Source organism: Mucilaginibacter terrenus, assembly GCF_003432065.1.
Classification (GTDB): Bacteria; Bacteroidota; Bacteroidia; order Sphingobacteriales; family Sphingobacteriaceae; genus Mucilaginibacter; species Mucilaginibacter terrenus.
This window is the reverse complement of record NZ_QWDE01000001.1, coordinates 1,210,574-1,441,259: the sequence shown is the minus strand read 5'-3', so window position 1 is coordinate 1,441,259 and position 230,686 is coordinate 1,210,574. Positions and strand designations below refer to the sequence as shown.

Below are 230,686 nucleotides of genomic sequence, written 5' to 3'. Positions count from 1 at the left end.
GCATTATCACTCATAGCCCAGGTGAGGATCGACAGATCGTAAGGAAAATTCTTACTTTCAAGCTGTTGCAGATGATCAAACAGATAAGGGTTCAAGAAATTTTCTGAGGGTTTACCGGTATAAAATGGCTTGGGATCTTCAACATTAAAGAAGTTTGGAATTTTATCACCTTTTAATCCGTAACCGATTGAATAAGGCGGACATTGCCAGAATAACATTTTTTGCTTGCCCGAAGGAGATAACCAGTAGAAGGGCTTGTCCTGCCATTGTGCCAACCTTCCAATCCTGTCTGATGCGTTCGGGCCGGATAAAAAATACTTTATTCCTGTTTGTTCAGCCTGTGCGGCAAGTCCCCATGATGCTCCGGGAACATCACCCTGGAACATCGTATGAATATCTATACCGTGTGCCCTGGCCAGCCGTTGCGAGGCTGCAAACATTTCCATCAATTGCCTGCTGTCGGTAAGACTTGTGTTAATATTTCCATAGGCGCCGTCAAGACTTATCCAACCTTTCTTTACGGCATCCCAAAACCTTTGCTGCTTTTCAGGTGACGACATTTTAAGGTAATTGTCAACTACCCATATTGCTTCAGTCGTCCATTTGTAGCGTGCTTCTTCGGGATAGTTCTGTGTCTTCTTTGCCAATTCGATAGCAGCATCAATATTATCCATATGTAACTTCAAAACTTTTGACTGTACGTTGGTATAACCGATATCTACATGGGAGTGGGGAAGGACATAGACTGTCCAGTTGGACTTGCAGGGCGTAACAACTGCACGGGAAGTATAGCTTTGACCTTGGTTGTTGAACACCACTGTCAGTTGCTGGGGTGTTTTAATTGTCTTGCCAGGAAGTGCGATCTCATAATTCTGTACGCCGGTTGCGGCCACAGGTATTTCGTAGACTTCCTTTGTTTCGTTAAAATCTACGACTAATCTGCCCCCGGTATAGCATTTTCCGTCATTAAATATAAGCCTTGCCATACGGCGTACTTCTCCATGATAATTAATATAAGCTACGGTAGGTTTTACGGTCACTGACGTAAACAAGGTATCTTTGCTCAGCGAAATTGAAAATGCAGAATTCGTCAACCAGCAGAAAACGGATAACAATAGTATTTTTTTCATTATTAGAATAGGTAATTAGCAACTTGAATCTTTTACAAACGCTTTGATCACTTTAGCCAATGAAGGGCCTTCATTCTTGATCATGAAGCTGCCTGCTGCAGCAGGTATAATAAATGTCTCGGCATAATGTACAACCATTTGTCGCTGGCCCGTAATTACTGTCACACTTTCTCCTTCAACAAGGCTCATGATAAGACATTGGTCGTTGGTATTATCGGTGATGGACTCTTTAAACTCCAGGCGCGCTATTGCGTAAAAGTGTTCATCATGAGTGGAAAGGCCGACAACCCGCCACTCGTCGGTTTCCTTGAGCTTGGTCGACTTGGATAGAAGAGTATTCTCGACAACTTTACCTTTTCGATCAAAGTTCAAATTCTCAAATGCCCGATTGATGTTGAGTGGCCTTGGAAGTCCGTTCAGGTCTGGCCTTAACCAATCATACATCTTGAAAGTGAAAATATACGGGGTGGCACTGATTTCTAGGACCAACGCATCCCTTCCTGAACAGTGTACCGTACCATTAGGGATAAGAAAAAGGTCGTGTTTTCTGGCGGGGAAGGTTTGAATATACTTCTTTACATCGACCTCTTTATGATGTATGAAACTGCTTTCGAGTTCTCTGCGAAAAGTATCCGGATCTATGTCATTTTGGAAGCCCAGATAAACTTCTGCACCCGGTTTAGATTCCAGAATATAGTAAGTCTCGTCCTGCGTGAAGTCTTCTCCAAAGTGTTGTTTTGTATAGTTAACTGAAGGATGGCATTGCAAAGAAAGATTATCTCCGTCCATGGTATCAAGAAAGTCAAATCTTATTGGGAATTTATTCCCAAAACGTTTAGCCGCCTTTCCAAGGACGGCGACATGGTCATAATAGAGCAGGCAGTCGATTGAAACTTCCAATAACTTGGAACCGCTTTCTAGGATAATGCCGTTCTCAGGTGCGATCAATTCAAAAGACCATGCATAATTTTTAGTATCCTTGTTCAGCCCCGGTATGTTTTCCTTGATCCACTGACCGCCCCAAACACCAGGCTCAAACCATGGCCTGGCGCGAAAAACGTTTTTTGTTATTGTAGAAAGTGCAGAACGCAATTCATTTCCACTGATCCATGTAATATCCTCCGTACGCTGTTCATCCACCATAAAGTCGATACGAGGAAAGATTTCTTCTTTGTGCTTATTCAGAACCACCCAGTCAATAAAATAAAATCTTTTATACTGTATCTTTGGATCCTCAGGAAAATGACGGCCTAAATTGTTAACTGAACCAGCCCTTGAACGAAATTGAATTTCATTTTTGGGCACGTCAAAGTACACGATCGGAAAATTGCCACTCACTAAAGCCGCTCCGCAGCCATAAATGATATTTATTGAACCATCGACAGATAAAACTTCATCGACGTTTTTCAGCTCGAAAAAATCTTGAAGTGTACCTGTATAAGCACTGCCAAACAAAGGATCGTCTCCACCAAGAAAAGGGGACGTTTTTATTTCTAAATCTTCGGACGATTTTAGATAATTGTTAATAGATATCCAGTTTATACTTTTGCCAAGATCTGTAAATGCACGGGTGGTTTGCTCTTTTACAGCCTCCCAATTTACACCAATATAACCATCAAAAACAATATGTTCACCCTTTAACAGAAGGCGCTCTGTGAGGGAATGGTAACCAGAACTAATAGTTCCTGAGATATTGTAAAACGGATAGATCTCGTATTTGCCTGTAATTTGATTCTCAATAGTTGATGGCATCAAGAACTGTTCAGAGTTTCTGGATGTTCCAGGCATTATTTCCTGCTTTATCATATTGTACAAACATATTGTAAATATTTGTAATTACAAATTGTATGCACCGTTTTTAAAATAGCCTTACTAGGGCGTTGAAATTTTTTAAATGCCGTTAAAATCTCAATTAAAACTAATTATCAATCGATTCAAACGTGGATTGATCTAATTAACATCGTATCTTCTAAAAGATTAATTAAATTTATATGTTTGTACATAATAAATTTAATAATTTTTAAATCGCATGTCTACAAGACTCGGGCAATATTGCCATCGAATAACTTTACTCTGCAAAATTGGTATCGGTATTTTAACCTACCTTATATTACCTGATTCCATTCTAGCTCAGAAAAAGCGATCGATAAATGCCATGCATGTAACAAAATTGTCGGAAGTCATTAAAAAGGTTTCGCCCGCATGTGTAAGGATGTTTGCCTTCGACACCGTGGTAAATCGACAGGCGGGCCCGCAATTTAGCGGTGTAGTAGTGACAAAAGACGGTTATATTCTGACAGTAGCGCACACCACCATTCCTGGCAACATTTACAGCGTAAACTTCCCTGATGGGAAAATGGTTATAGCTCAGGCTTTAGGAAGAATAATGTTTTCGGCTACTCCTCAGTTACCGGACGTGTCGATGATGAAAATTTTGGGCGAGGGGGTCTATCCATTTGCAGAAATAGGGACCAGCCGAGAGCTGCGTTTGCACCAAAAATGCATCAGCATCTCTTATCCTGAGACTTTGGCTCTAAATTTTCCTACCGTTCGTCTGGGGCAAATCACCGTGCCAGCTACTGAGCAAGGTATGATCCAATCAAGCTGCAAGATGGAGCCCGGAGATTCAGGCGGGCCGTTATTTAATGTTGCAGGGCAGGTGATAGGTCTGCATAGTGCGATAGATATACCTGAAGACATTAATTTTGATGTTCCCGTAGACATTTACCGCCGGTACTGGTCCTCGTTAAAAATTCCGGTGACATATGATGCATTTCCGATGACAAAGGATAGTCTAATCCAAAAATCTTTTAAGCCAGCCATGCTTATTAAAGATTTGGTTCATCTGCAGACAAACGTGAAAAAGAAGGCTACTCAATTTACCGCAACAGTAAAAAGCATTGTCAATGGTACCGAAAAACAATTACTTGGTACTGTCATCAGGACAGATCAAAAGTCGAAGATGTCAACTTCCATTTTTGTCATATCCAAAAGTTCTGAAGTAGGAAATAAGGTGAGAGTTATTTTTAATGACGGAAACAGCAATGACGCAAATATTGTAGCAAGGGACAAACGAAATGATCTGATTCTGTTGAGTGTTTCCCCGCAATCAATATACCCATCGCGGGATGAGATATTCAACAAAGAGCAATTCGATACAGTGTATGCGGGTCAGCACCTTTTTTGCCTCAACAGTCAGCGCCAACCCATGAAAGGCATAGCCGGAGCTTCGGTTTTCGCATTACCAAAAAAATTTAGCCTCGGCTATCTCGGTGCTTTTATTGATGTAAGACATCGGCCTTTTCCAGTTAGCAACGTACTTGACGGTTCTCCGGCATCCTTATACGGAATTAAAGTTGGCGATACGATAAAAGTTATTCAGGGTAGAGTAATGGAAAGACCGGAGGACTTTGGTGCCGTTTTAAGTGATCTATGGCCCGGCGATACCACCGCGTTTGAGATATTACGAGCGAACCAGCGTATTGACCTTAAGGTCGTCTTAGGTAATTGGCCTTTAAACCTAACTACACACCCTGCCGACCACTTTAAAGGAGGCAAGAGTATACGAAGAGATGGCTTCCAGAAAGTGTTCGCTCACGACTGCGTCCTTGAAGCAAATGATGCAGGTGGTCCGGTATTTGATTACTCAGGCAAATTTCTTGGTGTTAACATTGCGCGGTTCAGCCGTACAACCACGTTAGCCCTTCCTGCATCTGTGATATTTCAATTTTTATATGATAATACCGTTATCGTCGGTAAAGGTCAAAGGCAGATTTAATGCTCTATAAACTTTAATTTGAAGTTTTTTCGTTACCTTTCGGTAAGTTTCTTTAAAAAATGAAACCGAAGACCTCTTTATATAGACAGATAATTACTGGATTACAATTGGGAAGGCTTAGCCCGGCTGGTTCTTTTTACGGTATATCAACGTATGTTAGCGCGTTGCTGTTGTTACTGACATTATCATCAAGAGGGCAGGCGCTTTATCCCATGAATGGTAGTGACCTCAAGGGTGCACTTAAGCTGGAAAAAACGGATACCGCGAAGATTCGCTTGTACCAGAAACTTCGTAAATTTTACGCCGGGCAATACTTGATTGAACAAAAAAAAGTGTATCTCGACAGTGCTATAGGCGCCATAAAGAAAGCGGTTGAACTTAGCGAGAAGGATCATGAGGATTCACTTAAGTACCAAAGTTTAAAATATCTTGGACTCTCTTACATACAAGCAGGGGACACCTTGGCCGCTAAGCGTTGCCAAGCCCTGGCTGAGCGATATTTCCTGACGTCACGACATTTCGATCTGGCCATAAAATCATGGATAGGTTTTGGAGAGGCTGCTGACCGTATGGGATTATATACCCTTGGAATGTCATCGTACAGGAAAGCGATAAGTTTGTTCTTCAAGCATCCGGCTGCCGGTAACGAGGCCAATATCAGATACCATATTGCCCAAGAATATTTTTTATTGAAAAACCCGGCTGAAGGGGAAAAGGAAGCTCTAGCCATTGTTGCCAAATTCAAAAACAAAAACATCAATCTTGACCAGGCTAATGTATTTTTGGCTGCATACTATAGAACTGTCGGAGATTACCGCCGTGCCCTGAAATATTGCCTTGCCAGCGTGAGAGATGTAGAAAAATTTTCTGAGATCAACGAACCAGATTATTACTACGGTGAATTGGCGCTGATCTATGACGCTCTTGGGGAATCTGAAAATTGTATTAAATACTATAAAAAGACGCTCGAACTTCGAACTAAAACAGCGATAGAAGAAGAGTTTTTGTTCAGGACAGCAGGTTTTATCATTAAAAACTTCATTAAGCTCGGAAAGATAAGCGCTGCATTGAATCAATTTACGACACTGAGAAAAGAACATCCACCGAGAAGTCCAATAGGTAAGATCTTCGACCTTCAAAATCAGGCTTATTGTGAAGATGCGACCGGAAAATCCGCTATAGCTGAGCGGCTATACCTTCGGGTCATTGACAAATTAACCTCATTGCAGCTTCTCGGTGTTCGCTCACTGGCTTACGAAGATCTTAGCAATTTCTATCTAACACATCATCGGTTTGATGAAGCCAAAATGTTTGCAGAGAAGATGGGGACGGGATCCGATCTTTTTGAGAATAAAAGATTTGAATTTTTACGTTTCAAGATCGACTCGACAAGGGGCGATGACCACAGTGCTTTAGGACATTACCTCAGTTTCACAAAGTTAAGGGATTCGATAACAAATGAATCTAAAAACAGGGATATTGCGGAACTGCAACTACAATATGAAACCGATAAAAAAGAAAATGACATTCGTTATTTGAAAAAAAGCGGCGATTTGCAGAAAAAACAGTTGAAGCAAGCTAGACTTGATCAAAACCTTATTCTTGGTGGCTCAAGCGTTTTATTGATACTGCTTGTTTTGTTGTATAGAAGTTATAGGATCAATAAAAGCAACACGATAGAAATTGACCAAAAAAATAAGGTCCTAAACCTTACGGTTGGTGAAAAGGATGAGCTTTTAAAGGAAAAAGAGTGGCTTATAAAGGAGGTGCATCATCGTGTTAAGAACAACCTTCAAATTGTAATGGGGTTACTGCAGCGCCAATCGTCATTTATTAACAACAAAGATGCTTTGTCAGCGATAAAAAATAGTGAGCAACGGATGAATTCGGTAGCACTGATTCACCAAAAACTTTATCAGTCAGATAACGTCATGACTGTTAATATGGCCGAATATATTGAAGAGTTACTTGGCTACCTGGCCAGTTGTTTTAATTTGGACGGCGCCATCATTTTTCAAAAAGACATCGATTGTATTGAGCTTGAGGTAAATGTAGCTGTCCCGGTTGGTCTTATATTAAACGAAGCGGTGACCAATTCAATAAAATATGCTTTTCGTGATAGGAATAGTGGAATTATAAAGGTTTTGTTAAAAAAAGCAGAAGCGCATAAGTATTTACTAAGCGTTTCTGACAATGGTGATGGCCTTCCTGCTAACTTTGACCTGCAACAAATACATTCGATGGGATTCAACCTGATGAAGGGATTAAGTAAACAAATAGGTGGAAATCTTAAGATATTCAATAAAGAAGGGCTGGAAATCCGTGTGGAATTTGTTCCTTGCAGTTAAACGAAATTGCCACACAATGTTTACACTGCAATAATAAAAAAATGAGGACTTCAATACTGAGTAGCCCTCATTTCAATACTTTTTTAAAGTCAATAAAAATTAAGAATTATGATCGGTTTAATGGTAATCAGGATCGATCAATGATGTTTTATCGTTCATTGTCAATTTAGCAATATCGTCCTTTCTCATAACCTTTACACCTTCATGTTGTAGAGCATATTTTAAAAACTGATCCATAACATTCACCTGCGCTGGAGTCCCGCTAATCCGGTCGTGGGCACTAAATGACATCATTCTCTTTTTGGTAGCCCCTTCCTTGTATAATTGGTCAAATTCTAACTTTAACGTTTCAAGAAATTGAGTGGATGAAAAATTTCGTCCTTCCAGCAATAAAATATCGTTACAACGGAGAGTGTAAGGTACCACGACAAACTTCTTTCCTTCAACAGGTATTAAAAATGGCTCATCCCGGCTTAAATCGTCGATATGATAGGTAAATCCTAATTCCTGAAGTATTTTTATTGTGTTTTTACTTCTTCTTAGCCAATTACAATTATAACCTGTCGTCGTTTGCCCGGTAATGTTTTTTATAAGGTCCACGCTGTCTTTGATGAACTTCTTTTCTTCCTCGTAGCTCATAGCATATTCAGGAGTCCAGTATAAACCGTGACCTGATATCTCATGACCACGTTTTGCTATCTCACGTGTCAGATCAGGACTTTTTTGAGCAGCACCTCCAATGACGTGACTGGTGACTTTGATATTATGTTTGTCCCAAAGATCTAACATCCTCGATATTCCCTCTTTATAGCCATAGGTAAACCACGTTTTTGCAGGCAGGTCGGGAAAGCCGGTTTTTAAATTTGCAGGAAAGGGACTGTCAAAACCAAATTCTGGTTCGCCACCTGCTTCAAACTGCATAGAGATTGAGATAATTAGGCGTGTTCCATCACTCCAGCCAGTTGGTTCCCGAGTAATAACACTCTTGTCGGTTGGTTCTGAAAAAAGTGTTTTTGGAATAAACATTGCACCCGCCCCTAACAGCGATGCGTTTTTTAAAAATTCTTTGCGTGTGCTCATTATCAAGATATAGATTTCAAAAATTTTGAATGAAGCTTAGAACATAGGTTTTGAGATAACCCCAATCTTATTAGGCTAAACAAAGTTCAATCCATCTACATATACCATTGAAAATCATTTATTTAAGTTTTATTAATATTTTAGATTGACGATATTTAGTGCGCTAAAAATGATTACAACGAGATATCGTTGAAGCAAATTACAGCATCTATAATCCTGATAAAATGCTGTATCGACCTAATAGATTAAAGTTTGGAATGGAAGGGGAGCCAAATAGATTATCTATTTGGTTTGTTGAATAATATTCAAAAATTGCAGACTATTTTAGTTTTATGTAAAGAATAGACCTTAATCCTCTAGTTGAACTATGTCAACCTGGAGCAATGATATAAAATAAATGTTCAAACATCTATTTTTTACAATAGCTTTGTTTATTAATATCACTTTCCTTTAACTAATAATCGACATGAAAACAGTTTTTCATAGTGCAGGCAGCAGAGGATTTGCTGATCATGACTGGTTGAAAAGTAACCATTCATTTAGCTTTTCCGGATATTACAACCCCGACAGAATCGGATTTGGTGCATTACGTGTCCTAAATGATGATAAGGTAAAAGGAGGACGGGGTTTTGGCGAACATCCGCATGACAACATGGAAATTATTTCTATTCCACTAAAGGGTGGTCTGGTACATATGGACAGTCTGGGTAACTCAGCAATAATCCGGCCCGGAGAAGTTCAAGCAATGAGCGCCGGGACAGGAATCTATCACACTGAATATAACCAGGATGAAAACCTTGATGTAGAGTTTCTCCAGATATGGCTTTACCCGGATAAGAGAAATGTAACGCCTAGGTATGATCAGTACGTAATTCCGTTTGGTGACAAGAATGTACTCCATCAGGTGCTATCGTCAAGTGAGGATGATTCGGGGGTTTGGATACACCAGCAGGCATGGTTTCATATGGGGGAGTTTGATAAAGACATGTCACTCACCTATAAGATGAAAAATCCAAGTGACGGCTTATATATTTTTGTTATAGCTGGTAGCGTAATCACAGCAGATTGCACTCTGCAAGCTCGGGACGGGTTGGGTATTTGGGAGATTGGTGAAGTGCCTTTAACTGTTACAATGGGAAGCAAAGTTCTGTTGATGGAAGTGCCGATGAAATACTAAGATGAGAGAAATAAATTTACTTGTTGTCAGTTCTCACGACGGAATTCTATCCACGATGCTTCGTTTGCTTAACAGCAGGGAAAACTGGAATGCCCTGGGTGCGAATTCCATTACTACCGCCAAATCTTTACTAGGCCAGCGTTTTGATCTCGTTTTATTGGGTAACGGGCTATCATCACTTGATGAAGATTCCTTTACCATTTATGTTGCCGAGAACTATCCCGAAACAAAGGTATGCATACACTATGGAGGCGGAAGCGGTCTTTTATTTTCTGAGGTAAGGCAAACACTGTGTATTTAAGCACACATTGATCTTAAATGATTGTAGATCGTTTTCACATGGAAGGTCGTTTTTTTTACACAACCTCTTTTTAACTTACCTAAGTTAATGGTTCAGAAATGCAACTTTATCAAATTGTTTATTTTCAATTTAAGAAGCTAATTTTGGCAATATCTTCCCAAGAAAATTTACACTTGCGCCATTTGATTCTAATTATTATCTTTAAGAAACGATTAAAACACTTACAGACTTTAGAGAGTAATTTCGAGAGTAGTAAATATTTGAGATTATAAGACGTTAATTTTCCGACGGTTAGCAGAAAGGTTCCAATCCCTCCTTCACCGCTGAATTGAGTGTCGAAATTTATCAAAACCCCGTAAACCACATATTTACGGGGTTTTTGTTTGATGGGAATAGTTAAAACTTGTTTGAAATAGCGCAGAGCTCTTAAACGTTGATGAGGTTTCAATAAAAGTCCTGGTACCTTCTTGAACTGAAAAAAGCGGGCACTCAACTTTCAACAACTCATACGATGTAATTACATCGTTTAAACTTCAACAGATTATACCAGCCATAGGAACTGTTAGGCATGTTTAGTAATTTGCCCACATGAGTATTACTACCGTAAATGTTGCACTTCCAAAAAACTTACAACCGTCTGACAGGCATTTATTTGAGCCTTATAAAACCTACAAGATTAGTAATCTGCCAGTATTAGACTTGGAGGAAGTTTTTGTTACTTATACCGGTTTTTGTGCCAATGAAGATGGGCTTATCAGCGACTGTCATCACGATCATCCCTATCAAATGGCAGGCTACGTTGCAGAAACTATGAATTACTACCAGGATGCATCTGACCACCCGGAAAATCTGATTGAAATGGATGAGCATAAGCGCTATTTACTAATACATCACCCATGGTACAATTACTACCATTGGCTTTGCGAATGTATCCCACGGCTTTGGCGGGTACGAGACCAGTTAAAGGACGTAGTCTTATTAATTCCCGAACACTATATTAAAACAGATTTTATAAGCGGGTCATTGCTTCCGTTCAATGTGCAAAATATGTTTGTTATCCCTCGGGGAAAAAGCCTGATGGTACCTAAATTGAGGTTACCGCGCATTAAGCCACTTTGCGATTCTTACGATAAACTCGAGCTAAAGGAGTTGGCTGCATTTTATAGTAAATATGCAATAGAAAATATTGCAGATATAAATATCGGTGATAAAATTTATCTAAGCCGCCGTAAGGCAGCTCGTAAAAAAGTGTTTAACGAAGACTTGGTTGAAAAGGTTATGACTCAATATGGCTTTAAAACGGTGTATAATGAAGATTATACCTTTTTAGAACAGGTACGTTTGTATGGTCATGTTAAGTACCTTGTATCTATACATGGCTCCGGGCTTACCAATATGATGTTTATGCCTGAAGGGGGCAGCGTCTTGGAAATTTTAAAAGCAAAAACCAATGACCTTGATAGACCAAGCTTTGTGTTTTGGTATGAGGCAGACGCTTTGGGCCACCAGTATTATGCACAGATAAGTGCTCCTGTTAATGAGCCCGATGATTACTTTTTTGGTGATTTCTATATTGATATTGAAACTTTAAAAAAGAATATGGCATTGATGATGAACCACTCATGAGTTTTCGTATATTGGATCGCCAATAAGCCTTTAGGGGCCACCTATGTTAACATCATTTCCTAATTTCAAGCAACTCGATACGATGGATTGCGGGCCTACTTGCCTGCGTATAGTGGCCAAATACTACAGGCGCGACATCAGTTTGGGTGTTCTGCGCAATTATTGTCAAATTAATAAAGACGGCGTTAACCTACTAGGTATTAGTGAGGCTGCCGAGAAAATCGGATTTCGGTCACTCAGTCTACGGCTAAAGCCGGAACAGTTGAAGACTGCAGACCTCCCTTGCATCCTCCACTGGAAAAACAACCATTTTGTGGTGCTTTATAAGATTAGGAATGATCAGTACTATCTTTCAGATCCTTCGGGTGGTTTGGTTACGCTTAATCAGGTAGATTTTAACAGGGGTTGGAGTGAAAGTGGTGCGGGCATTGCTCTAATGCTAAGCCCAACGCCAAACTTTTATACGCAGGAGCACGAGAGAGACGTACTCAACTGGAAAACTTTGCTTCGCTACGTATCCAAGTACCGTAGCCTTATCACACAGTTGTGTTTGAGCCTTGCTTTAGGCAGTATCCTTCAGCTGATATTTCCCTTTTTAACACAGGCTATTGTTGATGTTGGAGTACAAACCCGCGATCTCGGTTTTATTTACATTATACTTATCGCTCAAACAGCGCTTGTCCTTGGCCGTGTAACTGTAGAATTTTTACGTTCCTGGATCCTTCTTCACGTGAGTACACGGATTAACCTTTCCATCTTGACGGACTTTTTAATAAAGCTTATGCGTTTGCCCATGAGCTTTTTTGACACTAAGAAAACGGGCGATATCATGCAGCGGATGAGCGACCAGCGTAATATAGAGACCTTCTTAACCGGGTCGGCACTTAACACAATCTTTTCGCTTATTAATTTGGTAGTATTTTCGGTTGTATTGGTCTTGTACAATGCCACCATTTTTGTGGTTTTTGTAGTTAGTGGTATAGGCTACCTTGTTTGGATAAATCTTTTCTTAAAAGCACGGCGTGAGTTAAATTATAAAAGTTTCGACATTTCTTCCCGCACACAAAGTAATGTAGTGCAGTTGATTGGTGGCATGCAGGAAATTAAGCTGAACAATTGCGAACGTCAAAAACGGTGGGAGTGGGAACGGCTACAGGCCAGTTTATTCAGGTTTAGTGTAAAAAGCCTTGCATTAAGTCAGTACCAGCAAGGCGGCTCAACATTAATCAACGAAGGTAAAAATATCCTTGTGACGTTTTTAAGCGCTAAAGCTGTGATAGAGGGGCACCTCACTCTGGGCGGAATGGTGGCAGTGCAATATATTATAGGACAGCTGAATGGCCCGATAGAACAGATGCTGGGCTTCATTAGGTCCTTTCAGGATGCGCGGATAAGCCTTGAACGGTTGAATGATATACAGGGCGTTGCCGACGAAGAACCTGTAGGAAAGGAGCTGATATATAACTTACCGCAGGATAAAAGTATCACGATCAAAAATCTATCATTCACCTATCCGGGAGCAGGAAACGAACCGGTTTTAAAGGAATTATTTTTAGAAATACCGCAAGGCAAAACCACCGCAATTGTAGGCATGAGCGGTAGTGGTAAAACAACCCTGCTTAAACTTTTGCTGGGATTTTACGAGGTATCGGCAGGCAGTATTACCATAGGTGACACAGCGTTGAGCCAGTTTAGTGTCCGCGCATGGCGTGGCAAGTGTGGTGTGGTTATGCAGGACGGTTTTATTTTTTCTGATACTATCGCTAATAACATAGCCGTCGGGGACGATAGCCCCAATGAGGCGAGACTGTGGCATGCCGTAAATGTCGCAAACATCACCGACCTGATTGAAAACCTACCACTTGGCATTGATACTGTAATAGGTGCCGAAGGAAATGGTATAAGTCAGGGTCAACGGCAGCGATTGCTCATTGCCAGGGCGGTTTATAAAGATCCGGATTATATTTTCTTTGATGAGGCTACCAACGCCCTCGACGCGAAAAACGAACGTGTAATAATGGACAACATGGCTGGTTTTTTTAAAAATAGAACGGTAGTGGTGGTTGCACACCGCCTAAGTACGGTAAACAATGCGGATAACATTGTGGTGTTAGATAAAGGAAACATTATTGAACAGGGAACACATCAGCAACTGATAGCCTTGCGTGGCGAGTACTATAAGCTTGTAAAAAATCAATTAGCATTGGGAGAATAGCAAATTAGAATAGGTTATGCCAATAGATAGCACACGAGATTTACAAAGACGCAATAGCCCTGAATTAGATGAGGTTATCTCAAAACCGCCACCGGCTATCATCGCTTGGGGCATAGGCACCATTACTGTTATTATTATGGTGCTGGTGGCATTAGGAGGCTATTTAGAGTACCCCACCTTCATCAATGCACCTATCCACCTCAACGAAGAAGCTAATGGTCAATTAACTGCTAGTGCTCAAATAGCTGAGCGTGACATTAGCAAAATCAAGAGCGGACAATTGGTTTATGTTCACCTGAATGCGTTAGCCGATGGTGGCAACAATGATTTGCGGGCGGCAATCAGTACTATTGATACTGTTGTAGGAAAGAATGGAATAATTAGTGTTAAAGTCACCGGCCTTCCTAACACGTCAACTGCTGGCGAGCCAGCATTATTACCGGGCATGTCTGGCGAGGCGAAGATCCTGATATCTCGAGCTTCATTACTTCACCGGGTTACTGAACAATTTATTCATTTGCCAAAATGATTGGGGACAACATACCTACCGTATTGTTTGAACTGGCGCGAAGGTTAAAGGTGCCGCTTACGTCAACAGGTATAAAGCGCGAACTGAATAAGCACCCAGAGCACTATAATTTCGTTGGTTTGGCAGATGTGCTCGGTAATTTTTTAATTCCAAATGGTGTATTCGAATTGCCAATTGATCGTCTGACAGAACTCGAGACTCCTTTTATTGCTCATTTAAAAAGCAGGGGAGGCGAGTTTGTAGTAGTAACCAATATAGATGATGGTAGTGCAACAATAGTAAATGAAGTTTATGCAAACAAAAAAGTTAAACTGGAGTGGCTAAACAGTCAGTATTCTGGGAGGGTATTAGTTGCAGAAGCGAATGATGGTGCCGGTGAGAAAAATTACGTTGTGAAACGACGACGTGAACTTAGGGAACTTTACCGGGGTAAATTTTTGATTGCAGGTGCTGCGTTTGCTGCGATGTGCTTGCTGATGGCAAAATATCCTGATTTCGCCGATAAGCCGGGCATCTTTGCGTCGTTAATACTCAAGTTGACCGGCGTAGTGATTAGCCTGTTACTCGCGCTCAAAAGTATAGATATATCTAACCCGTTGCTTGACAAATTTTGCTTTATAAACCGGAGAAGCGATTGTAACCAGGTGATTTTTTCTGATAGCGCAAACATTACCGATGAGCTTAGTTGGGCTGAGGCAGGATTATTCTATTTTTTAACGACTTTTTTGCTGACGGCCTTTGCCGGTGCCAATAGCCCGCTGATACAATACCTCGCGCTTGCAGCCTTGCTGCCGGCTGTGTTTGTATTGTATTCGTTGTACCTTCAGGCGTTTGTTATAAAGCAGTGGTGTATGCTATGCCTGTCTATATTAATTATACTTTGTGCAGACGGTGCTTTGTTATTCAGATATGCGTCCTGGCGGTTGCCCTTACTTACCGTTGATAGTGCTTTTTTAATGTTGTTTTGCTTTATTGTACCTGTTATTGCATGGGCCGCTATCAAACCTCATTTAAAAGCAACACGAATGTTGCAGGCTAGCCGGGAGCAACTACGAGCGATTAAAGGCCAGAACATTTCACTTTTCAAAAAAATAATGGCCGATCAGCAGGAGGTTGTGATGCCTCCCCAGGAAATGACAATTATAGAAGGGGATAGAGGTGCAAATACCGTAATAACTATCGTATCCAAACCGTTTTGTGAGGCCTGCGGTGAAGCGCATAGCCTCCTGTCATCATGGGTAAGTTCCCGGGAGAATATTAAAGTTCAATTGTTTTTTTACGTATTGAACTACGATGGCGACCCGGAAACAGCAGTAGCCTCGCACATGATGAGGCTTGCCGCTGAGCATGATCCGCATACATTATCAAACGCAATTAACGCATGGTTTGATGATAAATTAAAAAATTTCGATGCATGGAGGGCAAACTATCCTGCGTCTCAACAACTTAATGTGGAACCTTTATTAGAGATGCAGAAGAAATGGTGCGAAGCCAACGATATATCAAGTACACCCCGCTTGTTTATTAATGGCAAGCAGTTACCAAATTTCTATAAACTGGAAGAAATCAAATACTTTATCTAGATCATGCACGAGGAGTTTTTGCAGGTGGCAGATTATTAACTGCTTCCCAAAAAGTAATTTTTGCTTGAGCGTTAACGTGTAAACCGTGCATGTTTCTGACGAAGTAAGCATTAAACTCTACAGCTTCGCTCAGGAAACTGCCAGTTTGCTCCAGGTGTCGCAAGAAAAAGCCATGGTGATATAGCATCTTGTGGATATCAAAGAACAGTTTTTGTTCTTTGTATATTTGTAATAAATGAGTTTCTAGTTCTATACAAAGGACCTGATCCAGCAATTTGCCAAATCCTTCTAATACTTCATATTCAAATCCTTGTACATCTATTTTTATAAAATCTGGTACATGCAACCCCGTTTCCGCCGCAACTTGTTCAAAGCGTCTAAGGTTCGCCTTGGTAGAGCCGATCACCGTAAACCACTTTTCGAGATTAAAGCGCCTGAGGACATCCATATTAGGTTCCAATACTGATGAGCATGACTGAGACGCTGTAATATTAATGTCGCGTTCCTCGTTCAGGTTGCTTAAACCCGTTTCCAAGACCATTGCATTTGGGTACTGCAGTCTAATATCAGCCGCTTGTCCGGCATCAGGCTCTATTAGCAACAGCATGAAATTAGGGTGCTGCGCAAAACGCTCCCATTTTGGCGGTAACCCGTAGCTTGCACCAATGTCAACGTAGGTTACTTGAAAAGGTAAATCGTCTACCTCAATTAACGATGATGGCTGGGTGTTCTCGATCGCTAAAGCAGTGCCTGGTTCTGGCGGCTCCAAAACCAAAACAGTTCCCTCAAAAATCAATTTAAATGAATCAAGCAGCATAGGAACTTCATAGCTGTTGCGACTGGTTAAAAACACTTCCCTGTCGTTAATTTCGGTTACGATCATGTACTCGCCATTGTGCGTAGTAACGTATGTAATAAACGGCAGCGGTAGTTCATGCAAACGCTCGAAAGGCCAGTTATATGCTGCATTATCAATGGCGTATGCTTTAAACGTCTCACTTATTGATAATAAACTTGGGTAGTCGTCATGAGCTTTAAGGTGGCGGCACGCGGTCACCACATCCACTTCCGGTCTGAACTTTCTTAACAAAGCACTTATCACATGTTCTTCGCTGTCCATTAGTTATAATTGTATTGCATCCGATAACGGCGCAAAGCATTTTTCCGGTCCGTAATTTTGTTCTATAAAGTCGCCAGCTTCAGCAACTAAGCGCTGTCGTATGAGGCAGTCATTTATTAATCTTTGTATTTCAAAAGCAAAATCTTCTGTGTTATCAACTATTATTAAACCTTTACCTGCAAGTTGTTCAAGGCCGCGAGCACCATGCGCAGTGGTGACTAATGGCACGGTGCTGGCCAGTGCTTCAAGGGTTTTTATTTTCATGCCTGCCCCGAACCTTACAGGGTTAATAATAATGTCCGCATTGTCATAAACCTTGTTGATGTCAGCGGCGTAGCCCTTGAGAAAAACACGCGCTGGTAATTCGCGGCCCATAAGCGGGTGACAAACATTGCCGTAAATATGCAGCTCAATATTTTTTTCTGCAGATACCAAAGGCCATGCCGTTTCCATGAAGTGAATTATTGCGTCAACATTTGGCAGATATTCGCTAGCGATGTAAGTGATTGTATTTACTTTGGGCCGTACAAGTCGCCGGTGAACTAAATTCGGATGAGGGCACAGTATTACTTTTCCAGGAATTATATCATACAACTTTTTACGGTCGGGTTCGCATAGAACCATAACATGATCGTACACATCCATAATCCCGAATTCGTCTTCCGCGGACATTTCATGGATTATGCCGCCATAATTAAATTTGTGAAAGGCTTCGGTACGGTCACTAACGATGTCGTGCATGTCGAGCAGCATAGTTACATCTTCATTGACAAAATTTAGCATATAGCTAAGGTGGATATACTCAATGATTACTGCATCTAAACGAATATCTTTTGTTTTTTCTGCCAGCTTTTCACCATACTTCATAGGAGAGAGGATATCTTCGTTATCAAGGATAATTACCGTCGCTTTTAGCTCAGCTATTCGCGGCGTTTCCATCGGCGACACTATACCGATGTAAGCGATATATAGTTCGGTATTATCACCCAGATAACTTACCAGCGCGCCGATGCGTACGCGGTGGCCTGCGCCGCCATTCCAAAAATCAACATCAGTAATCAGCAAGAGTTTTTTCATAGTTAGTTAGCAATGCCGGCGTTGTAAATTGAAGCAACAATAACCTTTTTCACCTCTACGGGTAAAGCTAATAGATGTAATAGTAATGTACTTACATCATCGAAGAACTCGACAGGTGAGGCATTAAGCCGCGTTTGGTTTTCGGCAGAGGTTACCATCCATTGTTTCATCCAGGCATTTTCCGGAGCGTTTATAAAACCCACAGATGACATATCATTCATTATCTCTATAAAAGTAGCTTCGTTGCCTTGGGTAATATCCATCAGGTTTGTGTTACTACCCGTTGGTTTTTTTCCATGAAGATTGCGCAATTCCTCAGTGGAAAGATTTAATCCCTTTCTCAACAAAGCATGAAGATAAAAAGCCAAGGTAAATGCGCTATCACTATCTATTGGATCTTGAGCCAGGACATTTGTTAAGATGCCGGTAACCGTCCTTGATAAATTAATTAAAGTTTCCACGTCCAGCGTTTTAGTTACAACCCCCGGGAATTGATATAACCCGTAAGCAACCCGCCCTACAGGGAAATCCATAAAGGTGCTGTGGTAGCGGGCAACTACCGGCACCGTCACAAATGAGAACTGCGATAATAACCCATTAGCTTCTGCAACTAACCAGGAAAACAGGCTTTCTGAATTGCCAAAAGGCAAGAACCAAGTAACTGAGATATTATTGCCGCGGTAATTACTTAGACCGAATACGCAAAACGCTTCGGGACTTTGCCTAATGACTTTTTCCTGTAGAGGCAAGAGGATTTCCTGTAGGAGTTGGTGCCATTGACTTATGTGACAATATACCGACGTTGTTAGCACACGGTAGTTTCCTGCATTATTATCAACATTTATTGGAACAGATGTATCGTTGTTTAAAAAGCGCCTATTTGTGTATTGGGTATAAAACATTAGCATTTCGGTAATCAATTTTTTTTCGGTTACCTTCTCCATGCTGCGATCAGACGACGTAAGGTGTCCGTCTTGGACTGCAAATTTCAATTTCTGTCCATTCGGCTCATCAATTGTCAAAATCTCTGCCCCAAGCGTCCAACGGCCAATTACCCATTCGGCGTTTGTAAGTGCAAATTCATACCGGTGCCTTAACGGCCGAAATGTGTTTTCTGGAGATTCCCAGTTTTTTGTGGTGCGGTCAACAAGTCTACCTGACGCACAAGTGCCGTCCTTAAAAACAAATAACAGGTCAGATTCGTACGGCGAAATCAAGCCCAGATAAATGTCCTTTAAAGATGAGAACAACTGTTCTTCACGTATGCGTTCTTCGTCGTCGTGAGTAATGGCGTTAAAAAATATTTTGTCAGTAATTACCTCTTGTTTCAAACCGGCTTTTTTTAGCCGGCTAATAATCTCGTAATCTTCAAAACCATAACCGTTCATTGCTTCGTTGTAACCTCCTATCTGCATAAAGTCAGTTCTTCTACAGCATATACGCCCTAAAAAGTCAGGAGTATTAGCTATCTCATTCGAAAAGGCCGTTAAGAAAATGTCAGCGTCAGAGTGAAAGCACCTATTGATGTAATGAGCGAATCCCTTGCCCACAAAATTGTCAGCATCTATGTTACATACCAGTTGGCCGGTGGCTGCATTGAAAGCCATGTTGCGCGACTTGCTCCGTTCGAAATATTCAACATCAGCCACTCGAATGTATTTGACTTTTCCAGCGGCCAAATGGGTAGCCATGTTTATGGTTATCCATTGTTCCAGCCCATCGTTAGAGTTATAATCTAAAATAATGAATTCTAACGCCGGGTATGCTGCGTTATCAGCGAGGTTTTTTGGCAGTGTTTGCCTAAGATGGTGCAGGCGGTTGCGGATTGCTGTGCAAAAAGAAATAGTGTACAACTCACTATAGATTTTGATAAGGAAAAAGTTTAAAGTAACCAACGCTGCACAAAGCCGGCGTTGGTTTAAAGCGGGTTAGCACCCCTCGGCATAGCACTTTACAGTGCCGGGATAACTGGATACGCATATGCTATAATTAACAGAATAAGTACAGCTACTTGACTGGAAGCTACCTATAATGTACCCACCGGAATTTTGACAATGTACCCAGTGCATCACTGGTGGCGGCGGCGGCGGAGTGGTATAACCACCAACTACATTTTTTTGTTCTTCGCGCGAGAGTTGTTCGGCCTGAGCAAGCAAACCTTTTAAAACAAGTTTTTTCATAAATTAATCCAATTTAATTTTCAGTGAATGTTCAAAAGATACAAGGTTGCACGTACATGCAACCTTGTGTTAGATTAGCAACCCTGCGTGTAAGCTGATGTTGAGCCTGGATAGTAATACTGGCAAACACCTAAGTTGATAGAGTTGTTGCAGGTGTCTGATTGGAAGCTACCAATATTGTAGCCGCCCGAATTCCTGCAATAAACCCAATGATAAGTTGGCGGAGCGGGATCATAACCACCAACCACATTTTTTTGTTCGTCACGAGACAGCTGCTCAGCCTGGGCGAGCAGACCCTTCAATACAAGTTTTTTCATAATTTTAGGTTAAATTGATTAAAAGTAAACCTATATAAAATGTTGATTACTTGCAAGTTAATTATTGTTTTTTTTCTTGATAATTAAGTCATTATTGCCTAAAAAGTAATTTAAAAGCTATTATATTAGCAATAGAACGCGATAAGTAAGAGCGTAATTGACGTAAAATCGCAGAGTATTTGTATTAAGAGGTAACGAGTACCTTGGCTCTACAAAGGGTTGGAAAGGGGATAACTAATGAAAAACCCCTTAAATAATTGATTTAGGGAGTGTTTAGGTGTAGAAATTGCCTACTGTGTGCGCCTCCTAGCCTAGACTTATATCTTTATTTTAACAGAATATGAATCATTTACGCGGTACGCAATAGCTTAGTGGCCGTTTTGGTGATCCATCTTACCCAACACATCCTTTTGCGAAATCAGTTTAGCTGAAGCCAGTGTGAGTAACACGTCCTTTTATCAGCTGCAGCAAAATGTGCTCTCGCCCAAACAAAGCCACCAACTGCAAGGGCGCATGAACTTTGATAATATCAACGCCAATATCAAACAGGGTGAAAACGGCAGAATCATTTTGTATAACAACACCATAATGCGGCACCCAATCCACCTGCACGGCCATTACTTCCGGGTACTAAACGGACAAGGCGACTATCCCTCGCTAAAGAATATGCTGGGCATTACGCCGATGGAACGGGATACCATCGAGTTATGGGCGACGGAAAGCGGCGACTAGTTTTTTCACCGTCATGTCTAGTACCACATGATGAGCGGTATAGAGCGTATTTTTAGCTATGACAATTCATCGCCGAACCCGGGAGTACTGATCCGGTAGTCGGGTTTAAAAAGGTAGCTGCTGATAGCCGCCAAATTTATGCCTCGGCAAAATAGGACGAAAACTAACGACAGCGACGGTGATGCGACATTGGCCAACCCCGATGGAAGTTCTCGAAGAAGTGGCGCCTGGGCATTAGCGACACCAAGGGCTATGAAGGCGAGACCATGTTAGGGCGATATTAAACGTATACCGTGATTTTATGCTTATGCCGGCTTCGACAATCGATTTGAAAGGACAGACGAAGTGAAGAAAAATATGTTTCACCAAGTCAGCGACAAAACAACAGGCACACAGCGGTCGTCGGCTTAGCTTACACGCTGCCGATGTTATTTGTAGGTGGTAATCACTAGGATGACAGTGATATAAAATCTCAATTTCATATTTAAGTTTTGCAATCAAAAATCGAGGTCATAAATCATCCTGAATTTAAGTTGTGGTCCGCTTGATTATCATCTTCGTTAAGTTTAAGTTTTAGAAGTTAAAGCCGACTTAACTATTCATTATAGTATAAAACATTGCAATAGCAGCGGCACCCATTGCAAAAAAGGTGATCCACAATAAAGTCAACGATAGCCCACCATTTTTATATTGTCCCATAATTTTTTCACTACCGGCGATTTTTACAATTATAAAAAGCATAGGTACGGCGGCAACTCCATTCAAAACGGCAGCAAAAATCAGCGCTTTGACGGGATCTAAACCAATAAAATTAATAAGCAGCCCGATGATAGTAGCCGCACAAATCACAGCGTAAAAAGCCGGGGCTCTCTTTACTTTTAAGTTGAGGCTTGATCTCCAACTAAACGCTTCGCATACAGCATAAGCAGCTGAGCCAGAAAGTACCGGGATGGCTAAAAGGCCGAGTCCGATAATGCCAACTGAAAAGATGAGTTTCGCCAAAAAGCCGGCGTTGGGGAAACTATCAACTAAAGGTTCAAGTGCCTTAGCCGCATCCGCCGCCGTTTTAATATCTTTAACGCCGCTTTTGTGAAGAACAGTAGCGCATACAACAATGATACTCCATGTTGCAAACTCCGAAAATATCATTCCGAAGTTATTATCGATTCGCATTTTTTTTATATCAAGCCAACTAACCTGGGGCTTGCGTTTGAAGATGCGGGCTGCTTCGTGCTTTTCTTCAACCTCTTGGGAGGCTTCCCAAAAGAACATGTACGGCGAAATGGTGGTGCCTAAAACGCCGGTAATAATAAACAAAAAAGCGAAATTGTATTCAAAGTTCGGTATAATAGTGGCTTTTAGAACGGTACCCCATGGTTGATGAACAATAAACAGCGTCAATGGATAAGCAAGCAATGTAACAGCAAGCCATTTTAAAATCTTTGAATAAGTCCGGTAAGATGTAAATATCTCTAACAGTAAAATGATAAAACTAAAGCCTACTGCCATCAAAACAAATGGCGCGGGTATTAATAATTGAGCTGCTGATGCCATAGCCCCTATATCCGCTCCGATATTAATGGTATTTGCAACGACCACTAGGCTCACCACAACATACAACACGATTTTACTGTAATGTTCTTTGACAACAGCACAGATTCCTTTGCCGGTCACCAGGCCTATTCTTGCACAAGCCTCCTGAACGGCTGCCATGAAGGGCAACATATACAAAGCTGTCCATAATTGCCCATACCCAAATTGGGCCCCTGTTTGCGAATAGGTTGCAATTCCCGAAGGGTCATCATCTGCTGCCCCTGTTGTCAATCCTGGACCCAAAACCGATATGAATTTGAGGAAGCGTTTTTTTATTGGCTTTTTGCCTTTTTCAGGTTCCATTGTTTTTGTGGCAATTTGGATTGAATCTTTTTAACATCAAACTCTCATCAGACTTTTAGCAGGCCGCTCGTCGCCCAGCAATACACCCCATTGTTTATAATTTTCAGTATGGTCGAACGCGATCTTTGAAATGGAAAGCACCGGCATCGCCAGGAACATGCCTGATAAGCCCGCCATGACGCCGCCAAAGATAATCCCGACGATTGAAACTAGGGGGTTGATCCTGACCTGTGAACCCACAATACGCGGCATCAAAATATTATTGTCCAGGAACTGCACAACTGTGATAGTGGCAAGCACGATCAGGACATCCGCCAGGCTTTCTGAGGACGCCAGCGTTAGCAGCACGCCCAGGACATTCCCGATCAGGGCGCCCAGGTAAGGAATGAGGTTCAGAAAAGCAAAGATGATTCCGATTAATAAGGCATTCGGCATACCGAGGAGCCATAAGCCGCCACCCAAAAGGATGATGATATAGGTAATCTGTATCAGCAAACCAACCAGGTAGCTTTTGACCATCACTTCGGTCTGCCGGATGACCGCTTCGACTTGCGGGTGCTGGTCTTTAGAGAACCACATCAGCGTGAACCGAACAAAAAGGTTGCGGTACAGCATAATAAAGTAGATATAAATGGGCAGCAGGCCGAGAAATATGATAATGCCCGACAAAGATCCCGCGGCGCCGCTCAACACGCCACCCAGTGAACTGAAAAGTTTCTTACTTTGCGTATTGATAAATTTCAGCTGCTCTACCGGAGAATAGCTAAATGACCGACTGATCCAGATGCTCAGGTCATCCAGGTGTTTCGCCACGGTATGCTGGATTTTCGGAAAATCATCCAGCAGGGCGCCGACCTGGCTGGAAAACAGCCAGATCAGCAGGGCCACGACAATGGTCAATAATAAGATCGGTAAAAAGACCGCAATCCCTTCAGGCACTTTGATCTTCCTGAAAAAACGGAATACCGGCAAAAGCACCAGGCTGAAAAAGAAAGCCATTAACAAAGGCATAATGATCGTGTTCCCCGCAACAATGATCGCTCCCAGAACGAAGAGGCCAAGCAGTTCGAGGGCTCGCTTTACGGTGACTGGCATTTCTTTTTTCATGGTTGCCTAGGCTTTTTGGAAGACCCGTTTTTAATGACCCAATATAGGCCTTTTACATCCGTTTCCCATTGGGGGATCACCAGAACTAGTACCGTCTCCTCCAATAAGTCAAGAATGGTCAGGGTAGATACCGCATAGAACAGCATATAAACCGGCTCAGGTAACCAATAGAAAAGGACCAGGAATATGCCTTGGGATATGGTAACAAATTTGGCCAGGTAAGTGTGAAAACTACTGATCTTATGATAACGGATTAATGCAAAACAAATTTGGGTAATAAAAAGCAGGACCTGTACCATAACCAGCGTAAGTTCTTTTCGCAGAAATTCCGGGTTCACCAGCATTATACCCAATATCGCTACCGCGATGGTCAGGTCGTCAGAAACAGAATCCAGGATCGATCCGAAGATACTGGTCACTTGGTATTTGCGGGCGAGGTAGCCGTCGATCGCATCGGTCAGGAAACTGACCATCAGCAACCATTTAAAAACGGCAAGATGGCCGCTGAACAAGAGTATTAAAAGTAGCGGAGCCGCCAATAAGCGGTAAAGGGTGATTGCATTAACCACATAATAACTGGGTTTATGTACCGGCTTGATCGACATGGTTAATTTAGTCATTATCCTTGCCATCTTTATCCTTCACCGGGGATGCCGAATTCGTTTCAATTTCGGTATGCCTGATCTGTCCGCCTAAATAACCGGTCCTGACAATAAATCCAAATCCTACAAGGGCAATAAATAATACGATCAATGCAACTGGCCTAATTAAGAAAGAGCTTTTCCAAATGACAAAAAGTCCAACCACTGCAATCCCTCCTGTAGCAATCAATAATGCCAGAGATATTATCGCAGATTCTGCATGTTCTTCGATCACATTTTTCGATATGCCCTGCAAGTGTTCGACCGTTTCTTCGGCACCTTCGCCGGTTGCATAAGCTATACCGGCGCCTATAGCAGAGATGATCAGCAGGTTGTATGCAGCAATCAAAGTCGTATCGCTTTTTTTCCATATCCCATGGATCAAAACAAGGGCACCCAGCGCAGCGCCGATGATCGGCAGGTGGGTGATCAGCAGGTGGATGTGTGTCTCGTACATGATTTTTTTTATTGAAGGTCACTATTTAATCATACTGTTTAAGTAATTGTCATCAAACGCATTAATGATCTTTGTCATTTGTTTTTAGTCGGTAAAGCGCCAATTTTAGGAATTGGAAAAAGCCGTTATGAAAAAGATCCTGATGCTCACCGACTTTTCAAAAAGTGCGGACCACGCGGCAAAAACCGTCGCGAAAGTTTCCCCTCAGTTGAAGGCGGATATTTTGCTTTACAACACCTACTATGATCACCCAATACTCCTGAATTATGCCGGCGACCCTTATATAGTCGAAGAGTTTGTCCTTCGAAAGAATGAAAGCACCGCGAAACTTAGCCAATTAGCTGTTCAATTGCGGCAGATTATCGCACTCCTAAACAATTTACGCAAAGAAAACGTTTCAGGCCTGCTGGCGCTGGTTCATCACCGGGATGGTTTTTTTTCGGGATTATTTGATGAGTCTACAACAGCTGCGGCACTGGATAACCAGCACCTTCCACTCATGGCCATCCCTTCATCACAAACCGATGCAGGCTGAGCGTTTTAATCTGCGGGGCCTTAGTGATAGTGAGGTCATCGCTGCCAGGCTGAAATATGGGGCAAACAGCCTGTCGTTTAAAAATGAAAACGGATTTGTTAATGCTTTGAAAGGATTAGCAAAAGAACCGATGGTGATCTTACTGCTAATTACCTCCGGCATCTACTTTATTAGTGGAAATACCGGTGACGGTATCTTCTTGGCTTTTGCAATTGTGCTGGTGGCAGGCATCTCTTTATATCAGGATTCCCGAAGCCGGAACGCGCTCGAGAAGCTGAAGGATTTTTCCCAACCCAAGTGCAAGGTTATCCGGAATGGCGAGGTTTTGGAGATCGACAGCACCTCTCTGGTGGTTGGCGACGCCCTGATTGTTGAAGAAGGTATGTCGGTTATGGCCGATGGACGGATCGTGCACTCCAATGATTTTTCGGTAAATGAGAGTATCCTTACCGGCGAATCTTTGGCTGTTAATAAAGACAGTTCTTCGCCCGATCCTTTCATTTTTCACGGAACGACCGTGGCCAGCGGCTTGGCCGTTGCAACGATAACGGCCATCGGTAACCAAACCCGCCTGGGTCAGATTGGCGAGAGTCTGGAGAATATTGAAGAAGAAAAAACGCCTCTGGAACGGCAAATCAACAATTTTGTAAAGAAAATGGTGATCGCCGGATTGATCGTGTTTTTGGCGGTATGGGCGATCAACTACTCGCATACCACGAATATCTTAGACAGCCTAATTAAAGCGCTCACGCTGGCGATGAGCATCTTACCGGAGGAGATCCCCGTTGCGTTCACTACTTTTATGGCACTGGGCGCCTGGCGAATGATGAAAATGGGTATCGTGGTTAAACAAATGAAAACGGTGGAGACCCTGGGCAGCGCTTCGGTGATCTGCACGGATAAGACCGGTACCTTAACCGAGAACAAAATGAGCTTGGCCAAAGTATATACCCTGCTGGAGGACCGCACCTCGGAAGCTAAATTAAAACAATTTTCCAAGGCAGAACAGCAGTTGTTAAGTCTGGCCATGTGGGCCAGTGAACCGTTACCCTTCGATCCGATGGAGGTTGCTTTGCACGCGGCCTATGCCGGCTTTGCGCGCAAAGATGAGCGACCTGATTACCGGATGATCCACGAATATCCTTTGGGTGGCAAGCCGCCCATGATGACCCATCTGTTTGAGAATGCAGCGGGGCACCGGATCATTGCTGCTAAAGGCGCACCGGAAGCATTAATCAGCGTCAGTCTTTTAAGCAGTGATGAGAAGAAACGGATCGCATCGGCGATTGAGGCCATGGCCGTTGACGGGTATCGGGTACTGGCCGTAGGGGAAACTCGTTTTACCGGAAATAATTACCCCGCCAGGCAGCAGGAATTTAATTTTACTTTTAAAGGGCTTGTGGCCTTTTATGATCCGCCTAAAAAGAACATCAGTGCTGTATTAAAGGAGTTTTACAGTGCCGGTATTGCAGTTAAGATTATTACAGGAGACAATGCGGAAACCACTGGGGCCATAGCCCGGCAGATTGATTTCCAGGGCGCTGATCAACGCATGAGCGGCGACGAACTGATGCGCCTTCCCGAAAAAGCGCTTAGCGACCGGGTGGAAACCACAAATATATTTACCCGGATGTTCCCGGAAGCCAAACTTAAGATCATTAATGCACTGAAAGCAAAAAATGAAATTGTGGCTATGACCGGTGACGGGGTTAATGACGGTCCCGCGCTGAAGGCTGCCCACATAGGTATTGCAATGGGCAAAAAGGGTACGGAGATCGCGAAACAGGCGGCATCCCTGATTTTGCTGGAAGATGATCTTTCGAAAATGGTAGCTGCCATTGCTATGGGCCGGCGAATTTATGCCAATTTGAAAAAAGCCATTCAATACATCATCTCCATCCATATTCCGATCATTCTGACGGTGTTTATACCCCTGGCCTTAGGCTGGGTCTATCCTAACATTTTTTCACCCGTGCACATTATTTTCCTGGAACTAATTATGGGACCCACCTGCTCGATCATTTATGAGAACGAGCCGATGGAAAAAAACACGATGCTGCAAAAGCCGCGTCCCTTCAGTACCACTTTCTTCAACTGGAAGGAGCTAGCGCTAAGCATCATACAGGGTTTGGTGATCACCGGGGGTACGCTGGCCACTTACCAATATGCGGTAAGTCAGGGCGCTGACGAGCCGCTGACACGGACAATGGTATTTGTTTGCTTGATCACGGCGAATATTCTGCTGACCCTGGTTAACCGTTCCTTTTATTATTCATTGCTTACCACTATCCGGTACAAAAATAATTTGGTATTAATCATTATTGGGGTTACCCTGCTTATATCAGCTTCGCTAATCTATTTTAAGTCGTTAGTACAATTCTTTGGCTTTAAACATTTAAATATCAGTCAGCTAACAATAAGCTTCATGATTGGCTTTATCTCGGTTATATGGTTTGAATTGTTTAAATGGCGGACACGTACCAATATAGGATTATAAAGAATCAGACCTGTAGAAATATCCTGCCTATGCTTTTAGCATTCCGTGCCTTAGTGGTTGGGAGTAGCTTTGTGGTGATGATGGCGGATCTTATTGTATTAGGGTTTAAAAGTCATTTAACACCAAAATTCACACAGTGTTAAATGATTAAGAACCTGCAATCATATAATCCAACAAAACAATTGCCTATCATTATTACTTTTGTGAAGTTGAAAAGCTCACGGCCATATTGCTTTCAACAGTTTCCCGTCGTAAACAACTGAATTACACAAGTTACCGAAGCTGCCTTTGGTTTTTGAGCACTTTGCCGAACACCGGAAGAAAACAAAAGCATTTTATTCTTAATTTCTGGATATGCACTATGTGCACGGTAGCTTAAAGTACAAAGACTACAGCTAAGACATGAAGCTGCCCTTTAAAACGACCGATAAGTGCATGGCAATTATACTATCGGTGCTGATTCCTCAAGTATAACCGCCACTCACCCTTGCCGTTACAATTTCGGCAAAGATGAAATTACAAGCCTCACTTCCGGGTTTAATTATTTTAATTAAAGCAGGGAGGATGGTCAGCTGGAACACGAAGTTAATTGTTCGCGCATTCATTAGCTGTTGGTGATCTTTTTGCTTATGGTTCCGGAGATAGGTATCAAAGTCAACAACGAACTTATAGTCGACATCATTGATCCTGATGTCGATCGTTTTGCGGTTTTCGAATACTCCAGGTTAGGGCTGCAGAGGCGGTCTCGTAATGATAGTCCATTAACTTGCTGAGCGAATGAGTTTGTTCGGTCTCTTCCCCGAGAAACATGGCCGTGAGTAGTTGCGGTGTTACCTTTCCCTGGCGATCTGCAATTGCTGGTAGTAAGTGGTGATCGTAAATTTGACCTGCTCCAAGTAATCATTGGTCTCTTTAACTTCCTGAACTTTAATCCTAGAATGGCCGCGACCCACATCCAAATGCTCGATTTTTACATAATGTTTCAAAGCGAAACGAAAGCGTTCTTTGTTGACCGTAAAAGCAGCGTAACCGTTCATCACACTGTCCTTATCCTTTCTTTTTTGATGGTGAAATGCACATCAAACGACTGTGATGTTTGCACAAGATCTAATTTTTAAGTTTTAAATGTTTATTACTTCATCCCGTTTTTACGTAACACAACAGGTAACACAAACACCACAAAAATTGGTTCATAAAATCAACTTTCAACGCTATAATAGACTGTATTCAATTCATTGAATCGGTTTGTGTTCCCTAAGTTAAAAACAAAAAACAGGTAGTCGGGTAGGTAACGAGAACATTGGCTTTATAAAGGATTGGTAAAGGGATAATTAACGAGAAACCCCCTTAAATTAGCGATTTAAGGGGGTTCGAAGTGTAGAACCTGTCTACTTTGTGCGCCCACCTGGGCTCGAACCTGTTTCTAAAATGTGCTTATTATCAGCTATTTACAAAGAAAGTCAATCTTCAGGTGCTTAGTTAGGTGCCCACTTTCTTGACTAATCAAATATACGATTATAGCCAATGCAAAGCTGTTACTTTTTTTTAAAAACAGACCTGCTGATTCTTACAATGAAGTCAGAACTTTAAAAAAACCTAAATAATGACTATGAGTTCAGTATTTTTTAGCAACACGTATTCCGTTATATATTAACTTTATAGCATTTTTACCGGCTTCTTCTTTTCCTTTTCTTTTTAGATATATGACTTAAGGCAACAGTATAATTAAATTAATAGGATTAAAATATATACTCTTATTTTCGCAATCTTTTTAAATGGCATGTCTTATAAAGGTTTACAGCTAAACAAAGCAAAAATTAATAATACAATACAGGAGTATAATCCCGATGCCGTTATAACAATTACCGAAAAGTCTCCTGTATTTCACCAATACCATATCGAATTGGACGGTGAGCCTAAAGCTCAATTAGACATTTACTATACGGTTAATGGAAAGGTTACTTTAAATCCAGTTTCAACGAAAAATGTTGATCTCGCAGATAAAATTGCTCAGCATGTGATTTCCACCTGTACCTATGAACATCCAGCTTCCCGTACATTATATACTAAACAAATCACGCAGGATCATTTCGATGTAATACTCGAATTTTTTACTGATTTGAAAGTTAATGTTTCGGCGCCAGTAAATTTACCTAATGGCGTTCAATACAAACTCACAGCACCAGGCGGAGGCGATATTTATTTAAACAGGTACAATTCTGGTAGTTTATATATCCAAGGGGAAAATTTGTATCTCAAATGGGCAATGATTGAAGTATTAACCGAAATATTGCCATTTAAGGATGTGATTGCAATGCAATTGGCAACAATTCAGGTACCTGCTTCAGTAGATGACGTACTGGAAGAATTAAAAATCGCTTTGCCAACTGCACATCTTTTTTTAGGTGATACATTAACTGCGATTATTAGTCCTGCTATAGTACTGAAAAAGATTCAAGCTACGTTAGCGGATTATTCATATATCGTATATCCTGCACTTAGAGGTTTAGAGGGATTCATTAAAAAGATGTTTAAAGATTGTGGCATCGTTATTGGTGACAATTTTGGTGGTTACGTAAGTTATGATGATGCAACAGACACTGCTACATTATCTGCTGATCACCATCATTTATTTAATGCCAACCAAATAGTTGCAATTCAGGAGGCATATAAATATTATAAGAAGAACAGACACGGGTTATTTCATGTTGATGGGACAATAGATTCTACACGTATTATTGATGACCAAGAAGATGCACAAGATATTTTGGCTGAGATATTTGAAATAATTGAAGCATCTAATAGTTATTATATAAAGGCAGTATGAAGCACTATAATTTCATAGATTTACCTAATGATTCAATTTTAGCTATTGTAAATAATAGTATAAGAATTGATTTATTGTTGGAAAACCTCAACAATGATTTGAGGCAAAAAAAATTCTACGGAAAAGTTTTTATTGATCTTCTATTAAGCAACGGCTTGACCGCGAAGAGATTTTTTACAATCCATTTTAATGGCTCTATATTGAACATTAATGATTTCTCAAATAAAGAAATCGTTCCTGACTATGTAATAAACGAAAGCAATAATTACTTTATCCATCACCCAAGTTTATTGGATAAAGGTATTTTAACATCTTCTGCGAAAAAGCGTTTTCTCGAATTGACATTAAATTAAATATAATTGTTGCAATTTAATTGTAGCAATCTTACAGCGCCCCCTGTTTTTACCAAAGGTCATTAACGATACGAAAACAGGGGGCGTCCTCAAACGGGCGGGCGATAGCCCGCCGTCCGGCATTTTTTCAAAACAAGGGGGATCGCTCCCCTTTGTGCTTGTTAGTTGTAAATTAAAGCCTCACCGCCATGAGTTGCAAAATTACGGCATAAGCTAAAGGCAACCTGCGCCTTTTGTTTAGCTGTGCCGTCCATAATAGACTTAAATTTCGCTTCGTCGTTTTTGAAGCTGCGTACATTTTGAAAGTAACCAGTCACAGCATTATAGGCACCAAATACCGTTCCTGCGGTTGTATCTAATTGTTGCGTTGGACTGGCTAAAGCGTATTCATACACGCTATCTACAATGTTCGTGTAATGCGTAGAAAGCTGATCAAACTTGCCTTCCGCTAAATGTTCTAAAACCTCTTTATTAGGTGCCATAGCGATCTGTATCAGCTTTTTTATTTCACTGTCAGTAATGCGGACTTTTGCCCACTGGTTAAACAAGCCTTCCATTTCATGGCTCAAATCACGGCTGATGCCCATGAGCGTATGCGCTTGCTTCAATCGCTCGGCAGCAGATGCGGTATGCCGTATCTTAATTGCTCCTGAATGGTTACGCATGGCTGCGTTAAGCGTGTTGTTACATACAATCCTAATTGGAGTAAATGCTGCGGTTATACTACCTAAACCATCGTGTGAAGTGGTTAAAAAAAGGTATTGCTCTATCCAGTCCTTGACACCAACACGGATATAATCGGGCAGCTTGGCAGTAATAAACACCCTTTCGCCGTTTCCTAATGCGCCTGCGGTCTCGTATAAAATACAATCGCCCCCTCCGACGATCGCGTCAAAGAACGAAAATGCATCACGGTTTTGCACTACTTCGTAATCGTTACCAACTACCCCTAAAACCTGTTCAGTATCTGCCCGAACTGTTGCGAAGAAATTAGGCACTTCAATTTCAGGGATAATTATATCAGCGCTACCCTCGCCTAAATGGTTGGCGGTATCATAAGTAAACAAAGGGCGTTTTTCAACAATGTAATCTAAACCCGCGTGCTGTATTGCTTCGCTACTTGTTGGGTAGCGGTCTATAATTTGCCCTAACCCGTGCCAGGCTTTTTCTTTTACACTCATAAAGCTGTTTTTGCCTGTTTTCTGATTGAAATTTATTAGATGTGCCATGATGTTTAATTTTTAGTTTTTAAGTCAATTATCTGCGTTTCAATAACCTGTACATTTTGCGTGCTGCCTATCGTGTAATCCGTTTCGGTCTGCAGTTCGGCAATAGCATCGTGTATATTTTGGTAACTGGTTTTGATTCTCACTTTGACCAGTAAAAAGATCGTGTCCTCCATTGCTTTAAAAATGATAGGTGTTCATAAAATCGCTTAGTTCCAATTGAAACCTTGCGGGATTTTCTTTCGCTAATGTTTCGGCGTAACCCTCCCAAAATATTTGATTGGTCAGTTCTATAAATTGCTCGTACATAGGAATTGCTATTTTTCGTGAAACCATAAAAAATGCTCACCATCCCAATAGCTTCGGAATGGGAGCATCATTTGTTTAAGCATTGGGAAAAACGATGTTCGCTTCAATATCTGCTAATTTTTCATGGCAGGCATCAAAAATGAATTGTGAAACCATGCGTATAAGATTAGGTGTATTGGTGACAAATTCACGGCGCTTATCATCCTGAATGATCAATTTGCACCCTTGGTAAGGGTTACTTTCCAGTTCGTCGTTGTCTTCCTGCAACTGTACTTCAAAATCTTCCAAGGTCTTGATACGTGCAATAAGCGCCAAACGCTGAATGGACAAGCGGTGCAGGTCGTTTACTGATTTTAGGGTTTGCTCTAAATTCAAAGCAAATTTTTGCGGTTCAAACTTCACCTCTGTGGCTTTTGCCTCTGTTGCTTTCGGTTCTTCTTTAACTTCTGTCGTGGTGGGATCTTGCGCTACTTCTGCGGAGGCTGCTGCTTTAGCAGGGTCAGCGGGTTGATTATCCACTGTAGCGGGGCTACCGGTCTTATCTCCGGCAGGGTTGTTTTTCTCAACTTGCGGAATTTGGGCAGGTGTTTGATCTTTAATGGTTTCATTTTGTTTGGCTTCCTTTCCTGTCAGGCTTGGGCGGTTTTCAATGCGGTTAACTGTTTGATCGTTTTTTGCTGCTGCGCCTTGCACACCGTTCGCATTTTTTTCTGCTGTTTTCATCTTAAAAAATTTTAAAGGGTTAAAAAATTTGTTTTTTCGTTTCCCTTTTCTCCCGAAGACTTTCCCTGAAAAGCTATTTTTCAAAAGAAAAAACGGTAAAAAAGAAAGTCAAAAAGGCGGTCGCAAAGCCCGGGCGGGAGAACTATAAGTCCCGAAGGGTGGGCGTAGCAGAGCGGAGGACATTATGCGTTCGTACGAACGGGCTGACCGATCTTGACGCCGCTTTTGTCCGTTTTCTTTGGAAAATAGCAACTGGAAGCAATCTGATGTTGTCGCAGGAAATTAAGTGCAGCAAGAAGGCGAGCGCAGCTTTCCCGGCGGAGCGGGTAAACAAGTGAAGTCCTGAAAAATGCGCTTAATCGGAGGTGGTGGCAATTGAAGTGAAAGCGAATGCTTTTGCAGCGCAGCAAAAATGCAGCAGCGGAGCTGTTCGTATTAAAACCTTCAGGAAGGCGACTGTCCAGGATTGCAACGGCATCCTTTTCCAAGAAAAGATAGAGTGTAAAGCCTGGCCGCAGGGACAGCCAGATCAATGACCTTTGAGCAGGTAGCCTATAATAACACCTATGATTATCGCAATAATGACCACTGTCCAGTTAACGGAGCTTTTAGCATTTAACTCAGCAATTTGTTTTTTGTAAGTGCTGAGCTGCTCGTTTAGGATACTTACGCGTTCCGTCTGTAATTTTTGTTCACCCGTTAACTGACCGTTAAGCAATTCCATTTTTTCTTTGTAAACCTGCTCCATGTCGCGTGCCGTCTTCAAACGCAGTTCTTCATTGGCTTTCAGCTTTTCATTCAGGTTGTCGATCTGCTTCTGGTAACTTGCTGTCAGCTATAATTTCACCGATTCAATCAGTTTGGCCTTTGAGTTTTCCAGGTCTTCAATCGTATGATTATACACATCATTTAAAAACTGACCTAATTCTGAAGGGGTAATAAAGGATTTGTCGGCAATTCTTTGAAGCAAGGTAACATCGTCTTTATGGCCAATGGCTGTGATGAATATCGCCTGTAAGGCTACGGCCTTTTCAGCAATCGGGTAACGGCTAAAGATATCTAAGTTATCACCACCACCGCGGGATACCGCAATGACCCCGTAATTTTCATTATTCAGGCGGTCAAAGGTTGTAATAATCTCTTCTTCGGAACTTAAGTTAATGCGGTGAAATGAAAGGTCGTAAAAGCCGATAGACTCCCTTAGCTGGTGTTTGATATCGTTATCAATAATGCCCGTTTTACCGATAATGATCCCGATTTTAAATGGTTCTTCCCGGATGATCTTCTCTTTGAGCCAGCTATAAACATCGCGGTAACCGGAAACAGCTTTACGCTGCATTAATTCTAATTTTTTAAGATCGTCCTCGTTATACTTATTCTGCGTTTGCTCGACCAGATCAGTTACCGTAAGCTGTATCTGAATGCTGCCCGAACTATTGATCACGCGCCTGGTGACAAAACCATTTACGGTCACTGTTTTGTTGGGTTGTAATTCATTCCGGATCAATGGCGGTACTAAAATGGTTATTGCCGCATCCGACGATTCGTCCCGAAAGGTATCGTAAAAATAACCGCTGTATTGATTGCCCTTGCCTTGTATGTAAATTCCTTTGAGCTGTACAATTCTTTTCGTCTGATTGATGGAAATAGAATTATTGAACAGGTTCAAAATGGCGGCAGGCGAATAAGTAGTAATCGTTGGGTTTTCAATTTCCATCAAAGTAAAGTTAAGAAATAATGCCATGTTGTTCTTGCTTGAAGGCAGGTGGGAATGGGGCTGCACAGCTGACGAAGTTCGGCGGATGGAATCACGCGCATCCTGGAAATTCAGGCCCTTCTCCGGACGATGTGTTTCTATTAATAGAAAACTTGTCCCAACCTGACCTTGTCAGTACAGGAGCGACCGCTATAAAGTATTACAGAGATAGCGCATCAATCACAGTTGTAACATCTCAGGGCAACTACGTTGTCACTGTAAAAGACTGGGGTAAGTTACAAGCAGCGTATGAAAGATTCAGTGACGATCCCGGCGGTTTTGATGATGAATACCGCGATTTTGCTGGCATCTATTTACAGCAGTACGCTACTGCAAATGGCTCAGCTAGCATTTATGCTTTAAGTCAACTATTGGGAGCTTCAATAAATGTTTATCGAGAAGATCGTAACTTAAACGGCGGCTCTTACTATCCCGTTAAAAATACCGGAATGCTAATTACACCACTAAATTGTCAATAGGCTAATTGTTAAAACACATGAAAAAATAACACTATTACTATTATCACTAGTTCTTTACGTTAACGCATTCTCGCAGGTAGATTTAAACGGCATACTTAAGTTCGGTTTGCCATCTGAAGCGAAACAGTTGAATAGACAAGAAATCGATAGTTTTGCAAAAACTATATTTGGAAACAACTCATCTGCAATTAGAATAGCTCAAGCAACATTGGCTCCCTACACTTTTTCTTACGGAGATATATTAATTATGGTAACTCCGAAAAATAATCTTGAGGATGGGAACGCAGATATAACATCATCATTTAAACAAAGCATGGATGATCTTTTTAGAAAATCTCCATATTACAATTCGACAACTTTTTCGAGCCGAGGCATTAAGTACGTCGTGACAAAGCACTTTAGCAAAGATGTCGGTTACTACAATTGCCTTGGTTTAAACACCGAATACAGTAAGTCTGTAAGCTGGTCTTTACAGTTCAAAAGGGGGCAAGCCAAGCAAGCAAATGACCTATTGAATAATATTCTAACGAAAACTACTTTTATCAATTAATTACGTCTTGTGAAGATAAGAAAAGCCCTTTAGGGCTTTTTTGATTCAAGCTTGATTATAACTTACTGACAAGATAAATGTTTAGCCTCTGAGACGTTTTAAGACGAGAGAAGAGTGCAATGAGACATGTCATAATAGCACTAACCCGTCCATTATATGCTTTTTGATGGTGGTATCTTGACGTCAACAATTGCTATTTAAAGCGGATAACCCGGCACCGGGCTGTTCGCAGTTTAACGATGCTTTAAAGTCGTTTAGTGTTCCATTTATTCGATTAGCTTAGCGAGCTTTTCCGCCAGCGCCTGCAATAGTCCGGTTGGTACCGTTGCTATATCATCTATGCGCAAAGCCCGGTAACCACCTTCCTCATCCGGCTCAAATACCACCGTCGTATCATCAATGAGCACGGAGATCCGGTGCGTATAGCCCCAGCGCTCAAAGCGCGCCTTGTACTCCTGTTGCTGATCTCCGTAATTCACCGGAATCAAAAACGGCTCGTTCATTACATCTTGATTTGTGCAGGGTCCGTTATAATAATCTCAGGCTTGCCTTTATAATCGATCACTTCACCCGTTACGGTAATTACCTTATCTGACAGCTGCGACCCAAGTTCTTTCGCTTTCCCTTTCAAAGCCACCGTTAACAATTGATTCGGATAGGCAGCACCCAGGTTCACCAATACCATACTACCGATATCTCTCGAACTATAAACTTTACCGCTAACGCTGACCGTTTTACCGACGAAACTGCCGATGTCCTTCAATTCAACATTCCCGATCACGATGCCTTTTGTCGCATTATCTGCTAATGTCGTGGACAAGTCGCTGCTAGCCGCAGGGGCTGTAGCGGCATTAAATAATTTATTCAGTTCACCGGCCAGCCGGATACCTGCCTGGTCGACACGCTTATGGGTAACCTGAATATATCGCTGGTAATAAGCGTCGTCTATGTTTTGACCGGGTTTAGCCTGTGCATACAATTCACTGCTAATCTGGTAACTTTCCCAAAGCCATTCCATCGGGCTGTCCAACTGCCATTGTTTAATTTGTGCTGGTGTGGCCACATCATAAGTTTTGACGATGTCCGCTTCACTTAAACCTTCGTGATCGATCAGCCTGCCGTCCCAAAGGCTGTGCAGGTTCGTGCCTTTGTTATCAAATCGTAATTGGATAGTATTACCACCTTTGTCTTCTTTACGGCTGACATGCATCGGCTGGTGCGCATCGCCGACCAGGTGCACCAAATATTTTACAGCTTCGTTCTTAGCATCTGCAGTTGTGTTTTTATCTTTCAAAATAGCTTCCATTTTGAGAATGGCAGAGTAGACGTTGTTGTTGCTTTGCGAAACCACCTGAACGAAAGCATCATGTTTTAAACCCAAAGGCAAATTCAGGTAATGCCAGGGCGCTGTTTTAAGATCACGATTTTCGTCAGCCCAGGTCGACACGTCCGCCATCGCTTCTCCCTTCAGGTAAGCGGACACCACGTAAGCGGTATTGCTCGTCAGGTGCTTTTGCGCAATGGTCGCTATGGCACGGTGCCCTTTAAAACCCCAGGAGATCAAACAAAATGCGCCGCCTAAAGCAAGCGCAGCAAAAAAGCTCTTTTTTATCATATCGGAAAGTTAGTCTGTGCAAGGTATGGCGCGAGTAATTGTTTATTGGTAAATGCTTCGAAACGGGTAATCTGATTAGCCGCCTGGTCATAGAATACCTCTACATAGCAGCCGGGCAGTGAATAAAGCTGAACATGCAGCCCACCCGCTATGCGCTCAGCCAGGAAAGTACCACGCCAGACAGCTTCGGCTTTTTCCTGCTGATCAAGATCATTAAATTCGTATACGGTCATCATGGGCAAAAATATTAATAGTCTTTAAACAAAACGTTAATTCTACGCCATTCAAATGACCAGCCTGAAGGTCAAATTGACACGGGGTTTCATGATTTTGTTGGATTTAGCAATGCGGTGCTCCCATGTTCCTGCAGGCCCGACTTCATGATTAGAAAGGAGCCGTGTTCCAAACGCACGGAGTATTTTTCTTGATGGTTTGCTTTATTGCGGATATCGAAACTGCGGACCGCACCGAAACTCACAGACGCGATGATCGGCTGGCTGCCCATGATGCTTTCTTTGTCACTGTGCCAGGCGACGGAATCGCTGCCGTCGCGGTAGTAGTTAAGTAACACACTGTTGAACCAGATTCCGGCCAATGACTCTACCATTTCGCGCGTCGCCTGCAGTTCTGGTGTCCAAGGTAAGGTGCCGGCGATCTTATCTGTTTCACCATACCAGCACGTCATTCGCGGCGTCAGGTATTCCTTATCCCAAAGTTTTTGCGTGGTTTGCTTCCACGGCGTATGAGCAATAAAGTGTGCCAGAAGCCTGTCGCTTTCTTTAGTATCAACAAATTCGGAACGGTAATCCAGTAAATGTTTGGGCAGGCCTCTGCTTTGACCGGTTTCTGCAAACAATGCCAATTGCTCCATCTTTTATCCTTTCATAAATGCTTTTGCATTTGGGTATTTATTTGTTTCGTACCAGGCGATCACCGGACGATCTGCCGGAAAACCGAACTCTGCCCGGTAAGCCTTTCGCTCCTTTGTAAAATCCCACCAGCGCTTACTTTCGTCCCGGTGCTCAATATAATGAACCAGCAGGCGGTAGGAATCTTCCACACAAGGATCCGCCCAGCAACCGCAATGCTTTTCATAAGCGTCAAATAATTCAACTGCACTTTTCCCTTTCAATTGCTCCAGTGCATAATATCCCTGAGCGATCAGTTCCCTGGCAAAACCGATCCCAAGCGACGGGATGCTTTGAAATTCAGCTAATGCCATCAGTTCCCTGGTCCGCTCCGGCGATGCGTTCAACGTCGCGGCGATCTCATCCGGCACATAGCCACGCAATGCCTTCAAGCTTATCTTTTGGTCCCGCAATTGTTGTTTTTCAACAGCATTTAGTTCCAGATCAATATGCTTTTTCATAAGATACTTTTGATCAAATCGTCCATTTCTTTTTGGTTGCCGCTGATAGCTCCCGCTATCTCTTCCTGCTCCTCAATATTCAGCGCAGTACCATCATAGATCCAGTTACCGTCAGCGTCGAACAAAATGCGTCCGATATTGCATTCCTGTAAAGCATCATAAAGTGGATAGCCGTCACCCTGGTCAGGAAATATGCGCACCCATCTATTTGCACTGGTTTTCGCTGTTTCGGGCTTCTCCTCGATCAACTTACTTTTCATTGGAACAAATTTGAATAAAATACTTTAAAAAGCCTAGATATTTGCTAAAAATATTAGCATTAATTGTAGTTGACGTACGTACAGTCCTGGTTAGTGACCGGGCCAACTTTATTAATGAATTTACCAGGACGCTCATGAGGTTTATGTAAGTTCTGCATCTCCGAGAATGATAACTGGGCCCACGTTAAGTTGGATGAACTGGCCAACCGGCGTTAGGTTACAGAAACCCGTTTGGTGCAATGCCCTGATGTTGTGCATTGGCGCTACCGATTATCACCCAAAAAACGGGTGGTAAAGCTGCCTTTAAAGTTCGCGTTCTTATCGAACGGATTAAGACGATAGGCTTAGGTTATCTTCGAATATTTTATACCGGCTTGCAGGAAACTGCCTATCCGGTGATGTTTAAACGGTTAGTTTATCAATCGGTAGTTCACGTTTAGCATTCAGCAATTCAGTGCCGGCGCAAAAGCAAACTGGCCAATCTTCCCAAACCACCGTTTATTTATGTTTGATAAAGTACTTTTCTAACATATAGTCGCTTAATGGCCGTAAACGTCGATTCGTATATACCGGGTGCATGCCACTATCCGTAAACAATTCCAGCTTACGATTCATTTTAAAATACCACAATCTGCCTACAGAAGCTTTGGTCAGGGTGTCAGACCGCAGCACTCTCTTGAAATGGTCCAGCTTGGCTTCGTTAAGGGCATATGCAGTTCTGCCCGGTACTTGCACGTCGCAGGCTGTTCCCACGTAGGTATTGCCGTCCCAGTACATGCATTGACTTTCCACTGGCATGATTAGCCACGCAACCCAGGCGAGCAGCATAAGTGCAGCAACAGCGGCGGTTATTCTTCCCCAAGTCCGCCGCCAGGAGAAATTATCCACTTCTTCTTTACTCGGATCGCCTCCTGACGTTGCCTCTGCCAGCTGGTTGTCATTTTGGTTGTTGGTTGAAGTTGCTACTTCTTCCGTTCCGAGCAACCAGGAAATCAGTTCGTAATGTTTCTCTTCTGCGGTGAAGTTTCTGCCATTCAACAAGCCGGCAGTTGGACGGAACCTGTCTATATCTATATCTTCAAGCGCCTCTTCGAAGTCTTGTGGGGCATTTTTTTTGAAAAATTGTTTAAGGATTTGTGCGTTCTCCGGTTGCAGGCCTTCCCTGTAAAGTCTGATACACTCTTTTTTGATTCCTGACGGGACAGGTTTAGCTAAATATTCAGAAAGCAAATTGGCCTCCTTTCTACGGTTGTATGAGGCCAATAACTCCGTTTTTTCCTCGGGTGACATATTGTAAAGGTTGTAAAATGAAGGTAAATCAATCTGCGGGAATCCGCAAGCTTCCCGGACGCTTTTTACCGGAATCCGAATGCACGAAAAGGAATGCATCGGAATCGGGCGGAATCCGCTTGTAATGAGGGTTTTACCATCTATATATTTGCTTTCGAAATCAACGAAAGATCTCCGTCGGCCGACGGGGCAGTGCACAAAGTGATCTCAACAGGAACAGTATCTGTGGTGGCAGCGACCCGGCTTGGGAAGCGGTGAGCCGCTTCCGCAGGTAAGTTCTACTTCCCAAAAAGCTGCAGGAGAGGAGCTTCTGCAGGGTTTGCTTCAGGTTTGCCGGATAGTCCGGCAGCCAGGGGCGCATTTAGTAACCCTTAAATTTTTGGAAATGATTGAATTGCTTATCGCGCTATTCTTAGCGCTTGGAACACCTGTGTCCGGTCAGAATGGCGGTGTAACAACCCAGACCGATGGTACCGGGGGCCAGACCGGCCAGAACCCGCCACCACCACCTCCGCCACCTCCACCAGGTCAGGGATAATAACTAACAGGGCAGAAGAAATTCTGCCCTGTTGTTTTATAAGGTGCTATGTCATAAATTAGAAGTGTGAACCTTACACGCACTTTCCTCTTTTTCCTCTTATATCTCCTGTTGTTCTTGCAAGCGTCCTGCCTGGAAAAGAAGCAACAGTCTGTCAAGGTATACGCTACGGCAGATCATCTTAAAGCCTGGACCTTTTATCAGCAGCATAAAGCAGATAGCGCGTTTTTGTATTACACCAAGGCTGCAGCGGAAACGAAGGACAGGCTTATACTTGCGCAGATCCACGCCACCCTCGCGATTATTCAGAGCGACCAGGGTGATTTTTACGGCAGCAATGAAACGGCGGTCAAATCGTTAAAATTTTTTCGGGCGGACGACCCTTACCTGCCTTCAGTTTACAATATTATAGCCATCAATGATTATAAGCTGAAGAGTTACAGGAGTGCCGCTGACTGGTACCGCCGGGCAATAGCAGCGGAAAAGGAGAGGTCTGCGAAGCTGCTTTACAGGAACAATCTGGGAGTGACCTTAACGGAACTGAGCCGGTATAAGGAAGCAATACAGTTGTTCCGGGCTTTGTTGTCGGATCCTCAGTTGCACACTGATACTTCAAAATATGCACAAGTATTGGATAACTATCACTGGGCTCGTTGGAAACAGGACAAGTCCTATAACGCCGTTCCAGGTTATACAGCTGCTTTAAAGTTACGGCTGGATATTCAGGACAAATGGGGGCAAAATGCCAGTTATGCACACCTTGCAGATTATTACACTCCCCGAAACAGGGATTCAGCATCAAATTATGCAAAGTTAATGTACAGGACGGCTAAAGCCCTAAAGAGCCCTGATGATGAGCTCGAGGCTTTGCAAAAGCTGATTCTGGTCAATTCCGGTAAAGATATAATGAATGATTTCAGGCGGTATAGCGTTTTGCAGGACAGTCTCACCTCCGCCCGAAATGCAGCGCGGAATCAGTTTGCGGTGGTGAGGTATGAAACGGAGAAGGCGAAAGCGGATAACCTGAATTTGCAAAAAGACAATACCGAGCAACGGTATCGTTTGCTGCAGCAGCAGATCCTCCTTTATGGATTACTGTTAGCGATAATTGTAGCAACCGTATTAGTGGTTGCATTGGTCAGGAGGCGCCACGCACGGCTGCGAAGCGAAGCTGCTGAGCGCCTGCGTGCACAACAGCAGAAAAACTCAAAACGGGTGCACGATGTCCTGGCCAATGACCTATACCGGATGATGTCTGACCTGGACAACGGCTCTTCCGCTGATGCGGCGGAATTGGCTGACCGCTTGGAGGTGCTTTATCAGCGTGCCCGTGATCTCAGCTATGAGGATGAACCGGTGCCTTTGGAAAGTTTTGAAATTCACCTGGCAGCGATGCTGGCCTCGTTTCGAACAGAGCAAACAAGGGTAGTTATAGATCAGTGTTCTGCTGCTTTCTGGCAGGGGACAACAGCTATGGTCAAACAGGAGGTCTCTTTGGTACTACAGGAACTGATGATTAATATGCGTAAACATAGCCATGCATCTTTAGTTACCATTGTTTTCGGGAGAAAAGGTGACCATTGTTCAGTGATTTATACGGACAATGGTGCAGGCATGCCATCTGCTTATCGTAAGGGAAACGGGATCATTCATACGGAAAACCGCATGTCCGTAATCGGAGGCAGCATTATCTTTGAGGCCGAACGGGAAAGCGGTTTGCAGGTACAGCTGTCTTTTCCCGCAATTTAATCTTTATTCTATGGGTGAAAAAGTCCTTATCGCTGAAGATCATGAATCTGCGAATATTTCTGTTCGCAAGACAATGGATGACCTTGGGTTGCCACATATTCATGCTTATTATTGTGACGACGCGCTCAGAATGCTTGGCCTTGCGATTAAACACAACGAGCCATACACTTTATTGGTAACGGACCTGTCGTTTGAGGAGGATGGCTCACCCCAGCAATTGAAAAGCGGTGAACAATTGATTATCGCGGCCCGGCTGCTTCAACCGGACCTTAAAGTTCTCGTCTTTTCCGGCGAACAGCGGCCTGCTGTGATTGGAAGGCTATTCAGCGAGTTGAAAATCGATGGCTACGTCAGAAAGGCACGGCATGATGCTGAACATCTTCGTGCGGCGATCACAATGATTGGTCAGCACCGGCGTTATCTGCCCGAAGGTTACCGCGAATCAATCCGCCACTTAACGGATACACTGACGGAATATGAGCGGGCGATCATCAGGCAGTTGGCAGGAGGGATGCTGCAAAAGCAATTGCCGGAGTGGCTGCAGTCTCAGGGCATGTCAAATGCGAGCCTTCGCAGCGTCGAAAAAGCGCTGCATCGCGCACGTACTTTGTTGGAAGTGTCCAATAACCAGCAGTTGGTCGCTTATTGTAAGGATGCGGGTCTGATCTGAGCTGACGCCCGCTACAATCTTCTTGGTCTCATCCGTTTTGTCCTTTATTCTTTGTTGAATAATTCTTAAAGATATGTTGGTGTTATTTGTTTAACCAGTTGTTGTAGCAAGTAACGATAAGGCAAACGTGAATAATAGCGCTCTGCTGAATGTAGGGCTGTTAAGGTCTGGGACACGTATGTCGCCTTCCTGCATCCGTCACATCTATAACCATCACTGCTGTTTATTAGTTGTGCACTCCTGATGGTCACAATCGCCATACGGTATAGTAAGCGATAAAGCTACCGCCTAAAGATTTCCGGGCATCACCCCAATCACCAACATTTTCTCATAGCGAAGCACAAACTCAATCGAAATTTCAAGCCGTGCGGTTTCCCGCATTAACAGGCACAAGGAGGGAACTAAATTTGAACAACTTAATCGACGGAATATGAAGCTACTGATGTTATATCTGTATACCCCGGTAACCCTGTTGTTTAGTGGTAGCAAAGCTGATAATACAGTATATGTCTGTGATAGCCCGAATGCAAAACGTTATCATTTAAAGGAAAGTTGCCGCGGGCTGAGCAACTGCACGTACCGAATTATAAAAATTTCGCCGGAACAAGCCAAGAAAAGCGGTAAGACGCTTTGCCGCTGGGAAGACTGAAAATATCAACCTAAACCTTATCACAATTAAATGAACAGAAATCAACATCCAAAAAGCCATTGATTAACCGCAATGCGCCCATGAGTAGAATCGCCGTCATCCTAATAGATGCGAAGGAGCGAGTTTTGACAGCACCGATCCATTAACTGCTTGATCTTAAAATTATAAACCTTTCACTGCAATAACCAATATCAACTTATGGACTTTAAAGATTCCATTCTTCAGTTCGCTGCCCGTGTCGACAAGTTGTGCCCGCAAATACATACGGAGGAAGCAACTAAAAACGCCCTGATTATGCCATTTATTCAATTGCTGGGTTACGATGTATTTAACCCATTCGAAGTAAGCCCCGAATTTGTGGCGGACATTGGTATCAAAAAAGGGGAGAAAGTAGATTATGCCATACTAAGTGATGGCAAACCAATTCTGCTAATTGAATGCAAGCATTACACACAGGATTTGAATCCTCATAATTCGCAGTTGTTCCGTTATTTTCATACAACCGAGGCCAAATTCAGCCTCCTGACCAACGGTATAGACTATCGATTTTATACTGACTTGATTACGGCCAATAAAATGGACGACAAGCCTTTTTTTGAATTCAAGATAACTGATATAAAAGAAAATGAGATCGGGGAATTGAAGAAGTTCCACAAGTCTTATTTTAATGTCGATAATATTACCAACACGGCCAGTGAACTTAAATTCTTAAACCAGATCAAGCATCTCCTGCATCAGGACTTTTCAGAACCTTCTGATGACTTTGTCCGGTATTTCGCTAAGAAAGTTTATCCAAGCGCAATGACACAGAAGGTATTGGAACAATTCAAATCCATTACTAAGACCGCTTGCGCAGTGTATGTGAGCGACATAATTAATGATAGGCTTAAAACTGTTTTGCAGGTGGAAGTGCTACCTGAGTCAGCTTCAGAGAACCTTACCACTGGCAGTAATACAGCAGATACTGATGAAAAGATCATTACTACGGCCGAAGAAATTTCCGGACACCTGATGGTTAAGGCCATTTTAGCTGAGGTGGTAGATACCAAAAGAATTATAATGCGGGACGCCCAGTCTTACTGTGCCATTTTGCTGGACGACAACAACCGCAGACCAATCTGCCGCTTTTACTTCAACACTAAAAAGCTGAGTGTGGGGATTGCAGGTCCAGACAAGAATTTTACACGATATGATTTAGATGACTTAGAGGGGTTGTTCGGCTTGAAACAGCAATTATTTGACGCTGTTAAGCTTTACTTGGCTTAAACCACAGTGTTTTTGAGACCTATTGATTTCGGACCGGTAAGCTTCTTATAGGTTCAGCATAACAGGGAACCCGCTCTTCAGCAACAATGCGTTAATTCGGCCGATAACTGATAAAAAAAATGATGGAACTAATAGAGCAGCAGGTAATAAATGACAACAAGGAAATCTATGCCAAGATCCAAAGTGAACTTCTAAATGCGGAATTTGAGATTCTGATTGCTACGGGGTGGTTCACTGACGAAGATTTGTTTGATATAGTATTGCGCAAAATAAATGAAGGTATTCATGTTGATATTATCATTGCGGATAACCTGGAAAATGAAAAGCTTGATTTCGAACTTTTAAGATCAAAAGGTGCATCTGTTCTGAAAATCAAGAATAGTGGATATGGCATAATGAATCAGAAATTCTGTGTCATCGATCGTCGTATTGCCCTTCACGGTTCTTACAATTGGACAAAGAATGCCAGAAAAAATAACCAGGAAAGCATCATAAGTACCAACCATGAGGAAACAGTAACAGGTTTAATGGCAATTTTTATCGGGATCAAAGCTAAAATCAATGAGCAAAAAAGCGATTCTAATCTACCAGGGGCTAAAACAGTTGCCCAAGCAGATCGTGTAAAAAGCGCTTCTGTTGAGGGTCCGGATAGAACAGGTGCTGAATTCGAGCAGGTACTGGACTCCATGATTGCGGCAGAGGTAGGCAGTTTCGATAGAAAACTGCTGCGGGAGCAAGGATTTGAGCGGTGCAGAGCCAATCACGGTGATCACCAGGTACTGTATAAGTCATTGGATACTTTATATTCTGTATTCATTAACGACATCGACGTTATAGAAGATAAAAAGAAGCGGTTGGAGGCCCGCATTGATGAACAGCGTGTTAAGACAAAAGATAAGTTAAATAAAATTTCCGAGTTGCAGATTAATCACCTGGAACGTGAACATGAGTTGAACAAGGCGAACCTGAATAGAAAAGCAACAGATTTGGATGCTGAGGTTCAGGTCTTACAGAAAGAAATTGAAGAAATCAGGCAAACACAAATACCTCATATTAAACAACAAGAAGCTGGCATAGAGTTGCAGCTGAGAGCCGCTGAGCAAGAGCAGGCACGACCTGCGATTAAATGGTTTGAGATGCTTCCATCCGCTGTGCTGGCTTTTGTCTTATTTATTTACCTTCTGATCTTCTATTCATCCGCTGCATATATTTTACTCTTTAGCGTTGCAGATGCTAAAGAAGCTGATGCTTTAGGCGTTTCAGCTGCTGTTGCCCAGATATTCAATCCTTATGCAGTAACTAAGGTGTTTCATAAGGGTGGGACCGCGCCTTTTTTCATCTTCCTTTTCGCTTTTATTCCCCTGGCATTCGCTGTTATTGACCGGTTTACCAAGAATGAGGTGCTAAATCAACTACTCTATTGGAGTGGTGTGTTGGTATTAGACGGAGCTGTAGCCTATAAAGTTACAGAGGCGGTATACGGTGTAAACTATGCAAGGGGCAATGTTGACCAACTTTGGGAAGCGATGATGGCTTTTAAGGACATGAATTTTTATCTCGTCTTTGTCTTTGGTGCTGTTGGACTTATGCTATTCAAACTTGCTTATAAAAAGGTCATACACCAGTTTAAAGAGCGGAGTTTTGATATGCTTCAGCAGCGACAGCAGGTAGTGATGCGCCAATTAAATGACGAATTACTCCTGTTAGTTGATAAAACTTTGGGCTTACAAGAAGAAATTGCGGGACTAGAGAAAAAAATTATTCAGCTAAAGGGTGATATTAAAAACACTGAACAGGCAATTCAGCAGGCACCTATTCTGTTAAATCAGGAACTTCAAAAGGAACGGCGACAGCTGTTAACAGACAACGATACCATTGACAAAATTGCGACCATTTATACCCTGCATATACAATCGGATAATCTGCCAATATCGGTAGATGCACTTAAAGATCGGATCAATGTGTTTTTGGAGGGCTGGAATGACTACTTGTTTCTGGAATATGCCGTTTCCAAAGCAACACAGAAGACGGCGCAGGCTCAGGAAGTAGCACAAGAATGGCAGTTACTAAAAACGAACAATAAACTTGACAAACGGGTAAAGATCCATGCTCATGAATAAACTCCTACTTTTTTTAACGCTTACACTTTCCGGCCTTATGTTGCCCAACTCTGACCCGAGACCCTCTAAGTTCGAGATCACGCATTACAATATCACTTTTGCACCTGATCTATCGAATAGAGTTAACCCGGCAAAATATGCGAGAGCGCTACAAGATGTTACAATTTTAAGCAAACTGACAGAAAACCTTTACCCCTCCATTCTGAAGCAGGGGAGGTCCGAACAACAACGGGATAAATTTCGGGTAGACTTCATCAACAAGGGGTTGATCGGCACATATAACGTTCAAACTCAATCTTTGTCATTAGATTTTGGGCGATTCGGAACTAATCAGCTGGCGCGGATAAACTATATCAAACGAAGGAACAACCCGGCTGAGTTTTTACAACGTGATATCGCGCGATTGAACAGTGAATTTTCCAGGATTTATAATGTGGCAAAAACCCAAAACTTCGGTGCTGATGTTTGGACTTACCTAAAGGAGTTTGAGGGTGAACGTGTATTGCAAACAGAGAACGGTATACAGGACGACGCCGGGAATACCTACTTTAACAAGTACAAAAACATTTTAATAATCACTACTGATGGCTACATAGAAGCTGGAATTTATGGACAGGGTTATGATCTGAGCCAAAGGAGGGTGGACGATTTCAGAAATGCTTTCATCAGCTCTGGAGAACAGGACTTAGAGGCTTATTTCAGGAAGCGCAAAGATTGCCGGATTAAACCAGTACAAAACAAGAAACTCAAGAACGTTGAAGTGTTGGTAATGGAGCTATTTGACCGCTCGAGGTCGAGAGATGGCAGGGCTATGATCCATCCTACCGATCTCGATATCCTAAAACTTTTTTGGGCTGATTGGCTGAAACAATCCGGTGTGAAAAGATATGAGCTACAACCTTGCGCGGATTCCAAAGAAGAAGCTGAAAAAACCATCCTTAACTTTCTTGGCGTTACAAAGAAAACTGATGCATCCCCATCAATAAATTAATTTTTAATCTATCCGAACTGTCTTGGACTCGTGATGGGTAATTTGATCCTGAACTATTTGAATTTAATCTTTTTACCAATTGTACTAAATATAGCATCGTTAAAGGTGGGACGTGCATTGTTTTCAATGTAGGGCATTTATGTATTTGAAACTTAAAATATGTTTATACTACTATATCAGCAGTTTATAAAAGTAAATTCCTGGGCACACTCCTTAATTGTATTACTGCTTATTTTGCTAATGCTGATAATTATTATTGTTCAACTGAACATCTCAAATGAAACCGGGTCGAGACGGAGCTTTATTGAACTTCTAAAGTGGATAATGAACCTTATCAAACGTAAATAGCCACTGATACAGCAAAGATTTGGGGGATTTGCTATTCATCATCCAATTATCAGGAAACTCCATATGGGATGCTCGTGGCTACGAAACAAGTAGAAAAAGCCGTTGAGTCACTCCACTAACTTTTTTGTGCAATAACAGAGGTTTGCAGATACATGTTTACCGATACTTAAAAAAGGCAAATACCTCATTAGATATTTACCTTAGAGTTGGGCGAATTCTCAATGTTTTTTGAAGTCTTTGCTGATATAAACTATGAACAGTAGCAGCGTAAAGCCTTTTCAGGGCATCCGACAAACGAGTAATTAAAATAGCATTTTTTGATGCGCTCTCCGGCCTGATAAGATTTAACCGTTCAAATAAGTGTCCTGAAGCTCTATCCTTTTGTTTTCCTGCGAAAGGCAGACGCCTTGCCATCTAACCTTGTTTTAAACACGATGTTGCTGTATTGGTAAGTTTGGTCAGTAAATCAGCAAAGGAGGAGACCATTTGTGTGATGACCGGTAATCATATATAGATTCACAGGTATCGGTTTTTGGTCAGGCTTAGACTTATCAATCTGGTTATTGTCGCTTTACTTCTGAGCCTTTCCAAACTATGGACAACGTTCCTTGTTGCTATGCTGGGAATGAAAATCGCCACCTACAATATCAATGGCATTCATGGCCGTTTGGACGTCCTGCTGCGCTGGCTAAAAAAAGCGCAGCCAGATATCGTATGCTTGCAGGAATTGAAATCAGAGTATAATAAATTCCCGGAGAAGGCTGTTAACGATGCCGGATACCAGGCCATTTGGCTTGGCCAGAAAAGCTGGAACGGCGTGGCCATTTTATCCAAAACAGACATTAAGGAATTGAGAGATGACCTGCCGGGCGCAGATGAGGAATTTACGCATAGCCGGTACATTGAAGGATTTACCGGAGATATAGTTGTAGGTTGCATCTATCTCCCAAACGGCAATCCCTGGCCGGGGCCAAAGTTTGACTATAAACTGCGATGGTTTAACAGACTGGCTGATCACGCGAAAGACCTGGTTGACCGTGACCTGCCGGTGCTCCTGATCGGTGATTATAATGTGATGCCGACCGAACTGGATACCTATAAGCCCGAAAAATACCGGGATAACGCTTTGTTTCGTCCGGAAAGCCGCAAAGCTTTTAAAGACCTATTAGACCAGGGCTGGACCGATGCCATCCGGACACTATATCCGGATGAACCGATCTATACATTCTGGGATTATCTGCGCGATGCATATGGAAGGAATGCAGGTGTGCGCCTGGATCATTTCCTGCTTAACAAGCAAATTGCCGGAAGGCTTATTGCCGGAAACGTAGACAAAGAAGTACGCGGCTGGAAGGGCGCAAGCGACCATGCGCCGGTCTGGATAGAACTGACAGATGAAAATGAAGCACCCAAACAAGGGAAAATAAAAAAAACGAAAGTTAAGGCAGCTGGCCCGGAAAAAGAAGAGATCAGCACTGAACCAAAAGGACTCGCAGAATTGCTCAATGAACTGCCTAAGGTCCCGGTTCTTGCTGCCATTAAACCGATGAAGGCCACCCTGGTCGATGAGCCGTTCGATCAGCCTGGCTGGATATACGAGATCAAATGGGACGGCTACAGGGCACTCGCTACACTAAATGAAGGACAGGCTACATTAACATCAAGAAACAACCTGGTATTCGGGCAATTTCAGCCGATCAATGATTTGTTGGAAAGTTGGGATATGAATGTCGTACTGGACGGTGAGATCGTGGCACTGAATGAACAGGGCACCGCGGATTTTGGCGCTTTGCAGAACTGGCGCAACAAGAAAAATGCGCTGCTGGCTTTTTATGTTTTTGACATACTCTGGTATAACGGGCGCGATCTGACCGGGCTTCCGCTAAGATCAAGGCGCGAGATTCTGGACGCTGTTTTACCTAAAAATAGTGAATTGATCCGTCCAAGCCAGGTGTTTGAGGTTGGTGGCATCGAGTTTTTCGAAGCAGCAAAGAAAATGGGCCTGGAGGGTATCATCGCCAAACGGGCTGATAGCCTGTACACTTCGGATGCACGCTCAAGGGAATGGCTGAAGGTCAAAGCCAAACGTCGGCAGGAAGTGATTATTGCCGGCTTCACGAAGAATGAGGGCACCGGCAAGTATTTTAGTGCATTGGCTATAGGCGTTCATGACCAGAGAGGTGTGCTGCGCTATATCGGCAAAGTTGGCACCGGCTTCAACGACGGCAGGCAAAAAGAAATGATAAAGCTGTTCGAGCCGCTAATAACCAAAGAAAGCCCGTTTGACATAGAGCCGGATGTAGATGAGCCATCGCAGTTCAGGCCAAGGCGCTTAGGTGCAAAAGCGACGTGGCTAAAGCCGCTACTGGTATGTGAAGTCGAATTTGCGGAGATCACGAGCGATGGCAAAGTACGGCAGGCGTCCTTCAAGGGAATGCGTACTGACAAAGACCCGAAAGATGTGGTCATGGAGATCGAAACAGATACCCAGGAGATTATTGGCGATATTAACTCACCGGATGATCCGCTACCAATTGTGCCAACACAAAAAGCGGCACGTAAAAGCAGAAAGGGTTCAGTGCTCCAATCATCAAAAAAACCGGCGGAGCGGTTGATCACGTCCACAAAAGAAACCGAAGAGGTGAAGGTTGATGGACACTTGCTCAAATTGACGCATCTCAATAAATTATATTGGCCTGAGGACAAAGTGACCAAACGGGATATGTTTAACTATTACCATCAGGTCGCGCCCTTTATGGTGCCCTACCTGAAGGACCGGCCCATGTCGCTTAACCGCTTTCCGGGCGGCATACATGGCGAAAGTTTCTACCAGAAAAACGTCAGGGATAAAGCGCCTGAATGGGCGGAAACAATGCCGCATACCAATGGCGAGGGAGTAGACAAAGATTACCTTTTGGGTAACAATGAAGCAACCTTACTTTGGATGGCCTCTTTAGGCTGCATAGAAATAAATCCCTGGTTCAGCCGGATAACTTCTCCCGATAATCCTGACTATTGTATCATTGATCTTGACCCGGATAAACAGCATTTCGATCAGGTGGTACAGGCCGCACAGGAGGTGAAGAAAGTACTGGATGCCATAGATGTCCCCAGTTACCCTAAAACATCCGGATCAACGGGCATGCATATCTATATCCCCCTCGGTGCACAATATACATATGATCAAAGCCAGCTGTTTGCCAATATCATCGTAAAATTGGTGGAAAAACAAATACCTGATTTTACTACCCTTGAACGCATGATCTCGAACCGCAAAGGGAAAATGTACCTGGATTTTTTGCAGAACCGTCCGGGTGCCACCATCGCGGGCGTTTATTCTCTCCGTCCTAAGCCGGGCGCTACGGTCTCCATGCCGGTGACCTGGGAGGAGGTAAAGCCCGGACTGACAATGAGGGACTTTACCATTCATAATGCCATTGATCGGATCAGGGAAACGGGAGATCTTTTTACCGGCGTTTTAGGAGAAGGAATTGATCTGGCTAAAACCCTTAAAAAAGCTCAAAGCATCTTTAATTAAAGAATAAATAAAACTCGCATTAATGGTCGATAAGAAATCCTTATATACGCTAATGAAGAACTGATTCCAGTAAAGCTGCAACAAGCTAAGTCTCTTTTACACTGATTAACAACATTCAGGATAACTGCTTCCAAACGGCAATTCATTCTGCATCTTGTTATCCAACTATCATCTGCGGCGCTTTAACAGACGTTCCCAGTCTAGCATTAACTTTATTAATGAAGTAAATGCACGCCTCGGGCACAAACTTCTCATTGTTCTGATGCATGAAAAAATAAAGTGACTTCAAGCCCTTTGCTGACCACTCACCAATCCTCCCAACCCAGTCATCCATTCTTTTGTAATCAGTTGCATCTAGGTTGTTGCCTACAAATCGTACAATAGCGTCGGTAGTGGTTAAATCCATGTGCACACAGTCACGTCTGCCAGAGGTGTCCGAGATGATTGTGCCCATTTTAAGCTCAGCAAATAAATTAAAAACTTCTGTATGAGCGCCGGTATCAGAATACCATTTTTTGTTTCGAAGCTCCACAGCTACCTTAACGCAAGGATCTAACGTTTCGAGGAACGCCTTAAGCTGCGGAAAGTTTTTCGGCGAAAAGTTATCACCCAGCTGCAATAGCAACGGTCCCAAGTGATCTCCATACCCGCTTAAACTTTGGTAGAATTGAGCAGTGATTTCCTCTGCATTTTTCAGCCTCCGGATATGTGTTATAGTTTGAGGAAATTTCGGGCTGAACTTAAATCCTGGGGAATCTGTTACTTGTTTTACCCAGTTACCTATTTCTTCCGCAGTATAAATCTTGTAGAATGACCCTCCAAATTCAACGCTGTTGAAGTTTTGGCTATAAGGGCGGATTAGTTGGTTGTCAGGAACTCCCGAAGGGTAGATTATACCTTTCCAGCTTTTCTCACCCCACTTCGATGCGCCTACGTATATTTGCAAGGGCTCAACACCACCTTTTTGTTGAAGCGTTTTATTGGTTAGCTCGGTGTCAGGTGGCAGAGTGAAGTCTATTTCGTCTAGTGAATCTTTAACAAGCCCGAATTCCATAGCAGCAAAGTAAGAAGTAAATATTTAAGTTCCATACTCCACATGCTAAGATTTATATTTGCGCATGGACATTGAACATCCTTTCTTTGAATTTCCAATGGAGTACGCTGGCCAGGCAGTAGTATGCAAAGTGGTGATGCAGCCAACGAGCTACGACGTTATCTTTGATGATCGCTTTATGGGATCAATTGCTCATACAGATGAATGGACCTGGATACAGAAAGACGGTGTGATCTTGACGGATGACATAATTGAAGAAATAGGATTTAGGATAGAGAGTCAGTATAAATAATACATCATGCCCGAAATACCGGATCTAAACATATTCAGGAAGAACTTAATCAGTAAGCTTGTTGGTAAAACATTGTCTAAGCTCACGATCTTAATTGACCGACAGCTCAAAGTGCCTGAAGCGGCGCTTAAAGAAGCATTTGAAGGGCAAGTATTAACGGATATTAAAAGGGTAGGTAAGGAGCTGCATTTTTCATTTGGCAATGGCCATCAGTTAGGTGTTCACCTGATGCTGCACGGAACGATGTACTGGTATGAAGTGAAGAATGAATACCGGTTTACAATTGCCGAACTGCTGTTTGATGATGGTACTGGTTTAGCGATTACGGACTGGCAGAAAGCCGTTATTTTAACGCTTGATCCTAAACCGGTAAAAGTGCCCGATGCTATGGCCATGCCGGCAGGATATCTCAAGAAAGTACTACCGAAATCTTCACATCTGATCAAAACCGTGTTGACGGAAGGCAAAACCGTTATTGGTATCGGCAACGCCTATGTCGATGAGATCCTTTATGAAGCTAAGATTTCGCCATTCTCGATTGCCAACAAGATCCCAGAAGAAAACATAGATGTGCTAACGAAAGCCATCAAAACTGTTCTCACCAAGGCAGAACATCACATCTTAAAGAACTTCCCGGACACCATTACCGAGAAGGAGCGTGACTTCCTGCAGGTGCACAGGCCAAGAGAAACACAGACACTTTCCGGTGAAGAAATCCTGAAAGCAGAGATTAAGAAACGTAAAACCTACTATACGGCAGATCAGGTGCTGTTTGAGTAGAATGTGCCTCTTTGAAAGCTTAGTTTAGCTGCAAACCTTCTCAACGAGCTTATTGTTAACCAATAAACTAAAACTATGAAAAAGATATTCAGCATGTTGACCCTGCTGCTGTTTGGGTTAGCAACATTTACCCAGGTTAGCGCCGGCACGTTCCAGGACACTACCAAGAAAACTAAAAGTGGCAAGCTTAACCGCCGCTATAATGCAAACAAGCATTTAAAGAAGGACGGGACGATGGACATGCGTTATAAATCTAGCAAGAACGCCTCCAAAAAGGTAGAGGCTGAAAAGAAGAAACCGGTTAAACCATAAGCAGAAATATACTACCTTGCCACCTCGATGAAAGTGGCTCTTGCCACATAATTGTGATAAGGTTTAGGTTAAAGCCCCCGAGCAGCAAGTGTTAGGGGGCTTTGTTTTTTTCTGAAATTTTTGCAGATTGCAACCTTTGTACCTGTTGGTACGTTGAAATACTACCTGTGAAAAATTAATGCAGTTTTCTAACTTGTTAATTTTGACTTATTACAACTTCTAAATCCTCCTATCAACCGTCGTCAACAGTTGAACTTGGTTCAGAATTATCGCACAATGTTATTGTGTGGTCAATGATTTTCCTGATGTTATTATTAGTAATCGTGCAATTAAACGCCTCCAAAACAAGTGGAACGCGCCGCAGGTTTTTTGCTTTTGCAAAGGAGCTGTATAGTATTGCATATCGAGTGTATGACCGACTCCCATAATCCCTGATATCAGGTTTGTATTAATCTAACTATTAAATTTTTTTAGCGCTTTACTAATCACATGATTGAGCCAATCAAAAAACTCGTTGTTTTTGACGACGATGAAGACATCCTATTCATTTGTAAACTTTTATTTGAAGACTTAGGCTGGGAGGTACATACTTTCACAGAGTGTACTAATGCAGTTGATATTGTTTCACGAATTTTGCCAGACGCAGTTATAATGGACAATTGGCTGCCGGAAACCGGAGGTGTAATTGCAATTCAAAGACTTAAGAAAAATTCGCTTGTGAGAACGATTCCTGTGATGCTTATGACAGCTAACTCCGAAATAGAGAAGCTTGCCAGTATAGCATCAGCCGACGCTTACTTGAAAAAACCTTTTGATCTAGATGTATTAGAACAAAAAGTCAACGGTCTGCTTGTAAAAGACAGGCTTTGTCGTAGTTGAGATTGCGATCAAGGCGTGAGGGCTTTGTTATTATGGACGTCATTCCCTCGCGGAATACTTATTTTTATAAACACTCTTGCATTTGCTAATATTTTTAGCATAGCTTTGTATTCAAATTTTAATGATATGAATGCAGAGTATGATGTTTGTGTGATTGATGGTGTCGATCACATCGTTTCTTTAAAAGACGAATTCACTCTTAAAGTACTGCCCCCTGACTATGAATTTCCGGGCTTTTGGGAGAACATAGTATCTTACAACTATGGAGTTGAACCTTATAATGACGGTTCTCTGTTCCCGCAGGCTGAACATACACTGCTTGTGACTGGTGTAGATACTGATTACGAGCTAAACAATCCTTATCTGGACAATTCCAAACAGTGGCACAACGCTGTACAATTTTATTTACATCACACTTATGGCGACATAGCAGTAATAAAGTCAAGCTCACCGATAGATTACGAGCATGACGTCATTATGGATGAGGACGATTTTGCAGAGGCAAATGCTTTCTATAAAGAGCAAGCAGAAGCATTTCTTGCAGTTAAAGCAGCTAAGAAAAATAAGGCTGAGTAACGATGGTAGTTAAGGTCTACAAGCGCGGAGAGCTGCATCCCGGCAGGCCTTTAGCCGGCTTTTGGGTTCACGCAGCATTTGAGAGTCCCGGCACTGATTACGAAGAAGACCGTATTAGCCTTGATGATTATGTAGGCACCCATCCCAATGCCATATATTACGCAAGAGTAGTAGGTGATTGCATGGAATATTCCGGCATAGAGGATTCTGATTTGCTCGTTGTAGACAAAAGCCTTAAGCCAGTTAACGGCGATGTGATCATCGGTGTGCTAAACGACTCACACTTACTAGCCTGCTACATAGAATTTGAAGGAAAACGATATTTAATGCCCGATAACCCCAAATACGCTCCGCACCTGATCAATGAATACGACCGTTTTACAATTGAAGGAGTTGTCCCGCATTCTGTCCTCAACCAAAGAAGGCAGAACAATGTTCGCGTTAATCGACTGCAACAACTTTTACGTATCGTGCGAACGAGTCTTTCAGCCTGAGCTGCGCGGCAAAGCAGGGGTAGTGCTAAGCAACAACGACGGGTGCGCCATCGCTCGTAGCCAGGAAGCCAAAGACCTCGGCATAAAGATGGGCACTCCATATTTCGAATTAGAGAAGCTTGTAAAAGAAGGTAAGCTTTGGTTTCGCTCATCTAACTACACGCTCTATCAGGACATGATGCGGCGTGTCACCGGCATTGTCTGCGAGATGTGGCCGGAAATTGAAATCTACAGTATTGATGAAAGCTTTGTTGATCTCGCTATGTTTCACGCCCATGATCTTGAGGCAATGGCAAACGAGTTGCGAAGTAGGATCCTGCAGCAAACCGGTATACCCGTTTGCATAGGCATAGCTCCCACGCGTACACTCGCCAAAGTAGCCAACCGTACCGCCAAGAAGCTTTTTAAAACAGGTGTATGTGTGTTGGATGATGCTGGACGTACCGCATTTGCAATGGAGCATATGCCTATTGAGGATGTATGGGGTGTAGGGCCCAAGAATGCAGCCAAGCTGATAAAGATCGGTGTCAACACCGCTAAGGATTTTGCCGCTGTAAACAACTACGAGTACATCCATAAGCGTTTTACCATCACCGGCCTGCGTACCTGGTATGAGCTTAACGGTAAGTCGGTGCTGAGCATGGAGTATCTGCCACCTGATAAGAAAGGTATCTGCACCGGCCGAAGCTTTGGTCAGAAGACAGATGATTACAAGGTGATAGAAGATGCGCTGTGCGCTTTTGTTCAAAACTCAGCACCTAAGCTGCGCGCGCAGGGTTCTTTATGCGGTCAGCTGCAGGTGTTTCTTCATACCAGCCAGTTCGAGGTGGTACATAAGCTGAAAAGCGCCGCTCACACGATGGATCTGGCCATCCCTACCAACATTACTCAAGAGTTATTAAAGTATGCTGTGCAATGCCTGAAGCGCATCTATAAGCCCGGGTTTCCTTATCAGAAGGTCGGTATATTTCTTACCAAGTTCACTCCGGAGAGTGCCCGGCAAACTTACCTGATGGAGGATATGACTAAGCGGGAGAATATGCTTAAAGTGGCTAAGATCGCTGATAAGCTCAATCACCTGATGGGGAAAGATACCGTTCGATTCGCTGCTATGGGCTATGAACAGCCATGGCGGATGCGTCAGGCGTTGTTGTCTAAACGTTATACCACTAGGATTGAGGATGTTTTGAGGGTGGGATGGGGGTAAAAAAATATTTTTTATGTTTGATGTAATGAATTCTTTAAGTATATTGAAAAATGCTAGTTAAATCAGGTAAATATTCTGCTTCGGAGATCGCGGCTGCCCTTGTACAAAAAGGTATAGACAGCGGCGCCCCTGTAACGCAAATGAAATTACAAAAAATGGTTTATTTCGCTCATGGGTACAACTTGGCCATTAAAGATTAAAAACTAATTAAAGAAGCATTTAAAGCTTGGAAATTTGGCCCTGTTGTACCGAGCCTGTACACCGAGTATCAACTTTACGGGAATCAACCTATAACGAACTTCAATAAAAGTAGCGGAATATACTCAATACTCGACTTTGACGATAGCTTATTAGGGGAAGACGCAAAGGAGGCTATCGATTATACTTTGAGGGCTACTGCACATTTAACTGCTGCTGATTTATCTAACTGGACACATAAGAAAGGATCGCCATGGGACGCTGTTTATAAAGGTGAGGATGGCACCAAACCCATAAGCGACGATCTAATTAAAGATTACTTCAAAGGCTTCCTTCTTAAACAATGAATGAGACGTTAGCTCCGGAAGACCTGCCATTTGAAATTGGAATTGATGCGTCTATATATGGGATGAATCTGTTTTTCTTTCGAAAAAGCAAAAAAATGCCATCAGAAAGGAAAAACTTAAAAGTGATCGTCAAAATAGAAAGGAGAGAAAAAGATATGCTGAACTTGTATTCGTATTGATTAGCCTGTGGATCGTATGTGTTGTCACCATTTTTATCGGTGCCGGTAATGGTAGCTTAAATTACTCCGATTCAGTTTTAATTACATTATTAACAACTACAACAGCGAACATCATAGCAATATTCCACTTTGTAATGAAGTACCTGTTTAGAACGCCGTAGTACAAACATTTATAGTGACTACAAACTATTCTCCGGCAAGATCAGCCCCTCATCATTATTCGGGACCTTTTTTTTATTAACAGCGTTAATGCGCTTTGATACCCGTACGCGGTTCATCAACTCATCAGGGAATGGAACGCAAATGTTCAGCAGGGCAGATGGTGAAATATCCTTTGACAACCAGAGATCCTCATTCTCTTTACTCAAGATTACCGGCATACGATGTTTATCGTGTACTTCACCAACAAGGTCGTTTGATTCAGTGGTAACGATTGAAAATGTTCTGTAGGGCTCTTTTGTTTCAGGATCTCGCCATTGCGACCATAAACCAGCGTAAGCATATAAAGGTCGGTCTTTCAATGTAAACAGGTAAGGCTCTCTATCCTCCCTTGATGTCTCGTTTGGTATTTTCTTCCACTCGTAAAAACCCGTGCTGAGCACCAGGCAACGCTTGTGTTGTTCGAATAACGGCCTCCAAATCTTGCTAGTCAATAGATTGCGAGTTTTGGAGTTGAACGTCTGCTTCTCCAGTTTGCCTGTTTGTGATGTCCATGGTATGATCCCGAAATGCATGGACTGTATAGCATGAGGTTTATCAGCAGTAATCACGAAGCTCTCGTTGGTGACCGCTATGTTCCAATTCTGCTTATACTCAGCTTCCATTTCAGCTGCATAAGCTGCCAGTATCACTTTTTCAGCCGCGGCTAGTACAAATCGTGCACACATAGATTATTCGTAATGATCTTCAATGCGCGCAGCAAGTTTGTTAATTACTTCTTCTGATAGAGGCATGCCTGATATCTGAATCCAATCTTCTTCATGCTCAAGTTCTGCTATTACATAGCCGTCCTTCTCGACTCCGAAACTTCCATCACTTTGGGTGATCCTGTAAAAGTGCTCTACACCATCTACCGTCTCATTGAAAACGAAACTGTCCATGTTTTCACCGCCGTTCAAATCCCTCTGCAGTACATATACAACCTGGTCAAGCTGCTCCTGGGTAAGCTTGTCTGTTGAATACTCCCATTCGTAAACGTCTTTTATCTCGAAAGCAATCTCGCCGTAATCTTCACCATTTGCAGTAAGGCTGTAAACGCCGGTGGGGAGCGGTACACCGTTATAGTCAAAGGTAGTAGGTGTGGCTTTGACAACGAGGATCGAATTGCTTAGAGGGATGTTTATGCTTTTCATAGATGTTTGACTTAAAAGGTTATTTCGTCGTTACTGCTTTCTTGCTTTTGTATGTAGTCGATGACCTGTTTGGCTTCTCTCTCGCTTAATTGCTTGCCTACATACATGTATAACAAGGTATTCTTGTCATAGTGCACCGCACCCAGGGAGTAATCTTCTTTTGATAGTTCTTCTTGGTTCTCTATGTCTGCAGGATCGCAGCAAAGCTCCAGAGAGTAGACGCCTGTTGCCGCGTGACCTTGCCGACCAGTTGGCTGGTACTCGGGTGCGACCTCAACATTAATGTATTCGCCGGTATCCCTGATGATATGAACTGAATAGGTTTCGAAATACATGCATTTGGATTAGTTAATTGATATACAGTCAAAAATAAATTTTGTTAGCCCTGTAATACGCAGCGAGTATTAGAAGGGTTGTGATATATCTTCTAAAGAAGTCAGCGTGTTCATGGTCAAAAAGTATTTCAGCTGATGTTTACAGTTCTAAGGTAAACTCTTGAGAATGGTTAGATAAGATTGCAAAAAGAGTCAAATGAAAAGCCTGTATACATGTAATTGAAGAATTTAGCAATTTTTTACATTGCTTTTATCAGAATGGACGGGATCTAACCATATTGTAATCGCCTGGACTATAATTTTTATAACGTGTAATTCAATCAAGTCATCAATAAGTCACCCAATAACTTGAGTAGTTTTGAGTCTTTTTAAAGAACTTTCTATTTTAATTAAAAAAATGTGTCAAGATTACAAGCTCCTATTACAATTAACAAACAGGCTAATTAAACTGACAATTTATTATCGATAGTTATATACTATTGCGTTGTTGATCTTATTCTAGGAATTTTAAAGAAAAAAAACATTTTCATGCGGTTTTTCCACTCTTAACCTCATCTTAGTTATAATCAACCACCTTTTATCAGTATAAAAGGATCGTCATTATTTTCATCTTTTTGAATCGTCTCCTAGTAATAAGTACACCCAAAACCTGCGCTTCAGGAAAATGTTTCAGACAGGACGTTCTTACAAGCTCGGCCCAGTACGTTTAAAAAATTTGACCTTAGTTGATGATAGCCTACGTACACTCTTTAAAATAATATTTTGAATATTGTTGGTTTTTTTAAAAAATAGTTATATTTAGCTAACCTAAATTGACTGAATGAGACCTATTTTTCTTTTAACGATAATTTTTAATTTATAATTTTCATCTGATAATACTTATAAGTATGATCAAAAATATTGTCCGGCCGACAGGCGCGGGGTTAACCTTTATTGCCCAAAGAAAACCAAAAGGTAGTGTATTGCACACTTTATAAGCGACGCTGAACAACCAACCCATGGCGTAAGACAGGTGAGGAAAACCTAAAATTGGCCACGTAACAATGTGGTAGAATATGAAAAAAATAAATTTAAATCGTGAAAAGTTGCAGTCAAAAAAACTTCAACTGATGAAAGACAAAATTTCAGATTTAAGCAATGAGAACATGCTGAATGTTCTGGGTGGAAGCGGTTACATTAGTCAGGTAGTTCGTTGCGGTCCGACAGGTCCTGGGGGATGTGTTGTTCCCACTACTGCTTTGGCTAGTTGCCAGGCTTCTTGGTGTGGCTGCTAACCAACAACAGGTTCCTGGTGGATGAAGCTAGGAACCTGTATTCAATCATGCCAATTGAATAATTGTAAAGCTGATATCAATGACCCTGATTACAGAGCGAATTATCCCTATACTCCATCGCATACACGAAAATACGGCTGTATTATCGACTGGCCATGCCGGACTGATGTCTGGCGACGCTGGGCTCAGACTGTTCACATATCAGTATAACAAATATTTTAATCAATCTTTAGCGGTTCCAGTCGACGCCACAGTTTTGGAAGATTTGGTCGCTGTTGCGTACAGGCTAGAAAGCGCGACCTTTTGCGACGGTAAAGCTGGTGTGAACTGGTTTTTTAACTACCTCAATAGAGAGGATGTGATTTCTCAGGACGACCTGGATTTTATCTGCGATGACAATGATGAAGTTGCCGCAAGGGCTGTGGAAATGACTGAATATAACAATTATGACTATTTGCATGGTGGCACGGGCGTCTTTTACGGGCTATTATATGGCGAACCGAATAAAAACAAACCATATTTTGATCGTTTTTTTTCTCTTTTAACAAATCTAGTTAACGAAAGCCCCGGCAAAGACATTCTCCCTTATTTTGCAATGGAAGAATACGGTTTGAAGTTGGGGGAGGTGAACCTCAGCTTATCCCATGGTATATCAAGTGTTTTGAAGTTTTGCATGGAGTGTATAAGAAGAAAAGTGTGCACGAAGGATGCCGGACACCTTGCCGCTAAAATTGCAGAGTATTTGTACCAAAATCACAGTGACGGCAGTGCTGGTAGCTATTTTACCAGCATTATTAGTGGCAAACCGGACTTCTCTCCCAGCAGAATGGCCTGGTGTTATGGCGATCTTTCGATCGGCTATATCCTGCTTCAATACGGTTTGCTCACCGGAGAGCATAAATTTCGGAAGCTTGCTCTTGAAGTGTTACATCATACAATCCAGCGAAGAAATTACAGAAATGAAATCGTTAGTGACGCGGGCATTTGTCACGGAACATCCGGCATTGCTCATATATACAATCGTTTAAGCACAACTTACCAACTCTCCGAATTTGAGAGTGCCCGCGATTATTGGATGGATCAAACATTAATTAAAATCGAGGGAGCAAACTGGCGGGACGGCTACAAGAAATATAATGGCTATTTAAAGGTCCATGAGGAAGACCATGCACTTTTAGAAGGAAGTGCAGGTATTGGCCTTGTCCTATTGAGCCACATTTCGTCGGATTTTAATTGGGATTACTTATTAATGCTACACTGAAACCCCGATATTTTATATCGACCTTGATATGTCAAAGATCAAACTCGGGCTTCTTGATTTTGGGTACCGGAGGAAAAACACTTCCGGAATAAGTGTATTAAACGATATGTTTGAATATGCCTCCTTAGCTGATGATCTTGGCTTTTCGTCTCTTTGGTTAAGTGAACATCACAACAGCGGTCAAGGTTGGAGCAACCCTGAAATGCTATTACCTGTTTTAGCCAGTTACACCAAAACAATTAATATTGGCGTGGCGGGTATATTAATGGCGATTCATTCGCCTTATCGTGTTGCGTTGAATTTTAAAACATTGAGTACAATTTTTCCTGGCCGTATTGATCTTGGCCTTGCTAATGGCTATATAGATCCCCTCATCGACCTAAAATTCAATAATTGTCATCCAGCAGATTGGAATTACACGGAAAGATTTAATAAACGCACTTCGGAATTGCTGCATTACCTTCATTTTGAAAAGCAATTGTTATCAAAAGAAAAAACTTTCATTCCACCATTCGGCGGTGATTTACCAACAGTTTTTCGACTCAGCGGGAAACTTGATCATATTCTGGGAAGCGTAAAAAGCAAAATGCATCATTGTAAATCGACCTTTCATTCTGAAGAACTTGACATTTTTGATAAACGGATGATTTCGGAATGCAGGCGAAGGTTTTTTGAGCTCCACGGATCAGAACTGCAAATCAGAATGGCGGTATCCGGGTTATGCGCTGTAAACATGATTAATGCCAAAAGAAACTTTCTACAGTTAGAAACGAGTACGCTGAAAACAGCTAAAAAAATGATTGTCGGATGTCCCTCATTATTTCGTGACAAACTTGAGGAACTCCAAGATCAATCGGGTATAGATCATTTCATCTTTTATGACCAGTCGTTAAGCCCGCGCAGCCGGAGAAAAACGCTGGAGCTTCTTGCAAAAGAATTTACGCTTTGAATTAGCCAAATAATGAGACCGTGAAAATTTATCACCTCACCTAATACTGATGAACATTATTCAATCTTATTGGTCTGCACCTTCGAAAAATTCGGGAAATACCGTTTTCGACCGGCATAGCGGAGGCTGGTTGGGGGAGCGCGAACATGCAATAAGCTGGAGCCTAAGTTGCCTGAAATTAAAACAGTTTTATCCCTACCTGCAGTTGTTTACTGATGATAATGGTTCAGAATGGCTCATTGATAAACTTAATCTTCCGTATGCTGAGGTATTCAATTGCCTTAACCATATACCGCAATTAAATCCGGCGCTTTGGGCACTGGCAAAGTTGTTTGTTTATAATCTGCAGGAAAAGCCATTCGTGCATGTTGACGGAGACGTTTACATTTGGGAGGCGTTCAAAGCAAGCTATTTGAAAAGTGAATTACTAGCACAAAATGAGGAATACGACTTGGATGAAAGTCCCTACGGCGACATTTATATCAGCTCGGCGTATAAATTTCTTACGTCAAAAACTGAGCTTCCAAAGGAAGTGAAATTTTATATTGCTCAATGTAAAGAAAGCGGTAGATTTTATGGGTATAACACCGGGGTTGTCGGAGGATACAATCTTGAGTTCTTCAGAGAGTATACTCAGTCAGTGTTTGATTACTTACATAACAACCCGCAACAGGTTTATGAAGGCAAAGATATGAGCTTTTTTGAACAGTTTTTTTTTCACTCAATGGCTAGTGCAAAAGAACGGAAGGTTTCTGTATTATTTGAGCCACAACCTGCAGTATCTCCGACGGCATACGCTGAAATGATGCAATTTAATCTTGTTCCATTAAAGGAAAAGTTCATCCATGTTGTAGGTATAGGGAAAAGGAACCGGGTGCCTGCAGCCCAAGTTGCTATGCGGCTCAAATACGAGTTTCCAAAGCATTATCAGCATATTGTAACACTCTATCCATACAAGAAGTTCTATTTCCCCGCAAAGACAGAAGTCACAGAGCAGTTGGACTCGATTTTTCCGTATACCCTAAAGCTGCTGCAAAAAAATGGCTCAAGTATTCGTTATCGATCGATACAGTCCTTTACTAAAGCGGTTGAAAAGGTGATTGGTGAAGAATTGCAAAGTACGGAACTGCAGCTTCTCAACGATTTTTTTCAAATCGAATATTTCAGGTATAAAACACCTATATATCAATCTTCTGAAGAGGCAGCCCGGCCTGTGCTTGAAAAATTATACACCTTATCTCAGGAAGGTTTTATGGACTTGAAAATGACATTCAATTCAGCCGCGGGAAGACTCGTTCTCATGTTTTATCCGTTCCCTACTGAATTAACGTCGGCAAGTCTCCTACAGCACTTTGATCGTGTACAAAATGAGAGGGCTGTAGAATTTCCCTATATGGCCATATTAACCTACAGATCTAATGAAGTTGAGATTGAAGCGCTAAATTCATGGGGAGCATTGCTGTCCTATTTCGAAGGAAAGTCACGCTCAGGGTGGGATCTTTATAATTATTTAAAAAGTGAAAAGCGCTTGGAAGGGTATGCAGAAAGGTATCTGAAAAATCAGGTTTTATCGTTCATGACTACCTACAGCGTTTGTTATAACTACCTGGTATTAACTACTCAATAATACTTATATAAATATGCTAAGAAACTATGGGAAGTTACTCTTAAGGGTTCCCCTGCAAAGCCTGGAAGCTGTTGATGCGATCGGAACTGACGAACCGACTGCCTTCCGGGACGGAATATATCTATCCTCGTGGGATCTTTTTAAAGAGTTGAACAGAAGCGGCAACATTTCTGAAAAGGATAGAAGCCGAATGCATTTTGCTTACAGTAAGTACTGGATCAGGAGCTGTACTCGCTGCACCCCATATGCCACTTTCGCCGGCTTTGCCATGGTCAATATTTTGCCGCAGCCAACGCGAATAGTGCTGGATAATAAGGAATCCTACGGGCTACAACTGAGGGTGGATGTTGATTTTGTTAACGGATTAGCTCACCGGCTTTCACTTGTTCCGCAGATTCGTGAACAAATCAGGTTTTACACTAACAATAGTTTGTACGAATTAACTGACAGTTATCGTTACGCCGAGTACAAGTTGGAAAATGGTCGTCGAAAGTATGAAGTGACATCATTGAAAAAAAATCCCTACTTAAAGGACATACTGACCCTAGCCAAAAACGGCGCGACAGTGGGTTCACTTCAAGTCGCGCTGACCAAATTTGAGGGCATCACCCTGGATGATGCAAACGAATTTATAACCGAGCTGATTGAATCCCAATTGCTCATATCAGACCTTGAAACGACAGTGACCGGCGAAGAACCATTCGATCAATTGATTAAAAAACTGTCGGGAATAGTAGGTTTTGAACACACATTGCAGAAACTTGTTCAGATACAATCTTTGCTTAGCTCTGTTCAGAAGGACACCGCCTTGATCCATTACATTAACGAAATATTGAGTCAATTAACTGAAAAGCCAATGCTTAACAGCTTTGTGCAGGCTGATCTTCTGCCTAAATTAGCGCAAAGCACTATTAACGACGGCCTTGTTGAGGAAATAACGCATCAGTTGCAAGATCTTTTTCTACTCTCTAGGCCGGCGGACCACCCGGAGATTGAAAATTTCAAAAACGCCTTTATAGCCAAGTATGAGGATGCCGAAATGCCGTTGGCATTAGTATTAGATGCTGAATCGGGAATTGGTTACGGCGACTTTAACGAGGACACATCAGCCAATAACGTCCTCATCGGCGACTTGGTTTTTCAGAACAGACAATCTGTCTCCGGTAGCGAGTTTGATGAGATACAGCAGCTGTCGCTTAACAAATACTATGATTTCTTAAAAAATAAAAGGTCACATATCAGTATTGATAAGAGTGACCTGACGCCAATGAAGAAAAAAATGGAGAGCTATCAATTTTCAACAAGTATCTACGCGCTTGGTAGCCTAATGCAATTATCCGATGAGCTGGGTAAAGATCATTTTTTGTTTGATGTGGCGGCGTTCGGGGGTACTTCCGGAGCAAATCTTTTTGGAAAGTTTACTCACTCAAGTAAAGAGTTAGCTGCGTTGTCGTCAAGGATACTTAAAAAAGAGGAGGAGCAATATCCGGATGCCATCTTTGCAGAAATTGTTCATCTTCCAGAGGCACAGGTGGGGAATATTCTTTTACGTCCGGTTTTGCGACCCTACGAAATTCCTTATGTTGGACGATCAGGCGTAGATCAGGACCACCAGATTCTTTTGGAAGATCTATATGTAAGTATACGACAGGGTGAGGTAATCCTGGTAAGCAAAAAGTTAGGAAAGAGAATTATTCCAAAACTGACAACAGCACATAACTTTAACTACAAAGGACTTCCGGTTTACAAATTTTTATGCAGCCTGCAAAGTCACCAAAACGCAAAGATGAACATTTGGGATTGGGGGAATCTAGATAGTCTACGATTTTTGCCAAGGGTTGTTTACAGAAACTTGTTACTTAAAAAAGCAACATGGAAATTTACCGCTGATGATATCATAGATCTTCCGCTGGAGAAGGAGGATATACAAGAATATTTCTCCAAGTTCAGGCTTAAATGGGAATTACCAATGCGCGTGAGCTACCTGGAGGAGGATAATAAATTGTTAATCGATTTTTCACAAGATCATGGAATCAGGATATTTGTTTACTATCTGAAAAAGCTGAAACGGATCATTGTTGAAGAATATCTATTTACGCCAGAGAATTGTATAGTGAAGGACCGAGAGGGCAAGTCTTATACAAACGAAGTTGTGATTCCATTCTTTGAGGATAAGGTAGAACTGCGCTCAGCATCATTGAAACTAAGGGTAAAGAACCAGGGAGTAAAGGGAAAGTTTATTCCCGGGAGCGAATGGTTGTATTTTAAAATTTACACGGGGTTAAAGTTTGCTGAAGAAATATTGAAAAATGAATTATTCAGATTCGTCGATGAGGGCTTGACACAAGGGCTTTTTGAAAAGTTTTTTTTTATCAGGTTTAAAGATGACGGCCCTCATCTAAGAATACGCTTCTACAATGCTGAAGAAAGCAAGCAACATGAATTGATGCGTGCTTTCCTCAACGCATGTCAGCCGTTAATTAATAACAATTACATACAGCGCGTAGTCTTGGATACTTATGTTCGAGAAACAGACCGGTATGGTGAAGATTTAATAACCCATTCTGAGGATTTATTTTTTCATGATAGTCTTTCCGTAATGCGGTTACTAAAACTAATTGACGGTCCAGATATCGACATCTACCGAATGATTTTCGCGATTCGCGGAATTAATATCCTGTTAGATGATTTCAAATTCACTTTTATGCAAAAGGAAAAGTTCTCCAAATATTTGCAAGGGATGTTTTTCAAAGAATTCGGTGCAGGTGATCATTTACAGAGCCAGCTTAATGATAAATACAGGAGCTATCAGTCATTGATTTTTTCACACATGGATGCTGATAGTGATAAGGAGAATGATATCGTGGATGCTATAGAGATATTTAAGGAACGTTCAAATGCGAACATTTTGGCAGTTAAGCGAATTTTAAGCGAGGTAAACGCAGAGCAGAATTGGCAGCGTATTGAGGAACTACTAGCCAGTTACATCCATATGTTTGTTAATAGACTTTTTATAGGTAAGCAGCGAATGAACGAACTTGTAATTTACCATTTTCTAGAGCGCTATCACCGGTCAAGATCCGCAATATTAAAACGTGATCAGACGTCTACTACTTCGATCTCCACTAGCAACACGGTTCGATGAGAGGATTCAAAAAATTTCCGGTTTACAGGCAGCTTGATCAAATGGATTGCGGCCCAACTTGCCTGAAGATGGTCGCAAAATATTATGGAAAGCATTTTTCACTCGAAACTTTGCGCGATCTTTCTTTTATTACCAGGGAGGGCGTGAGTCTTAAGGGGATTAGCGAGGCAGCTGAAAAGATCGGCTTCAGGACCCTGGGAGCAAGGATGACTTTTGAACAGTTGGATCAGGAAGCGATACTCCCCTGCATTTTATATTGGAACCAAAAGCATTTTGTTGTTCTACCCCCGCAGAACTACAATTCAAAAAGTAAATTTATTCAGATTGTAGATCCCGGACATGGCCTTAGAAAAGTTAGCAAAAAAGTGTTCTTGGAATGTTGGGCCAACAAAGATAAGGATTCCGGTATTGTTCTTTTGCTGGAACCCAGCCCGCGCTTCTTTGAGAAGGAAGATGAAAGGGATAAAAGGATAGGTTTAGGATACCTACTACGTTATTTGGCCCCTTTTCGTAAGCTCGTGACACAGCTGTTCATAGGTATGATAGTAGGAAGCGTTCTATCTCTTATTGCGCCATTTTTAACGCAAAGTATGGTAGATTATGGCATCAATCAACAAAATATAAGTTTTATTTATTTAATATTATTTGCGCAACTCGCCTTATTTTTTGGAAGCATTTCCATAGAACTTGTTCGTGGCTGGTTACTCTTGCACATTAGCTCCAGGATAAACATCTCGATAATATCAGACTTTTTAATTAAGCTAATGAAGCTTCCTATTCGATTTTTTGACACCAAATTATTAGGTGACATTACACAACGTGTTAACGACCACGTCCGAATTGAACAATTTTTAAGCAATACCACACTTCAGACGCTTTTTTCTCTGGTTAATCTTCTTGTTTTCTCTATAGTTTTAGGCTTTTACAGCCTTACGGTTCTTTCTTTGTTTGTTGTCGGTTCACTTCTTTCAATCGCCTGGATGCTATTTTTTATAAAAAAGAGGGAGCAATTGGATTACGAACGATTTCAAAAAATGACTGATAACCAGAACAACATTTACGAAATCATTACCGGCATGCAGGAGATCAAACTTAACAATAGCGAAACGATGCACCGCTGGAGCTGGGAGCATGTACAAGCCACATTGTTCAAAATAAGCGTAAAAAGTCTTTCGTTAGAGCAGTATCAGGTTATCGGCTCTAGTTTTTTCAACCAGCTGAAAAATTTGCTGATCGCATTTATAGCGGCTAAAGAGGTTTTGAACGGTCAAATAACCTTTGGTATGATGCTGAGTATTTCCTATATCACTGGGCAGATGAATTCTCCCATTGATCAATTAATAAATTTTTTCAGGACCGCTCAGGACGCAAAACTAAGTTTGCAGCGATTAGGTGAAATCCACTCAAAAGACAATGAAGAAAAGGGTGATGAGTTGCAATGGGTCGATGAGCTGGAAAGCGGCCAGATCGCTGCTGATCGGGCAGCTATCGTCTTGGAAGACGTATCATTTCGCTTTGGCGGAGAAGGGACACCATTGGTGTTAAACAACATTAACTTAAGTATCCCACTAGGTAAGACGACCGCTATTGTCGGAACAAGTGGCAGTGGAAAGACCACGTTAATGAAACTCCTTCTCCGTTTTTACGAACCGCTATCTGGAAGTGTTCATTTAGGAAGCACTGCATTAAAGGTAATTTCGCCTAAATGGTGGCGATCGATGTGCGGTGTTGTAATGACCGATGGTTTCATATTCTCCGATACCATAGCAAAAAATATTGCGGTTCAGGATCAGATAAGTCAAAAGAAGGTTGTGGAGGCGACCAGGTTGGCCAACATTGATGAGTTTATCAATTCTCTGCCTTTAGCTTACCAAACCAAGATTGGAAGTACCGGAAATGGCATCAGCTCCGGTCAAAAACAACGTATTTTACTTGCGCGTGCTTTCTACAAAGATCCGAAGTATTTATTCCTTGACGAGGCAACAAGTACCCTTGATGCCAGAAACGAAAAGATCATCATCGAAAACCTGAGTAGCTATTTCAAAGGCAGAACAGTGGTCGTGATTGCGCACCGGTTGAGCACTGTTAAACACGCCGATCAGATTGTTGTGATGGAGAATGGAAAAATTGTCGAGACGGGTAATCACCATTCCCTTACGCAAAAAAAAGGAAAATACTTCGAACTCGTAAAAAATCAATTGGAATTGGGAAACTAGCGATATGGAAGAAAGAAACGATATTTTACATCATAGCGAGGAGGTTCACGACATTATAGGGCAATCTCCGCCGTCGATACTATACGGAGCTAATATTCTGATCGGATTGATCGTTTTCGGAATACTTACTGGCGCCTCATTTATTAAATATCCCGATATCGTATCGGGAACCGTAACTATTACAACTCTCGAACCGCCGGTGAAATTAGTTGCACGTTCTGCTGGAAAGATCACTGACCTTTACGTTAAGGATGGCGAGCCTGTAAGTAAGGAACAAATCATCGCGGTCATTGATAATCCAGCAAAAACAAGCGACGTTTTACTATTAAAAGCAGTGGTAAATGCACTCTCGGGTTCAGTTGACCTGAAAAAAACAACCCGTTCATTATATCTTCCCGAAAATCTTATCGTTGGAGATATTCAGCCCAACTATGCATATTTATCAGAGTCATTAGCTAATTACAAGTTCTTTGTCGCTAATAATTATTTCGCCCATAAATTGGAAAATTTACGGGCGCAGAAAGATAAATTTTCAAAGATTACAAATAATATTCAAGTAAAAGAAAAATACTTAGCAGATCAGCAAAAACTGGAGGCCTGGCGGGACAGTGTTAATTATGTACTACTGAAAACAAAGGTAATTTCTCTAAGTGAATACAATACCATAAAAAAAACCTTTTTGAACCAAAGTATATCAAAGACGGATAATACCAGCAGCTTACTGCAAAATCAAGAGCAGCAGGTAGCAGTTGAAAGTAATGCGTCTGATCTCCGACAACAATACAATACCGGAAATAAAGAAGTAATCATCAATTTAAAAGATGCAATTAGCCGCGTCAGAGGACAGATTGCAGCCTGGCAGCGGCAGTATGTCCTGGAGTCGTCGGAAAGGGGAACCCTTACTTACTTTTGGATCCGAAACACCGGTCAGACGGTGAACGCTGGGGACCCTGTATTTATGATAGTTCCCGAGCGAGCGCAGTACCAGGCAATTGTCAAGTTACCACTATTCAAAGCTGGCAAAATACGGCCTGGACAAGAAGTATTACTCAAACTCCAGGAATATCCTTTTGAAGAATTTGGCGCCTTGAAAGCAACGGTAAAAAAGATATCCAACGTAACAATGGATAATTTCTACGCTGTTGAATTGGAGCTTAAAGACGGGTTTGTTACCACGAGAAGAAAGAAGATTGACCCGAGAACATTAAGCAGTGGTGTCGCGGAATTCAAAACAAGCGATCAAAGTGTATTGCAGCGCATTTTCAATGTCTTGTATGGAAAAGTAGGTTCGAAATAACAGAAAGCTTAAAAAGGATCAGTAGACCCGCTCGAAATGAACCATCTTCCCGGCAGCATTTATTCCCTCGAGCACGATTTTAAGCTTTTTGGTAAAGCCGTTATAAAAAAAGGGGAGTTCCAGCTTATGGGTTTTTTCATCAAAGAGCACGTTAGGCTTCCATAGCAAGGTTGACCGATTATCCACAACGTCGTTTGCAGCCGTTAATTCGGTTGCGGGCTCGGGCATATAGAACTCTTTAACAGGGCTATACCCCGTGATTTTTGACCTTGGGGAATTATCTGCACTGTTCCTTATACCCCTGCCGCCTTTGCTGTAAACAGCAATGACACCACCTTCGCTCTGAAAAATGCCACCTTGTGACGGATCATAAATTTTAACGTAATCCATTTCGGCCATTGGAAGTGCTCTGATATCAGCTGGGGAAGATTCGTTATTGTTGAGATAAAATTTCACTGGTGCCTTACGCCAAGTGATGCCTGGTGCCAAAGATGTTGCACCGGATATCTGTAATCCCGGTATATTCATTTGCAAATATTGAAAAAAGCTAAGATAATTGATTGACTTTGGGTCACTGCCTAAATCAATATTCCGAGAAATGCCACCTCTGAAAAGCCCTTGTGTATATTTTTTATCAAGCGCTTCCATATTTGTTGAAGCCGTCCCCTTGATCACCACTTCATCAAGGACGTGATTTCTTGGTCCGGAATGAAGAAGATCATATTTTGGGGGCAGAGTATCCTTGCGTTCAAACGCTGTCATCTTAAGTATTTCCGCTGCAGCGTTTATTTTGAACGGGTAGGATGGAAGTAGACCATTAGAAAGCTCGATCGGCAATACAGTTGCGGTTCTGTTTCGGTTTGAGCTAAATTTGAACATAACTGAACCTTCCCCGTAAAAAATTACGCCCGCTTTATAGAAGCCACCGTTCTTGGTTTCTGAGAAATCCAGCAGGGCACTTTCACCATCTGCAGGAGTAATAATGCCGTTAATCGCAGCTTCTTTTGAAGATGTTCCCTTGAACGCATCTTGTAGTTTACCACTTATCGTGAGATATTCTGATTCAATTAACGGGTTTTGCGGTAGGGGTGCGGCAGTCCATTTATACTTTCGCCAGCCGTTTGTCAACATAACCAGATCCAGGTTTCTAATTGTAGAATCTTCCCGATTTCTAAAATAATAACCGGGCTGATATATTTTCCCGTGAAGGTCGCCCGTCAGCAATAAATGCGTGATGATATTATCCGCATCGGATGAGCCATCTGCAAATTCCGCATCGGTTACCGATATTGATAGGTTTGCTCTTAAAGAGTCCGGCTTAAATAAGGTTATCTTATTTCGTGAGCGCTTTTCTTTCCGGAGACTTTCGGGCAACGCTTTGACCTCAAAACCATAATTGTCGTTGTTTACAAAAGAAATTCTTTCAGTCAACGGCTGCTGTTTGGAATTAAAAACGGTTAGGTATAGTATTCCCGTGGGCAACCCGGCGGTTGGTATGGTGATTCGGGCGCTTGTTTCATGCTCCAGGTGTACAATTGACTGGTATACCACGGTACCGTTTAGTACGGCAAGAAGGCTGAGCGTTCTATCTTCCTCCCCAACCTGGTTAGTCCGGAACAAAGCAACTTTTCTGCTGTTGCTTGCAGCGCTAACTTGTAGGACAACGCCCTGTTCCAAAACTGGAGGAAGCTTAGTACTGTGATGTTGCCCGTCTTTCGTTTGCCAGATTGCTGTATAGGAGTAATTATTACGCGGGATAATCGTACAACTACCCATGCCATCATGAACGGTAGCGAATTCCGCGACGTCCTTGCCATTTTGGTCTTTAATCCTCCCTTCCGCTTCTAATGGGAATTCATTGTCGCCGGTAATCTTAAATGCAAGTACGGTAGGCAGGCCGGCTACCCAGTTGCCGCCTTCCGGAAGGAATTTTGCAGATGCGTTCACATGTATCTTTGCGTCTGAACTTTGTACCCGGTTCAAAATCTGCAGTGTTTTTTTATAAAGAAGGCTCGTATCTCCATTAAGGGTTGCAACGGTATAAGCACGGCATTGAGTCACCAGATCCCCATCGTTGGCTGATATAACGGCGAAGCCCGACGAGGTTGATGCTATTATTGGCGCTGTAAAACGGCTGCTAACTTGTCCTGACGAATTAAGCAGTTCTAAATAAAAGTTTTTACTCGTGTTAGACGGCCTGCCGTCGGTAAATAAATAAGCCTTGAACCATACTGTATCCCCCTTAAAATACCGATCCTGGTTAAAATGGATATAAATCTTTTCACGATTTTTGGCCTGAGTATTTACCATTTCTGAGAATGAAGTATTTTGCGCGGATACTTTGGCTGTAGTAGCGGTTAAAAGGAGTATTTGGATAAGAAGGAAGCGCATTCTAGAGGTTTTTATATTTTATATATCTAATCCTGTGATTTCTGATCCAAGTAGCTCGGATATGAGATCTTTTCAAGGTAGTCATCTACAAACGTTCAATTTAATATCGTCTAATAATATAAGGGCTTTAATTAAGTTTAGGTTAAATGGCGAATAATTGTAGGTATTTTTTCTTTGATTGTAATCCTTAACTCGCCTCACAACTAGGTTTTTAATGGCCTGACCCCCATATCCTTTAATTTATTATTTGATATTTAATTTTATGATTAAATATAACTTTTTTGTTTGTTTTTATTAGATTGATATTTTAAATTTATATCATGTAAGTTAATTAATTAATGGTTAACACCTTGGATTCGTTAGTTCAAGGTTCAATCAGTGAAACTAAATTAATTGATGTAATAGATTAAAAAGAATATTGTTGGCCGACAATGCGGGAGTAACCTCTTTGCCCAAAGATAAAGAAGGGGGAGTGATTTGCACACTTCAAAGCGACGCTGAACATCCGATCCATGGCGAGAGACAGGGGAGGTAATTGAAAGTTGACCACTTAAAAAGTGGTGTTACCATTATGAGAAAAATACAATTAAACCGTGAAAAACTGCAATTAAAAAAACTTTCTTTATTCAAGGACAAAATTAGTGACCTGAATACGGAAAGCATGTTGAACGTACTTGGGGGAAGCGGCTACATTAGTCAGGTCGTTCATTGCGGATCAACTGCTGGGAGTGGTAATCCACAGGGATGTGTAGGCGCAACTACTGCTCTCGGCAGTTGCTTTTCAGCTTGTGGATGTTAAAAGTAGCAGTTCCCGGCAGACCGGGAACTGTTTAAAATCATAAATTAGGTTATTTCTGTTCGCATGATAACACGCATTTGGTCAATCACTGTATTACTTCAATGTTCTACGTTGAATTGTTATTTTTTCAGAGATAACATACCACTCATTAATTCTTGATTGAACTGGTCAATATTGATGGTATGCAGCATATCGTAAATACGTGTTCTGATGACCTTGAATTCTTCATGTAAAGGACAGGGATTGATCTCCGAACATTGTTTAAGACCCAAAGCACAACCCCTGAAAAGACCATCTCCATCTATAGCCTCTACAATATCACTAATTGGACGTTTTAAACTTTCATCTGTGATATAAAAGCCACCATTAGGGCCCTTAAATGAATTGACAATCCCTTTACGGCTAATATTCTGAAGTATCTTGGCCAGGAAGAACTCTGGTGAATCAATACCGGCAGCAATCTCTTTGATGCCGACTTTACGCCCCTGTACGCCGGTATGAGCAATAAATAGCACCGCCTTGATTCCGTATTCGCATGTTTTTGAAAATATCGCCATAATGTGAAAGCAAAGATAAGAAAAAATAATAAAGGATAAATTTGTCTTTTATTATTTTAGTGCATAGATTTGTCCTGTTGATCAACCACAAATGATTTATAACATTAAATAAAGGATAAAAAGGTATTAATATATTATTATGACAACAGATCAAAAAGCTCTCATTACCGCAACCGTTCCCATATTAAAGGAAAACGGGGTTCTACTTACCAAATATTTTTATAACCGCATGTTTACGCATCACCCGGAACTGAAAAACTTGTTTAATATGGGCAATCAGAAAAGTGATAAACAGCAAACAGCGCTTGCGCTGGCTGTGCTGGCTTATGCAGAGAATATTGCCAACCCGCTGGTTTTGTTACCGGTGGTGGACCGAATTGGGCATAAACATGTGAGCCTGGATATTCGGCCGGAGCATTACATTATCGTAGGAAAACACCTGATCGCCTCAATTCAGGAAGTGTTAGGCGAAGCTGCTACACCAGCTATAGTAGGTGCCTGGACAGCTGCTTACCAGCAGTTAGCCGCCTTGATGAGTGGTCATGAGGCGGGTATATTCCAACAGAAAATAAATACAAAATACGGGTGGACGGGCTGGCGGCCATTTGTTGTACAGAAAAAAATTGCCGAATCAGATGAGATCACATCCTTCTATCTGTACCCTTCAGATGGTGGCAAGGTGGCTAAACACCAGGCGGGCCAGTTTATTAGCCTGCGTACCTTCCTACCGGAATTAAAGCTTAACCAGGCCCGCCAATATAGTATCTCCAGCGCACCTAATCATGATTACTACCGCATATCGGTAAAACGGGAACTCGGCCAAGAAATTGACACGAACGGAATGATCAGCAACCGCTTACATGATCATGTGCATAGCGGGAATATATTGGAGATCACTGCACCAGCTGGCAATTTTGTCTTAGCAGATGACCTGGACGCGCCGGTAACCCTGATTAGCGGTGGTGTTGGCCTTACGCCCTTATTGAGCATGTTGCAAAGCCTGATCGCTAATGAGCACCAACATCAGATTACCTGGTTGCATGGTTGCCGGAATGAAAACGTGCATGCCTTCAAACAACACGTGGAGGAGATTGGTTCGGAATTCCCGAATTTTAATCAATATACTTTCTATAATGAACCGACGGAAACCAATAAACGAGCGGGTATTTATGAAGGCTTTCTGGACATAGCCGTGATACCTCAACTTAATCTTGATCTGAACGGCCATTACTTTGTTTGCGGACCCCCCGTTTTCATCAAAAAGCAATACCAGGATCTCGTATCAGCCGGCATAAGTAAAGACCGGATCTACTTTGAAGAATTCGGGCCACAAGTGCTTTTACTAAACTAATCTTTTAAATCTTTATATCATGCTTACGCTAAAACCGAATACCCAGACTGCTTGGGCAGCCAATCCTAATATCCATGTTGTTTTTAACCCCATCAAATCTTACCTCAAATTTGTGGATAGTCAAAAAAATTACCGCACGATGTGGTGGTTTGTTAATCTAATGGTACATGGCAACCTGGTACTTGCTGTGCCTGCCGTCGTCATTTATTACTTTAATGCGCCAGTCGTTTTGCTGGGTATAACAGTACTTGGTTTTTTTGGCAACTTAGTCGCAAATATGGGGGGAGCGGGAATTCGTGTTACGCTAACAGCGTTCTTTGCCAGCCTAATTGTCAACCTGGGCATATTGCTTTATTATATTTTGTGATAGTTTACGGAACAAAGCCAACAAACGCTGGCTTTGTTCCGTATTTGCGTTTCTTAGCAGCCTTGAAAGCCAGAACCCGTGCAGGCAATTTCATTGATTCATAAGAAGTTGTATTAAAGAAACAACGTGGCTAGCATGAATATACCTGCCGATGTGACTAAATTGTTAAGCTATTTGAGTGATAGCTTTATATCCGGAAGTCCCCTATCAATTTTGAACAGGTGATTGAATCCTCATCTTGATTGGCCCAAGCCGAACATCCGGCTTGATACTGAATTATTCAATAACTAATGCCATTAAGTATGACTTTGATGATAAGGTGAGCAGATCCTGGTTGCGCTTTAGCTTGTAAAAGTGAAAGGCTTATGTTAACCATAGCTGATAATGGCAGGGGCTTTCCGCCCGGCTTCAACCTTGAAATGCCACCAGCCGGGTATGAAAATGATGGAAGCCTTAAGCAAACAGCCTGGTGGTAAGTTAAAGTTGAAAACAAAGGAGGCGTTCGCTTAAGCATTCAATTTCAGGTAGCATATGAATTAGCTGGCTTTTTGAATGAACTTTAAAATCCTTCTGAAGAAACTGAGGTTATAGAAGACCGATTTCAAAGGCCTGACGTATAAGAGGATAATGCGAACTTTTCTAATATTTGGGGTATATTAGATGTTTGAAGGTTGTCAGGAAATTAATTTGGATAAGAGTCAAAAAAACACTTTCAAGGCCAATCAGGCAATCTAACCAAGCGAAGATCCAAATAAGCTGATTTTACGAGCACGCATTTTATGAAACAGTATAACACCGTAAAGGACCTGCAACTGATAAGTGAAAACGTTTTTGAATGTTCCATGGCTGGTTTTTGGGATTGGGATATGATCAGTGATGAAGAATATCTCAGCCCCCGTTTTAAAAAAATGTTTGGCTATGAAGATCACGAGATGGAAAACAATCATGATTCCTGGCAGGAAATAGTATTTAAAGAGGATTTGCAACCTATGTTTGACTTGTTCCAACGACATATAGATTCAAAAGGCGCCGTTCCCTTTGAAACTACTATCAGATATCGTCATAAAAACGGCAGAACTATTTATGTTCGATGTAATGGGAAGGTCGTAGAGTGGACCGAAGACGGTAAGCCTGCAAGGGCAATTGGTTCCCATATTGATATTACAGAAGAAAAAGAACTGCAATTACAATTATCTGAGGCGCTTAGTCAGCGGGATTTTCTGTTGAGCGAAGTACACCATAGGGTCAAGAATAACCTCAACATGATTTTAGTCATGGCGCGACTGAAACAAACGGAGAAAAGAATTGAGTTGACCGACATTGAAGATGCAATTGTTACCACTGCCAACGCCTACGAATCCATTTATAAGAAAGGTGAGTTCAGTGAAATAATGATAGAAGATTATTTAAACCGTGTAATCCAGCCAATTATCAAAGACCACAACATTGCCTTACTTATTGAGGCTGACCAAATTAAAAAAGGGCTGGATTTCCTTGTTCCGATTGGTTTGATCATAAGTGAATGCGTTAACAATAGTTTAAAGCACGCTTTTAAAACTAAGTTAGAAAAGGTCATTCGCTTAAACATACGAAAAGAGAATAATGCCATTTATTTATCCTATCATGACAATGGATCAGGATTTGATCAATGCATTCTTAATGCGCTTGATACCCTGGAATCTTATGGTATATTTATTATCAAAACATTGGCAGAACAATTAAACGGAAACCTATACTTATCTAATGATAACGGTGCCAAGATCGAAATTAACATCAATTTAAGTCCGGCACATTAAACATGCGTTATTGCGTTGACTGAACTTGGTACACCCTGTTACTTATTAAGCCATTCATAAATATATTGGGCATCCTCATGCCAGGTAGGTTGTGCAAGGACGAGGTGGTTACGGCCCTCAAATTCTTTAAAGCTGGTGATCCCCTGTGACCGGTATTTTTTATAGGTCGCGTAATTCAATTTTGCCGGAACGATATGGTCCGTGCTGCCGGCGGTGATCAGTAAGGGTGCGTGAGGACGGGTAAAGTCGATCTTTGCCACTTTTGTTAGCCCGTCCCTGGAAATCATTTTCGATTCGGGGATGCAGAATTTATCATACGTTGCTTTTTGTTCTGCTTCCGGCATGCCGTTCGTAAAGGCAAACTGCCATTGCGAAAAGCTCATCAAAAATGATTTCTTAGTTGAGCTGAAATAGCCCAGAGGCCCCCATACTGACCTAAGCATAGCAAGGCTGAAACAAATAACGCCCTGTGGTGCTACCGAATGGATGGCCACACCTGCAGCCGCGAGATTACGTTGTAATAATAGCTGGGTGATCAGCCCGCCCATGGAGTGTCCGATCAATATGGGCTTCTCCGGCAAAAAGTTTATTTGACTGGCATAATAATCAGTTAATCTTTGTAAACGCATCGAGGCTATGGCTTCACTTGGCTGGCGGCTGCGTAGCACTTTAGCCGGGGCGTCTTTATTCGGCCAGGGTATGACGAGGCAGTCATAGCCCTTCGCTTCGAAAAACTTCTTCCATTCATCCCAGCAGTTGCTGGCCACGAATGCTCCGGTAATAAATACGATTGTTTTTGATACGATATGGTTGGTCGATTTCATAACATGATTAATTAAATACGTGTTTACATTAAAATTTATAGGATAGTTGCAGAGTCGGACGTACGCCCTGCTCACGGTTACGGACAGCTGTTTCCCAAAACACCTTTCCCTCCAATACTAAACGCTGGTTGGCCAGGTAGGCCAAGCCTGGGCCAATACCTAAAACCCGTTCCTTCGTATTGGCTAGGCCATCCACGTTTTGGTAATAGCGGCTGTCCCCGTTGTTGGAGTCCTGGTTTAGCTGCGTGAGATAGTAAGCGCAGGCTTCCGCGCGAAAGGTTTTATACAGGGTTTGTTCAACTGAAAAATTCACATTATAGAACATGCCGGGATGGACAGCTGTCCCGATCAGCTTGGTATTGTAATTAATATGATTACGCGAACTGATGCTCAGCTCCCTGTTAAAGAAATAAGTAAAGGAATAATGGGCCGAAAAGGTGTAAAAATGGGAGCTCGGATTGCTCGCGTCGTTATGGTTATAAGAACCAGTTGGCAGATAAAAATCAAGCTCTGCCCGGCTGAAGTACGCATGGTTAAAAAGCTTTCTATTCCCCCAAACGATGGCTGGGGCTACAATGAGGTCACCAAGGACGCCGTTGTTAATAGTAGGTGTCGGCCCCCCCGCATTGGTTGCCGAAATCCTGACAACAGGCAGGAATGCGGTAAGTCCGAATAATCCGCCAAAAACTTTGTTATTGCCTAACCAGACAAATTGGTGTATAGTTGTATAAGTGTTGACTTTTAGATTTGTCGGTAACTTATTACCCGCGCCATCCCGGAAAGAATGAGCCTGGTATATCTGTGAGAAATTGGCGTAATAAATGCCGGGACCGGGGGTAATACCATCGGTTATATTGGCCAGCCCGAGGTTGACAGCCGGAAGCGAAGGGTCCTGCGCTTTGGCTGCAAAATTGAATAAAATTATACCGGCGAGTACCAGTGCTGTTTTAACACCAGAAGATTTACTTAAAGACGTTTTCATGACGACAGGTTTTAATGCTATGCGTTGGAAAACGCATAGCATGTTCTGAAGGATTAGAAAGGATATTGACGGTTTTGATACTGTACGCTCACCCACTGCACCGTCGTCAATTCGTCCAGAATAAAGTTCCCGCCGAACCTTCCGGTGCCCGAAGATCTTTCTCCGCCGAAAGGGGCATGTACCTCATCATTTGCCGTTTGGTCGTTGATGTGCATCATTCCGGTTTCAATGCGCCTCGCCAGTTGCATGCCACGATAAACATCCTTGGTGTGGATGGCGCCGCTTAAACCGAAAGCTGTTCCATTGGCAAGCTCAACAGCCTCGTCGTCGTCTTTAAAAGAAATCAAGCCGACAGCCGGGCCAAAAATCTCCTCCTGGAAGATGGGCATATCGTTAGTTATGCCTGATAAAACGGTCGGCGTCAGCAGATTGCCTTCCCAATGATTGCCGCATTCAACAATCGCCCCGGCCTCCACGGACTTGGCGATGACTGCCAGGATGCGCTGCAATGCTTTATGATCGATCACCGGGCCAACCACATTCGTCGGGTTAAGCGCATCTCCGTATGGCAGCGCTTTCACCTTTTCAACGAACTTCTTTTTAAATTCGTCATAAAGGCTTTCATGAACCATAATTCGGTTTACTGAGATACAGGCCTGGCCCTGGTGAAGAAACCGGCCGAAGGCCGCAGCTTCAACCGCATAATCTACATCTGCGTTGTCCAGTACGATAAATACATTATTACCGCCCAGTTCAAGTGCAGACTTTTTTAACCCTTCTCCGGCGATTTTGCCTATGCCGCGGCCTACGGGCGTAGAGCCGGTAAAAGAAACCATTCTGGACACCGGGTGCCCGGTGAAATAATCGCCTATGACATCCGATTTGCCGATTACGATGTTTAATACCCCGGCAGGCAAGCCGGCTTCCTCCAGCACTTTTGCGATCAGCGTTCCGCCGGTAACGATAGACTGACTGGCGGGTTTTACGACCACGGTATTGCCCGTACCTAACGATGGTGCTATGGTACGCATTGAAAGATATAGCGGAAAGTTCCAGGGACTGATCAGCGCGATGACGCCTAGCGGTTTGCGGTAGATGTAGGATTCCTTGCCGTCGATGGTGGAGGGCTGGATAGCGCCGTGCATGCGGTTGGGAAAGCTGGCAGCTTCGATCAGAATATCACGGGCTTGCTGGGTTTCCACATAAGCTTTGATATATGTACTGCCCGTCTCCACGGCCAGCCACTCTATAAATTCCTCCTTACGCGCCCACAGGTTTTCGGCCGCTTTCAAGAGGATGTCACGCTTTAATAATGGGTTGGTATCCCGCCACGCGGCTTGCGCGCTTTTGGCCGCTGCGAATGCCGCATCGACGTCCGCATGATTGGCTGAATTCAGGCTATGGATGACCTTGTCAGAAAAAGGATTCAAATTGTCAATGATCGCGGTGTCTGCGCCGTCCACCCATTTACCGTTGATAAACTGCTTGTTAAGGTCGGAGTATCTTTCCATCTCTTTCAAAAATTTATATGAATAATTGCTTTACCTGCTTGATCTAAAACCTGTGCCACAACAGGCAATTAATTGACAGTCAATTAATTGCAATTTAAGCTCAACTCCTAAATACTTTATTTCGTAAAAACAGAATAGGAATTACGAAATAAAACAGAAGTCATACGATAAAATTCCGACGTGCCTGGAAGTCAGCTAAACCGCCTGCGGCAGTTCTTACCGCCGGTTTGCCTTATTTACTTTATTTCGTCATCTCCATACTGCCGAATGCGAAATATCGGTAGAATTCGAATCAGCTTATTTATAATTATCTGATTATCAACTAAATGTATAATATGGCATTATTGTAGTAACCTCCAGGCAACGATAGGGAACGCGAAAGAACATCTACGTTTCGGTAATAATTAAACATAGATCACACCAAATGAATAACCCATTAAAATACGGACAGCTTTACACCAGGCTGGCATTAGGCATTGGATTTTTATCAGCAGTAGCAGACCGGATGGGCTGGCTAGGGCCCAAAGGCCTGCACAATGTCGATTGGGGAAACTGGGACAATTTTATTACCTATACGCAGTTATTAATGCCTTTCCTCGGCCGCGGCGCGGCGAGCTTTATGGGCATTTTGGCGACCATAGCTGAAGCGGTATTCGGTCTGCAGTTATTGATTGGGTATAAAACCAAGCTTGCTGCGATCGGCTCTTTCCTGTTGCTGTTAACGTTTGCTTTGTGTATGGCCGTCTTTATGGGTATTAAAGCGCCGTTCAACTATTCCGTTTTTCCGGCGAGCGCGGCGAGCCTGTTGTTAGCTACTGTTGTCACCTACGACTGGAGCCTGGATAATTATTGGGGTACCAAGTCGAAATTTTAATATCAACTATAAATTCAAATATGAAAACACGATTTAACCTGCAATCCGCTGTCCCCGACGCCTATGCACCGCTTATTCAAATGGACAAGCTGCTGGCTGAGACCAAACTGGAACGCATTCAAAGAGAAATGATCAAGATCCGGACTTCCCAGATCAACGGTTGCGCCTATTGCCTCAATGCGCACACTAAAGATGCCGTAAAATATGGTGAAAATCCGCAGCGGATCTTTGTAATGAGTGCCTGGCGTGAGGCACGAAATTGGTTTAGCGAAACGGACCAGCTGATCTTGGAATTAACCGAAGAGGTTACCCTGATCAGTAACCATGGCGTAAGCGATGCAATATTTGAAAAAGCGGTCGCTTTATTGGGCGAAGAAACCACGGCTAAAGTAATTCTCGCGATAGTCGCCATGAATTCCTGGAACCGGTTAGGGATCGCATTCAGCAAACACCCGGAATAAAACGGGATTGTCAGCGATACTACATTTGCCGCCTTCAGGGATAGAATTCCTGGAGGCGCGGCTATTTTAAAGCGGACCGGTGCAAAAATAGAAGTAGTCTTCAGGCAGATCTTTAGCCAGTTCATCTGCAACAAGCCGAAATACCGGTCGGGGCGGAGCAAAAGGATCAGCCGGCTGATCACACTCAGTTTCGCCAGTGCGCATCCAAAAGCAATGGAACTATCTTCAGGAACGCCTTGTTTAAGGACAATTGTTAATTCGCCAAGTGACGGAATGTTTGACAGTAAGCAGCACAAATGCCGGAACATTCAAAAGATCATAGGAGCTATTCGCCTTTCCTTCCATATTCACCTCCGCAAAAGGGCAGCGTCACCCGTCCTGAAATTAATTTTGTTTGGTTTGCTGAAAGTTTGCTTGTCCTGGTGGGTACCTGTAACAAATTGGAATGCCTTATGAATACTTTTTCTTTCGTGTGCGGCCACTACATGACGGAGTTTAAAAAAGAGGGTACCAAGCAGGTACAGATGATATGGTGAAGTAAATGGTCACCGGTCATAAGTTTAAATAGCTTGTCGGTAAATTTAAAAGGGTTCGTGCATAAGGATACCGTTCGTTAGACAAGTGTCGAGTAAAGGTTGGCTTCCTTGATACCGGCCTACTATGTCTAGTTCCATGCAAGATTATACGCAACCTGAGACCCCGTAATCATTCCCTGACCGCCGGCCGGACTGTGGATATGCGCCGCATCACCCAGGAAAAAACTGTTCTTAGTGCTGAATTTTTCTATACACCGGTGATGCTGGTAGAGTTGGCAACCAGTTAACTTTTAATCTGCATCGGAATTTTTGCGGTATCTATTATGAACTGCTTAAAACCGGCCAGGTTCGCGACGGTGGTTGACTGACCGTCGTTAGGCAATGTTTCCAATCCTTTACGAATAGTCTCCATATATCGGCAAAAAAGCGAAAAAGCTGTTCCCGGCAGGCATCGCGATTAATCGCTAAGGAGACTAATGTCGTTTGATCTTTGCGTTCACTACGGAGATTTTTTTTGGTAAGTTCCCCCGGCAAAACTCATTTGAAGGGCATGGCGGACTGGGCTTGATGCGCCGTCGCAGGCTAAAATGAAAATCAGCTTTGATCGTTAGCGGCAGCGCGATACGATGATTGACCGGCTGGCTACTACTTTGACGGTTTTTCCTGCTGAAGCACACACTTGAATTCAGTATTCCATTGTACTTCTCGACCGGTGCGTATAAGGATTGATAGAGCAACTCCTCATTCTTATATTGTTCAAACGTTTTAAATTCCGGGAAACCGGTCAACGCTGCACCTGCGTCAGGTAGATTAAAGCGCGCCTTTTTCTGCGCCATTAATAAAAATAAGCCGGTTTGGAATCTGTTTGGTTTTATTACAACCCCTTGCCGTCCCATCTGCTGGTAAATCTCAAGGCTGCGCCATTTAAGGATTATCGCACGTGATTCTGCCGTAGGTCTTGATCTCTGGTCAATAATGATGAGTTTACAACCGAAGCGGGCTAACTGGCAGGCAGCCAGCAAGCCGGTTGGGCCCGCTCCGATAATAATCATTTAATACGCATCACTATTGCAGGAAAGCATTATTTTCTCCAATAGTTGTTGGCTGCCGCAATGGTCGCGAATTCCAAAGCGACGGTCTGGCCGATCGCGATCAGCATGGCCGCATCTTCGGCATAAACCGGCCTTAGCTTTTCTCTTATAGTGGCATCAGGCTGTGTAGCCTTTATAATTAACCGGGACATTTTCATGGCCAGGGCCCGGCCTTCTTCCGGCGTAGCGGTAAGTAAGGTATTACCGGGTATTAGTTGTATATTTTCGCTCATAGCTTATGTGAATTAATGTGATTGTTGACGTTCTTTAACGGATACTGGGTAAAGCCTGGCACGGTCGGCCACCATTGGATCAGCGATCTCAATGCCTTTGGGCAGGTTGCCCGGATTGTAGATAAGTGCTTTGTCCGCCTCCAGGCTATTATCGGCCAGCCGACTGATGGTGATCGTTCCCAATAAGATGCGCTTGCGCTCATTCGGCCAGGCGATCGAAGGATTTTCGATTTTGTCCCCGGTTTCGGCAACCTGCGCATACAATTTAAACTTAACAGCACCTGCACCTATGCGGGTCTTAATCTCTTCCGAAAGATAATTGTCGCCGGTATTTTTGAATTGCGCTGCGGTCAAAAATTGCTCCCCGGCCTCAGGGATGATCTGATAGCGGATGTAACATGAAATACCCTTGCTATTAATAAACTTGAAACTGTTTACGCCAAAGTAGGAGAGCGTACCGTAACTTACTGATGGTGGCTTTTGCGTGGTTACGAAGTGCTTGGCAATCGGGTGTGTCCCTAAGAACTGCTCGATCGCGTTTGGATGCGGAGCCTTTGGCCCGCTCCTGGAAATGTTCAGCAAAAATTCCCTGAATTCATCTGTCGTAGCAACCGGGAAACCATTAAAGCTATGTGCGATAATATCGGTGCTTTTACCGTTTCCCAGTTGAAATTTGATTGCCATACCACGCGGATTAGAACCTCCGGTCGTATCAGATATATCGGGAATACCGGTAAAATCGGAAAATCTGACCATCACCGGCAGGGTGCGGTACTGAAGATGCGGTGCCATAGATAAGTTTTTAGCAATGGCTGCGGGTGCGAAGGTCCCTTCGAGAAAAACGCCTTTAGCATGGACCGCCCTCGCGTTTGGATGTTTACCAAAAGCTGCATGCAATGCGTCAACCATTTCAGCAGGGGTGGCTTGGGTACGGGTGATCTGCGCAAAGGCAACACTGCCATTTACAATCATTAAAAGTAAACCTGCAATAACGCAGCGTTTTTTGGTCAAAATCATGCCACCCCGCCGGGGATCCGCATAAAAGCTGTTTTTTGTGATCATTTTTTTGGTATAATTCAGTAATTCGTTGATTACGATCTGAAGATCATGCGCAGGGACTGGTCTCTTGATATGTAGGCTATCGTCCAGTTATACAATGTCCTTAATTTATTCGTATAAGTTACCAGGGAGATCAGGTGGATAAATAACCAGATAAACAGTGCAGCAAATCCTTTTAAATGAACTTTATGCTTAAACATATCTACTACTGCATTATGCCGGCCAACGATAGCCATATCTCCTTTGTCGAAATAGATAAAAGGCTTCAGGGTCTTGTTGTTTGCCATGGCGATGAAATTGCGCGCCAGGTTCCGTCCTTGCTGTATAGCGACCTGGGCCAGCTGCGGGTGCCCGCGCGGGTAAGCAGGATCAGTAGTCATGATAGCTGAATCCCCAATCGCGTAGACATGGTTGAGCCCGTTGACTTTATTATGTTCGTCCGTGATCATGCGTTGGCCGGCACCGCGCATTTCGGGCGCAATGCCATCGAAGCTGTTGGCGGTAATGCCGGCGGCCCAGATCAGCGTCTTCGCTTCAATCATCTCGCCGGTAGTCAGGGTAACGATGCCGTGCTCGAAATTCGTCACGCGGGTGTTTAATTTGACCCGGACGCCGAGCTTGATCAAAACGTCTTTCGTCTCTTCATGCGTCTTTTCGCTCATAGGTGCCAGCAGGCTGGATCCCCCGTCCACAATGTAGATCTCCCCGCCGCTGTTTTTGATTTCCGGGTAATCTTTGAGAATGATATTCTTTTTCATTTCCGCAAGCATACCCGACACCTCCACGCCGGTTGGCCCGCCACCTGCGACAACGATGGTCAATAGTTTGCGGCGCTCTTCAGGGTCCGTACATGTGGAAGCTTGCTCGAGCGTTTTCAATAAAGAATTGCGCATGAGTAAAGCATCATCGATGGTTTTCATCGGAAGTGCGTATTTTTTGACATTCTCATTCCCGAAATAGTTCGTGCGGGCACCGGTGGCGAATACCAGTTCATCGTAGGGCAACTCGGCATCGTTCAGATAGGCAATTTGTTGAACAGGGTCTATCCGGATCAATTCACCCATTCTGAACCTCACCTCCTCATTCCGGAATAATTTTCGGAAAGGATAGCTGATGCTGGACGGATCCAAAAAGCTGGTCGCCACCTGGTAGAGCAGAGGTGGAAAATAGTTATAGTTGTTCTTGTCGATCAGTGTAATCTGATAAGCTTCGCTCTTCATCACTTCCCGGGCCAGATTCATTCCGGCAAAACCACCGCCGACAATGAGCAGCTTCTTTTGTCCTTTGTTTTCCATAAAATTAAATTACCGCTTTAAGCACCCTGTCGCTGTTTTTGAAATCCGAAAAATTCATTCCGGTCGTGTTCTTAAAAAACTTGCTGAAATGCGCCATATCATAAAAGCCAAGGTCATAGGCAATGCCCTTCATGCAGCTATTTGAGAAAACGGCCTGCCGCTTCGCTTCCTGCGCTACCCGCTGGCGGATATGATGTCCCGCAGAATGTCCGGTCATCTTCTTGATGACCTCATTGAGATAATTGGGTGTCACGGAAATTGCCTCCGCATAATCTGACACCATCTTTTGCGTGCGGAAATTCTTTTCTAAGAGGGCCATGAAACTTTCCAGGATTGCCTCGTTACGAGTCTGTCTCGGAAGCTGCGAATGATCCATTTGCGCGGCGAGGTACATCAGGAATATTTTAAGATATTGTTTCAGGATTTCCCGACGATACAAATGGTTACGGCTGAATTCCCTTAGCATTATGGCCGTGATACTCTGCATCTCCTCTGTCTCCGGTCCAGTGGTAATCGTCTGGTTACGGGCGAAGACCTGGTAAAAACTCCCATCCCTGGCTGTTATATCACCTTCCGGCCTATTCAGGAAGGACGTGTTAAAGGAAATGGCATAACCTTCAGCTTCCTCATGAAGCTGAATACCGGAAAGCTGCCCAGGTTGGATAAACAACAAATGATTATGCCCGATCAGGCCCCTTTGCTCACTAATGCAATAAGTACCTTGTCCCCGGGTGATCCAAATAATAAGAAATTGACCGTTTCTTTGAATTAAGCTGTTTTCGTCAATGTTGGTTAACATACGAATGTCAAAAGCCGGATTTCCGTTCCCATCTTGGCGATAGTCTGGTAATAAGTTGTTTAGCTGTTTCATAGCATTTCGTCAGGGTATAGAGACAGATGCCAATATTCCATAACTGTGCCTCTATTTATAAATCATTCATAATCAATGTTTTAATAATTTTAAATTTTGAATAAAGACGAAATATCCACTAAAAAGACTGGGAGTTACGATATTTCGTAATTCTGCTTGAGACGTTCCGCCAACAGGTTTAGAAGGTTGCATTGGCCCGAAGCTATAATCTGTACAATAAAAGCCCTGTCCTGTACATTGACCACTGCCGTTTAATGCACCAGTTTTATCGCAAGTAATTTCAGCTAAACTGGTTAACTAAGATGGGCAGGAATGTATCGTCAAAGTTGCAAGCCCACAGCATATCGAACCCTTTAATCTGGTAATCAGGTAAGCGATCGAGGTAGAATTGATCTTAAATGAAACGAACGCCAATTCCGTAAAATATGGTTTTGAGGGTAACAATGGCAAGATAATTATTAGTTTACGGCTGATGAACGACAATCAGGTTTTGCTTACCTTGGCTGATAGCGATAAAGGCCCCGGTAAAGAATTCGATATCGATAAGGCATCACCGCTGGGTATGGAAAGGATAAAGGCGTTATGCAAGCCAGTCGGCGGAAAGTTAAGGATTAAAAACAACGGTGGTGCAGCTATAAGTATTGTAATTAATTTGGAAACAGCAGCTGATGAAGCGGCAGCTCATGATCTGTTTACCTAGTCTGCGTGATATGAAGAAAAAAATTCTTATTGTTGAAGACGAATCGATGATCGCCCTTGATCTTAAACTGATCCTGACAAGGGCAGGATATCAGGTATGCGGAATCGCCGATTCTGTCGTAGATGCCATGAAAATGATTGAAGCAGAAAAACCTGAAATGGTTTTACTTGATATATTTTTGAAGGGTCCTCAGAACGGCATTGACCTGGCGAAAACACTCACCAAAAAGAACATCGGCTTTGTTTATCTGTCGGCTAACTTTCAGGAAAGCATCCTGGAGATGGCAAAGATGACCCAGCCTTATGGGTTTTTGGTCAAACCATTTCGGGAGAAAGAATTGCTTATTTCACTGGATGTCGCTTTTTTCCGGCATCAAAACAGTATCGAATCAAAACTGCGTCAGGAAGAGGAGCTGGAAAAAACTTTAAAAGAATTGGAACGCCATTCTTTGGATTTTAATCAAAAGGTATTAAAAATGATCCGTTCCCTTCAAGCCTATATTCCTTACGATTTCTTGAGAATTTATATTAAGAGGCCAGAGACGTCGGGCCATGTGGAAATTTCGTTTATGCGAACCGGATTTAATGATTACCAGGCCTTAACCCGGGAGGATCTTGTAAATAGCACCCGGTTGAAGCCTGAGGAATTCAATAATAAGCAAAACATTACGCTGCAAACGATTAAGGCGGAGTATTATAATCATGATCACCTGAAGGAAGCCTGGAAGATTTACCCGCTGAGAAAAGCAATCTCGGATGCTTTTCAATTGGAGTCCTTTCTGCATTTTCCGATCTTGTTGCCGGGATCCGAGATTGTAAGCCTATGCTTTTACAGCCGCAAACCCGATAGCTATCTTCCCGATCACCTTTCGCTGATGCAACGCATTCAAAAGGCGCTCACCAGTGTGATGGAAAATATCTGGTCCGGCCAACAAACCGGCTTAGCTCATATCAGGAGTGAAAATTACAGGGAACATCCGGGCAGTAAGGAAAGGAAAAAAGTTTTCGACGGTATCATTGGTAGAAGTCACCAAATGCTGAGCGTACAAGATATGGTCGCTGTGGTAGCCCCGTTAGATACCTCGGTTCTGATCCTCGGAGAAAGCGGTACGGGTAAAGAACGGATAGCGAAAAGCATACATGAACTATCTCCACGAAACCAAAAGCCGCTGGTGATCGTCAACTGTGCGTCTCTGCCTGCCAACCTGATCGAATCTGAACTGTTCGGGCATGAAAAGGGAGCCTTTACGGGAGCTATTGAAAAGAGAATTGGTAAATTTGAGTTGGCCGATAAGGGTACGATCTTTCTTGATGAGATTGGCGAAATGCCTGCCGAATTGCAGGTGAAGTTGTTGAGGGTTTTACAGGAACAGGAAATAGAAAGGATTGGCGGACGGGCACCGGTCAAAATCAATGTCCGCATCATAGCAGCGACGAACCGCAACCTGGAGAAAGAAGTAGAAGAAGGCCATTTCAGGCTCGACCTCTATTACCGTTTGTACGTGTTTCCGATATTGATTGCGCCTCTCCGTGAGCGCAAAGAAGATATTGCGGTTCTCATCGACCATTTTATCGCCAAGTATGCCCGAAAAAGCCAGAAGGAGATCACTGGAGTTACTCCCGGTGTATTGGATCAACTGATCAACTATCACTGGCCGGGAAATGTTCGGGAACTGGAACACCTGATCGAGCGGAGCGTACTTTTAAATGAGGGGCCCTATATCCGTGAGGTTTTTCTCCCAAAACTTTATAGCAGCCGCACGGCAGAGTTACCGGCTGATAACGGTAAGCTAAAAACGATTGACGATAACGCCAGGGAACATATTTTAACGGTGCTGAGAAAATGTAAAGGTAAAATAAGCGGTGCTGGCGGTGCAGCAGAAATCCTGGAAATCTTACCTACAACCCTTCATTCAAAAATTAAGAAACTTGGTATCCGGAAAGAGGATATTTAACTTAACTACCATTCAAATCAGAGCCCGGCTGTACACCTACAGCCGGGTTTTTTCATGATAGGTAATTTATACGATGATATCCATAAACGATACATTGATTCACTGTGCCTTGTCGGGGAACTTTACATCAACAAATCAATAGTTTCGGCAGCAATCAACAACACCACTAACATGAGAAACCGGCAAAGCTTTTACACTACTTTCCTGATGAGTTTTCTGATGATTTTCTGGCAGACCATTTTATTGAAGCTGATCGGCGGACAGGAAGGTTCACATCAGCCCGACAGCTTCGGCCTGATGATTCTTCAGATCGTTATGGCCATCAAATGTATCAGCAGTTCGGTAATCATCATGCCTTCCGCGCCTAATTTAAAGCAAATCATCGCAGGCTACATTGCTGCCGATATGCTTATTGCGTTTCCGCTTCTGTTGAGTAATCATCTCTTTTTGCTCCCATCTGGGATAGTGATCAGTCAGGTTGTCCTGACCATTATTTACTTCACCTCAGACCGCAGGCTATTCAGAAGAACACGGACCATCCAGCAATGGGAGACATCAGGAGCTTTAGTTTTCAGGGTATCTAATTTACAAGTATGAAAAGACTACATGAAATTATGAACATAAAATCGAACCTGAGGAATCAAGGGTTTGATCACACTTTTGTAATGGAGCGGGAAAACATCAGATGTCTGGAATACGGTGTAGTCATCTCACCCGAGGAATTTGAGATCATAGAAATCCATTATTGCAATACGCTGAACAACGATGACAAATGCATTATCTATGGCATAGAACTCACATCGTACGGCGTCAAAGGAGTATTAATTAGTCACTATCAATGCTACCTCGCCGGAATGTCAATACAGCTATGGCATAAGTTCGCCGGAATTCTTCGGACAATGTTCATTAGCGGAACCTGCCGCCCGGTAAATAATCACCTAAAAATAGTTCGATTTCATAATAACCCGGTACAACAATTAACATGAAAGCGCAAAGAGAGATGATGAACAGAAGACCCGGAGTATTACCCGATTTTACACGGCCGGGAACTTATACGGGGTGCTGGAAGCTGGAACTCGGTACGAAGAAGCTTTCTATTTGCCCCCGTACCCGAAGAATGCTGGGTCTTCGGAAAAATCAGGAAATGGACTTAAGCGGATTTTTAAAACTGCTGGAACCAGAACAGGTAAACCACCTCATCCGTGAATTTACTTGCGCCTGCGCGACAAACTCGAAATTCGAGGTAAGGGTTAAAGTGAATACGCCGGGGGGAAAAGTAAAATGGCTCCGCCTATCCGGAGTGCAATTCTACCGGGGGTGGGATATTGCGGAGCAGATGGCAGGTGTCGTTGAAGATACCACGCAGCTGATGAACGAAGAGTGTTTAAGCCTTGCCGTAGTCAACCATGAATTGCGCAGTCCTTTAACGGTCGTCAAACTAAATATTCAGCTTTTAATAAGGATGCTTTCCGGCGGCCGGGACCAACACACGGTAAGGGTACTCCAAACAGTGGATCTCCATATCAACTGTATGACCAGCGTCATCGAGGAATACCTGACATCGCCTGTAAGCGAACTTCACCAGTCTGCGTCAAACAGGACAGTTTTTTGTATGGAAGATCTGATCAGCGTCATGATTAGTGAAATGAAACTGCTCCATCCCGGCTACCGCTTCGTCAGGCAAAATGAAGCTAAAGTTCAGGTCCGGGCAGATAAATACAAGATCATACAGGTTTTAGTCAATTACCTCAACAACGCGGTTAATTTTTCTTCGCCGGCTTCCCGGATCACGATCAGTAGCAACACAACCAACACCTGTGTAGAAGTGGCGGTACAGGATCAGGGCATTGGTATTCCTGCTGGACAGGAAATGCAGCTTTTTCAAAAATTCTATCAGGTTGAGTCGAGATCGGTCCGCAAAAAAAACAGCAAAGGTTTGGGCTTGTACCTGGTAAAAAAAATCATCACCGACCATGATGGCACCGTTCGGGCGGAAAAAGGCCGCAGTGGCGGATCTGTATTTTATTTCAGTTTACCCATTTACCGGGCGGACGCCCAGGGAGATTCAGGCAAGGTTACAACCAGGACGATATGATCAATCAGCAAATGATAATAATTAATTCGTTTTTTATGAAAACTAAACCGATCTGTTTTTTTAGCGCACTTAGCGGATTGCTGCTGCTCTGCACAAATGCCCGGGCTGATGAACTACAGCCGCTCAAAATTGACCATATTGGAGTAGACCTCGCTGTAGCTTTTCTTCTTTTTTTATTGCTGATCATTGCCGTGTGGCTTTACCGTCTTTCCCGCAGGCTGAGGGAAGAAGCCGACGCAATCGAGAGACCGGATGGCCAGGTCCGGGAGCAGTTGACCAGCTTAAACCGCGTACAGATCGATCAGTTGATCAACCATAGCGACGTTGAAAAGAAACCAATAAAGCGCAATGGAAGGGACAAAGCTATCAAAGCATTAACCATAGCAATAACCCTGGTTCTTTCGGGCCATGCAGCTAAGGCGCAGGATGCTTCGGTAGCAGCAACAATAAATAGCCCTGGAATCTACATTATGCTTGTGCTGGTTATGCTTCCCCTGATCGGGTTAGTCTATATTGCTTGCGTCAAATTAAGCCGGATCGTAAACAGCGCCCGTGAGTTCCGCCTTAAAAAGCAGGCTGTCAGATTAACGCAGCAAATGGAAGATGATGAAGAATTCTTTGCCGGAGTGCTGCGCCGTAAAAGGGCACTCGATTATACCTTAAATGACAGCGAACTGGCAGGCAATGTCCCGCCGGATGATAAAAAAGGCCTGCTGACCAATGTCGCCGAGGTAAACGGCGTGCGTTTCATTTCACCGAAAAGGAGGGCGGCCAAAAAGCATAATGTCGATCCTAAACTGGTAAAATTGATCCTTTGGTTCTTGTGTACCGGGACATTCTGGTTGGTCGCGGGTACCTCAATTGGGGAGTACATCGGTATTAAATTCGTTTCGCCGGACGCGGATCATGTCAGTTGGTTAAGCTTTGGCCGGTTACGTCCTACCCACACGAACATGGTTTTCTGGGGATGGTCTTCCCTGGCCATGATCGGACTGGGACATTACGTAGTAACCACGGTAAGTAACACTGTATTATACAGCACCAAATGGGGCTACTACACGCTGATTCTGATCAATTCAGCGGTGTTGTGCGGAACTATTTCGCTCATGGCTGGAATAAATAATGGCGGCGGAGAATACCGGGAATATACCTGGCCGGTAATGGGCCTGTTTGCCCTGGGAATTGTCATCACCCTGATCAATTTCCTAAAAACGATTGCCCGGCGCAAAACTCCGGAAATCTATATTTCTAACTGGTATATTGTTTCTTCAGTCATGTTCCTGACCGTGATCGTCATTGTAGGTTATGTGCCCTGGTGGCAGAATGGATTAGGCGAAACAATCGTGCAAGGATTTTATATGCACCAGGCAGTGGGTATGTGGTTTATGCTTTTTAACCTGGGCCTGGTCTACTATTTTCTGCCTCAACATTTAAATACCCCAATTTATTCTTACAGTTTAGGTATCCTGGCTTTTTGGTCCCAGATACTCTTTTACACGCTGATCGGCACACATCATTTTTTGTTCAGTTCCATACCCTGGTGGTTGCAAACAGTCGCCATTGTCGGCAGCGTGGGTATGCTGATACCTGTTTTTGCTGGCACGACCAATTTCCTGATGACCATACGCGGGAACTATCATAAGATCTCGCGCAGCTACACGCTGCCATTTTACGTCACCGGGATCATCTTCTATTTTACGGGTTCAACGCAGGGGACAGCAGAGGCCTTTCGTTCCACTAACCTGGTTTGGCATTTTACCGATTTCACTGTAGCACACTCGCATATCACCATGTACGGTATCATCGCCTTTATGCTTTGGGCCTGTATTTATACGCTCGTACCCAGGTTGACCGGGAAGGAAGCTAAACAAAGTTTGGTAGGCGCCCACTTCTGGATGGCGCTGGTCGGTATCCTGTTCTATTCGATTCCTTTAATGGTCGGCGGAACATTGAAGGGCATGGGCTGGGTAGCCGGTAAACCGTTTATTGATGGCGTAAGCCTGATGGCTCCCTATTGGCTTTGGCGTGCCATCGGCGGATCGTTAATGTGGGGCTCTCACCTCCTGTTCGCCTGGAACATGTATGCCATGACCGTCATCAGTACAGAAGCTGAAGTGCAGGCGGCGGTTTTTGAAAAATTGGATTACTTACCGGCAAATGCCACAATTTAAAGGGAACAAATGGATATTTATACCAATCATAAAAGGCTTTATCTGGCGGCGCTCTGCTTATTCGTCTTCCTGACGATTTTCGTAGCGATTATCCCGGCCCTAAACAACCAGGTTAATAACGCGCCTCTGCCCGGGAGCAAACCGCTTACGGCGCTGGAAGCGGCGGGTAAAGGGATATTTATTGCTGAAGGATGTGTGGCCTGTCACACCCAGCAGGTCCGCAACCTGGAAATGGATAGAAGTTGGGGGACCCGGCCGGGTGTTGCCGCTGATTATGCCCGGAATACGCGCACAGATATTTGGCGGAACACAGCGACCTTAATGGGCTCCGAACGGACCGGCCCGGACCTGACCAATATCGGCAACCGGCAATCAAGCGCTGACTGGCATTTCCTGCATTTGTACAATCCGAGATCGGTAATGCCGGCATCAGTCATGCCTTCCTATAGCTGGTTGTTCACCGTTAGTGATTACGCTTATACGGAGGATGTAGTGGTGACTGTTCCGGAGGAATTCAGAAAAGGGGTCACCGGAAAAATCGTTGCTTCACCGCAAGCGCTGGCGCTCGTAGCTTATTTAAAGTCTTTGAAACAAACACCGCTGCCCACCGGCAAACCTGTCCCTGTTTTTTTATATGGTAAGGCGACAGGATCTGGAAGCCCCGCGGGTTTGCCAAGTCCGGCCAAAACAGGCCCGGATGGCAACGCTTTATATGCGGCTAATTGCCAGGGCTGCCACCAGGAAAACGGGCTGGGACTGGCCGGCGCTTTTCCACCGCTGAAAGGCAGCAAAGTAGTGTTGGACAATAGCCCGGACGTGCAAGTGACAATTATCATGAAAGGGTATAACGGCCGCGTAAGCGAAGGTTATGGCATCATGCCACCGGTGGGAACCAACAACAACCTGAAACCGGAAGAAGTAACCGCCATTATCAACCATGAGCGGGGAAGCTGGGGGAATAATTCCAAAAAGGTAACGGTTGAAGAAGTGAAAAAGATCATTGCGTCATTAAAATAACAAGAACCTTGAAACTAGAACAGATGCATAATTACACTACGGTAAGCGAGGCGATTAATGGATTAACAGGCCGGGGTTACACACACGATTTTAACGCCAGGGCGGGCAAGGCGTGTAAGCCATGCCACCCTTCAGGTACCGCGTTGTCGCCGGAGGAGTTTGAAATAGACGAAGTGCATCGTTTTGAAGGCTTGACAGATCCCGGCGACGAGATGATCCTTTATGCCATATCTTCTGCCGGATTGCAGATCAAAGGCATACTCCTGAGCGCTTACGGGATGTATGAAGAGCAGCTCACTTCATGCATTGTTCAAAACTTATCATTCAGATCATCTTCAATATAAATAAAATGAAAAAGTACCTGTTCCTATTCGTCGTACTGGCTTATAGCCAGGCTGCATTTGCCTGTGATGCCTGTAAAAAGCAGCAGCCTAAATTTTTGCAGGGCATCACGCATGGACCCGGACCTGACAGCAATTGGGATTACCTGATTGTAGCGCTTATGGTCTTCATTACGCTTTACGTGATGGCCGCTACCCTTAAATGCTTAATCAAACCCGCCGAGATTGGCCGGGAGCATATCAAGAGGATGATCTTAAACGACTGATGAGATGAAAAATCAAAGTTTTGTTACTCTTTTTATCGATGACGAACCGCAACCGGTTGGCGAGTTCCCGGCTCCGGTGGCATTCGACCTGGATACGAGGAAGTTGGTCGACGGCGGTCATATATTGAAAGTGGTGAGTAAGGACCAAAAGGGAAAGGAAGGTATAAAACTGATCCCTTTCAGTGTCCGGAACGGCCCCGCCATTGCTGTCGAGGGAATCAGAAAGGATGAAGTGGTCGAAGGTGTCCTGCCATTAATGATCAATGCTTACAGCAAGGGCGATCAGCGGACTTTTGTCATACACGGAAGTGAAACGCCCCAGAGCATTCCCTGGTGGCTGGTCGCCGGAATTATCCTTTTTGTTGCCTGGAGCGGATATTTTATCATCACCTCGCTGGCTACAAAACTCTGAATAACAATACCGTCATTAAAACCAGATATGGAAGATATTCAAGATTTAGCGTCGATCAGAATTATGGTGGATGATTTTTATACCCGGGTGCGGAAGGACGAATTATTGGGTCCGGTATTTTCATCAGTGATTACGGGAGACTGGCAACCGCATCTCAACCAGATGTACGATTTCTGGAACGCAGCACTATTTGGCGTGCCGGGTTTCAGGGGAAGCCCGTTTATCAAACACGCGCCGCTGCCGATAGGTACAGAACATTTCATTCGGTGGATTAAACTGTTCAATCAAACCATCGACGGGCATTTTCAGGGGCAGGTCGCTGCGACGGCTAAAAATAAAGCCGAACTGATGTCAGTATTATTCCAGAATAAGCTCCAGTATGCCAAAGGGCAAAAAAAGATCATTTTTTAAATGTAATTTAAGTGGTTTATGGAAAATTTAACGGAAGATAAAAATGTAAAAGTAGTGCAGGTAGCCTATGCGGCGAGTACCAATATGCGCCGGCATGTCGCCACATGCGATGCATACCTTATAGCCGAAGAAGGTAGCGCTTTGCTGATCTACGCAGATGAACAGCTGGAGGTCAATGCAGGGAGCTTTGCAATGATACCTGCCAATGTGGAGCACCTGCTCAAGGTCATCCAGGATTTTAAAGGATTTATTGTTTTAAAGCGGGACGGATTAATCAATTTCACAGATGAAAAATAAACCCCTTAAAAGAAGCGGCTATCTCGTGCCTTTTTCCCGGGATCATCATGCAGGCCTGCTATTCTGCTGGAAAATCAAAGAAGGACTCAAGAAAGGGGCATCTTTTGACAGGATTGCAAACTACGTCCGCTTTTTCTGGGAGGAACACCTCAGGGAGCATTTTCAGGAAGAAGAGATCCTTTTATTCAATCAACAGGATACTGAATTGGCACGCCGGGGAAAGGCAGAGCACGTAGCGCTGGAATCGTTGTTCCTGGCAGCCATTGAGGGGCGGTTAGCCCGGCCGGACTGTTTACCTTTCGCCGAACAATTGACCGCGCATATCAGGTTCGAAGAACGTGAATTTTTTCCTTTTATGGAAAACAACCTGCCACCGCAGGTATTGTCCGCCATCAGTGATATATTGATCAGGCTGCATACACGACCGTTCGAGGATAATTATCCCGACGAATTTTGGATTAAATAAAACGAAGATCATGATCATAAAAAAAATTCTGGCGGAACTCGGAACCACCGACCGCCCCCTATCGAAAATTATCAAAACAGGTGATTCCTTTAAAACGATGGCCATAGGACTGAAAAAAGGGGTGACCTGGCGGGACCACAAAGCCATCATGCCGACAAAATTGATGGTAATGGAAGGCAGGGTTACTTACGTGCAGGGAGAAAAAAAGGTCGAACTGGATAAGTTCGATGATTTGGATATTCCGGTCAACATCGTTCATTCCCTGCAAGCCGCAGAAAATAGCATCTGCATCTTAATTCAGGGTTGAGTTTATATACTACCTGAGGTAACTAAAAATCATTATGATAGAAACGGATATCTGTATTATTGGAGCCGGCCCGGTCGGACTATTTGCGGTTTTTGAAGCGGGCTTATTAAAAATGCGCTGCCACGTGATCGATGCACTGCCGCAGGTTGGCGGACAGTTATCGGAGGTTTATCCTCATAAACCGATTTATGATATCCCGGGATACCCTGAGATCAAAGGCCTGGAACTTGTGGATAAGCTAATCCAGCAGATCAAACCGTTCCTGCCGGGTTTTACCCTGGGCGAGCGGGTGGATACAATCCGCCAGCTTCCGGATCAAACCTATGAGCTTGCCTCCAGCGAAGGGACGATCATTCATTGTAAAGTCATCGCCATAGCAGGTGGCCTGGGTTGTTTCGAACCACGAAAGCCGGTATTGGCCGGTCTGGAAAAGTTTGAAGGAAGAGGAATCAGCTACATGATCAGAAACCCCTCACTGTATGAAGGAAAAAAGGTGATCATTGCCGGTGGTGGAGACGCTGCTCTGGACTGGGCCATTTACCTAGCGGATATTGCCAAACGGGTTACCCTGGTACATCGGGGTGATACATTTCGGGGACTACCCGATTCAGCCTCGCGGATATTCGAACTGGCACGCGAGGATAAAATCACTTTGCTGCTTAAATCCCATCTGACCAAATTGACAGGTGAAGATCACCTGACGCACGTGGGAATAACAGACCATCAGCAAAATGAGCAGCACTTAGCCACAGATCAGCTGATACCTTTATTTGGCCTGAGCCCCAAACTGGGGCCGATAGCGGACTGGGGGCTTGGCATTAATCAAAACGCGATCCTGGTGGATACCCTAGACTACAGTACAAACCGGGAACGAATATATGCCATCGGCGATATCAATACCTATCCCGGCAAACTGAAATTGATATTGAGCGGGTTTCACGAAGCAGCGCTGATGATGCAAAGCGCCTTTCATTTCGTTTACCCCCGGGAAAAGCTGAACTTTAAATACACCACCGTTTACGGCGTAAATACTTTTTAATATGATTGTTTTGACTGTAGAAAACCGAAACGGGGGGCGTTTGCCGGTAGAAGTTCCTGAAGATATCAGTCTGAGCCTAATGGAGCTGTTAAAGGCCATGGGGTATCCGATCGCTGCAACATGCGGGGGGCTGGCGCTTTGTGCCACCTGCCATGTGGAAGTTCTGCAAGGTGCTGAACAACTTCCGCAACCGAATGACGCGGAATTGCAAATGCTGGATACGCTCCCGGCGCTAACGGCTGGCAGCCGGTTATCCTGTCAGGTTAAAATTGCCCCTATCATTAACGGTATGGTGTTCCGGATCATGCCGGAGCAATAAACGGCTAAAAAGAACAGCAATAAAAAAGAAAAACTAAATTAAGCGAAGTTTATCCAGTCTTATGGAAGATATCAGTTTGTATTCGATCTCCCGGCTCCAAAAAGTTTTTGCACTGACCACTAAAAGAAATGATTATTTCTTTGTGGATTTCGGTAAGGAACCGGTATTTACAAACGAGCCGTTCCGTACCGAAACTTACACCATTTTGTTTTTAAAGGAAGGCAGCATCAATCTTCAGGCCGGTTTAACCTCTCAGGAAGTATTCGGGCCTGCTATCATCACCATAGGCCCCTCAGTAACCCGTACCTTCCGGCGCAGCACGGAGACGCCTGTAATGGAGTTGTTATTTTTCACCGACGCTTTTTTGCTGGAAACCAGGTCAAATATTTTTTACCTGAATAAGTATGTTTTTTTTGAGGACAATGACCACCACATATTAAAGCTCGATGAAACGGCCGTAAAACGGATCACCCCTATATTTGATCTGATCAGAACTACTTTCAATGTCGAACATACCAACGAATCCGTTTTGATGCGTAGTTACAGCTATTTGTTGATCCATGAAGTTGACGCGCTACATAAAAGCATTGGCAATCCTTCGCTGCCAGGCGATGAACAAAGTTCGATCTTCATCAAATTCCGAAACCTGTTAACCAGGGAGTTCTGGCGGCAGCGCTCGGTTAGTTTTTATGCCAATAACCTGAACGTTACACCAAAGTATCTTTCCGAATTAATTAAAAAACAAACCGGAAAAACCGCAGGTGAATGGATTGACCGCGCTGTTATTTTAGAGGCGAAAGTTTTGCTACAGAATAAAGAATTGGGTATTGCCCAGGTAAGCGACAAATTACATTTCTCAGATCAATCCGTATTTGGCAAATTCTTTAAAGCCCATGAAGGCATATCTCCTGTAGAATACCGGAAAAGCCTTAAATAATCTTGCACTCATCTTTCCGGGTAACAAAAGGTCGGCACATGCGCCATGAACACCCGCAACAAAGCTACCATCCGGTATTCCTCTTGAATCAACGGTAGAATCGACGAAAACTACAGCCAAACCAACCTTTTTAGTCCCTAATTACATCGGATCTTTGTACCAGATCATTAGCAGTTCGTTGATGATCAACTCATACAATTTAGAAAAATGAAATACGTAGCAGAACAAGACCGGAAATTTACAGACATGGGCGGGGTGAAGATTTACCATGCTATATTCCCGATACAGTTAAGCCCCACTGATGATACAACCTGGGGTCCCGTTATTCGGTTTGATAACAAAGTCTTGCTGCCCGGGAGACAGGAAGTGCAGCATTTCATAGGTAAGCCGATCCAGATACTCCGGATCGCTATCAATGGGTCCGTTGATTATTTCGATTCGTGGGGCTATCGCACCATATTAGGAGAGCAGGACGCGCTGTTGATCAACTCCGGCAAGGACATTCTTTCTGCGGTTATACAAAATAACGACGACCAGGCAGATACCGAGCTATTAGAAATATGGTTATTGTCCAATGCGGATGAAAAAACCTATCAATTTCATTCCGGGCCGGTAAGCCGGGAAAAAGGTAAATTTTATACGCTGATTTCCGCAGGCGATGATTCGGATAACCATCAGCTGCAGCAAAAAATAGCTATACGTATAGGGACCTTTAATACCGGCTTAACGGAAACCATCCGTGATATCGCCGAAGGACACCGGATCATCTTATTTGTATTCAATGGTGAAGTTATTGCCAACGGGCAGCAGTTAAAGTACCGGGACACCGCCATATTTTCTGGCGAGGCCAGCATTACAATGGAATTTAAAAAAGACACCAATTTGTTCCTGATGGACCTCCGAAAGCAGACCATCGAATAATGGGATTAAGTATGTCGAATAAACAATTATCTCCGCCAGAACAACAACCAGCAATACTTTAAATAGTATGAATTAAAGTACCTAATACAGACATAAATCATGGAAAATATTTACTTCAAGCCTTGTAAAAACAGGCTGATCAGGATCCTTTTGTGCCAAATTTTACTGATCCCGTCAATTGTTTATGCCCAGCAGGATGCCAGGCCATACCAAATTTCCTTACAGCAGGCCATCAGCCTGGGAAGATCAAATAATAACCTCGTCAAAGCAGCGCAAAGCGAGGAGAGCGCGGCTAAGGCGGATCTCAGTGATGCGAAGATCAATGCCCTTCCTTCCATTATCGCAAGCGGTGATTACCAGCGCTTCACGAGTTTAACCTTGTATGACGGCTTTTTAGGGCACGCCCATTCCGTTCCGAAGCGCCCCAGCTCCAACGGCGCTGACTTGAATGTTTCGGCTGCATTCAATTTATACTCCGGCGGCAAGCAGAAAGCATTTGAAGCAGAGCAAAACGGCAGAAAAGAACTGGCTACGGTTGGAACGCTTGAACAAACTGCAAGCGTCAGCTTGCAGGTAGTAGTCCAATACCTTGGTATGGTCAGACTGAATGACCAGAAACGCTTTATACAGGAGCAGGTACTCCGGGCCGAAACACGGGTGAAAAACATCAATGCGCTATACAGCAATCAAAAAGTTACCCGGAGCGATGTTCTCCGCGCCGAGCTGGTCCTTTCTTCTGTCAAATTAAATCTGGAACAAGCAGACAACGATATAACGATCGCCAGTCAGAAACTCAATGTGTTACTAAACCTACCCGACAGCATCAGGGTGTTACCGGCTGATTCTGCAAACATGCCCCGTCCACTGGCGGATACCTTGAATTCCTTAATCAGTGAAGCTACCAGAAGTGCGTATGTCATTCAAAAATCCGCCTTTAACCTAAAAATCCAGGAGGCCCGTATTAGCGGAATTAAAGCCAATTATTTGCCATCCCTCGCACTTATTTCCAGCTACGGGTTCAGTTATCCGAATACCATCTTTTATCCACCAGTCGACCAGGCATACAGCATTGGCTTTGTCGGATTGAAGGTCTCGTATAACATCTCATCAATTTATCAAAACAAAAACAAAATGTCTGCCGGTAAGAGCCGGCTGCGAGAACTGAGCTACGTTCAGCAAAATATAAAGGATAATGTGAAACAGGAAGCTAACAGCTTACTGATTAAATACCGGGAAGCGCTGAACCGGATTACGGTGACTGAAAAATCTATTGAGCAGGCCAGGGTAAACTACAAGATCGTCAGCGCCAAATATTTTAATCAACTGGCACTGTTAACCGACCTGCTGGACGCCGATAATCTTTACCAGGAAAGCCGCTTCAACCTGGTACAGGCGCAAACCGGCGCTCAACTTATTTATTACCAATTACTTTATGAATCAGGAAAGTTTTAACAGCTCACATAAATCATCATATACATAGAAATCATGGATACTATAGCAAAATCAAAGTTTCATCCAGGCAATATAATTTTAGGCATAACCGCCCTGCTGGTTGTCCTGGCGGCAATTTTTTATTTCACCGGTTATTTTCTGAGGGAAAAGCATTTTTTGGAAACAAATGATGCACAGGTTGAATCCTATATCAACCCGATATCCGCACGTACCGGCGGCTACATCAAAAAAGTACTGTTTGAAGAACATCAGGAGGTCAAAGCCGGTGACACGCTGGTCATCCTGGACAACAGGGAAAACCGTCAGCGACTTACCGAAGCTGAAGCCGCAGTGGAGGATTCCCGCGCACAACTGGCCGTTCTGGAGGCTGGTATCTCGTCTGCCCAAACCGCAACGCTGGTAAATAAGGACCAGATTAACGGAGCCAAGGCAAGGTTAGTGCTACAACAGGCGGATATTAAGCGGTATAAGAAGCTGGTAAAAGATGAAGCCGTTACAGGGTCAGACTTGGAATCAGTACAATCGCGTTATGATGTCTCGGTGAGTGACTACAGCGCTGCGGAAAATAATCTAAAAACCAGCTACGCCAGGATTGCGGAGCTTAAATCCCGTCGGGCATTGCTGGCAGCGGACCTGAAAAGAAAAATGGCGGAACTTGAACTGGCACGTCTTAATCTAGGCTATACCACCATTATAGCGCCATACACAGGAAGGATGGGCAAAAAAACGATACTGGAAGGTCAGCAAATCCAGCCCGGTCAACCGCTGGTCTCCATCGTCAACGAAAAAGACAAATGGGTTACCGCAAATTTTAAAGAAACCCAAGTTTACGGCATGTATATCGGGCAACCGGTCGAAATACGCGTAGATGCCATTGATGATAAAGTTTACCAGGGAACTATTGAGGCGATCGCTGCCTCGACAGGCGCTAAGTTTTCGCTGCTGCCGCCTGATAATGCTACCGGGAACTTTGTCAAGATCGTGCAAAGAATTCCGATAAAAATCAGATTCACTTCTTCTGACATCAGCCCGGTTAAGGCCGGCATGAACGTAATGGTTTCAGTTAAAAAGAAAGCGATATGAACACGCCAACCTATATCAGACCCTGGCTTTTGAAATGGAACTGGGGTATAAGGATCACATTCTTCCTGATCCTGTTGTCATCGATAATGGAGTTTGCCTCCATTGCGTTAAGCCAGAATTATGTATTGTCCTATTTAGGCGCCCAGCCGGAAGATATCACCTTGGGCGTGCAATTAACCTATGCGGCAATCATCACCACACTGCCGATACAATTCAGATTCCTTAAGTATTTTGAGACCAGGAATTACCTGTTGTTTGTCACGTTCATTTCCATATTGCTTAATGTGGCCTTCATGGTGAACACGAGTGTAATGGCATTCTTTTTCATCCGTTTTTTTCAAGGATGTGCTGTAGCTTGTCTGTCAGGAAGTATGCTGGTCATCATACCGGGCTTTTTACGCCCGGAACATGCCCGGCCAATCGGTTCTACGATCTTTTATGGCACTGTGCTAAGCAGCAGCGTATTGTTAGGACTCATTGCCTCAGCAGTTATCCAAAGTTCTGATTTCACCGAACTTTATGAGTACCTGATCCTGTTCCAGATAATCGTTTTTGTGGTGATTTTCTTAGCTTTCAACGCAAGGTCAAATATCCGAAAGTATCCTTTATATCAAATAGACTGGACCGGAACTGTTTTTTTTATGATGGGGGCAATTAGCCTGGCTTATACTCTTGTTTACGGCTCAAAATATTATTGGTTTTCCGACAGGCGCATACAATTTGCGGCCATGATCAGCATTACCAGTGGGGTTTTATACATAGTCCGGCAATACCTGATTAAAAGGCCGCTGATTAACCTCGAGGTTTTCAGATACAAAAAGTTTTGGATTGGCTTGCTGTTGCTGGGATTTTACTACGGATCAAAGGAAAGTATCAACATAGTTTACGGCTATACAGTAGCCGTTTTACAATGGAGCTCAACGCAGGAGATGATCCTTGGCCTGTGCAGCGTCAGCGGGTTGATCATTTTCATGATCATTACTTCCCAGATCCTGATCCGGAAAAAAGATGTCATCATGTACTTTTTTATAGTCGGCCTGAGCATGTCGCTCATTTACCATCTCTGGATGTATTTTATATTCGCACCCGACCTGGCGTTCGAAGATCTGCTCTTGCCCGTCTTTTTTCAGGGTGCAGCTTCCGGCATACTTTTCGTTCCCATTATGATTTTTACGCTGACATCGGTTCCCGTGACCACCGGTTACTCAGGGTTGATCATAGCCGCTTTTACCCGCTTTACTTCCTTACTAAATGCCGGTGCCGGGTTCTACAACCTGCAACTTTATTATGGACAAATTTTTAAAGAAAGCTTTCTTATTCATCTCACCAGCGTCGACGTTAATGCCGCAGAACGACTGAATGGTTTCAAACAACTTTTTGTATCCAAAGGCTTTTCAACCGATCAGGCCGCTAGCATGGCCAACGCCTCGTTGGCAAAATCGCTGGCTGTTCAGGCACAGTTGCTAAGCAGCAGGGCAACCTTCCTTTTTATTGCTGAATTAACGGGGGCTGCATTACTGATCGTCGTAACCGCTGTGTTATTTCAATTGCTATACACCAGTTCCAGTCTGAATCCGATTGTGGCTTCAAATGGACACTCAACTAAAAGATCATGAACGACAACACCAACTCGGCTAAAGATCTGGAAGTTAAGATAAAAGCCCGGGTTGATAAGGTTAATCCTCATCCTGATAATCATCAGCCAAAGGTCTCAGCTCAACAGCATTCGTCCGGCCCGGTTGAGTTCCCGGACGACCTGGCTAGATTTATGGCTTATGCCGGTTGATTAACGGTATATCGCCTGTTTGGCAAGGTTTAGCGAATTATCGGCAATACTTGTATCAAAGTAACTAGTAAGATGTTGCTTATCAGTTATTTACTATTGTTGGCATGTCCTTTACCGTGTTATTGCAGATCATTCCTGTTTTAAATAACGCTAAAGCTTAAACCAATGAACAGTTCAGCAAGGAACAGCCGTAAACTCAAGATAAATCTGACCAAGAGGTTGATCGAGCTGCAGGCTAAAGGCTATCATTTCGATTACCTGATACTTTGCAACGGGCAATTACTATGTATTCAGAATAACCGGGTAACCCCTGTAGGTGCAGCACAAATCGATATCGTTGACCAGGTCTTCGACCGGTTGAGCAGGCGCTTTAAATATGTCCACACAATTGACACCGGTAACGGTGACATGGGTGTAATGATCACCGAAGCTATCTGTACCGCCTGGGCCATCATTTAAACTGTTCATAAACGTCATGATGAACAAAATAATTATAAGCTGTTGGATCGTAATTTCTCTTTTAAGCCTGCCCATTTTCGCTATAGCGCAACAAATGCCGCTTTACAGGCCAAATCGTTTGGATACTACCGAAACGTCCATCATTAAAACCACAGCGGTAAAAAAGAACTTTGGCAAGGCCGCCAGCTCCTGGGCGTTGGCAGAAGTTTTGCCATGGTCATTTGACCGGTATGTCCGTAATGCGGATTATGCCAGAATATCCTTTAGCACCATCCGCCATAATTTAAATCCAGGTTCCTGGACCTGGGACAATGACCGGTTTCAAACCAACCAGTTGGGGCATCCTTTTCATGGCAGCCTATTTTACAACTCCTTCAGGGCTAACGGGTATAATTTTTGGCAATCCGCACTGGCCACCGCGGCCGGAAGCTACTTTTGGGAATCCACCGCCGAGAATCAGGCACCTGCACCTAACGACTTCATTAACACCACTTTTGGTGGCATAGTATTAGGTGAAATGACTCACCGGCTGGCTAATAAATTGATTAATTATCACCGGCGCGGTTTAAAGAGGCAGCTTAGCGAAACTGGAGCCACGTTAATCAATCCAATGAATGGCTTTAGCCGCATGATCGATAGTAAATGGGGTCGTGAAACAGAAAGTAACCAGGAAGCAGATTCATCAAAAATTAGCGTAGCTTTTGACCTGGGGGCGCGGAGTTTCAGGGTCACCGCAACAAATCAATTCCCCGGTCGAAATACATTTGGCTGGTATGGCCGGATCAAGTTATTATATGGAACTCCGGCCGAGAAGTTTACGGAACCATTCAGCAATATCTCGATCACGACGGAAGTAGGGCAGGACGACAGTTCTAAAGTGAATATCGTCAGTGTGTACGGATCCATAACGGGCTGGGAACTGGAAGGGTCAAACCGGACACGATACTTGCTGATCCTTTCCGCTAATTATGATTACATTCATAACGAAGCTTTCTTTTACGGTGGTCAAAGTGTAAAGCTCAATCTCTTTACAGAATATGACCTGCCCGGGAAGGTGAAGCTCAATACGTCTTTTGGCGCCGGCCCGGTCATCTTGGCAGCCATCCCTAACCGTCATCCCTATAATGGTAGAAGTTACGATTACGGCCCTGGGATTGCCATCAACGGCGCCGTAAAGCTGGACATTGATAAACTGGCCTTTAGCGCACTTTATAAAGGCGGTTGGATGCATTCTGTAAATGGAAATCAGTCAAATTACTATCTGCATACCGTGGCCGGCGAACTTAGTTTTATGTTAACAGAAGGTTTCGCGGTCACCTCAGAAGGGGGCTACTACGCTTTATTAGGCAGATACAAGGATGATAACAATACGAACAAGCGATATCCATATATTAAATTCGCAATCAGGTATACACTTACCCTTTAGTTAAAGGCATTTACTAGATTAACCTAAAAGATCAAAACACAAAGATGAATGCGTTATCCGTTGCATAGATCCTTCTCAGAGCAAATTAAATACACCATTGAAGGTATATCAAATTGGTTCATTAGCGATTAAACAATTTATAAATAACTTGTCACACTAATAAGTCGATTCACGCCGATGAGCAGTCATATTCATGTGGCCGTTCCTGCCAGACCTTCGGTATCTTTCATAGATTGGGCCGTTGCCATTTGTTAGGAAAACATATCCTTCAAGCATGGGCGATTTACGTTGTTTTAACCGCCAAGATATCCTTGCGATCCCCGGAACGTAAGTGAAACCAAAGCCCCAATTAAAATAGTGCGCTGATTATCTAATGACTACGCGTCTTTAGACTCCAAAACAAGCTTATTGCCGTCTTATTTTTAAACTGATAATCTGTACAACAGAATCGATAAAAAATACCTTTTTACCGAAGCTGGCTTGCTTACATTTATATGATGTTTTATATCGCTGTTCAAAAAAAAGACCTATCTTAAAAAATGACTTTTATGATTTGTCAAATTTCAATTCATAGTAGGGGGACAATCTTTAGGTTTTGTTGACCCTTTCCTGGAGATACTACAATACTTTTAGCCTTTTTTAAACAATTAGCTCATGAAAAAAATCTTGTTTCTCATCGTCTTTTTAACAATTCAGTCGAAAATCGGGGTAAGTCAAGATAAAGAAACTTTGTTATTAAAATTAAAAAGTGATACCCGGGATACGGCCAGAATAAACAATTTACTTAAGCTTTCAAAGCACATGTTGACTTTCTCCGGTGTTCAAAAATCTCAGATTGACAGTGCATTTATTTTTATAAATCAAGCAATACAATTAAACCGCAATTATAAGAACTGGCATATTCAAGGGCAGGCTGACCTTCAATTATCTCTTTATTACAACTTAAAAGGAGAAAAAGAAAAGGCGGCAGCAAAGTCAAACGCTGCGCTACTTTTGTTCACTCAAAAAAATGATTTGCGAAACCAGGCAGAGTCTTATATCGCGATAGGGCAATGTTATGAAAACGAAGGAGCAGAAGGTCTAAAAAAAATCGGTTATTACAGAAAAGCGTGTGATCTTTTCCAGAAAACAGGTCAGATCGAGCGCACTGCCTCAACCCTAATCGACATCGCCGATCTGCTTACCTTCCAGGGTGCCAATAACACACTCGAAGAAATCCAAAACCTCAAGCAGGCTATCGCACTATATTCCACTATAAATTATAAAAAACTTTATGGCGTTTATGACTTGCTGGGGTCGGCGCTCAGATTATACGGCGATTTGGTGAACGCTTTAAGGTATGAATTGCTAGCTATCAAATCTTACGAAATTAACGGTGACCATTCGCTGCAGTTATGTACGATCTACAACCGTACCGGGCAGTGCTATATAGGTCTAAATAACTATAAACAGGCCATCGACTATTTGCTCAAATCGCTGGAAATTGCCCATGAATTCAAATCAGAAGTATCAGTAATCACCGTATCTATAAATTTATCAACGGCATACCTTGGTAGCGGTCAATATGAGAAAGCTGTTAAGATTTTGAAAAGCATAGAAGCCTCACCACTCCTTAACGGGCAGACTACGCTTAATATAGCGATCTATGGGAAGATGATGCTCGGCTATCTGGGGCTAAAACGATTTGACGAGGCAAAACATTATTTTGCCAAAATACAACAGTTAAATCCTGCCGGCACAAAAGAAACCTATAAAAGGCCTGTAGATTATATCATTAGCTATTACATAGCAACACAACAGTATAAATTATGTTACCCCTTACTGGAGATGAACAAGCAAATTGGCTCATCTACAAAAATCTATGAGTTGAATGGCAAGAATGAGCTTAACTGGTTTAAAGTAGATTCGGCTCTCGGCAAATATAAATCCGCTATTTCCCATTTTCAACAGTATAAAACCTTTACAGATTCAGCCAATAGCGTGATAAAAAATCGTCAAATTGCATTGTACAACGCGGAGTTTGATAGTGAGCGCAAGGATCATAATATTCTAATGCAGCAAAAAGATATTGAGTTCTTGAAAAAAGAATCCGAACTTAAAGCTGATAAGGCTAAGGCGGATCAGAAGCTTCTATTAGGCGGGCTGGGAGTCACGATTTTGCTACTGGGCATAGGTTACAATCGGTTTCGCTTAAAACAACGCATTAATGATAAATTGCGAATTCAACAAGAAGAGATCGTTCGGCAAAAGTTTGGACTCGAACAATTGTTATTAGAGAAGGAAGATTTATTGGCCGATAAAGATGAGTTGCTCAAGGATAAGGATTGGCTGATAAAAGAGGTGCATCACCGGGTAAAAAACAACCTTCAGATCGTTATGAGTCTGCTAAGCTCACAATGTTCCTACCTGGAAAATACCGCTGCATTGGAGGCAATTCGGGAGAGTCAAAACAGGGTGCAGGCGATTTCCCTAATTCACCAAAAGCTGTACACCAGCAGCAATGTATCCAGCATTAACATGGCAGCATATGTTTCAGATCTTGTTGGTTACCTGGCAGATTGCTTTGATACTCGTCGCCACCGGATAAGAATCGAACAGCTCGTCGAGAATTTTAACATTGATCTGGCTCAGGCAGTACCGCTTGGGCTTATCCTTAACGAAGCAATTACTAACGCTATTAAATATGCTTTCAATCCGGACGGTGGAGAGATCATAATCGCTATTCACCAGGTAGGCAGAGATGGATTAATGTTGCATATCAGCGACAACGGGTGCGGGTTACCTGAAAATTTTGATCTAAAAAACGCCTCTTCACTTGGGATGGAAATGATGAAAGCATTGAGTAAGCAATTGGGCGGGGATTTCAAAATCCGTAATCAATCCGGTTTGCACATTAGCGTAGAATTTATGATTGAAAAGGTTTTAGGCACTGTTGCCAGCTAGGCGATTAACGTCATAAAAATATCGCTGTCAGGGTTTTTTTAACTGCTTGGCTATCCAGACAGCAATTAAGTAATATTTAATCTTTTTCCACATACTTGGTGTTTAATAATGCTCGGTTTCGAAGGTGTTGATAGCAGCCGGTCATTTTGTATAGGTCTTGATCAGTCCGGTTAAGAAATGGCTTGTACCAAATCTGATATTGATCAGCGCTGCTTTTGATGTTCTGCCGGATATATTCAACGATGCTATCGTCCGCTAATAATTCCTGGATAAATGCGCAACTGTCGTTTTTTCCGCCGGTCTTGGGTATGTTCCAGTAAAACTTTTAAAATTCTGATAGGATAATGGCCCAGGGTGCGGATCTTTTTTGCAACGCTGTCAAAGATTTCTTCCAATTGTTGGTACTGCGACTGAAAGAATACGGAGACGGTATGAAAAATAGGACCCCCGACATTCCAATGGGCATATCTGGTTTTGGTATAAAGCACGCATTCCTCGGCGAGCAGTTTTGTTAAAAGCTGCGCGACCTCAGGGGTCGCGACAGGCGTATTTCCAATATCATTGTTCATGAAATTATTCATTGATAATCTCCATGATGCAAAACCCGCGCCGTAACATATCCTATTGAAAATTAACCACTTATAAAATTATTGAACTTGTAAAATTCGAAGTTTCGTGAAACCCGCGAACAGGCTCGATATATCGTCACCCTTCAACGAATCGGAAACAGCCTATGGACTAAATCAATCAACCCAGGGGATCAATGTCAAAGTGACGACATTTCGGATTTCTCCCACCGCATTTACGAAATATCCGCTTTGCTTAAGGTAGTTATCAAATCAAATTACTGATTTATAGTTAGATGTGCGATATGGTACCCTATTGGCATTGGGATGCATAAAACAAATGATATGAACAACTACAACAAAAAAGCTGCTCTTTTAAAAAGATTCACGGCCTTGGTAATCATTGCCATGATGTCCCTCGGTGTTTTCGCGTCCTGTTCGAAGAACGACGATGACGTCAAAACGGTAAAAACATTCGTGCTAATCCACGGGGCCTGGCAGGGGGCATGGGTCTGGCAGAACGTCCAGGCAGGGTTGGTTGCTGCGGGCCATAAAGTGATCGTGGTTGAGTTACCGGGGCATGGTGAGGACAAAACTCCACCGGCCACATTGAACCTGAATGCTTATCGGGACAAAGTGGTCGCCGCTATTAACGGCGTTAGCGGAAAAGTTGTCCTTGTTGGCCACAGCATGGGCGGAATGGTCATTACATCTGTTGCAGAAGTTATTCCGAACAAAATTGAAAAGCTGGTGTATATCGGTGCATTTTTACCGGCGACCGGTCAGTCGCTTGGAGATTTGGCCGGTACCGATGCCCAATCGCTGCTCGGACCTAACATTATACCTTCAGCTGATCAGTTGACCCTGGACATCAAAAGGGATCAGGTGGTCAACATTTTTTGCCAGGACGGGCCAGCATCGGTGCAGGCCCAGGTGAACGCAATGTTCAGGGTGGAGCCGGCGATCCCATTCGGCGATAAGGTTACCATCACAGCAGCGAATTTCGGGGCGGTAGATAAATACTACATCCATACCTTACTGGATCACGCGGTCGGCATCGACCTGCAAAACCGGATGGCCAAGGCTGCGGGGATAACAAAGCAGTACAATCTGAATAGCGGGCATTGTCCCTTCCTTTCAATGCCCGAACAGGTGACCTTGACACTGTTAACAATTACTAAATAACCTTTAAAATCAAGTTCAATGGAAATTACAGTAGCTGTAACTAAAGAAAAAAACGCGCCGTTTACCTTCGAACAAGCGGAGCTTGACGGGCCCCGCGCCAATGAAGTAATGATTAAAATTACGGCCTGCGGTATTTGTCATACCGACCTTGCTGCGAGGGACCAAATATATCCCGCACCATTACCGATCGTGCTGGGTCACGAAGGATCCGGCGTTGTCGAAGCAGTAGGAAACGAAGTGACAAAAGTTAAACCGGGTGATCATGTGGTGATCAGCTACGGACATTGCGGCAAATGTCCGAACTGCCTCAAGGGCAGCCCCTCTTATTGCTACAACTTTGTAGGCCTGAATTTCGGCGGCGGCCGTGCAGATGGCAGTCATGCGCACCACCAAAAAAATGATGGGCTGAATGACTTCTTTTTCCAGCAGTCATCTTTCGGCACTTATACCATTGCCCCGGAGATCAATGTGGTTAAAGTAGACCCAACCGTCCCGCTGGAATTGCTCGGTCCGCTGGGCTGCGGCATCCAAACCGGTGCGGGCTCAGTTATTAATGCCCTGAAGCCCGGACCCGGCTCCAGCATCCTGATCTTTGGTACCGGTGCAGTGGGCCTGTCGGCTATTATGGCTGCAGCCGCCACGGGCTGCACAACTATCATCGCGGTCGATATTAATGCCGGCAGGCTGGAACTCGCGCTCAAGCTTGGTGCTACCCATACGCTCGACAGCAGACAAAGTGATTTTGCGGACGCCATCAAGGCCATTGATTCCGACGGCATTGACTACGCATTGGATACAACAGGCAGGAACGAGGTCATTAATTTAGCGCTTTACGCGCTGAAATCAAGAGGGGTTTGCGGCATCATAGGTGCTTCTCACACTGCGGTTTCTTTCGATGCCAATTATATGGTTGGAAAAGGCTTGACTATAAAAGGGATCGTGGAAGGCGAGAGCATACCGGAAATTTTTATACCGCAACTTGTAGCGCTTCATAAGGCCGGAAAATTTCCCTTTGACCAACTGATCAAATTTTACGATCCCGCGGAAATGAACCAGGCGGCGGAAGATTCTGAAAAAGGCGTTACCATCAAACCGGTGATCAGGTTTGATCAGCTGACTATTATTTAGTTTCTCAAATACCGGTCGCACTGCCGGCGGCCGGTTTAATTATTTACTTATGTGGTTTGACGTGTTCTCCCTTACCTTGCTTGTTTTTATAGCCTTAACGGCTATTATTATGGCTTACAACATCATTGCAGGTAGTGATGAGGAGGATGTGGACCTTTTTGCACGCTTCCGGATGCACACCGCAGGTATGGGCTATTTTGGCGGAAGTCTGTTTGTCGCTGCAGCATTTAGCTTATTTCCGGAGACATTTCTGATCGGATTGCTGATGCTCGCTTTACTGGTTGCCTGGATAGCTTATATGCGATTTTTTGCCAAAGCTATACCAGGTGCAGTTCGGATGATCAGTTACCTGCTCCTGATCATTTTAATGGCTTATTGCAAATTTCCGGTGTTCCTGTCCAGGATTTGTCTGGATAACTGCGCCCCAACTAACACCCCTGCCAAACCGGTCGCAGTATGCAGCGGAACAGCCAGGCCATGATGATCCAGGATGAACTCGCTTACCCAAAACAATAGCATGCCTTCAAGTGCTCATAGAAGGAAATTTAGCGGAACTGAACGGACCCGAACCCTTGGAGCTATCGACGCATTTGTCATAAACGCTCCACCAACTTCGTTTCTTGAATGCCCCTACCTATAGGATCTGATTGGTTTAGGTTTGTAGGTGAGTTTGGCATAGATGTACTGACATATTATCGCTGGTTGTATACTGATCCTTTTTGCGTGCTCCCAGGTAAGTCTTTTGCCAGTAAACCTCGGCATATTCATTCAATACCATAAGTTGGTAATTAAATATTGTGATTATGACTGTTTATTCCTTTTTTTTGGTTGCTTTTTGCGATTCTGTTCAAAATCAGGAGGCACATCAACACTGAGATCAAGAAGAGCTTGGGTGGGTACGTCCAAAGTGGCCGCAAGTTTCAGTATTGTGGAGAACAGAAAATCTTCTCTGTAGTTTTCAATTCGACTAATCTTTGCGCGCTCTACATTACTGAAAATTGCCAACTGTTCCTGAGTCCAGCCTTTAACGGTTCTAAGAGTATAAAGATTGAAAGCAACTTTGCGATAGTTTTCCTTTAGATTTTCTTCAATCATGCGATTGAGAAAAGTCTAAAAATTTAAAGTATTTTTTTGTGTCAGTATTGACACATTGAAATTAATATTCTACATTAGCTTTCTGATGAAGTAAAAAATTAATTTTATTATTGCAGTCTTCAAATTATTGAGGCATTGCACTTATAATCTCTTGTCGCTGGAACCTAGGAAATTCAAACGAGAACAGGAGGGTAAGTAAGGTGCTCACGCTATAGGCGTGGGCCCGGCTTATTCGTTCTCAAGGTCTCCTAGGACCTCAGCGGCGAATGGCTGGGTACCACGCCTTTGGCGTTTATACCGGCTTGTGTATTAACCGAACACTGTGTAATGGAAGCCGTCTTTAACAACCTTTATGATCAGATTCCTGATGCAGCCATAACGCCGCACGAGGTTATCCATGCCTTTATTAAGCGCTGGGACCCGGGCAGGGTAGGAGAGCTGCTTTGGGAGCTTTTTGCGCTGGCCGCTCTGGCCGGCCTGGGAGAAAGATCAGTTGTGTTTAAAAAGGCGGTCACAGCAGAAGAGCTTGCCTCGCTCTTAGATCAGTTAGTAGCTTTAGTGAGGGCAGCGAGTGCTTTGCACCAGGCGAGCGGGGCACCTTACCCGGTCATGCAGAATGGAGGACAAGCACATGCCTAGACCTATTATCTCTTCGTGGCTGCTTGTGATCTGCCCGCCCGAATGAGGCGCGCAGGTGATCCCACTTCCTGCTAGCTACTAAACTCATTCATCTTTAATGGTATTATATGAAGCACAAAATTTGCTTCCTGGCCCTTCTTAGCCTTTTTTTTCGGGCAGCAGCGCAGGAACTAAATATCAAAAACTATACTGAAAACATCACCGCAGGCGGTGTTTCCATCGGGCAGAAAGTCCCTGATGTACTGATCACCGGCATCAGCAATCTCCGAGTGGGAGGGAAGCTTGTCAAAACGGCCCGCCTGTCTGACTTTCGCGGCAAACTGCTGATCCTGGACTTTTGGGCAACCTGGTGCGCGCCCTGCCGGATGATGGTTCCGGTGATGGATTCTCTCCAGCGCTCATTCGGTGACCGCATGGTGTTTCTGCCGGTTACCTATGAAAAGCCAAGTGCCGTTGCACCGGTTCTTGCCGCATTGCAGCAAATCAGACCTTTTAACCTGCCGGAAGTGACCGGCGACGTTGCGCTGCACCGCCTGTTCCCGCACCGCTCCCTGCCACACTACGTCTGGATAGATGCCAATGGAATTGTCCGTGCCATCACTGAGTTCGGCGAAGTCAACCAGAGGAACATTACGGCAATGCTCAGCGGCAATGCCCCTCTTGCTGAAAAGAAGGACCTGCGCATACCATTCGATCCCGAAAAGCCGCTCTTTATAGCCGGTAACGGCGGCAGCGGCTCCGGCGTTATCTACCATTCCGTTCTTTCCGGTTACGTGCCCGGCCTCCCCGCGGCCCTGCGGATATCTGAATATGCCCCCGGCAAACCCCAGTCGTTTTCAGTCCGAAACGTGCCTTTTACGTGGCTTTGCCGGCTTGCCTATAGTGAGGGCGGACGCTGGTTTCCTGAAGCCCGGTTGAAATTACTATCTAAAGATTCTGCACAGATGACTTCCAAACTGGTTGGTCAAGCGTATAATGCCTGGCAGGCCGAAGGTCACGGGTACTGTTATGAGCTGGTCGTGCCTGCCGGCGTAGGAGATAAGGCTTTTGCGATGATACAGGCGGACCTTCGCCGCATGTTCCCGCAATGGCAGGTGGGTGTAGAAGCGGTGCGGACGCCCTGTTTGGCGCTGGTGCGGACGGATACTTCAGATCGTTTGAAGACAAAAGGAGGTCCGGTGGTCACCGACATCAATGCGTTCAGCTGCCACCTGCAAAACGCTCACCTTGAACAGTTGATGATGCGGCTACAGACACTCTATCTGCAGAAATCAACTTTGCCCGTGATTGACCAGACCGGCTATTCCGGCAGGGTCGACGTGCAATTCTCCGGCAAACTCACCGATATCACGTCGCTGAATCAGCAGCTTGCCGCCTATGGGCTTGCTTTTGTTCAGCGGGAAGCCGTGGTCGACATGCTTGTTATCCGTGATGCTGCAATTGCTAATCATTCACCCGCTAACCTTATCCCATGAAATATTATTTATACTTAATGCTGCTCACGTTTTGCTGCTACACTGGATCGCTTCGGGCGCAGAACGCAGCAATTAACGGGCGTGTCCTTGACCTTGCTGGCCATCCGGTATCCGGCGCAACAATTGCGCTCCTGCCCGGAACCCGCCTGATGATAACTGACGCATCCGGTCATTTTCGCCTGAGCGCTAATCATGGAAATTATCGGCTTCGTGTTACCTATACCGGCTTTGTCCCTTTTGAACGCAGCATTATACTTCCGTTGCGGGATACTATTAAGATCGTGCTTGAACCTGCTGTTAATACGATTGCAGAAGTAACGGTCTCAACAGGCTATCAGCAACTGCCCAAAGAGCGGGCGACCGGCTCCTTTGTAACGGTTGGCCGGGAACTGATAAACCGCAGCTTCTCTACCGACATCACTGACCGTCTGAAGGACGTGGTGCCCGGATTGAGCTTTAACCCGGTTGGAACACGGCTGTCTATCCGGGGACAGAGCACCCTGTTCTCCAATGCCGATCCGCTGATCGTTGTTGACGGGTTCCCGTACAACGAGCCCATAGAAAATCTCAACCCTAATGATGTGGAGAGCATCAGCGTACTGCGCGATGCGGCGGCGGCATCGATCTGGGGTACCCGTGCGGGCAACGGGGTAATCGTAATCACTACGAAAAAGGGCGGATTTAACCGTGCCCCGCAGGTTAGTTTCAGCGCTACCGTGGAGGGCGGCAGCCGCCCTGATCTTAAGCAGCTTAACCGGATGAGCCCTGAGGACTACCTCAGCATCGAGCGCAGGCTGTTCACGGAGGGCTATTTTGACGGCACTTTGTCGGCTGACGGACACCTGCCGCTCTCTCCCGCCGTAGAGCTCCTGCTCGCCGGCCGTGAGGGGCTGCGCTCTGCTGAAGAGGTGAACCGGCAACTTACGATGCTCGGCACACATGACCTGCGCGATGACCTCTCAAAATATTTTTACAGGCGATCTTTCAAGCAGCAATACGCATTGACTGTCGAGGGCGGATCTGCTGCGAACCGTTATTTCTTTTCCGGCGGTTATGACCGGAACCTGGACAGGGAAGCAGGCAATGGTTTTGACCGGCTTACCCTGAACGCCTCTGAAACTTTCCGGCTCAGCCCCCGACTGGAGCTAAGCGCTGCCCTTAACGTCGCCCGGACAACAACGGACCGGAACAATCCGTTTTCCTTGACCTGGAACAACGGGCAGCAGCTCTATCCCTATGCGCAGCTGGCAGATGCGAGCGGGCAGCCGTTAGCAGTGATCAAAGACCTGCGTGCCGACTTCGTATCGGCAGCACCCGGAGCCGGCCTGCTCGACTGGAACTATCGTCCGCTGGAAGAGCTGCAGCTTGCTGACAACCGCCGCAAGCTGTTGAATGCCCGGCTCAACACCGGGGTCAAGTACCAGCTTTTTAACGGGCTGGATGCGCGCTTCCTGTACCAGTATGACCAGGGGCAGAGCACAGGGCGTAATCTGCTGGCAGCTGGCAGTTATGCTGCACGTAACCTGGTTAACCGGTACACTCAGGATGACGGAACCGGTACCCTGTACCAGCCTGTTCCCCCAGGCGCTGTCCTGGACCTGGCCGAAGGTGGATCCGTACATCACGACGGCAGGGTTCAGGTGGATTACAACCGGCATTTTGGTTTGCGGCATGAACTAAGCGCCATCGGAGGGTACGAAGTGCAATCCCTGCATGTTACTTCAAACAGCAGCAGCCGTTACGGCTACGACCCGGAACACGCGACCTCCAGGCCGGTCGATTATGTAAGCACGTATACTTTTTATGATAACCCCAATATCGGTGCACCCATTCCTTCCGGGCTGTCTGAGGGTGACGCAACGGACCATTCCCGTTCCTACTACGCGAACGCAGCTTATACCTACGATGGCCGGCTTACCTTTTCAGCAAGCGGGCGGCTCGATCAGTCCAATCTTTTCGGCGTGCGGACCAACCAGAAAGGTGTGCCGCTCTACTCTGCCGGCTTCTCGTGGAATCTTTCGCGTGAAGCGTTTTATCACCTGGGCTGGCTTCCCGAACTAAAGTTCCGCGCAACTTTCGGATACAACGGTAACATTAACAAAAGCCTATCCGCCTTCACCACTGCAAGCTATCTGGATGGCAGCACCTCCCAAACCGGCTTACCCTATGCAAAGATCATTAACCCGCCCAATCCTTCACTGCGGTGGGAACGGGTCCGCAATATCAACCTTGGTGTGGATTTCGCACTGGCTGACCACCGCGTTGCGGGCAGCCTGGATTATTACCTGAAGAAAGGTATAGATCTGATCGGGCAGGCTGCTTATCCACCTTCGACAGGAATTACCCTCTTTACAGGTAATACCGCCGGGACCAGCGGGCACGGCCTTGACCTGAACATAGACACCCGAAACCTGACCCGGCGGCTGGGATGGGCCACCAGCTTTTTCCTGAGCTATGTAACGGACAAGGTAAGCCGTTACGACCGGCAGGCTTCCGCTGCTGCTTACCTGACCGACGGCCCGCTCGGCGCTTACCCGCTTACCGGCAGGCCGCTCTTTGCGGTTTACAGCTATGGCTGGGCAGGGCTGGACCCCTCAACGGGGGACCCGCAGGGTTACCTAGACGGCAGGGTGAGTAAGGACTATGCCGCAATACTTGCAGCAGCCACGCCGGACAACCTTGTTTTTCACGGCTCCTCGCGACCGCTGGTCTTCGGCGCGCTGCGGAACACCTTCAGCTATGGTGCCTGGAGCCTTTCTGCCAACATCAGCTACAAACTGGGCTATTACTTCCGCCGCACTTCCATTCGATACGGTGCTGACTACGGACTCTTCGGACAGAACGGAGACTATGCGGTACGCTGGCAGCAGCCCGGCGATGAGACCCAAACGGTGGTACCTTCTCTTCCTGCAGCGACGGACAACCGGCGGGACGAGTTCTACACGTATTCTTCCGCACTGGTAGAAAAAGGCGACCACGTCCGCCTCCAGGATGTACGACTTGGCTGGTCTCCGCAGAAGGGCAGCCTGCAGCTATATGTCTACGCCGCCAACCTCGGCATTATATGGCGGGCGAACAAGGCTCATCTCGACCCTGATTATTTCAATACTTATCCGCTTACCCGGACGATCGCCTGCGGCATCCGCTATAAATATTAATTCAATGATATGAAAAAAAGATTCTCCTTGATACTCCCTGTCCTTTTTGCATGGCTCCTCACTTTCGTGTCCTGCAAAAAAGATTTCCTTGATGAGCGCCCTGACAAAGCCCTACTGGTGCCGCAAACTGCTGCCGATATGCAATTCCTGCTGGACAACAACCAGGTGTTCAACCTCTCACCCGGACTGTTCAACAATGCGGACGGGGATACGTGGACTACCGAAACAGGATACAACGGCTACCTGCTGGAACAGGAACGGGCCAGTTATACCTGGTCGCCTGATATTTTCGGCAATGCCCAGGCAGGCGACTGGAACATTCCCTACCAGCAGATTTTCTACGCTAATGTGGTCCTGGAAGGGTTGGACAAGCTCGGTACAGCAACCGGCCCGGACAAGGATGCACTGCGCGGAACCGCTCTTTTTTACCGGTCTTATGCCTACTTCAATCTTCTACAGGAATTTGCCCGGCCTTATAACCCTTTAACGGCAGCAACCGACCCTGGTGTTCCGCTGCGCCTGAGCAGTGACGTGACATTTAAAGCGGACAGGAGTACTGTTGGGAATTGTTATGCGCAGCTGATCAGAGACCTGCTTGCCGCAAGGCGGCTGCTTCCTGCTGCAACCTCTTTTAAAACCCGGCCCGGAGTGGCGGCAGCCTTCGCTCTTTTATCCAGGGTTTATCTGAACATGGCCGACTATGAAGTCGCCGGCCGGTACGCGGATTCCTGCCTTCAGCAAAATGCAGCGCTGATCGACTACAATACCGTGAATGCCGCAGCAACCCGGCCGTTCCCGCGTGCGCTGCCGAACAGCAATGAGGAGATCATCTTTTATTCCGTGGCCCTGTCTTATACCTTCACCTCCTCCGCTTCGCCAACCCTGGCTGATCCCGCACTTTACAGCAGCTACGCCGTTAATGACCTCCGCAGCACAGTGTTCTTCCGTTCGCTTCCGCCGGGATTTAAATTCAAAGGGAACTACGCGGGCATATTGTCCGCCTTTTCCGGTATAGCTACGGATGAGCTATATCTCACACGCGCGGAGTGCAGCGCGAGGGGCGGCCGTACCACTGTTGCCCTGGCAGACCTGAATACCCTTCTATCGAAAAGGTGGAAGGCGGGAACGTTTGTGCCGCTCACGGCAGGCAGCAGCGAAGAGGCGCTTGCACTGGTATTGAGGGAGCGCAGGAAGGAACTGACCGGACGCGGCACCCGCTGGACCGACCTGCGCCGGCTGAACCCGGATCCCCGGTTTGCCATTGCGCTCAGCCGGACCATCCTGGGTAAAACATACACCCTTGAACCGAACAGCAAATGGTATACCTACCCAATCCCTGCGGAAGAGGTACGTCTGAACAACCTGGTCCAGAATGAACGCTAAAAACAATATAGAACAAATAAGGCAGCCGCCTTGCGGCAACTGCCTTTCTCCTAACGGGAGCAGCACCTTACTGGGCGAAAATGCCCGGTTCGATGTTCGTTCCGGCTACCGTGCCCGGGTGGCTGTCACCGGCCTGATTGTTCGGGTTCACGTCGGACGGGAACTCTGCTGTACAGGTCTCCGAGGTGCCGGTGCACTCGTAGCCAATGCCTACCATTTTGCCGGTGACATCGACATACTGGCCGCTGCTCCGGTCCAGCCCCCATCTTTTGTTCAGGACAGGTTTGTGGTTTACGGAAGCGAAAGCGGCTCCGCTGCCGATCAACAGGGCCAGTGCGGCCATTTTCAACTTCAGATTTTTCATCATGCAGAACGCTTTTAAATTCAAAAACGAACGAAAACTTTTGGTGAATAAAATGCGCCTACTCTGTTCGAAGGTTTTCGGCTCTCCCTTGTTCTTTGGTGGCAGCGTGTTTAACGCCGCTGTATGTGGCGATCAGGTTGAGGATCAAAAAAGAAAGATTGAAGGCAAAGTGCGCGCCCCAGCCCATATGGCTGAGAATACCGCCGCAGGAGCAGGGTACCCGGGACCAGTAGCCCGCCAGCACCAGGCCGGTATAGCCGGTGAAAACAGCGAGCAGCGCCAGCGAGGCGAACAGGCCGGCACGTTCAGTCCTGGTAAAGAGCAGCAGACCTGCAGTCAGCAGCTCCGCTGCCGGGATCAGATAGACCAGGACCTCCGCCAGGGCATGCGGAAAAGACTGGTTATACAGCTGACCTCTGAATTCCTCAAATTGCAGCAGCTTGCTGAACGCCGCATAACTATAGAGCAGGATGAGCAGCGATGCGGTAAGCGGTTTGAGCAGGTTTTTCATGATCGTTTTTGTTTGCTGACACAAAGTACAGCAGTCAAACTGCGCAATAACAGTGGGAAAAGGGTAGTATACCCTTTGATGGAGGGCTAAGGGATGGATTGCGGCTATAAACTTCTGGATGATCTTTTTCTAAGGACGCCTTATTACAGCTATACACAGTATGATCCGGCTGCTTTGCCTGACGTCCTACGCGACCCGGTTTTCCAGAACGCAGTTTACCTGGCCAGTACCGGGTTATACAAACTGATGGAGTCCAATCATTTCGATCATGAACGGCTGGATACTAAGGCGCGTCTGGCAGCGCTGAAGTACTATAACCGTATGTCCTACCGCCCGGTGCCTTACGGGCTATTTGCAGGCTTTACCCTGCTGCAGTGGGACGACACCGGGGTGGCGCTGCTTGGCGGTGAACGTAGATCAAAGCTGCACCTGCTGCCTGACCAGCACTGGTTACAGTCTCAGGAGGACCAGAATTCTCAAAAACAAAAGGCTAAGCGGGTCTGCCTGAACCCGCTGCTTTACCGCTGCGGAACGGAATACCGCTTTGTCCGTTCGGTGCAGGATGAGCAATACCGGCTGCAATTCTCGCTGCAGGCCCTTGAAGCCGAGCCTTTCTACGAACGCCTGTTTGCGTATTTAGTCAAAAGTGGATCAAAACCCGGAACAGTCCTGGGAGCGATCTCCAGGCTGGGTGATTGTACACCAGAGGAAGCCACGGACTTCTTTTCCTATTTATTGAAAGAGCAGGTTTTGTTATCTGAAAAACAGCAGTCCGCTATAGCCGTTTCGCCGAGTACGCATTACCGCTTTTTACCCCGCCAGACCCCGGGTTTTCACCTTAAACAGGGAACAGTTGCAGCCTTAGCTGCTGATAAGGTGGTTTCAGCCGAGTCAGGGGAACAATCTTTTTATGCCGCTTTTCAGCGGCCACTGGAAAGCGGTGGTCCTTCGCCGGACGTAAAGGCGGAACTTGAACGTGGCTTAAGGCTGATGCAAAGAATTGCCAAGGTGACTGAAAACGCTTTGATGCAGCAATTCAAAAAGGAATTTCAACGCAAGTTCGACCAGCGCGAAGTGCCTTTACTAACCGCGCTCGATCCGGATATGGGAATAGCCTACACGGGCCTGACCGATGAACTAAGAGGGGAGGATGAGCTGCTGGAAGGATTGCGGTTCCCGCAACCGCAACCCGGCCCGGCCCCGCAAAGATGGACAATGCTGCACCGTTTCCTGATGGCGCGCTGGCAGCGTGCCCGTGAGCGGGGTGAAGGGGCTGTTCTGGAGATCGATGAAAAGGATTTCGATACTTTCGGGCTGGAAGCATCCAAAGTAAACTTTCCCAATACTACAGCCGTAATGTTTCGCACTGTTGTGGATCATGTCGTCCTGGAACAGGCAGGCGGGGCGACGGGTACTGCGCTGCTAGGCAGGTTTTCGGCCTTCGATAAAGAGGCTGCAGCGCTATGCCGGAAGATTGCCGCACTGGAACAGCAAGCGAACCCGGATATTATTTTTGCGGATATCGGGCAGGTATCCGATGCCCACGTGGACAATATTAACCGGCGGGAGCGCATTTTTAATTATGAGATTCCCCTGAACGTATTTTCCAACCTTCCCCGTAAATACCAGCTTCGCCCGGACGAACTGACCATCGTGCTGCAGAACGACGAGCTGGTACTGTTTTCAACGAGGCTCGGCAAACGTGTCATACCACGGCTGGCCTCCGCTTATAATCCTGCGAGAAACGGATTAAGCATATTCCGTTTCTTAAGTGATCTGCAGCATGAAGGCCTGGCCACAGCCTTCTCCCTTGATCTGGAAAACTTTTTTCCCGGGTTGGACTTCTACCCAAGAGTGGCATCGGGCCGACTTGTGCTTTCTCCTGCAAAATGGCGGATTACCGGCGGCATTGAACGGCTCAGGGGAGCTACACCAGAGGAAACATTTGTCAATGTCCGGCACTTCCGGATGCTATATCAACTGCCGCAGCGGGTGGTTATGGGTGATCACGACCAGGTGCTGGTGTTTGATCTGGGAGAGCGGGATGAAGCGGTATTTTTCGCAGAGTGCCTGAAGGGCAAAAAATCGGTAAGGCTGCAGGAATATTTTTGGCCGGGCCGATCCACAAAGTCGAACGGTAAGCCGCTGGCCGGCCAGTTTGTTGCAGTTGCGCACCACAGACAGCCTGTATATCAGCCTTTTTTGGGTAATATACGCCGGGTACCTGCTTCGCTGACGCGTGCTTACCCGCCAGGCAGCGAATGGCTTTACCTGAAGATATACTGCTCTCCTGCAGCAGCAGCTAACCTGCTGCTCCTAGTTGTCCAGCCTTTGTTACAGCAGTTCCGTGAACAAGCCGAACAATGGTTTTTCGTTCGGTATAAAGACCCGGGCGATCACATCCGCCTCAGGATAAAGGTGGCACCGGCAGAAGCAGGAGCGATGCTGCACCATCTCCAGCGGCTGGTCAGGGAGGCTCGTCTGGAAACGCTTGTTCAGGAACTCCAGCTGGATACTTACCAGCCTGAACTTGAACGTTACGGGGCTGAAATGATGCCCTTTGCAGAGGCGGTGTTCTGCGAGGGCAGCAAGCTTGTTCTGTCTTTTCTGGGACGGAAAGCACCGGGTCATGCAGCGTCGTCCCCATTCGGGCTCGGGGTTTTATCAGCGTGGCTGATCATTTCCGGGTTTATAGAAGAAGTCAGTGAAGCACAGCTTTTTTGCGATGATATCGCGCTTCGTTTCCTGGAGGAATTCGGCGCAGTCAAAGACCTCAAACAGGACGTTGACAGCCGGTATCGTTTGCTGAGGTCTGAAATCGAATTACTGACGGCAATTATCAGCGGAGGTAACCTTGAGGCTGAATTGCCCGGGTCCGCGGACCTGAAGGACAAGGTCCGACTGTGCCGCACCGCCTCCGCCAAGCTGACTGAAACGGAAAGACGCAGGCTGGTTGCCGATTTGGTCCACATGCAGGTGAACAGGACATTTCGCTCCAGGCAGCGACAGCAGGAATTGCTGGTGTACTACTGTCTGGCCAAGCTGCTTCGTTCTTTGATTTACAGGTCTGCTAAGTCCGTTTACTGATAAAGGTAAATGGTGCAATATGTTCCATAAACGCGGCAGTGTACGCTTTGCCGATTGGCAGCACCGTTCCGTCGTCCAGCCGCAGCTGCAGGTGCTCCATTGACCGAATAGCCTCATGGGCTACGGCAAACGATTTGTGTATCCTTGAAAATCTGCCAGCAGGAAGTTTCTCCAGCAGCTCGGATAAGGTGAGGTAGGCAGTTACCTGCTCAGTTTTTAAATTGATAACCACGTAATTGCCCGCACTTTCAATATACCGGATGCCGTTAACCGGCAGGCGAAGTAGTTTACCTTTAAGCTCGGTTTTGATAAAGAAATGATCTTCAGGACCCACCCGCTCGCTGCTGTTCTTCACCTTTTCGATACACGCCAGGAAACGCGGGTAAGTGATCGGCTTGAGGAGGTAGTCGGCTGCCCGCTTTTCGAACGCTTCCACAGCGTATTCCCGGAATGAAGTCGTGAATATCATCGTGGTATATCCTGCAGCCAGGTCTGCAAGGTCCAGGCCGTTAAGATCCGGCATGTCGATATCGGCAAAACAAAGATCGGTTTGCTTTTGCCGGATGATCTCCAGGGCTGCTAACGGATTCATGCAGGTAGCAGTCAGTTTAAGTTGCGGTGTTTTGTTAACATAACCGGCAAGCAGTTCCAGTGCATGGGGCTCATCATCCAAGATCAGGCAGGTGTATTCCATCGCTGTAAGTTTATGGTCAGATCGAGGTCGAACTGGTCCTCGGTATCCTGAGTTGTTAATGTAAAATCATTTTTATAAAAAAGCTTCAGACGTTCCCTGGTGTTGTCCAATCCGGACCGTCGTTCGCGTAAATGCACCGTTGCTGCTTTCTTTTTGTTACTGGAGCGATAATGGAGCATACCTTCTGTGGTTACCGTCAACAGCAGGTGTGCCGGCCGCTCCGTGCACGTCAGGTCCCCGTGTTTGAAAACATTTTCTGTCAGCGTCAGCAGCACCAGCGGCAAAATCCGGAACCGGTACAGTTCACCGGATACCTCCATGCTAATGCAGAGCTTACCCTCAAAACGATAGTTGTTGATGCGGAGGAGATTGTCGAGCTGCGCTGCCTCACCGGCCAGGCTGGCTGTTCCCTCGGCATCCGCTGCATCCAGGGTGAAGCGTACAAGGTCGGACAGGCAGGCCAAGCAATCAGCTGCCTCCGGGGAGGAGGCATGAACCTTATTGTACACAAAGTTCAATGCGTTGAAAAGCATATGCGGGTTCATCTGCTGTTGCAGGTAAAGGTTTCTTGCCCGGGTAAGCCGGACCTGGAGCTCTGCACTTTCTTTCTGTGCCTGTATTTCCATCCGTTCAGCACTGGCTGCTTTTTGCCTGTAGCGGGCAGCTCTACCCGCAACCCAATAAAAAGTGGCAAATACCATGAAGTAGATGTTTCTGACAATATTGGAAGTCGCATACCTGCCCGCCATTTGGAGCTTTTCGGAAAAAGTAAGACCAGGTTCAGTGAAGAGCAGGTCCGGTATCGCTTTGATCAGGAGAAAGCCGGTGAATTGCAGCGTGAGCAAGACCAGGCCTTTTAATATTCGGGGCTTGTCAGACCTAAATGTAGTATTCAACACCCAAAGGTGGCAGTAAAACAGGCTGATATTAATACTGTAATATATCAGGTAAGTGACCGTACTCCCAAATGGCTGCCGGGTAAGGTAGACAAACAGCAATTCATAGCTGACGAACAGCATCCAGCACAGGCAGGTGAGCCAGGGGATCCTGCCGTACCATTTTGTTAATAAGCTCAGGCATCGTTTCATCATGCTAAAAAGCGCGTTTACGTAACAGAAGAGCCAAGTGCTATGGCAAAGGATAATTTAGTGTAAATAATTTTAAATATCATGAACAACTCGAAAAACAAACTTCCGCAATCAAAAATCAGGACTACCCACCGTTTCCGTTCTTCGGAAGCCTTCTTTGGAACCACCACCACTACTTCATCGGTTGATCCGACGACGACCACCTCAACGGTGCTGACTACCACCCACATCTTTGCCAGATAGGTCGGTTATGCTTGAAGACGAGCTGTGCCGGCTGAAAAGCCTGCTGTTATCCGCAACCGGTGGTCAGGGGAATGCAGGGCTGTATCCGATGACATCGTTTGACGTTCCGGATAAAGAGGCGGAATACCGAAGGATTTGTACCCGATGGGAAGCCGCCGGGTTTTCTCAGGCATCAGAAGAGGCGCTCGTGCGCTATTTTAATTATCATCTAAAGGGTATCTCGGCATTGTCGGATACCCTTTCCGGGCTTTCGTGTGACTCCCGTTGTGAGGATCTAAGGCAACTATTAAATAACCTGACCGGCCACCTCCTCTATTATTTTGGAGAATACCTGAACAAGCAAATTCAAGCTCCTGCTGCTTACCGCAACTTTGTCCGGGAGCGACTGTCCGGAGAAATCAGCAGGGTAACTGCAAATCTTGAAGGATGGGACATACCTGCCGCCCTTCGCCAGGTACTTCTTGCGTATGTCCGGCATGTTGACCGGCAGGGTGTGCTGACCTATCATGATCTTTGCTACTTTGAAACCTTCCTGAAAGCGTTTTCCGGACAGTCGGAGATAGTGCCTGACCCGGAAGAACGGCTGCACAGACTTCTTGCCGAACTCAACTATAACGACCTGCGGTACATTGGTTATGTGCAAAAGAAAATAGCTGACCGACTGGATGGCATGACAACGACCGAAAGAGCGGGTGAACTGAAGGTCCTCAAGCTGCGGTATCCCACCGGCGCACTTCCTCCCGCCTGTTATCCCGGGTGGCCATCGATTCAGGAGATGCTGACGGGGTGGCTGAACGAAGAATTGCAACTTTGTGTGCAACAGGCAGCGTCGGTGGAAAACGGCAAAGCCGCTGAAAAGATGCATTTTGATCTGTCCGTTTCTCACCTGGCCTTTATTTTCAAATTGTTCTATCAGGAAAAGCTATTTGGTACTGCCACGCTCACCTCCCTCTTTCGGATGATCTCCGGAGGCGTATCTACCAAGCGACAGCTGACTGTTTCACCAGGAAGTCTCAGTAAGGAATTCTACAGCGTTGATCAGCAAACAGCTGCCAGGGTGCGCGACCTCCTTCAAAGGATGATCTCCAGGATCAACCGGAACTTCTTCCCGGTCCTGGCTGCAGCAAGTGCAGCATGTCATTTTTTTCAAGGTAGCTGGTGAATACAGCCAGCCAGTGGTAAGAGAAGTCTTTCTTGGCAATGAGCTCGGCAGGCGGTAACCGGCATACGTCAGCAACTGTACTTATTCCCATTCTTTCGCCCTTCATGCAGAAACTTCTGCCAAGGCCGGTTTCTGAAAGCGGTTTTTCTAAAAACAAGTTGTCTTTCATTGATCTGATTACTCAAATATACAATTTGTTTCTTAAAAGCTGTATCTCATAAGAGGTACTTTTATTGCAGCAATATGGTTTATTTTACTCCATGTCTGCCGTAAAGCGTACACCTCAGGAACAGGAATACCAGGAAGTAGTGCTCAAACGCCTTGGAGAAAGGATTCGGGAGCTGCGGATCGCAGCGGGAGAGGACAATTACGAAAAATTTGCCTTTAAACATAACCTGAGCAGGGCTCAGGTCTGGAGGTACGAAAACGGCGAGGATCTGAAATTATCTACCCTGGTTCGGGTACTGAGAGCGCTGAACATTACCCTTGAGGAGTTCTTTAAAGGCTTCGATCTTTAAAGGATCTTCAGACCACCTCATTGAAAGAAATTTATATGTTGCAGTGAAGGGACCCTTAATGGTAATTATGCAAAATTGCCGGATCCCGTGTAATCATCTTTATTATAGCATCATCCAGTGTTATCATTACCAATAATTCAGGGTAAATAGCAACAGGTCAGTGATGACCTGTTGCCTGAAATGTTAAACACTCATTTTGCTTTTACGCGACTGCTTTTTTTTTAGCGGTTCCTCCTCGGATTGCTTAGTTGATTTCAAGCTTTTTGAAGCTTTTGTATTGGTACCTAATAGCTCTTCCCGTTTAATCTTCTTCATCTGTTGATCGTAAAGGTCAACGGTCTTAAATTGCGGGTTCGCGGTGATGTAATACTTTTTATCGCCCTCACCGCCGTTGACAGTGATCTGTTGTGCATTGCCTTTTTTCAGGGAGTACAATAGTTCCTCCTTTGCTTTCGGATCTTCCAATTCTTTAATACCCTTACCGGCAATAACCTTTTCGACATCAAAGCCGTAGTTTTCATGATAGTGCTTAATCTTTTTATTACCACTTTCGGTTAAGTTTTGGTCATCCAGTGTTAGCCAGGCCTGGTACTTTTGATTTTCCAGGTTAGTCAGCTGCTTGTGAACCGAACGGCCTTCCATCAAATTGAAAGCCTCCTTGGCAGTGACACCGTGACCCTTATTGATGTAGAAAGTCTGCCCAACATCTTTTGACGGATCTTCGCCGTGACGGATTTTGGCATCATACTTATTGAAAAAGTACATTTCCTCGTTTTCGCCGGCTTTAAAGTGCAGCTGGTAATCAATTGTTTTATGATTGAATTCGTGAGTGACACCCAAGGTAAATTGTGGTGTTTTAGCGTCCATTTCCCTGTCCAGCTGGGCATTTACTTTTTCTCCGAAGCCTAAGTTCAACAGGCTTTTTTTCAGGAATTCTGCATTTTGTGTGTTCATAACTTAATTAATTTAAACGTTTGTTATTTGAATTGATATTAATTCGATGCAATTGCCTGTGGGGCATCTGATATTATTGGTATTACCTTGAGGTCATCCAGATCATCCTGCCTGATCTGTAAATAAAGGTGCCGGTTACCCGAACGCTCGTAAACTTCGATGAATAGCGCCTCATCATCTAATAAGGAAAACCGTTTAAAGGCAAAAACTTTGGCAACTTCATGGTCTTTGGTCACGGCTGTAGGACTTCGTAAAGTGCTGTAAAGCGGGACGATCTCCTGTTCGTGGGTAGCCATGCGGTCCACAGTTTTGCGGTCACGGATATAGAAGCGGACAAAATCAATCCCGTAAGACAGGTTCGAGCGATTTCGCAGATCCAGCCGTAAATAGATCCGGTTACCTGCAAGCGAAACTTTATTGATCCATGCTTTTATACCGCCCGTTTTTTCATGAGTAGCTACATCTGCACGCTTTCCTGATGCTAATTGCTGCGCGATAATCTCTTCGGTATTTTCCGGCCTGTTATTTACTAGGGTACGTACAAGCGTACTACCATAACCAATCCGTCGCCCTGCTCGTCCATAAGAATAAGCTACCGGGATGCTGTAGACCTTTTTGGTGCTTAGATCCTGAACAATGAGCGTAACATTTTTAAAATTCGACGCGACTGCTTTGATCGTTAACACCCCATTGCCTTTGTCCGTAATCACGTACTTGCAGCTTTGGCTGCCGAGCACCTTAACTGGCCCTTGAAAAAATAATGCTGTCACCTTGTCGTGGCTTACATAGGCGGTATCCAGTGCAAACGCTAATTTGCCTATTAACGCTAGGAAAAATATTACTGTTAGTCTTTTCATATCACCTCCTTAATTATCCCGGTCATTACTGTCTTTCAGCAGTACTTCATATCCGGCTTTAACTTTGACCTTGATCTGTTTTACTTTTTTGCCGAACAGCCCTTTAGCGGCTTCAATACCAGCCCCGGCTGCTTGTGCGCCTAAGGACTGATCCATGTTCATCAGCTGCATAGAACTTACGGCATTGCCCATTCCGTTCTTTGCAGCGTCGCGGCTGATAGAACCCGGCACATACAGACCTTCGAGGCCGTCCAGGTCATAGACGGTAAGTGCGACCGGCAATATGTTATTCAGGTAGCGTATACTTGCGATCTTAATATCCAGGCGCTCATTATTCAAAGCACAAGTGCCGTAAACAAAGCTGCCTTTAGGGATCATTTTGCCTTTAATATAGATCCCGTCCAGCAGCCGCAGTTTAACCACCGCACCGCTGACCAACGTTTGATTTTCGTGAATCACGGCCTGAATGGTATTCCCTTCCGCATTTTCGCCCTGCGCGGTTTGATTGCTTGCATACCTGATATTAGCGCCTTCGCCATGTTCTTCTGTATCGTCGCTTACAGCTGTTACCGCATAGACACGGTTACGATTTTTCAGGGAGCGGGCGCGAAGGACGTTATCGGAGTTGCCGGGATTTTGAATATCATTGATCTGCTGAAGCATGCGGCTGAGCTGCTCCATTTCCGGATCTTCGCCATTGCCGCTGTTCATAGCAGCCATCATCATTTGCAGTCGCTTAACCTCTGTACCTGAATTGGACTGCGGCTCATAACCGCCCGTTGGTACTGGTGACGAAGACTGATTGAGCTGCGTATTGATCTGTGCAAGTTTGGCCTGAATTTTGGCTTCATTAGGATCGCTCGCTGTCAGGTCGCTTGATAATGAAGATGTGTTTTGCAATTCTCCTTGTGAAGCCTGCTGTTCAGCAAAGCCCATCGAACTAACGAAGCTTTGGCTTATGCTGCCCGCTGCGGAACTGTCTGAGTTCTTCCCGGAAGTTTGATAGACACCCATTTTATCCTGCTCGCTATCACTTTTAAATTTAGCTTGAGGTAAAGTAGTGTTCAGCCCTTTGACCGCCGTCTGTTCGCTGGTCATGTGGCTACTGTTCCGTCCGCCACCCAACGCCCAAAAGGCCATCGTCAGAAAAGGAAAGATCAATACTGGTATCATCATTAAGAATTTACGCTCTTTAAGAAATTCAGGAGCGTGTGCAGGCAAATTGCCTCGTTTGAGTGTTGCTTCCATGATCTAATCATTTTTTAGTTAGTGAATCTGTTAATTGTGCATCCCTTCTTCCAGAGAGATTGACGTCGGATGCCATACCGATATGTGTTGCGGGTTTATAGGATTGATGAAGGGCCGGTATCGTATAAGAATTGGTAAATAGCCCGGCTAAGAGGATGGCAATTGTGATGGCTACTATACTCAACAGCACGAGCTTTTGCTTAGGAGCGCTGTAGGCATTGAACCGCCCAGCGATTGCTGTTGCCATTTTAACTTGAACGCTTACAATATAAGCCGAGACCACTTGCGCTATTTTGTCATTGATCGCGGTGGATGAGCTGTTATCATTACTTTGTGTTTTCATGGCTATTGATGTTGAAGGGTAGTATCCCTGTTGGCTAATGTTTCCCAATGCTGGATTAGGAATCCGTGCGGGTTGTTATCTGAACGCGCCACGTTTCGGAGATAACCCTGGGTAACCAGACTGCGATTAATGGTTGATGTTGCGCGGATCAGCTTTTGCGTAGCAAAGCATTTAAAGTAATAAGGATACTGATCAATGTCGAGTTGAACGCTGTCCACCACAACCTGCTGGCTGATGTTGCCGGAAATCAGGTTGTTGTAATAGCTTTTTTCCTTAAGATCGTTGTACTGATTTCTGGCGGTTTCATCGGCCAGGTACAATGCCTTTCCGATGTTGGCGTTGATCACTTTTTCATCAGGGTCAAGCGTGAAAAAGTAGTGATGAAACATTTTGATGTGATCCCGTGCTTCAACAGGAATGTTATCCTTGCGATCAGCAGCAAAAGCTTCTAAAGCTTTACCGTTTGCCAATATATAGATGTGCCTGCTGGCAAGGTCTGCGGCTTGATAGCTTTTGTATAGCGCAAAGCAGGAAATGATCGTGCAGGCGGCTATCAGGAGATAACTGAACAGCTTCACATGCCGAAAGGCCGTTTCAATATTTTTGAGGTGTGTAAACATGGCTACTATTTTATGGTGAACTACTTAATTTCCGTTGATGCGTGCCGCCTGATGGTTAGCGGGCTGTGACTTAGATTCCTGACCCGCATTGTTCCAGCCGCTCATGAAATCGCTTGGTGCATTGCTTAAATTGACTGCACCGTTGACCATCCGTTCGCCCGTTTGAGAACCAGCCGACATGGTGGTATTGGAGCTGCTGATGACCAACGCATTTACTTTTTGTAGCAGCCCGTGGCCGCTGCCAGCATTAACAATGTAATTGGCTACGCTCGGAACGGTGAAGTACCCTGTGATCCCAATGATCAGGAAGATCAGGTAAGCCGTGTCAGTCGAGCTGAAAAAGGTATCACCGGCTGATTGCACCTGTGAAATATCTAGTTTGAGCATATTTTCCTGCACTTTACCGATAATGGCACCGAATATATTCGCGACTGGTAACCATAGGAATACATTGATGTATTTAGCCAGCCACACCGTTAATGTGCTTTGAAAACCGTCAAATACCGCAAGCCCAAAAACGATCGGCCCGAGGATAGCCAGAATGATCAGGTAAAACGTACGAATAGTATTGATACATAGTGCTGCGGCTTCATACAATACCTGTAGTACCTCTGACATCCATTGCTTCACGGTATTACGAAAGTTATAGGACGCTTTAGCCATAGCGAAATTCATATCATTCCCAACGCTGGCTAAAACACCTTCTTTACTACCTGTTTGATCATCGGGATGGGTATATTTGTACCACTTATCCCGGTCACCATCACCGTCAGGCCCAACATACATTTGCCACGTATCTGTGTTCTCAACGGCTTCCTGCTTGGCTTTTAGCAAGGCTGCAATTGCCGCATCAGAGTTCTGTACCATACCGCCGGTCGCATTAACGGTCGGCTGCATAATCCCGTTAATGACAGCAATGACCGTAGGAAACAACAGGATTGCCAGCCCGAGTGCGAAAGGGCGCATCAGCGGGTAAAAATCTATAGGTTCTGCCGCCGCAATTTGCCGCCATACACGGCTGCCGATATACCACAATGCGCCGAATCCCGCGATGGCCCTGCCTACGCCGATCAAGCCGCTGCACATCGGCAGCATATCATTGTAAACACTATTGAGTGTTCCCTGCAGTCCCTGGATGTTATCTGCAAGCCCTGCTGCAGTTGAAAATAAAGGGAAAAGAATCCCCGTTACCGCCATGGATGCGGTTAAAAAAGCTGTCTTTTTCATGATGTCTGAATTAGTGGTTTATACCGTAGAGCTTCCTTAATGAGATTGCATCGCCGGTTTCCTTCGTTCGCTGCAAACTGAGCATAATACCGTTGCGGTTGAAGTATCGCAAAAACTGAAGCTTATCAGTAGAGTTCGCATATATCCGATCTATCGCCCTGATCCTTTCAACATCTGTCATCCTCAATTTAGAAGCTGTCAATACATTGGTTAGCTCATTGATATTGTCAAGGCTTTGCTTTACCAGCCCGGCATATACCTTACCCATATATTCAATTTCGCCTGCTGAAAACGATCCGCTTTGTTTAAAGCGGGAAAAAGCCTTTTTGTACTCACTTAGCAAACTGGCCTGCTGGGAGATGATCTCGGCAACCCTGCCGTAGTTTTTGACAGCCGGACTGATCTGAAGCAAGCCGTTTAGATACACATCATGCAGGTTGAAGTTTCCTTGTGACAGTGATGATATTGTGGTGTAGCCCTTTTGATATATTTGATAACCCGTCTTCATATCGGAAAGGATGCTCTTCAACTGAGTTAGCTTTTCAATATTCAATAGCAACTGTTGTACCTCCTGGCCCTGAGCCTTACATACCTGAGTATGCGAGAGATTCGCTACTGTAAATCCTGTCAGCAAAAATGCTTTGATGTGCCTTTTCATAATCCTTGGATATTATCGAATGCCGAATATGTATTTGCTGGTTTCGAGGTTGGTGTTTTCTTGCTGCTTCTGAAGGCCATACACCTTGATCTTACCTGCGAAGTCTGCAATAAACCGGTAATTGCTTTGCATCGCCAGGTGAATGTTGTTCAACCGCTTTAAACGTTCATCGTCAGTCATGGACAGTTTGCCGTTTGTAAGGAGAATTTGCAGCGCGGTGATCTGTTCATCGCAGTCTGAAAGCAGTGCTTGTTTGACTTTTCCTACGTAATGCTTTTCCTTCGTTGACAGGTAGGTTGCCTGATTGAGACCGTTCACTGATCTTAAAATGTCTCTTTGCCATGTCAGAATATCATTTACCTGCGGGTTATTCTTTACTACCGCATTGACAGATCTTAACTTATCGTAGTAGGACGTGTGCAAACTCAACTCTTCTTTTAATGATCCGGTGATATAGCCTAAACCGCCGTTAGCGATTTGGTAACCTTGCTTCAAATAACCGGAGTAAACCTGTAAAGCTGCTATTTGCTGAAGCAGGTATTTCTTTTGAGTTTTCTTTTGGGAAAACCATTCGGCAAAAGTCTGCGCATGTGCTTGAGACACCCATAGCGAAGCAGCGGCGGTCACCAGCGCATAGGCTAACAGTGCCTTGCTCTTCCGGCCGATATCATCAGCCCGGCGCTTTAATTGGTTAATTGATTCCATACAATTCCTTGATTGATTTCGTATCTGCAATGTCACGGCTTCGTTGTAAGCAGATACGAATGTTTTGATTGTTGAACTGCTGCAAGTCGTTGTAATTGATATCCAATTGGTCGCTTGCATGATTAATGAGTTCAAGACGTTCAGCATCGGACATTTGCGTTTTGAAGCTATTGATGACCAATAATATCTGGTCAAGGTTCTGAACGCTGGCATCTAAGATCCCGCTGTAAACCTTCTGCATATAATTGATCTCTTCAGGACGGAAGTGGTTGTCTTTTTGAAATAACCCCCAAGCCCGCTTATACTGACCCACCAAAGCGGCCTGTTTCAGCGTGACATCTTTGATCCGCTGGTAATAAGCAATAGTGGATTTGATCTTCCATAACTCTGTATAGTAGCCGCTGTACAATTGCTTTTGTTCTTCTGTCCAGCCCGATATCTCCGTAAGTTTAACTTTAGATAGCTCGTTTTCTAACACTTTCTGTGCATTCTGCAACCAAATGGTCTTGTTTTGCATCCGCTGCACTTTAAGATCAATGGCTTTGATCACTTTCTTGACAGTGAGCTTGACTATCTCTGCAACTACAAATTGCGCTTTAACTTGACTTGCAGAAAAAAAGACGATTAGAAAAGCAATTAGAATAGTTGGCGATATCTTAAAATTTTTCATAAAAGCCTCCCTTATCCCTGAATAAACAGGAATTTTTGTTAGTCATGAAATCTGAAATTACTTTGTTTTTTTAAAAACTAAATTGTTCCAAATCAATTCGTTGGTGCTCGATTTGATTTCAATTTGCCTCCCCAGTTCACTCTCTATTAGGGTTTTTTTGTTTTCATCCCAAGATGCGGTCCAATGCTCTTGCTTATGTTGCTTTGCTAATGTTTTACCGTCTCTGATTTTTTTAAAACCTGTTTTTAAAACTATTGAGTAAGTTTTAGAATCAGTGTGAAGGGAAGTGATTTCTAATGTGTCGTCATTTACCGCATACTCACCCTTGGCTTGTGAGATATAAGCCCCTTCAATCTTAGAGGTATTTGCATTTCGTGTACAACTCGCAGATAATAAAGCGGTTAATAAGACTAAGATGACATTTGCTTTCATAATTAAAATATTTAGTTAAGCTGCTTTTCTAATTCTTCCTGAACGATAGCCGCAATGCCGCGCTGAATACTTCCATATTTTTTAGCATATTCTTGAACGCGGGCTTTTTCCGCAGATTCCGTTGTATAAGTCCAGTATTCCTCACGGCTCACCTCTGTCCGGTAAACTTTTGATAACTGCCCATTAAGGCTGATAAATACCTCTTTGTATTTCCGCTTATCATCATTGTTCCGGTTCATGCTCATGATCAGTGCCGTTTCTTTATCCGTGATGCCCAACAACTGTTGAATTTTCGGAAAGTCATTCTGATACTTACGCTGGTCAAGTAGGATTTTGCAGTCGCTGTTATTGATAATAGCCTGCTTTACCACCGGCGAACTGATGATATCTTCAATATCCTGGGTTACAACCAAAGCTTCACCAAAATATTTTCGAACCGTTTTAAATAAGTATTTAATGTATTCGGCCATGCCTTCACGCGCAATAGCTTTCCATGCTTCCTCGATTAAGATCATTTTGCGGGTGGCCTTACTGAGTTTGCGCATTTTGGATACAAAGGTTTCCATAATGATTAGTGTCACTACCGGGAAAAGAATGGGGTGATCTTTGATGTTATCTAACTCAAAAACAATGAAGCGGCGATGCAATAAGTCGAGGTTTTCTCTTGCATTCAACAGGTAAGCGTACTCACCACCTTTGTAATATGGTTTTAATACGAACAGCATGTTATCAATATCAAAACGCTCATCTTTTACTTTTGATTGTTTCATGGTCTCATAAAACTCCCCTGCAAGGAAATCATAGAAGCTATCAAAGCAAGGAAAAATATCAGAATTCACTTTAAGCTTTTCATAATAGTGGTACAAAGCGTCGGAAATCGCAATGTATTCTGAACGTTGTACGCCTTCATCTTCCTTCTTCCACAATGCCAGGATCATGGCTTTAATACTTTCCTTCTTTTCCGTATCCAGGTAGTCGCCCTGAGCGATATAAAAGGGATTGAAGCTGATGGGGTTGTCTTCTGAATAAGTGAAGTAATATCCTCCGACGAACTCACAAAGCCCCTGGTAACTGTGCCCTACATCGACCAATACAATGTGAGCGCCCTGTTCAAAATAGCTTCGCAAAAGGTGGTTGGTAAAAAAAGACTTTCCACTGCCCGACGGACCCAAAATAAACTTATTCCGGTTAGTCGTTATGCCTTTCTCCATCGGTTCATCACTGATGTCTACATGAATCGGCTTACCCGACAAGCGATCGCCCAGCCTAAGCCCGCAGGCACTGATACTGGATTGGTAGTTTGTTTCCAGATTTAAAAAGCAGGTTGCCTGTTCAACAAATGTATCAAAGGTATCATTCATTGGAAAGGTAGCTTCATTGCCTGGCAATCCCGACCACCATATCTGCGGCGCGCCGTCCGTTTCCTGTTTAGGTTGCGCATCCATTTGAGCTAAAGCTGAACTTACTTTATTTTTGAGGTCTTTAAGTTCGGCTTGGTCGCTTGTCCAGGCCATCACATTAAAGTGCGCTTTAACCGGCAACCGCTGCTGACTGATTGCTTCATTTAAAAATTCATGTGTCGCATCCCGGCTGATCGCATTTTCACGGGAATACGCAGATAACGATTGTAAGCGCAGCTTCTTTGCCTCCAGCTTCTTTAAGGTTTGCTGGCTGTCTTCAATAAATATGTACTGGTTGTACACATGGTTGCATCTCAACAGAGTGCCGATCGGTGAGGCAAATCCGGTACTAAACTTTGTTTTGTCCGTGCTGTACTTGTCAAATGTAATCCTCGGGCCACAAAGCGGCGGCAAGTTTTCTGCATCGCTTAAAGTAAAAAGCTGACAATGATCATTGCCAATGCGGATCTCGTCCTGAATGTGAATATCCTTTAAAACCGTATTGCTGGTCTTGTTGAGCAGAAAGCAGTACTGTTCCAGTATTCCGGCTGTCTTAGGCGTACCGGACAGTCCGTCGTCATTGATGCCCCGCAATGCAATTAGGCCGCTATCTTCCAGCACCTTGACGAACTGTCCGGCATTATCTAAAAAGTCACGAAACGGCTCTTCTGATGTGGTTTGAGAAGGGACAATGCGTTTGCGCATCAATGTGCTTACTGCGCTCGTGAAGGGTTTGAATTTTTCCGGCTTCTTAGTCAGGAAAATATGGCAATGATGATGCAGGTATGGACGCTCATGAAAATGCTTTTCGCTGGAATGTGACAGAAACGTTTTTACCTGCGTTTCGCCGTTTTCCTGAAACCTGGCCTTATACTGCTCACTTACAAACCAGTCCTGCTTATGGAAGATGGTATTTTTCGGCAGCAGCTTTATTGCCTTGATCCAGGCCTCGTGAAAACTGTGATATTCGTCGTTGGACATGGTAAAAATTTCCGGGAGGTCAACTTCATAACCAATGGTCAGGTCGCCTTGCACTGAAAGCATACAATCGTGCTCCACCTTATAAATAGGAAATACCTGTTCCGCTTTGCTGTGTGATTTCATGATCTTCTTTTTAATTGTAGAAATACGTTTCGTGTTGTGAATTGCAGGTAACGTGGCAGGTATCGCTTAGCTGATCTCTTCATCAGCCCATATTGACCGTACTTGTGACTGAGCTTAAAAACTTGATAAAAAAGCAGGCTCCCCAATGCACCTATGATGAGCAGGCACATGGTCACAGGTACGCTAAACAGGTACATCACCGCAAAGCCGATGAGCAAAATAACAAGACCTGCTGCCAAGTAGCCTATGTATTGGGCCTTTAGCCCTTTAAATTCAATGGGTTTATTGATGCCCTTATTGATCTGATACAATGCCATATTGATGCAGTTAAACGCCAAAAAAAGATTTTAGTACCGTAGCGACAACTACCAAAAAAATGCAGCTACCAAACCAGCTGGATGCAACCTTTCCAGTATCATGCTCGCCGTCGTTCCACTTTTTGTAAACCTTAATAGCACCTACCAGGCCTACCAAAGCACCAATGGCATACATCAAGGTTGTACCTGTAGTAAAATAGCTTTTGACCTGCGTGGTGGCCTCCTGAATGCCGGCATTACCGTCTTGTGCATACAAGGTGAAGGCAAAAAGGATAAATGTCAATGTGCCGAAGCCTTTCTTCAACAGATGCCTCAGATCGTTATTTCTTTTTACTTGCTGTGTTTTCATGATTATTTATTTTAAAGGGTTAAAAAATGTTACTCGTTCCAAGCAGGCAGGTCATTGCTTGTCAAGTCGAAAGGCAATTTTCCGTGCGATTCGTTCAAGATGTGCTCAATTACCTGTAGATAGTTTATTTCCGACTCGTAAGGTTTATAAGAGGTAAGCAGAATGTTCAGCAATGAAATAAATTCTGTTTTACTGTCAACGTCAGCGAAAGCATCAATGAGTTTGTCCGTCTCATTAAGCAGTTGTGTTTGTGGCAAAAACTCAACGGGCTTTGCTGCTGTTGATTCAGCAACTGGTTCGTTTAAGTCTTCGTTGATGTCAGCTTCCGCGAATTGTAACTCTTCGTCGGCTACGACGGTGATGCTTTGATCTTGCTTAGCTTGACCCATAACCGCAAAAGATGAAAGGGTGCTGCTTGGGGCAAGTAGCTGACCTGATTGCTTAGCTTTAAAAAGATTGGTAACCTCGCGTTGATAGTAGCGAAGGATCACATACAGGTAGTAAGATGCGCTTATGATAGCGATGGCTGCAAAATACTGCTGCCAGGAGATGGATGACAACATAACACTTTGATTTTAAAGACCATCTGCACCATGCAGCGATCTCGAAAGCAAAGGTTGGCCTATCCAAAAAACTTTTATCACACCTCATGTACAGGGTAGGATAAATTTTTTATAACAAATTGAAATACAGGTAGTTAAAAATGGTTATAATTTTAACTTTTGCTGAATAGAGCCATCTTCATCCAATTTTTGATCCATTTTACGGAGTAAGGCAAGCTTCAACTTATCCAATAATAGCGTGCGGTCTTTCTTCCTTCTTGTAATATCCGTGTATTTATGATAATACTGGCCTAAATCGATATGAAAAACCGTTTGAAAAAAGCTAACAACACTTTTGATCTCCGCATTGCCATTATTAAATACGCCAGCAGCGACCAGCGCGTAAATCAGTTCGATCAGATCGGTCTTTGAAAATGTCCAGGTGAGCGGAAGATCGAGGCTCATCTCTAGCGGGCGCTCATCATGATTATTGAGCTTTTGAAGTTCGATATTTAAAAAGTCCTGATATTTTTCGTTCGCGATAATATTGGAAAGCTTGTAGTCGTGGCTGGTTGAGTAAACTTCGTCCTCTTCAAATTTTTCCAGTTCCACATGTACGTCAAACCCACCACGCGTAAAATACACTTCATCCATCTGGGTGGAACCTGAGCGGTAATACTGATAAAAAGCGCCGTTATGATCGAAATAACGTTTAAGATCGGCCAGTTCAGAGTTGATATATTCTTTTAAATGATCTTCGGCTCCTGTCGGCCTTTTCATTAGGTAGTTATAAACGCTGATGAAGTAAATGTATTTACTGTAGAATTGGGGTTTTACTTCTTTGAAAAAATGTATCTCGTCTTCGACACTTTCAAAAGAATAGCTGGAGATGTAGCTTTTCAGCTTAGCCATAGCTTTTTTGCAAAGGATGATAGAAGCTTTGTATTTTTCGGCTAAAGGTTCGCCGTTTGTGGAAATTTCGTTTAATTGATTTTCTAAAGCGCTGTAGTAACGCTCGGTGATGGTGCGCATTTGGATTTGGATTAGGCAATTAGGATTATTGCTTAATACGCAAAATAAGAATAACGTGTTACGACATGTTATTCGTTTAACTTCACCTTAAATCAATATTACGTTAATATGACGATCAGCATTATTACTTAAGAGTTAATTACGACGTCTTGAACAATAGCCTTATGTCATCTTTGATCTGCTGGTAGTTACGCAGGACTTCCGCCTGATCAATATCTCGAACGGTGGGGATAGGTTGATAACTCAACTCCTCGTTGCGAATACTATCATGGTCATTTTGGATTTCATTATGAAACACTTTTAAGCTGATCTTATTGGTTGGGTCATCGGCTACCATGCCCACAAATTCACCGGAAGATAGCCCAGCAATTTTAGAGGCAGGTATCGCAAAATCCAACTGCGTGGAACGGCTCACAGAAGTATCCTGGCTGTTGATCGAGACACTTTCTTTTTGTTGGTTAATTTTTCCGAAGCGTTCTGACAACTGTTTGGCTGTATCGCCTGTTACTTGCCCGCAAATAATATTACCTACGATATTCATAATAACCTCTGCCTGATCACGACCATAATCCTTTTTAAGCTGGCTGTAATCCTGTACCGCCAGTGTCACGGCTACCTTATTTGACCTTGCCGTAGCGATAAGGTTGTCAATGCCGTTAAAGTAAATGGTTGGGAATTCATCGAAAATCATGCTGCATTTCTGGCGATTTTTTTGGTTAACCAGCTTGTTGATGCGATTGATATACAAGGACAGCACAGCACCGTTAACCTGTGATTTTTGCGGGTTATTGGCAAGGCAGACGATCTTCGGTTTATCAGGATTATTAATGTCTAAAGAGAAATCATTGCCACTTAACACATAGTAAAGCTGTGGTGATGATAGGCGCGCCAAACTGATCTTAGCGCTTGCCACCTGACCTTCTAATTGTTCATAGGCCTCATTTTGCCAGGCAGAAATAAAAGGGTTGATCAATACTTCAATTTCAGGTTCTTGTAGCAATACTTCAAACAATTCCTTGTAATCCACCTGCGCTAACTCAATAACATGAGGTAAAGTACAAAAGCGGCCATCCTGGTACCTTCGAAGAAACCACATGATCGCTGTAATAAAGTTGATTGGTGATTCTACAAAAAAGTCTCCCTGCTTTTTGATCCATTCCCGATTTAAACCAAGCATGATCGTTCGGCTGGCGTCAATCGCATCTGTTATATCCAGCATGGTTTCTGGCTCTAGTGGATTCGCGCGGTGCATGATCTGTTCGAGGTTAATTACATACTGGGTCGGTTTGACCTTGTACAAGTGACCATGTTGAAGCAACGCGTTATAGGCAATCTTGGTTAGGTCATCATACTTAAAATCGTAGATCAGCATGGAAAAACCTTTTTGAATATGCTGAGTGATAATGTGGCGGATAACAAAGTAAGATTTACCTGATCCCGGACTGCCACCTATCAAAGTACCACGAAAAGGGTTGATAATATTGATCCAGCTTTTACGCGCCTTGCCTTTCAGGTAATAGATAGCAGGCAAGTTGATCGAATACTCATTGTCGAGATACCGCTCTTCCTGCGGGAATGATTCGTTGGCTTTGTTAAAGATGTCATCAGCAAGCTTCAATTTGAGCATTCTGAACAAAGCACTTAGTCCTGACAAGATCAGTAGATATCCTAACGAGGTTGTGCCGATATATAGTGATGCTCTGATTGATACCGAATAGTTGACGTTGAGGAATACTGCACTGATAAAGTATAACAGCAAGCCAATCAATGCATAGGTAGTGATTGTTTTAAGATTGATCTTTTCATCTTTCTTCCCCTTGCTGCCTAACAAGGAAATCATTAAAGCGAATAGTGCTGCAAGTTTTGCATAAAGCACACTTTTGAAGACTGTCATTTTCGAGACAGACAGTAGGATACTGTTAATGACCGGCTTGGTCAACCCCCAATGCTGAAATGCGGCATAGCAAGAAATATAAAAATGAAGGATAAGAATGGCCAGGCTGATAAACCGGGTAAAATCAATGATTCTTCTTAATGCTTGTTCGTTTTCACCTGTTTGCATAACTGTAAAATTTAAAGTGAATGCCCTCTGCGTTTTTTCTTTCGCTTTCTTTGTTGAAGCCTGCCGATGGCTGCCATATCTTGTTTCTCTTCCTGGAATAAGGCTTCTAGGAATGCACTGCCACTGTTGAAGTTGGTATTACCTGTTATTCCTGTGTTACCCGGTAACTGGTTATTGCCGGGTAGTTCAGCTGTATGGCTTGGTTTAATGCTTCCTTCTGATCGTGCAAAGAATTGAGAAAGGCTGTTTGCGCTATAGTTTTTGCCTAAGTCACTGCCGTTGAACACAGCTTTAGTTTTATGATCGACAAAGGTTACCCCATATAACCGGCCATCCTCACTGTGCCTAAAAATGGCTTCAATATTCTGTTCTTTAAGCTTTAACTGAAACTCGGTTTTACCAATCCGTTTGCTCAGCAGATCATCAATCGTCTGCTTTAGCTGCTCTCTTAATGATTTGCGTAGCACGTCATTTAAAGCAAAGCGTCCTTCGAGCGCCTTTAAAGTTGGTTTACCGTAGATACTGCTGGCCTTGATGGGAACGCCGATCTTGCCGCCTTTACCATCCAGTGCCCAGTATACCAACCCGTTTTTCTCGTACATCCTGGATTCTTTTGAACCCCGGTCAGCCGTCACGTTAAAGCCGTTTAGAACCGCGTTAAATTCCGGGATACTGGTAAACTTGTATGTTCGCAATACCTCACTCACCACATTGGTGATCGCCCGCTTCGTATCTGATTTTCCGTAAGCCAATTGTTCCAGGGAAAGAGATTTAACATTATGCTGTGCTTTCCCCTGATCCTCTGCCTTGACCAACCCGTAATTTAGCTCTACTTGCTTTCGTGACTGCTCAGAAGCTTTATTAGCCAGCAAATGAAAACTGATCCGTTCACCATCTGCCTTGATGTTTGTAGACACCAAATGTAGATGGGGATGTCCGGCATCGTAATGCTGATAGACAAGGTAAGGCTGTTTACCAAACCCTAGGCCTTCCATATACTCATCGGCAATTTGCTGAAGTGTCCATTTGTCCAAATTTTCACCAACTGCAAAGTTTAACGACACGTGCAAGGCATTGACCTGCGTGCGTTCATTCCGTTTCGTCAGGTCAGATAACCGGTTCACCTTATCGCTGAATGAGAGGTCAAACGGCTCCTTTAAATATCCCTGTGCCAGGATCAATTCAGCCTTGCCTAAGCGCACCTTATGCTCGTTATAATTTATTGCTCCGAGGACGCTTCGTCCGGTTTTAATTTTTGCGACCATAGTTCTGAAAAGTTTAGCATGCGGTCTTTGATCTGGGCTATGGCCGGGTCAACCTTGGTGCCGATAATAGACATCAGCGACAACCATAAACGGTTGTCTGCGGAACCATGCGCTGCGTTGATTTGACGGACTGCCTGGTTCAAATTGTTACCAATGGCATTGAGTTCCCGGCGCAGCAAAGACAGCTCTTCAAGCATCTCATCCATGGACTTGTCCCGGTAATTTACGGTGACTGGTTTTTCCAGCAAAACACACCGGATGTACTCGCTCATCTTCCTGAACCGCGTCTTTTTGAAACGCTTGTCTATCAATAAAAATTCACCAGGTTTAAACCTCGTGGTGATCTTTCGTAACCTGTTCTCTTCTTCATTTTCCATAACTCAAATCATCTAAAAATCCGACTTCGGAGGATTTTTATAGCACCCCCGGACTGACTTCGGAAGGGAGGGCAAGATTCCGTTGTCCGACAACGGTTTATCTTGCTGATTGCTGAAAAATGCAATCTCGTCCTTTTGCAAAGTCTTCAATTTGGACTTGTTCAACATCATCAACTTACAACGACTCATTATAAAATGGTGATTGCCTGAACATGCGTTTAACTTCTTGCCTATGGTTATAAATCCATTCTGCTGCACATACTTTCCAGTTGTAAATCGTGCCACCAGTCGGCGTTTTCCACCCTCTACTATCATGCTCATTGAAGAACTTTTCAGTTAGTTCGGCTTCACCTTTCTGGTCAAAATAGATTTGTAAGACGTCCTTATCAGGAGGCATGCTTGTACCCATGCCATCATGAATTTGCGTCAAAGTTTTACTGGATTCTCTAACCTTGTTAGGCTCCCTTGGTAAAGCACGTTTGGCTTTGCGTTTCATGCCATCTTCATCTGATCGTTCAACTTGCCGGAAGCCATCAGCTTTTCAATTTCCTCCGAATTGTAGTAAGTGATACCACCCAATTTCTTGAAAGGGATCAGGCCCTTATCCCGGAGATATTGCAGTTTGCTTTCAGATAGCCGAAGCATTTTTTTTATCTCAAAAGCTTTCAGCCACTGGTGTCCCGGCTGGCCGGATTGTTCTTTGAGCAGCTTCTTAATATCAACGATAAGCTGTTGCTTGAAGTCGAGCAAGTCCTGAACCGTGATCAACTGATCACGATTTACTTTAGGAAAGTCATGTTGGATTTCATTATGATTTGCCATAGCTTAAAATTTAGCAATAGCAAATGTGAAGAACTGAAAAATAAATTTATCACACCTCATGTACGAGGTAGGGTATTTTATACTTAGAAATCCAGTTCGCATTGTAATTAACACTATAGAAAATATTAAGTTATCCATAGTTGACATAGCTACTTACGTTAGTGATTGTCAAACAATAACGGACTTGAAGATATCAATAGGCAGCGATGTAGTCAGTTTAAATCATTGATGCAAGTAAAAAGTGGGCATTCTTTCACAAGGGAGCTTTTGGACTGGAAAATTAATAATTTTTTACTTGGAGGTTTAAGTTTGCTTATCTCAAGGTTAGAACTATTGGGCAACATGTTAATTTTTTTCAAAATATTCGTTATAAATGCGCTTAAGGTCATACACCCTTTTGAACTGAAACACCTAAATCAAAATTAATCATAAGTTGAGCTTAATTGTTCCCATCGATAAGGACGATTTTTGTTCTATTTTTGGGAGAATGTCTTTGTCCTAGTTTGGTAAACGAAGAGGTGGTTAAAAAGACTCTTTTTTAGCCCCGTGTCCCGCTAAAGCCCAACAAACTTATGCATATCTAGCCAGCCCACATCATCAACACTCCCCATCGCTTTGCCTAGATGTAAATTATATCAATACCTAGTTTATCTTCTTAGATAATTCCATCAATTTCCCCGTCACCAGTTTTTCATACAGCTTGGTTGGCATCTTTAATGATAGCAGCTGAGGGAGGGGCTGCATAAGCATTTGATAATTTTGTATGGCCATTATTAAACTTTGATTATTGATCTTTTACTTAGTTAAATACTCAAAGAAAAGTGAAACTTATAAGGTCATATTAACTCTTTTGAGGGGTTTATTTATGTTTGATTTGAACGTCTACAGCTATTTCCTCACAGCGAACTTCATATTTCCGCTCTGGTTTTGAATACACATTTACAGTTTGGTGAGAAGTAGCAAAAGAGTTATCATAAATGAAGGTATCACTGCCAAACATGATTTCCTCAACCTGCGCAGCTTTATAAACTGAATGGTTGCTAGGAGCATGGCGATAAATCAATCTTTCTATTTTCTTAACCTTGTAGAGATTCTCAATATCCTGCGTATTGTCGTCTGGCATTATGATGAATAAATAATCTCTCGCACGACTTATGGATACATTAAGAATATTTTGCTTATTGAGGAACATACCCGAGTGTTTACTTATTGAGTATGGTGGGTTGAAAATTGAAATGATAATATCACATTCATCACCTTGGAAGCCATGAATTGTGCCAATTTGGATTTCTACTTTTTCAGTGTCTTCAAACTGTTGCGCAAGGAGTTTTTCTATTAGCGTAGCCTGAGCCTTGTAAGGACAAATTATTCCAATTCTAAAGTTGTCATCGTGACTTGATTGAATTTGAAAAGCAAGTGATTTGGCGAACTCAACTGTGAATAAAGCTGAATAGATTTGATAGTTTGATTTGTTAAGCGTATTAGGCTTGTAAATGCTTTCAAACTTTGCGACGGGAAATTTGATGATATTTATGTCCTTGAAATCAAATCCTTTAACGCTCAATTGCTTTTGCTCTTCACCCGTTCTATGGTGTTCAAGAATGCCATTGTAAGTGAAATGGCTGAAGATATTGCCAATCGTTGGAACTGCCCTATATTGCTTACGAAGGTTAACTATTTCAAAATCATGCGGTACAGTGGCAGGCTCTACAAATCTGTCAAGGTTTACCATGCTATAAATATTCATATCTTTCCAATGATTGATAAGTGTTATTGGCTGAATCTGGAATGGATCACCCGCAACTACAAATTTGGCGTCTGGTTTCTGATATAAGACATAAGCGATACTGGCTAAGTTGACCATTGAAGCTTCATCGATTATAATGTAATCCCACTGAAGGAATTTAAGATGCAATCGTTCACTATGGATTTCAGGTTGAAAATAGTCATATGCGAATCTTGCAATTGTAGTTATAGTCGTATTCTTAGGCTTGTATCTAATATCAAATGCCTTATCGATTACAACCGGATTATCTCCAAGAGATTCATCACTCGTATTACCAAAACGAAGTAGCCAATGGTGATATGTCTCATCATCTCCCATTTTTTCAATTATCCGCTTTGTGAGTACGTCTGCTGATTTGTTTGTTGGTGTAAGTACTAATACTTTAAGGTTTTCATCTTGCTGCATGAGAGGTATAATCTCATTAGTTGCGAGATAGGTTGTTTTGCCGGTACCAGGAGGGCCAAATATGAAGCGAATATCTTCTGGTAGGCTTTGCTGGAGATTATGATGATCATCTAAGCCAAGTTGACTGAAAGCTTTTCGAAGTTCTTCAAGAATGAATACGGGATTCTTTATATCAATGACTATTCGGTTTACTTTAGATAGGTCAATCTCAGAAATATCGGCAGACTTTTTCAGCTTTGCTCGGAGGGTATATTCTTTAACACTCACAACCTCCACAGTGACAGTTTTTGATTCATCACCAAAATACAAGCGAATTTGAAGATCTCCAATATCCTCAATGGATTGGGGGATATATCTGTTCGGGTGTTTGAGAATCAATGTCCGTTCTGTATCTGGTTCTTTTTCTGCTTTGGTAAATTGAATTGAAATTTCCTTTCCATTAGTATTCGATTCTGAACTACTTAGGTACTCCAGTTCAAGCAAGGCTTTAAACCAAGCGTAGGAATACATTTCAGATTCATCAACAATCTCATTCAATTTCTCAATTCGAGTAAGGTCTTCAATTTGGGCTTCTGTTTGTTCCTTGAGCTTGTCAATCTTCCTTTGGAGGTCAACAGAAGGTTTGATATAATCATCCTGATCTACTATTAATTCAGGAGGTTCCTGATCTTTTTGTTGGTTTTCTTCTTCCTGATTTTCGGCTCTGGCTTTACGCTTCTTTTTGATCCCTTTTTTGAGGCGGTCTAAGGTGTCTTCAATGGCTTCATCCATGAAACCTTCTTCATCTTCATTACGATTGCCCTGAGAACCTGCGGACTTCTTTTTAGCCTTTATCATGCTTAAAGCCTCCGCTAATTCTTCTTCAGTAATTCCTTCCTGTTGTAATTTTTTACCAAGTAGGTATGCTGCACGTTGATCTTCTGAAAGGTCTAATTCATCTTCTGGGCTTTCGATTCCTAAAAAATCAAGGAATGTAGAAATATCAAGATCCTGCGCTGTGTAGATTTCGTTCAGTTCTTCTCGTTGAATTTCTGATGCTGATTTTACATTGCCCTCTTTATCAAAAAGCCATTTATCATTTTTGAGAATAGATGACAGTGTAGATTCGAACTTTTGGGACTTTGCATATTGATTCCATTTGGGTACATATCGAAAGTTGCCCATAATACTTGATTCAAGAGAGTAAGAAGACTTACCGTGTACATGAGATAAAAGATATTCCCAAATAAGGGCTGATATTTCGGGATTGATAGTTGATACTGCTTCCTCTAGTCCTTCTAGAATAGTATCTGTAATGATTTGATTGGAGACATAGGTTTGTGATACTTCAATTTCTTCAAGTCCAAATCTTTCCTTGTTTTCGTAGTTGGATTCTAACTTTCTATTTAGCAAACGGGGTTGATTGCTGCAACCTAAGGACAAAAGGAATGAATAGAACGAGTTTTTACGAGGACTATGGATAAAGTCCAGATAGTAATCTTCATCCAAAATATAAACTTCGTTTGCGTGAGCAAAATACTTGTTGAGCTTTTCGCTTGGAAGATAAACGGATTGAGGATTGCAAAAGTAGATCGTATCGGGTTCACTTGCTTTTCGGGTTGCTATGAAACAAGTTTCTTGGAGCTTGTCGAGATAGTCCCTTTGAAGGGAAGCCGGGCAAGCATCATAGTACGATAAGAAAGATTCAAAGTGGGCTAATATTTTGTCCTTATCATCATAGTCAAAACCGTCCTTGTATTGTGGAATTATCGTTTTGAAGATTTCTGCTCGTAAATCGGGTTTACCAATACCCAAACCTTTAAAGAAGTCCATAGCTTCTTCGTCTTCTGTAAATGGTTTATATATGGTATCGTAGCTAGTCACCCTTTCAGAAGGCAAAAAAATATTAGGTGCTGTTAAATCATCATTGAAAGGTATAATGGCATTTCTGTTTTGGTTTAACAGGATTGGTCGTTTTTGAGCAAGCTTTTCCTTATCATCCCAAAGGGACTTTCTACCCCCCAAATAAGCATAGAACTTCAACAACCACTCATTTGATTGCGCTTCCAGAAAAGCAGCATCAATCCTCCTCAGAAGCTTTTTGGGATCTAAGGTGTCGTTAATGATTGAATTAATATAGCTTTCTAAGGACTTATTGGCTTGGTTAAGTTGCTTTTGTCCTTTGCTTACGAATACCAATCCGGAATCAGGGTTACCCATTAGCTTACTGATTTGTTGGTCGGAGAAGAGTTCTGCTAATTCGGGATCTGATGCCCAATACGCTTTTGCGGTTTTATAGTATTTTCCATTTCTCCCTGGCAATAATTGGTCGGCTCGAAATTTTTTTAGGATTTCGGTATAGAAAGGTTTGAATGAAATTTTGGCTTTGCTACCTACGTCTACAAAATCACTTTCCTTGTAAGGAATAAGCTCTAAAATACTGTCGTTGAGCAGGTAGGTTTTATCTCTTTCACCAATGGTTTTAAGTATTGGTAAAGAATTGGCACCAAGCTTTGCTGCAAGCTGCATTATTTCCAAATTCCATTGCTCACCCGCTTTTATGCCCTCTCTACTATCTGTCAAAAGGAATGGAGCTTGAATAACAAATCCTAACTTGGTTTCTTCTTTAGTTGGAAAGAAACAAAATGCTTCATAAGTATAGCCGGTTTCCAGTTCCTTTTGATCCTGTACAAAGAAACCCACATAAATGCGGTGGTGTGATGTAAGCTGTTTGTGTGAAACACCAGTAGAGAATAACCATATCAGTTCCTTTCTATTGACTTCATTTTCCACACTTTCTACCTCTGTTAAATCAGCACGGATATTGTCAAACTGTTCCGTCTTTAAAGTCCGCTTGGAATAGATGCCTTTTTTTCCATTTGATTTCCAAGTGATTTTTTCAAGATTGGTAAGGAACAAATTTGGCTGGAAGAGTGAATCTAATTTGTCCTCAATCTCCGTATAGGCATCCTTAGGTAACTTTGAAATGTGATTAAAAGGGAAGTAGAAAACTGTTTCACCTGCTGCTCTCTGGCCATTCAATGATTCAATTTCCTTTGGCACAATATAATTTTCAAGCTTGAAGTTGAAGTTATCATCATAAATGTGGGGTGACATGCTGTAAGCAAATACTGCCTTGAATCCTATTCCAAACTTGCCGATTTTCTGTTCATCGATCTTCGTTGAATTTCCTATAGAAGTAATAGCATTAATATGTCCAAGCTTGCCATTCTCCACGTCTTCATCCTCATTGTCAGGGTTAGATATCGAAAATCGTACAGAGCCGTTGTGCTTAAACCAAAGACCATTTGCTTCAAGTCGGAACTCAACCCAAGAAGCTTTTGTATCATCTGCATTTTGAAGCAATTCATAAACAAAATGCGCACTATCGGAGTACTTTTTAATAGCTGTTTCCCAAATGCCGCGATACGCTTTCTTTAAAAGAACTTCAACGTCTCGCTGTTTAATTTCTTGTAATCTGGCTAAGTGGTTTTTTTGTAATGTCATACTGATAAGGTTTAAGGTTTTTTTATTAGGCTTTTAAGTCACTAACCGAGCCAACTACCCGGTAATTGACATGATCGATTGCTTTAAAATGCTTTTCAGCACATGCTATTTTCAGTCGCTCGCTATCTCTTAAAAGCGTGCGGTCTTTCACCGCTTTTGGGTCTTTAGTTTCTGCCACGAAGTAAATCTTGCTTTCTTCTCCGTCTTCCTTTTTAATTAATGCCCAATCAGGATTATAACTTCCGATAGGAGTTTTGACGATAAAAGTTCTCGGAAGCTTTACATAGAAAATTATATCATCCCTATTTTCGCAATCTTCGGCAAACTTGCGTTCTGGTGAACTGAGTGAATCAATGGTCACATAGTTGTAAAGCGTTTTCGCTTGTTTTTTAACCTCTATCAGGTTTTCCAAATACTGCTCAATTTCTGCGGATTCAAACAACTTCATATTATATATTTTGCCAGCAATCTTCTCGTATTGGATGCCATTGATTTTAATGCGGTCAAATTCATGCTTGATAATACGTACCACGCTATCCATGAATAGCTGAGGGTTGTTGAATATTTCGCCTAAGCGGTTGGATTTCAGCGCTATTTGGGTAATGGTATCACGGGTAAGCTCCGTTTTAGATTGAATATAGGCGATAAAATCAGGAATCTCATAATTGGTTTCCTTTAACATTTTCTCCTTTGATCCTTTCTGCTCTCCTCCTAATTCAATTAGTTTGCCATTAGTATCTCTGACGAATCTTGCCACATTCTTTTCACGGTAAATCACTGGCCGTTCAATAGGCGGCATTGCTTGCAATGCTGCAACACAATTTGCAATTAGCTCTTTGGTGCTGTAATCAACTTTGTATTCGGTTTTTGCTCTGATTTTCTCCCAAAGCTCAAGGAATAGAGAATCCTCCATCCATTTGTCTTTGAGTTTAACACTCGTTCTTGTTCTGGCATTTTTGATACGACCTTCGAACTTCACACCGCAATCATCCTCTATTTCTTTTTGAAGCGCTTTGGAGAATGATTCATAGGCTTCATTAGCAATTACGGTGAGCCTGTTGATCGAACGGTCAAGATTTCTCGCTCCGGTTTGGTCAACGCACAAACGGAGGCCTCTACCGATTTCCTGCCGTTTCTTAATATCCGACTTGGTTTCGTTAAGCGTACAGATTTGAAATACATTAGGGTTGTCCCAACCTTCACGTAAAGCGGAATGACTGAAAATGAAGCGGAGTGGTACTTTTTCATCCAGCAACCTTTCCTTATCACGCATAATCAGATTGAATGTATCGTCATCTGCCTTAGTGGTGCGAGCTTCTTTGGTGTCCTTGTACTTACCTGCTTTATCCTGGCTGAAATATCCATTATGCACGTCTTTAGCATTGAAGCTCATTAAGCCCCTGTAAGCTGGCATATTCTGCCATTTGATATAGCTTTCTTCAAACCATTCGGCAAACTTCCCTTGCACAGTGTTTCCTGTATCATCATACTCACGATAATTGGCGACGCGGTCGATAAAAAAGATTGACAGTACCTTAATTCCTTTGCCCTGCAACTCTTTTTCCTTCTTAAAGTGGTTTTCTACTGTTGCATCTACCATTTCTCTGAGTATTTGATCGGTAAGACCTCCCGCGGCTTGACCCTGATAGACAATTTGACCACTTGAAAACTCAATAAACTGATTGTCGGCATCTATCTCATTGATTACATAGCCATCTTTGTATATATCCCAATTTTTAGAAAGCTTGTAAAGATCATCCCCAACCTTTGCTGAAACCTGTTTTTTCTGTACGCCCGCTTTTTCATTAACGAATATGGAAACCTGGGCAGTAACCGATTTCTTAGCCATGCGAAAACTGTCAACACTGATAAATGCTCCTGAGCTGTCGTTTCTGGCCACTACAGAATCAACCTCAATTTGCTTTACCAAGCCCAAGTCATATGCCTTTACCGGGTCAAGCTTATAGACAAGGCTGTAATGGTTCTTATGTGTTGCAGAATACCTCAGCGTGAATAGAGGATTGAGATTGGCAATAGCTCGCTTTCGAATATCGGTTTCCATATTCTGCGGCTCGTCTATAATCACAATCGGATTGGATTTCTGAATGTACTCTATCGGCTTTATGCCTGATTCTCTTACCTGATTGATGACATTGGCATCTTTTGTGAAGGAATCAATGTTGATGACCAGAATTTGAATGGCGGTGCTCTTGGCAAAATTGCCCAATTCTGTTAAACGGCCTGAATCATATACCTTGTAATCCGCAGGTTGATTTTCGTAGATCTCTTGAAAGTGGTCGAAAGTAATTTGGAGAGATTTTATAACCCCTTCACGGATAGCCACTGAAGGAACTACAATTACAAACTTCTTGAAGCCATACACCTTGTTGAGCTCATAAATAGACCGGAGATACACATAGGTTTTACCGGTTCCGGTTTCCATTTCTACGGAGTAGTTGGGAAACTCAGTTACTGCTGATTTGCCTTCCAAAACACTTTTTACGGATGCATCTTCATTATACCAAAGCTTTTCAATGGCAGATGACGTTTCGTCTTCTCTTAGCTCATTTTCCCGCTGAACCTTGTTAAGATTCATGAGCAACTCTTCTTCCGTAAGGGCAAGATTGTTGCCTACACCTGCCTCAGTGAAGGTGATACTACCGCTGTTGGTATCAGCCATAGAAAATTCAAAATCTGAATTGCTTAAAGGTTGGCCATCAAACAGGTCAATGACTGATTGAATGGCTTGAAGCTGGTATTCTTGGTTTTTATCGAACTGTAGTTTCATTGGCCATCTGTATTAAGTAATTGAATAAATCAGGAGAAAACGCATTGTATGGTGGACGTGGAAATAGACCTGAAACTACTACTCTGTTTCTTTCAATAAGATCAATTTTCAAGTTAGTGTGATTTTCACTTGTTTCATTCGTTCCCCATACGATAAAAAAAAGCTTAGGCTTGTAGTTTAACTTTGTATGGAAATTATCTATCAAATCGAACAGTACATTAAATCTTCGCCAATCTTCCTGTCCGTATTTGCCTATTCTTTCGTTTTGGATAGGGCTGTCAATGTTGTGTGTCTTAAATTCTATAATAGCCTCATATTGCTGTGTACGATTATTGAAAATCAACGAGTCAATATCCCCAGGCCATGGATTGGTAGTATTGTTTGCCAAATGGCATTCTACGTTAGATGATGCTGAGTTTAGGTTCTTTACGAAACGAAAGCTGAATCCTCTCAAAGTTCCGATACCCTGTTCTAAGTCATTGATATTGACTCTTCTATGAGTATTGATTTGCATTTCACCATCAACAACATGAAATGTGAAAGAATGGATTAATAGGTCTGTTTTGCTAAAACCAATTGGATAGTCTTTCGGCCAGATGAAAGTATAAAAGCGACATTGAAGTACCTCAGCCAATTGGGTTATCAGTTGAATTTCACTATTTGAAATTACGTTTTCAACATCTTCTCGAGTAATAGGTTCGTTTGGATGATCTTCTATAAACTCAAACTTTTTGAATATACCATTAACTTTATTGTTACCATTCACGATAAATCCATCTACACTAATGACGGTATACTCAGTATTTTCCGTTTTAATCCATAGAACCGGATTATAATTGGTAATTGGATATCTGGTGGTTTTTCCGGTGCATACCCTATTTTCTGGAACAAGTAAAATCATAGCTCAATTAAATCGTATGAAAAATTACACCTGCATCCTCGAACAGAAGTTGGATGTTGGTTTTCTCTTTATCATTTTTTTGAAAGATTGTATCCAGACAGATTAATGCGCTCGGATTGCTATTTATGATTTCTTTTGCTGAATCACGGGTAATTGACTGAATGCCTATGAGTAATTTTCGTTCAGGAAAATAATGGAATTTGTCATTACCAAATTCTAGAACTGAATGCATTGAAGAAAGCTTTACTCCATTTTTGATTGCAATTTCCCAGGCCATTTCCTCTTCGGTAGAGTTTTCTTTTTGAACATTATTAAAGATTTGCAATTGTTTAATAATGTCTTCTTCATTTTGTAAGTAGTCACTTCTCCATATTTTGAAATTAGAATTGGAAATCTTAAAAAACCTGAATCCAATTGGACTTCTGTTGTTGAAATTCAAACCGCTTTTAAGTTCATCATTTTTTTTAGCTGCGATTTTTTTCAATCTTGCTCTTGTTACTTCTGAAATAGTTCTATATCCGAGTTTATATGCTTCATCAGATTCATTGATTTTTTCAGGAAGCTGAATTACGATAAACTGCCTATTGGTTCCTTCCTCTTCATTTAACTCATATACAGCATGAGCCGTCGATCCAGAACCGCCAAAAAAATCTAAGACTATATCGTCTTTTGAAGTAGAAATTTTTAATAGGGCTTTGATCAGTTTTGTCGGCTTGGGATTGTCGAAAACATTTTTACCATTGAATATCTCAGCTAATTCTGCACTTCCTTCTTGGTTACTGCCAAATTCTGAGTGGTTCCAAAAATTATGAGCACATTGTCCTTCCTCCATTCTTTCGCTCAAATAGAATTTTTTACGAGGCCAGCCATCCCCTCCATTTGGAAAGTAAATCTTACCTTCAGACAACAACTGTTTGTATGTTGACTCAGCGCCCATCCACTCTTCATCTAAGATTTTACCAGTGGGTGTATTTATTTTGTACTTAGATCCAGTTTGACCAGAACCTGCTTTCCATGGTTTGGAATCCCACGGCCCAAGTGGATCGTTATCGGAGTTAGTGTAGCTACCTTGTCTTGTTTCGGATAGAGGAATACCATAAAAGGTATTTTTCTCTTTTAGTTTTTCTGAATTTTTTGCATAGACAAGAATGTATTCTGCTACCTTGGAAATCATTTTCGATTTATCGTTTGGCTGATTATGCCTTCTTCTCCAGGTAACAATTGCTTCCTTATTCTCTTCTCCGAAAATTTCATCCATCAGAATTTTGAGATTTGCAAGTTCATTATCATCAATATTGACGAAAATTACACCATCATCACTCAATAGATTTTTTGCGAGAAACAGGCGGGGAAGCATCATTGAAAGCCAATTTGAATGAAATTGGCCATTTTCCTTTTTATTTGGTCGGAAGAAACCTTCTTTCATCATGAAACCATCTTCATCCTTTTCACCAATTTTTTTGTAATATTCTTCTTTGGTTTCTGAGTATTTGTCCGGGTAAATAAAACTATCCGACCCCGTGTTATATGGTGGATCTATACAAATCGCTTTGACTTTTCCGTAATATGATTTTTGAAGTGCCTTTAACGCTTCTAAGTTTTCCCCCTCTATAAAGATATTAGTAGTTGTATCCCAATTAATAGATTCAGTTTTCACTGGATTTAATGTTGCCGTTGTTGGAAGCTGAAGGACTTTGTAGGCCTCCGTTTTTCCAGCCCAGTTCAATTGATACCTTTCCGAATCTATATTTATGTTTTCGCCTAATATTTGTTTGAGTTGCTCAATATTGATTTTATCCTCAGTAAACGCCCCCGGAATAATTTCCTTCAACTTGGATATAAGATCTTCTGTAACATTCAAAGATTTGCCGTCCATACTCATTTATTTCTTAGTGTTTTTCATCCAGTCAATTACCATGTTAAGGGAATCGGAGGCAAACCTCTCATCCTTCACAAAGTCAAAAATTTGGTTTGCAAGCCAAAGCGAAAGAAGCTGCGTTTCATCCGTGTGGAGTAGTTTCGCCAACTGCTCTACTTGTTCACGCTTCGCCTTTCGCTCTCCACGCTCTATCTTGCTAAACATTGGAGTGTCAATCTCAAGATCGGCTGCCAGTTGTCGCTGCAAAAGCCCCTGGCTTTCTCTCAGCTTTCTTATCCGTTCACCAAAGTTCATGACCTGTTAATATATGACTTGTCAAATTTAAGACAATATAGAAAAGGAAGGCTTAGTAAAAGAAAGAAGATTCCTTTTTCAATTGCTTCTAAAGTACAATCTAGCTTTCACAGTATTATTTGTCCAATGGAGATTGACGTTGCTCTGCTAGGGAGAGGTGGTGATAATGCAGAGGAAGGGTATATAAATAATTATTTTGAAATAGTAGCATATAATGTTTCTCCGACTTCCTTTTTGTTAGCCCAATCCATTATCTTTATTACGCTATGACAACTTTATATAACCAACAAGGAAGAGCAATTGCATATATCAGTGACGATAATGGTTCAATTTACCTTTATAACGGAACGCCCGTAGCTTGGTTAAGCGACGATAATGTGTATGCTTACAACGGTAGATATTTGGGGTGGATTTATAACAATTGGTTTTATGATCGGAATGGAAAGCCCAAGTTCTTTACTGAAAATTCTACAGGTGGCCCGGCGCGCCCTGCAAGGGCAGCAAGACCAGCAAGGAGTGCAAGGGCTGCCAGACCTGCACGATCAGCAAGGGAGGCGCGTCCAGCAAAACCTGCAAGATCATTAAGTTGGTCAAACTTATCAGATGAAGAATATTTTTCGCAATAATTAGGGTAAGATATTCTCGTTATCTCCATCAGGAAATAATGAAGAGAAATATTCGAGATTTAAACAATTATTGAAAAATTCTTGAGCATAGCAATTCTGAACAATTATATTTTTCGGATCTATTTTTAGCAATGCACTTATTTTTTTTACATAAAGACCCTGATCAAAATTGTCGCCTTCGTAAACATTCACTAAAATCCTCTTGGCTGGATCAAGCTCGATTGCACTTGATAAATTATCATTGATATGCTGATCATAGAAACCATAGCCACTTACAACAATAAGCTCAGACCTTATACAGGCCTCACGAAACGCATAAAAATAGAATAAATACGGGTCATATGATTGGAGCTTGTTTTGCACGCCAAATATAATTTCCATATTTAAAGGATTTATTGATGAAATCGAGTCTGAATAAGTCAATCTATTTTGGGTATTTCTTTTCCAATCCAAAGAGCCATGTAGTTTATAAAGAAAATAGCTTATTTCCTGTTCCTGAGACGGCTCATATCTTCGATAATCCCAAATTTTATCCTCTCCAAAACCACGTTCAATATTTTCCATTCCAAGATTTTCCTCAACGCACATATCATAATTTAATGAGAAGATACGCAATGGCATAGTATATCCTGTTTCTTTTAGCTTCTTATAATAGGCACTTTTTCTCTTAAAGTCATCAGGACTAAGCCAATTGTTTTTAAGCTTGCTTAAAATTTCTTCTTTAAATTTTACTGCTAATTCAAGTTTTTGACCCGCCACAACGAGTAATTCTTTTTCCCAACTGCCAATAAAAGGATAAACATCAACTTTTTTTTCAGATATATTGATGATCACATTCAGCAATCCTACTAAATTCTCTATATTGAACATTATGGCTTTTGAATCGACACCTTTGATTCTTTCCAGATGATAGTGAGAACTTTGTATGTAGTTGTACAAATCCTTAAAACTTGCCCATTCTCCCTTTAACAGGAATTCAATATCAGTTATCATTTGCGTAGAATTACGCATTCCTGCGTCACAACTTGCCCCGGCACCTAAAAGGATTATAATTTTGTCCTCTCCAAATTGTTTATTCATATTACAAAAACCAAGGTTTTAAATTGTTTATATCGATGTGGCTTAATTCATACTGTCGGAACTTGCCGATAAATTCAGAAATCCGTTGACAATAAAAGACAGATACTGGCAACTGCTTTGCCTTAAAACCACGCCAATTGGCACCGGATAAATTGATACAGTCTTGAAGTAAGGACTCTTTATAGTCAATGTCCTGAAAAAATTGAGGATTATTTGTGTACCAAAATTTTATTGAAAGAGGGTTGCCAAATCTCTTCGTGATTTTCGGATTGGATGGCTGAATACCCTCAAACCAAACGAGGTATTCATGTCCCGACAGCTTAAGAAAAGTACTCTCAAAGGGCACTAGTCCATTGTTTAATGCATCAAATCCAAAAAAATCTGTTTTATCGTTAATCACCAAAACTGACAATTCTATATTGGGATCAATCAGTTTAACAACTTTATCTAAAACCTTTTCTTTACTTAACCTGAAAGGCGTATGAACTGCTATTTTCTTATATTTCCCATTATTTATAATACCTGCAATATTATTTACAAGTTGAGTGTAATAGGAATCATCCGTAGATATACCTTCACTTAAAACCTGTAAATCCTTAAATATTCCACTAGAATCCGTTAGCACAGAATATGTAATATTTTTCTCAATCTTATTACCAGCATCTGTCGTCTCAATATTGTAAGATTGACCAATTCCAATTATAAGATATTCCGTGGTAGCAGGTTTCATTTTCCATGGAATGCCCCCAGCTTTAGCAAACATTTGTAATGCTATGTTTCCCAATGAAAACTTTAGTGCATTATCATTAATAATTAAATCTTTTGTTACGACCTGACATGGTATTCCTTCGTTTGTGAAACGGTGTTTAATGGAAAAATATAATTTGTCATCACTTTTTTCCTTTTTCGAGTTTGTTATAATTACAGGTAAGACATTGTTTACTTCACCCTTAATTTCCTCGACTATCTTGGAAATATTAGGCTCGCTATAATCATCTAACGCAAATCCTTTTATATGATCGTTGGTAAAAGGTATTTTGAAGAACTTTTCGATTCCGCTAAAAGTATTTGGATGTGATTCACCTCTAAGGCCCTTTAGTAAATTTACTGCTATACCACGATCTGCCTTTCTGTAGATAAAATAAAATGTGGTTTCTTTTGAAACGGTTTGCAAAGGCGCATATTTAGACAACCCAAAATATGAACTGCTATCAACTTTATCCTCTTTAAACACATACTGTTTGGCATCTAACAGGTATGATTCAATTGGGAACAGAGAACTGTTGATAGCGTTATTTAATTTGGAATTTATACCTGGTAAGATGTTTTTTATGAACGTTATTACATGGTTATATTTAAAAAGATAAAAATCAAGATTACTTAACCCCCGAGCATTTAAGGAACCACTTGCAATCTGAATGTCTCTATCAAGTTTATATCCGTCGCTTAATACACTTTCGCTTACGATGAACTGAAAACCAATTAATATACCCCAAACTTTTTTACTCTTTAAAAAATATGGTTCTATCCAAACGCACTTTCTACCTTTTTGATGTGATTCAATTACAAAATGGATGCGGCGATTATATTCTTTTTCTGGATGTAATATAAATCTACCGTTAACCTGATTTGATGCATCTATTATTTTTTCGTAGATTTTTTTAGAAACCAATCCAATGTTAAGATACGCTGGAAGTGTAAAAGAAGTATAACCTTCCAATATTGTATCAGAAATTTCATATTTAACATTTCTTCCATCAACCTCAAAATCATAATAACTAAATCCGTCCTTAAAAACTCCAGCTTCTGCCACTTTTCTAAACACAGTGGTGCCGAAATCTTGATTTTCAAACTTTAAAAAATTAAGTAGAATATTCCTCATCAAATTATAGTTAGCTTAAGAGATCATTCATTAAGGCCTAATATAACCTTATTTATCGAAAAGTTTTTTATGGGAATCCGGATGATAACTAGGAGGTACTTTAGTTTCGGCGTGAAGGGCTCAAGGCAAAATAGTTTACGCAATAAAGGGTAACTAATACGTAACCTATCAAAATTTTGAGGTTTTAAAATACTTGTAGACCGCTTCTGTAAGTCAGCAAAGCACATTTTACCTCACAAACGGCGGTTAGGCTAGAACATTCCAAACATCTTCCATAAAATTCATTTAATGGACTATGCGCCGAATTGACAAAGTTAATTTTTTCCGTAGGTGACTATTATGATCTACTTAATTCAAACATGTACTAAAAAGGCTATGCATTAGCAAAGCCTTAATTAATGGTATCTAAACTATAAAATATTCACATCTGATTTTGTAATAATTTGTTTTGAAGCATTTTCATATCTTCTTTCAGCTTCCTTTCAACCACCTTAGCGTAAATCTGGGTAGTTGTGATTTTTGTATGCCCCAAAATTTTACTTACCGTTTCAATAGGAACACCATTAGATAAAGTTACCGTTGTAGCGAAGGTATGTCGAGCAATATGAAAGGTAACGTTTTTAATGATATCACAGCGATCAGCAATTTCCTTCAGGTAGCTATTTACTTTTTGGTTAGATATCTTCGGAAACACACGGCCATCATATAAAGCGCGCTCATTGTCTTTATACTTATCAAGAATGGCTAATGCTTTAGGCAGTAACGGCACTATCACAGGTATAAGCGTCTTTTCTCTGCATGTCCTAATCCAACGGTCGCCATCCGCACCAGTCACAATATGTTCTGGTTCCAGGTTGCTAACGTCAACGTATGATAGGCCGGTATAGCAGCAAAAGACGAACATGTCTCTCACCATTTCTAATCGCTCAATACCAAATTTTTTCTCTTCAATAGCTTTCAATTCGACTTCTGATAGCTGCTCCCGATTGACCTTTTGAATTTTAAGTTTATAAGTCGCAAAAGGATCCGCATCTATCCAATGTAGATTTAAGGCAAGGTTGGTCATCTTCTTTAACCGAATAATGTGTTTCATCACGCCGTTGTTGTTAAGCGGCTTTTGATGATCTTTCGGTTTGTGGTTACGCAAGAAGACTTCAAAGTCTTTCACGAACTTATAATTCAGTTCACGCAGGTATATATCAGTAGCATTACAGTGTTGTTCCAAAAACTTCTTTAAGTAGCGCTGGGTAACATAATAATGCTTAAGGGTACTCCACTTTAAATCCGTGGTAGCCGTTTCATTATGGTAGCTCATTAGGCTGCTCAACGTAAATGCTTCTTCTTTCTCACCAAGGAAAAGACTTTTAATCGATCCCGTATTGATCAGCTTTCCTTTTAATTGTAACTCCTTATAGCAGTTACCTAATTTAAGCCTAACCTCTTCGAGATAGGCGTTCAGTGCTTTAATTTCATTCTTAGTGCCTTTGGCGGCTCCCTTTCCAAAATCCCAAATACTGATGTCAACCATTTTTTGCTTTAAGGCAATAAAGCATTTTTCCTTGTTGATAGTAACCACTACATATAGTGGTGCTTTGCCATCCTTCTCCTTATCACTCTTGATCGTAAAGTAAATGCGGAATGACTGCGATGTTTTCATACAATAACATTTTTAATGATTAATGAATTAGTTACATCCTGTTTCAGCTTCGCTTTCAGGTGTTCAAAAGGCGTCCACGGCTTTTTCGATTTTGTAGCTTTTAATCCATTTAATGAACTACTTATCAGCGTATTACGTCACTTTTGAACACCTAAGGTAAAAACTAATCTCAGGTAGTCAGTTAGGTGTTCAGAAGTTTGGCTTTCTTTGGGGTTAGGAAGGGGATAATTAATGAAAAAACCCCCTAAATAAGCTATTTAGAGGGTTTTCGATGTTCCCGATTGCTGGGGAAGTGCGCCCACCTGGGCTCGAACCAGGGACCAAAAGATTATGAGTCTTCTACTCTAACCGACTGAGCTATAGGCGCGGATTAAATATTGATATTTTTTCCGGCTGCAAATATCTAAAATTATAGCAAATTATACAACGTTCATTTAACTTTTTAAACAGTGCTTTTATAAATACCTGTAAAACATAGGTTTTAATTTTATTTGCCGCTCAAGAATACTGCTAAAAGCTACTTTTAACAGTATGCCTGTATCATCATAATTTTTTTTGTTCTCTTCATCTCTTAAAAAGATTTAGCTCGTCGTTAGTTAAACTACTCCTGTCAAGAAATACCACAAAACCATTTGACTGATTCAGCACTAAAATTACAGTAGCGTTAGTAAATGTTATTTGAGCTATCCACTCCACTCTTTGGTCTCTAAGTAATCAAATTAATTGTTATTATAATCATTGCTACAATTATGGAAATGATACAAACGGCCATGACCACGGTATATCGTAGATCCGTTTATTGGATTGATTATACCTGCCTTGTTGTAGAATGTTTATGGTTGTGTAGACGCGCAAGTATTTGTTATTTCAAAAATACTTTGTAATTATGCCTCACCAATTACAGCAACCATTTACCGCTCATTTATGCTTCCGGAACAGGAATACCAAATGTGGCCAGATGCAACACTCTTAAATGCATTAAGGCAGGACGACCGTAAGGCGTTTGAAATGCTGTACAACAGGTATTCGGGCAAGGCATACCATGTTGCCTATAATCTGTTCAGAGATAAGGTGGTGTGCGAAGACCTGGTACAAGAACTGTTTATAGATCTTTGGACAAAGCGAAACTCCCTCAATATCTCGTCTTTAGAATGGTATATTAAAGTTGCTGTTAAAAATAAGGTGTTGATGTATATCCGCACACAAAAGGCAACGCTGGATCTTTCTGCTATTGCGATGCTTACAGAAAAGTATACCACAGACAGCAAGCTGCATCAAAGCGAGATTAAATCAATTTTGGAACATAATGTTGAGCGTCTTCCGGAAAGATGCCGTGAAATTTTCACCCTCAGCCGTAAAGAATATCTGTCTAACAAAGAAATAGCTACCCGACTGAACATTTCTATAAAAACGGTAGAGAACCAAATGACCATTGCATTGCGTTACCTTCGCACCGGCCTTTCCGACTATCTCCCAATAGTTGTTGCTGCCATTATAATAGCCGCAGAAAATTAACCCAAGCGCCGCTCACTTTCATTTTGCTTCCGCTTAAATATTTTAAACCTCCTTAGGGGGTAGGCTCTGCTATTGCATCTTACATATATAAACCATGAGAAAGTTTACTCTTCTGAGAAAAAAGGTCCAGGCAAAAGATCGCGCTTTGCAGGAAAAACTTGTGAATAGATATTTTGACAATATGCAACTCAACAATGAGCCCGCAGCCGACAAAGAAGCAGGTTTTGATGCTAGCGCGGTATATAGCCGTGTCTTAAACGGCATCGACGCGATTCCGGCTAAGCGCAACATCACTCAGGGTAAGTGGATAGCTGCAGCATCTATTGTAGCTGTGATAGCGTTCTCGGTTTTCTACGTTAAGCACCGCCTCCAAATATTGGATGTAGTGTCACCAATACCTCAAAAGCAACTTGTAACAGTAAACGGCCAGGTAGCCAATTTCACACTTGCCGATGGTACCAAAGTTTGGCTTAACGGTGGTAGTAAGCTCAGCTATCCGGAAACATTTCGTGGCGACAAGAGGGAAATTACCTTATCCGGCGAAGCTTTTCTTGAAGTAGCACATGATGCCAAAAAACCTTTCATTGTACATACAGGCAATATTAAAACTCAGGTGCTCGGTACAAGCTTTAATGTAAAAGCTTATCCGGAGAATAATTTTGTGAAAGTGGACGTGGCAACAGGCAAAGTAGGCGTGGTAGCACCCAACATAAAAACCGTCTTATTAACTCCTGCAGAGGAAGTATTAATAAACAAAAAAGACAATAGCGCTGTAACCTCGCGGCGGATAGATGTAGTTGCGCTAAGCGGCTGGAAAGATGGAGAGTTTATGGTTAAAAACATGCCTCTTACTGAAGTTCTGAATGCTATTTACCACCGGTATAACGTAAAGATAACAGCTGATGATAACCTTACGAAGTGTTCTATATCGGCGGATTTTACAAATGTTTCCTTACAAAATATATTAAAGATAATCTCCAAGTTGGTTAAAGGGAAAGCCATAGCGCACGGAGAAACTTACAGGCTAAAAGGTAAGGGTTGTTGAGAATAGAAATAAACCAATTGTAATTAACAAGATAAAACCAATTATCAGTTCACCTAAATTAAAACGAATGATGACATAAATACATAAAAAAACCCTGTTCAACGAGATTGAATCAGGGTAATTAAAATGCCGGGTTATTATTAAGTGTACGTATCAGAGGTCCAATTCAGAACGCTGCACTTGAATTTCAAACACTTTAATCTATTCAAATCTATGAATATATCTCTATTTCCAAATGGAGTGCTTCGTTATGTATTAATATTAATGAAATTTACCTCGCTCGCCTGCTTTGTTGTTTGCCTTACTTGCTTTACCGCCGTTGCAAACAATTCGTATGGCCAGAAATTTCTGGAGCAACAAGTTACGCTTAAGTTTAAAAACTTAAAGCTTACCGAAGCTTTGGATAAGATGGCTGCCGATAAACATGTAAAATTTGCTTACACAGATAACATATTAAAGCCGTCGTTCAAGGTTAATTTAAATGTAACCGACAAAACCGTTAAAGAGGTACTGGACGAGGTACTAACTCCTTTTGATTTGGGTTACAAAATCATTGATGACGTAATAGTCATCACAGACAGGGCAGAGGCGGCCACCTTTGCTGCTACAACACGCAATGCAAGCGCCGTGAAAGTGCAGGGTAAGGTAGTTGATGATGCAAATGCACCGCTGCCGGGTGTGAGCGTAAAGCTCAAAGGAACTGGCATTGGTACCGTGACAGATGTTAATGGTAACTTTGTGTTAGACCTTCCAAATGCAGACGGAACATTGGTTTTTAGCTTCATTGGCTTTACTTCTAAAGAACTGCCAGTAAACGGGCAAACTGCACTTGGTAATGTTCAACTTGTACCGTCACAGAGCTCGTTAAATGAAGTTGTGGTTGTAGGTTACGGAACACAAAAGCGTGTAAACGTAATTGGCGCGGTAGACCAGGTAACCTCTGCTGCTATAGAAGGTAAACCTGCCGTTAACCTTACACAGGCTTTACAGGGCACGTCGCCTAACCTTATCATACAGCAAACCAGCAACGAGCCGGGAGCTTACCAGTCCATTAACATACGCGGTGTAAGTACCTTTGGCAATAACAGTCCTCTACTGGTTATCGATGGTATTACCGCCAGCGATCCGGGCGCCCTCAACCTGCTCAATCCTAACGACATCGAAAGCATGTCGGTGCTGAAAGATGCAGGTAGCGCTGCCATATACGGCTCGCGTGCTGCCAACGGTGTAATACTCATCACCACCAAAAAAGGCAAAAAGAATGCAGGGGCTGTACTTACTTACAATGGCCAGGCTGGAGTACAGGTGCCGCATGTAGGCTATAAGCCAGTACACGCTTACGAAAACGCAATTTTACGTAACGAGGCTGTAGTAAATGCAGGTTTAACACCTATCTACAGCCCGGCACAAATTCGCCAGTTTCAGCAGCAGGGAGATAAAGAATGGTTTTTAGATGCTATACTAAAGAATGCCGTTCAGCAGAATCATAACTTAAGCTTATCTGGCGGCAGCGATAAATCAACTTACCTGGTATCTGCAGGTGTGCTCGATCAGCGTAATAACTTAGTTGGCCCGGATTACGGTTTAAGGAGATATAACTACCGCATGAACCTGAGCAGTGACTTTGGACGATTAAAAGTCACCAGCATACTGGCTTATACACGTACCGAGATCAAAGAGCACTCGTTTGGAACCGGTACCTTGATTGTAGATGCAGGCAGAACGCCAACTTACTACGATATACAGGATGCACAAGGCAATTATCTCACAAATGATGTACTGGCAGAATTTAACCCACTAGGCATTCTTGAAAAAGGTGGTTACCGCAAACGCGACAACGACAATATTTTTGGAAACCTTACTGCGGAATTAGGCATTACCAAAGACCTTAAAGTAAAAGGTGTATTTGGTGGAAGCTTACTATCTAATCACCTTTTTGGTCGTGTTATACAGGTTAACTTTTTACCAAAAGGCACTTACGGATCTGACAGGAACACGAATGACGAAAATGATAAAAACCTTTTCATCAACTCGCAATTTTTAGCGCAATACACTAAAACGTTCAATAAGGACCACAATGTGGACATACTAATTGGTGTTGCAAATGAGTCTACCAATTCGCAGAGCAACTACCTGCGCTTGAAGTTTACCGATCCTGAATTAGGTACACCTATTACGGGTACGGTTATCGAAACATCATCTACCGGTACAAACAGCCACACGCAGGAAAGCAGTTTAAATTCCTTGTTTGGACGCGCGTCATATTCTTACAAAAACAAATACTATGGTGAGGCCGATTTCAGGTTAGATGCATCATCTAAATTTGCACCGGAAAACCGCGATGCGTTCTTCCCGTCATTAACCTTAGGCTACCGCCTGACCGAAGAAAGCTTTATGCAAAACTACCGTGATAAGGTGGGCGATGTAAAACTGCGTGCATCGTACGGTATATTAGGTAACCAGAACGTTGGGAACTATCAGTTCTTAAACAATTACAGGGTTTCTCAAAACGATTACTATAGCTTTAACAATGGGCAGGTAAGCGTTATCGATATCCAGTTTGCAAACCCGAATATCCGCTGGGAACGTGCATCGACATTCAACGTCGGGGCCGATCTGACATTCTTCAGAAATGCCCTCACTGTAAGTGTAGATTACTTTAATAAGATCACCCGCGATATCTTGTTACCTCCGGTTGTACCGGGTGTGTACGGCGCCAATGCATCTGATTACAACGCAGGCGAAGTGCAAAATCGTGGTTGGGAGCTTAACGTTAACTACCGTGTAAAAACGGGTGCGTTTAACCATAGCTTCGCGTTCAACGTTGGCGACACCAAGAACAAGGTGTTAAAACTTGAAGGCGGCGATCAAATACGCACCAGCGACGAAATGCAGCTGATTAACAAAGTTGGCTTGCCGATAGGTTCATACGTTGGTCTTGTACGCGACGGTTACTTCCAAAACCTTGATGATATTACTAATGGCCCAAAGCCAGCCGGTCTTAACGTGCAGCCGGGAGACAATCGCTATGTCGACGTTAATAAAGACGGTATCATAGACGAAAACGACAAGTTTGTCCTAGGCAACGGTTTCCCTCGGTTAACCTTTGGTTTTACCTACAACCTGGCGGTAAAAGGATTTGATTTGAACTTGTTTTTACAAGGTGTGGGTAAACGCAGTATGTTCGTGAGAGGTGAGCAGGTAGAGCCGTTCCACGTGAACTACTCACAGGTTATTTACCAGCACCAGCTTGATTACTGGACACCGCAGAACCCCAATGCACGTTACCCTCGCCTTACCGCAAGTGGTAGCCAGTCTAACGAGAATAACTTCCGCCGTGGTTCAGACATGTACCTGTTTGATGGCTCTTACCTCAGGGTAAAAAACATCCAGATAGGTTATACCATCCCGTCATCTATTACTAAAAAGATAGGCATGAGAAAGGTTAGAACTTACCTTACAGGCCAAAACGTACTTACGTTTTCGGGTATGAAGTTTATCGACCCGGAATCTTCTGAATTGAATGGCAATGCTGCCCTGCCTCAAAATGGTGGTGCCAACAGCGCGCGGTCTTACCCGCTGCCAATTTATTATGGGTTTGGTATTGATATCACTTTATAACACGCTACAAACATGAAAAAATTTAATATCAATAAAATATGCGTTGCCTTGCTGCTGCTCTCGGCAACAGCCTGCAAAAAGCTCGATTTGGCGCCGACCGACGCCTTCACAGACGGCAACTACTGGACAACTACCGAGAAAGCCAATACTGTGCTGAACCGCGCTTATCAGCAAATATCAAACAGTGGCTATTTCTTTTCACAAGAGGCAATGTCTGACAATGCTTACAATGGCCGCGGCGACAACAATGGTGTTGCATCTTTAGCAGCCGGTACATATGATGCTTCTCTGGGCCGTTTTAAACAGGAGTGGAGAGATCATTATTCCGGTATAAAAACATGCAACATCTTTTTAGAAAATGTTGACAAGGTGACATCTATGGATGCCGGTTTAAAGGCACGAATGAAGGCCGAAGCCCGTTTTGTACGCGCATGGCATTACTTTATTTTAGAGACCTTCTGGGGCGATGTTCCATTAGTTGAAAAAGATCTTTCTATAGAAGATGCCAAGGTTATATCACGTGCCCCCAAAGCGGATGTTGTGGCTTTTATACTGAAAGAGCTTGACGAGGCTGCAGCAGCGCTGCCGGTAAATACAGCATTGGCTGAAGGTGATCGTGGTCGTGCCACTAAAGGTGCAGCTATCGCTTTAAAAGCTAGAGTGTTGTTGAATGATAATCGCTGGAGCGATGTAGTTACCGAGTGCGAAAAGCTTATTGGTAACAATACTAATGGCACTTACGCTTTATTCAACTCTTACGAAGGATTGTTCTTACCGCAGAACGAGTACAACAGCGAGGTGATGTTTGATCTTCAATACATTCCGCCATCGGCAGGTAACAGGTCGTACTCGGACTTTAGGGACATGGCACCAATTTCGGTAGGGGGCAGACTAAACGCCATAGCGCCAACGCAAGAATTGGTAGACAGCTACCTGATGCTTAACGGTAAAAAGCCAGGCGAGTCTGGTTCTGGTTACGACGAGAACAACCCTTATGTAAACCGCGACCCGCGCTTGACCAATACAGTTGTTTATCATCTTTATAAATGGAAAAATCGCGACAATAGCCTAAAGACCATCTATACGAAGCCAAATACTGATCCGGATCCATCTCATTTTGATGAATACTCACCGGGCGGTACATCGTCACCAACTGGTTATTACACCCGCAAGTACTTTGATCCTACATCTAACGTGGCAGATTTTGGCTCGGGCTTAAACCTAATTTTGATCCGCTATGCGGACGTGTTACTGATGTACGCTGAAGCTAAGAACGAGCTTAACCAAATGGATGCCGGGGTATGGGATAGAACAATGAAAGCCATTCGAACCCGTGCCGGCTTTACTGATGCCGCTGCAGTTAATTTTCCTGCAGCAAACCAGGCAGAGCTACGCAGTACAATACGCAATGAGCGCCGTGTTGAGTTTGCAATGGAGGGCCTGCGCATATTTGATATTCGCCGCTGGAAAATTGCAGAAAATGTACTTAATGGCTGGGCTCATGGTGCCAAATTTGGCCCTGCTGGGATTGATAATGGTTACATACGCGCCAACCTGCGCACGTTTGATGCAGGCAAAAACTACCTGTGGCCTGTACCTCGGGACGAAAGAGCCATTAACCCTAATCTTTCACAAAATCCGGGTTGGTAATTAGATAATAGTTGTAGAAAAATTTATAATCAAATAAGATCATGAAAAATATTTTTTATAGCCTGCTTGCAGGTATAGTTGCAATGCTTGTAATAACAGGCTGCAAAAAAGATAAAACGTTAAGCAGCACTAATGTATCTGCAGTCAGTAATCTGTTTTTACCGGAAAATGCTAAGTACATTAAAATAGTGTCAGGTGCAGCAGGGTCGGTAGCATTTGAGTGGGAGCAAGCCCACGCAGAAGATAATGGCCTTGTGCTTTATGAAGTTGCTTTTGATAAAGAAGGTGGCGATTTCTCTAAACCACTGTATTCTGTACCTTCTGACGGTAACGGTTTATACAACAAACTTACCTTAACTTTTAGCGACCTCAACAAGATTGCTACACTTTCTGGCGTAAAACCGCAGGAATCCGGTAAAGTGATCTGGAGAGTGATCTCATCAAAAGGTATTAATGAGGTAGCGTCTAAAGAAAGCCGCGTTGTAGAAATAGAGCGCCCTGCTGGTTTTACTGATGTACCTACTGAGCTGTTCCTGACCGGTACTGCTACTGAAGGTGGCGATGATTTAAGCAAAGCGGTAAAATTCAAGCAAACTGCGCCTGGTAAATTTGAAATTTTCACCTCCCTAAAAGAGGGAAGTTTTCATTTTGCTGACCGTATAACAGGTACCCCGGGTACGTATTCTTACGATGGGACCAAGCTTACAGAAGCAGGTAACACCAATTTTGCAGGTGCAACCAAAGTAGAAAGAATAGAAGTTGATTTTAACGTTGCCTCATATAAAGTAACGGAAGTAACTGCTGTAGGTCTGTGGTTTTCTGCTGATAATAAAATATGGTTTGATCTGCCTTACTCAGGTAATGGTACCTGGAGTGCAGACAACAAATCGATTGTTTTCCACCAGGAATCATGGGGACGTGACGAACGCTACAAATTCAGGTTTACATTTAAAAATGCCGATGGCAGCACAACAACCCAGTACTATGGTAGTGCAAATGCCGACAACAGCGCTGCAGACGCTAACACGCCGCCTACATACTACTACATGAAACCGGTAAACAACTCTCAGTACGATTACACCTTCAAGTTCAACCACGCCTTTGACAACAAAACGGCAAGCATTAAGGTGATCTTTAATACCACTGTTCCGGAATACACGCATACAGTAATAGGTAACTAATTCGCTTACTAGAGATGCTTGCAGTATTTAAGCCTGAAAGCATCTAATCATCAAACTTTAGTTTATGAACAGCATAACCCAATATATAAAGAAAGTAGCACTGGCGGGCCTTATTCCCGTTATGCTTACATCCTGTCTGAAGGATAAACCCTTTCCGCTGTATGACAATAAGCCGTCTGCAGTGATTAATTACACTTTTGCAGCCACGGCAGATACTCTGCAGGATAAAACCTACGCAACTTTCCTGTCGGCAAACGGCAATTACTTTATACAGAGCAGCGCAGGCAACACTAATTATAACTATTGGCCGCAGGCGCATACAATGGATGTTTTTACAGACGCGTTCCTGCGCACTAAGAACGAAGTTTACAAGCAGCGTATGAAATCATTGCTGAACGGTACAAAGATCAGCAACGGCAATAAACTGCAAAACGAGTACTACGACGACATGGAGTGGCTGGCGTTATCAACCCTGCGCGCTTACGAAGCTACCGGAGATGCCGATTACCTTGCTGCCGCAACCACCTTGTGGACGGATATTAAAACCGGTGTTAACAGCAACCAGGGTGGTGGTATAGCCTGGCGTAAATCACAACTGGATTATAAGAACACACCTGCAAACGCTCCCGCTATAATATTTGCAGCACGCTTATATCGCCTGCAAAAGAACCAGGCCGACCTTACCCTGGCTAAGGAACTGTATACCTGGTTAAAAACAACACTGGTTGACCCCTCATCAGGTATTATATGGGATGGCATAAACGGTAACCACGATGGGCAGATCAGCAAAAACAAGTTCACCTACAACCAGGGTGTATTTATAGGCGCCGCGCTTGAGCTTTATAACGTAACAGGCGACGGCACTTACCTTGCTGATGCCGTACGCACTGCAACAGCTACTATAAAGGATCTGGATATTTCACCCGGTGGTTTGCTAAAAAGCGAAGGCCAGGGCGATGGCGGTTTGTTTAAGGGTATTTTAGTAAGGTACCTGACATTACTGACCCTGAAAGAAGATGTTGCATCTACCGACCGCGATGCCTACGCAAAGTTTTTAAAATACAATGCTGAGACCTTATTTGCCAAAGGTATCAGCAGGCCCGATTACCTGGTTAGTCCGGATTGGAAAACCAAGCCCTCGGGTGCAATAGACTTAACCACGCAAATAAGCGGGGTTACGACGATGGAGGCCGCAGCCACGTTAAAAGCAGCCGGCAAATTTTAAGTACTGAGATTGGGTCTTCCGGGTGAAACTTGCCCGGAAGATTTTTATTTTGACCCTACATTATCTATGAAAAAACTGTCGTTAACCGCGCTGCTGTGCGGTGCAATAGCTTTGAGCGCTATAGCACAAACCACCAACTACAACTCCCGCGTTCAAGCGCTAAACAAAAACATTTACAGCAAGCTGTACGATGCTAAAGCTAACCTGTACCTGGAAACCACAGATGCTGCTACTAATAAGGGCAATCATTCGTTCCTGTGGCCTTTAACAGCATTGCTGCAGGCAGCAAACGAGATGGAAGCACTGGAGCCTAAAAAGCAGTACATAGCCCCTGTGATGAAGGCTATAGATCAGTATTATACTGATAGGGCACCCGCACCTGCTTACCAGGCCATGGTGGTAAAAGAGAAAACAGATCCCCGCTTTTATGATGATAACGAATGGATAGCCATTGCGCTGATGGACGCCTACGCGCGTACCCACAAGAAGGAATACCTGGAAACCTCTAAAATGATCTACCGTTTCCTGCTGACCGGCTATAACCAGGTGGGCGGAGGCGGCTTTTACTGGGAAGAAGGCAACTTAAAAAGCAAAAATACCTGCTCAAACGGGCCGGGGATTATAGTTGCGCTGCGTTTATACCAGGCAACTAAACAAAAAGCCTATTTGGACACCGCCATAAAGGTTTATAACTGGACAAAAAAGAACCTGCTGGCTCCTGAAGGTGTTTATTATGACGCGCTGAAGGTACCGTCACTGAAAATTGATTCGGCGTTTTATACGTATAATGCGGGCACAATGCTGCAATCGGGGGTGATTTTATACAATATTACCAAAGACAAAAAGTACCTTACCGACGCCCGAAACGTGGCTGCTGCATCAGAAAAGGTGTTTTTCAGAGATGGTAAACTGCCTGGTAATTACTGGTTTAACGCGGTACTGGTACGTGGCGTAATAGAACTTTACAAGGTAGATAGAGACAAAAAGCAGCTCCAGTTTATCGTCGATGATGCCGAGCACGTGTGGAAAGAAGAGCGCGACGAACAGAACATGTTGGGTAAGAGGAAGATAAAGTCGCTGATTGACCAGGCGGCGATGATGGAAACTTACGCCCGGCTGCAGAAGTTGCTTTCGAAATAGCGTTTGCTGAGCAAAAGTGTTTCGGGTGGGAGTGAAACAGTGTGAAACACCCGAAACACTTTTATTTGTTAAGTGCGTGGTAAATAGATAATTGCCAATTCAGGCGAAACAAAGCGGAACAGTTTGAAACAGCATTTCGCCCATATCCAGTAGGAGTGACGGCTGAATTCCAGAGCTCCGAGGTGGCCTCTTTCCGGGTTGTGTTTTTTGGACTTTTGAAAAATGGGTGCCAAAACGGTGGTCCAAAATCTGCAAAAACCACACTTTTTACGAGGCCGAAAACAACCCGTTGCCCCGCCGATGGTCCATAAAGCAGGTTTTTATAGAAACGTGTTTTTCGCCTGTTTTTTAAAAGTTGACGACGGACGTCAAACCACCACGTGAGCACCACTTGGCTGTCGAAACTTTAAACTTCGAAAGTCGTTTTTTTATTTAATCCCCTTTTCCAGTTTGGCGTTCTGGCCGGCCTGGATGAGCCATGTCCCGTTCTTTTTGGTGAGCACGATCATCCGGCGGAATTCAAACACTTCCCCCGGGTAACGGGTATCGTCAGAAAGGCCTGTCCGCACGTGGGCAATGGCCACGTCGGGTTTCAGGTATTGTATATCCTCAACCGCGCGGGTGTAGTAATGGCTCTGTTTAAAATAGCCGTTATGGGTGGTGCGGTAATGGTCTTCAATATCCTGCCTGCCTATGTAGTAAGCCCCGAACCAATTCACCCAGGTAGCATCGCTGCTGTAGCTGGCGGCAAGCGCTTTTGGGTCGTGCCGGTTCCAGGCATCCTCATAGTTTTTAACCAGCTTTCTTATCGCGGTGTTGTTGGTGGCCGTATCAATGTTTTGCGCCCGTGTCGACGACAGAAACAGGCCTGATATACCGGCTATTAGTAAAATGTGGAGGCTGCGTTTCATAGTGATAGTGGATGATATACTAAGATACGCAAACTTGGTTACAACCGACAGTGACTGGTGATATCAGAGCTTTTTGGAAGGTAGGCGGTGACGATTGCTTTATCCGAGAATTAACAGGTTGGTAGCACACGCGGCGCGCGTGCTTCAGCAGAAGGGGTGCTTTCGGTAGATACAAGGCTGCCTTTAGCGTGGCGGGTCAACAAGGAAGTTTTAAATTTCAACATATAGTGGTAATATATTGTTTCGAGCTATCGCCAAATTAGTAAAATAGGCTTTATTAGCGATGTGTTTGGAAAGGATAGCATTTTCTATTAATTGCGTAAGTAAATCCTCCACTTCTATAACATTTAAGTTTTTGTTATTATAGGCATAACTTAGTAAAAAAAAATAGGAAAAGTATAGGTTAAATATTTTAATTTGATGTGACGCGTTTGGACTCCATTCCGAATCGATCCATGCTAATCTTGTTAATAAAATCTTTATTTCTTTGACCAATGGTTGTTCTTGACCTTCGGAATAAAAGTGAATAACAAAATTTGCAAAATCAGTTTGGAACAAATTATTAATATATTCCTCATCGTTGAAAAGTATTTCATCATATAATGTTTTCCAGCGATTAAAAGCGGCATTTAGCGCGATTTTGTATTGGTCGCTGGTAAGACGCAAAGCCATTTGCTTTAATAGAAAGTTCCTGGCTTCTAACGTATGGTCATATTTTGAAAATGGTAGCCAGGTGGAAAATAGAGCAGTGATATCTTCATCGTTTAAATTAACCATCTGATCACCTAAAGCCAAATTAAAAAGGGTACTTCTATGCAAAAAATCTATGGCTTTAATATAAAAATTTCTGTTATGCAGATAAAGGATGTTAAGGCTTTGTCCAACCGTTTTAATATCTCTCTTGTTATATTGATTCTTTTTATCGGGGCGATCAGTAAGCAATCGTATTATTTCAAAAATCACCCAGCTGTTAGTTAAACGCGGGTGTCCCAACAAGGTCAATAAGGCTTGTCTCGGAAAACTTTGAAAGTAGAAAACTATAGTTACCGGGTCAGATAACCTATTTATTTGCTTTATGAAAGCATTTCTATCAAATTGAAAGTAAAAATATAATAGGTTTTCAACTAAATAATTAAAATGGAACCCTCTGCCACCTCTTTCCGTTGCAAGAACAAAATCATATACTTTTTTGAGGTCATTTTCTACAAACCCGACTTTGGCATGTTGCGTCAATTTTCTTTCGTAATAACCAGCATCAGGAACTAACTCGATTTTAATCTTGAACTTTTGGATCAACTCTTGCAAGTTATTAACTAATTTATTTTTTCCTTTGAAACGTCTTTTGCCTGCTCCAAATTTGTTGTTGTCGACTTTAAGATAACAATTGCAGTACACAAAGATTACGAGGCATTTCAAATCACCAGTCGTGAAAAAGCGGTCAAGATAGATATGTGCCACTTTAATAAGACCAGCAATTTCATGCTGATCGTTGCCATCCGTTGTAAATATCGGATACAATCGACGATCAAGGGAAGATAACGTTTTGTGACTCTCAATTTCAAACAGAAGTTCTTCTACAGAATACCGCTCTAATTTCCTGGTGATTTTTCTTAAAGTAGGATTTACTTTCGCTTTTTTTTGTAGTATAAAAGCTTCATTAATGATTGCTAACGGGATTTCCATACTAAACAATCTTTGTTATTCAATTTATTCCATAACTCATTGAAGGCATCGACAACTCGCTGGGGATGGGATACTTCCTGTAAAATATGATGACTATTACCAATTGAGTTAATTGAAGTCCCGACTGAATAAACCTTTGCTTGGCGTTCTTTGCTTCCCGAAAATATTAAAAATCGGTCGTGAAAGGCCCACCCATAGCTTTCATATTGCATCCTAAACTCTAAATTAAGGCCATAATTGTTGTGCTGAGTATCGTCCAGTATTTTCTTTTCTCCGGCTATTATCAAAGCAGGCGACACCCCTTTCTGATCATAGACTTTTTTCGTTGACGCGTCAATGGCTCCGATAGCTCGTAATTCGACGCCAGCTGTGGGAGAGAAATATAAAGTGTTCAAAATATCGTTTGCTCTCAAGTAGGGATCCCACAAAGCCACACCATTTGCGTCATTATTATTGATCAATATCCTTAAGTCATTCAACGCTTCGATAGCGCTATCTTTGAAATACTGTTTAAACGAAAGCGATTTCTCTAAGCTTTCCTTTTCAGCTTCATAAAGATTGTTAGCTATAAAGGTAGCATAGTCAACAATATTACCTACGCCACTTTTCAGGCCTTTTGACGATATAGAAACTATCTGCTCCTCGCCACCAATTTTGAAAATGCGCGGCTCGTCGCTACCTATACTCGTGTTTAATCCAAATCTTCGCAAATACGTTCCATCGAACACAGATAACAATAGGTTCGGGCTTTCGCTCCACACTTTCACATGGCTTACCTGATTGATATTGCCTATAATGATTTCCTGTTCATCTTTACCCTCATAAGGAACCATCGCGGCCCCCATATAATTTTTATCCATTGTAGAGTCAACTTGAATAAGGTAAGTCTTCTTAACTGTTAATCTATTGTGCCATTTAAATTTAAGGATAAGCCCATCCCAATCCGGCCTTGCCTTCGATGCAAGGTTAATAATCGTAACTGGAAATTGAAATATGATATTTCCTATCCGATCTCTAACCACAGAAAGGTCGATTGGTACTACTTTCTTGATCTTTTCGCTAACTTTATTCAGAAGATGTAAATGGTCGAGCGTACTTAAGCACTCTGTTAGTTTTTTCGACTCATCGAAAAACTCAATAACATAAGAACCATTATGAAAGTTGTTTTTTAAAACTCTGCTTAATCGTTGGCCCTCATTCCCGGGAACAAATTGTTTACTGAGCTTTACAAGCTTTTCCATCTTTAGGCTTTCGTTATTCCGAAATGCCCATTTATTTTCAGTTGCAAGTTTGTGGAATGTCGCTTTAGCTGTATTTATAGACATTTTATAACGCTGGATGCCAACGTCGAAGTTTTTATCTATAGCTATGGGACGACAAAGAAATTGATGGTCCTCTTCAATAAAGGGCTTTTCTTCAAATGAAGCCAAGATATACAAGTTGATTAAAGCCTTGTCACTTTTACTTATTAAAAACATCTGTGTGATCTCGCAACTTCTAAAGAAGCCTATATTGCCATCCACAATCAGCAATTCCAGATCCGCATCGTTATCTTGTTTTCGTTTTTTTAAAACCATACAGGAGTGTTAAGGTTAGCATTTAAATTTATAAATTTATTACTATTTAGAGCTCGTTGTGGAGGTTTCGGAATTGAACGTCCTGTTACCGCAATCGCCGCCGCCACTGGCGCACGCTTGCCGCGTGTGTATTTACAGATTCGAGGCCATATCAACAGTAAACTTGTTACGCGTGGAACAGCGATAGTGTCAGGCGGTGTTAGTGTTCCCTTATTTTTCGCTTTTTTGCAGCAATTGGCGTCCCAACATGGCAAGAAAACACGAACCTGACCCAACTAACAAAAGCCTGTTATCACTTGGTTGAAAAACTACCTTAATCACGATAATACCGAAGCCAAAAGGGACTAAGAGTAGCGCGCCTGCAACCAGCTTCCGTCTCCATTTCCGCCGTTTATCTTTTTTTAACTTAGCTCTGAAAATCAATTCATCTAACTCCTCTGCACTCGCTTCCTCTACCTTTAGCAACTCTAATACCTGCTCGTTAATATCAGCCCATTGGTCGTAATTATCAAGTGTAAATGCTTTATACATAGACAGAAAATTAATCAGTTCTACTTGCAGCTGCGTTGAATCGGGTAAATAAAAGATAACATATTCATCAAAATTGTAAATGGTGCTATTCTCAAAAGCGGTTAGTTTTAGCGGCGAATAAAGGCTGCCCACTAACGCCGCTATATTTTCTACTTCGTTGATATCATAAATCGGTTGCTTGTGGTATATGTGGCCTAAAAGCGTCCTGATATATATGGGATCATCCGTCGGTTCTACATGCTTGTTAAACACTTCAACAAGTCCGTTAATGTCGCGACTAAGCGATATCTCAATTAAAAAATAGTCAGGTTCATCTGCCTCCTCAATACGCTGATCTGCCCAGGCTACAATTTCCTCTTTAGATATCACCCCACGTATAAGCCCCTCTCGAAATACGCTGAGCAGTGGCTTTAAATCTTGTACCTGTGGAGAAGAAGTCATTATAAAAGTTGTTCCCGGTTTATGTTTTTAATATAGTCATCCTTGTCGCTCACTCACGTGCGCCAACTCTGGTGTGGCAGAGTGTCGCGTACGATAACCAGATGTGATGATAATGCATTTAAGCGGCTGCTGTTTTCAGTTTAGCCGTTTATCGGTTTATTTGAACAACTTCTTTCAACTCCTTATCTGTGATTCTTTCTCCTTCAATAATTCTAGCACCTGTTCATTAATATTAACCCAATGGGTATAATTTTGAAGTGTAAAAGGATTGTAGATAGTTAAAAAGTTCTTTAATTCAACCTTTAACTCCCGAAATTCTGGTGGGTAATGTACATAGTAATCATCAAATGTGTAGATGGAGCTATTTTCAAAATCAGTTAATTTCTTTGCTGATAATATGTTATCAACCAGATTTGCTACCCTTTCTACTTCTTTAACTTCATCAATGGGCAGCCTTTGGTATACAAGTGCTAAAAGCACTCTATCACGTATAGGATTAGCTGTTGGTATAACATGTTTGTCTAATAATTCAACGAGACAATTAACATCGTTACAAAGCGCTAACTCCATTAAAAAGTAGTCCGGTTCATCTGCTTCCTCAATAAGCTGATCTGCCCAGGCTACAATCTCTTCTTTAGAAATCACCCCCTGTATAAGCCCTTCGCGAAATACGCTGAGCAGTAGTTTAAGATCTTGTACCTGTGGAGAAGAAGTCATTATAAAAGTTGTTCCCGGTTTATGTTCCTAATATACTTAATCTTCCGGTTTCTCCCGTGGGTACGCCGTTCACGGCTCAGGTAACCACTATAAACAATACCCTTCCGCGGGGTAGAGAAATAACATCATTTTACCAATGGCCTTCCGTTTAATGCCTGAATGAGTACCAGCACGGCCAATAGCGCGTAAACAGCGCCAAACAGCAGCGTAAAGCGCACGTTCTTTACCAGGTAGAAGGCCACCAGGGGCAGGAGTTGTAAAGCATGCATGCCTACAAAGTGGGCTATACGAGGGTCGCCAAACTGGCGGCTCCAGTTCAGGAAGGGCAAGCCGCCGCCGGTGTCGGTACCGCCTATGGTATGCGACATCCGGCCGCCCATTACCGCGCCTTCCATCGCGAAAACAACGAACAAGAAGATACTGATGCGAATGGCCCAGAGGTAATAATCGGGCAGGTAGGGGAGCGGCCTGCTGCAAAACAAAATGCCAATATAACCGGTGTACAATGTAACGGCGGTGGCAGCCAGTGCCATACCGCTGTAAAGCGCGGCGTACAGGGGCGTGCTGCGGTTGTAATGTGATAGCTGCCCGCGCCCGGCCTGGAAGGTGATATAAAACAACTCGAACCCAAGCAGCACAACGGTAACCCAGCTATACAAACTCACCTGCCCGGGCAGGCGCAGGTACCAGGCGTACCAGGCCATTGTAAAGCAGTAGATGCCGATAGACAAGGCAAACTTTAGGGGCTTGTACCAGGCGTTGGTGCCCGAAACCTGTACCTGGCTTACCCTGGCGGCAAACAAAAACACTACGGCGCAAAGCAGGCACAGCAACCCGAAATAGAACAGTACTTCGTTCCTGGCCCGTAGTTCGGTTACAAAACCGTTTAGGGTGAAAGTGTTTAATAAGAGATTTTTCATATTTAATTAAGTTTAATAATCATTGTTTATTTATTGAACATTGTTCATTAACGAAGCAAAAAAATAGCTATAGCTTCTTCAGTATTTTTAAAAATTCTTCGAACCCGGCAGTTACGATGCCGTCCGCGTTCTGCAGGTGCACGCCGTTTGCACGGTCGCTGATGTGGAGGCTGCACATGCCGTGAACCAAACTCCAGATCATGAAGGTAAGCGGTTCTGCCTGGTGCCCTGTGAAATGCCCCTGGTGGATGCATTGCTCCACGGTTGTTTTTAATACCGTAAAAGCCGACAGTCCTTCGTCCCATTCCTCGTTCTTTGCCTGGCTTAAAACTTCCATAGGCGCCTTTAGGGTAAACATCAGCTCGTACATATCCGGGTTTTCCATTGCAAACTTGATGTACAAGCGGCCCATGGCAATCAGGCGCTCCATAGGGCTTTCTACATGGGCCAGCACCTGGAACTGGCTGCCCAGCTGCGCAAAACCAATACTATGCAGTTCGTTCAGGATAGCGTTCTTGTCCCTGAAGTAAACATACACTGTACCGATGCTGTAATCAATATTCTTGGCAATACTGCGGATGGTGGTCTGTTCGATACCCCGTTCCACGAACAGTTTACGGGCACTGTCCAGGATCAGTGTCTTTAACTCTTCTTTCTCTTTTGCTTTACGATCGGCGGTACCCATGCTTTTACTTGTTGCAAGTATAATGAACATTGTTCATTAAATAAAGTTTTTGTTGGATTTTTTAAAAAGCTTTTTAGTGCCGGTACGTTTGTTCAGCAATTCGTAGCAGGCCAGCAACTCAGTGATCTCATCGGCACGGCCGATCACGCCATCGGTAACCCGTGCGACCAAACCGTCGCCCGAGTGCAACTTAGCCAATTCGGTAACCAGCACCAGCGGCACCGAACGCATATACATTTTTGTGCGGGCATAAACGGCCAGTTTACCCACAAACACCGGGTTGCACGCAGAGATCAGTTTTTGTAGGCGTGTTAAACGCTCCTGGTCCTTTTCATAAAATGAGTCGTTCAAGCTCCAGGTAACCACGGCGGTGTATAGTTCCATTTCCGGCGACAGCGTAAATGCTTTAGCACCCGCGTGGTTAACAGTGGGCTATGAGGCGCCGATTGTAGTGGTCGACAAAAAGTATTACACCTACAGCGATAAAGATTATAGTATCACCAATAGTCCAATAAACCAGCAGGATATGCAGGTACTGAGCGAAGTGTCTGGCCTGTTAAAGCAGTTTAAAGGCTTTAACCACTTTACTGATCTTAACGAGATGGTGAGTAAGCTGGAAGATAAGATCTATACCCAAAACACGCATAGCCCGCCGGTGATTGATTTCGAGAAGAACGATAATCTTAAGGGTTTGGAATGGATAGAAGTAATACGTAAAGCCATTGTAGCGAAAAAGACGATGTGTATTACTTACCAGTCGTTTAAAGCACGTGAAGCCAGTACCTTTTGCTTTAGCGGGTACCTGTTAAAAGAATACCGTAACCGGTGGTTTGTACTGGGGCGATCGCACAAGCGGAATGCTCCGCTACTGACGTTAGCCTTAGACCACATACAAACCGTTGAAGAGCATAACGACGATTACCGGGAGAACAAGGATATTGACCTTGCCACGTATTACAACGATGTGCTGGGGGTTACCAAGTCCCCGGGTCAGCGGGATTGCGAGGTAATCTTTTGAATAGATAACGCACACGCCCCATATGTAATTACCAAACCGCTGCATCATACACAGAAGCTGCTGGGCGAAGATGACGGCGGGAAAATCTTCAGCATTAAAGTGATACTGAACTTCGAGCTGGAACGCGAGCTGCTGGGCTTCGGTTCTAAGATGAGGGTGTTTGGACCCAAAGCATTGGTGAAGCAAATCAAAAAGCAGCTTGCCAAAACGCTGGCCAATTACGAAGCTACCAAGCCCGATATGGATGAACCTGACGACAACTCCGCTAAACCGCAACCTTAAGCGACATGCGCTTGCTCATTACTTTTTGTATCAGTACCTCCAGTTTAGATTTGTAATCATCGCGAAGCCACTCCAGGTAGTTCTTGGTTACTTTGCCCAAGCACTTGCCATATTGTTTTACACGCCAGTCTATCTCTTTATCCAGTTCGCCGGCCAGTGCCAATGCTTCGGTAATGGTCTCGCTGTTATCTGCACACATCTGTACATGTTGCTGAATAGAGGCGTTAATAACAGTGCTTGCTTTTTGGTGACTATCCATTGCCTCCTGGTAAGCCGTTTGGATGTCAAAAGACAGCTCCAGGCTATTCGGGAACTTTGAGCGCATCTCCGACGGCATGCTGTGCGCCTCGTGGCTGGTTTGGCAGTGGATGCTTTCGCAATACTCTTCGGGCTTGTCAAACACGTACTGCCAGTCAACAGTGGCGTTCCATGCTCCAAACCGTTCTGTATTGTTGCCCAGGTCTATAACGGTGAAGTTCTTCTTGTTAGGCAGCTTTCGCGATCCGCGGCCAATCATCTGGTGGTATAACGTTAATGAAGTAGTGGCGCGGTGTAATATTACGGTTTGTATGGTTGGCTCGTCAAACCCGGTAGTTAAGATAGATACAGAGGTGAGTATCGCTCCTCGGGTTTTCTTCAGCCACTTTAAAATTTCTTCACGTTCTGCCGCAGGGGTTTCGCTGTCCAGGTGGCGGACGGGGTAACCGGCATCATTGAACATTTTACAAACCGCTTTAGAGGCGAAAATTCCGTTGTTAAATATCAGCGTCTTCTTATTTTTTGAATGTGCTTCATAAGCGTGCAGCAGCAGGTCCAGCATAGCCGGTGAAGCATAAAGTTCATCAGATGTGCTTGTAGTGAAGTCGCCGTGAGTGCCGGTGTGTAAGGTATTTAGTTCAACATCATACCGCCATATGGTTGGCTTGGCCAGGAAGCCCTGACTAATTAATGCGCTGATGCTTTCACCAATCACCAGTTCGTTATACGTGTCGCGCATAGGGGAGGTGATATCGGAGCTGTAAGGCGTGGCCGTTACACCTATAATAAGGGCGTTGTCAAACTTGTCCAGCAGCTTCTGGAACGAGTTATGATGCGCCTCGTCTATAATCACCAGTCCTATTTCATTGGTGTTGAAGACACCCTCGTTTATACGGTTGTTAAGCGTTTCCACCATGGCTACATAGCAGCCGTAATTATCTCTTTTGCTTAGCTTTTTTACGGCACTGTTAATTACTTTATTCCTAATGCCCAGGCTTTTGAGAGTAGATGAGGTTTGATTGCAAAGCTCTGCACGGTGGGTGAGGATCATTACTTTTTGACCGTATTTACTTATGAAACGGTTAGCTATTTCAGAAAAGATCACCGTTTTTCCGCCGCCCGTAGGTAGCTGGTATAACAGCTTGTAATTGCATACAGCCTGTTCCATTTTATTGAACAGCGTATCAATATCTCTCTGCTGGTATTCGTATAATGTTGTTGGTGTTTGTTTCGGTAACAAATTGGTAGTGGTGTTCATACTGGTTAGTAATTACAACAATGCCTTAGCAGGCAGAGCATGTGTAATCCTAATCAAGAATTCAGCCAATAGTGGCGGTACCTGATGAAAGATCATCGATACAATTGCTACGAAGAAGATATTATTTTGGCATTGTATAATAATATCTATATTTGCGCGCAGTTCCTGATCCGTTAACCATTTAATATCAAGGATTCATGACAGAGCAAATCTACATATCGCCCCTTCCGCTCATTGCCTAACAAGGCAGGCAAATTCTGTATTTTTTAATGCTAATAAATACTGGTTACAATAGTAGCCCTGAAATTTTTGCTTGCCAATTTTTGGCTGGTTGAGCGTTACCTAGAGGGTATGTCCTTAATCAAGGACTGACACAAATCAACACCATTTTAATATCACATGTGCTAAACACACATGCACGGCCGTGCCATGTTCATCCGGCGCGGCAAACATTTAACAAAGTATAAACAACAGCCGGTACAGCTTTCAATAGCTTTGCCCGGCTTTATGGACATAACCCACATGGGCAATTTAAAAACAAAAGATCTGAGTAAGATTGGGTATGATAATGACCAGCTGCGAAGTCTGGTTATTGGTATAGCCGCTAAAAACTTCAAACACCACAGTAAGCAACAACTGCTGGACCTGCTGGTGAACATAAAAAACGATCCGGAGGCATTTCTGGACGATGAGCTAACGACAAAGATAGCCACCAAGATAATAGGTAAGCTGGATGGCCCTGCCTTTAAAACGTTTGAACTAAGGCAGGAACCTGTTTACTGTAAAACCTACGGTGGCAAGGGTATAGAAAGTGCTGCAAAAAAGCAAATGGAGCTTGCCAATTTGTTGCCGGTAAGCGTACAGGGTGCCTTAATGCCCGATGCGCACATGGGCTTTGGCCTGCCTATCGGCGGCGTGCTGGCTACAAATAATGCGGTAATACCCTATGCGGTAGGTATGGACATCGGCTGCCGTATGGCCTTAACTATTATAGATGAGGGTGAAGCCTATCTAAAACGTTATGATTATCAGATAAAACAAGCACTTAAAAACTACACCCATTTTGGTATGGAAGGAGGGCTCGATACCCGGCAGGAGCATGAAGTGCTGGACAGCCCGGTGTTTAATGAGATAGGCTTTCTGAAACCATTTCGAGGGAAGGCAGTGCGACAGTTAGGAACGTCGGGCAACGGAAACCACTTTGTAGAGTTTGGAGAGATAGAGCTTTTAGCAAATAACTCCCTGGGGTTGCCTGCTAAAAAGTATAGTGCTTTATTAACGCATTCGGGTAGCAGGGGTTTGGGCTCGGCAATAGCGCGGCACTACACTCAAATAGCTATGAATACCTGTAAACTGCCAAAGCATGCACAGCAATTGGCCTGGCTGGACATGAACAGCGAAGCAGGGCAGGAGTACTGGCTTACCATGACACTAGCGGGCGACTATGCAAAAGCTTGCCATGAACGGATACACGCTAACCTTTTAAAAGCATTAGGGCTGACTGCCCTGTACGTGGTAGAAAACCACCACAACTTTGCGTGGAAGGATCAACTGCCAAACGGCCAAGATGTTGTTATCCACCGCAAGGGTGCCACGCCTGCTCACAAAGGCGAACTTGGTATTATTCCGGGCAGCATGACGGCGCCTGCCTACCTTGTAGCGGGTAAGGGGAACGGTGATGGCTTGTATTCCGCATCGCACGGCGCCGGGAGGGCCATGAGCAGGCAAAAGGCCAAGGACAGTATTACAGTTTCTGCCATGAAGAAACTGCTTAATAACGCAGGTGTAAACCTAATTGGCGGCACAGTGGAAGAAAACCCGATGGCTTATAAGGACATTGACACGGTAATTAGTGCACAGCAATCGCTGGTGGAAATCCAGGGTAAGTTTCTTCCGAGGATTGTAAGAATGAACAAAGAATAATATGGAAAAAATGATCATACAAATTACCTCGGGCAAAGGCCCGGCAGAATGCTGCCGGGTTGTTGCCCGGGTACAGCAGCTAATGATGCAGGAGGCAAAGCAGTTGGGGATAGACATGCAAGTGCTGGAAAATAAACAAGGCGAATTAAATGGTACGTTGCTGTCGGCAACTATGATGGCTACAGGTAAACACCTTGCCGATTTTATAAATGCATGGATAGGAACGGTGCAATGGATAGCGCAAAGCCCTTACCGCAGATATCATAAACGGAAGAACTGGTTTGTTGGCGTAGCAGCCTTTGATGTTAAACAATTAACGCAGTGGAACCCCAAAGATGTTAAGCTGGAAACTTGCCGCTCCTCCGGACCGGGTGGGCAAAACGTGAATAAAGTAGAGACCGCTGTGCGGGGCACGCACCTGCCATCAGGCATACAGGTAATGGCAATGGATACGCGATCTCAACTCGAAAACAAGAACTTGTGCCTGGAACGGCTGGAAGCAAAGATAATGCTTTGGCAAACAGAATCGTTAATGGAGCAACAGCAAAGCCAATGGCAGCAGCACAACATATTGCTGCGGGGAAATGCTGTAAAAACAATTAAGGCTGATTTAATTTGAAATATTTAGGTGTAGCTACCAAGATCGAGATGCGCTTCGCTTGTGAAAGGAGCTGTAGTTTCCTTGGAAATATAATGGGTAAACAACCTAATTAACGGGCACGTGGCCGGATGCAATTTTGTCGGTCGCGTGCTTTTTGTACAGCCTGATAATTCGTTGCAACCTGGGCCTGTTATATCGTTGTACCAATATGGGATACAGGTTTAACAAAACATTCAACACAAGCAGCCAAATAGCTCCTTTAAATGAGTGCACCACACAAGCGTAAATCCATATTATCTGTACAATAATAAAGATTGAGAGGTGATTGAATTCTGCCTGGCGGGTGTTATACTCCAGCTGTTCAATAGCTTGCAGGTCGGGTTTTACAGGGTTACCTTTCTTGTGAAGCTTTTCCCACCCAGTTAATACCATCATTTTTCTGAAAGCATGTACACCAAACCACTCGTATATAACTCCTTTTTTTTCGAAGTTGCGAGTAGTGAAGTAAGAAAAAGATAGTTCGGGTTTTAAAGTTTGCATAACAACAGATACACAAAGCATCAGCATAAAGTTGACCGTCCAGGCGAAAAGGAAGGAATGAACGCCAGCTCTAAACATTGTAAAGGCAGTTATTAATGCGGCAACAACAATGCTGATCAGGATTATCAGGGTCTTACTTAATGTTGATTGTAATTGGGCAGGCATATGTTGTAAACATAACATTTGGTTACATAAAAATCAAGATACCGATAAAACAACTCTATATAATTACGCAAAGGTGCCTGTCAAAATTCTTGCTTACTTTCGCACAAATCATCGCTTCTTAAAACAGCGGTACTTATGATAAAAGCTTATAAACTATACACCGGCGCGGACGGACATTCGCATATACAAACTGGGCATGTTGCCGAGGGTGTATTTAACCTGGTAACTTCAATCCGTTTCCAGGAGTCGCCACCGCACTCGTTTTACAATTGGCATAACGCCCCGGCAGAACAGTACGTTATATCTATTGATGGTATATTACAATTTGAGACGTTCCTGGGTGAAATTTTTATTTTAAAACCAGGAGAGATATTGATTGCTATGGATACAACAGGCACTGCCCACAAGTGGAAATTAGTTGACGATAACCCATGGAAACGCGTGTACGTTACCTTTAGTGAAGAGCAGCCCGTAAACTTTGTTGCAGACTAGATATAAACTACTTCTGCATCAAAATGCATACCTGATGGTACAGTAGGGTATCATCTCGGCACACAAGGCTACAAGCTCGTCTACCAACTCGCGTTTCAGGTTGTTCTTGTACCGTACATTTCGCTGTCCGCTCTGGCTATATTTTACCTGCTGTATATCCGGTCGCCATAGTACTTCTTCGGCTTTGGGATGCCATAACAAATTAACATCATGTAATCCCTGGTTGTGTGTCAGAAAGATGATCTCGGTAGACAGCTGCCTTTTTGTTTGATCATCCAATACTGCGTTCAACTCGTCAAAAAGTTTACGCCAGTCATCCAACCAACCCTCATAGTAAATAACCGGGGCAAAGCTTGCGGTAACTTCATAACCTGCTTCTCTAAACTCGTTCATTACTGCTATACGGTCGCTTATTGGTGTGGTGCGCACATCCACCAGTTTAGACATCTGGTGCGGCATCAGGCTAAAACGTATCCGCGTTTTGCGCTGCGGATCATAGTTTAACATCTCCCGGTTCACAAACTTTGTTGCAAATGTTAATTTGGCGTTTGGCAAGGTAGTGTACAGCTTTACTAAGTCCTTTACATTGTCGCAAATAGCAGCGTCTGCAGAGCAGTCGCCGTTTTCGCCAATCTCGTACACCCAATACTCAGGGTCGGTCTCATCAGGTATAAGCTTTTTACCCTGCCTTGCAGCATGCCGGGTAAGGTAGCCCATAATCTGTTCAATGTTTACAAAAGTGGTTATAGGGTTTGCATACCCTTTTCGCCTCGGCACATAGCAATACGAGCACGACATAGCGCAGCCGTTGCTTTGTGAGGGCGCCACCCAGTGAGAGCTGCGGGTATTTGGCCTTGCAGAAAGCCCCTTTTTGGTACCTAAAATTAGTACATTCTTTTTATTCCAGAGCCAATCCTCCACAGATCCTTCAAAGCCAAACAGTTCGGGTATTTGGTTATGGGCTGGCACTTCTATCAGTTTGGCATCAGGATATTTAGCCAGTATTTCCCTACCTCGCGCAAATTCACGGACATTAGGTTCATGGTAAATCTCGTGTATGGCAAGCAGGTGGTCAATGGTCTTTTCGTGCAACATATTTAATGCTTAACACGTATCATACCATAAACAAGATAGTTGTAAGTATTACTGCAGGGGAATGCTTGTTTAGCCCTTAGCGTTTTTGCAGCTTAGTTGAACACATTGATAAATTTAAATTACTGTGCCGAAAAGGTACGCCTCCCGAGGTCTTCAACTACCTGGGTGCGGGTTTTATTTTCAAGCAGCATCAAAAACTCAATTGTGCCGCCTTCTGCTCCGCAGCCGAAGCATTTAAAAATGTCACGGTCAGGTATAACCATCAGCGAGCTCATCTCATCACGATGAAAAGGACATTTTCCTTTAAGCGCTTTGCGGCCGGGTTGTAGGGTAACATACCTGGAAATAGTTTCCACCAGGTTTAGTTGTGCAGACATAGCTAGTTCTTGTATTCTCCTGCGAAAATAAAATTATGTGTGCATTTAACAAGTGCTGTAAAGCTAATTGTGGATAAAAAGGCCTTTAATCAGGTTTAAGGCGGATTATGCCTTCGTTAGATCGTTACAAATACTGGTTAGAGATGCATCAAAGTGGAAGAACTATTTCATTTATCGACTGTTAAAGTGCTAAACCACCGATTATGACAGACGAGCAGTTCAGGGAAGAATATAAACCGTTACACGTGCCTGCAGCATACCATAATGAAGACACACTGCAGGATAAGATTATTTACGCGCTCGGCCAAATTGGCGAGGGGACACCAGAAGATGTACTGGCTAAACTTGAGGAACTGGAGCCTGGCCTGGGTACCGGATCTTGTGGTCAGGAAGTACAAACTATCCTCTACGGTTTGTTCGACCGCGGATTGCTGACCGGCAGGGAGGTAGATGCGGTGATGTTGTTTAATCTTCATAAGATCACCCGCAGCAATGAAGGTGCTGTAGACCCTGACCTATTAGCACCCGGGCTAGATTAGGGTGGTGATAATGTATTGAAACCTTAGTTAAATACAACAATAGCTATTTTTACCGCCACGCTGGTACTTGTGGTTATTTGGTTCTTTTAGGATAATTCTCCGCCTAGAAAAAGGTTAAGTCATCTGCTTTGTTTAGTAGTACATCGTAAACGTATTTGTACAAGTTGTAGTGTTGTAAACAATAAAACACCACAGTGAATTCCCGCTTGTTAAATGTTGTGACTGCTATTGCTGTCTTTGTGAGCTGGTTCTGTCTCAGCAAAATGATCTTTTACCTTTTTCAGCGCCGAGCCTATTACCTGGTGCATATCATAATATTTGTACTCGGCTAATCTGCCGCCAAATATTACATTGTCTTCCTTGCGCGCCAGTTGCTGATATTGTTTATACACTTCTGAGTTTTTAGCATCATTTACAGGGTAATAGGGCTCTTTATCAGCTGTCCATTCAGACGGATACTCTTTGGTGATTACCGTGTTGGGCTGTGTGCCAAATTCAAAATGTTTATGCTCTATAATGCGGGTGTACGGAATGTGGGCTTCGGTGTAATTTACCACTGCATTGCCCTGATAGTTCTCTTTATCATGTACTTCGTGTTCAAAATGCAAACTGCGGTACTCCAATTGGCCAAACTGGTAATTGTAGTATTCATCTATCTTGCCTGTAAAGATGATTTTAGGAGCCAACTTGTCCCACTCTTCACGATTTTCGAAATAATCTACCCCAAGTCTTACCTCAATGCCATCCAATAGCCCGTCTACAAGTTTGTTATAGCCACCAATAGGTATGCCTTGGTACTTATCATTAAAGTAGTTATTGTCGTAAGTAAAACGTACAGGTAAACGTTTGATAATAAACGCAGGTAGTTCAGTGGCAGCCCGGCCCCATTGCTTTTCGGTATAACCCTTTATAAGTTTTTCATAAATATCCGTTCCCACCAGAGAGAGTGCCTGTTCTTCAAGATTGGCGGGTTCTGTTATGTTCAGATGCTCTATTTGCTCCCTGATTTTTTCTTTTGCTTCTTCAGGAGTAAACGTTTTCCATAAGCGATAAAACGTGTTCATGTTAAAAGGAAGATTGTAAACCTCATCTTTATACACAGCGAGCGGGCTGTTGGTATACCTGTTAAATTCTACAAAAGAGTTTACGTAGTCCCAAATGTCTTTGTCATTGGTGTGAAAGATGTGGGCGCCGTATTTATGTACGTTAATGTCTTCTCGGTTTTCACAAAAAACGTTGCCACCAGCATGTTGTCGCTTATCAATAACCAGGCATTTTTTACCTCTTTTGTTTGCTTCATGGGCAAACACTGCTCCAAATAAACCCGATCCCACAATAAGGTAATTATAAGTAGTTCTAAATTCCATATTCAATTTTGCTGTTGGCAATAGTATATATTAGCCGGCCTTTGATAGCTTGGGCTCTGCATTATAATCCCACATTACCCGGAGATTGTTTCAGCATTAATTCGCATTTATCTGTGTAAAAAGCTACAGCAAACAAAGCATTATTAGTAAATAACCATAAGTATTCGGCTGAGTATGATTGTTTAACTTAAACAAAAATTAAAGGGAAAGTTTTTAAATAATTTATAAATTATCTTAAAAAGAAATTCCTACAAAGAGTTATAACAAACCACCCACGGCTGGCGTTCAGCTCCTATTTACAATAATGGGGTAGTGCTAATAAGATTGGTTGATAGATACGTAAATCGATTATACACAAAGGTCCACAAGTATCCGTGTTTATCAGTGATCTGGTTTAGCGGGCATTGGCGGCTGATCGATAGCGAGTCGTCGTTTTGGCAGGCTACCTTCGTGATTTTCTGCCAGGTACTTGATCAAATTTTCCCTGATGTAGCATCTAAGGTCAAACGCGGTAGAAGAGTTTACTGCACTTACTAAAGCCCTTAGTTCAATTGTAGCTTCTTTAACGTCAGTAACTTGTAATATCCCAACTCGTTTATCCCAAAGTGGCGTGTTGTTTAAAAGCCGTGTAAGTTCTTCCCTTAGTTTATCCACCGGAACGGTATGATCTACATACAAAAACACTGTACCCAGCAACTCCGATGTGGTGCGCGTCCAGTTTTGAAATGGCTTTTCTATAAAGTAGTTGATGGGAAGTATTAGCCTGCGCTGATCCCATATATTTAATACCACATAGGTTAGCGTTATATCTTCAACACGGCCCCATTCACCTTCTACAACCAGTACATCATCAATCCGGATGGGCTGCGTAAACGCTATCTGGAACCCCGCCAGCAAATTGCCAAGAGATTTCTGCGCGGCAAAGCCAACTATTATACCACCAATACCAACGCCGGTTAACAAACCGGCACCTATCTTACGCACACTCTCGAAGCTCAACAGTATAAGCGCCAGTGTAAGTAGTATAATAAGCACATTGGCCAGCTTCCGTACAAACTGCAGTTGCGTGCGTATTTTTCGTTCTTTTAGGTTGTCTGCTTTGTTGAAATTGTATTTGTGATAAACATAATCCTCCAAGATCCTGATGCCGTTCATTACTAAACTGGCGAAAGAAATCACCAGCATTATTCCAGCCCAGCGCTTAACATCGTCTATATAGCCATCTTTTAACGCCAGGTATGGCAGCAAGATGTTAAGCGTAAGCAGCGGGACAAAATGATTAAGCGGCCTGCTGAGACGTGTAATTACAGATCTGAAGAAAGAGTAATCTTCGTCTTTTTTATTTTTGTAGTAATTAAGCAGGATTGTTATAACCCACTTTACAACAAAGCCTATCAGCAATACAAACCCGATAACCAGCAGGTTCCACAACCAATGTGGCAGGTGTTTCGCCCATAAGTTTAGTTTATCCCCCATCTTATACTATAAGAAAATCGGCCTGTCCAGTTTCATTGCTATCCGGTAAGCTGCGTTCATCAATCCAACATGGCTATAAGCCTGCGGGAAATTACCCCATTGGCTTCCCGATTCTTCATCTACATCTTCGCTAAACAGCAGCAGGTGATTGCAATATTTCATCAGCTTTTCAAATTCGCGTATTGCGTCATCCATGCGGCCTACGCAGGCTAGTGCTTCCACGTACCAGAAGGCGCAGATCAGGAATGTGGTTTTTGGCTTGCCAAAGTCGTCGCTGTGGATGTAGCGATAAAACAGGCCGCCTTCGGTTTTCAACTCCTTCTCTAAAGCGATGAGGTGGTCTTTTGCTTTTTGAGATGCCGGGTCTATATAGTTCATCATGATCAGTTGCAGCGTACTGGCATCAAGATGTGGACTGCCGACTGCATGGGTATATACACGTCGCTCCGGATCGTAACAGCTTTCTATATGTGCTGCGGCACGCGCTTTAAGCGACTGAGCACGTTCTACCAACCCATCGTTGCCAATGGTTAATGCTATTTTCTCTGCAGCGTTGCAGCCAGCCCACTGGAACAGGTTACTGTAGCAGTGTATATGAGCAATGTTCCTGAACTCCCAGATGCCAGCATCTTTTTCGTCGATGGTACGTTCTATTTTGTCCAGTATAGATGATATCCATTTGTCGGAATCTTTCCTTTCGCTGAATACAAAGCGGTGGTCTGTATACAACGGAAGCAAAGATATCAGTACCTGACCGTAGATGTCGTTCTGTATGTGTTCAGATGCCTGATTGCCTATCCGTACCGGTTTGTTACCCATATATCCATCCAGGTGTTCCATGATGGTTTCGGTCAGGTCCTTTTGCCCGGTGATGCCGTACAGCGGCTGGTACCTAAAACTGCCACCTTCGGTAAACGAAATGTCGGTAACGTAGCTAAAGTATCTCTCCATTTCCTCAAAATGCCCAATGTGATTGAGTGAGGTTAGCACATAATAGGTATCGCGGAGCCAGCAATAACGGTAATCCCAGTTGCGTTCGCTGCCGGGGAACTCGGGCAGGCTGCTGGTGCTTGCGGCTATAATTGCGCCTGTATCTTCATACTGGTGTATCTTAAGAACCAACGCCGAGCGGATAACATATTGCTGGTAAAATGTAGCTATAGACGAGTGCTTTATCCACAAACGCCAGTACTCCGTTGTTTCACGAAGGTACTCTTCGCAGGTACTCACCAGCGAACCATCGAGTTCCGCACCGTAGTTAAGCAGCAGGTACTTGGTTTCATTAAGGGCAAAGTACTGCTCGTCCAAAAGATAGGCGAGGGGTATATTAGATGTTAACGTTATCTTCTCCCCGCAACCGGTAAACTCAATCGAGTCGCTGCCCTGAAGCTTAGCTTGCTTTGTACGACCAAAGTCGCAAACGGGATCGCATTTTACTCTTATCTGTGGGGTCCCTTCCAGTACTTCTATCTTACGTATCAGTATAAGTGGTTTAAAGTACCTGCCGTTTTTAAAAAATCGTGGCGCAAAGTCGGTAATTCTGTATTTGCCGTTCTGGCTGGTTACCTCGGTGCGTAACACGTTAGTGTTTTCTAAATAAAATTGGTGTGTAGTGTATTCCGTTTTTGGCAAAATGGAAAACTCTCCGCCTTTGTTTTGATCCAGCAATCCGCCAAATACAAACGGGCTGTCAAACCTTGGCCAGCACATCCATTCTATATTTGTGTTTTTATTGATGTGTGCCAGGAACGCGCAATTTCCTATCAGCCCCGTATTATAAACATGTTTTTCCATTCAGCTTTTGTAAATTACCATACCAACAACAATATTTTATAATTGTTACCAAAAAGCAGTATTTGTTTAAACGCTAGCTTTTTGACTGCATTGGATGGGTACAGTTAAGGCCAGCTCATCTCTGTTAATTGCCGCGGTTTTGGACACTCGAATTGTCTTAAAACGATGAGCGGGTTTCTTATAGGTTTATAACCTTCTTGGTTTGGTATAGTTGTTTTAACGTAAAGTTTATCGTTATAAGAAAATAAGGCCTGTTGAAAACAATTAGGCATTTAACTGCTTTTGGTGGTATGACTAAAAAGATTTACCCTGGAAAGCCATATCCGCTTGGCGCCACATGGGATGGCGAAGGTGTTAACTTCGCCTTATTTGCCGACAATGCCACTGGGGTCGAACTTTGTTTATTTACGGACGAAGATGGAGCCCAACACGAAGAACGCATACGCTTGTCAGAACGTACCCACCAGGTATGGCACTGTTATCTGCCCGAAGCTAAAGCGGGACAACTATATGGTTATCGCGTACATGGCCCGTATGAACCAGAGAATGGGCATCGGTTCAATCCTAATAAACTGTTAATTGATCCATATGCAAAGGCTATATCGGGTGTAATAGACTGGCACGATTCATTGTTTGGATATGAACTTGGCCATCCTGATGAGGACCTTAGCTATAGTGAAACCGACAGTGCACCTTTTTTGCCAAAATCGGTGGTGATAGACAATAACTTTGATTGGGGAAATGATGTAAATCCTCGAACACCTTATCATCAGTCAGTGATATACGAAACGCATGTTAAAGGTTTCACTCAAATGCACCCGGATATCCCTGATGATATTAGAGGTACCTATGCCGCTATCGGTCATCCCGCAAGTATAAAGTATCTCACTGATCTGGGTATAACAGCTATTGAGTTGTTGCCAATACATCAGTTCGTTGCCGACAGGCACCTGGTAGAGAAGGGCCTCACTAACTATTGGGGATATAACACCATTGGGTTCTTCGCGCCTGACTACCGCTATGCAGGAATAGTTGATCATGGCCAGCAGGTGCAGGAGTTTAAGCAAATGGTTAAAGAACTGCACAAAGCTGGTATTGAGGTGATACTGGACGTTGTGTACAACCACACCGGAGAAGGCAATCACATGGGGCCAATGCTATCCTTAAAAGGTATTGATAATGCATCGTATTACCGGTTGGTAGATGACAATAAACGTTTTTATAATGATTATACCGGAACAGGTAATACGCTAAACGCTATGTTGCCAAATGTGTTGCGTTATATAATGGATAGCCTTCGTTATTGGATAACGGAGATGCACGTTGACGGGTTTAGGTTTGATCTGGCAGCTACCCTGGCCAGGGAGCTGCATGAGGTAAACCGCCTAAGCGGGTTTTTTGATATTATTTACCAGGATCCTATCATCTCCCAGGCTAAATTAATAGCCGAACCGTGGGATATTGGCGAAGGTGGCTACCAGGTGGGCAACTTTCCACCGGGATGGGGCGAATGGAACGGTAAGTTCAGAGACTGCATACGCGATTACTGGATAGGTGCAGAAAGTATGTTGGGCGAATTTGGTCAACGCTTTACCGGCAGCCCCGATCTGTATCAGGATAATTTCCGGAAGCCAACCGCAAGTATAAACTTTATAACTGCGCATGACGGGTTCACATTAAATGACCTGGTATCATACAACGAAAAACACAACGAAGCAAACGGCGAAGACAACAACGACGGCGAGAGCCATAACCGTTCCTGGAACTGCGGCGTTGAGGGGCCAACAGACGATGAAGAAGTAATAAAGCTTCGTAATAAACAAAAACGCAACCTGCTTACCACGTTATTTTTGTCGCAAGGTGTACCTATGCTGGTTGCAGGGGATGAGTTTGGCCGTACGCAGCAGGGTAATAACAATGCTTATTGCCAGGATAATGAAATTTCATGGCTAAACTGGGCAGAGGCTGACCAGCAATTGCTGGCATTTACTCAAAAACTAATCAAACTCCGTAAAGACCATCCAGCCTTCCGCAGGCGCCGGTGGTTTCAGGGGCAGCCGGTTAAAGGCAAAGGTTTGGAGGATATTGCCTGGTTTTTACCGGAAGGCACCGAGATGGAAGACGAAAATTGGAACCATGACTTTGCACGATCATTGGGTGTGTTCCTTAACGGCCGTGGGTTACACTCCGTAGGGCCGCAGGGCGAACGTATAACGGATGATCATTTTTACGTGATCTTCAATGCCCATCATGAAAGTCTGAACTACCACATACCGCAAAAGATAAAGAGCAACGACTGGAAAATAATCCTGAATACCAGTGACGACGATATGAATGAAAAGCTTTTAACCGACCAGGAATGCATCACTGTAGAAGGAAGGTCGGTAGTTGTGCTGCATCATCCGCTTACCTAATATGGCAAATTATCAATTATCAAATATACAGCCGGGCTTAACCTTTACGCAAGATGGTATTTGCAATATTTTAGTTTGGGCGCCGCTGGCCCAAAGTGTAAATATCTTACTAACGGACACCGGCAAAAAGATTGAGCTAAATGCGGGCGAACATGGCTACTGGCAGCTTTCTACAACAGAAGTGCAGCACGGCGATTTGTATAAGGTTGTTCTGAACAACGAGAAACAACTGCCTGACCCAGCGTCACGTGCGCAGCCGCAGGGCGTGCATGGCCCTTCGCAGGTAATTGATGTTAATGGGTTTAAATGGACCGACAACCAATGGGCTAATCCCGCGTTAGAGCAATATCTTATCTACGAATTGCATACAGGCACGTTTTCACCTGAAGGTACATTCGCCGGTATAACAGAAAAACTACAGTATCTTAAAGAGCTGGGTATTACTGCTATCGAGATTATGCCCGTAGCACAGTTCCCCGGCAATAGGAACTGGGGCTACGATGGCGTATTTCCATATGCGGTGCAAAATAGCTATGGTGGCCCTGCAGGGCTGATGGAACTGGTTGATGCCTGTCATAAGAAGGGCCTGGCCGTAATACTTGATGTGGTGTATAACCACGTTGGGCCTGAGGGCAATTACCTTAACGAGTTTGGCCAATACTTTACAGACAAGTACAACACCCCATGGGGTAATGCCATTAACTTTGATGATGCCCATTGCGATGAGGTACGTAACTTTTTTAAGCAGAACGTGCTAATGTGGTTCCGCGATTTTCATGTAGATGCGCTGCGTATGGATGCGGTGCACGCCATAAAAGACTTTAGCCCGAAACATATTCTACAGGAAATTAAGGAGTCTGTAGACGAGTTAATGGCGGATACGGGCCGTAAGCATTACCTCATTATAGAGTTTGATCTTAATGATAAACGCTTTATAGATCCGTTGCCACAGGGTTACGGTATGGACGGGCAGTGGATAGATGAGTTTCATCATGCCTTAAGGGTTACTGCCGGCGGCGAACGTAACGGCTACTACGCAGACTTTAGTGGTATTAGCGATCTGGCTAAAGCTTATCGCGACGCGTACGTGTACGATGGCCAGTACTCGCCGCACCGCCAAAAGAAATTCGGTACCAAAACAGATAATCCCGGGCAGCAATTTGTTGTGTTCTCTCAAAATCATGACCACGTAGGTAATCGCCTGCTGGGCGAGCGCAGTAGCGTGCTGTTTAGTTTTGAAATGCAGAAGCTACTTGCGGGTGCTGTAATGGTGGTGCCTTATTTACCCATGTTGTTCATGGGGGAGGAGTATGCAGAGCAAAACCCCTTCCAGTACTTTGTTAGCCATACCGATGAGGACATGATAGCAGCGGTAAGGAAGGGCCGTAAGGAAGAGTTTAAAGCTTTTCATGCCGAAGGAGAAGCACCCGATCCTCAATCGGAAGAAACTTTCAGGCGCTCAGCATTAAATTGGGACAGCATACACCAGCAGCAACATAAAACTATGCTGCATTACTATAAAACGCTCATCGTCCTGCGCAAACAATCCCTTGCATTGGCTACGTTAAACCGCCATCAACTGGAGGTTTCATGCGATCAGGAGCAGCAAACCTTATGGCTGCATCGCTGGGAGGGAGATGAACACGTGTATTGCTTTATGAATTTTTCTGACAAGGTGCAGCAACTAGCATTGCCTGCAGATGGCCCGGCACTTTCGATAATACTTGACTCGGCCGATCCTGAATTTGGCGGCCAGCGCAGCACATCCGTTCGGGGCGGGGAAGCAGAGGTAATTCTACCCGAATCTATCATCATTTACACGAATCAAAATGTTTAACCCCATCTCGACATACCGTATCCAGTTCCATAAGGATTTTACGCTTGCGCATTTGCAGGAGATAATACCTTACTTGTCGCAGCTGGGCATAAAAACCTTGTACGCATCGCCTATATTCAAGGCCGTGCCTGGCAGCAATCATGGGTACGACGGTACTGACCCGCTGAGCATTAACCCGGAGATTGGTACCCTGGAAAAACTGGTACAGGTAAGCAAAGAACTGCAGGACAACGGAATAAAATGGCTGCAGGATATTGTGCCTAACCACATGGCCTTCCATTATGATAATATATGGTTAATGGACCTGCTGGAGAAGGGGCCCCTGTCTGTTTACCGCAACTACTTTGATCAAAGCCTGTCTGATAATGAGCTGTTCAGCGGTCCGCTGATGGTGCCGTTCTTGGGCGATGATCTGGAGAAAGTTATTGAAGACGGACAGCTGCAACTAGGTTGGAATGGTGAAAGGATGGTGCTTAGATATGCCGAACAGAACTGGCCGGTAAGCCTTAAATCATACCCGGACATTTTAGAGGCCGACAAGGAAGCCGATACAGACGCGGTAGGCACCTTACTACAACAGCTGGATGCTTTATACGAAACAACCGATGCCGATGCATTTTCTAAAGCGGCCGAGGAACTAAAACTGCAGCTTACCTCACTGGTAAAAAATAAAGTGTTCAACGATCATTTGCTGCGTTGTTTCGAATTAATAAACGCCGATAAACAAGCGTTAAAGGATCTTGCGACTACGCAGTATTACCGGCTTTGTAATTGGAAAGAGACCGATAAGCAAATAAACTATCGCAGATTTTTTACGGTAAACGGACTCATCTGTTTGAATATACAACGCCAGGAGGTTTTTGACCATGTACACCAGTTGGTTGCAACATTGCTTAAAGACGGCGTTATTCATGGCTTGCGGATAGACCATATAGATGGCCTTTTTGACCCTGAACAATACCTGCATAGGCTGCGTGCGCTGGCAGGGGACGACACCTATATAGTAGTAGAGAAAATACTAGAGGAGGGCGAAGAACTCCCGGTAAACTGGCCTATACAAGGCAGCACCGGGTATGATTATCTTGCGCTTGTCAACAATCTGTTCACTCATAAAAAAAGCGAGAAGGCATTCTCATCTTTCTATACAGAATTAACAGGCGATGACCGGTCCATTAAAAATCAGATCTACGATAAAAAGGCACTGATACTTTCCGAGCATATGAACGGCGAATTGGAGAACCTCACCAGTTTGTGCCTCTCGCTTGATCTTGCTGATACTGCCAAAAAAAATACCTATGAGCGTAGTGCAATAAAAAAGGCAATTGGTTCACTGCTTATTCACTTCCCGGTATACCGTTTTTACGGCAATGCATTTCCGTTGAACAAACAGGAGTCTGTTGCATTGAAAGACGTTTTTAACAGCGTGGGCAAGCGCAGTGAAGAATTGCAGCCCGCCCTGAAGATTTTAGTGGATGCGCTGATACACAAAACCAGGAATGCCGACGAGGCATATCGTCAAAAAGTGTTGTTTTTTTACCAGAGATGCATGCAGCTTACCGGGCCATTGATGGCTAAAGGGGTTGAAGATACGCTAATGTATACCTATAACCGCTTTATTGACCATAACGAGGTAGGGGACTCTCCGGAGGCATTCGGGATATCTGTAGAGGAGTTTCACCAGGTGATGAAAAAGCGGCAGCAGCAATGGCCTTTAGCCATAAACGCCACCGCTACACACGACACCAAAAGAGGCGAGGGTGTAAGGGCGCGGTTAAATGCGCTCACCGGCATAACCGAAGAATGGCTGGAAATGGTAAAACATTGGCAGGCCATTAATGCTGATTTGAAGACCAACAATGCACCTGATGCAAACGATGAATACTTCATCTACCAAACGCTGATAGGATCATACCCAATGCCGGGTGAGGAAGAGGGTACCTACGCGCAGCGTTTAGAAGATTACCTGGAAAAGATGTTGCGCGAAGCTAAACGCCACTCCAACTGGGCCGAGCCTAACCAGGAGTACGAAGACGGGGTAAAGAAATTTGCTGCCGCCCTGCTTAACAAGGCAAGGCCGTTCTGGCAAAGCTTTTCGGCTTTCCACCAAAAGGTGAGCGAACTGGGTATTTCCAACACGCTTGCACAAGCTACGCTTAAGCTCACCTGTCCCGGGGTGCCTGATGTCTATCAGGGATGCGAACATTGGGACCTTAGCTTTGTGGATCCGGATAACCGCCGCCCGGTAGATTATGCGTTGCGCAGGAATCTTTTAAGTGAAGTTGAAGACGAGGTAAACGTAACAGACCTTTGGAAAGACAGATACAACGGGCAAATAAAGGTTTGGCTTGTAAGTAAACTGCTGAAGTTGCGCGCTGCAAACACAAGTGTGTTCAGCAAGGGTGAATACGTGCCATTAGATGTGAAAGGCTCTCATCACAAGAAAGTGCTGGCTTTTGCGCGTGCTTACCACGGTACATGGTTGGTGGTAATAGTGCCAGCAGAAACAGCAACGGTTGCAGGTTGGCATATAGCATTGGAAGGGGCCGACTGGGGAGACACCCGGGTGGTGCTGCCTGCAAATGCACCTGCAATATGCAGCAATGCGCTTACTAGCCAAGCTATTAAGCTTAGCAACGGTATTATGCTGCAAGATGTACTGAATGATATACCACTGGCGGTTTTGAAGCTGGAGAAGCAGTACCAGGGGCGAAGCGCTGGTGTATTAATGCATATCACATCGTTACCGTCTGCTTACGGGATAGGCGACCTGGGCAGCCAGGCATACCGGTTTGCACAAATGCTGCATGATAGCTGTCAGCAGTATTGGCAAATACTTCCGTTAAACGCCACTAGTGCCGGCGATGGACATTCGCCATACAGCTCTTACTCCAGCCAGGCAGGAAACACATTGCTAATAAGCCCGGAGCAGTTGCACAAGGATGGTTTGCTTAGTAACGACGACCTGAAAGCGGCTAAAATACCTGCCACTAACCAGGTAGACTTTAAGAAAGCGGAAGAAATAAAGACCGCTTTGCTGGACAAGGCATGGGAGAACTTTAACGGCTCCAATCATGCGCTGCTAAACCAATTTGAAGAGTTCTGCACCAAGGAGGCCAGTTGGATAGAGGATTATGCTTTGTACCTGGTTTTAAAACAACAGCATGGCTTTTCGGCCTGGAACACCTGGGCAAACGAATTTAAATTAAGGAACCAGGATGCACTTTCCGCATTTGCTACACAAAATGCCAATGTACTGAGAAAAGTGAAGTGGCTGCAATTTATCTTCCATAAACAATGGGCCGCGTTGAAGGACCATTGCAACCAGCTAGGCATTAAGATATTTGGCGACCTACCGTTTTACATCAGCTACGACTCGGCCGATGTTTGGGCTGCGCCGGAGATATTTGATCTGGATGAAAACCTGCAGATGAACCATGTATCCGGCGTGCCACCAGACTTTTTTAACGCCGACGGACAGCGTTGGGGTATGCCTATTTTTAAGTGGGACAAACTTAAGGAGCTTAATTACGATTGGTGGCTTAAACGCATACGCAAGACATTGGAGTGGTACGATCTGCTCCGTTTAGATCATTTCCGCGCGTTTTCTGCCTACTGGAGCATACCTGCTACCGATGAAACCGCTGTTAACGGCGAATGGATCGAAGGTCCAGCAGTTGACTTCTTCAATGCTCTTAAGCAGGAATTTGGCAGCCTGCCTTTTGTTGCAGAGGACCTGGGCGATATTGATCAGCCGGTTTACGACCTCAAAGACGGGTTTGGCTTGCCGGGGATGAAAGTGCTGCAGTTTTCCTTCGGCGATGATGTTGCACAATCGGCATATGCGCCTCACCATCACGCAGAGAATTATTTTGTATATACCGGCACCCATGATAATAATACCACCTTAGGATGGTTTGATAAAGATGCAGATAGTGCAGTACCTAAAAACCTGTCAAGGTATACCGGTATAAAGGTATCATCAAAAAACATTAACAAGGTGTTTATTAAAATGGCACTAGCGTCGGTATGTAAAACAGCCATTATCCCTGTGCAGGACTGGTTAAACCTAGACGAGCAATCGCGTATGAACACGCCGGCAGGGGAGGGTAGCAATTGGACCTGGCGCCTCACGGACGAATTGCTGGCAAAATTCCCGGTAAATAAAATTAAGAAGTGGACCACGTTGTACAACCGGTGCTAAGCCATATACAACAATCGGTTTTTATTTGGAAAATACAAGTAAGTGAAGGATTAACACCATTTACTTGTATTTTAGATTTTTCCTATTAACTTTATTGCGTCTTACGTACACAATAGCCATTTAAAACCAATTTTATAAACCACATGAAAAGAATTAAGCTATTTTTTGCTGCTGCGGTGGCGTTATTGTTTTTTGCCGTTAAGTCTAACGCGCAAACGCCTGCAAGTTACTACGCGGGCAAATGGGATGTTTTGGTAAAGGGAACGCCACAAGGCGACGTACATCTTTTATTTAACATCACCGAAAAGGATGGCGCGCTTTCGGGCACTATCCAAAACCCGGAGACCAAGAAAGATGAGCCCGTAACTAAGGCTGAAATTAAAGATGATAAGCTTTCTGTAGCTTTCACTATCATGACTTACGACCTGGTAATGAACGTTGGAAAGAAGGACGACAACCACGTAACAGGCACCCTTGCAGACATGTTTGAAGCTGTTGGCGAACGTGTTAAATAATAACTGTAAAGCTAAACTAAACAAAAAAGCAGGCCGCAAGCCTGCTTTTTTTGTAAACTAAAGATGTACTTTGCAAATGCGGCAGTTCTGTACGACCGATACTCATAACGATATTTAGTTACTCTTATTCATCAGCCTATCCGCAAAATCTCGTGCCACCGGGTGGTGTAGCCCTGGCTTAAATGTTCATGTTTAAGGCGCCAGGTTTTTTCGTAGCCTTCGCTGGCCATGCGTAGTGTGCCGCGCCCGTATGCAAGGTTTATGGTATCAAGCACAGCTGCTACCGCATCTTTTTTGCCATAATCGTGCGCATTAAATGCATTCAGCTGTAGTTCGCTTTCGGGTAACAACCCCGTTGCAATGCAACCTGCTTTACGATATTTTATCCCTGGTTGGTATAATTTACGGGCCATTCGAGTGGCGGCTTGTACAAGGTCGTGGCTGTTATTGCTGGCCAGCACCAGCTTTTGAACTTGTGAAGGAAAGTGCTGGGGATGATCTTCCCTGTGCTTGTTGGTATACAAAAACACCTGCAGGTAAAGGCAGCGCAGTTTATTGTGGCGCAGCTTTTCGGCAAGGCGGCTGGCGTAAAGGGTTACCGCTTCGCAAAGTACATCTGCATCTTCTATATAATTGCGGAACGACCGGCTTACTGTTATACCCTTTTTGCTTTCGGTACGGGCATCTATCGGCAGCGCCGGGCGTCCCCATAGTTCGTTCCACATGCGTTGGCCTTGTATGGTCATGTGCTGTTTAAACCACATCTCGGGTAGGTCGCGTAGCTGGCCTACGGTCTCAATGTTCAGTTCCTCCAATTTTTTATAGTACTGCCGGCCTATACCCCAAAGGTCTTTTGCCGGGAATATATCTACCGCATCTTTTATCTTTTGCCTGGTATCCAGCACCAGCGTGCCACCATTCTTTTTAGCAAGTTTGTTAGCCAGCTTTGCCAATGTCTTAGTAGGCGCCACACCTATAGATACAGGTATGCCTGTATTTCGCACTACGCTCTCGCGAATTTTAGGTGCATAAGCTTCCAAATTTCGAATACCACCTAGCCATCCAAACGCCTCATCTATACTGTACACGTCTAGCCGGGGGAACCATCGCGAAAGGTTATGCATCACTCTTTCAGACATGTCGCCGTACAGCACATAGTTGCTGGAGAATACTTTAATGCCATACTTATCAATAAGGTCTCGCACCAAAAATTCAGGATCGCCCATTTTTATTCCGCAAAGTTTGGCTTCCTCGCTACGCGCTATTACGCAACCATCGTTATTACTTAGCACTACAACAGGCTGGTTGCAAAGGTCTGGCTTGAAGAGCCGCTCTGCCGACGCGTAAAAGTTGTTGCAATCACAAAGCGCAAACACGGCTGTACCTCCCTTTTTTTAAACCAGGAGGCAGCATGCCCCGGCAGATAGCAGTTACTACGCCCCATATGTGCAGGTTTTCGCCATCGCTGCTTTCCATCGCAACGGTGTCTCCGGTAAGCACCGGATTAGTGCCACTGTTGTCAAACGTTCGGCAGCAAAAAGTGCCCTGCACTACGGCCACTACCACCGCGCCATGTACCGGTACAAGAGATCTGTCAACCACTAGGATATCGCCGGGCCACAAACCCCTGCTTTTCATGGCTTCACTGTCCATAGCAAAATAAAATGTACAATGCGGATCTATCACCAGTACATCAGCAACGTTTAAACGACCCTCCAGGTAGTCGCTTGCCGGCGACTGAAATCCTGTTATTTTTTGCTCCGCGCGCTGCTGAAATCCCCTTATCATAATAAATAAATGAAGCACAAAGCTATGCTAAAAATATTAGCATAAATTAATTAATTCACAACATTTTGGAATTTGCGCTGTATTACGGCCAACTAGTAATAGCAGGTAAGTGTTGAAATCAACATATCATTCTCTCTGACATTCACTTCTGCAATTTGTTCTTAATCTACACTCTCGGACGGATTAGATACATACATTTTTGACTAGACGGCGGGCGAAATAACAGGCTTATTTCATAGTAGTGTCATAAACACACTAAGATTAATAAAAATAGTAAATCTGGTTGACTAATTTAGTCAACTTAGTTTACCTTTGTCTCATTATCTACAAGACATGGAAACGCTTAGCCTTAAACAATCACCAAATCACCCTGCCAACACAGCGCAGACCAAGGGATCTGTAAAACAACAAGATGTTCTTCGTGCATCTGGTGGTTATCTGGCAAACGCTTTCAGGGAAGGCTTTAAACAAAGCTTTTTGGGCTATGATATAGATATGGACTTCATACTGATTTCACTGCGCAGTTTTGCTCATACATCCGGTAAAAGCATTAAAACTCTTGTTACAAAGTACAATGCTTTAACCGGGCACAACAAACGCGTCTATCATAATAATACAACCTTATCCAATTGCTAATTACATTACAATGAAAACCTTCACACCTTCGCTTTTTGCAAAAAGCGTAATATTATTCCTGGTAACAATTTTATCTTTTACAGTAAGCCGCGCTCAAACAACTGTTGTAAGAGGCGTTGTTACCGATGCCAAAACGCATCAAACAATGCCTTATGTTACCGTGTCATTTAACAATAGCACAATTGGCGGCAATACTAATACTCAGGGCCGTTACAACATTTCTACCACTGAAAAGTACAACCAGATTAAAGTGAGCTTTGTAGGCTTTAAAACAGTTGTCCGCAACGTAGAAGTAGGGAAGGAGCAGGAAATTAATGTTGCTCTTATCGAGGATAATCACAGCCTTAATGAGGTTGTGGTCCGCACATCAAAGAGAAAGAAATATACCAACAAGAACAATCCGGCTGTTGAGCTTATTCGTCAGGTAATTGCCCATAAAAAGCAAAACGTGGTAGAAAACTACAACTTTGCCGAGTACAAGCAGTACGAACGCCTTGCCGTTTCATTAAGTAACCTGTCAGATAAGTTTAAGAATAAGAAGATATTCAAGAATTACCAGTTCCTCTTCCGTGAGCAGGACTCAACCTTAATTGGCGGCAAAACTATGCTGCCGATGTATATGGAAGAAAAGTTGTCTACCAACTACTTCCGTAAGGATCCGTACTCCAAAAAACAGGTAATAGAAGCCACTAAACAAGTTAAATACAATGAGAACTTTGTAGATAATCAGGGCCTTACTACATACTTCAACCGTATGTACCAGGACATCAATATATATGATAACAACGTTTCGCTTTTGAGCAACCAGCTACTGAGCCCTATTGCCGATCACTCGCCTGACTTTTACAAGTTCTTTATTACAGATACACTTAAAGATCAGCAGCCTAACTTGATTGAGCTTAGCTTTACCCCAAGAAACACCAACGGTTTGCTGTTTGAAGGCAAAATGTACGTAACCATGGACGGTAATTATGCTGTTCAGGGAGCGGAGTTAACAGTAAACAAAAACATCCAGCTTAACTTTGTAAGGCGCATGCAGGCTAATCTCGTTTTCGAGAAAAATAACGACGGCAGGTACCACTTAAGCCAAAGCAATCTTAAAATAGACTTTGGCTTGAACAAGGAAAAAGGTGGAGGCGTGTTCGGAGAACGTTTGGTAACTATCAACAACTTTGTTACTAATTCGCCACGCACTGATGCCACTTACAAAGGCCCTGCACAGGTTTACGCTACCAACAGTGAGGATAAGGACGATACCTACTGGATGCAAAGCCGCCCTGACACACTGGACGCTGCTGCGGCTAAAATATATAAGAACATAGATAGCCTGCAGACAATTCCATCTTTCAAGAAAACGATGGACATTGCAACGCTGTTGCTTGCCGGCTATAAAAACTATGGCAAGTTTGAGGTAGGGCCGGCAAATACTTTTTACAGCTTTAACCCTGTAGAAGGTTTCCGTGGCCGTTTAGGTGGCCGCAGTACGCCGCAATTAAGCAAACGTTACTACTTTGAAACTTATGGTGCATACGGTACCCGCGACCAACGCTGGAAGTATTTCTTCAGCAGTACTTACTCCCTTAATAATAAATCTATCTATTCTTTCCCGCAGAACTATGTACGGGCAAGTTTCCAGCACGATACCAAAATACCAGGGCAGGAACTCCAGTTTGTACAGGAAAGTAACTTCTTGCTATCCTTTAAACGTGGCGAAAACGACCAGTGGTTGTACAACGATATATTCAGGCTCGACTATGTTAAGGAGTTCCTTAACCACCTGTCTTACGGATTTGGGTTAAAGAAATGGAACCAGAGTCCTGCAGGTTCGCTGCAGTTCCAGAATCTATTACCCGGTGGTGTTATCAATAATGTGAACACTATACATACTACTGAATTGTCTGCACAGCTGCGTTGGGCACCGCATGAAAAATTCTATCAGGGTAAACTTTACCGCACCCCAATACCTGACCGTTACCCGGTGTTTACATTGAACTACGCACAAGGTGTTAAAGGTTTATTAGGTGGCGATTACAACTACCAGAACGTTACCGGTAACATCAGCAAGCGCTTTTATATGTCACAGCTCGGCTTTACCGATGTAAGCACCGAAGGTGGTTACCTGTTTGGTAATGTGCCTTTCCCGTTGCTTGATATCCACCATGCTAACCAGACTTACGCATTTCAGTTATACAGCTATAACCTGATGAACTTCCAGGAATTTGTGAGTGACCATTACGCCAGCATAGCTATAGATCACAACTTTAACGGCTTCCTGTTCAACCGCGTGCCGTTGCTTAAGAAGCTGAAATTGCGTGAGATAATAGACTTTAAAGCCCTTTGGGGTGGTGTGAGGGATGAAAACAATCCGGCATTGCATAATGATCTGTTACGTTTCCCTAATGGTGCTTCAGGTGGTACTTATTCACTTGGTTCTACACCGTATATGGAAGGCAGCGTTGGTGTGGGTAACATTTTCAAAATCTTGCGTATAGATCTGGTAAAGCGCTTTACCTACCTGGATCACCCCGGTGCACCGGAGTACGGCGTTCGGTTTTTTGTTAAGTTTGATTTTTAACCTACATTCGTCTAAACCAGTTAGACACAACTATTGTTAATATCTTATTATGGCAGCAGAGAGTATAGATAACCTCGATGTTTCTAAGCGTATTACCTGTAAACTGGTATACCTGCTTAAAAGATCGATTGATGAATGGAGCATGAAAAAGCTCTGCCGTATGGACAACCCCGACTTCAACAACGCTCATATACCTTTCTTTATGAGCATTGGCACCACGGGTATTACCAATAACTCCCTGGCTTCCAAGCTGAATGTAAGTAAGCAGGCTGCCAGCAAGATAGTTAAGGAACTGGAAGCTACCGGTATGGTCAGGAGCGAGAAAAGCCCCGAAGATGCCCGCGCGGTGATGCTATACCTTACCGAAAAAGGTGAGAAGTTTTACAACCATCTTAAGAATCAGGTAGAGCATCTTGAGAACGAATACAAGAAAGTAGTAGGGGTAAAAAACTACGAAGCTGCCATTGACGTGATGCTGAAACTTGTAAAGTTTCATGAAAATTATAACTGCGGGGGCGAGTAAAAAACTTGCCCCCGCGTTTTATGCAAACCTCAATAACAGCATCAATAAGGCGGTTTTTGGCCTGAAATCTGAGCAGAAATCTGCAAAAACCACATTTTTTCATTTGCCGAACTCAAACATTTTTTGTGTTGATGTCGGTTGTGTTTTGAAGGGTCGACGCCGGTCCACCGGCTCTATTCGTTTTGTACTTTGCCGCGATGTAATTTAGAAATCTTAAATTGCGGCATGGGTTTTTCACCTATCCTCGCAAACGTTTCTAAGCACATAGCTCTTACCCCGGAGGAGACCGATCTGTTCACTTCCATTATCCATTACAAAAAAGTGAAACGCCGCCAGTACGTGCTGGAAGAAGGCGAGGTAAACAACCGGTTGACTTTCGTCACCAGCGGTTGCCTGCGCAGCTACGCGGTTGATAAGAATGGCGGCGAACACGTTTTACAATTTGCACCCGCAGGCTGGTGGATAGTTGATATGCGCAGCTTATTGAACCAGGAGCCTGCACGCCTTAACATTGATGCAATTGAGGAAAGCGAGATATTTTTCATCTACAAAAAGGATATGGATGACTTGCGTGAGAAAGTCCCCGCGTTTGAACGCTTTGGACGCATAATCGCGGAAAAAGCAATGGCTACTTACCAGCACAGGCAGGTTGATAACATGATACTAAATGCAATGGAACGCTATACCAACTTCTGCCAGTTGTACCCGTCGCTTATTGTGTCGTTACCCCAGAAGCAGGTAGCCTCTTACATTGGTGTTACACCGGAGTTTTTAAGCAAAATGCTGAACACCGTGGTAATGAAATAGGCGTAGAGCTTACTATAGAGCTTTGAGATTGGCTTTGCCGCCCCGGCAAACTCTTAATCTACATTAAGTATTTCCCTTAATCAACCTTATAGCTAAAGGTCTATTGCCTGTATAACTTTGTTTGGTACAATAAAGGTTCATCAACATGAAAAAGAAGATACAGCACATACTTGCCGGCCGTGAAAAGCAAATCACTAAGGAAGAGTCTGTTTTGCAGCCGCTGCCGCACAAGGATTTTAGGTTTGCTAATCCCTTTATTGTGTTGCATCACATGCGGCCAAAGCAGATAGAGCCCGGGCAGCAGGTACGCCTGCACCCGCATCCGCACCGTGGTTTTGCGCCTGTTACATTCATGCTGCAGGGCGAAGGTTATCATAAAGATAGCATCGGCAATAACGAGCTCATCAGTGCCGGTGGGGTGCAGTGGATGTTTGCCGGTAAGGGCATTCTCCATAGCGAGGGGCCGTCCGAACGTATTTCGCGTGACGGAGGCGTTAACGAACTGCTGCAACTTTGGATAAATGTACCACAGGCACACAAATTTGATGAACCTTTTTATCAGTCGGCCACAAGAGAACAGCAGCCTGCAGTATTGCAGCAGGATGGGGTAGACCTCAGGCTGGCAAGCGGCAGCTTTGATGGGCATACCGGTCCGCTAAAAAGCTTTACACCAGTTGTAAGTATTGCAGGCAATATATCGAGTGGAAAAACCGTGCAGCTTACGGCAACGCCCGGCTACTGGACACTGTTATACATTGCGAAGGGCAGCCTTTGCATTAACCAGGAAAGCATAAAAGCGTATAACCTTATTGTATTTGAGAAGGATAACGACGAGATCATTCTTACTGCAGAAGAGGATGCTACTATACTTTACCTGTCAGGTGAGCCCATTGAAGAAACAATATCTGCACGCGACAACTTTGTAATGAACACACCTGCGGAAATAGATCAGGCAATTGCCGATTATAAAAGCGGGGTGTTTGGTACGCTGGAGTTCTGATGATCTATCTCTTCTTCAGGATCAATCTCTTTCAACAGTTCGTCATAGGTATAGCATTTCTTTTCGGGCAGGCTGCTTTCGTAACATATCTTTACACGTAGTGCTTTCAGGCCCGAAATACCCTGCAGGTCTTCAACGTCCAGCATTTCTACCTCACTGTCCAGCATGCCTTTTTTCTGTAGAAAACGGATGTAGTTAAGGTATTCCTTTTCCTCATCCTTATTGGTATAAACAACAGTGAGTTTGCCGATAGATGTTATCCGTTCGTGTGTGCCTTTAATGCAAGCCTTGTCTATTCTTTTCTTAACTATTTCAAAGCGGGCGTTATAGGTTCCGTCAACATCAAACCGTTTTTCGTCCATTCGGAAGCGGATGGAGAGTGGGTTGCTAAAGGCCAGTATAAGCGATGTAACTTCCAACGGGTACGGCAAAATTTCACGGTTAAAATGATGCTCCAGCTCCATTTCGCATAACACCTGTATTTGCCACAGGCGCAGGTTGTAAACCTGTTTCATCTCAAAGTCCACAGTAGGCGCTATTTCTTTACCTATATATAGGTTGTGCTCTACGCCGTCTGTTTTAAAACGCTCAAAGTAATGCGGATAGGTTGCCTGAGCTTCTACCTGCCACCTGTCGAGCATGGCCGACATGCGCGAATTAATTATAGCTACCGTAGTCTCGTATTTACGGCGCTGCAGATGGAAATCGCCCATTTTGCCTGCATCTTCAAAATATTTTTCAATGCGTGCGCAGTGTTCTGTCTTAAGTATCAGCGCCTGCTCAAAAATAGGGTGCACCTGCTTTTCAAAGTAGTTTTGTATCTGTTGTTCGGTGTCTGCTTTCACAGCAGTTTCCAGCTCAATCCGGTAAGCTTTAAGCCGTTGTGCCACTGCTGCAAGCAAATCTATCCCCGATGATTTTTTTAGTTTCTCTATCAGGCTTATTGCCGATTTAAGCTGGTTCTGCAGGTCGGCCTGTAAACTGTTGTTGCGCGTTTCAGATGATCCTTTAATATCTATCTGCCCGTACAGCGGGTACACGTTGTTAAAGGTGATCTCCTTTAAATTATACGGTTTGTGCTGCCGTTTAAATTGCAGGTACTTGTTTACTTCGTTCTTAAACTTCCAGTGCACGCTTGGGTGTATACTGGTGTATTCGTCCTGTATAATGGCCTGCACCTGGTTTTGTAGCTCGGTAAATTTGCGGTCGATGGTATCTGTTATAAACGGCATTACCACATCAAGCTGGTTAGCGTTTATGCTGTTCAATTCGCCCTTATGGCTGGTAACAAGCTCCAGTATGCCAAGCATCTTTCCGTCTTTAATAACAGGTGCAAGTATAAAGCTGTTTATGTTTTGACTCTTAAACCGGTGCGCCAAAATACTGGTAGGGTTTTGCGCCAGGAATTTGGTTACATCAGATACCGCGAAGTAAACTTTATCGTCCACCACGTTCCTAAGCGAGTTCATGCAAAGTGAATCGTTGCAAAACTCTTCTTCCAGGTCATCCGGCAGTAAAAAGCTGGTCATCTGATCACTAAAGGTTGGCAGGCTAAACTTGTGTTCGTCCGGATCAAAGCATATAAAGCCCACCCGCAGATCGGGTATGCGGTAAATAGAGCGGAATACGCTTTGTACTTCGTCGTAAGCGCTGTTACCGCTGTTTATGCCTTCGCGCCCAAGCAGGGTGCCTTTTAATGATGATACGGCGCTTTCTACAGTAGAATCATACAGGTTAACTATAGCAAACCCATTTAACAACCAGCTGTTGGGCGGGAACTTTTCTTTCCAAAGGTCAATATTGTTGTAATTGTCCCTAAGCAGCTCTATATCCTCCGGTGTAAGCGTTACAGCTTTTTCGGTAGGGGTAATTTCAAGAAACTCGGCATTGTAAAGTATGCGGTAATGTTTTATTATGCCCTCACCGGTTGGTATATCAAAATACAGGGGCTTGGAAAAGTTAAAGTGCGTACCGTAAAATTCATCCAGTATAATACAGCACGATAGGATGTAGAACTCATGGTCGTTCAGGTCTCTGAAATCAATCTTGAATTCTGTACCAGCGTTTTCCAGAATATTTTTAAAACGCTCGGACTGGTTAAACAGAATATCCTGGAAAGGGATACTTACAGCCTTTATCTCGTTGTTGCTTAACACCGGCGGGAACAAGCTTTTAAGAAGCTGTTCAATAACACCAATGTTTTTAACAATTTGATCTTTATGCGTAATGCCGTCGCGTAGTTCAGGGTAAGGGGCTATCTCTTTCAGTATAGCCCGGGCATAATCTGCCGAAGCACCGCTTTCGTTAGCGGCAATCTCCTCAAAGTGCTCAATAACCTTGTGAAAGGATATTTGCAGTTTAAAAGGACTTTCTGATCTGAGATTGAGATTCATGTTATGTATATGTTCGCTCAATAGAGTACCGTAATTTGTAATTTGTTACAACAATAAAACATCTATGCGGTGGGCGTGTACCATCTGCATGTCTTCAGACCATGCAAATACCGTAAACTGCCCATCCTGCGAAGCTACCAGTGCAATAGCGTCGTTCTGATCATACACAAATTGTGCCGCAGCTAAATGCCGTGTGCCGCCGTTTTGCGCCGGGTGCAGTTTTGTCGCTTTGGCACCCGCGACCGGTTCCGTCACGACAATTTGTCCAACCGGCATGCTGTTCTCTGCCCGGGCTATCTTTGCGCCAAAGGCCAGCAGGTCATAATCATTGGTGATGATGGTTGCACCATCTACTGCTGTAAAGCCACCTATAAGGTCGATAGCCTGCAGCAATGCTTCCTGCCACTCCAGTTTTTTCTTTTCACTTTCAGGTCGCATCATCAAGTCGGGTATGGCACCGTAAGGAGGCAATACCGGGTACTTAACCGGGTGCACAACAGATTCCATCCACTTTTCGGTGCCCGTAGGTACTATGCCCACCAGGCCGCCTTTACCATGCACGCGCATAGATGCGGCAAGCTGTACCAGCACGTTAAAAGATTCGCCCATAAATGAGGGCAGGGGCATATTCGCCAGTGATTTAAGCAACACGGGGCAATCTGCAACGCCCATGGTTACTTCATCCAGTACCTTAATCTGATCGCCGTGCAGCACGGCTACGTTTACATACTTGCCAAAGCCACCAATGCGCTTGTGTTTAATAACCAGCAGGCCGGGTTCTACCACTTCCAGCACAAAACAAATTGCAGGTATGCTGTGCGTAGTACCCCAAATAAACAGGTCATCACCTTCGGGCCATACACCAAGGTGGATGCCGGGTTGCTCTACAGCAGGTGCCAGTTTAATCAGGTTCTGCGGGGTAAGTCTTAACTTTTGTCCGAATATCAGCGGCTTTTCCGACTGATCAGGACTTAACAATGCCAGCGAGATCTGCGGCGAGTGGCCCTCCTCGCGGCGTAAGCTGGCCCAAAAACCAATATCTATCACGGCCTCTATGATTGTACTGTCCGGCGCGGTAGCAATGTTAACAGCATCAGTGCCAACAGCCTTATCAAGATGTGTTTTAAAGTGGGCCTCTATAACAGATGCCACCATGCGGGCAGGAAGATAAGTAGGTTCAGACAGCATGCAGATGTATTACGTTGATACAAAAATAAGTATTATGGAAGCGTAACGCTCCTTAAAATATTCTTTATGACTTAATTGCGAAGAAATTGTTTAAGGCTGCTTTAGCGGCCCCTTAAGTAGTAAGGCCGAGCCGGTACCCAATACCGCACCGCCCAGTACATCGGTAGGGTAGTGTACCCCAAGGTACATGCGTGAGTAACTGGTTGCACCTGCCCAAAGGAATGATGGGCCTATGACATACCATTTTGGGTAAGCACTGGATAGGGCCGTTGCCGTAGCAAAGCTGCTGGAAGTGTGCCCGGAAGGGAACGAGCTTTCGCCCGCAATATATACGGGTACTATACGCAGGTTACGCACAAACGGGCGGGGCCTTTTTACTAATGTTTTAACCAGCATGGTAAAGCCGTAACTAATAAGCGTGCTGCTGGCAACGTAGCCGGCGTTCTCGCGCATGTTGCGGTCGTTGCTTAATATGCCGCCGATAAGCAAACCGGCCGGTACCCCAACTTCAAAATAGCGGTAGTTGGTAGACAGGAAGCGCATTACCGGTGTTTGAGCCGGCGTTCTGCTTAGTGCAAGACTTATCAGCGTTCGGTCGTCAAACCGTTGTATAAAGTTATCTTTAGGTGCCACCACAACGGCGGGTTTATTAGTAGGGATGGTATCTGCCTGTGCCCTGGCTTTGCTGCAAACGGCTGTAAGTACAACGCCCTGTAAAATAAGTTGCAGAAAAAAGTAGCGGATGCGAAAAGTAACATTCATTGGTAAACAGCGGCGTTTTATCTACATTTATAGCAAAACCTTTACGCCTTAAGCAAAGTACTGCAAAAAAATGTTTGCACGCTGTGCTATTTTAACACATTTTAAGGCGATGGTTGTTTAGTCAGCATCTTTTATATGAATTACCAACATCTGTTAAAACAGGTTAACGAGTATGTGTTAGCCTATTATAGTGCCCATGCCGATCCCCGCCTGATCTATCACGACCTGAAGCACACCGAAACCGTGGCCAGCCGCGCCATTGAAATTGCTAACCATTACCAGCTTAACGACCGCGACTACTTTGTGGTGGCCACCGCTTCGTGGTTTCATGATACCGGCTATATGCTGGATATAAAACAGCACGAAGAACACAGCGCGCTGCTTGCAGAAACCTTTTTGAAAACCATAGGTGTAAGTGACAGCGATATTAAAGATGTTAAGGGTTGCATCATGGCTACAAAAATGCCGCAATCGCCTAACAACCTTATGGAAAAGATAATCTGCGATGCGGACCTTTATCATTTAGGAACAGCCGAATTCGATGAAACCGATAAACTATTGCGTAAGGAAACCAATATTTTGCACGGTACCGACCTGAGCAAACGCGAGTGGCGCCGTAAAAGTATTGGCTTTTTGGCCGCCCATCATTATCATACCGATTACGCCCAGGTATTGCTTAACGGTGCAAAGCAACGCAAGATTGAAGAGCTTAAAGAGAAAGTAGCACTAGCTGATAAAAAATCCCCCGAAGAAAACATAGTAGAAGTGGCAAAAAAAGACGATAAGAAAGAAGACAAAAAGGACGATAAAAAAGAAGATAAAAAAAGTGACAAGCCTAAAGTTACTGTAGAGATTGACCCGGTGACCGGCCTTAAAAGAAGGCTGGAAGAACCTAAAAAGGGGATAGAGACCATGTTCAGGATCAGCTCTACTAACCATCAGCGTTTAAGCGACATGGCCGATAATAAGGCCCATATCATGATAACGGTTAACTCAATTATCCTTTCTGCCATTATCAGTTTAGTGCTGCGCAGATTAAGCGATAACCAGTTTCTTATTGTACCAACCTTTATATTACTGGCTATCAGCTTGCTAACTATCATATTCTCCATACTGGCTACCAGGCCATCTATCCCTGAAGGGGTTTTCTCTCGTAAAGATGTAGACAACAGGAGCGTGAACCTGCTGTTCTTTGGCAACTTCTATAAAATGTCGCTGGAGGAATACAATTATGGTATGGAAAAGATGATGGATGATAAAGAGTTTCTGTACGGCAGCTTGATCAAAGACCTTTATGCCCAAGGTGTTGTGCTGGGGAAGAAATATCGCCTGTTGCGCATAGCTTATAATATATTCATGTTCGGCCTTATCGTATCGGTACTGGCCTTTATACTTTCCTCAACGTTTTTTGCTGATAAACCTATTATATAAGGTTAGCTATGCATAAGTATTTCGACCGCGATCTCAGCTGGCTCAAGTTTAACGGGCGCGTGCTTGAAGAAGCGGCAAACCCGGCTGTGCCTTTGCTGGAGCGCATTAAGTTCCTGGCTATATATTCGTCCAACCTGGATGAGTTTTACCGGGTGCGCATGCCGGTGCTGCGTGCGCTCCGTAAAATTGGTGAGAAAAAAAGCAACGACATAGACGCCGAAAAGCAGGAAGACCTGTTACAGAAAGCGTCGGATATGATCCTGGCTCAGCAAAACCATTTTGGTCATTTGCTTACCACACAGCTTATACCACAGCTAAGGGAGCGTAAGATAGAATTGTTATATAATCAGTCTATCCCGCAGCAATTACAGCAGGAGGTAAGCAGCTATTTCCTCGCAGAGGTGCTGGCATTCCTGCAGCCGGTGTACCTTAAAGATAGTGGCAGCTTTTTCCCGGAGAACAACAAGCTTTATTTCCTGGTAGAACTTGAAGAAGAAGGTAAAGAGAAGCTGGTGCTGTTGAATGTACCGTCTGAAAGTTTGCCCCGCTTTTACTCGCTTAAAGCTGATGACACACAGTACATCTGTTTCCTGGATGATGTTATCCGCACTAATATGGACAAGCTGTTCCGCAAAGCGGAGGTGAAAAACTGCTACAGCTTTAAGATAACCCGCGATGCCGAGCTGGATATCAAAGATGAATACCCGGGAGATTTATCTGAGCAGATAGAGCGGCAGCTCGCCAAGCGCGATCAGGGTTACGCTACCCGGTTTTTATACCAGGCAGACATGCCGATGCGTATTATAGATGCGCTAAGTAATTTCTTAAACCTCAACAAGCCCACAGCGGTAGAAGGCGGACGGTACCATAATCTAAAAGACTTTAGTTCGCTGCCTATTAGTGGCGGTGATTTATCCTATCCTAAATGGCCCGCAGCAGCCGTTGCAGATGTTTCTACCGAAGAGCCGCTGATTGATGTGATCTCAAAGAAAGACCTGCTGGTGAGCACGCCATACCAATCTTATGACATGGTGCTGCGTTTCTTTAACGAAGCGGCAAACAACCCCGATGTAGAGGAAATAAGCGTGACCCTGTACCGCGTAGCAAGCGACTCCCGCATCGTCAATGCCTTGATCAGCGGAGCAAAGAATGGTAAAAAGGTGCGCGTGGTAGTGGAGCTAAAAGCCCGTTTTGATGAGGCAAACAACCTGCGCTGGGCCAAGAAAATGAAAGCCGCTGGTGTGGATATCATCTACAGTGTTACTGCCTTAAAGGTACATGCAAAGATAGCCCTGGTGAAAACCCGTAAAAACGATCGAACGCAATATTCGGGTTTGCTGGCCACCGGTAACTTTAATGAGGGTACCGCAAGATTTTACACAGATCACATTCTATTCACCACCAGCCACAAGCTGCTGCGCGAAATGGAGCTGCTGTTCATTTTTTTGGCAAAGAGAGAAAAGCCGTCCAAAGAAAACTTTATAAAGTTTGAGCATTTACTGGTCGCGCAGTTTAACCTGCAGGACTGCTTTCTGGAGATGATCGACCGCGAGATAGCCAATGCTAAAAACGGTTTACCTGCAAGCATCGTCATCAAGATGAATAACCTGGAGGAGACGGATATGATCAAGCGGCTGTACAAAGCCTCACAGGCAGGGGTGAAGGTGCAGCTTATCGTACGCAGTATATGCCGGCTTATACCAGGTGTAAGCAATTTCAGCGAGAATATTACGGTTACCCGGATTGTGGATCGCTACCTGGAGCATGGCCGTGTGTTTTTGTTTGAGAACAATGGTATGCCTGAGCTTTATATGGGGTCTGCTGACTGGATGAACCGCAACATTCACAACCGTATAGAGGTGTGTTTCCCGGTACTTGACGAAGCGGTTAAACAGCAGGTAATTGACCTGATTAACCTTCAACTGAAGGATAATGTGCAGGCAGTATCAATAGACAGTAATTTAAATGATGTAAAGCCACCTGCAGGCACAGAAATGGTCCGTTCGCAGGAAGCTATCTATAATTACCTTAATAGCAAGATGTAAACAAAGACTCATGAAGAAGTCAGCATTATTTTTACCCGTATTGGTAGTTGCCATTGCAATTGGCTCATGCAGCCAGGGCGACGGTAAGGGAACAGATAAAAAGAAAAAAGACAAAGAAGAAACCGAAGGCCCGGTTTCGCCGCCGGAATACGATCTAGCGAGCGGAGTGGATTATAATATGCCCAACGAGTTGCTCGAGATCTCTGGTATAGCCTTTAACAACGGCGACAAGAACCGTATTTACGCCGAGCAGGATGAGGATGGCAACATCTATTACATGAAGCCCGGTGATAAAGACGCAAAAAGTGTTAAATTTGGTAAACACGGCGACTATGAAGATGTAGCGATAGGCAATGGCCAGGCTGTGATACTCAGAAGCGACGGCGAGATCCGTACATTCCCGTTACAGCAGGTAGAAGCTGGCACAATTACCGGCCAGCAGGTTTTTAAAGGCCTGCTGCCTGAAGGGGAGTACGAAGGCATGCACTTTGATAACATCACCAAAAAGCTGTACATCATTTGCAAACAGTGCCAGGACGAAAGGTCGTCAAAAGAAGATGGAGGCTTTGTCTTCGATCTCGGTACTGATGGTAAGGTCACCAAAGCCGGTGAGTTTAACATTAATGTAAAGGAAATAAGCAAAGAAGAAGGCAAAAAGATCAAATTCCGCCCGTCGGCGCTTGCAAGAAACCCGCTCACAAAAGAGTGGTACATTGTATCATCCGTAAACAAGCTGTTGGTTGTTACGAATGCCGGCTGGAAAATAAACGCCTCTTACAAGTTGAACAAGGGATTTCTGCAGCCGGAAGGCATAGCTTTCGATAGCGAAGGCAATTTATATATATCAAACGAAGGAGACGAAATAAGCAGCGGGAACATACTGTTCTTTAAATACCTCAAATAATACGATCAAACTAAAGCACATAGCGCAGGCTATTTGCTTTGCGATACTTAGACCCTACTATAATGATTAAACACCTACTTATCTTATCGGCCCTCGGGTTGACGGTTTCGAGCGCCGTTGCGCAGAAAACTGCCGACAAGCCGTTGCCAGATCCGCAAATTAAAGACAGCATTACTGTTAAAGTACATCCATCATATAACAATGTAACCGGTATTCACCGCTGGCTCTTTGGCGAAAATTACCGTACAGACTGGGCTGCGCCTGTAAAGCTGCCTGTCATAAGGATATCGCAAATTTACGGCGGTCTTAAACCCACCAAAGAAGGTGGCGGCATGCAGTCTAAGTCGCTCAGGCTGGTTGATAAAAACGGGCGCGAGTATGCGTTGCGCAGCGTAGAAAAAACTCCTGATAAGTTACTACCCAAAGAATTACAGGGTACATTTGCTGTGGACTGGCTGGATGACGCGCTTAGCGGACAGCACCCTTACTCGGCACTTATTGTACCGCCGCTGGCGAAAGCCGCTAATGTTCCGCATACTCATCCAATAATAGGTATGGTGGCGAACGACCCGGCGCTTGGTGAGTTCAGCAAAAAGTTTGCAAATACGGTTTGTTTGCTGGAAGAAAGGGAGCCGCTTGGCGAATCTGACAATACGGAAAAGGCGTTAAATAAGCTGGTTGAAGACAATGATAACCACTTTGACGGACCGGAGTTTCTCCGCGCGCGTTTACTTGACCTTTTACTTGGCGACTGGGACCGGCATGAAGATCAATGGCGCTGGACAGATACAAAAAAAGGTGATGGTAAAATGTATGAAGCCATACCCCGCGACCGGGATCAGGTGTTTCACGTAGTACAAGGCTTATTCCCGAGCATCGCTTCACTGCCGTATGTAAATCCGGCTATAGATGATTTTAGCGGCGGCCTGCCTCATGTGAAATATTCGTTATTTAAAACCAGGTTCATTAAATCTTATACAGATGCACAGATGAGCTACGATGAGTGGATGCGCATCACCAATGAGTTTGTTGCGGCTGAAACTGACGCGGTTTTAGAAGAAGGGCTGCGCCTGCTCCCTAAAGAAAGCTACAAGCTTAGGCATGATGAATTGCTTACCAAGCTTAAGAACCGCCGTAATGCTATCCCCAAAGCAATGGATGAGTACTACCGCTTTATTTACAGGCTGGTAGACATACAGGCAAGCGACAAGAACGAACTGGTGACCATTACCGATGGGCCGGACAAAGGTATGCTGGTTACCATCAAGAAAATAAAAAAGGACGGCAGCACCGGCGACGTACTGTTGGAAATGAACTATAAGCCGGAGTTTACTGAAGAAATAAGGCTTTATGTATCTGGCGGAGACGACCATGTAGTAGTTAATACATCATCAACCCCGGTTAAACTGAGGCTTATAGGCGGGCACGGTACCAAAACATACGAAGGGATAAAGGCCTCAAGCTCGGTAAAACTTTACGATAAGCCCGATAGCCTTAGTTTCACAGGCGATGCAGGTGTATTCAGCAAGCATTTGTCGCGAGATACCAACAACATACGTTTTGTGCCAACATTCCCTTACAATGTGTGGATGCCGCTTGCCACGGCGGCACTTAACCGTGATGATGGTTTCTTATTTGGTGCAGGTGTACAGTTCCTTAAGAAAGATGGTTTCCGTAAGTTGCCTTATACCAGTTTACAGCAGTTGATGATCACGCACTCTTTCTCTACCGATGCATTCCGCATCAGGTACAGCGGCGAGTGGATAGATGCGCTGGGTAGTGCCGATATTACCATGAAGGCCTATATACAAGCGCCGGATAACACCCTCAACTTTTTTGGTTTTGGCAATGGTACCCCCCTGGTGAAAGTGGGCGATTACCGCACCTTTTATCGCACCAGGTTTGATACTTACCAGTTTGACCCGGCAGTGCGCTGGCGTGTAAACGATAGTACCTCTACCATAAGTATTGGTCCGTCGTTCCAGTATTATCATATGGATCCTATGGACAACGTTGGCCGTTTGATTCAGCAGCCGCTGCTGGTGAACTCTTATGACAGCCTTACCGTTGCTAATGATAAAATGCACCTCGGTCTGGCCTTCAACTACACCGATAATCACCGCAAGGGAGGCATATTTGTAAGCGGTGGTTACTACTTTACCGTAAGTGTAACCGGGTACAAAGGCTTAAACGGTTACTCAAAATCATACGCGCAAATACGCCCAGAGTTTACCTTTTATACCAAGCTTACCTCAAACGGCAGGTTAATCCTGGCTAACCGTACAGGTGGCGGTATTACCATTGGGCAGCCGGCATTTTACCAGGGTATGTACCTTGGCGGTCAGGGTAATTTACTGGGCTACCTGCAAAATAGGTTTGCAGGCAAGCATATGGTGTACAACAACCTGCAGGCAAGGCTTAAACTGGCCAATATAAAAGGCTATATTTTGCCGGGACAGCTGGGGCTTACCGGTTTTTACGACGCCGGTAGGGTATGGTCTGGTAACGACACAAACGATTCCGACAAGATACACACCGGTGTAGGTGGCGGCGCGTACTTCTCCCCGGCCGCACTTGTTGTAGTGCAGGCGCTGGTGGGCCACTCCAACGAAGGATGGTATCCTTATATCTCTTTTAACTTCAGGCTCTGATAATAGCCACTTTTATGGTATATAGCCCGCAACGTTTACCCGGTAAGCCTTGCGGGCTTTTTGTTTGGAGTGTTTTGTGCTACTATTCTTAACCTACATTAACTTTTCGCTTTAAGGTAGGTTAAGTGAGATTTTGCAGTTTGTACCGACATTTGAAGTATCAAAACAAACAACATGAAATTAATATCAAACATCATTGCCTTAATACTTCCGGATGCTAAACCCGTCCAGATAGCGGCAGTGCTGGCAATAGTGCCATTATACATAAAAGCAGGAATCAGCTTTTTGAAGGATAGTCATAGGGAAAGTGAGACAAACAATCATCAGTTCCCATGCTATATGCAGGCATGTTAATTTCATTTATAACAAACACAAACCAATAACAAAATAAACAAACAACATCATGGAAAATACAATAAACGGCATACACCACATCACTGCAATAGCAGGCAATGCCAAACGCAATTATAACTTTTATACCAATGTATTGGGATTAAGAATGGTTAAGAAGACCGTTAACTTTGATGACCCTAACACTTACCACTTTTACTATGGTGACGAGCAGGGTACTCCAGGCAGCATTTTAACCTTTTTCCCTTGGGAAGGTATACAAACCGGAAGAAGAGGAGCCAGGCAGGTAACAGAAATAGGTTACTCTGTACCCGAAGGCAGCTTTGATTTCTGGTTGAAACGTTTCGAAAAACATAATGTCATCTTCAACAAACCAGCCGAGAAATTTGGCGAGCAGTATTTGACTTTCTTAGATCCGGATGGATTGAAGTTTGAGCTGGTGGCATCCAAAAACGCCGACAATCGCTTACCATGGGAAACCGAAGAGGTAAAAGCTGAAAATGCAACTAAAGGCTTCCACAGTATAACCATTACTACCAACAAAATGAAACCTACAGCGGATATACTTACCAATGTATTTGGTTACAAATTGCTGGAAGAGCATGTTAACCGTTACAGGTTTGTAACTGATGCAGTTGATAACGCTAATATAGTTGACCTGGTAGAGGTTGCCGGCGAGGTAGCGGGGCACGTTGCCGGCGGCAGTGTTCACCATGTGGCATTCAGGGTTAAGAACGAGGAAGTATTAATGCAATACCGCGACAAAATTGCCGCGTTGGGCCTGCACATTACCGAGAAGATAGACCGCAACTATTTCTACTCATTATACTTCCGCGAACCGGGTGGAGTTTTGTTTGAGATAGCAACTGATAACCCGGGCTTTGCAGTTGACGAATCGGTGGAAGAATTAGGCACAAACCTTAAGTTACCTGCACAATACGAAAACCGTCGTGCCGATATTGAAAAGGTGTTACCAAAATTAGTTTAAAGATGTACACACACGATAAAGAGATTTTGATGGCCGGTGTTAAGCCGGCAGATGCTAAGGGTGCTTTGATCATGTTACACGGCAGGGGGAGCTCTGCCGGTAACATTGTCGGGCTTGCTAATAACCTGAATGTTGACGACATGGCCATTTATGCTCCACAGGCCACCAATAACAGCTGGTATCCGTACAGCTTTATGGCGCCGGACGAAGACAACCAGCCGGCACTTAATTCGGCATTAGAGATGGTGAACAAGGCTGTAAATACGGCTTTAGCAGATGGTATTCCTCAGCATAAAATTTACTTATTGGGTTTCTCACAGGGAGCCTGTTTAACGCTGGAGTACCTGGCACGCCACGCGCAGCCTTTTGGCGGTGCAGTAGCCTTTACCGGCGGCCTTGCAGGCGAAAAATTGAATATGGATAACTACAAAGGTGACTTTATAGGTATGCCGGTTTTAATAACTACCAGCAACCCCGACCCGCATGTGCCGCTTACACGTGTACAGGACAGTGTAAAAGTGCTAAAAGGGCTGGATGCGGCCGTTACGTTAGAGGTTTACAACAATAAATCGCATAGCATTAGCTATGAAGAGATTGAGCTTGCAAACAAAATCATTTTCGCATGAACAAACTAATCGCGTGGCTGTTGGCGGTATGGACAGCCAGAAATTTTAAGAAAATACGCAGATAATGAACTACGACGACATCAAACTCATTAATAATACCGCTTTACACAACTTTGAACTTTTTGTAAATGAGCACCGTTCGTTTATAGATTATAAACAGAAAGGCGATAAAATGTACCTGGTACATACCGAAGTCCCGAAGGAACTGCAGGGGCAAGGTGTAGCGGAAGCTTTGGTAGCTAAAGCGTTCGAGTATATAGAACAGCATCATCTTACGTTGGTGCCGCTTTGCAGCTACGTACAGGCGTTCTTACAAAAGCACCCAGAGTGGGACAGGATACTTGCAGCCTAACCAATGGAAGAATTTAAAGTTACCCGCGTTTATGCAGACGAAAATGGCGATAGCCGTTTTGGTGTGATTAGCTACCCTTTGACAGACGCCGGGCCAATCGGGTTTCTTTCACAAGGATTGAGCGTTAGCAAACTTGTTTTCAGAGAGGTGCCTGCAGGTTATAACGATCTACATAATGCCCCCGCAAAACAATACGTGGTACTGCTGGATGGCGGTGTAGAGATTGAAACGTCCCTAGGTGAGAAAAGAACATTCCGGCCCGGAGAGATATTGCTGATGGAAGACACAACCGGCAAGGGGCACCGTAGCAGCAACATTGAGCCGAAGCCTCGCCGCTCCTTATTTATATTGCTTTAGTGAGGGTTTAAAACTCTTGAGCAATCTTTCGCGCCGGGTTATCTAACCTGGCGCTTTTGCGTGTACCGGCTACTGTCATGTGCACGATATTCAGCTGATCGTTATAGAGGCTTTGCAGGATGGTAACATCCGCCTCAATTTTCTTAGGAGTAGAAATCTTAGGTGATTCCAGGTACACGTTAACAGCTTCCCGGTTTATCTCAAAACCAATATAATTTAATCCCACATTTGCATTGCCTGCTTTAACCTGCAGGTGAGATGCTATATATCCCTTCACCAAAGCATCCATAGCAGTATGCATCTCCGGTTTGCTCAGGTCAACCTTCGTTTTAAATTGCTTCTCCAGCACGGTTTCAAAATCGTCAGTAAAAATGGTGCAGATCACCTCCATTTGCCCGTCTTTAGTATTATAGCTGATGTCGCTTGTGCTTACGTGCAGCGGGTGAAATGCAACTGCAGCAGGTTTATCTGCCGACAGCGAATTCAATAAAATGTAACAATATAGTAGCGGTTTAAACAGAATAGCGGTCATATTTAAGCTCAGGTTTTATTAATTATTAAAACCTGCTAAATTTACGCTTTCAACCCCTGATTATTGTGATGTCTGATCTGGTTTTTTATTTCTCGTTAGGGTGGCAGCATATAATCAGTCTGGACGCGCTCGATCACCAGTTGTTCATCCTTGCCCTTGCGGCTGTATTTACCTTTAAAGATATTAAGCAGGTACTGATACTCGTAACTGCTTTCACTATCGGGCACAGCCTTACGCTGGCGCTAAGCGTTTTAGATGTTATCCGTTTCAGCAGCAAGTGGGTAGAGTTTTTGATACCGTGCACCATCTTTATTACCGCGCTGAACAACATCTTTCAATTAGACAAACAGGGCAGGAGCGCCCGTATAAACTACTACCTGGCGCTGGGCTTTGGGCTTATACACGGGATGGGTTTTGCCAATTCCATCCGCATCATGCTGGCACAGGATCAATCTGTAGGGATGGGGCTATTTGGCTTTAACATAGGGCTGGAGGCAGGCCAGATTGTAGTAGTAGCTGTAATACTTTTACTGTCACAGCTATTCATCAATATGCTTAAAGTGCCGAGGCGCGACTGGATATTTTTTTTATCTTCGGGAGTATTTGCACTCGCCGTTAAAATGGCTGTAGAACGGCTTCCAATAAACTGAACAACACAAACACCAAAAAGCAATATGAAGCGAATATTTACCGCACTATTATTTACCGCAGCTACTTCCGGAGCGGTCTGGGCGCAAGACATCCAGAACAACCCCGGCAGCAACCACGGTAACAAATTTGAGCAGTTGGGCACTATCTTGCCAACCTCAAATGAGCAGCGTACTGCCAGCGGCGCCCCCGGGGTTAAGTACTGGCAGCAGCGCGCCGACTACAACATTAAGGCCGAGCTTGACGAAAAGAACCTGCAGTTAAAAGGTAGCGAAACTATTACCTACTTTAACAACTCGCCGGATCATTTGGATTATATCTGGCTTCAGTTGGACGAGAACGAGCACAGCACTTTAAACAATTCTAATTACCAGAGCAGCTCTGGCATGCCAAGGACTTCTACCATCCAGAACATTGACCGGGTAGAGGGCCGTAACGGTACTGCTGATAATGGATTGGGTGACATGATTACCAAATTAACCGACGCTACAGGCAAAAAGTTAAGCTACACCATCAACAAAACAATGATGCGTATAGACCTGCCTACGCCATTGAAGCCGGGCGCGCAGTTTATCTTTAATATCGACTGGACTTATAAAATAACCGACCGTATGACGGTTGGCGGTCGTGGTGGTTACGAATACTTTCCTGAGGACGGCAACTACCTGTTCACCATGACACAGTGGTACCCGCGCCTTTGCGTATACAGCGATTTCCAGGGCTGGCAAAACCACCAGTTCACTGGCCGTGGCGAGTTTGCACTTACCTTTGGTAACTTCCGTGTGCAACTTACCGTACCTGCCGATCACGTAATTGGTGCTACCGGCGAGTGCGTTAACTACAGCGCGGTACTAAGCGCGGATAAACTGGCCCGTTACAACAAAGCAAAAACATCAACCGTCCCTGTAGAGATTGTTACACTTGCCGACGCAAAGAAGGCAGAGAAAGCGCCATCTACAGCTAAGAAAACCTGGGTATTCCAGGCGAACAACGTGCGCGACTTTGCATGGGGATCATCACGTAAGTTCGTTTGGGACGGCATGAACCAGAATGTAGCCGGAAAGAACGTAATGTGCATGAGCTACTACGGAAAAGAAGCTTACAACCTGTACAGCAAATATTCTACAAGGCTGGTTGCGCATACTATTAAAAGCTACTCTAAATTCAGCATCAACTACCCTTACCCGGTAGCACAGTCTGTTGAGGCATCAAACGGTATGGAGTACCCGATGATCTGCTTCAACTATGGTCGCACAGAAAAAGACGGAACTTATAGCGAAGCCACTAAGAACGGTATGATAGGTGTTATCATCCACGAGGTTGGTCACAACTTCTTCCCGATGATCATCAACAGCGACGAGCGCCAATGGACATGGATGGACGAGGGCTTGAACTCTTTTGTTGAATACCTTACAGAAGAGCTTTGGGACAACAAGTTCCCAAGCAAAAAGGGTGCTGCGTACACCATTGTTGATTACATGAAGCTGAACAAGAACGAATTGGAGCCGGTGATGACCAACTCTGAGAACATTGTTCGTTTTGGTCCGAATGCATACAGCAAGCCTGCCACCGCGCTAAATATCTTGCGCGAAAGTATAATGGGCCGTAAGTTATTTGATCATGCTTTCAGGGAATATGCTAAACGCTGGGAGTTTAAACACCCTACACCTGCAGATTTGTTCCGCACAATGGAAGATGCCAGCGGCGAGGATCTGGATTGGTTCTGGAGAGGCTGGTTCTACGGAACTGATCCTGTAGACATTTCTCTTGACTCAGTTAAGGTTGCCAGAGGTGATCTGAAGGATGAATACAAAGCACAAGGTGGTGGCAACCGCATGGCCCCTAGAGTTGCAGCTCCTGCTGTGAATTCATTCGAGGACATTTCCAAGGTGCGTAACCGCGAGGACAAAACCATTAAATTCCAAACTGATATTGATACCGCGACTCATGATTTCTATTGGAAATACGACAGGGGAATGGCATCAGTAGACACAGCTAAGTTTAACTCACTTGTAAAAGCGCAAACTCCTTCAACGTTTGCTACCGAGCCGATGACTGCGGAAGACAAAGCTAAATATGGCAGCAAGTGGTTTTACGAATTAACTTTCACCAATAAAGGTGGTTTGGTAATGCCGATCATAGTTGAGTTCACCTTTAAGGATGGTACCAAAATGATAGACCGTATGCCTGCACAGGTTTGGCGTTTAAACGAGAAGACCGTTACCAAGTTCTATATACAGGACAAAGAAGTAACCTCAATTAAGCTGGACCCAATGCGTGAGACAGCAGACATTGACGAAAGTAACAACTATTGGGGTAAATTGCCGGAGCCAACAAAGTTCCAGCTGTTTAAGCAAAAAATGGCAAATGGCGCACCGGTTAGAGGTCAATCTACAGGTGTAAGCCCGATGCAGGCAGGAAAATAACATCTGCTCATATTAAACAACAAAGGCCGGAAAAAAACCGGGCCTTTGTTGCTTTACGAATATCTTAGCTTTTATTTCAAGATGGTGACACTCCCACTTATCACCGGCTGTCCGTCTCT

213 protein-coding genes, 1 tRNA gene and 1 pseudogene (2 of these 215 cut by a window edge) are annotated in these 230,686 nt (G+C 43.7%); 113 read left to right on the top strand and 102 right to left on the bottom strand.

Annotation, left to right across the window (positions count from 1 at the left end; all coding sequences use genetic code 11):
• Both DYU05_RS06390 and DYU05_RS06385 read right to left on the bottom strand, forming a co-directional pair.
• Nucleotides 1-1,130 carry the 5' portion of a glycoside hydrolase family 38 N-terminal domain-containing protein gene (locus DYU05_RS06390; RefSeq protein WP_117382126.1) on the bottom strand. 1,750 nt of this gene lie to the left of the window's left edge, so 1,130 of the gene's 2,880 nt are visible here — the first part of the coding sequence; the start codon lies at nt 1,128-1,130; its stop codon lies beyond the left edge, outside the window.
• A 15-nt stretch (nt 1,131-1,145) separates the two neighbouring features.
• On the bottom strand, nt 1,146-2,936 hold the full coding sequence (locus DYU05_RS06385) for a class I mannose-6-phosphate isomerase (protein ID WP_205771803.1): 1,791 nt from the start codon (nt 2,934-2,936) through the stop codon (nt 1,146-1,148).
• Between the two features lie 223 nt (nt 2,937-3,159).
• Between DYU05_RS06385 and DYU05_RS06380 the strand changes: the two genes are divergently transcribed.
• Together DYU05_RS06380 and DYU05_RS06375 are read left to right on the top strand one after the other, a co-directional pair.
• Nucleotides 3,160-4,908: a S1C family serine protease gene (locus DYU05_RS06380; protein WP_117382125.1), complete on the top strand. Its 1,749-nt coding sequence runs from the start codon at nt 3,160-3,162 to the stop codon at nt 4,906-4,908.
• A 59-nt stretch (nt 4,909-4,967) separates the two neighbouring features.
• Entirely contained in the window at nt 4,968-7,256 is a 2,289-nt protein-coding gene (locus DYU05_RS06375; RefSeq protein WP_117382124.1) for a tetratricopeptide repeat-containing sensor histidine kinase, read from the top strand.
• A 117-nt stretch (nt 7,257-7,373) separates the two neighbouring features.
• Here the strand turns inward: DYU05_RS06375 and DYU05_RS06370 are convergent, their stop codons facing one another.
• A complete protein-coding gene (locus DYU05_RS06370) occupies nt 7,374-8,336 on the bottom strand; it encodes a polysaccharide deacetylase family protein (protein ID WP_117382123.1) in 963 nt (320 codons plus the stop codon).
• Between the two features lie 466 nt (nt 8,337-8,802).
• Between DYU05_RS06370 and DYU05_RS06365 the strand changes: the two genes are divergently transcribed.
• The 6 genes from DYU05_RS06365 (at nt 8,803) to DYU05_RS06335 (ending at nt 15,767) form a co-directional block, all read left to right on the top strand.
• Nucleotides 8,803-9,513 carry a pirin family protein gene (locus tag DYU05_RS06365; protein WP_205771798.1) on the top strand — a complete coding sequence of 237 codons (711 nt, stop codon included), beginning with the start codon at nt 8,803-8,805 and terminating at the stop codon, nt 9,511-9,513.
• A gap of 1 nt (nt 9,514) precedes the next feature.
• Entirely contained in the window at nt 9,515-9,814 is a 300-nt protein-coding gene (locus DYU05_RS06360; protein WP_133300180.1) for a hypothetical protein, read from the top strand.
• Nucleotides 9,815-10,402: 588 nt separating this feature from the next.
• Nucleotides 10,403-11,440 carry a glycosyltransferase family 61 protein gene (locus tag DYU05_RS06350; protein ID WP_117382119.1) on the top strand — a complete coding sequence of 346 codons (1,038 nt, stop codon included), beginning with the start codon at nt 10,403-10,405 and terminating at the stop codon, nt 11,438-11,440.
• Between the two features lie 43 nt (nt 11,441-11,483).
• Nucleotides 11,484-13,655, top strand: a complete 2,172-nt coding sequence (locus DYU05_RS06345) for a peptidase domain-containing ABC transporter (protein WP_117382118.1) — start codon at nt 11,484-11,486, stop codon at nt 13,653-13,655.
• Nucleotides 13,656-13,671: 16 nt separating this feature from the next.
• On the top strand, nt 13,672-14,184 hold the full coding sequence (locus tag DYU05_RS06340) for an efflux RND transporter periplasmic adaptor subunit (protein ID WP_117382117.1): 513 nt from the start codon (nt 13,672-13,674) through the stop codon (nt 14,182-14,184).
• The gene (locus tag DYU05_RS06335) at nt 14,181-15,767 is read left to right on the top strand and encodes a vitamin K epoxide reductase family protein (RefSeq protein WP_117382116.1); all 1,587 of its coding nucleotides are present in this window, start codon (nt 14,181-14,183) and stop codon (nt 15,765-15,767) included. Before DYU05_RS06340 ends, DYU05_RS06335 begins: the two co-directional genes overlap by 4 nt.
• Nucleotide 15,768: 1 nt before the next feature.
• On the opposite strand, the gene DYU05_RS06330 is transcribed toward DYU05_RS06335, so the two are convergent.
• The 5 genes from DYU05_RS06330 to DYU05_RS06310 form a co-directional block, all read right to left on the bottom strand.
• The gene (locus DYU05_RS06330; protein WP_117382115.1) at nt 15,769-16,887 is read right to left on the bottom strand and encodes an FkbM family methyltransferase; all 1,119 of its coding nucleotides are present in this window, start codon (nt 16,885-16,887) and stop codon (nt 15,769-15,771) included.
• 3 nt (nt 16,888-16,890) lie between these two features.
• Nucleotides 16,891-17,964: a glycosyltransferase gene (locus DYU05_RS06325; protein ID WP_117382114.1), complete on the bottom strand. Its 1,074-nt coding sequence runs from the start codon at nt 17,962-17,964 to the stop codon at nt 16,891-16,893.
• A 2-nt stretch (nt 17,965-17,966) separates the two neighbouring features.
• On the bottom strand, nt 17,967-19,817 hold the full coding sequence (locus DYU05_RS06320) for a glycosyltransferase (protein WP_165852009.1): 1,851 nt from the start codon (nt 19,815-19,817) through the stop codon (nt 17,967-17,969).
• Between the two features lie 75 nt (nt 19,818-19,892).
• The gene (locus DYU05_RS06315; RefSeq protein ID WP_117382112.1) at nt 19,893-20,144 is read right to left on the bottom strand and encodes a hypothetical protein; all 252 of its coding nucleotides are present in this window, start codon (nt 20,142-20,144) and stop codon (nt 19,893-19,895) included.
• A gap of 74 nt (nt 20,145-20,218) precedes the next feature.
• A complete protein-coding gene (locus DYU05_RS06310; protein ID WP_117382111.1) occupies nt 20,219-20,461 on the bottom strand; it encodes a hypothetical protein in 243 nt (80 codons plus the stop codon).
• 438 nt (nt 20,462-20,899) lie between these two features.
• Here DYU05_RS06310 and DYU05_RS06305 point away from each other — a divergent pair, with 438 nt between their 5' ends.
• Nucleotides 20,900-21,193 carry a multicopper oxidase domain-containing protein gene (locus DYU05_RS06305; protein WP_165852008.1) on the top strand — a complete coding sequence of 98 codons (294 nt, stop codon included), beginning with the start codon at nt 20,900-20,902 and terminating at the stop codon, nt 21,191-21,193.
• Between the two features lie 591 nt (nt 21,194-21,784).
• Here DYU05_RS06305 and DYU05_RS06300 read toward each other — a convergent pair.
• From DYU05_RS06300 to DYU05_RS06285, 4 genes are read right to left on the bottom strand one after another with little or no spacing between them, the layout of a single operon-like run.
• Nucleotides 21,785-23,089 (bottom strand): NRAMP family divalent metal transporter, encoded by a 1,305-nt coding sequence (locus DYU05_RS06300; protein ID WP_117382109.1) that lies wholly within the window; start codon nt 23,087-23,089, stop codon nt 21,785-21,787.
• A 36-nt stretch (nt 23,090-23,125) separates the two neighbouring features.
• Nucleotides 23,126-24,196 carry an AI-2E family transporter gene (locus tag DYU05_RS06295; protein ID WP_117382108.1) on the bottom strand — a complete coding sequence of 357 codons (1,071 nt, stop codon included), beginning with the start codon at nt 24,194-24,196 and terminating at the stop codon, nt 23,126-23,128.
• A complete protein-coding gene (locus DYU05_RS06290) occupies nt 24,193-24,801 on the bottom strand; it encodes a CDP-alcohol phosphatidyltransferase family protein (RefSeq protein ID WP_117382971.1) in 609 nt (202 codons plus the stop codon). The genes DYU05_RS06295 and DYU05_RS06290 overlap by 4 nt, the downstream gene beginning before the upstream one ends.
• Before the next feature lie 7 nt (nt 24,802-24,808).
• Complete coding sequence (locus DYU05_RS06285; protein ID WP_117382107.1) at nt 24,809-25,294, bottom strand: hypothetical protein; 486 nt, start codon at nt 25,292-25,294, stop codon at nt 24,809-24,811.
• A 127-nt stretch (nt 25,295-25,421) separates the two neighbouring features.
• Here DYU05_RS06285 and DYU05_RS06280 point away from each other — a divergent pair, with 127 nt between their 5' ends.
• Nucleotides 25,422-25,829 carry a hypothetical protein gene (locus tag DYU05_RS06280; protein WP_133300179.1) on the top strand — a complete coding sequence of 136 codons (408 nt, stop codon included), beginning with the start codon at nt 25,422-25,424 and terminating at the stop codon, nt 25,827-25,829.
• Nucleotides 25,819-28,326 (top strand): cation-translocating P-type ATPase, encoded by a 2,508-nt coding sequence (locus tag DYU05_RS06275; protein ID WP_117382105.1) that lies wholly within the window; start codon nt 25,819-25,821, stop codon nt 28,324-28,326. Before DYU05_RS06280 ends, DYU05_RS06275 begins: the two co-directional genes overlap by 11 nt.
• An 830-nt stretch (nt 28,327-29,156) precedes the next feature.
• On the opposite strand, the gene DYU05_RS06270 is transcribed toward DYU05_RS06275, so the two are convergent.
• A complete protein-coding gene (locus DYU05_RS06270; protein ID WP_117382104.1) occupies nt 29,157-29,363 on the bottom strand; it encodes an Arm DNA-binding domain-containing protein in 207 nt (68 codons plus the stop codon).
• A gap of 743 nt (nt 29,364-30,106) precedes the next feature.
• Here DYU05_RS06270 and DYU05_RS06265 point away from each other — a divergent pair.
• Both DYU05_RS06265 and DYU05_RS06260 read left to right on the top strand, forming a co-directional pair.
• Nucleotides 30,107-31,153: an RNase LS family HEPN domain-containing protein gene (locus DYU05_RS06265; RefSeq protein ID WP_117382103.1), complete on the top strand. Its 1,047-nt coding sequence runs from the start codon at nt 30,107-30,109 to the stop codon at nt 31,151-31,153.
• Entirely contained in the window at nt 31,150-31,506 is a 357-nt protein-coding gene (locus tag DYU05_RS06260) for a type II toxin-antitoxin system RnlB family antitoxin (protein WP_117382102.1), read from the top strand. The genes DYU05_RS06265 and DYU05_RS06260 overlap by 4 nt, the downstream gene beginning before the upstream one ends.
• A gap of 161 nt (nt 31,507-31,667) precedes the next feature.
• On the opposite strand, the gene DYU05_RS06255 is transcribed toward DYU05_RS06260, so the two are convergent.
• The 6 genes from DYU05_RS06255 to DYU05_RS06240 form a co-directional block, all read right to left on the bottom strand.
• A complete protein-coding gene (locus tag DYU05_RS06255) occupies nt 31,668-32,735 on the bottom strand; it encodes a DUF932 domain-containing protein (RefSeq protein WP_117382101.1) in 1,068 nt (355 codons plus the stop codon).
• Nucleotides 32,736-32,740: 5 nt separating this feature from the next.
• Nucleotides 32,741-32,908, bottom strand: coding sequence for a hypothetical protein (locus DYU05_RS21050; RefSeq protein ID WP_165852007.1), 168 nt, complete (start codon nt 32,906-32,908; stop codon nt 32,741-32,743).
• A 4-nt stretch (nt 32,909-32,912) separates the two neighbouring features.
• The gene (locus tag DYU05_RS21410) at nt 32,913-33,041 is read right to left on the bottom strand and encodes a hypothetical protein (RefSeq protein ID WP_262511249.1); all 129 of its coding nucleotides are present in this window, start codon (nt 33,039-33,041) and stop codon (nt 32,913-32,915) included.
• 75 nt (nt 33,042-33,116) lie between these two features.
• Nucleotides 33,117-33,764, bottom strand: a complete 648-nt coding sequence (locus DYU05_RS06250; RefSeq protein WP_117382100.1) for a hypothetical protein — start codon at nt 33,762-33,764, stop codon at nt 33,117-33,119.
• A gap of 529 nt (nt 33,765-34,293) precedes the next feature.
• Nucleotides 34,294-34,530, bottom strand: a complete 237-nt coding sequence (locus DYU05_RS06245; RefSeq protein ID WP_133300178.1) for a hypothetical protein — start codon at nt 34,528-34,530, stop codon at nt 34,294-34,296.
• A 69-nt stretch (nt 34,531-34,599) separates the two neighbouring features.
• The gene (locus DYU05_RS06240) at nt 34,600-35,508 is read right to left on the bottom strand and encodes an exodeoxyribonuclease VII large subunit (protein ID WP_117382098.1); all 909 of its coding nucleotides are present in this window, start codon (nt 35,506-35,508) and stop codon (nt 34,600-34,602) included.
• An 11-nt stretch (nt 35,509-35,519) separates the two neighbouring features.
• On the opposite strand from DYU05_RS06240, the gene DYU05_RS06235 reads away from it, so the two are divergent.
• Together DYU05_RS06235 and DYU05_RS06230 are read left to right on the top strand one after the other, a co-directional pair.
• Nucleotides 35,520-35,999, top strand: a complete 480-nt coding sequence (locus DYU05_RS06235; RefSeq protein WP_117382097.1) for a hypothetical protein — start codon at nt 35,520-35,522, stop codon at nt 35,997-35,999.
• A gap of 127 nt (nt 36,000-36,126) precedes the next feature.
• On the top strand, nt 36,127-36,549 hold the full coding sequence (locus tag DYU05_RS06230) for a hypothetical protein (protein ID WP_117382096.1): 423 nt from the start codon (nt 36,127-36,129) through the stop codon (nt 36,547-36,549).
• 266 nt (nt 36,550-36,815) lie between these two features.
• On the opposite strand, the gene DYU05_RS06225 is transcribed toward DYU05_RS06230, so the two are convergent.
• From DYU05_RS06225 to DYU05_RS06190, 7 genes are all read right to left on the bottom strand, one after another.
• Nucleotides 36,816-37,028: a hypothetical protein gene (locus DYU05_RS06225; protein WP_133300177.1), complete on the bottom strand. Its 213-nt coding sequence runs from the start codon at nt 37,026-37,028 to the stop codon at nt 36,816-36,818.
• A 23-nt stretch (nt 37,029-37,051) separates the two neighbouring features.
• Nucleotides 37,052-38,164, bottom strand: a complete 1,113-nt coding sequence (locus DYU05_RS06220) for a S1/P1 nuclease (protein WP_117382094.1) — start codon at nt 38,162-38,164, stop codon at nt 37,052-37,054.
• Entirely contained in the window at nt 38,161-38,400 is a 240-nt protein-coding gene (locus DYU05_RS06215) for a hypothetical protein (protein ID WP_133300176.1), read from the bottom strand. Before DYU05_RS06215 ends, DYU05_RS06220 begins: the two co-directional genes overlap by 4 nt.
• Before the next feature lie 86 nt (nt 38,401-38,486).
• Nucleotides 38,487-39,035, bottom strand: a complete 549-nt coding sequence (locus tag DYU05_RS06210; RefSeq protein WP_235853963.1) for an alpha-ketoglutarate-dependent dioxygenase AlkB family protein — start codon at nt 39,033-39,035, stop codon at nt 38,487-38,489.
• Nucleotides 39,036-39,038: 3 nt separating this feature from the next.
• Complete coding sequence (locus DYU05_RS06205; protein WP_117382092.1) at nt 39,039-39,533, bottom strand: helix-hairpin-helix domain-containing protein; 495 nt, start codon at nt 39,531-39,533, stop codon at nt 39,039-39,041.
• Nucleotides 39,530-39,793 carry a hypothetical protein gene (locus tag DYU05_RS06200; RefSeq protein ID WP_117382091.1) on the bottom strand — a complete coding sequence of 88 codons (264 nt, stop codon included), beginning with the start codon at nt 39,791-39,793 and terminating at the stop codon, nt 39,530-39,532. The genes DYU05_RS06205 and DYU05_RS06200 overlap by 4 nt, the downstream gene beginning before the upstream one ends.
• Nucleotides 39,794-40,291: 498 nt before the next feature.
• On the bottom strand, nt 40,292-41,083 hold the full coding sequence (locus DYU05_RS06190; RefSeq protein ID WP_117382089.1) for a hypothetical protein: 792 nt from the start codon (nt 41,081-41,083) through the stop codon (nt 40,292-40,294).
• A gap of 385 nt (nt 41,084-41,468) precedes the next feature.
• On the opposite strand from DYU05_RS06190, the gene DYU05_RS21045 reads away from it, so the two are divergent.
• From DYU05_RS21045 to DYU05_RS06155, 6 genes are all read left to right on the top strand, one after another.
• Nucleotides 41,469-41,621, top strand: a complete 153-nt coding sequence (locus DYU05_RS21045; RefSeq protein ID WP_165852006.1) for a hypothetical protein — start codon at nt 41,469-41,471, stop codon at nt 41,619-41,621.
• 66 nt (nt 41,622-41,687) lie between these two features.
• Nucleotides 41,688-43,370, top strand: a complete 1,683-nt coding sequence (locus tag DYU05_RS06180; protein ID WP_117382087.1) for a tetratricopeptide repeat-containing sensor histidine kinase — start codon at nt 41,688-41,690, stop codon at nt 43,368-43,370.
• Nucleotides 43,371-43,380: 10 nt separating this feature from the next.
• The gene (locus DYU05_RS06175; RefSeq protein ID WP_117382086.1) at nt 43,381-44,040 is read left to right on the top strand and encodes a helix-turn-helix domain-containing protein; all 660 of its coding nucleotides are present in this window, start codon (nt 43,381-43,383) and stop codon (nt 44,038-44,040) included.
• An 847-nt stretch (nt 44,041-44,887) separates the two neighbouring features.
• Nucleotides 44,888-45,955: a type I restriction endonuclease gene (locus tag DYU05_RS06165; protein WP_117382084.1), complete on the top strand. Its 1,068-nt coding sequence runs from the start codon at nt 44,888-44,890 to the stop codon at nt 45,953-45,955.
• 119 nt (nt 45,956-46,074) lie between these two features.
• Nucleotides 46,075-48,075: a phospholipase D-like domain-containing protein gene (locus DYU05_RS06160; RefSeq protein ID WP_117382083.1), complete on the top strand. Its 2,001-nt coding sequence runs from the start codon at nt 46,075-46,077 to the stop codon at nt 48,073-48,075.
• Nucleotides 48,068-49,066 carry a hypothetical protein gene (locus DYU05_RS06155; RefSeq protein WP_133300175.1) on the top strand — a complete coding sequence of 333 codons (999 nt, stop codon included), beginning with the start codon at nt 48,068-48,070 and terminating at the stop codon, nt 49,064-49,066. The genes DYU05_RS06160 and DYU05_RS06155 overlap by 8 nt, the downstream gene beginning before the upstream one ends.
• Nucleotides 49,067-49,609: 543 nt before the next feature.
• On the opposite strand, the gene DYU05_RS20885 is transcribed toward DYU05_RS06155, so the two are convergent.
• A complete protein-coding gene (locus DYU05_RS20885; RefSeq protein WP_133300174.1) occupies nt 49,610-49,828 on the bottom strand; it encodes a hypothetical protein in 219 nt (72 codons plus the stop codon).
• A 211-nt stretch (nt 49,829-50,039) separates the two neighbouring features.
• Between DYU05_RS20885 and ligD the strand changes: the two genes are divergently transcribed.
• Complete coding sequence (gene ligD / locus DYU05_RS06145) at nt 50,040-52,952, top strand: DNA ligase D (protein ID WP_117382080.1); 2,913 nt, start codon at nt 50,040-50,042, stop codon at nt 52,950-52,952.
• Nucleotides 52,953-53,109: 157 nt separating this feature from the next.
• On the opposite strand, the gene DYU05_RS06140 is transcribed toward ligD, so the two are convergent.
• Nucleotides 53,110-54,006, bottom strand: a complete 897-nt coding sequence (locus tag DYU05_RS06140; RefSeq protein ID WP_117382079.1) for a DUF72 domain-containing protein — start codon at nt 54,004-54,006, stop codon at nt 53,110-53,112.
• Nucleotides 54,007-54,103: 97 nt separating this feature from the next.
• Here DYU05_RS06140 and DYU05_RS06135 point away from each other — a divergent pair, with 97 nt between their 5' ends.
• The 9 genes from DYU05_RS06135 (at nt 54,104) to DYU05_RS06100 (ending at nt 59,091) form a co-directional block, all read left to right on the top strand.
• Complete coding sequence (locus tag DYU05_RS06135) at nt 54,104-54,298, top strand: hypothetical protein (protein WP_133300173.1); 195 nt, start codon at nt 54,104-54,106, stop codon at nt 54,296-54,298.
• 6 nt (nt 54,299-54,304) lie between these two features.
• A complete protein-coding gene (locus DYU05_RS06130; protein ID WP_117382077.1) occupies nt 54,305-55,078 on the top strand; it encodes a DNA-formamidopyrimidine glycosylase family protein in 774 nt (257 codons plus the stop codon).
• A 75-nt stretch (nt 55,079-55,153) separates the two neighbouring features.
• Nucleotides 55,154-55,390 carry a hypothetical protein gene (locus DYU05_RS06125; RefSeq protein ID WP_117382076.1) on the top strand — a complete coding sequence of 79 codons (237 nt, stop codon included), beginning with the start codon at nt 55,154-55,156 and terminating at the stop codon, nt 55,388-55,390.
• Nucleotides 55,391-55,879: 489 nt separating this feature from the next.
• Nucleotides 55,880-56,269, top strand: coding sequence for a response regulator (locus DYU05_RS06120; protein WP_117382075.1), 390 nt, complete (start codon nt 55,880-55,882; stop codon nt 56,267-56,269).
• A gap of 126 nt (nt 56,270-56,395) precedes the next feature.
• The gene (locus DYU05_RS06115) at nt 56,396-56,845 is read left to right on the top strand and encodes a hypothetical protein (RefSeq protein ID WP_117382074.1); all 450 of its coding nucleotides are present in this window, start codon (nt 56,396-56,398) and stop codon (nt 56,843-56,845) included.
• A 2-nt stretch (nt 56,846-56,847) separates the two neighbouring features.
• The gene (locus DYU05_RS06110) at nt 56,848-57,339 is read left to right on the top strand and encodes a LexA family protein (protein WP_117382073.1); all 492 of its coding nucleotides are present in this window, start codon (nt 56,848-56,850) and stop codon (nt 57,337-57,339) included.
• Entirely contained in the window at nt 57,278-58,546 is a 1,269-nt protein-coding gene (locus DYU05_RS06105; RefSeq protein WP_165852005.1) for a Y-family DNA polymerase, read from the top strand. Before DYU05_RS06110 ends, DYU05_RS06105 begins: the two co-directional genes overlap by 62 nt.
• Before the next feature lie 50 nt (nt 58,547-58,596).
• Nucleotides 58,597-58,746: a Panacea domain-containing protein gene (locus DYU05_RS21040; protein WP_165852004.1), complete on the top strand. Its 150-nt coding sequence runs from the start codon at nt 58,597-58,599 to the stop codon at nt 58,744-58,746.
• A 6-nt stretch (nt 58,747-58,752) separates the two neighbouring features.
• Entirely contained in the window at nt 58,753-59,091 is a 339-nt protein-coding gene (locus DYU05_RS06100; protein ID WP_117382071.1) for a Panacea domain-containing protein, read from the top strand.
• A 358-nt stretch (nt 59,092-59,449) separates the two neighbouring features.
• Here DYU05_RS06100 and DYU05_RS06090 read toward each other — a convergent pair whose 3' ends face one another.
• The 3 genes from DYU05_RS06090 to DYU05_RS06080 are packed head-to-tail and all read right to left on the bottom strand — an operon-like array spanning nt 59,450 to nt 60,957.
• Nucleotides 59,450-60,157, bottom strand: a complete 708-nt coding sequence (locus DYU05_RS06090) for an SOS response-associated peptidase (protein WP_117382069.1) — start codon at nt 60,155-60,157, stop codon at nt 59,450-59,452.
• A 3-nt stretch (nt 60,158-60,160) separates the two neighbouring features.
• Nucleotides 60,161-60,622: a hypothetical protein gene (locus DYU05_RS06085; RefSeq protein ID WP_117382068.1), complete on the bottom strand. Its 462-nt coding sequence runs from the start codon at nt 60,620-60,622 to the stop codon at nt 60,161-60,163.
• Nucleotides 60,623-60,633: 11 nt separating this feature from the next.
• Entirely contained in the window at nt 60,634-60,957 is a 324-nt protein-coding gene (locus DYU05_RS06080; protein WP_117382067.1) for a hypothetical protein, read from the bottom strand.
• Between the two features lie 1,055 nt (nt 60,958-62,012).
• Here DYU05_RS06080 and DYU05_RS21495 point away from each other — a divergent pair.
• The 7 genes from DYU05_RS21495 (at nt 62,013) to DYU05_RS06050 (ending at nt 72,726) form a co-directional block, all read left to right on the top strand.
• Nucleotides 62,013-62,231, top strand: coding sequence for a class I lanthipeptide (locus DYU05_RS21495; protein ID WP_133300172.1), 219 nt, complete (start codon nt 62,013-62,015; stop codon nt 62,229-62,231).
• 79 nt (nt 62,232-62,310) lie between these two features.
• Complete coding sequence (locus DYU05_RS06075) at nt 62,311-63,492, top strand: lanthionine synthetase LanC family protein (RefSeq protein ID WP_117382066.1); 1,182 nt, start codon at nt 62,311-62,313, stop codon at nt 63,490-63,492.
• 28 nt (nt 63,493-63,520) lie between these two features.
• A complete protein-coding gene (locus DYU05_RS06070) occupies nt 63,521-64,441 on the top strand; it encodes an LLM class flavin-dependent oxidoreductase (protein WP_117382065.1) in 921 nt (306 codons plus the stop codon).
• Between the two features lie 49 nt (nt 64,442-64,490).
• A complete protein-coding gene (locus tag DYU05_RS06065; protein ID WP_117382064.1) occupies nt 64,491-66,068 on the top strand; it encodes a DUF6734 family protein in 1,578 nt (525 codons plus the stop codon).
• Nucleotides 66,069-66,081: 13 nt separating this feature from the next.
• Entirely contained in the window at nt 66,082-69,213 is a 3,132-nt protein-coding gene (locus DYU05_RS06060; RefSeq protein WP_117382063.1) for a lantibiotic dehydratase, read from the top strand.
• Entirely contained in the window at nt 69,210-71,429 is a 2,220-nt protein-coding gene (locus tag DYU05_RS06055; protein WP_117382062.1) for a peptidase domain-containing ABC transporter, read from the top strand. The genes DYU05_RS06060 and DYU05_RS06055 overlap by 4 nt, the downstream gene beginning before the upstream one ends.
• Before the next feature lie 4 nt (nt 71,430-71,433).
• Entirely contained in the window at nt 71,434-72,726 is a 1,293-nt protein-coding gene (locus tag DYU05_RS06050; RefSeq protein WP_117382061.1) for an HlyD family secretion protein, read from the top strand.
• 18 nt (nt 72,727-72,744) lie between these two features.
• On the opposite strand, the gene DYU05_RS06045 is transcribed toward DYU05_RS06050, so the two are convergent.
• Nucleotides 72,745-75,117 carry a hypothetical protein gene (locus tag DYU05_RS06045; RefSeq protein ID WP_117382060.1) on the bottom strand — a complete coding sequence of 791 codons (2,373 nt, stop codon included), beginning with the start codon at nt 75,115-75,117 and terminating at the stop codon, nt 72,745-72,747.
• 571 nt (nt 75,118-75,688) lie between these two features.
• Between DYU05_RS06045 and DYU05_RS20875 the strand changes: the two genes are divergently transcribed.
• A complete protein-coding gene (locus tag DYU05_RS20875; RefSeq protein WP_133300171.1) occupies nt 75,689-75,916 on the top strand; it encodes a class I lanthipeptide in 228 nt (75 codons plus the stop codon).
• A 119-nt stretch (nt 75,917-76,035) separates the two neighbouring features.
• On the opposite strand, the gene DYU05_RS06040 is transcribed toward DYU05_RS20875, so the two are convergent.
• On the bottom strand, nt 76,036-76,473 hold the full coding sequence (locus tag DYU05_RS06040; protein ID WP_117382059.1) for an RrF2 family transcriptional regulator: 438 nt from the start codon (nt 76,471-76,473) through the stop codon (nt 76,036-76,038).
• 139 nt (nt 76,474-76,612) lie between these two features.
• Here DYU05_RS06040 and hmpA point away from each other — a divergent pair, with 139 nt between their 5' ends.
• The 3 genes from hmpA to DYU05_RS06025 all read left to right on the top strand — a co-directional run bounded on the left by hmpA (nt 76,613) and on the right by DYU05_RS06025 (nt 79,987).
• Nucleotides 76,613-77,824, top strand: coding sequence for an NO-inducible flavohemoprotein (gene hmpA / locus DYU05_RS06035; RefSeq protein WP_117382058.1), 1,212 nt, complete (start codon nt 76,613-76,615; stop codon nt 77,822-77,824).
• 19 nt (nt 77,825-77,843) lie between these two features.
• Entirely contained in the window at nt 77,844-78,191 is a 348-nt protein-coding gene (locus DYU05_RS06030; protein ID WP_117382057.1) for a hypothetical protein, read from the top strand.
• Nucleotides 78,192-78,970: 779 nt separating this feature from the next.
• Nucleotides 78,971-79,987, top strand: coding sequence for a sensor histidine kinase (locus DYU05_RS06025; RefSeq protein ID WP_117382056.1), 1,017 nt, complete (start codon nt 78,971-78,973; stop codon nt 79,985-79,987).
• A gap of 38 nt (nt 79,988-80,025) precedes the next feature.
• Here the strand turns inward: DYU05_RS06025 and DYU05_RS06020 are convergent, their stop codons facing one another.
• Genes DYU05_RS06020 through DYU05_RS06010 form a run of 3 tightly spaced genes read right to left on the bottom strand, consistent with a single transcriptional unit; the run spans nt 80,026 to nt 83,304 of the window.
• Nucleotides 80,026-80,811: an alpha/beta hydrolase gene (locus DYU05_RS06020; protein WP_117382055.1), complete on the bottom strand. Its 786-nt coding sequence runs from the start codon at nt 80,809-80,811 to the stop codon at nt 80,026-80,028.
• A 28-nt stretch (nt 80,812-80,839) separates the two neighbouring features.
• The gene (locus DYU05_RS06015; RefSeq protein ID WP_165852003.1) at nt 80,840-81,793 is read right to left on the bottom strand and encodes a SphA family protein; all 954 of its coding nucleotides are present in this window, start codon (nt 81,791-81,793) and stop codon (nt 80,840-80,842) included.
• Nucleotides 81,794-81,846: 53 nt separating this feature from the next.
• A complete protein-coding gene (locus DYU05_RS06010) occupies nt 81,847-83,304 on the bottom strand; it encodes an aldehyde dehydrogenase family protein (RefSeq protein ID WP_117382053.1) in 1,458 nt (485 codons plus the stop codon).
• A 424-nt stretch (nt 83,305-83,728) separates the two neighbouring features.
• On the opposite strand from DYU05_RS06010, the gene DYU05_RS06005 reads away from it, so the two are divergent.
• Nucleotides 83,729-84,178, top strand: a complete 450-nt coding sequence (locus tag DYU05_RS06005) for a DoxX family protein (protein ID WP_117382052.1) — start codon at nt 83,729-83,731, stop codon at nt 84,176-84,178.
• A 20-nt stretch (nt 84,179-84,198) separates the two neighbouring features.
• A complete protein-coding gene (locus DYU05_RS06000; protein WP_117382051.1) occupies nt 84,199-84,639 on the top strand; it encodes a carboxymuconolactone decarboxylase family protein in 441 nt (146 codons plus the stop codon).
• A gap of 66 nt (nt 84,640-84,705) precedes the next feature.
• Here DYU05_RS06000 and DYU05_RS21035 read toward each other — a convergent pair whose 3' ends face one another.
• Complete coding sequence (locus tag DYU05_RS21035) at nt 84,706-84,843, bottom strand: hypothetical protein (RefSeq protein WP_165852002.1); 138 nt, start codon at nt 84,841-84,843, stop codon at nt 84,706-84,708.
• Between the two features lie 92 nt (nt 84,844-84,935).
• On the opposite strand from DYU05_RS21035, the gene DYU05_RS05995 reads away from it, so the two are divergent.
• The gene (locus DYU05_RS05995) at nt 84,936-85,175 is read left to right on the top strand and encodes a hypothetical protein (protein ID WP_117382050.1); all 240 of its coding nucleotides are present in this window, start codon (nt 84,936-84,938) and stop codon (nt 85,173-85,175) included.
• Between the two features lie 128 nt (nt 85,176-85,303).
• On the opposite strand, the pseudogene DYU05_RS21490 reads toward DYU05_RS05995, so the two are convergent.
• The 7 genes and pseudogenes from DYU05_RS21490 to DYU05_RS05965 form a co-directional block, all read right to left on the bottom strand.
• A pseudogene (locus DYU05_RS21490) lies at nt 85,304-85,429 on the bottom strand (FAD-dependent monooxygenase); the annotation flags it as partial.
• Between the two features lie 29 nt (nt 85,430-85,458).
• Complete coding sequence (locus DYU05_RS21405; protein WP_262511248.1) at nt 85,459-85,587, bottom strand: hypothetical protein; 129 nt, start codon at nt 85,585-85,587, stop codon at nt 85,459-85,461.
• Between the two features lie 61 nt (nt 85,588-85,648).
• Nucleotides 85,649-86,227: an FAD-dependent oxidoreductase gene (locus DYU05_RS05985; RefSeq protein ID WP_117382049.1), complete on the bottom strand. Its 579-nt coding sequence runs from the start codon at nt 86,225-86,227 to the stop codon at nt 85,649-85,651.
• Between the two features lie 29 nt (nt 86,228-86,256).
• Nucleotides 86,257-86,499, bottom strand: coding sequence for a hexameric tyrosine-coordinated heme protein (locus tag DYU05_RS05980; RefSeq protein WP_117382048.1), 243 nt, complete (start codon nt 86,497-86,499; stop codon nt 86,257-86,259).
• Nucleotides 86,500-86,511: 12 nt separating this feature from the next.
• A complete protein-coding gene (locus DYU05_RS05975) occupies nt 86,512-87,561 on the bottom strand; it encodes a catalase family peroxidase (RefSeq protein WP_205771797.1) in 1,050 nt (349 codons plus the stop codon).
• A gap of 29 nt (nt 87,562-87,590) precedes the next feature.
• Nucleotides 87,591-88,853, bottom strand: coding sequence for an NAD(P)/FAD-dependent oxidoreductase (locus DYU05_RS05970; RefSeq protein ID WP_117382047.1), 1,263 nt, complete (start codon nt 88,851-88,853; stop codon nt 87,591-87,593).
• 4 nt (nt 88,854-88,857) lie between these two features.
• Nucleotides 88,858-89,724 carry a helix-turn-helix domain-containing protein gene (locus DYU05_RS05965; protein ID WP_117382046.1) on the bottom strand — a complete coding sequence of 289 codons (867 nt, stop codon included), beginning with the start codon at nt 89,722-89,724 and terminating at the stop codon, nt 88,858-88,860.
• Between the two features lie 472 nt (nt 89,725-90,196).
• Here DYU05_RS05965 and DYU05_RS05960 point away from each other — a divergent pair, with 472 nt between their 5' ends.
• From DYU05_RS05960 to DYU05_RS05845, 24 genes are all read left to right on the top strand, one after another.
• Complete coding sequence (locus DYU05_RS05960) at nt 90,197-90,424, top strand: hypothetical protein (protein WP_133300170.1); 228 nt, start codon at nt 90,197-90,199, stop codon at nt 90,422-90,424.
• Nucleotides 90,393-92,378: a sigma 54-interacting transcriptional regulator gene (locus DYU05_RS05955; RefSeq protein WP_205771796.1), complete on the top strand. Its 1,986-nt coding sequence runs from the start codon at nt 90,393-90,395 to the stop codon at nt 92,376-92,378. The genes DYU05_RS05960 and DYU05_RS05955 overlap by 32 nt, the downstream gene beginning before the upstream one ends.
• Nucleotides 92,379-92,549: 171 nt before the next feature.
• Nucleotides 92,550-92,975, top strand: coding sequence for a hypothetical protein (locus DYU05_RS05950; protein WP_133300169.1), 426 nt, complete (start codon nt 92,550-92,552; stop codon nt 92,973-92,975).
• A gap of 385 nt (nt 92,976-93,360) precedes the next feature.
• Nucleotides 93,361-94,473, top strand: coding sequence for a sensor histidine kinase (locus DYU05_RS05940; RefSeq protein WP_117382041.1), 1,113 nt, complete (start codon nt 93,361-93,363; stop codon nt 94,471-94,473).
• On the top strand, nt 94,470-96,644 hold the full coding sequence (locus DYU05_RS05935) for a cbb3-type cytochrome c oxidase subunit I (RefSeq protein ID WP_235853962.1): 2,175 nt from the start codon (nt 94,470-94,472) through the stop codon (nt 96,642-96,644). The genes DYU05_RS05940 and DYU05_RS05935 overlap by 4 nt, the downstream gene beginning before the upstream one ends.
• Before the next feature lie 9 nt (nt 96,645-96,653).
• Nucleotides 96,654-97,661: a cytochrome c gene (locus tag DYU05_RS05930; protein ID WP_117382040.1), complete on the top strand. Its 1,008-nt coding sequence runs from the start codon at nt 96,654-96,656 to the stop codon at nt 97,659-97,661.
• Nucleotides 97,662-97,669: 8 nt separating this feature from the next.
• Nucleotides 97,670-98,005, top strand: a complete 336-nt coding sequence (locus DYU05_RS05925) for a phosphoribosylpyrophosphate synthetase (protein ID WP_205771795.1) — start codon at nt 97,670-97,672, stop codon at nt 98,003-98,005.
• A 5-nt stretch (nt 98,006-98,010) separates the two neighbouring features.
• Nucleotides 98,011-98,268, top strand: coding sequence for a hypothetical protein (locus DYU05_RS05920; protein ID WP_117382038.1), 258 nt, complete (start codon nt 98,011-98,013; stop codon nt 98,266-98,268).
• A 4-nt stretch (nt 98,269-98,272) separates the two neighbouring features.
• Nucleotides 98,273-98,680 carry a cytochrome C gene (locus tag DYU05_RS05915; protein ID WP_117382037.1) on the top strand — a complete coding sequence of 136 codons (408 nt, stop codon included), beginning with the start codon at nt 98,273-98,275 and terminating at the stop codon, nt 98,678-98,680.
• Between the two features lie 27 nt (nt 98,681-98,707).
• Nucleotides 98,708-99,091, top strand: a complete 384-nt coding sequence (locus DYU05_RS05910; RefSeq protein ID WP_117382036.1) for a group III truncated hemoglobin — start codon at nt 98,708-98,710, stop codon at nt 99,089-99,091.
• A gap of 18 nt (nt 99,092-99,109) precedes the next feature.
• Nucleotides 99,110-99,388 (top strand): cupin domain-containing protein, encoded by a 279-nt coding sequence (locus tag DYU05_RS05905; protein WP_117382035.1) that lies wholly within the window; start codon nt 99,110-99,112, stop codon nt 99,386-99,388.
• Nucleotides 99,389-99,413: 25 nt separating this feature from the next.
• Nucleotides 99,414-99,854 carry a hemerythrin domain-containing protein gene (locus DYU05_RS05900; RefSeq protein ID WP_165852001.1) on the top strand — a complete coding sequence of 147 codons (441 nt, stop codon included), beginning with the start codon at nt 99,414-99,416 and terminating at the stop codon, nt 99,852-99,854.
• A gap of 10 nt (nt 99,855-99,864) precedes the next feature.
• Nucleotides 99,865-100,161, top strand: a complete 297-nt coding sequence (locus DYU05_RS05895) for a cupin domain-containing protein (protein WP_117382033.1) — start codon at nt 99,865-99,867, stop codon at nt 100,159-100,161.
• A 34-nt stretch (nt 100,162-100,195) separates the two neighbouring features.
• The gene (locus DYU05_RS05890) at nt 100,196-101,200 is read left to right on the top strand and encodes an NAD(P)/FAD-dependent oxidoreductase (RefSeq protein ID WP_117382032.1); all 1,005 of its coding nucleotides are present in this window, start codon (nt 100,196-100,198) and stop codon (nt 101,198-101,200) included.
• Nucleotide 101,201: 1 nt separating this feature from the next.
• Nucleotides 101,202-101,519, top strand: a complete 318-nt coding sequence (locus DYU05_RS05885; protein ID WP_117382031.1) for a 2Fe-2S iron-sulfur cluster-binding protein — start codon at nt 101,202-101,204, stop codon at nt 101,517-101,519.
• Nucleotides 101,520-101,580: 61 nt separating this feature from the next.
• The gene (locus DYU05_RS05880) at nt 101,581-102,456 is read left to right on the top strand and encodes a helix-turn-helix domain-containing protein (protein ID WP_117382030.1); all 876 of its coding nucleotides are present in this window, start codon (nt 101,581-101,583) and stop codon (nt 102,454-102,456) included.
• A gap of 207 nt (nt 102,457-102,663) precedes the next feature.
• Complete coding sequence (locus DYU05_RS05875) at nt 102,664-103,377, top strand: pirin family protein (RefSeq protein WP_117382029.1); 714 nt, start codon at nt 102,664-102,666, stop codon at nt 103,375-103,377.
• Nucleotides 103,378-103,476: 99 nt separating this feature from the next.
• Nucleotides 103,477-104,829: a TolC family protein gene (locus DYU05_RS05870; protein ID WP_117382028.1), complete on the top strand. Its 1,353-nt coding sequence runs from the start codon at nt 103,477-103,479 to the stop codon at nt 104,827-104,829.
• A gap of 33 nt (nt 104,830-104,862) precedes the next feature.
• A complete protein-coding gene (locus DYU05_RS05865) occupies nt 104,863-105,912 on the top strand; it encodes an HlyD family secretion protein (protein WP_117382027.1) in 1,050 nt (349 codons plus the stop codon).
• Entirely contained in the window at nt 105,909-107,528 is a 1,620-nt protein-coding gene (locus DYU05_RS05860; protein ID WP_117382026.1) for an MFS transporter, read from the top strand. Before DYU05_RS05865 ends, DYU05_RS05860 begins: the two co-directional genes overlap by 4 nt.
• Complete coding sequence (locus DYU05_RS21030) at nt 107,525-107,698, top strand: hypothetical protein (RefSeq protein WP_165852000.1); 174 nt, start codon at nt 107,525-107,527, stop codon at nt 107,696-107,698. Before DYU05_RS05860 ends, DYU05_RS21030 begins: the two co-directional genes overlap by 4 nt.
• A 165-nt stretch (nt 107,699-107,863) precedes the next feature.
• Nucleotides 107,864-108,157 carry a hypothetical protein gene (locus tag DYU05_RS05855; protein ID WP_117382025.1) on the top strand — a complete coding sequence of 98 codons (294 nt, stop codon included), beginning with the start codon at nt 107,864-107,866 and terminating at the stop codon, nt 108,155-108,157.
• 16 nt (nt 108,158-108,173) lie between these two features.
• Entirely contained in the window at nt 108,174-109,583 is a 1,410-nt protein-coding gene (locus DYU05_RS05850) for a DUF3943 domain-containing protein (RefSeq protein WP_117382024.1), read from the top strand.
• A 654-nt stretch (nt 109,584-110,237) separates the two neighbouring features.
• Nucleotides 110,238-112,526, top strand: a complete 2,289-nt coding sequence (locus DYU05_RS05845; protein WP_117382023.1) for a tetratricopeptide repeat-containing sensor histidine kinase — start codon at nt 110,238-110,240, stop codon at nt 112,524-112,526.
• A 245-nt stretch (nt 112,527-112,771) separates the two neighbouring features.
• On the opposite strand, the gene DYU05_RS05840 is transcribed toward DYU05_RS05845, so the two are convergent.
• Nucleotides 112,772-113,095 carry a Dps family protein gene (locus tag DYU05_RS05840; protein ID WP_205771794.1) on the bottom strand — a complete coding sequence of 108 codons (324 nt, stop codon included), beginning with the start codon at nt 113,093-113,095 and terminating at the stop codon, nt 112,772-112,774.
• Between the two features lie 342 nt (nt 113,096-113,437).
• On the opposite strand from DYU05_RS05840, the gene DYU05_RS05835 reads away from it, so the two are divergent.
• Genes DYU05_RS05835 through DYU05_RS05825 form a run of 3 tightly spaced genes read left to right on the top strand, consistent with a single transcriptional unit; the run spans nt 113,438 to nt 115,886 of the window.
• Nucleotides 113,438-114,277 carry an alpha/beta fold hydrolase gene (locus DYU05_RS05835; RefSeq protein ID WP_117382968.1) on the top strand — a complete coding sequence of 280 codons (840 nt, stop codon included), beginning with the start codon at nt 113,438-113,440 and terminating at the stop codon, nt 114,275-114,277.
• Between the two features lie 18 nt (nt 114,278-114,295).
• The gene (locus tag DYU05_RS05830; RefSeq protein WP_117382022.1) at nt 114,296-115,405 is read left to right on the top strand and encodes an NAD(P)-dependent alcohol dehydrogenase; all 1,110 of its coding nucleotides are present in this window, start codon (nt 114,296-114,298) and stop codon (nt 115,403-115,405) included.
• Nucleotides 115,406-115,454: 49 nt separating this feature from the next.
• Complete coding sequence (locus DYU05_RS05825) at nt 115,455-115,886, top strand: hypothetical protein (RefSeq protein ID WP_117382021.1); 432 nt, start codon at nt 115,455-115,457, stop codon at nt 115,884-115,886.
• A gap of 320 nt (nt 115,887-116,206) precedes the next feature.
• Here DYU05_RS05825 and DYU05_RS05820 read toward each other — a convergent pair whose 3' ends face one another.
• Nucleotides 116,207-116,500, bottom strand: coding sequence for a helix-turn-helix transcriptional regulator (locus DYU05_RS05820; RefSeq protein ID WP_117382020.1), 294 nt, complete (start codon nt 116,498-116,500; stop codon nt 116,207-116,209).
• A 327-nt stretch (nt 116,501-116,827) separates the two neighbouring features.
• On the opposite strand from DYU05_RS05820, the gene DYU05_RS05815 reads away from it, so the two are divergent.
• The 4 genes from DYU05_RS05815 to DYU05_RS05800 all read left to right on the top strand — a co-directional run bounded on the left by DYU05_RS05815 (nt 116,828) and on the right by DYU05_RS05800 (nt 123,155).
• Nucleotides 116,828-117,139 (top strand): hypothetical protein, encoded by a 312-nt coding sequence (locus DYU05_RS05815; protein ID WP_117382019.1) that lies wholly within the window; start codon nt 116,828-116,830, stop codon nt 117,137-117,139.
• A 107-nt stretch (nt 117,140-117,246) separates the two neighbouring features.
• Entirely contained in the window at nt 117,247-118,614 is a 1,368-nt protein-coding gene (locus DYU05_RS05810; protein WP_117382018.1) for a TlpA family protein disulfide reductase, read from the top strand.
• Nucleotides 118,611-121,772, top strand: coding sequence for a SusC/RagA family TonB-linked outer membrane protein (locus DYU05_RS05805; RefSeq protein ID WP_117382017.1), 3,162 nt, complete (start codon nt 118,611-118,613; stop codon nt 121,770-121,772). Before DYU05_RS05810 ends, DYU05_RS05805 begins: the two co-directional genes overlap by 4 nt.
• 9 nt (nt 121,773-121,781) lie before the next feature.
• A complete protein-coding gene (locus DYU05_RS05800; protein WP_117382016.1) occupies nt 121,782-123,155 on the top strand; it encodes a RagB/SusD family nutrient uptake outer membrane protein in 1,374 nt (457 codons plus the stop codon).
• A 67-nt stretch (nt 123,156-123,222) separates the two neighbouring features.
• On the opposite strand, the gene DYU05_RS05795 is transcribed toward DYU05_RS05800, so the two are convergent.
• Nucleotides 123,223-123,522, bottom strand: coding sequence for a DUF6520 family protein (locus DYU05_RS05795; protein ID WP_117382015.1), 300 nt, complete (start codon nt 123,520-123,522; stop codon nt 123,223-123,225).
• 55 nt (nt 123,523-123,577) lie between these two features.
• Entirely contained in the window at nt 123,578-124,030 is a 453-nt protein-coding gene (locus DYU05_RS05790) for a MauE/DoxX family redox-associated membrane protein (protein ID WP_117382014.1), read from the bottom strand.
• A 93-nt stretch (nt 124,031-124,123) separates the two neighbouring features.
• On the opposite strand from DYU05_RS05790, the gene DYU05_RS05785 reads away from it, so the two are divergent.
• Nucleotides 124,124-127,117 (top strand): lantibiotic dehydratase, encoded by a 2,994-nt coding sequence (locus DYU05_RS05785; RefSeq protein ID WP_117382013.1) that lies wholly within the window; start codon nt 124,124-124,126, stop codon nt 127,115-127,117.
• Here DYU05_RS05785 and DYU05_RS05780 read toward each other — a convergent pair.
• Entirely contained in the window at nt 127,101-127,811 is a 711-nt protein-coding gene (locus DYU05_RS05780) for a LytR/AlgR family response regulator transcription factor (RefSeq protein WP_117382012.1), read from the bottom strand. The two genes, DYU05_RS05785 and DYU05_RS05780, sit on opposite strands and share 17 nt — an antisense overlap.
• Entirely contained in the window at nt 127,793-128,902 is a 1,110-nt protein-coding gene (locus DYU05_RS05775) for a sensor histidine kinase (RefSeq protein ID WP_117382011.1), read from the bottom strand. Before DYU05_RS05775 ends, DYU05_RS05780 begins: the two co-directional genes overlap by 19 nt.
• A 247-nt stretch (nt 128,903-129,149) precedes the next feature.
• On the opposite strand from DYU05_RS05775, the gene DYU05_RS05765 reads away from it, so the two are divergent.
• Nucleotides 129,150-130,304: a hypothetical protein gene (locus DYU05_RS05765; RefSeq protein ID WP_117382009.1), complete on the top strand. Its 1,155-nt coding sequence runs from the start codon at nt 129,150-129,152 to the stop codon at nt 130,302-130,304.
• Here DYU05_RS05765 and DYU05_RS20870 read toward each other — a convergent pair.
• Nucleotides 130,234-130,473 carry a hypothetical protein gene (locus DYU05_RS20870; RefSeq protein ID WP_133300168.1) on the bottom strand — a complete coding sequence of 80 codons (240 nt, stop codon included), beginning with the start codon at nt 130,471-130,473 and terminating at the stop codon, nt 130,234-130,236. The genes DYU05_RS05765 and DYU05_RS20870 overlap by 71 nt on opposite strands.
• 91 nt (nt 130,474-130,564) lie before the next feature.
• On the opposite strand from DYU05_RS20870, the gene DYU05_RS05760 reads away from it, so the two are divergent.
• Entirely contained in the window at nt 130,565-130,822 is a 258-nt protein-coding gene (locus DYU05_RS05760) for a helix-turn-helix domain-containing protein (RefSeq protein WP_117382008.1), read from the top strand.
• 183 nt (nt 130,823-131,005) lie between these two features.
• On the opposite strand, the gene DYU05_RS05755 is transcribed toward DYU05_RS05760, so the two are convergent.
• The 25 genes from DYU05_RS05755 to DYU05_RS05630 form a co-directional block, all read right to left on the bottom strand.
• A complete protein-coding gene (locus DYU05_RS05755; protein ID WP_117382007.1) occupies nt 131,006-131,776 on the bottom strand; it encodes a hypothetical protein in 771 nt (256 codons plus the stop codon).
• A gap of 38 nt (nt 131,777-131,814) precedes the next feature.
• Nucleotides 131,815-132,633: a DUF4138 domain-containing protein gene (locus tag DYU05_RS05750; RefSeq protein ID WP_117382006.1), complete on the bottom strand. Its 819-nt coding sequence runs from the start codon at nt 132,631-132,633 to the stop codon at nt 131,815-131,817.
• Between the two features lie 9 nt (nt 132,634-132,642).
• The gene (traM, locus tag DYU05_RS05745; protein WP_117382005.1) at nt 132,643-133,881 is read right to left on the bottom strand and encodes a conjugative transposon protein TraM; all 1,239 of its coding nucleotides are present in this window, start codon (nt 133,879-133,881) and stop codon (nt 132,643-132,645) included.
• A gap of 7 nt (nt 133,882-133,888) precedes the next feature.
• Nucleotides 133,889-134,224, bottom strand: coding sequence for a hypothetical protein (locus DYU05_RS05740; RefSeq protein ID WP_117382004.1), 336 nt, complete (start codon nt 134,222-134,224; stop codon nt 133,889-133,891).
• A 2-nt stretch (nt 134,225-134,226) separates the two neighbouring features.
• Entirely contained in the window at nt 134,227-134,844 is a 618-nt protein-coding gene (gene traK / locus DYU05_RS05735; RefSeq protein ID WP_117382003.1) for a conjugative transposon protein TraK, read from the bottom strand.
• A 24-nt stretch (nt 134,845-134,868) separates the two neighbouring features.
• A complete protein-coding gene (gene traJ, locus DYU05_RS05730) occupies nt 134,869-136,071 on the bottom strand; it encodes a conjugative transposon protein TraJ (protein WP_117382002.1) in 1,203 nt (400 codons plus the stop codon).
• 10 nt (nt 136,072-136,081) lie between these two features.
• Nucleotides 136,082-136,729, bottom strand: coding sequence for a TerB family tellurite resistance protein (locus DYU05_RS05725; protein ID WP_235853959.1), 648 nt, complete (start codon nt 136,727-136,729; stop codon nt 136,082-136,084).
• A gap of 12 nt (nt 136,730-136,741) precedes the next feature.
• A complete protein-coding gene (locus DYU05_RS05720; protein WP_117382001.1) occupies nt 136,742-137,434 on the bottom strand; it encodes a hypothetical protein in 693 nt (230 codons plus the stop codon).
• Nucleotides 137,421-138,104 carry a conjugal transfer protein TraI gene (locus DYU05_RS05715; RefSeq protein WP_117382000.1) on the bottom strand — a complete coding sequence of 228 codons (684 nt, stop codon included), beginning with the start codon at nt 138,102-138,104 and terminating at the stop codon, nt 137,421-137,423. Before DYU05_RS05715 ends, DYU05_RS05720 begins: the two co-directional genes overlap by 14 nt.
• Nucleotides 138,105-138,161: 57 nt before the next feature.
• Complete coding sequence (locus DYU05_RS05710) at nt 138,162-138,536, bottom strand: hypothetical protein (protein ID WP_117381999.1); 375 nt, start codon at nt 138,534-138,536, stop codon at nt 138,162-138,164.
• An 11-nt stretch (nt 138,537-138,547) separates the two neighbouring features.
• A complete protein-coding gene (locus DYU05_RS05705; protein WP_117381998.1) occupies nt 138,548-141,040 on the bottom strand; it encodes a TraG family conjugative transposon ATPase in 2,493 nt (830 codons plus the stop codon).
• The gene (locus DYU05_RS05700) at nt 141,037-141,357 is read right to left on the bottom strand and encodes a DUF4133 domain-containing protein (protein ID WP_117381997.1); all 321 of its coding nucleotides are present in this window, start codon (nt 141,355-141,357) and stop codon (nt 141,037-141,039) included. The genes DYU05_RS05705 and DYU05_RS05700 overlap by 4 nt, the downstream gene beginning before the upstream one ends.
• Before the next feature lie 10 nt (nt 141,358-141,367).
• Nucleotides 141,368-141,706 (bottom strand): DUF4134 domain-containing protein, encoded by a 339-nt coding sequence (locus DYU05_RS05695; protein ID WP_117381996.1) that lies wholly within the window; start codon nt 141,704-141,706, stop codon nt 141,368-141,370.
• A 29-nt stretch (nt 141,707-141,735) separates the two neighbouring features.
• Nucleotides 141,736-142,269 carry a hypothetical protein gene (locus DYU05_RS05690; protein WP_117381995.1) on the bottom strand — a complete coding sequence of 178 codons (534 nt, stop codon included), beginning with the start codon at nt 142,267-142,269 and terminating at the stop codon, nt 141,736-141,738.
• 144 nt (nt 142,270-142,413) lie between these two features.
• Entirely contained in the window at nt 142,414-143,280 is an 867-nt protein-coding gene (locus DYU05_RS05685) for an RteC domain-containing protein (RefSeq protein ID WP_117381994.1), read from the bottom strand.
• 139 nt (nt 143,281-143,419) lie between these two features.
• Nucleotides 143,420-145,342: a conjugal transfer protein MobC gene (gene mobC / locus DYU05_RS05680; protein ID WP_117381993.1), complete on the bottom strand. Its 1,923-nt coding sequence runs from the start codon at nt 145,340-145,342 to the stop codon at nt 143,420-143,422.
• Nucleotides 145,343-145,353: 11 nt separating this feature from the next.
• The gene (locus tag DYU05_RS05675; protein ID WP_117381992.1) at nt 145,354-146,607 is read right to left on the bottom strand and encodes a relaxase/mobilization nuclease domain-containing protein; all 1,254 of its coding nucleotides are present in this window, start codon (nt 146,605-146,607) and stop codon (nt 145,354-145,356) included.
• Nucleotides 146,562-146,984: a plasmid mobilization protein gene (locus DYU05_RS05670; RefSeq protein WP_117381991.1), complete on the bottom strand. Its 423-nt coding sequence runs from the start codon at nt 146,982-146,984 to the stop codon at nt 146,562-146,564. The genes DYU05_RS05675 and DYU05_RS05670 overlap by 46 nt, the downstream gene beginning before the upstream one ends.
• A 175-nt stretch (nt 146,985-147,159) precedes the next feature.
• Complete coding sequence (locus tag DYU05_RS05665; protein ID WP_117381990.1) at nt 147,160-147,480, bottom strand: hypothetical protein; 321 nt, start codon at nt 147,478-147,480, stop codon at nt 147,160-147,162.
• Nucleotides 147,477-147,806: a helix-turn-helix domain-containing protein gene (locus DYU05_RS05660; protein WP_117381989.1), complete on the bottom strand. Its 330-nt coding sequence runs from the start codon at nt 147,804-147,806 to the stop codon at nt 147,477-147,479. The genes DYU05_RS05665 and DYU05_RS05660 overlap by 4 nt, the downstream gene beginning before the upstream one ends.
• Nucleotides 147,807-148,665: 859 nt before the next feature.
• Nucleotides 148,666-153,483 (bottom strand): DEAD/DEAH box helicase, encoded by a 4,818-nt coding sequence (locus DYU05_RS05650; RefSeq protein ID WP_117381987.1) that lies wholly within the window; start codon nt 153,481-153,483, stop codon nt 148,666-148,668.
• A gap of 25 nt (nt 153,484-153,508) precedes the next feature.
• Nucleotides 153,509-156,271: a restriction endonuclease gene (locus tag DYU05_RS05645; RefSeq protein WP_117381986.1), complete on the bottom strand. Its 2,763-nt coding sequence runs from the start codon at nt 156,269-156,271 to the stop codon at nt 153,509-153,511.
• Complete coding sequence (locus tag DYU05_RS05640; protein WP_117381985.1) at nt 156,252-157,172, bottom strand: hypothetical protein; 921 nt, start codon at nt 157,170-157,172, stop codon at nt 156,252-156,254. The genes DYU05_RS05645 and DYU05_RS05640 overlap by 20 nt, the downstream gene beginning before the upstream one ends.
• 7 nt (nt 157,173-157,179) lie before the next feature.
• Nucleotides 157,180-159,048: a site-specific DNA-methyltransferase gene (locus DYU05_RS05635; RefSeq protein ID WP_165851999.1), complete on the bottom strand. Its 1,869-nt coding sequence runs from the start codon at nt 159,046-159,048 to the stop codon at nt 157,180-157,182.
• A gap of 6 nt (nt 159,049-159,054) precedes the next feature.
• Nucleotides 159,055-159,345: a helix-turn-helix domain-containing protein gene (locus tag DYU05_RS05630; protein ID WP_117381983.1), complete on the bottom strand. Its 291-nt coding sequence runs from the start codon at nt 159,343-159,345 to the stop codon at nt 159,055-159,057.
• A gap of 266 nt (nt 159,346-159,611) precedes the next feature.
• On the opposite strand from DYU05_RS05630, the gene DYU05_RS20865 reads away from it, so the two are divergent.
• Nucleotides 159,612-159,971: a 4-fold beta flower protein gene (locus tag DYU05_RS20865; RefSeq protein ID WP_133300167.1), complete on the top strand. Its 360-nt coding sequence runs from the start codon at nt 159,612-159,614 to the stop codon at nt 159,969-159,971.
• Here the strand turns inward: DYU05_RS20865 and DYU05_RS05620 are convergent, their stop codons facing one another.
• The 4 genes from DYU05_RS05620 to DYU05_RS05605 all read right to left on the bottom strand — a co-directional run bounded on the left by DYU05_RS05620 (nt 159,972) and on the right by DYU05_RS05605 (nt 164,957).
• A complete protein-coding gene (locus tag DYU05_RS05620) occupies nt 159,972-161,051 on the bottom strand; it encodes an SIR2 family protein (protein ID WP_117381981.1) in 1,080 nt (359 codons plus the stop codon).
• A 1-nt stretch (nt 161,052) separates the two neighbouring features.
• Nucleotides 161,053-162,933: a Piwi domain-containing protein gene (locus DYU05_RS05615; RefSeq protein WP_117381980.1), complete on the bottom strand. Its 1,881-nt coding sequence runs from the start codon at nt 162,931-162,933 to the stop codon at nt 161,053-161,055.
• A 421-nt stretch (nt 162,934-163,354) separates the two neighbouring features.
• Nucleotides 163,355-164,590 (bottom strand): site-specific integrase, encoded by a 1,236-nt coding sequence (locus DYU05_RS05610; protein ID WP_117381979.1) that lies wholly within the window; start codon nt 164,588-164,590, stop codon nt 163,355-163,357.
• Nucleotides 164,591-164,883: 293 nt separating this feature from the next.
• A tRNA-Ile gene (locus tag DYU05_RS05605) sits at nt 164,884-164,957 on the bottom strand.
• 557 nt (nt 164,958-165,514) lie between these two features.
• Between DYU05_RS05605 and DYU05_RS05600 the strand changes: the two genes are divergently transcribed.
• The 7 genes from DYU05_RS05600 to DYU05_RS05570 all read left to right on the top strand — a co-directional run bounded on the left by DYU05_RS05600 (nt 165,515) and on the right by DYU05_RS05570 (nt 175,967).
• Nucleotides 165,515-166,105 carry an RNA polymerase sigma-70 factor gene (locus DYU05_RS05600; protein WP_117381978.1) on the top strand — a complete coding sequence of 197 codons (591 nt, stop codon included), beginning with the start codon at nt 165,515-165,517 and terminating at the stop codon, nt 166,103-166,105.
• Nucleotides 166,106-166,199: 94 nt separating this feature from the next.
• The gene (locus tag DYU05_RS05595; RefSeq protein ID WP_117381977.1) at nt 166,200-167,150 is read left to right on the top strand and encodes a FecR family protein; all 951 of its coding nucleotides are present in this window, start codon (nt 166,200-166,202) and stop codon (nt 167,148-167,150) included.
• A gap of 213 nt (nt 167,151-167,363) precedes the next feature.
• Nucleotides 167,364-170,771, top strand: a complete 3,408-nt coding sequence (locus DYU05_RS05590) for a TonB-dependent receptor (RefSeq protein WP_117381976.1) — start codon at nt 167,364-167,366, stop codon at nt 170,769-170,771.
• Between the two features lie 12 nt (nt 170,772-170,783).
• Nucleotides 170,784-172,421, top strand: coding sequence for a RagB/SusD family nutrient uptake outer membrane protein (locus tag DYU05_RS05585; protein WP_117381975.1), 1,638 nt, complete (start codon nt 170,784-170,786; stop codon nt 172,419-172,421).
• Nucleotides 172,422-172,462: 41 nt separating this feature from the next.
• Nucleotides 172,463-173,602 (top strand): SusE domain-containing protein, encoded by a 1,140-nt coding sequence (locus DYU05_RS05580; protein WP_117381974.1) that lies wholly within the window; start codon nt 172,463-172,465, stop codon nt 173,600-173,602.
• 64 nt (nt 173,603-173,666) lie between these two features.
• Nucleotides 173,667-174,827 carry a glycoside hydrolase family 76 protein gene (locus DYU05_RS05575; protein ID WP_117381973.1) on the top strand — a complete coding sequence of 387 codons (1,161 nt, stop codon included), beginning with the start codon at nt 173,667-173,669 and terminating at the stop codon, nt 174,825-174,827.
• Nucleotides 174,828-174,893: 66 nt separating this feature from the next.
• Nucleotides 174,894-175,967: a glycoside hydrolase family 76 protein gene (locus tag DYU05_RS05570; protein ID WP_117381972.1), complete on the top strand. Its 1,074-nt coding sequence runs from the start codon at nt 174,894-174,896 to the stop codon at nt 175,965-175,967.
• 428 nt (nt 175,968-176,395) lie between these two features.
• Here DYU05_RS05570 and DYU05_RS05565 read toward each other — a convergent pair whose 3' ends face one another.
• The 8 genes from DYU05_RS05565 to DYU05_RS05530 all read right to left on the bottom strand — a co-directional run bounded on the left by DYU05_RS05565 (nt 176,396) and on the right by DYU05_RS05530 (nt 183,816).
• Nucleotides 176,396-176,878 (bottom strand): YybH family protein, encoded by a 483-nt coding sequence (locus tag DYU05_RS05565; protein WP_117381971.1) that lies wholly within the window; start codon nt 176,876-176,878, stop codon nt 176,396-176,398.
• Nucleotides 176,879-177,088: 210 nt separating this feature from the next.
• The gene (locus DYU05_RS05560) at nt 177,089-178,561 is read right to left on the bottom strand and encodes a hypothetical protein (RefSeq protein ID WP_117381970.1); all 1,473 of its coding nucleotides are present in this window, start codon (nt 178,559-178,561) and stop codon (nt 177,089-177,091) included.
• Nucleotides 178,546-180,138, bottom strand: a complete 1,593-nt coding sequence (locus DYU05_RS05555) for a VPA1262 family N-terminal domain-containing protein (RefSeq protein WP_117381969.1) — start codon at nt 180,136-180,138, stop codon at nt 178,546-178,548. Before DYU05_RS05555 ends, DYU05_RS05560 begins: the two co-directional genes overlap by 16 nt.
• A gap of 210 nt (nt 180,139-180,348) precedes the next feature.
• On the bottom strand, nt 180,349-181,110 hold the full coding sequence (locus tag DYU05_RS05550; protein WP_117381968.1) for a hypothetical protein: 762 nt from the start codon (nt 181,108-181,110) through the stop codon (nt 180,349-180,351).
• A gap of 174 nt (nt 181,111-181,284) precedes the next feature.
• Nucleotides 181,285-181,827 (bottom strand): hypothetical protein, encoded by a 543-nt coding sequence (locus tag DYU05_RS05545; protein WP_117381967.1) that lies wholly within the window; start codon nt 181,825-181,827, stop codon nt 181,285-181,287.
• A gap of 125 nt (nt 181,828-181,952) precedes the next feature.
• The gene (locus DYU05_RS05540; protein WP_117381966.1) at nt 181,953-182,747 is read right to left on the bottom strand and encodes a hypothetical protein; all 795 of its coding nucleotides are present in this window, start codon (nt 182,745-182,747) and stop codon (nt 181,953-181,955) included.
• Between the two features lie 67 nt (nt 182,748-182,814).
• Complete coding sequence (locus DYU05_RS05535) at nt 182,815-183,462, bottom strand: TetR/AcrR family transcriptional regulator (protein WP_205771793.1); 648 nt, start codon at nt 183,460-183,462, stop codon at nt 182,815-182,817.
• A gap of 6 nt (nt 183,463-183,468) precedes the next feature.
• Nucleotides 183,469-183,816, bottom strand: a complete 348-nt coding sequence (locus tag DYU05_RS05530; protein WP_235853958.1) for a hypothetical protein — start codon at nt 183,814-183,816, stop codon at nt 183,469-183,471.
• Between DYU05_RS05530 and DYU05_RS21545 the strand changes: the two genes are divergently transcribed.
• Nucleotides 183,803-184,450 carry a helix-turn-helix transcriptional regulator gene (locus DYU05_RS21545; RefSeq protein WP_449406636.1) on the top strand — a complete coding sequence of 216 codons (648 nt, stop codon included), beginning with the start codon at nt 183,803-183,805 and terminating at the stop codon, nt 184,448-184,450. The two genes, DYU05_RS05530 and DYU05_RS21545, sit on opposite strands and share 14 nt — an antisense overlap.
• Nucleotides 184,451-184,732 (top strand): hypothetical protein, encoded by a 282-nt coding sequence (locus tag DYU05_RS21540; protein WP_449406637.1) that lies wholly within the window; start codon nt 184,451-184,453, stop codon nt 184,730-184,732. It abuts the gene before it with no gap.
• On the opposite strand, the gene DYU05_RS05520 is transcribed toward DYU05_RS21540, so the two are convergent.
• A complete protein-coding gene (locus DYU05_RS05520; protein ID WP_117381965.1) occupies nt 184,716-186,248 on the bottom strand; it encodes a DEAD/DEAH box helicase in 1,533 nt (510 codons plus the stop codon). The genes DYU05_RS21540 and DYU05_RS05520 overlap by 17 nt on opposite strands.
• 414 nt (nt 186,249-186,662) lie before the next feature.
• Between DYU05_RS05520 and DYU05_RS05515 the strand changes: the two genes are divergently transcribed.
• The gene (locus DYU05_RS05515; protein ID WP_235853957.1) at nt 186,663-188,171 is read left to right on the top strand and encodes an RtcB family protein; all 1,509 of its coding nucleotides are present in this window, start codon (nt 186,663-186,665) and stop codon (nt 188,169-188,171) included.
• Between the two features lie 10 nt (nt 188,172-188,181).
• Nucleotides 188,182-188,790, top strand: a complete 609-nt coding sequence (prfH, locus tag DYU05_RS05510) for a peptide chain release factor H (protein WP_235853956.1) — start codon at nt 188,182-188,184, stop codon at nt 188,788-188,790.
• An 87-nt stretch (nt 188,791-188,877) separates the two neighbouring features.
• Here the strand turns inward: prfH and DYU05_RS05505 are convergent, their stop codons facing one another.
• Nucleotides 188,878-189,477, bottom strand: coding sequence for a glycosyl-4,4'-diaponeurosporenoate acyltransferase CrtO family protein (locus tag DYU05_RS05505; RefSeq protein WP_117381963.1), 600 nt, complete (start codon nt 189,475-189,477; stop codon nt 188,878-188,880).
• Nucleotides 189,478-189,612: 135 nt separating this feature from the next.
• Between DYU05_RS05505 and DYU05_RS05500 the strand changes: the two genes are divergently transcribed.
• The gene (locus DYU05_RS05500) at nt 189,613-189,969 is read left to right on the top strand and encodes a cupin domain-containing protein (protein ID WP_117381962.1); all 357 of its coding nucleotides are present in this window, start codon (nt 189,613-189,615) and stop codon (nt 189,967-189,969) included.
• 18 nt (nt 189,970-189,987) lie between these two features.
• Here DYU05_RS05500 and DYU05_RS05495 read toward each other — a convergent pair whose 3' ends face one another.
• Together DYU05_RS05495 and DYU05_RS05490 are read right to left on the bottom strand one after the other, a co-directional pair.
• Entirely contained in the window at nt 189,988-191,064 is a 1,077-nt protein-coding gene (locus tag DYU05_RS05495) for a spore photoproduct lyase family protein (RefSeq protein ID WP_117381961.1), read from the bottom strand.
• Between the two features lie 119 nt (nt 191,065-191,183).
• Nucleotides 191,184-191,441 carry a CHC2 zinc finger domain-containing protein gene (locus DYU05_RS05490; protein WP_117381960.1) on the bottom strand — a complete coding sequence of 86 codons (258 nt, stop codon included), beginning with the start codon at nt 191,439-191,441 and terminating at the stop codon, nt 191,184-191,186.
• A 203-nt stretch (nt 191,442-191,644) separates the two neighbouring features.
• Here DYU05_RS05490 and DYU05_RS05485 point away from each other — a divergent pair, with 203 nt between their 5' ends.
• Nucleotides 191,645-191,980 carry a hypothetical protein gene (locus tag DYU05_RS05485; RefSeq protein ID WP_117381959.1) on the top strand — a complete coding sequence of 112 codons (336 nt, stop codon included), beginning with the start codon at nt 191,645-191,647 and terminating at the stop codon, nt 191,978-191,980.
• Nucleotides 191,981-192,189: 209 nt separating this feature from the next.
• Here DYU05_RS05485 and glf read toward each other — a convergent pair whose 3' ends face one another.
• The 3 genes from glf to DYU05_RS05470 all read right to left on the bottom strand — a co-directional run bounded on the left by glf (nt 192,190) and on the right by DYU05_RS05470 (nt 196,617).
• Nucleotides 192,190-193,347 carry a UDP-galactopyranose mutase gene (gene glf / locus DYU05_RS05480; protein WP_117381958.1) on the bottom strand — a complete coding sequence of 386 codons (1,158 nt, stop codon included), beginning with the start codon at nt 193,345-193,347 and terminating at the stop codon, nt 192,190-192,192.
• A 381-nt stretch (nt 193,348-193,728) separates the two neighbouring features.
• Nucleotides 193,729-194,823, bottom strand: coding sequence for a mechanosensitive ion channel family protein (locus DYU05_RS05475; protein ID WP_117381957.1), 1,095 nt, complete (start codon nt 194,821-194,823; stop codon nt 193,729-193,731).
• Nucleotides 194,824-194,829: 6 nt separating this feature from the next.
• Nucleotides 194,830-196,617 (bottom strand): glycoside hydrolase family 15 protein, encoded by a 1,788-nt coding sequence (locus DYU05_RS05470; RefSeq protein ID WP_117381956.1) that lies wholly within the window; start codon nt 196,615-196,617, stop codon nt 194,830-194,832.
• 290 nt (nt 196,618-196,907) lie between these two features.
• On the opposite strand from DYU05_RS05470, the gene glgX reads away from it, so the two are divergent.
• The 4 genes from glgX to DYU05_RS05450 all read left to right on the top strand — a co-directional run bounded on the left by glgX (nt 196,908) and on the right by DYU05_RS05450 (nt 205,584).
• Nucleotides 196,908-199,031, top strand: coding sequence for a glycogen debranching protein GlgX (glgX, locus tag DYU05_RS05465; RefSeq protein ID WP_117381955.1), 2,124 nt, complete (start codon nt 196,908-196,910; stop codon nt 199,029-199,031).
• A 1-nt stretch (nt 199,032) separates the two neighbouring features.
• Nucleotides 199,033-200,868, top strand: a complete 1,836-nt coding sequence (gene treZ / locus DYU05_RS05460) for a malto-oligosyltrehalose trehalohydrolase (protein ID WP_117381954.1) — start codon at nt 199,033-199,035, stop codon at nt 200,866-200,868.
• Complete coding sequence (gene treY, locus DYU05_RS05455; protein ID WP_117381953.1) at nt 200,861-205,069, top strand: malto-oligosyltrehalose synthase; 4,209 nt, start codon at nt 200,861-200,863, stop codon at nt 205,067-205,069. The genes treZ and treY overlap by 8 nt, the downstream gene beginning before the upstream one ends.
• Before the next feature lie 143 nt (nt 205,070-205,212).
• Entirely contained in the window at nt 205,213-205,584 is a 372-nt protein-coding gene (locus tag DYU05_RS05450; RefSeq protein ID WP_117381952.1) for a hypothetical protein, read from the top strand.
• 131 nt (nt 205,585-205,715) lie between these two features.
• Here DYU05_RS05450 and DYU05_RS05445 read toward each other — a convergent pair whose 3' ends face one another.
• Both DYU05_RS05445 and DYU05_RS05440 read right to left on the bottom strand, forming a co-directional pair.
• Nucleotides 205,716-206,960, bottom strand: coding sequence for a Y-family DNA polymerase (locus tag DYU05_RS05445; protein ID WP_117381951.1), 1,245 nt, complete (start codon nt 206,958-206,960; stop codon nt 205,716-205,718).
• Nucleotides 206,944-207,372 carry a S24 family peptidase gene (locus DYU05_RS05440; RefSeq protein ID WP_117381950.1) on the bottom strand — a complete coding sequence of 143 codons (429 nt, stop codon included), beginning with the start codon at nt 207,370-207,372 and terminating at the stop codon, nt 206,944-206,946. Before DYU05_RS05440 ends, DYU05_RS05445 begins: the two co-directional genes overlap by 17 nt.
• A gap of 333 nt (nt 207,373-207,705) precedes the next feature.
• Here DYU05_RS05440 and DYU05_RS05435 point away from each other — a divergent pair, with 333 nt between their 5' ends.
• The 5 genes from DYU05_RS05435 to DYU05_RS05415 all read left to right on the top strand — a co-directional run bounded on the left by DYU05_RS05435 (nt 207,706) and on the right by DYU05_RS05415 (nt 212,913).
• Nucleotides 207,706-208,008 carry a hypothetical protein gene (locus DYU05_RS05435; RefSeq protein ID WP_117381949.1) on the top strand — a complete coding sequence of 101 codons (303 nt, stop codon included), beginning with the start codon at nt 207,706-207,708 and terminating at the stop codon, nt 208,006-208,008.
• A 10-nt stretch (nt 208,009-208,018) separates the two neighbouring features.
• Nucleotides 208,019-210,583 (top strand): DUF5686 and carboxypeptidase-like regulatory domain-containing protein, encoded by a 2,565-nt coding sequence (locus DYU05_RS05430; RefSeq protein WP_117381948.1) that lies wholly within the window; start codon nt 208,019-208,021, stop codon nt 210,581-210,583.
• A gap of 49 nt (nt 210,584-210,632) precedes the next feature.
• On the top strand, nt 210,633-211,106 hold the full coding sequence (locus DYU05_RS05425; RefSeq protein WP_117381947.1) for a MarR family transcriptional regulator: 474 nt from the start codon (nt 210,633-210,635) through the stop codon (nt 211,104-211,106).
• Nucleotides 211,107-211,331: 225 nt separating this feature from the next.
• On the top strand, nt 211,332-211,913 hold the full coding sequence (locus tag DYU05_RS05420; protein ID WP_117381946.1) for a Crp/Fnr family transcriptional regulator: 582 nt from the start codon (nt 211,332-211,334) through the stop codon (nt 211,911-211,913).
• Nucleotides 211,914-212,058: 145 nt separating this feature from the next.
• Nucleotides 212,059-212,913, top strand: coding sequence for a pirin family protein (locus tag DYU05_RS05415; protein ID WP_117381945.1), 855 nt, complete (start codon nt 212,059-212,061; stop codon nt 212,911-212,913).
• On the opposite strand, the gene DYU05_RS05410 is transcribed toward DYU05_RS05415, so the two are convergent.
• From DYU05_RS05410 to DYU05_RS05400, 3 genes are all read right to left on the bottom strand, one after another.
• Nucleotides 212,877-215,306, bottom strand: coding sequence for a GAF domain-containing protein (locus DYU05_RS05410; protein WP_117381944.1), 2,430 nt, complete (start codon nt 215,304-215,306; stop codon nt 212,877-212,879). The two genes, DYU05_RS05415 and DYU05_RS05410, sit on opposite strands and share 37 nt — an antisense overlap.
• 45 nt (nt 215,307-215,351) lie before the next feature.
• Nucleotides 215,352-216,494, bottom strand: a complete 1,143-nt coding sequence (locus DYU05_RS05405; RefSeq protein WP_117381943.1) for a putative sensor domain DACNV-containing protein — start codon at nt 216,492-216,494, stop codon at nt 215,352-215,354.
• A 90-nt stretch (nt 216,495-216,584) separates the two neighbouring features.
• A complete protein-coding gene (locus DYU05_RS05400; RefSeq protein ID WP_117381942.1) occupies nt 216,585-217,256 on the bottom strand; it encodes a phosphatase PAP2 family protein in 672 nt (223 codons plus the stop codon).
• Between the two features lie 135 nt (nt 217,257-217,391).
• Between DYU05_RS05400 and DYU05_RS05395 the strand changes: the two genes are divergently transcribed.
• The 9 genes from DYU05_RS05395 (at nt 217,392) to DYU05_RS05355 (ending at nt 226,961) form a co-directional block, all read left to right on the top strand.
• A complete protein-coding gene (locus DYU05_RS05395) occupies nt 217,392-218,687 on the top strand; it encodes a Pycsar system effector family protein (RefSeq protein WP_117381941.1) in 1,296 nt (431 codons plus the stop codon).
• 8 nt (nt 218,688-218,695) lie between these two features.
• On the top strand, nt 218,696-220,732 hold the full coding sequence (ppk1, locus tag DYU05_RS05390; RefSeq protein WP_117381940.1) for a polyphosphate kinase 1: 2,037 nt from the start codon (nt 218,696-218,698) through the stop codon (nt 220,730-220,732).
• A 10-nt stretch (nt 220,733-220,742) separates the two neighbouring features.
• Nucleotides 220,743-221,636, top strand: coding sequence for an SdiA-regulated domain-containing protein (locus DYU05_RS05385; protein WP_117381939.1), 894 nt, complete (start codon nt 220,743-220,745; stop codon nt 221,634-221,636).
• A gap of 62 nt (nt 221,637-221,698) precedes the next feature.
• Nucleotides 221,699-224,287, top strand: coding sequence for a BamA/TamA family outer membrane protein (locus tag DYU05_RS05380; RefSeq protein ID WP_117381938.1), 2,589 nt, complete (start codon nt 221,699-221,701; stop codon nt 224,285-224,287).
• 174 nt (nt 224,288-224,461) lie between these two features.
• Complete coding sequence (locus tag DYU05_RS05375; protein ID WP_117381937.1) at nt 224,462-224,641, top strand: hypothetical protein; 180 nt, start codon at nt 224,462-224,464, stop codon at nt 224,639-224,641.
• Nucleotides 224,642-224,690: 49 nt separating this feature from the next.
• Nucleotides 224,691-225,626, top strand: coding sequence for a ring-cleaving dioxygenase (locus DYU05_RS05370; protein WP_117381936.1), 936 nt, complete (start codon nt 224,691-224,693; stop codon nt 225,624-225,626).
• 2 nt (nt 225,627-225,628) lie between these two features.
• Nucleotides 225,629-226,252: an alpha/beta hydrolase gene (locus DYU05_RS05365; protein ID WP_117381935.1), complete on the top strand. Its 624-nt coding sequence runs from the start codon at nt 225,629-225,631 to the stop codon at nt 226,250-226,252.
• A gap of 64 nt (nt 226,253-226,316) precedes the next feature.
• Nucleotides 226,317-226,604, top strand: coding sequence for a GNAT family N-acetyltransferase (locus tag DYU05_RS05360; protein WP_117381934.1), 288 nt, complete (start codon nt 226,317-226,319; stop codon nt 226,602-226,604).
• 3 nt (nt 226,605-226,607) lie between these two features.
• Entirely contained in the window at nt 226,608-226,961 is a 354-nt protein-coding gene (locus DYU05_RS05355) for a cupin domain-containing protein (RefSeq protein ID WP_117381933.1), read from the top strand.
• A 7-nt stretch (nt 226,962-226,968) separates the two neighbouring features.
• Here DYU05_RS05355 and DYU05_RS05350 read toward each other — a convergent pair whose 3' ends face one another.
• Nucleotides 226,969-227,493 carry a DUF6702 family protein gene (locus tag DYU05_RS05350; protein ID WP_117381932.1) on the bottom strand — a complete coding sequence of 175 codons (525 nt, stop codon included), beginning with the start codon at nt 227,491-227,493 and terminating at the stop codon, nt 226,969-226,971.
• Nucleotides 227,494-227,561: 68 nt separating this feature from the next.
• Between DYU05_RS05350 and DYU05_RS05345 the strand changes: the two genes are divergently transcribed.
• Both DYU05_RS05345 and DYU05_RS05340 read left to right on the top strand, forming a co-directional pair.
• Nucleotides 227,562-228,143 (top strand): HupE/UreJ family protein, encoded by a 582-nt coding sequence (locus DYU05_RS05345; protein ID WP_117381931.1) that lies wholly within the window; start codon nt 227,562-227,564, stop codon nt 228,141-228,143.
• Nucleotides 228,144-228,167: 24 nt separating this feature from the next.
• A complete protein-coding gene (locus DYU05_RS05340; RefSeq protein WP_117381930.1) occupies nt 228,168-230,567 on the top strand; it encodes a M1 family metallopeptidase in 2,400 nt (799 codons plus the stop codon).
• Between the two features lie 71 nt (nt 230,568-230,638).
• Here DYU05_RS05340 and DYU05_RS05335 read toward each other — a convergent pair whose 3' ends face one another.
• Nucleotides 230,639-230,686, bottom strand: the final stretch of a protein-coding gene (locus DYU05_RS05335; RefSeq protein ID WP_117381929.1) for a T9SS type B sorting domain-containing protein. 3,831 nt of this gene lie beyond the right edge of the window; the window shows 48 of its 3,879 coding nt (coding positions 3,832-3,879); the start codon falls outside the window, past its right edge; its stop codon occupies nt 230,639-230,641.

Excerpts from the sequence above, each read along its gene's own strand:
- DYU05_RS05855 (WP_117382025.1), top strand. The coding sequence starts at position 107,864 with ATGAACAGTTCAGCAAGGAACAGCCGTAAACTCAAGATAAATCTGACC.
- treZ (WP_117381954.1), top strand. The coding sequence starts at position 199,033 with ATGGCAAATTATCAATTATCAAATATACAGCCGGGCTTAACCTTTACG.
- DYU05_RS06250 (WP_117382100.1), bottom strand. The coding sequence starts at position 33,764 with ATGAAAACAGCAGAAAAAAATGCGAACGGTGTGCAAGGCGCAGCAGCA.
- DYU05_RS05650 (WP_117381987.1), bottom strand. The coding sequence starts at position 153,483 with ATGACATTACAAAAAAACCACTTAGCCAGATTACAAGAAATTAAACAG.
- DYU05_RS06010 (WP_117382053.1), bottom strand. The coding sequence starts at position 83,304 with ATGGAAAGATACTCCGACCTTAACAAGCAGTTTATCAACGGTAAATGG.
- DYU05_RS06315 (WP_117382112.1), bottom strand. The coding sequence starts at position 20,144 with ATGAAAAAACTTGTTTTAAAAGGTTTGCTTGCTCAGGCCGAACAACTC.
- DYU05_RS05370 (WP_117381936.1), top strand. The coding sequence starts at position 224,691 with ATGGAAAATACAATAAACGGCATACACCACATCACTGCAATAGCAGGC.
- DYU05_RS05540 (WP_117381966.1), bottom strand. The coding sequence starts at position 182,747 with ATGAAAAATCTCTTATTAAACACTTTCACCCTAAACGGTTTTGTAACC.
- DYU05_RS05775 (WP_117382011.1), bottom strand. The coding sequence starts at position 128,902 with ATGATGAAACGATGCCTGAGCTTATTAACAAAATGGTACGGCAGGATC.
- DYU05_RS05685 (WP_117381994.1), bottom strand. The coding sequence starts at position 143,280 with ATGCGCACCATCACCGAGCGTTACTACAGCGCTTTAGAAAATCAATTA.
- DYU05_RS05535 (WP_205771793.1), bottom strand. The coding sequence starts at position 183,462 with ATGTTCATTATACTTGCAACAAGTAAAAGCATGGGTACCGCCGATCGT.
- DYU05_RS06115 (WP_117382074.1), top strand. The coding sequence starts at position 56,396 with ATGAATGCAGAGTATGATGTTTGTGTGATTGATGGTGTCGATCACATC.
- DYU05_RS05600 (WP_117381978.1), top strand. The coding sequence starts at position 165,515 with ATGCTTCCGGAACAGGAATACCAAATGTGGCCAGATGCAACACTCTTA.
- DYU05_RS21030 (WP_165852000.1), top strand. The coding sequence starts at position 107,525 with ATGAACGACAACACCAACTCGGCTAAAGATCTGGAAGTTAAGATAAAA.
- DYU05_RS06220 (WP_117382094.1), bottom strand. The coding sequence starts at position 38,164 with ATGATAAAAAAGAGCTTTTTTGCTGCGCTTGCTTTAGGCGGCGCATTT.
- DYU05_RS06345 (WP_117382118.1), top strand. The coding sequence starts at position 11,484 with ATGTTAACATCATTTCCTAATTTCAAGCAACTCGATACGATGGATTGC.
- DYU05_RS06135 (WP_133300173.1), top strand. The coding sequence starts at position 54,104 with ATGGAGTACGCTGGCCAGGCAGTAGTATGCAAAGTGGTGATGCAGCCA.
- DYU05_RS05780 (WP_117382012.1), bottom strand. The coding sequence starts at position 127,811 with ATGGAATACACCTGCCTGATCTTGGATGATGAGCCCCATGCACTGGAA.
- DYU05_RS05840 (WP_205771794.1), bottom strand. The coding sequence starts at position 113,095 with ATGAACAATGATATTGGAAATACGCCTGTCGCGACCCCTGAGGTCGCG.
- DYU05_RS05785 (WP_117382013.1), top strand. The coding sequence starts at position 124,124 with ATGGATTGCGGCTATAAACTTCTGGATGATCTTTTTCTAAGGACGCCT.
- DYU05_RS06020 (WP_117382055.1), bottom strand. The coding sequence starts at position 80,811 with ATGAAATCGACCAACCATATCGTATCAAAAACAATCGTATTTATTACC.
- DYU05_RS05350 (WP_117381932.1), bottom strand. The coding sequence starts at position 227,493 with ATGACCGCTATTCTGTTTAAACCGCTACTATATTGTTACATTTTATTG.
- DYU05_RS05690 (WP_117381995.1), bottom strand. The coding sequence starts at position 142,269 with ATGTTGTCATCCATCTCCTGGCAGCAGTATTTTGCAGCCATCGCTATC.
- traM (WP_117382005.1), bottom strand. The coding sequence starts at position 133,881 with ATGGAAGCAACACTCAAACGAGGCAATTTGCCTGCACACGCTCCTGAA.
- DYU05_RS05570 (WP_117381972.1), top strand. The coding sequence starts at position 174,894 with ATGAAAAAACTGTCGTTAACCGCGCTGCTGTGCGGTGCAATAGCTTTG.
- DYU05_RS06060 (WP_117382063.1), top strand. The coding sequence starts at position 66,082 with ATGCTAAGAAACTATGGGAAGTTACTCTTAAGGGTTCCCCTGCAAAGC.
- DYU05_RS05470 (WP_117381956.1), bottom strand. The coding sequence starts at position 196,617 with ATGGAAAAACATGTTTATAATACGGGGCTGATAGGAAATTGCGCGTTC.
- DYU05_RS05640 (WP_117381985.1), bottom strand. The coding sequence starts at position 157,172 with ATGATTTTACTTGTTCCAGAAAATAGGGTATGCACCGGAAAAACCACC.
- DYU05_RS06075 (WP_117382066.1), top strand. The coding sequence starts at position 62,311 with ATGACCCTGATTACAGAGCGAATTATCCCTATACTCCATCGCATACAC.
- DYU05_RS06015 (WP_165852003.1), bottom strand. The coding sequence starts at position 81,793 with ATGAAAACGTCTTTAAGTAAATCTTCTGGTGTTAAAACAGCACTGGTA.
- DYU05_RS06215 (WP_133300176.1), bottom strand. The coding sequence starts at position 38,400 with ATGATGACCGTATACGAATTTAATGATCTTGATCAGCAGGAAAAAGCC.
- DYU05_RS06380 (WP_117382125.1), top strand. The coding sequence starts at position 3,160 with ATGTCTACAAGACTCGGGCAATATTGCCATCGAATAACTTTACTCTGC.
- DYU05_RS05555 (WP_117381969.1), bottom strand. The coding sequence starts at position 180,138 with ATGGTTTTAAAAAAACGAAAACAAGATAACGATGCGGATCTGGAATTG.
- DYU05_RS05345 (WP_117381931.1), top strand. The coding sequence starts at position 227,562 with ATGTCTGATCTGGTTTTTTATTTCTCGTTAGGGTGGCAGCATATAATC.
- DYU05_RS06210 (WP_235853963.1), bottom strand. The coding sequence starts at position 39,035 with ATGGAGCAATTGGCATTGTTTGCAGAAACCGGTCAAAGCAGAGGCCTG.
- DYU05_RS05450 (WP_117381952.1), top strand. The coding sequence starts at position 205,213 with ATGAAAAGAATTAAGCTATTTTTTGCTGCTGCGGTGGCGTTATTGTTT.
- DYU05_RS05915 (WP_117382037.1), top strand. The coding sequence starts at position 98,273 with ATGAAAAATCAAAGTTTTGTTACTCTTTTTATCGATGACGAACCGCAA.
- DYU05_RS05560 (WP_117381970.1), bottom strand. The coding sequence starts at position 178,561 with ATGGAAATCCCGTTAGCAATCATTAATGAAGCTTTTATACTACAAAAA.
- traK (WP_117382003.1), bottom strand. The coding sequence starts at position 134,844 with ATGTTTACACACCTCAAAAATATTGAAACGGCCTTTCGGCATGTGAAG.
- DYU05_RS06270 (WP_117382104.1), bottom strand. The coding sequence starts at position 29,363 with ATGAACGGTTACGCTGCTTTTACGGTCAACAAAGAACGCTTTCGTTTC.
- DYU05_RS06040 (WP_117382059.1), bottom strand. The coding sequence starts at position 76,473 with ATGGCGATATTTTCAAAAACATGCGAATACGGAATCAAGGCGGTGCTA.
- DYU05_RS05430 (WP_117381948.1), top strand. The coding sequence starts at position 208,019 with ATGAAAACCTTCACACCTTCGCTTTTTGCAAAAAGCGTAATATTATTC.
- DYU05_RS05910 (WP_117382036.1), top strand. The coding sequence starts at position 98,708 with ATGGAAGATATTCAAGATTTAGCGTCGATCAGAATTATGGTGGATGAT.
- DYU05_RS06105 (WP_165852005.1), top strand. The coding sequence starts at position 57,278 with ATGTTCGCGTTAATCGACTGCAACAACTTTTACGTATCGTGCGAACGA.
- DYU05_RS05940 (WP_117382041.1), top strand. The coding sequence starts at position 93,361 with ATGAAAGCGCAAAGAGAGATGATGAACAGAAGACCCGGAGTATTACCC.
- DYU05_RS06155 (WP_133300175.1), top strand. The coding sequence starts at position 48,068 with ATGAATAAACTCCTACTTTTTTTAACGCTTACACTTTCCGGCCTTATG.
- DYU05_RS06290 (WP_117382971.1), bottom strand. The coding sequence starts at position 24,801 with ATGTCGATCAAGCCGGTACATAAACCCAGTTATTATGTGGTTAATGCA.
- DYU05_RS05845 (WP_117382023.1), top strand. The coding sequence starts at position 110,238 with ATGAAAAAAATCTTGTTTCTCATCGTCTTTTTAACAATTCAGTCGAAA.
- DYU05_RS05355 (WP_117381933.1), top strand. The coding sequence starts at position 226,608 with ATGGAAGAATTTAAAGTTACCCGCGTTTATGCAGACGAAAATGGCGAT.
- DYU05_RS05755 (WP_117382007.1), bottom strand. The coding sequence starts at position 131,776 with ATGAACACACAAAATGCAGAATTCCTGAAAAAAAGCCTGTTGAACTTA.
- DYU05_RS05740 (WP_117382004.1), bottom strand. The coding sequence starts at position 134,224 with ATGAAAACACAAAGTAATGATAACAGCTCATCCACCGCGATCAATGAC.
- DYU05_RS05885 (WP_117382031.1), top strand. The coding sequence starts at position 101,202 with ATGATTGTTTTGACTGTAGAAAACCGAAACGGGGGGCGTTTGCCGGTA.
- DYU05_RS05890 (WP_117382032.1), top strand. The coding sequence starts at position 100,196 with ATGATAGAAACGGATATCTGTATTATTGGAGCCGGCCCGGTCGGACTA.
- DYU05_RS05425 (WP_117381947.1), top strand. The coding sequence starts at position 210,633 with ATGGCAGCAGAGAGTATAGATAACCTCGATGTTTCTAAGCGTATTACC.
- DYU05_RS06370 (WP_117382123.1), bottom strand. The coding sequence starts at position 8,336 with ATGAGCACACGCAAAGAATTTTTAAAAAACGCATCGCTGTTAGGGGCG.
- DYU05_RS05875 (WP_117382029.1), top strand. The coding sequence starts at position 102,664 with ATGAAATACGTAGCAGAACAAGACCGGAAATTTACAGACATGGGCGGG.
- DYU05_RS05495 (WP_117381961.1), bottom strand. The coding sequence starts at position 191,064 with ATGTTGCACGAAAAGACCATTGACCACCTGCTTGCCATACACGAGATT.
- DYU05_RS05580 (WP_117381974.1), top strand. The coding sequence starts at position 172,463 with ATGAAAAATATTTTTTATAGCCTGCTTGCAGGTATAGTTGCAATGCTT.
- DYU05_RS05665 (WP_117381990.1), bottom strand. The coding sequence starts at position 147,480 with ATGAAACGCAAAGCCAAACGTGCTTTACCAAGGGAGCCTAACAAGGTT.
- DYU05_RS05830 (WP_117382022.1), top strand. The coding sequence starts at position 114,296 with ATGGAAATTACAGTAGCTGTAACTAAAGAAAAAAACGCGCCGTTTACC.
- DYU05_RS05850 (WP_117382024.1), top strand. The coding sequence starts at position 108,174 with ATGATGAACAAAATAATTATAAGCTGTTGGATCGTAATTTCTCTTTTA.
- DYU05_RS20870 (WP_133300168.1), bottom strand. The coding sequence starts at position 130,473 with ATGAAAGACAACTTGTTTTTAGAAAAACCGCTTTCAGAAACCGGCCTT.
- DYU05_RS05475 (WP_117381957.1), bottom strand. The coding sequence starts at position 194,823 with ATGGGGGATAAACTAAACTTATGGGCGAAACACCTGCCACATTGGTTG.
- DYU05_RS05715 (WP_117382000.1), bottom strand. The coding sequence starts at position 138,104 with ATGAAAAATTTTAAGATATCGCCAACTATTCTAATTGCTTTTCTAATC.
- DYU05_RS06295 (WP_117382108.1), bottom strand. The coding sequence starts at position 24,196 with ATGAAAAAAGAAATGCCAGTCACCGTAAAGCGAGCCCTCGAACTGCTT.
- DYU05_RS21410 (WP_262511249.1), bottom strand. The coding sequence starts at position 33,041 with ATGTACGAGCAATTTATAGAACTGACCAATCAAATATTTTGGGAGGGT.
- mobC (WP_117381993.1), bottom strand. The coding sequence starts at position 145,342 with ATGCAAACAGGTGAAAACGAACAAGCATTAAGAAGAATCATTGATTTT.
- DYU05_RS05995 (WP_117382050.1), top strand. The coding sequence starts at position 84,936 with ATGCCGGAACATTCAAAAGATCATAGGAGCTATTCGCCTTTCCTTCCA.
- DYU05_RS05985 (WP_117382049.1), bottom strand. The coding sequence starts at position 86,227 with ATGATTATTATCGGAGCGGGCCCAACCGGCTTGCTGGCTGCCTGCCAG.
- DYU05_RS05485 (WP_117381959.1), top strand. The coding sequence starts at position 191,645 with ATGACAGACGAGCAGTTCAGGGAAGAATATAAACCGTTACACGTGCCT.
- DYU05_RS05365 (WP_117381935.1), top strand. The coding sequence starts at position 225,629 with ATGTACACACACGATAAAGAGATTTTGATGGCCGGTGTTAAGCCGGCA.
- DYU05_RS06275 (WP_117382105.1), top strand. The coding sequence starts at position 25,819 with ATGCAGGCTGAGCGTTTTAATCTGCGGGGCCTTAGTGATAGTGAGGTC.
- DYU05_RS05865 (WP_117382027.1), top strand. The coding sequence starts at position 104,863 with ATGGATACTATAGCAAAATCAAAGTTTCATCCAGGCAATATAATTTTA.
- DYU05_RS05360 (WP_117381934.1), top strand. The coding sequence starts at position 226,317 with ATGAACTACGACGACATCAAACTCATTAATAATACCGCTTTACACAAC.
- DYU05_RS05810 (WP_117382018.1), top strand. The coding sequence starts at position 117,247 with ATGAAGCACAAAATTTGCTTCCTGGCCCTTCTTAGCCTTTTTTTTCGG.
- DYU05_RS06330 (WP_117382115.1), bottom strand. The coding sequence starts at position 16,887 with ATGGACAGCGAAGAACATGTGATAAGTGCTTTGTTAAGAAAGTTCAGA.
- DYU05_RS05595 (WP_117381977.1), top strand. The coding sequence starts at position 166,200 with ATGAGAAAGTTTACTCTTCTGAGAAAAAAGGTCCAGGCAAAAGATCGC.
- DYU05_RS05645 (WP_117381986.1), bottom strand. The coding sequence starts at position 156,271 with ATGAAACTACAGTTCGATAAAAACCAAGAATACCAGCTTCAAGCCATT.
- DYU05_RS06045 (WP_117382060.1), bottom strand. The coding sequence starts at position 75,117 with ATGCGCTTCCTTCTTATCCAAATACTCCTTTTAACCGCTACTACAGCC.
- DYU05_RS05675 (WP_117381992.1), bottom strand. The coding sequence starts at position 146,607 with ATGGTCGCAAAAATTAAAACCGGACGAAGCGTCCTCGGAGCAATAAAT.
- DYU05_RS05385 (WP_117381939.1), top strand. The coding sequence starts at position 220,743 with ATGAAGAAGTCAGCATTATTTTTACCCGTATTGGTAGTTGCCATTGCA.
- ligD (WP_117382080.1), top strand. The coding sequence starts at position 50,040 with ATGAAAATCGCCACCTACAATATCAATGGCATTCATGGCCGTTTGGAC.
- DYU05_RS06385 (WP_205771803.1), bottom strand. The coding sequence starts at position 2,936 with ATGATAAAGCAGGAAATAATGCCTGGAACATCCAGAAACTCTGAACAG.
- DYU05_RS06360 (WP_133300180.1), top strand. The coding sequence starts at position 9,515 with ATGAGAGAAATAAATTTACTTGTTGTCAGTTCTCACGACGGAATTCTA.
- DYU05_RS05935 (WP_235853962.1), top strand. The coding sequence starts at position 94,470 with ATGATCAATCAGCAAATGATAATAATTAATTCGTTTTTTATGAAAACT.
- DYU05_RS06050 (WP_117382061.1), top strand. The coding sequence starts at position 71,434 with ATGGAAGAAAGAAACGATATTTTACATCATAGCGAGGAGGTTCACGAC.
- DYU05_RS06000 (WP_117382051.1), top strand. The coding sequence starts at position 84,199 with ATGAAAACACGATTTAACCTGCAATCCGCTGTCCCCGACGCCTATGCA.
- DYU05_RS05725 (WP_235853959.1), bottom strand. The coding sequence starts at position 136,729 with ATGAAAAGGCACATCAAAGCATTTTTGCTGACAGGATTTACAGTAGCG.
- DYU05_RS05705 (WP_117381998.1), bottom strand. The coding sequence starts at position 141,040 with ATGAAATCACACAGCAAAGCGGAACAGGTATTTCCTATTTATAAGGTG.
- DYU05_RS21035 (WP_165852002.1), bottom strand. The coding sequence starts at position 84,843 with ATGCGCACTGGCGAAACTGAGTGTGATCAGCCGGCTGATCCTTTTGCT.
- DYU05_RS05970 (WP_117382047.1), bottom strand. The coding sequence starts at position 88,853 with ATGGAAAACAAAGGACAAAAGAAGCTGCTCATTGTCGGCGGTGGTTTT.
- DYU05_RS06340 (WP_117382117.1), top strand. The coding sequence starts at position 13,672 with ATGCCAATAGATAGCACACGAGATTTACAAAGACGCAATAGCCCTGAA.
- DYU05_RS06165 (WP_117382084.1), top strand. The coding sequence starts at position 44,888 with ATGGACTTTAAAGATTCCATTCTTCAGTTCGCTGCCCGTGTCGACAAG.
- DYU05_RS05550 (WP_117381968.1), bottom strand. The coding sequence starts at position 181,110 with ATGACTTCTTCTCCACAGGTACAAGATTTAAAGCCACTGCTCAGCGTA.
- DYU05_RS05515 (WP_235853957.1), top strand. The coding sequence starts at position 186,663 with ATGCACGGCCGTGCCATGTTCATCCGGCGCGGCAAACATTTAACAAAG.
- prfH (WP_235853956.1), top strand. The coding sequence starts at position 188,182 with ATGATCATACAAATTACCTCGGGCAAAGGCCCGGCAGAATGCTGCCGG.
- DYU05_RS05635 (WP_165851999.1), bottom strand. The coding sequence starts at position 159,048 with ATGGACGGCAAATCTTTGAATGTTACAGAAGATCTTATATCCAAGTTG.
- DYU05_RS06175 (WP_117382086.1), top strand. The coding sequence starts at position 43,381 with ATGGGTGAAAAAGTCCTTATCGCTGAAGATCATGAATCTGCGAATATT.
- DYU05_RS20875 (WP_133300171.1), top strand. The coding sequence starts at position 75,689 with ATGAGAAAAATACAATTAAACCGTGAAAAACTGCAATTAAAAAAACTT.
- DYU05_RS06280 (WP_133300179.1), top strand. The coding sequence starts at position 25,422 with ATGAAAAAGATCCTGATGCTCACCGACTTTTCAAAAAGTGCGGACCAC.
- DYU05_RS06310 (WP_117382111.1), bottom strand. The coding sequence starts at position 20,461 with ATGAAAAAACTTGTATTGAAGGGTCTGCTCGCCCAGGCTGAGCAGCTG.
- DYU05_RS05695 (WP_117381996.1), bottom strand. The coding sequence starts at position 141,706 with ATGAAAACACAGCAAGTAAAAAGAAATAACGATCTGAGGCATCTGTTG.
- DYU05_RS05490 (WP_117381960.1), bottom strand. The coding sequence starts at position 191,441 with ATGTCTGCACAACTAAACCTGGTGGAAACTATTTCCAGGTATGTTACC.
- ppk1 (WP_117381940.1), top strand. The coding sequence starts at position 218,696 with ATGCATAAGTATTTCGACCGCGATCTCAGCTGGCTCAAGTTTAACGGG.
- DYU05_RS05765 (WP_117382009.1), top strand. The coding sequence starts at position 129,150 with ATGCTTGAAGACGAGCTGTGCCGGCTGAAAAGCCTGCTGTTATCCGCA.
- DYU05_RS21040 (WP_165852004.1), top strand. The coding sequence starts at position 58,597 with ATGCTAGTTAAATCAGGTAAATATTCTGCTTCGGAGATCGCGGCTGCC.
- DYU05_RS05905 (WP_117382035.1), top strand. The coding sequence starts at position 99,110 with ATGGAAAATTTAACGGAAGATAAAAATGTAAAAGTAGTGCAGGTAGCC.
- treY (WP_117381953.1), top strand. The coding sequence starts at position 200,861 with ATGTTTAACCCCATCTCGACATACCGTATCCAGTTCCATAAGGATTTT.
- DYU05_RS06265 (WP_117382103.1), top strand. The coding sequence starts at position 30,107 with ATGTCTTATAAAGGTTTACAGCTAAACAAAGCAAAAATTAATAATACA.
- DYU05_RS05420 (WP_117381946.1), top strand. The coding sequence starts at position 211,332 with ATGGGTTTTTCACCTATCCTCGCAAACGTTTCTAAGCACATAGCTCTT.
- DYU05_RS06025 (WP_117382056.1), top strand. The coding sequence starts at position 78,971 with ATGAAACAGTATAACACCGTAAAGGACCTGCAACTGATAAGTGAAAAC.
- DYU05_RS21405 (WP_262511248.1), bottom strand. The coding sequence starts at position 85,587 with ATGGAGACTATTCGTAAAGGATTGGAAACATTGCCTAACGACGGTCAG.
- DYU05_RS05435 (WP_117381949.1), top strand. The coding sequence starts at position 207,706 with ATGGAAACGCTTAGCCTTAAACAATCACCAAATCACCCTGCCAACACA.
- DYU05_RS06190 (WP_117382089.1), bottom strand. The coding sequence starts at position 41,083 with ATGTCACCCGAGGAAAAAACGGAGTTATTGGCCTCATACAACCGTAGA.
- DYU05_RS05620 (WP_117381981.1), bottom strand. The coding sequence starts at position 161,051 with ATGAATAAACAATTTGGAGAGGACAAAATTATAATCCTTTTAGGTGCC.
- DYU05_RS05660 (WP_117381989.1), bottom strand. The coding sequence starts at position 147,806 with ATGGCAAATCATAATGAAATCCAACATGACTTTCCTAAAGTAAATCGT.
- DYU05_RS06375 (WP_117382124.1), top strand. The coding sequence starts at position 4,968 with ATGAAACCGAAGACCTCTTTATATAGACAGATAATTACTGGATTACAA.
- traJ (WP_117382002.1), bottom strand. The coding sequence starts at position 136,071 with ATGAAAAAGACAGCTTTTTTAACCGCATCCATGGCGGTAACGGGGATT.
- DYU05_RS05965 (WP_117382046.1), bottom strand. The coding sequence starts at position 89,724 with ATGAAACAGCTAAACAACTTATTACCAGACTATCGCCAAGATGGGAAC.
- DYU05_RS06325 (WP_117382114.1), bottom strand. The coding sequence starts at position 17,964 with ATGAAAAAACTCTTGCTGATTACTGATGTTGATTTTTGGAATGGCGGC.
- DYU05_RS05375 (WP_117381937.1), top strand. The coding sequence starts at position 224,462 with ATGAAATTAATATCAAACATCATTGCCTTAATACTTCCGGATGCTAAA.
- DYU05_RS06205 (WP_117382092.1), bottom strand. The coding sequence starts at position 39,533 with ATGAAAAAGCATATTGATCTGGAACTAAATGCTGTTGAAAAACAACAA.
- DYU05_RS05800 (WP_117382016.1), top strand. The coding sequence starts at position 121,782 with ATGAAAAAAAGATTCTCCTTGATACTCCCTGTCCTTTTTGCATGGCTC.
- DYU05_RS21045 (WP_165852006.1), top strand. The coding sequence starts at position 41,469 with ATGATTGAATTGCTTATCGCGCTATTCTTAGCGCTTGGAACACCTGTG.
- DYU05_RS05930 (WP_117382040.1), top strand. The coding sequence starts at position 96,654 with ATGGATATTTATACCAATCATAAAAGGCTTTATCTGGCGGCGCTCTGC.
- DYU05_RS05585 (WP_117381975.1), top strand. The coding sequence starts at position 170,784 with ATGAAAAAATTTAATATCAATAAAATATGCGTTGCCTTGCTGCTGCTC.
- DYU05_RS05505 (WP_117381963.1), bottom strand. The coding sequence starts at position 189,477 with ATGCCTGCCCAATTACAATCAACATTAAGTAAGACCCTGATAATCCTG.
- DYU05_RS05975 (WP_205771797.1), bottom strand. The coding sequence starts at position 87,561 with ATGATCACAAAAAACAGCTTTTATGCGGATCCCCGGCGGGGTGGCATG.
- DYU05_RS20865 (WP_133300167.1), top strand. The coding sequence starts at position 159,612 with ATGACAACTTTATATAACCAACAAGGAAGAGCAATTGCATATATCAGT.
- DYU05_RS06085 (WP_117382068.1), bottom strand. The coding sequence starts at position 60,622 with ATGAAAAGCATAAACATCCCTCTAAGCAATTCGATCCTCGTTGTCAAA.
- DYU05_RS05575 (WP_117381973.1), top strand. The coding sequence starts at position 173,667 with ATGAACAGCATAACCCAATATATAAAGAAAGTAGCACTGGCGGGCCTT.
- DYU05_RS05410 (WP_117381944.1), bottom strand. The coding sequence starts at position 215,306 with ATGAATCTCAATCTCAGATCAGAAAGTCCTTTTAAACTGCAAATATCC.
- DYU05_RS06065 (WP_117382064.1), top strand. The coding sequence starts at position 64,491 with ATGAACATTATTCAATCTTATTGGTCTGCACCTTCGAAAAATTCGGGA.
- DYU05_RS05380 (WP_117381938.1), top strand. The coding sequence starts at position 221,699 with ATGATTAAACACCTACTTATCTTATCGGCCCTCGGGTTGACGGTTTCG.
- DYU05_RS06160 (WP_117382083.1), top strand. The coding sequence starts at position 46,075 with ATGATGGAACTAATAGAGCAGCAGGTAATAAATGACAACAAGGAAATC.
- DYU05_RS05590 (WP_117381976.1), top strand. The coding sequence starts at position 167,364 with ATGAATATATCTCTATTTCCAAATGGAGTGCTTCGTTATGTATTAATA.
- DYU05_RS05440 (WP_117381950.1), bottom strand. The coding sequence starts at position 207,372 with ATGATAAGGGGATTTCAGCAGCGCGCGGAGCAAAAAATAACAGGATTT.
- DYU05_RS05750 (WP_117382006.1), bottom strand. The coding sequence starts at position 132,633 with ATGAAAAGACTAACAGTAATATTTTTCCTAGCGTTAATAGGCAAATTA.
- DYU05_RS05415 (WP_117381945.1), top strand. The coding sequence starts at position 212,059 with ATGAAAAAGAAGATACAGCACATACTTGCCGGCCGTGAAAAGCAAATC.
- DYU05_RS05610 (WP_117381979.1), bottom strand. The coding sequence starts at position 164,590 with ATGAAAACATCGCAGTCATTCCGCATTTACTTTACGATCAAGAGTGAT.
- DYU05_RS06110 (WP_117382073.1), top strand. The coding sequence starts at position 56,848 with ATGGTAGTTAAGGTCTACAAGCGCGGAGAGCTGCATCCCGGCAGGCCT.
- DYU05_RS05630 (WP_117381983.1), bottom strand. The coding sequence starts at position 159,345 with ATGAACTTTGGTGAACGGATAAGAAAGCTGAGAGAAAGCCAGGGGCTT.
- DYU05_RS05615 (WP_117381980.1), bottom strand. The coding sequence starts at position 162,933 with ATGAGGAATATTCTACTTAATTTTTTAAAGTTTGAAAATCAAGATTTC.
- DYU05_RS05960 (WP_133300170.1), top strand. The coding sequence starts at position 90,197 with ATGAACGACAATCAGGTTTTGCTTACCTTGGCTGATAGCGATAAAGGC.
- DYU05_RS06130 (WP_117382077.1), top strand. The coding sequence starts at position 54,305 with ATGCCCGAAATACCGGATCTAAACATATTCAGGAAGAACTTAATCAGT.
- DYU05_RS05710 (WP_117381999.1), bottom strand. The coding sequence starts at position 138,536 with ATGAAAGCAAATGTCATCTTAGTCTTATTAACCGCTTTATTATCTGCG.
- DYU05_RS05870 (WP_117382028.1), top strand. The coding sequence starts at position 103,477 with ATGGAAAATATTTACTTCAAGCCTTGTAAAAACAGGCTGATCAGGATC.
- DYU05_RS05835 (WP_117382968.1), top strand. The coding sequence starts at position 113,438 with ATGAACAACTACAACAAAAAAGCTGCTCTTTTAAAAAGATTCACGGCC.
- DYU05_RS05880 (WP_117382030.1), top strand. The coding sequence starts at position 101,581 with ATGGAAGATATCAGTTTGTATTCGATCTCCCGGCTCCAAAAAGTTTTT.
- DYU05_RS05720 (WP_117382001.1), bottom strand. The coding sequence starts at position 137,434 with ATGGAATCAATTAACCAATTAAAGCGCCGGGCTGATGATATCGGCCGG.
- DYU05_RS05980 (WP_117382048.1), bottom strand. The coding sequence starts at position 86,499 with ATGAGCGAAAATATACAACTAATACCCGGTAATACCTTACTTACCGCT.
- DYU05_RS06200 (WP_117382091.1), bottom strand. The coding sequence starts at position 39,793 with ATGAAAAGTAAGTTGATCGAGGAGAAGCCCGAAACAGCGAAAACCAGT.
- DYU05_RS06260 (WP_117382102.1), top strand. The coding sequence starts at position 31,150 with ATGAAGCACTATAATTTCATAGATTTACCTAATGATTCAATTTTAGCT.
- DYU05_RS06300 (WP_117382109.1), bottom strand. The coding sequence starts at position 23,089 with ATGGAACCTGAAAAAGGCAAAAAGCCAATAAAAAAACGCTTCCTCAAA.
- DYU05_RS05825 (WP_117382021.1), top strand. The coding sequence starts at position 115,455 with ATGTGGTTTGACGTGTTCTCCCTTACCTTGCTTGTTTTTATAGCCTTA.
- DYU05_RS05790 (WP_117382014.1), bottom strand. The coding sequence starts at position 124,030 with ATGAAAAACCTGCTCAAACCGCTTACCGCATCGCTGCTCATCCTGCTC.
- DYU05_RS06090 (WP_117382069.1), bottom strand. The coding sequence starts at position 60,157 with ATGTGTGCACGATTTGTACTAGCCGCGGCTGAAAAAGTGATACTGGCA.
- DYU05_RS21050 (WP_165852007.1), bottom strand. The coding sequence starts at position 32,908 with ATGGAGGACACGATCTTTTTACTGGTCAAAGTGAGAATCAAAACCAGT.
- DYU05_RS05545 (WP_117381967.1), bottom strand. The coding sequence starts at position 181,827 with ATGACTTCTTCTCCACAGGTACAAGATCTTAAACTACTGCTCAGCGTA.
- DYU05_RS05395 (WP_117381941.1), top strand. The coding sequence starts at position 217,392 with ATGAATTACCAACATCTGTTAAAACAGGTTAACGAGTATGTGTTAGCC.
- DYU05_RS06030 (WP_117382057.1), top strand. The coding sequence starts at position 77,844 with ATGCTTACGCTAAAACCGAATACCCAGACTGCTTGGGCAGCCAATCCT.
- DYU05_RS06365 (WP_205771798.1), top strand. The coding sequence starts at position 8,803 with ATGAAAACAGTTTTTCATAGTGCAGGCAGCAGAGGATTTGCTGATCAT.
- DYU05_RS05805 (WP_117382017.1), top strand. The coding sequence starts at position 118,611 with ATGAAATATTATTTATACTTAATGCTGCTCACGTTTTGCTGCTACACT.
- DYU05_RS06070 (WP_117382065.1), top strand. The coding sequence starts at position 63,521 with ATGTCAAAGATCAAACTCGGGCTTCTTGATTTTGGGTACCGGAGGAAA.
- DYU05_RS05670 (WP_117381991.1), bottom strand. The coding sequence starts at position 146,984 with ATGGAAAATGAAGAAGAGAACAGGTTACGAAAGATCACCACGAGGTTT.
- DYU05_RS05955 (WP_205771796.1), top strand. The coding sequence starts at position 90,393 with ATGAAGCGGCAGCTCATGATCTGTTTACCTAGTCTGCGTGATATGAAG.
- DYU05_RS05700 (WP_117381997.1), bottom strand. The coding sequence starts at position 141,357 with ATGGCATTGTATCAGATCAATAAGGGCATCAATAAACCCATTGAATTT.
- DYU05_RS05815 (WP_117382019.1), top strand. The coding sequence starts at position 116,828 with ATGGAAGCCGTCTTTAACAACCTTTATGATCAGATTCCTGATGCAGCC.
- DYU05_RS06005 (WP_117382052.1), top strand. The coding sequence starts at position 83,729 with ATGAATAACCCATTAAAATACGGACAGCTTTACACCAGGCTGGCATTA.
- DYU05_RS20885 (WP_133300174.1), bottom strand. The coding sequence starts at position 49,828 with ATGGCAAGGCGTCTGCCTTTCGCAGGAAAACAAAAGGATAGAGCTTCA.
- DYU05_RS05920 (WP_117382038.1), top strand. The coding sequence starts at position 98,011 with ATGAAAAAGTACCTGTTCCTATTCGTCGTACTGGCTTATAGCCAGGCT.
- DYU05_RS05520 (WP_117381965.1), bottom strand. The coding sequence starts at position 186,248 with ATGAACACCACTACCAATTTGTTACCGAAACAAACACCAACAACATTA.
- DYU05_RS06255 (WP_117382101.1), bottom strand. The coding sequence starts at position 32,735 with ATGGCACATCTAATAAATTTCAATCAGAAAACAGGCAAAAACAGCTTT.
- DYU05_RS05895 (WP_117382033.1), top strand. The coding sequence starts at position 99,865 with ATGATCATAAAAAAAATTCTGGCGGAACTCGGAACCACCGACCGCCCC.
- DYU05_RS05530 (WP_235853958.1), bottom strand. The coding sequence starts at position 183,816 with ATGGAACTATACACCGCCGTGGTTACCTGGAGCTTGAACGACTCATTT.
- DYU05_RS06120 (WP_117382075.1), top strand. The coding sequence starts at position 55,880 with ATGATTGAGCCAATCAAAAAACTCGTTGTTTTTGACGACGATGAAGAC.
- DYU05_RS05340 (WP_117381930.1), top strand. The coding sequence starts at position 228,168 with ATGAAGCGAATATTTACCGCACTATTATTTACCGCAGCTACTTCCGGA.
- DYU05_RS05760 (WP_117382008.1), top strand. The coding sequence starts at position 130,565 with ATGTCTGCCGTAAAGCGTACACCTCAGGAACAGGAATACCAGGAAGTA.
- DYU05_RS06285 (WP_117382107.1), bottom strand. The coding sequence starts at position 25,294 with ATGTACGAGACACACATCCACCTGCTGATCACCCACCTGCCGATCATC.
- glgX (WP_117381955.1), top strand. The coding sequence starts at position 196,908 with ATGACTAAAAAGATTTACCCTGGAAAGCCATATCCGCTTGGCGCCACA.
- DYU05_RS06080 (WP_117382067.1), bottom strand. The coding sequence starts at position 60,957 with ATGTATTTCGAAACCTATTCAGTTCATATCATCAGGGATACCGGCGAA.
- DYU05_RS05795 (WP_117382015.1), bottom strand. The coding sequence starts at position 123,522 with ATGATGAAAAATCTGAAGTTGAAAATGGCCGCACTGGCCCTGTTGATC.
- DYU05_RS06140 (WP_117382079.1), bottom strand. The coding sequence starts at position 54,006 with ATGGAATTCGGGCTTGTTAAAGATTCACTAGACGAAATAGACTTCACT.
- DYU05_RS06240 (WP_117382098.1), bottom strand. The coding sequence starts at position 35,508 with ATGGCATTATTTCTTAACTTTACTTTGATGGAAATTGAAAACCCAACG.
- glf (WP_117381958.1), bottom strand. The coding sequence starts at position 193,347 with ATGGAATTTAGAACTACTTATAATTACCTTATTGTGGGATCGGGTTTA.
- DYU05_RS05405 (WP_117381943.1), bottom strand. The coding sequence starts at position 216,494 with ATGCTGTCTGAACCTACTTATCTTCCTGCCCGCATGGTGGCATCTGTT.
- DYU05_RS06055 (WP_117382062.1), top strand. The coding sequence starts at position 69,210 with ATGAGAGGATTCAAAAAATTTCCGGTTTACAGGCAGCTTGATCAAATG.
- DYU05_RS05500 (WP_117381962.1), top strand. The coding sequence starts at position 189,613 with ATGATAAAAGCTTATAAACTATACACCGGCGCGGACGGACATTCGCAT.
- DYU05_RS05400 (WP_117381942.1), bottom strand. The coding sequence starts at position 217,256 with ATGAATGTTACTTTTCGCATCCGCTACTTTTTTCTGCAACTTATTTTA.
- DYU05_RS06125 (WP_117382076.1), top strand. The coding sequence starts at position 55,154 with ATGAAAAAGATATTCAGCATGTTGACCCTGCTGCTGTTTGGGTTAGCA.
- DYU05_RS05820 (WP_117382020.1), bottom strand. The coding sequence starts at position 116,500 with ATGATTGAAGAAAATCTAAAGGAAAACTATCGCAAAGTTGCTTTCAAT.
- DYU05_RS06350 (WP_117382119.1), top strand. The coding sequence starts at position 10,403 with ATGAGTATTACTACCGTAAATGTTGCACTTCCAAAAAACTTACAACCG.
- hmpA (WP_117382058.1), top strand. The coding sequence starts at position 76,613 with ATGACAACAGATCAAAAAGCTCTCATTACCGCAACCGTTCCCATATTA.
- DYU05_RS06335 (WP_117382116.1), top strand. The coding sequence starts at position 14,181 with ATGATTGGGGACAACATACCTACCGTATTGTTTGAACTGGCGCGAAGG.
- DYU05_RS05565 (WP_117381971.1), bottom strand. The coding sequence starts at position 176,878 with ATGAAACGCAGCCTCCACATTTTACTAATAGCCGGTATATCAGGCCTG.
- DYU05_RS05950 (WP_133300169.1), top strand. The coding sequence starts at position 92,550 with ATGAGAAACCGGCAAAGCTTTTACACTACTTTCCTGATGAGTTTTCTG.
- DYU05_RS05860 (WP_117382026.1), top strand. The coding sequence starts at position 105,909 with ATGAACACGCCAACCTATATCAGACCCTGGCTTTTGAAATGGAACTGG.
- DYU05_RS21495 (WP_133300172.1), top strand. The coding sequence starts at position 62,013 with ATGAAAAAAATAAATTTAAATCGTGAAAAGTTGCAGTCAAAAAAACTT.